General features: G+C 33.6%; 199 protein-coding genes, 2 tRNA genes, 9 pseudogenes, 3 riboswitches and 2 other annotated features (1 of these 215 running past the window's edge). Of the genes and pseudogenes, 88 read left to right on the top strand and 122 right to left on the bottom strand.

What is annotated here, in order from left to right; translation table 11 throughout:
• The 3 genes from ACM595_RS08905 to ACM595_RS08915 form a co-directional block, all read right to left on the bottom strand.
• Positions 1 to 8256, bottom strand: partial view of an SdrD B-like domain-containing protein gene (locus ACM595_RS08905; protein WP_419744268.1) — the 5' portion only. It extends 534 nt beyond the left edge of the window; the window shows 8256 of its 8790 coding nt (coding positions 1–8256); its start codon is at positions 8254 to 8256; its stop codon lies beyond the left edge, outside the window.
• A gap of 382 nt (positions 8257 to 8638) precedes the next feature.
• Positions 8639 to 9733 carry an ABC transporter permease gene (locus ACM595_RS08910; protein WP_041080153.1) on the bottom strand — a complete coding sequence of 365 codons (1095 nt, stop codon included), beginning with the start codon at positions 9731 to 9733 and terminating at the stop codon, positions 8639 to 8641.
• Positions 9730 to 10458, bottom strand: coding sequence for an ABC transporter ATP-binding protein (locus tag ACM595_RS08915; RefSeq protein WP_041080155.1), 729 nt, complete (start codon positions 10456 to 10458; stop codon positions 9730 to 9732). Before ACM595_RS08915 ends, ACM595_RS08910 begins: the two co-directional genes overlap by 4 nt.
• Before the next feature lie 139 nt (positions 10459 to 10597).
• On the opposite strand from ACM595_RS08915, the gene ACM595_RS08920 reads away from it, so the two are divergent.
• Both ACM595_RS08920 and ACM595_RS08925 read left to right on the top strand, forming a co-directional pair.
• Positions 10598 to 11041, top strand: a complete 444-nt coding sequence (locus ACM595_RS08920; RefSeq protein WP_419744269.1) for a TetR/AcrR family transcriptional regulator — start codon at positions 10598 to 10600, stop codon at positions 11039 to 11041.
• Between the two features lie 5 nt (positions 11042 to 11046).
• Entirely contained in the window at positions 11047 to 11163 is a 117-nt protein-coding gene (locus ACM595_RS08925) for a TetR-like C-terminal domain-containing protein (protein WP_419744270.1), read from the top strand.
• A 66-nt stretch (positions 11164 to 11229) separates the two neighbouring features.
• Here ACM595_RS08925 and isaB (ACM595_RS08930) read toward each other — a convergent pair whose 3' ends face one another.
• Positions 11230 to 11730 carry an immunodominant staphylococcal antigen IsaB family protein gene (gene isaB / locus ACM595_RS08930; protein WP_069825942.1) on the bottom strand — a complete coding sequence of 167 codons (501 nt, stop codon included), beginning with the start codon at positions 11728 to 11730 and terminating at the stop codon, positions 11230 to 11232.
• Between the two features lie 274 nt (positions 11731 to 12004).
• On the opposite strand from isaB (ACM595_RS08930), the gene ACM595_RS08935 reads away from it, so the two are divergent.
• Positions 12005 to 12136, top strand: a complete 132-nt coding sequence (locus tag ACM595_RS08935) for a beta-class phenol-soluble modulin (protein ID WP_002482076.1) — start codon at positions 12005 to 12007, stop codon at positions 12134 to 12136.
• Positions 12137 to 12205: 69 nt separating this feature from the next.
• On the opposite strand, the gene ACM595_RS08940 is transcribed toward ACM595_RS08935, so the two are convergent.
• Positions 12206 to 12676: a peptide-methionine (S)-S-oxide reductase gene (locus tag ACM595_RS08940; RefSeq protein WP_041080157.1), complete on the bottom strand. Its 471-nt coding sequence runs from the start codon at positions 12674 to 12676 to the stop codon at positions 12206 to 12208.
• Between the two features lie 146 nt (positions 12677 to 12822).
• Between ACM595_RS08940 and ACM595_RS08945 the strand changes: the two genes are divergently transcribed.
• A complete protein-coding gene (locus tag ACM595_RS08945) occupies positions 12823 to 13044 on the top strand; it encodes a hypothetical protein (RefSeq protein WP_002482074.1) in 222 nt (73 codons plus the stop codon).
• A gap of 288 nt (positions 13045 to 13332) precedes the next feature.
• The gene (locus ACM595_RS08950; protein WP_002482073.1) at positions 13333 to 14283 is read left to right on the top strand and encodes a rhodanese-related sulfurtransferase; all 951 of its coding nucleotides are present in this window, start codon (positions 13333 to 13335) and stop codon (positions 14281 to 14283) included.
• Between the two features lie 46 nt (positions 14284 to 14329).
• Here the strand turns inward: ACM595_RS08950 and ACM595_RS08955 are convergent, their stop codons facing one another.
• The 7 genes and pseudogenes from ACM595_RS08955 to ACM595_RS08985 all read right to left on the bottom strand — a co-directional run bounded on the left by ACM595_RS08955 (position 14330) and on the right by ACM595_RS08985 (position 19668).
• Positions 14330 to 14464, bottom strand: a complete 135-nt coding sequence (locus tag ACM595_RS08955) for a hypothetical protein (protein WP_256106355.1) — start codon at positions 14462 to 14464, stop codon at positions 14330 to 14332.
• Positions 14465 to 14551: 87 nt separating this feature from the next.
• Positions 14552 to 15106 (bottom strand): annotated as a pseudogene (locus ACM595_RS08960) (dihydrofolate reductase family protein).
• Positions 15107 to 15423: 317 nt separating this feature from the next.
• Positions 15424 to 16173: a transglycosylase family protein gene (locus ACM595_RS08965; protein ID WP_069825943.1), complete on the bottom strand. Its 750-nt coding sequence runs from the start codon at positions 16171 to 16173 to the stop codon at positions 15424 to 15426.
• 537 nt (positions 16174 to 16710) lie between these two features.
• Positions 16711 to 17427: a transglycosylase family protein gene (locus ACM595_RS08970; protein ID WP_270915772.1), complete on the bottom strand. Its 717-nt coding sequence runs from the start codon at positions 17425 to 17427 to the stop codon at positions 16711 to 16713.
• 493 nt (positions 17428 to 17920) lie between these two features.
• Complete coding sequence (locus ACM595_RS08975; protein ID WP_129334963.1) at positions 17921 to 18388, bottom strand: sensor histidine kinase; 468 nt, start codon at positions 18386 to 18388, stop codon at positions 17921 to 17923.
• A gap of 74 nt (positions 18389 to 18462) precedes the next feature.
• On the bottom strand, positions 18463 to 19227 hold the full coding sequence (gene fadH, locus ACM595_RS08980) for a 2,4-dienoyl-CoA reductase (RefSeq protein ID WP_002482062.1): 765 nt from the start codon (positions 19225 to 19227) through the stop codon (positions 18463 to 18465).
• A 321-nt stretch (positions 19228 to 19548) separates the two neighbouring features.
• On the bottom strand, positions 19549 to 19668 hold the full coding sequence (locus ACM595_RS08985; protein WP_107607432.1) for a DUF3955 domain-containing protein: 120 nt from the start codon (positions 19666 to 19668) through the stop codon (positions 19549 to 19551).
• Positions 19669 to 19871: 203 nt separating this feature from the next.
• Between ACM595_RS08985 and ACM595_RS08990 the strand changes: the two genes are divergently transcribed.
• A complete protein-coding gene (locus tag ACM595_RS08990) occupies positions 19872 to 20339 on the top strand; it encodes a helix-turn-helix domain-containing protein (protein WP_002482061.1) in 468 nt (155 codons plus the stop codon).
• A 66-nt stretch (positions 20340 to 20405) separates the two neighbouring features.
• A riboswitch (SAM riboswitch) is annotated at positions 20406 to 20519 on the top strand.
• A gap of 70 nt (positions 20520 to 20589) precedes the next feature.
• Entirely contained in the window at positions 20590 to 20763 is a 174-nt protein-coding gene (locus ACM595_RS08995; protein ID WP_002482060.1) for a hypothetical protein, read from the top strand.
• A 77-nt stretch (positions 20764 to 20840) separates the two neighbouring features.
• Here the strand turns inward: ACM595_RS08995 and gtfB are convergent, their stop codons facing one another.
• The 13 genes and pseudogenes from gtfB to ACM595_RS09060 all read right to left on the bottom strand — a co-directional run.
• Positions 20841 to 22166 (bottom strand): accessory Sec system glycosylation chaperone GtfB, encoded by a 1326-nt coding sequence (gene gtfB / locus ACM595_RS09000; protein ID WP_037537438.1) that lies wholly within the window; start codon positions 22164 to 22166, stop codon positions 20841 to 20843.
• Positions 22159 to 23664 carry an accessory Sec system glycosyltransferase GtfA gene (gene gtfA, locus ACM595_RS09005; protein WP_002482058.1) on the bottom strand — a complete coding sequence of 502 codons (1506 nt, stop codon included), beginning with the start codon at positions 23662 to 23664 and terminating at the stop codon, positions 22159 to 22161. Before gtfA ends, gtfB begins: the two co-directional genes overlap by 8 nt.
• A 33-nt stretch (positions 23665 to 23697) precedes the next feature.
• Positions 23698 to 23886 carry a hypothetical protein gene (locus ACM595_RS09010; protein ID WP_002482057.1) on the bottom strand — a complete coding sequence of 63 codons (189 nt, stop codon included), beginning with the start codon at positions 23884 to 23886 and terminating at the stop codon, positions 23698 to 23700.
• A gap of 327 nt (positions 23887 to 24213) precedes the next feature.
• Positions 24214 to 25716 (bottom strand): DUF6056 family protein, encoded by a 1503-nt coding sequence (locus ACM595_RS09015; RefSeq protein ID WP_069821831.1) that lies wholly within the window; start codon positions 25714 to 25716, stop codon positions 24214 to 24216.
• A 1-nt stretch (position 25717) separates the two neighbouring features.
• Positions 25718 to 26665, bottom strand: a complete 948-nt coding sequence (locus ACM595_RS09020; protein WP_069825968.1) for a glycosyltransferase family 2 protein — start codon at positions 26663 to 26665, stop codon at positions 25718 to 25720.
• 137 nt (positions 26666 to 26802) lie between these two features.
• Complete coding sequence (locus ACM595_RS09025; RefSeq protein WP_069838122.1) at positions 26803 to 28032, bottom strand: putative glycoside hydrolase; 1230 nt, start codon at positions 28030 to 28032, stop codon at positions 26803 to 26805.
• Between the two features lie 365 nt (positions 28033 to 28397).
• Positions 28398 to 29600, bottom strand: coding sequence for a purple acid phosphatase family protein (locus ACM595_RS09030; protein WP_241092750.1), 1203 nt, complete (start codon positions 29598 to 29600; stop codon positions 28398 to 28400).
• A 606-nt stretch (positions 29601 to 30206) separates the two neighbouring features.
• Positions 30207 to 30383: a hypothetical protein gene (locus ACM595_RS09035; RefSeq protein ID WP_241092751.1), complete on the bottom strand. Its 177-nt coding sequence runs from the start codon at positions 30381 to 30383 to the stop codon at positions 30207 to 30209.
• Between the two features lie 249 nt (positions 30384 to 30632).
• Positions 30633 to 30848: a zinc ribbon domain-containing protein gene (locus ACM595_RS09040; protein ID WP_041080169.1), complete on the bottom strand. Its 216-nt coding sequence runs from the start codon at positions 30846 to 30848 to the stop codon at positions 30633 to 30635.
• 699 nt (positions 30849 to 31547) lie between these two features.
• Positions 31548 to 33257 (bottom strand): ABC-ATPase domain-containing protein, encoded by a 1710-nt coding sequence (locus tag ACM595_RS09045; protein WP_041080170.1) that lies wholly within the window; start codon positions 33255 to 33257, stop codon positions 31548 to 31550.
• 202 nt (positions 33258 to 33459) lie between these two features.
• The gene (locus tag ACM595_RS09050; RefSeq protein ID WP_069838124.1) at positions 33460 to 34488 is read right to left on the bottom strand and encodes a LeoA/HP0731 family dynamin-like GTPase; all 1029 of its coding nucleotides are present in this window, start codon (positions 34486 to 34488) and stop codon (positions 33460 to 33462) included.
• Positions 34489 to 34514: 26 nt separating this feature from the next.
• Positions 34515 to 34652, bottom strand: a complete 138-nt coding sequence (locus ACM595_RS09055; protein ID WP_326005671.1) for a hypothetical protein — start codon at positions 34650 to 34652, stop codon at positions 34515 to 34517.
• Positions 34652 to 34889: pseudogene (locus tag ACM595_RS09060) on the bottom strand (CatB-related O-acetyltransferase); the annotation flags it as partial. The gene ACM595_RS09055 and the pseudogene ACM595_RS09060, both read right to left, overlap by 1 nt.
• A 1113-nt stretch (positions 34890 to 36002) precedes the next feature.
• Here ACM595_RS09060 and ACM595_RS09065 point away from each other — a divergent pair.
• Entirely contained in the window at positions 36003 to 36404 is a 402-nt protein-coding gene (locus ACM595_RS09065; RefSeq protein ID WP_069821824.1) for a TetR family transcriptional regulator, read from the top strand.
• A 459-nt stretch (positions 36405 to 36863) separates the two neighbouring features.
• On the opposite strand, the gene ACM595_RS09070 is transcribed toward ACM595_RS09065, so the two are convergent.
• Positions 36864 to 37667: an alpha/beta hydrolase gene (locus tag ACM595_RS09070; protein ID WP_419744491.1), complete on the bottom strand. Its 804-nt coding sequence runs from the start codon at positions 37665 to 37667 to the stop codon at positions 36864 to 36866.
• 269 nt (positions 37668 to 37936) lie between these two features.
• Here ACM595_RS09070 and ACM595_RS09075 point away from each other — a divergent pair, with 269 nt between their 5' ends.
• Complete coding sequence (locus tag ACM595_RS09075; RefSeq protein ID WP_069821823.1) at positions 37937 to 38665, top strand: NAD-dependent protein deacylase; 729 nt, start codon at positions 37937 to 37939, stop codon at positions 38663 to 38665.
• Between the two features lie 165 nt (positions 38666 to 38830).
• Here the strand turns inward: ACM595_RS09075 and ACM595_RS09080 are convergent, their stop codons facing one another.
• The 5 genes and pseudogenes from ACM595_RS09080 to ACM595_RS09100 all read right to left on the bottom strand — a co-directional run bounded on the left by ACM595_RS09080 (position 38831) and on the right by ACM595_RS09100 (position 44117).
• On the bottom strand, positions 38831 to 40135 hold the full coding sequence (locus tag ACM595_RS09080) for an LLM class flavin-dependent oxidoreductase (RefSeq protein ID WP_011302092.1): 1305 nt from the start codon (positions 40133 to 40135) through the stop codon (positions 38831 to 38833).
• Positions 40136 to 40407: 272 nt separating this feature from the next.
• Entirely contained in the window at positions 40408 to 40788 is a 381-nt protein-coding gene (locus ACM595_RS09085) for a YbgA family protein (RefSeq protein WP_239466250.1), read from the bottom strand.
• Between the two features lie 99 nt (positions 40789 to 40887).
• Positions 40888 to 41550 carry an ABC transporter ATP-binding protein gene (locus tag ACM595_RS09090; protein WP_069821821.1) on the bottom strand — a complete coding sequence of 221 codons (663 nt, stop codon included), beginning with the start codon at positions 41548 to 41550 and terminating at the stop codon, positions 40888 to 40890.
• Positions 41551 to 41568: 18 nt separating this feature from the next.
• Positions 41569 to 42618 (bottom strand): ABC transporter permease, encoded by a 1050-nt coding sequence (locus ACM595_RS09095; protein ID WP_069821820.1) that lies wholly within the window; start codon positions 42616 to 42618, stop codon positions 41569 to 41571.
• A 310-nt stretch (positions 42619 to 42928) separates the two neighbouring features.
• Positions 42929 to 44117: pseudogene (locus ACM595_RS09100) on the bottom strand (MFS transporter).
• A 198-nt stretch (positions 44118 to 44315) separates the two neighbouring features.
• Between ACM595_RS09100 and ACM595_RS09105 the strand changes: the two are divergent.
• Positions 44316 to 45158 (top strand): annotated as a pseudogene (locus tag ACM595_RS09105) (LysR family transcriptional regulator).
• A gap of 367 nt (positions 45159 to 45525) precedes the next feature.
• Here the strand turns inward: ACM595_RS09105 and ACM595_RS09110 are convergent.
• Genes ACM595_RS09110 through alsS form a run of 3 tightly spaced genes read right to left on the bottom strand, consistent with a single transcriptional unit; the run spans position 45526 to position 49575 of the window.
• The gene (locus tag ACM595_RS09110) at positions 45526 to 47130 is read right to left on the bottom strand and encodes an L-lactate permease (RefSeq protein WP_041080197.1); all 1605 of its coding nucleotides are present in this window, start codon (positions 47128 to 47130) and stop codon (positions 45526 to 45528) included.
• Positions 47131 to 47147: 17 nt separating this feature from the next.
• Entirely contained in the window at positions 47148 to 47852 is a 705-nt protein-coding gene (budA, locus tag ACM595_RS09115; RefSeq protein WP_041080199.1) for an acetolactate decarboxylase, read from the bottom strand.
• A 58-nt stretch (positions 47853 to 47910) separates the two neighbouring features.
• Complete coding sequence (gene alsS / locus ACM595_RS09120) at positions 47911 to 49575, bottom strand: acetolactate synthase AlsS (RefSeq protein WP_041080201.1); 1665 nt, start codon at positions 49573 to 49575, stop codon at positions 47911 to 47913.
• 763 nt (positions 49576 to 50338) lie between these two features.
• Between alsS and lqo the strand changes: the two genes are divergently transcribed.
• From lqo to ACM595_RS09145, 5 genes are all read left to right on the top strand, one after another.
• Positions 50339 to 51835: an L-lactate dehydrogenase (quinone) gene (lqo, locus tag ACM595_RS09125; protein WP_002482034.1), complete on the top strand. Its 1497-nt coding sequence runs from the start codon at positions 50339 to 50341 to the stop codon at positions 51833 to 51835.
• A gap of 39 nt (positions 51836 to 51874) precedes the next feature.
• Positions 51875 to 51976, top strand: a complete 102-nt coding sequence (locus ACM595_RS09130; protein ID WP_075340018.1) for an SE2200 family small protein — start codon at positions 51875 to 51877, stop codon at positions 51974 to 51976.
• Between the two features lie 278 nt (positions 51977 to 52254).
• Positions 52255 to 53115 carry an ATP-grasp domain-containing protein gene (locus tag ACM595_RS09135; protein WP_232010368.1) on the top strand — a complete coding sequence of 287 codons (861 nt, stop codon included), beginning with the start codon at positions 52255 to 52257 and terminating at the stop codon, positions 53113 to 53115.
• Positions 53063 to 53509, top strand: coding sequence for a hypothetical protein (locus ACM595_RS09140; protein ID WP_232010366.1), 447 nt, complete (start codon positions 53063 to 53065; stop codon positions 53507 to 53509). The genes ACM595_RS09135 and ACM595_RS09140 overlap by 53 nt, the downstream gene beginning before the upstream one ends.
• Positions 53510 to 53684: 175 nt before the next feature.
• Complete coding sequence (locus ACM595_RS09145; protein ID WP_419744271.1) at positions 53685 to 54179, top strand: hypothetical protein; 495 nt, start codon at positions 53685 to 53687, stop codon at positions 54177 to 54179.
• A gap of 326 nt (positions 54180 to 54505) precedes the next feature.
• On the opposite strand, the gene ACM595_RS09150 is transcribed toward ACM595_RS09145, so the two are convergent.
• On the bottom strand, positions 54506 to 55237 hold the full coding sequence (locus ACM595_RS09150; protein WP_069821818.1) for a class I SAM-dependent methyltransferase: 732 nt from the start codon (positions 55235 to 55237) through the stop codon (positions 54506 to 54508).
• 191 nt (positions 55238 to 55428) lie between these two features.
• Here ACM595_RS09150 and ACM595_RS09155 point away from each other — a divergent pair, with 191 nt between their 5' ends.
• Both ACM595_RS09155 and ACM595_RS09160 read left to right on the top strand, forming a co-directional pair.
• Positions 55429 to 55896 carry a hypothetical protein gene (locus ACM595_RS09155; protein WP_368863930.1) on the top strand — a complete coding sequence of 156 codons (468 nt, stop codon included), beginning with the start codon at positions 55429 to 55431 and terminating at the stop codon, positions 55894 to 55896.
• Positions 55897 to 56015: 119 nt separating this feature from the next.
• Positions 56016 to 56981 carry a serine protease gene (locus ACM595_RS09160; RefSeq protein ID WP_368863931.1) on the top strand — a complete coding sequence of 322 codons (966 nt, stop codon included), beginning with the start codon at positions 56016 to 56018 and terminating at the stop codon, positions 56979 to 56981.
• A gap of 164 nt (positions 56982 to 57145) precedes the next feature.
• Here the strand turns inward: ACM595_RS09160 and ACM595_RS09165 are convergent, their stop codons facing one another.
• Entirely contained in the window at positions 57146 to 58072 is a 927-nt protein-coding gene (locus ACM595_RS09165) for a ketopantoate reductase family protein (protein ID WP_069821816.1), read from the bottom strand.
• Positions 58073 to 58199: 127 nt separating this feature from the next.
• Between ACM595_RS09165 and ACM595_RS09170 the strand changes: the two genes are divergently transcribed.
• The 3 genes from ACM595_RS09170 (at position 58200) to ACM595_RS09180 (ending at position 61927) form a co-directional block, all read left to right on the top strand.
• On the top strand, positions 58200 to 58736 hold the full coding sequence (locus ACM595_RS09170; protein WP_228481625.1) for a TetR/AcrR family transcriptional regulator: 537 nt from the start codon (positions 58200 to 58202) through the stop codon (positions 58734 to 58736).
• 286 nt (positions 58737 to 59022) lie between these two features.
• A complete protein-coding gene (locus tag ACM595_RS09175; RefSeq protein WP_069821814.1) occupies positions 59023 to 60108 on the top strand; it encodes an acyltransferase family protein in 1086 nt (361 codons plus the stop codon).
• 412 nt (positions 60109 to 60520) lie between these two features.
• A complete protein-coding gene (locus ACM595_RS09180) occupies positions 60521 to 61927 on the top strand; it encodes a glycosyltransferase family 2 protein (RefSeq protein WP_419744272.1) in 1407 nt (468 codons plus the stop codon).
• A gap of 256 nt (positions 61928 to 62183) precedes the next feature.
• On the opposite strand, the gene ACM595_RS09185 is transcribed toward ACM595_RS09180, so the two are convergent.
• Positions 62184 to 62813: a TetR/AcrR family transcriptional regulator gene (locus ACM595_RS09185; RefSeq protein ID WP_232334977.1), complete on the bottom strand. Its 630-nt coding sequence runs from the start codon at positions 62811 to 62813 to the stop codon at positions 62184 to 62186.
• Between the two features lie 90 nt (positions 62814 to 62903).
• On the opposite strand from ACM595_RS09185, the gene ACM595_RS09190 reads away from it, so the two are divergent.
• The 8 genes from ACM595_RS09190 to ACM595_RS09225 all read left to right on the top strand — a co-directional run bounded on the left by ACM595_RS09190 (position 62904) and on the right by ACM595_RS09225 (position 71241).
• Positions 62904 to 64421: an MDR family MFS transporter gene (locus ACM595_RS09190; RefSeq protein WP_069821812.1), complete on the top strand. Its 1518-nt coding sequence runs from the start codon at positions 62904 to 62906 to the stop codon at positions 64419 to 64421.
• A 1-nt stretch (position 64422) separates the two neighbouring features.
• Positions 64423 to 65178, top strand: coding sequence for a DUF4811 domain-containing protein (locus tag ACM595_RS09195; RefSeq protein ID WP_075340019.1), 756 nt, complete (start codon positions 64423 to 64425; stop codon positions 65176 to 65178).
• A gap of 569 nt (positions 65179 to 65747) precedes the next feature.
• On the top strand, positions 65748 to 67241 hold the full coding sequence (xylB, locus tag ACM595_RS09200; protein WP_069838127.1) for a xylulokinase: 1494 nt from the start codon (positions 65748 to 65750) through the stop codon (positions 67239 to 67241).
• Positions 67242 to 67415: 174 nt separating this feature from the next.
• Positions 67416 to 67524, top strand: a riboswitch (TPP riboswitch).
• A 66-nt stretch (positions 67525 to 67590) separates the two neighbouring features.
• Positions 67591 to 68178: a thiamine phosphate synthase gene (locus tag ACM595_RS09205; protein WP_075340020.1), complete on the top strand. Its 588-nt coding sequence runs from the start codon at positions 67591 to 67593 to the stop codon at positions 68176 to 68178.
• Positions 68162 to 69277 carry a glycine oxidase ThiO gene (gene thiO / locus ACM595_RS09210; protein WP_206237090.1) on the top strand — a complete coding sequence of 372 codons (1116 nt, stop codon included), beginning with the start codon at positions 68162 to 68164 and terminating at the stop codon, positions 69275 to 69277. The genes ACM595_RS09205 and thiO overlap by 17 nt, the downstream gene beginning before the upstream one ends.
• Entirely contained in the window at positions 69274 to 69474 is a 201-nt protein-coding gene (gene thiS / locus ACM595_RS09215; RefSeq protein ID WP_002482018.1) for a sulfur carrier protein ThiS, read from the top strand. Before thiO ends, thiS begins: the two co-directional genes overlap by 4 nt.
• Before the next feature lies 1 nt (position 69475).
• Positions 69476 to 70243: a thiazole synthase gene (locus ACM595_RS09220; RefSeq protein WP_048787134.1), complete on the top strand. Its 768-nt coding sequence runs from the start codon at positions 69476 to 69478 to the stop codon at positions 70241 to 70243.
• Positions 70240 to 71241, top strand: coding sequence for a HesA/MoeB/ThiF family protein (locus tag ACM595_RS09225; protein ID WP_313646825.1), 1002 nt, complete (start codon positions 70240 to 70242; stop codon positions 71239 to 71241). Before ACM595_RS09220 ends, ACM595_RS09225 begins: the two co-directional genes overlap by 4 nt.
• 217 nt (positions 71242 to 71458) lie before the next feature.
• Here ACM595_RS09225 and ACM595_RS09230 read toward each other — a convergent pair whose 3' ends face one another.
• From ACM595_RS09230 to ACM595_RS09245, 4 genes are all read right to left on the bottom strand, one after another.
• Positions 71459 to 72244 carry an SDR family NAD(P)-dependent oxidoreductase gene (locus tag ACM595_RS09230; protein ID WP_002482015.1) on the bottom strand — a complete coding sequence of 262 codons (786 nt, stop codon included), beginning with the start codon at positions 72242 to 72244 and terminating at the stop codon, positions 71459 to 71461.
• A gap of 71 nt (positions 72245 to 72315) precedes the next feature.
• The gene (locus ACM595_RS09235; protein ID WP_129303654.1) at positions 72316 to 72537 is read right to left on the bottom strand and encodes a hypothetical protein; all 222 of its coding nucleotides are present in this window, start codon (positions 72535 to 72537) and stop codon (positions 72316 to 72318) included.
• 447 nt (positions 72538 to 72984) lie between these two features.
• Positions 72985 to 73416 (bottom strand): antibiotic biosynthesis monooxygenase family protein, encoded by a 432-nt coding sequence (locus tag ACM595_RS09240; protein ID WP_016911012.1) that lies wholly within the window; start codon positions 73414 to 73416, stop codon positions 72985 to 72987.
• A 30-nt stretch (positions 73417 to 73446) separates the two neighbouring features.
• Positions 73447 to 74820, bottom strand: coding sequence for a cryptochrome/photolyase family protein (locus ACM595_RS09245; RefSeq protein WP_069821805.1), 1374 nt, complete (start codon positions 74818 to 74820; stop codon positions 73447 to 73449).
• A 183-nt stretch (positions 74821 to 75003) separates the two neighbouring features.
• Between ACM595_RS09245 and ACM595_RS09250 the strand changes: the two genes are divergently transcribed.
• Positions 75004 to 75429, top strand: coding sequence for a pyridoxamine 5'-phosphate oxidase family protein (locus ACM595_RS09250; protein ID WP_037537388.1), 426 nt, complete (start codon positions 75004 to 75006; stop codon positions 75427 to 75429).
• 176 nt (positions 75430 to 75605) lie between these two features.
• Here the strand turns inward: ACM595_RS09250 and ACM595_RS09255 are convergent, their stop codons facing one another.
• From ACM595_RS09255 to ACM595_RS09310, 12 genes and pseudogenes are all read right to left on the bottom strand, one after another.
• The gene (locus ACM595_RS09255; protein ID WP_075340024.1) at positions 75606 to 77111 is read right to left on the bottom strand and encodes a phytoene desaturase family protein; all 1506 of its coding nucleotides are present in this window, start codon (positions 77109 to 77111) and stop codon (positions 75606 to 75608) included.
• Positions 77108 to 77989 carry a phytoene/squalene synthase family protein gene (locus tag ACM595_RS09260; protein WP_419744273.1) on the bottom strand — a complete coding sequence of 294 codons (882 nt, stop codon included), beginning with the start codon at positions 77987 to 77989 and terminating at the stop codon, positions 77108 to 77110. The genes ACM595_RS09255 and ACM595_RS09260 overlap by 4 nt, the downstream gene beginning before the upstream one ends.
• 55 nt (positions 77990 to 78044) lie before the next feature.
• Positions 78045 to 79148 carry a glycosyltransferase gene (locus ACM595_RS09265; RefSeq protein WP_194375877.1) on the bottom strand — a complete coding sequence of 368 codons (1104 nt, stop codon included), beginning with the start codon at positions 79146 to 79148 and terminating at the stop codon, positions 78045 to 78047.
• A gap of 6 nt (positions 79149 to 79154) precedes the next feature.
• Positions 79155 to 80645 (bottom strand): phytoene desaturase family protein, encoded by a 1491-nt coding sequence (locus tag ACM595_RS09270; RefSeq protein WP_419744274.1) that lies wholly within the window; start codon positions 80643 to 80645, stop codon positions 79155 to 79157.
• The gene (locus tag ACM595_RS09275; protein WP_069826003.1) at positions 80646 to 81119 is read right to left on the bottom strand and encodes a glycosyl-4,4'-diaponeurosporenoate acyltransferase; all 474 of its coding nucleotides are present in this window, start codon (positions 81117 to 81119) and stop codon (positions 80646 to 80648) included. It lies immediately after the preceding gene.
• A gap of 4 nt (positions 81120 to 81123) precedes the next feature.
• The gene (locus ACM595_RS09280) at positions 81124 to 81624 is read right to left on the bottom strand and encodes a TspO/MBR family protein (protein WP_002467556.1); all 501 of its coding nucleotides are present in this window, start codon (positions 81622 to 81624) and stop codon (positions 81124 to 81126) included.
• Positions 81625 to 81674: 50 nt separating this feature from the next.
• Complete coding sequence (locus tag ACM595_RS09285) at positions 81675 to 83174, bottom strand: NAD-dependent epimerase/dehydratase family protein (RefSeq protein WP_002483583.1); 1500 nt, start codon at positions 83172 to 83174, stop codon at positions 81675 to 81677.
• Between the two features lie 446 nt (positions 83175 to 83620).
• Positions 83621 to 84006: pseudogene (gene isaB / locus ACM595_RS09290) on the bottom strand (immunodominant staphylococcal antigen IsaB family protein); the annotation flags it as partial.
• A gap of 314 nt (positions 84007 to 84320) precedes the next feature.
• A complete protein-coding gene (locus tag ACM595_RS09295) occupies positions 84321 to 84686 on the bottom strand; it encodes a hypothetical protein (protein WP_313646434.1) in 366 nt (121 codons plus the stop codon).
• Between the two features lie 9 nt (positions 84687 to 84695).
• Positions 84696 to 85700, bottom strand: coding sequence for an NADP-dependent oxidoreductase (locus ACM595_RS09300; protein ID WP_002483586.1), 1005 nt, complete (start codon positions 85698 to 85700; stop codon positions 84696 to 84698).
• 3 nt (positions 85701 to 85703) lie between these two features.
• Positions 85704 to 86369 carry an NAD(P)-binding oxidoreductase gene (locus tag ACM595_RS09305; protein ID WP_002483587.1) on the bottom strand — a complete coding sequence of 222 codons (666 nt, stop codon included), beginning with the start codon at positions 86367 to 86369 and terminating at the stop codon, positions 85704 to 85706.
• Between the two features lie 21 nt (positions 86370 to 86390).
• A complete protein-coding gene (locus ACM595_RS09310; RefSeq protein WP_002483588.1) occupies positions 86391 to 87074 on the bottom strand; it encodes a type 1 glutamine amidotransferase domain-containing protein in 684 nt (227 codons plus the stop codon).
• 77 nt (positions 87075 to 87151) lie between these two features.
• On the opposite strand from ACM595_RS09310, the gene ACM595_RS09315 reads away from it, so the two are divergent.
• A complete protein-coding gene (locus ACM595_RS09315; protein WP_037538708.1) occupies positions 87152 to 87499 on the top strand; it encodes a MerR family transcriptional regulator in 348 nt (115 codons plus the stop codon).
• A 487-nt stretch (positions 87500 to 87986) separates the two neighbouring features.
• On the opposite strand, the gene ACM595_RS09320 is transcribed toward ACM595_RS09315, so the two are convergent.
• Positions 87987 to 88172: a hypothetical protein gene (locus tag ACM595_RS09320; RefSeq protein WP_041080245.1), complete on the bottom strand. Its 186-nt coding sequence runs from the start codon at positions 88170 to 88172 to the stop codon at positions 87987 to 87989.
• Between the two features lie 695 nt (positions 88173 to 88867).
• Here ACM595_RS09320 and lip point away from each other — a divergent pair.
• The gene (gene lip, locus ACM595_RS09325; protein WP_002483590.1) at positions 88868 to 91129 is read left to right on the top strand and encodes a YSIRK-targeted triacylglycerol lipase; all 2262 of its coding nucleotides are present in this window, start codon (positions 88868 to 88870) and stop codon (positions 91127 to 91129) included.
• Between the two features lie 214 nt (positions 91130 to 91343).
• Here lip and ACM595_RS09330 read toward each other — a convergent pair.
• The 7 genes and pseudogenes from ACM595_RS09330 to ACM595_RS09360 all read right to left on the bottom strand — a co-directional run.
• Positions 91344 to 91917 (bottom strand): annotated as a pseudogene (locus ACM595_RS09330) (DNA primase); the annotation flags it as partial.
• Positions 91917 to 92285: a phage major tail tube protein gene (locus ACM595_RS09335; RefSeq protein ID WP_041080249.1), complete on the bottom strand. Its 369-nt coding sequence runs from the start codon at positions 92283 to 92285 to the stop codon at positions 91917 to 91919. The pseudogene ACM595_RS09330 and the gene ACM595_RS09335, both read right to left, overlap by 1 nt.
• A gap of 205 nt (positions 92286 to 92490) precedes the next feature.
• A pseudogene (locus tag ACM595_RS09340) lies at positions 92491 to 92745 on the bottom strand (DUF6038 family protein); the annotation flags it as partial.
• A gap of 205 nt (positions 92746 to 92950) precedes the next feature.
• The gene (locus ACM595_RS09345) at positions 92951 to 93415 is read right to left on the bottom strand and encodes a hypothetical protein (protein WP_313646436.1); all 465 of its coding nucleotides are present in this window, start codon (positions 93413 to 93415) and stop codon (positions 92951 to 92953) included.
• 36 nt (positions 93416 to 93451) lie between these two features.
• The gene (locus ACM595_RS09350) at positions 93452 to 94156 is read right to left on the bottom strand and encodes an SIR2 family protein (RefSeq protein ID WP_041080253.1); all 705 of its coding nucleotides are present in this window, start codon (positions 94154 to 94156) and stop codon (positions 93452 to 93454) included.
• A gap of 381 nt (positions 94157 to 94537) precedes the next feature.
• The gene (locus ACM595_RS09355) at positions 94538 to 94993 is read right to left on the bottom strand and encodes a MarR family winged helix-turn-helix transcriptional regulator (RefSeq protein WP_002483600.1); all 456 of its coding nucleotides are present in this window, start codon (positions 94991 to 94993) and stop codon (positions 94538 to 94540) included.
• A gap of 85 nt (positions 94994 to 95078) precedes the next feature.
• Positions 95079 to 97934: a YhgE/Pip domain-containing protein gene (locus tag ACM595_RS09360; protein WP_129531079.1), complete on the bottom strand. Its 2856-nt coding sequence runs from the start codon at positions 97932 to 97934 to the stop codon at positions 95079 to 95081.
• Positions 97935 to 98152: 218 nt separating this feature from the next.
• On the opposite strand from ACM595_RS09360, the gene ACM595_RS09365 reads away from it, so the two are divergent.
• Positions 98153 to 100270 (top strand): amidase domain-containing protein, encoded by a 2118-nt coding sequence (locus ACM595_RS09365; RefSeq protein WP_069825950.1) that lies wholly within the window; start codon positions 98153 to 98155, stop codon positions 100268 to 100270.
• 183 nt (positions 100271 to 100453) lie between these two features.
• Here the strand turns inward: ACM595_RS09365 and ACM595_RS09370 are convergent, their stop codons facing one another.
• The 3 genes from ACM595_RS09370 to ACM595_RS09380 form a co-directional block, all read right to left on the bottom strand.
• Entirely contained in the window at positions 100454 to 102430 is a 1977-nt protein-coding gene (locus ACM595_RS09370) for a GA module-containing protein (RefSeq protein ID WP_069825951.1), read from the bottom strand.
• 347 nt (positions 102431 to 102777) lie between these two features.
• A complete protein-coding gene (locus ACM595_RS09375; RefSeq protein WP_000592150.1) occupies positions 102778 to 103323 on the bottom strand; it encodes a YdhK family protein in 546 nt (181 codons plus the stop codon).
• 17 nt (positions 103324 to 103340) lie between these two features.
• A complete protein-coding gene (locus ACM595_RS09380) occupies positions 103341 to 105404 on the bottom strand; it encodes a heavy metal translocating P-type ATPase (protein ID WP_164548940.1) in 2064 nt (687 codons plus the stop codon).
• Positions 105405 to 105604: 200 nt separating this feature from the next.
• Between ACM595_RS09380 and ACM595_RS09385 the strand changes: the two are divergent.
• Positions 105605 to 105718: pseudogene (locus tag ACM595_RS09385) on the top strand (IS3 family transposase); the annotation flags it as partial.
• 330 nt (positions 105719 to 106048) lie between these two features.
• On the opposite strand, the gene ACM595_RS09390 reads toward ACM595_RS09385, so the two are convergent.
• On the bottom strand, positions 106049 to 106978 hold the full coding sequence (locus ACM595_RS09390; protein WP_031838369.1) for a helix-turn-helix transcriptional regulator: 930 nt from the start codon (positions 106976 to 106978) through the stop codon (positions 106049 to 106051).
• 80 nt (positions 106979 to 107058) lie between these two features.
• Here ACM595_RS09390 and ACM595_RS09395 point away from each other — a divergent pair, with 80 nt between their 5' ends.
• Positions 107059 to 107499 carry a VOC family protein gene (locus ACM595_RS09395; RefSeq protein WP_031838368.1) on the top strand — a complete coding sequence of 147 codons (441 nt, stop codon included), beginning with the start codon at positions 107059 to 107061 and terminating at the stop codon, positions 107497 to 107499.
• Positions 107500 to 107605: 106 nt separating this feature from the next.
• Here the strand turns inward: ACM595_RS09395 and ACM595_RS09400 are convergent, their stop codons facing one another.
• Positions 107606 to 108043, bottom strand: coding sequence for a VOC family protein (locus ACM595_RS09400; RefSeq protein ID WP_031838367.1), 438 nt, complete (start codon positions 108041 to 108043; stop codon positions 107606 to 107608).
• A 103-nt stretch (positions 108044 to 108146) separates the two neighbouring features.
• Here ACM595_RS09400 and ACM595_RS09405 point away from each other — a divergent pair, with 103 nt between their 5' ends.
• Positions 108147 to 108542, top strand: a complete 396-nt coding sequence (locus ACM595_RS09405; RefSeq protein WP_050439585.1) for an Lrp/AsnC family transcriptional regulator — start codon at positions 108147 to 108149, stop codon at positions 108540 to 108542.
• Between the two features lie 13 nt (positions 108543 to 108555).
• Here the strand turns inward: ACM595_RS09405 and ACM595_RS09410 are convergent, their stop codons facing one another.
• The 3 genes from ACM595_RS09410 to ACM595_RS09420 form a co-directional block, all read right to left on the bottom strand.
• Complete coding sequence (locus ACM595_RS09410; protein WP_031838365.1) at positions 108556 to 109119, bottom strand: NAD(P)H-dependent oxidoreductase; 564 nt, start codon at positions 109117 to 109119, stop codon at positions 108556 to 108558.
• Positions 109112 to 109525 (bottom strand): MerR family transcriptional regulator, encoded by a 414-nt coding sequence (locus tag ACM595_RS09415; protein ID WP_031838364.1) that lies wholly within the window; start codon positions 109523 to 109525, stop codon positions 109112 to 109114. The genes ACM595_RS09410 and ACM595_RS09415 overlap by 8 nt, the downstream gene beginning before the upstream one ends.
• A gap of 169 nt (positions 109526 to 109694) precedes the next feature.
• The gene (locus ACM595_RS09420) at positions 109695 to 110324 is read right to left on the bottom strand and encodes a type 1 glutamine amidotransferase family protein (protein ID WP_031838363.1); all 630 of its coding nucleotides are present in this window, start codon (positions 110322 to 110324) and stop codon (positions 109695 to 109697) included.
• 233 nt (positions 110325 to 110557) lie between these two features.
• Here ACM595_RS09420 and ACM595_RS09425 point away from each other — a divergent pair, with 233 nt between their 5' ends.
• The gene (locus tag ACM595_RS09425; protein WP_000195429.1) at positions 110558 to 111730 is read left to right on the top strand and encodes an IS256-like element IS256 family transposase; all 1173 of its coding nucleotides are present in this window, start codon (positions 110558 to 110560) and stop codon (positions 111728 to 111730) included.
• Here the strand turns inward: ACM595_RS09425 and ACM595_RS09430 are convergent.
• Together ACM595_RS09430 and ACM595_RS09435 are read right to left on the bottom strand one after the other, a co-directional pair.
• Positions 111714 to 112694: a helix-turn-helix transcriptional regulator gene (locus ACM595_RS09430; protein ID WP_419744275.1), complete on the bottom strand. Its 981-nt coding sequence runs from the start codon at positions 112692 to 112694 to the stop codon at positions 111714 to 111716. The two genes, ACM595_RS09425 and ACM595_RS09430, sit on opposite strands and share 17 nt — an antisense overlap.
• A gap of 79 nt (positions 112695 to 112773) precedes the next feature.
• Positions 112774 to 113709 carry a helix-turn-helix transcriptional regulator gene (locus ACM595_RS09435; protein WP_369077967.1) on the bottom strand — a complete coding sequence of 312 codons (936 nt, stop codon included), beginning with the start codon at positions 113707 to 113709 and terminating at the stop codon, positions 112774 to 112776.
• 85 nt (positions 113710 to 113794) lie between these two features.
• Between ACM595_RS09435 and ACM595_RS09440 the strand changes: the two genes are divergently transcribed.
• From ACM595_RS09440 to ACM595_RS09450, 3 genes are all read left to right on the top strand, one after another.
• Entirely contained in the window at positions 113795 to 114904 is a 1110-nt protein-coding gene (locus tag ACM595_RS09440) for an epoxide hydrolase family protein (protein WP_031838360.1), read from the top strand.
• Between the two features lie 183 nt (positions 114905 to 115087).
• A complete protein-coding gene (locus tag ACM595_RS09445) occupies positions 115088 to 115513 on the top strand; it encodes an SRPBCC family protein (RefSeq protein WP_031838359.1) in 426 nt (141 codons plus the stop codon).
• Entirely contained in the window at positions 115513 to 115833 is a 321-nt protein-coding gene (locus ACM595_RS09450; RefSeq protein ID WP_031838358.1) for an ArsR/SmtB family transcription factor, read from the top strand. Before ACM595_RS09445 ends, ACM595_RS09450 begins: the two co-directional genes overlap by 1 nt.
• A gap of 66 nt (positions 115834 to 115899) precedes the next feature.
• On the opposite strand, the gene ACM595_RS09455 is transcribed toward ACM595_RS09450, so the two are convergent.
• The 3 genes from ACM595_RS09455 to ACM595_RS09465 all read right to left on the bottom strand — a co-directional run bounded on the left by ACM595_RS09455 (position 115900) and on the right by ACM595_RS09465 (position 117545).
• Positions 115900 to 116253 carry a VOC family protein gene (locus tag ACM595_RS09455; protein WP_419744276.1) on the bottom strand — a complete coding sequence of 118 codons (354 nt, stop codon included), beginning with the start codon at positions 116251 to 116253 and terminating at the stop codon, positions 115900 to 115902.
• A 24-nt stretch (positions 116254 to 116277) separates the two neighbouring features.
• Positions 116278 to 116580, bottom strand: a complete 303-nt coding sequence (locus ACM595_RS09460; RefSeq protein ID WP_071664966.1) for a TfoX/Sxy family protein — start codon at positions 116578 to 116580, stop codon at positions 116278 to 116280.
• 122 nt (positions 116581 to 116702) lie between these two features.
• Positions 116703 to 117545 (bottom strand): TIR domain-containing protein, encoded by an 843-nt coding sequence (locus tag ACM595_RS09465; RefSeq protein WP_031838355.1) that lies wholly within the window; start codon positions 117543 to 117545, stop codon positions 116703 to 116705.
• 101 nt (positions 117546 to 117646) lie between these two features.
• On the opposite strand from ACM595_RS09465, the gene ACM595_RS09470 reads away from it, so the two are divergent.
• The 9 genes from ACM595_RS09470 to ACM595_RS09510 all read left to right on the top strand — a co-directional run bounded on the left by ACM595_RS09470 (position 117647) and on the right by ACM595_RS09510 (position 126670).
• Positions 117647 to 119206, top strand: coding sequence for a hypothetical protein (locus ACM595_RS09470; RefSeq protein ID WP_369077966.1), 1560 nt, complete (start codon positions 117647 to 117649; stop codon positions 119204 to 119206).
• Positions 119207 to 119360: 154 nt separating this feature from the next.
• On the top strand, positions 119361 to 119630 hold the full coding sequence (locus ACM595_RS09475; protein WP_031838353.1) for a hypothetical protein: 270 nt from the start codon (positions 119361 to 119363) through the stop codon (positions 119628 to 119630).
• Complete coding sequence (cch1, locus tag ACM595_RS09480) at positions 119630 to 121420, top strand: cassette chromosome replicative helicase (protein ID WP_210127390.1); 1791 nt, start codon at positions 119630 to 119632, stop codon at positions 121418 to 121420. The genes ACM595_RS09475 and cch1 overlap by 1 nt, the downstream gene beginning before the upstream one ends.
• A 64-nt stretch (positions 121421 to 121484) precedes the next feature.
• Positions 121485 to 121742 (top strand): hypothetical protein, encoded by a 258-nt coding sequence (locus tag ACM595_RS09485; RefSeq protein WP_011302040.1) that lies wholly within the window; start codon positions 121485 to 121487, stop codon positions 121740 to 121742.
• 177 nt (positions 121743 to 121919) lie between these two features.
• Complete coding sequence (ccrA, locus tag ACM595_RS09490) at positions 121920 to 123269, top strand: cassette chromosome recombinase CcrA (RefSeq protein ID WP_369080817.1); 1350 nt, start codon at positions 121920 to 121922, stop codon at positions 123267 to 123269.
• 20 nt (positions 123270 to 123289) lie between these two features.
• Positions 123290 to 124918, top strand: a complete 1629-nt coding sequence (gene ccrB / locus ACM595_RS09495; protein ID WP_369077965.1) for a cassette chromosome recombinase CcrB — start codon at positions 123290 to 123292, stop codon at positions 124916 to 124918.
• 473 nt (positions 124919 to 125391) lie between these two features.
• Positions 125392 to 125742, top strand: a complete 351-nt coding sequence (locus ACM595_RS09500) for an SAUGI family uracil-DNA glycosylase inhibitor (RefSeq protein ID WP_369080816.1) — start codon at positions 125392 to 125394, stop codon at positions 125740 to 125742.
• Positions 125743 to 125826: 84 nt separating this feature from the next.
• On the top strand, positions 125827 to 126138 hold the full coding sequence (locus ACM595_RS09505) for a DUF960 family protein (protein ID WP_069855724.1): 312 nt from the start codon (positions 125827 to 125829) through the stop codon (positions 126136 to 126138).
• A 19-nt stretch (positions 126139 to 126157) separates the two neighbouring features.
• Positions 126158 to 126670, top strand: coding sequence for a DUF1643 domain-containing protein (locus ACM595_RS09510; protein WP_217873978.1), 513 nt, complete (start codon positions 126158 to 126160; stop codon positions 126668 to 126670).
• A 196-nt stretch (positions 126671 to 126866) separates the two neighbouring features.
• Here ACM595_RS09510 and ACM595_RS09515 read toward each other — a convergent pair whose 3' ends face one another.
• The 3 genes from ACM595_RS09515 to ACM595_RS09525 are packed head-to-tail and all read right to left on the bottom strand — an operon-like array spanning position 126867 to position 132775.
• Positions 126867 to 129989 carry a type I restriction endonuclease subunit R gene (locus ACM595_RS09515; protein WP_369077962.1) on the bottom strand — a complete coding sequence of 1041 codons (3123 nt, stop codon included), beginning with the start codon at positions 129987 to 129989 and terminating at the stop codon, positions 126867 to 126869.
• The gene (locus tag ACM595_RS09520) at positions 129973 to 131271 is read right to left on the bottom strand and encodes a restriction endonuclease subunit S (RefSeq protein WP_369077961.1); all 1299 of its coding nucleotides are present in this window, start codon (positions 131269 to 131271) and stop codon (positions 129973 to 129975) included. The genes ACM595_RS09515 and ACM595_RS09520 overlap by 17 nt, the downstream gene beginning before the upstream one ends.
• A complete protein-coding gene (locus ACM595_RS09525) occupies positions 131261 to 132775 on the bottom strand; it encodes a type I restriction-modification system subunit M (RefSeq protein WP_369077960.1) in 1515 nt (504 codons plus the stop codon). The genes ACM595_RS09520 and ACM595_RS09525 overlap by 11 nt, the downstream gene beginning before the upstream one ends.
• Positions 132776 to 132959: 184 nt before the next feature.
• On the opposite strand from ACM595_RS09525, the gene ACM595_RS09530 reads away from it, so the two are divergent.
• A complete protein-coding gene (locus tag ACM595_RS09530; protein ID WP_369077959.1) occupies positions 132960 to 133934 on the top strand; it encodes a nucleotidyltransferase in 975 nt (324 codons plus the stop codon).
• Positions 133927 to 134475, top strand: coding sequence for a hypothetical protein (locus ACM595_RS09535; RefSeq protein WP_369077958.1), 549 nt, complete (start codon positions 133927 to 133929; stop codon positions 134473 to 134475). Before ACM595_RS09530 ends, ACM595_RS09535 begins: the two co-directional genes overlap by 8 nt.
• A gap of 83 nt (positions 134476 to 134558) precedes the next feature.
• On the opposite strand, the gene rlmH is transcribed toward ACM595_RS09535, so the two are convergent.
• From rlmH to ACM595_RS09585, 10 genes are all read right to left on the bottom strand, one after another.
• A complete protein-coding gene (rlmH, locus tag ACM595_RS09540; protein WP_069826013.1) occupies positions 134559 to 135038 on the bottom strand; it encodes a 23S rRNA (pseudouridine(1915)-N(3))-methyltransferase RlmH in 480 nt (159 codons plus the stop codon).
• Positions 135039 to 135858: 820 nt separating this feature from the next.
• On the bottom strand, positions 135859 to 136659 hold the full coding sequence (locus tag ACM595_RS09545; RefSeq protein WP_002481989.1) for an MBL fold metallo-hydrolase: 801 nt from the start codon (positions 136657 to 136659) through the stop codon (positions 135859 to 135861).
• 424 nt (positions 136660 to 137083) lie between these two features.
• The gene (locus ACM595_RS09550; RefSeq protein ID WP_075340069.1) at positions 137084 to 137866 is read right to left on the bottom strand and encodes a two-component system regulatory protein YycI; all 783 of its coding nucleotides are present in this window, start codon (positions 137864 to 137866) and stop codon (positions 137084 to 137086) included.
• The gene (yycH, locus tag ACM595_RS09555; protein WP_419744277.1) at positions 137867 to 139207 is read right to left on the bottom strand and encodes a two-component system activity regulator YycH; all 1341 of its coding nucleotides are present in this window, start codon (positions 139205 to 139207) and stop codon (positions 137867 to 137869) included.
• Positions 139197 to 141029 (bottom strand): cell wall metabolism sensor histidine kinase WalK, encoded by a 1833-nt coding sequence (walK, locus tag ACM595_RS09560; RefSeq protein ID WP_037537341.1) that lies wholly within the window; start codon positions 141027 to 141029, stop codon positions 139197 to 139199. Before walK ends, yycH begins: the two co-directional genes overlap by 11 nt.
• A gap of 12 nt (positions 141030 to 141041) precedes the next feature.
• Positions 141042 to 141743, bottom strand: a complete 702-nt coding sequence (gene yycF, locus ACM595_RS09565) for a response regulator YycF (protein ID WP_002481985.1) — start codon at positions 141741 to 141743, stop codon at positions 141042 to 141044.
• A 417-nt stretch (positions 141744 to 142160) separates the two neighbouring features.
• Positions 142161 to 143567: a DHA2 family efflux MFS transporter permease subunit gene (locus ACM595_RS09570; protein WP_075340070.1), complete on the bottom strand. Its 1407-nt coding sequence runs from the start codon at positions 143565 to 143567 to the stop codon at positions 142161 to 142163.
• A 454-nt stretch (positions 143568 to 144021) separates the two neighbouring features.
• On the bottom strand, positions 144022 to 144480 hold the full coding sequence (locus ACM595_RS09575) for a MarR family winged helix-turn-helix transcriptional regulator (protein ID WP_002481981.1): 459 nt from the start codon (positions 144478 to 144480) through the stop codon (positions 144022 to 144024).
• A gap of 193 nt (positions 144481 to 144673) precedes the next feature.
• Positions 144674 to 144746, bottom strand: a tRNA-Asp gene (locus ACM595_RS09580).
• Between the two features lie 6 nt (positions 144747 to 144752).
• Positions 144753 to 144827, bottom strand: a tRNA-Glu gene (locus ACM595_RS09585).
• A 285-nt stretch (positions 144828 to 145112) separates the two neighbouring features.
• On the opposite strand from ACM595_RS09585, the gene ACM595_RS09590 reads away from it, so the two are divergent.
• Positions 145113 to 146324 (top strand): macrolide family glycosyltransferase, encoded by a 1212-nt coding sequence (locus ACM595_RS09590; RefSeq protein WP_075340071.1) that lies wholly within the window; start codon positions 145113 to 145115, stop codon positions 146322 to 146324.
• 88 nt (positions 146325 to 146412) lie between these two features.
• Here ACM595_RS09590 and ACM595_RS09595 read toward each other — a convergent pair whose 3' ends face one another.
• From ACM595_RS09595 to hutH, 10 genes are all read right to left on the bottom strand, one after another.
• Positions 146413 to 147696, bottom strand: a complete 1284-nt coding sequence (locus tag ACM595_RS09595; RefSeq protein ID WP_002481979.1) for an adenylosuccinate synthase — start codon at positions 147694 to 147696, stop codon at positions 146413 to 146415.
• Positions 147697 to 147990: 294 nt separating this feature from the next.
• Positions 147991 to 149391, bottom strand: a complete 1401-nt coding sequence (dnaB, locus tag ACM595_RS09600; RefSeq protein WP_037537355.1) for a replicative DNA helicase — start codon at positions 149389 to 149391, stop codon at positions 147991 to 147993.
• Between the two features lie 39 nt (positions 149392 to 149430).
• Positions 149431 to 149877: a 50S ribosomal protein L9 gene (rplI, locus tag ACM595_RS09605; protein ID WP_002481977.1), complete on the bottom strand. Its 447-nt coding sequence runs from the start codon at positions 149875 to 149877 to the stop codon at positions 149431 to 149433.
• On the bottom strand, positions 149874 to 151841 hold the full coding sequence (locus tag ACM595_RS09610; RefSeq protein ID WP_075340072.1) for a DHH family phosphoesterase: 1968 nt from the start codon (positions 151839 to 151841) through the stop codon (positions 149874 to 149876). Before ACM595_RS09610 ends, rplI begins: the two co-directional genes overlap by 4 nt.
• A 14-nt stretch (positions 151842 to 151855) precedes the next feature.
• Positions 151856 to 152782 carry a DUF2232 domain-containing protein gene (locus ACM595_RS09615; protein WP_172606392.1) on the bottom strand — a complete coding sequence of 309 codons (927 nt, stop codon included), beginning with the start codon at positions 152780 to 152782 and terminating at the stop codon, positions 151856 to 151858.
• A 265-nt stretch (positions 152783 to 153047) separates the two neighbouring features.
• Positions 153048 to 154016: a homoserine O-acetyltransferase MetX gene (gene metX / locus ACM595_RS09620; protein WP_069793483.1), complete on the bottom strand. Its 969-nt coding sequence runs from the start codon at positions 154014 to 154016 to the stop codon at positions 153048 to 153050.
• A 61-nt stretch (positions 154017 to 154077) separates the two neighbouring features.
• A riboswitch (SAM riboswitch) is annotated at positions 154078 to 154176 on the bottom strand.
• 111 nt (positions 154177 to 154287) lie between these two features.
• Complete coding sequence (locus tag ACM595_RS09625; protein WP_037537336.1) at positions 154288 to 154617, bottom strand: AzlD domain-containing protein; 330 nt, start codon at positions 154615 to 154617, stop codon at positions 154288 to 154290.
• Positions 154614 to 155315, bottom strand: a complete 702-nt coding sequence (locus tag ACM595_RS09630) for an AzlC family ABC transporter permease (protein WP_041080280.1) — start codon at positions 155313 to 155315, stop codon at positions 154614 to 154616. Before ACM595_RS09630 ends, ACM595_RS09625 begins: the two co-directional genes overlap by 4 nt.
• A gap of 316 nt (positions 155316 to 155631) precedes the next feature.
• The gene (serS, locus tag ACM595_RS09635) at positions 155632 to 156915 is read right to left on the bottom strand and encodes a serine--tRNA ligase (protein ID WP_075340073.1); all 1284 of its coding nucleotides are present in this window, start codon (positions 156913 to 156915) and stop codon (positions 155632 to 155634) included.
• A gap of 63 nt (positions 156916 to 156978) precedes the next feature.
• Positions 156979 to 157167: a binding site (T-box leader), on the bottom strand.
• 79 nt (positions 157168 to 157246) lie between these two features.
• On the bottom strand, positions 157247 to 158746 hold the full coding sequence (hutH, locus tag ACM595_RS09640) for a histidine ammonia-lyase (protein WP_041080281.1): 1500 nt from the start codon (positions 158744 to 158746) through the stop codon (positions 157247 to 157249).
• A 395-nt stretch (positions 158747 to 159141) separates the two neighbouring features.
• On the opposite strand from hutH, the gene ACM595_RS09645 reads away from it, so the two are divergent.
• On the top strand, positions 159142 to 159954 hold the full coding sequence (locus ACM595_RS09645) for an NAD(P)H-hydrate dehydratase (protein ID WP_419744278.1): 813 nt from the start codon (positions 159142 to 159144) through the stop codon (positions 159952 to 159954).
• A gap of 61 nt (positions 159955 to 160015) precedes the next feature.
• Here the strand turns inward: ACM595_RS09645 and gyrA are convergent, their stop codons facing one another.
• The 6 genes from gyrA to dnaA form a co-directional block, all read right to left on the bottom strand.
• Positions 160016 to 162709, bottom strand: coding sequence for a DNA gyrase subunit A (gene gyrA / locus ACM595_RS09650; RefSeq protein WP_002481967.1), 2694 nt, complete (start codon positions 162707 to 162709; stop codon positions 160016 to 160018).
• A 35-nt stretch (positions 162710 to 162744) separates the two neighbouring features.
• Positions 162745 to 164679, bottom strand: a complete 1935-nt coding sequence (gene gyrB, locus ACM595_RS09655) for a DNA topoisomerase (ATP-hydrolyzing) subunit B (RefSeq protein ID WP_002481966.1) — start codon at positions 164677 to 164679, stop codon at positions 162745 to 162747.
• Positions 164680 to 164691: 12 nt separating this feature from the next.
• A complete protein-coding gene (gene recF, locus ACM595_RS09660) occupies positions 164692 to 165807 on the bottom strand; it encodes a DNA replication/repair protein RecF (protein WP_002481965.1) in 1116 nt (371 codons plus the stop codon).
• Positions 165804 to 166037, bottom strand: coding sequence for a S4 domain-containing protein YaaA (gene yaaA, locus ACM595_RS09665; protein WP_171914394.1), 234 nt, complete (start codon positions 166035 to 166037; stop codon positions 165804 to 165806). Before yaaA ends, recF begins: the two co-directional genes overlap by 4 nt.
• Positions 166038 to 166586: 549 nt before the next feature.
• Positions 166587 to 167717, bottom strand: coding sequence for a DNA polymerase III subunit beta (dnaN, locus tag ACM595_RS09670; RefSeq protein WP_069826024.1), 1131 nt, complete (start codon positions 167715 to 167717; stop codon positions 166587 to 166589).
• 247 nt (positions 167718 to 167964) lie between these two features.
• Positions 167965 to 169332: a chromosomal replication initiator protein DnaA gene (gene dnaA / locus ACM595_RS09675; protein WP_002481962.1), complete on the bottom strand. Its 1368-nt coding sequence runs from the start codon at positions 169330 to 169332 to the stop codon at positions 167965 to 167967.
• A 731-nt stretch (positions 169333 to 170063) separates the two neighbouring features.
• Here dnaA and rpmH point away from each other — a divergent pair.
• The 10 genes from rpmH to ACM595_RS09725 all read left to right on the top strand — a co-directional run bounded on the left by rpmH (position 170064) and on the right by ACM595_RS09725 (position 179433).
• Positions 170064 to 170201 (top strand): 50S ribosomal protein L34, encoded by a 138-nt coding sequence (gene rpmH, locus ACM595_RS09680; protein ID WP_000240855.1) that lies wholly within the window; start codon positions 170064 to 170066, stop codon positions 170199 to 170201.
• Positions 170202 to 170360: 159 nt separating this feature from the next.
• Positions 170361 to 170708, top strand: coding sequence for a ribonuclease P protein component (gene rnpA / locus ACM595_RS09685; protein ID WP_174543736.1), 348 nt, complete (start codon positions 170361 to 170363; stop codon positions 170706 to 170708).
• Between the two features lie 162 nt (positions 170709 to 170870).
• Positions 170871 to 172250, top strand: coding sequence for a tRNA uridine-5-carboxymethylaminomethyl(34) synthesis GTPase MnmE (mnmE, locus tag ACM595_RS09690; RefSeq protein WP_100217365.1), 1380 nt, complete (start codon positions 170871 to 170873; stop codon positions 172248 to 172250).
• 16 nt (positions 172251 to 172266) lie between these two features.
• A complete protein-coding gene (mnmG, locus tag ACM595_RS09695; RefSeq protein ID WP_002481959.1) occupies positions 172267 to 174144 on the top strand; it encodes a tRNA uridine-5-carboxymethylaminomethyl(34) synthesis enzyme MnmG in 1878 nt (625 codons plus the stop codon).
• Position 174145: 1 nt separating this feature from the next.
• A complete protein-coding gene (gene rsmG, locus ACM595_RS09700) occupies positions 174146 to 174865 on the top strand; it encodes a 16S rRNA (guanine(527)-N(7))-methyltransferase RsmG (protein ID WP_075340074.1) in 720 nt (239 codons plus the stop codon).
• A 40-nt stretch (positions 174866 to 174905) separates the two neighbouring features.
• Positions 174906 to 175745: a ParB/RepB/Spo0J family partition protein gene (locus ACM595_RS09705; protein WP_002481957.1), complete on the top strand. Its 840-nt coding sequence runs from the start codon at positions 174906 to 174908 to the stop codon at positions 175743 to 175745.
• Between the two features lie 207 nt (positions 175746 to 175952).
• Positions 175953 to 177410, top strand: a complete 1458-nt coding sequence (locus ACM595_RS09710; protein WP_041080285.1) for a carbon starvation protein A — start codon at positions 175953 to 175955, stop codon at positions 177408 to 177410.
• Between the two features lie 193 nt (positions 177411 to 177603).
• Entirely contained in the window at positions 177604 to 178167 is a 564-nt protein-coding gene (locus ACM595_RS09715) for a helix-turn-helix transcriptional regulator (protein WP_002484368.1), read from the top strand.
• Positions 178168 to 178276: 109 nt separating this feature from the next.
• A complete protein-coding gene (locus ACM595_RS09720; protein ID WP_075340075.1) occupies positions 178277 to 179035 on the top strand; it encodes a MerR family transcriptional regulator in 759 nt (252 codons plus the stop codon).
• A gap of 302 nt (positions 179036 to 179337) precedes the next feature.
• Positions 179338 to 179433, top strand: coding sequence for a type I toxin-antitoxin system Fst family toxin (locus ACM595_RS09725; RefSeq protein ID WP_002441941.1), 96 nt, complete (start codon positions 179338 to 179340; stop codon positions 179431 to 179433).
• Between the two features lie 306 nt (positions 179434 to 179739).
• On the opposite strand, the gene ACM595_RS09730 is transcribed toward ACM595_RS09725, so the two are convergent.
• The 4 genes from ACM595_RS09730 to ACM595_RS09745 all read right to left on the bottom strand — a co-directional run bounded on the left by ACM595_RS09730 (position 179740) and on the right by ACM595_RS09745 (position 182513).
• A complete protein-coding gene (locus ACM595_RS09730; RefSeq protein ID WP_002484366.1) occupies positions 179740 to 179877 on the bottom strand; it encodes a hypothetical protein in 138 nt (45 codons plus the stop codon).
• A gap of 244 nt (positions 179878 to 180121) precedes the next feature.
• Positions 180122 to 180277 (bottom strand): FeoB-associated Cys-rich membrane protein, encoded by a 156-nt coding sequence (locus tag ACM595_RS09735; RefSeq protein WP_075340076.1) that lies wholly within the window; start codon positions 180275 to 180277, stop codon positions 180122 to 180124.
• A 12-nt stretch (positions 180278 to 180289) separates the two neighbouring features.
• Positions 180290 to 182284 (bottom strand): ferrous iron transport protein B, encoded by a 1995-nt coding sequence (gene feoB / locus ACM595_RS09740; RefSeq protein WP_129303665.1) that lies wholly within the window; start codon positions 182282 to 182284, stop codon positions 180290 to 180292.
• The gene (locus tag ACM595_RS09745; RefSeq protein WP_037539168.1) at positions 182277 to 182513 is read right to left on the bottom strand and encodes a FeoA family protein; all 237 of its coding nucleotides are present in this window, start codon (positions 182511 to 182513) and stop codon (positions 182277 to 182279) included. The genes feoB and ACM595_RS09745 overlap by 8 nt, the downstream gene beginning before the upstream one ends.
• A gap of 375 nt (positions 182514 to 182888) precedes the next feature.
• Between ACM595_RS09745 and ACM595_RS09750 the strand changes: the two genes are divergently transcribed.
• A complete protein-coding gene (locus ACM595_RS09750; protein ID WP_011304021.1) occupies positions 182889 to 183188 on the top strand; it encodes a hypothetical protein in 300 nt (99 codons plus the stop codon).
• A gap of 466 nt (positions 183189 to 183654) precedes the next feature.
• Here ACM595_RS09750 and ACM595_RS09755 read toward each other — a convergent pair whose 3' ends face one another.
• The gene (locus ACM595_RS09755) at positions 183655 to 184488 is read right to left on the bottom strand and encodes an aldo/keto reductase (protein WP_041080289.1); all 834 of its coding nucleotides are present in this window, start codon (positions 184486 to 184488) and stop codon (positions 183655 to 183657) included.
• Positions 184489 to 184780: 292 nt separating this feature from the next.
• Between ACM595_RS09755 and ACM595_RS09760 the strand changes: the two genes are divergently transcribed.
• The 6 genes from ACM595_RS09760 to ACM595_RS09785 all read left to right on the top strand — a co-directional run bounded on the left by ACM595_RS09760 (position 184781) and on the right by ACM595_RS09785 (position 194751).
• A complete protein-coding gene (locus tag ACM595_RS09760) occupies positions 184781 to 186202 on the top strand; it encodes an APC family permease (RefSeq protein WP_075340078.1) in 1422 nt (473 codons plus the stop codon).
• A gap of 598 nt (positions 186203 to 186800) precedes the next feature.
• Positions 186801 to 188375: a CoA-transferase gene (locus ACM595_RS09765; RefSeq protein WP_069822135.1), complete on the top strand. Its 1575-nt coding sequence runs from the start codon at positions 186801 to 186803 to the stop codon at positions 188373 to 188375.
• Positions 188376 to 188392: 17 nt separating this feature from the next.
• Positions 188393 to 189919 (top strand): class I adenylate-forming enzyme family protein, encoded by a 1527-nt coding sequence (locus ACM595_RS09770; protein ID WP_002484360.1) that lies wholly within the window; start codon positions 188393 to 188395, stop codon positions 189917 to 189919.
• Positions 189920 to 190009: 90 nt separating this feature from the next.
• Positions 190010 to 191218, top strand: coding sequence for an acyl-CoA dehydrogenase family protein (locus ACM595_RS09775; protein WP_011304013.1), 1209 nt, complete (start codon positions 190010 to 190012; stop codon positions 191216 to 191218).
• Between the two features lie 58 nt (positions 191219 to 191276).
• Positions 191277 to 193535, top strand: a complete 2259-nt coding sequence (locus ACM595_RS09780) for a 3-hydroxyacyl-CoA dehydrogenase/enoyl-CoA hydratase family protein (protein ID WP_115347601.1) — start codon at positions 191277 to 191279, stop codon at positions 193533 to 193535.
• 31 nt (positions 193536 to 193566) lie between these two features.
• Positions 193567 to 194751: a thiolase family protein gene (locus ACM595_RS09785; RefSeq protein WP_419744279.1), complete on the top strand. Its 1185-nt coding sequence runs from the start codon at positions 193567 to 193569 to the stop codon at positions 194749 to 194751.
• Positions 194752 to 195001: 250 nt separating this feature from the next.
• Here the strand turns inward: ACM595_RS09785 and ACM595_RS09790 are convergent, their stop codons facing one another.
• From ACM595_RS09790 to ACM595_RS09835, 10 genes are all read right to left on the bottom strand, one after another.
• Positions 195002 to 195466, bottom strand: coding sequence for a DUF4188 domain-containing protein (locus ACM595_RS09790; protein ID WP_011304010.1), 465 nt, complete (start codon positions 195464 to 195466; stop codon positions 195002 to 195004).
• A 6-nt stretch (positions 195467 to 195472) separates the two neighbouring features.
• Positions 195473 to 195931 (bottom strand): DUF3021 domain-containing protein, encoded by a 459-nt coding sequence (locus ACM595_RS09795; RefSeq protein ID WP_002484355.1) that lies wholly within the window; start codon positions 195929 to 195931, stop codon positions 195473 to 195475.
• Positions 195928 to 196368 carry a LytTR family DNA-binding domain-containing protein gene (locus ACM595_RS09800; RefSeq protein ID WP_002484354.1) on the bottom strand — a complete coding sequence of 147 codons (441 nt, stop codon included), beginning with the start codon at positions 196366 to 196368 and terminating at the stop codon, positions 195928 to 195930. Before ACM595_RS09800 ends, ACM595_RS09795 begins: the two co-directional genes overlap by 4 nt.
• A gap of 191 nt (positions 196369 to 196559) precedes the next feature.
• Positions 196560 to 197627, bottom strand: a complete 1068-nt coding sequence (locus tag ACM595_RS09805; RefSeq protein WP_115353150.1) for a WD40/YVTN/BNR-like repeat-containing protein — start codon at positions 197625 to 197627, stop codon at positions 196560 to 196562.
• Between the two features lie 48 nt (positions 197628 to 197675).
• The gene (locus ACM595_RS09810) at positions 197676 to 199553 is read right to left on the bottom strand and encodes an assimilatory sulfite reductase (NADPH) flavoprotein subunit (RefSeq protein WP_115353149.1); all 1878 of its coding nucleotides are present in this window, start codon (positions 199551 to 199553) and stop codon (positions 197676 to 197678) included.
• A gap of 332 nt (positions 199554 to 199885) precedes the next feature.
• On the bottom strand, positions 199886 to 200626 hold the full coding sequence (locus ACM595_RS09815; RefSeq protein WP_129303668.1) for a cyclase family protein: 741 nt from the start codon (positions 200624 to 200626) through the stop codon (positions 199886 to 199888).
• 24 nt (positions 200627 to 200650) lie between these two features.
• Positions 200651 to 202897, bottom strand: coding sequence for a 5-methyltetrahydropteroyltriglutamate--homocysteine S-methyltransferase (gene metE / locus ACM595_RS09820; RefSeq protein ID WP_115353147.1), 2247 nt, complete (start codon positions 202895 to 202897; stop codon positions 200651 to 200653).
• Complete coding sequence (locus ACM595_RS09825; protein WP_115353146.1) at positions 202891 to 204732, bottom strand: bifunctional homocysteine S-methyltransferase/methylenetetrahydrofolate reductase; 1842 nt, start codon at positions 204730 to 204732, stop codon at positions 202891 to 202893. The genes metE and ACM595_RS09825 overlap by 7 nt, the downstream gene beginning before the upstream one ends.
• Positions 204686 to 205861: a cystathionine beta-lyase MetC gene (gene metC / locus ACM595_RS09830; RefSeq protein ID WP_419744280.1), complete on the bottom strand. Its 1176-nt coding sequence runs from the start codon at positions 205859 to 205861 to the stop codon at positions 204686 to 204688. Before metC ends, ACM595_RS09825 begins: the two co-directional genes overlap by 47 nt.
• Positions 205858 to 206961, bottom strand: coding sequence for a PLP-dependent transferase (locus tag ACM595_RS09835; protein WP_069826050.1), 1104 nt, complete (start codon positions 206959 to 206961; stop codon positions 205858 to 205860). Before ACM595_RS09835 ends, metC begins: the two co-directional genes overlap by 4 nt.
• 62 nt (positions 206962 to 207023) lie before the next feature.
• Positions 207024 to 207393: a binding site (T-box leader), on the bottom strand.
• 182 nt (positions 207394 to 207575) lie between these two features.
• On the opposite strand from ACM595_RS09835, the gene ACM595_RS09840 reads away from it, so the two are divergent.
• The 14 genes from ACM595_RS09840 to add all read left to right on the top strand — a co-directional run bounded on the left by ACM595_RS09840 (position 207576) and on the right by add (position 222205).
• Entirely contained in the window at positions 207576 to 208424 is an 849-nt protein-coding gene (locus tag ACM595_RS09840) for a ParB/RepB/Spo0J family partition protein (RefSeq protein ID WP_002484346.1), read from the top strand.
• A 21-nt stretch (positions 208425 to 208445) separates the two neighbouring features.
• On the top strand, positions 208446 to 209201 hold the full coding sequence (locus tag ACM595_RS09845) for an HAD hydrolase family protein (RefSeq protein ID WP_002484345.1): 756 nt from the start codon (positions 208446 to 208448) through the stop codon (positions 209199 to 209201).
• 279 nt (positions 209202 to 209480) lie between these two features.
• Positions 209481 to 210626: a globin domain-containing protein gene (locus ACM595_RS09850; RefSeq protein WP_075340086.1), complete on the top strand. Its 1146-nt coding sequence runs from the start codon at positions 209481 to 209483 to the stop codon at positions 210624 to 210626.
• A gap of 439 nt (positions 210627 to 211065) precedes the next feature.
• The gene (locus tag ACM595_RS09855) at positions 211066 to 211794 is read left to right on the top strand and encodes a phosphoadenylyl-sulfate reductase (protein ID WP_069822144.1); all 729 of its coding nucleotides are present in this window, start codon (positions 211066 to 211068) and stop codon (positions 211792 to 211794) included.
• A 178-nt stretch (positions 211795 to 211972) separates the two neighbouring features.
• Entirely contained in the window at positions 211973 to 213802 is a 1830-nt protein-coding gene (locus ACM595_RS09860) for an assimilatory sulfite reductase (NADPH) flavoprotein subunit (RefSeq protein WP_419744281.1), read from the top strand.
• Positions 213803 to 213817: 15 nt separating this feature from the next.
• A complete protein-coding gene (locus ACM595_RS09865) occupies positions 213818 to 215527 on the top strand; it encodes an NADPH-dependent assimilatory sulfite reductase hemoprotein subunit (protein WP_002484341.1) in 1710 nt (569 codons plus the stop codon).
• Between the two features lie 22 nt (positions 215528 to 215549).
• Positions 215550 to 216323: a uroporphyrinogen-III C-methyltransferase gene (gene cobA / locus ACM595_RS09870; protein ID WP_002484340.1), complete on the top strand. Its 774-nt coding sequence runs from the start codon at positions 215550 to 215552 to the stop codon at positions 216321 to 216323.
• 46 nt (positions 216324 to 216369) lie between these two features.
• The gene (locus ACM595_RS09875) at positions 216370 to 217110 is read left to right on the top strand and encodes a sirohydrochlorin chelatase (RefSeq protein ID WP_041080308.1); all 741 of its coding nucleotides are present in this window, start codon (positions 216370 to 216372) and stop codon (positions 217108 to 217110) included.
• Between the two features lie 25 nt (positions 217111 to 217135).
• Complete coding sequence (locus tag ACM595_RS09880) at positions 217136 to 217747, top strand: NAD(P)-binding protein (RefSeq protein WP_037539164.1); 612 nt, start codon at positions 217136 to 217138, stop codon at positions 217745 to 217747.
• 20 nt (positions 217748 to 217767) lie between these two features.
• The gene (locus ACM595_RS09885; RefSeq protein ID WP_037539163.1) at positions 217768 to 218679 is read left to right on the top strand and encodes a sulfite exporter TauE/SafE family protein; all 912 of its coding nucleotides are present in this window, start codon (positions 217768 to 217770) and stop codon (positions 218677 to 218679) included.
• A 15-nt stretch (positions 218680 to 218694) separates the two neighbouring features.
• Positions 218695 to 219873: a sulfate adenylyltransferase gene (gene sat, locus ACM595_RS09890; RefSeq protein WP_011303993.1), complete on the top strand. Its 1179-nt coding sequence runs from the start codon at positions 218695 to 218697 to the stop codon at positions 219871 to 219873.
• Positions 219874 to 219891: 18 nt separating this feature from the next.
• Complete coding sequence (cysC, locus tag ACM595_RS09895; protein WP_011303992.1) at positions 219892 to 220506, top strand: adenylyl-sulfate kinase; 615 nt, start codon at positions 219892 to 219894, stop codon at positions 220504 to 220506.
• A gap of 50 nt (positions 220507 to 220556) precedes the next feature.
• On the top strand, positions 220557 to 220805 hold the full coding sequence (locus tag ACM595_RS09900) for a hypothetical protein (protein WP_241091775.1): 249 nt from the start codon (positions 220557 to 220559) through the stop codon (positions 220803 to 220805).
• 425 nt (positions 220806 to 221230) lie between these two features.
• On the top strand, positions 221231 to 222205 hold the full coding sequence (gene add, locus ACM595_RS09905; protein WP_069822146.1) for an adenosine deaminase: 975 nt from the start codon (positions 221231 to 221233) through the stop codon (positions 222203 to 222205).
• Between the two features lie 3 nt (positions 222206 to 222208).
• Here add and ACM595_RS09910 read toward each other — a convergent pair whose 3' ends face one another.
• The gene (locus ACM595_RS09910; protein WP_069826053.1) at positions 222209 to 222814 is read right to left on the bottom strand and encodes a class I SAM-dependent methyltransferase; all 606 of its coding nucleotides are present in this window, start codon (positions 222812 to 222814) and stop codon (positions 222209 to 222211) included.
• Positions 222815 to 223026: 212 nt separating this feature from the next.
• Here ACM595_RS09910 and ACM595_RS09915 point away from each other — a divergent pair, with 212 nt between their 5' ends.
• The 3 genes from ACM595_RS09915 to ACM595_RS09925 all read left to right on the top strand — a co-directional run bounded on the left by ACM595_RS09915 (position 223027) and on the right by ACM595_RS09925 (position 225215).
• On the top strand, positions 223027 to 223647 hold the full coding sequence (locus ACM595_RS09915; protein WP_002484329.1) for a phosphatase PAP2 family protein: 621 nt from the start codon (positions 223027 to 223029) through the stop codon (positions 223645 to 223647).
• An 80-nt stretch (positions 223648 to 223727) separates the two neighbouring features.
• The gene (locus ACM595_RS09920; RefSeq protein ID WP_037539162.1) at positions 223728 to 224078 is read left to right on the top strand and encodes a DUF2294 domain-containing protein; all 351 of its coding nucleotides are present in this window, start codon (positions 223728 to 223730) and stop codon (positions 224076 to 224078) included.
• A 168-nt stretch (positions 224079 to 224246) separates the two neighbouring features.
• Positions 224247 to 225215 (top strand): NAD-dependent formate dehydrogenase, encoded by a 969-nt coding sequence (locus ACM595_RS09925; protein WP_115340396.1) that lies wholly within the window; start codon positions 224247 to 224249, stop codon positions 225213 to 225215.
• Between the two features lie 232 nt (positions 225216 to 225447).
• On the opposite strand, the gene ACM595_RS09930 is transcribed toward ACM595_RS09925, so the two are convergent.
• Positions 225448 to 227547: an AAA family ATPase gene (locus tag ACM595_RS09930; RefSeq protein WP_419744282.1), complete on the bottom strand. Its 2100-nt coding sequence runs from the start codon at positions 227545 to 227547 to the stop codon at positions 225448 to 225450.
• A 756-nt stretch (positions 227548 to 228303) separates the two neighbouring features.
• Between ACM595_RS09930 and ACM595_RS09935 the strand changes: the two genes are divergently transcribed.
• Together ACM595_RS09935 and ACM595_RS09940 are read left to right on the top strand one after the other, a co-directional pair.
• Positions 228304 to 228471 (top strand): hypothetical protein, encoded by a 168-nt coding sequence (locus ACM595_RS09935; protein WP_160279506.1) that lies wholly within the window; start codon positions 228304 to 228306, stop codon positions 228469 to 228471.
• A gap of 21 nt (positions 228472 to 228492) precedes the next feature.
• The gene (locus ACM595_RS09940) at positions 228493 to 228921 is read left to right on the top strand and encodes an Hsp20/alpha crystallin family protein (RefSeq protein WP_419744283.1); all 429 of its coding nucleotides are present in this window, start codon (positions 228493 to 228495) and stop codon (positions 228919 to 228921) included.
• A 214-nt stretch (positions 228922 to 229135) separates the two neighbouring features.
• Here the strand turns inward: ACM595_RS09940 and bioB are convergent, their stop codons facing one another.
• A complete protein-coding gene (bioB, locus tag ACM595_RS09945) occupies positions 229136 to 230125 on the bottom strand; it encodes a biotin synthase BioB (protein WP_041080315.1) in 990 nt (329 codons plus the stop codon).
• Positions 230126 to 230183: 58 nt separating this feature from the next.
• Positions 230184 to 230450: pseudogene (locus ACM595_RS09950) on the bottom strand (aminotransferase class III-fold pyridoxal phosphate-dependent enzyme); the annotation flags it as partial.
• Between the last annotated feature and the right edge of the window lie 236 nt (positions 230451 to 230686).

The raw sequence follows: 230686 nt of genomic DNA on the forward strand, positions 1-230686 counted from the left end.
TGCGCTTAGTGATTCACTCTCACTTAGTGACTCGCTTTCGCTCAATGATTCACTGGCACTCAACGATTCGCTTTCACTTATTGATTCGCTTTCGCTTAATGACTCACTCGTACTTAACGATTCACTCTCACTTAATGACTCAGACTCGCTTAATGATTCGCTATCGCTCAACGATTCACTGGTACTCAATAATCCACTTTTACTTAACGACTCACTCTCACTCAATGACTCGCTGGCACTCAATGATTCACTCTCACTCAATGACTCGCTGGCACTCAATGATTCACTCTCGCTTAACGACTCACTCTCGCTTAACGATTCGCTTTCACTTATTGACTCGCTATCGCTCAATGATTCAGATTCACTTATTGATTCACTTGTACTAAGTGACTCGGATTCACTTAAAGACTCGCTGGCACTTAATGATTCACTTTCACTTAATGACTCACTCTCGCTTAATGATTCGCTATCGCTCAACGATTCGGACCCGCTTTCGCTCAATGATTCACTGGCACTCAACGACTCGCTTTCACTCAATGATTCGCTGGCACTTAACGACTCACTTTCACTTAACGATTCACTCTCGCTTAATGATTCACTCGTGCTTAATGATTCGCTATCGCTCGATGATTCACTGGCACTCAACGATTCACTCGTACTCAATGATTCACTTTCACTTAACGACTCACTCGTGCTTAATGATTCGCTTGTGCTTAATGACTCACTTTCACTTAACGATTCGCTCTCACTCAAGGACTCGCTTGTACTTAATGACTCTGACTCACTCAACGATTCGCTGGCACTCAATGATTCACTCTCACTCAATGACTCGCTTTCACTCAATGATTCGCTGGCACTTAGTGATTCGCTCGTACTCAATGATTCACTCGTACTTAATGACTCACTGGCACTCAATGACTCGCTTTCACTCAATGATTCGCTGGCACTTAAAGACTCACTTGTGCTTAATGATTCACTCTCACTTAATGACTCACTTGCGCTTAATGATTCGCTTTCACTTATTGATTCACTAGCACTTAACGACTCAGATTCGCTCAATGACTCACTCGTACTTAATGATTCACTCTCACTCAATGATTCGCTATCGCTTAATGACTCGCTCTCACTCAGTGATTCACTTTCACTTATTGACTCGCTATCGCTCAATGATTCAGACTCACTTATTGATTCACTGGCACTTAATGATTCACTCTCGCTCAATGACTCACTCTCACTTAGTGATTCACTTTCACTCAACGACTCACTTGCGCTTAACGATTCACTAGCACTTATTGACTCACTTGCACTTAATGACTCAGATTCGCTTAATGACTCACTCTCACTCAATGATTCGCTATCGCTCAACGATTCGGACTCGCTTAATGACTCACTCTCACTCAATGACTCACTTTCACTTAGTGATTCACTTTCGCTCAATGATTCACTCTCACTTATTGATTCACTAGCACTCAATGATTCGCTATCGCTTAATAATTCACTTTCGCTTAATGACTCACTCTCACTCAATGATTCGCTATCGCTTAGTGATTCGCTGGCACTCAATGATTCGCTTTCACTTATTGACTCGCTATCGCTCAATGATTCAGACTCACTTATTGACTCACTCGCGCTTAATGATTCGCTATCGCTTAATAATTCACTTTCACTCAATGACTCGCTTTCACTCAACGATTCACTTGTGCTTAACGATTCACTGGCACTCAATGATTCACTCTCGCTTAATGACTCACTTTCACTTAACGATTCACGCTCACTCAATGACTCGCTCTCACTTAAAGACTCGCTGGCACTTAATGATTCGCTTTCGCTTATTGACTCTAACTCACTCAACGATTCACTTGCACTTAAAGATTCGCTCTCACTTAATGATTCACTTGTGCTCAATGATTCACTCTCACTTAATGATTCGCTATCGCTCAACGATTCGGACCCGCTTTCGCTCAATGATTCACTGGCACTCAACGACTCGCTTTCACTCAATGATTCGCTGGCACTTAACGACTCACTTTCACTTAACGATTCACTCGTGCTTAATGATTCGCTATCGCTCAATGATTCACTGGCACTCAACGATTCACTCGTACTCAATGATTCACTTTCACTTAACGACTCACTCGTGCTTAATGATTCGCTTGTGCTTAATGACTCACTTTCACTTAACGATTCGCTCTCACTCAAGGACTCGCTTGTACTTAATGACTCACTCTCACTCAATGATTCGCTATCGCTCAACGATTCGGACTCGCTTAATGACTCACTCTCACTCAATGACTCACTTTCACTTAGTGATTCACTTTCGCTCAATGATTCACTCTCACTTATTGATTCACTAGCACTCAATGATTCGCTATCGCTTAATGACTCACTTTCACTTAACGATTCACTCTCACTCAATGACTCGCTCTCACTCAATGACTCGCTGGCACTCAACGATTCGCTGGCACTCAACGATTCACTCGTACTTAATGACTCGCTCTCACTTAATGACTCACTTGCACTCAATGATTCGCTATCGCTTATTGATTCACTGGCACTCAATGACTCGCTTTCACTTAGTGATTCACTCTCACTTAATGACTCACTGGCACTTAATGATTCACTTTCGCTTAACGACTCACTGGCACTTAATGATTCACTTTCGCTTAACGACTCACTCTCACTTAATGATTCGCTATCACTTATTGATTCGCTTTCGCTTAATGACTCGGACTCACTCAACGATTCGCTCTCGCTTAATGACTCGCTCTCACTCAGTGATTCACTTTCGCTCAATGACTCACTTGCACTTAATGACTCACTCGTACTTAATGATTCACTCGTACTTAATGATTCACTCTCACTTAATGACCCACTCGTACTTAACGATTCACTCTCACTTAATGACTCAGACTCGCTTAATGATTCGCTATCGCTCAACGATTCGCTCTCGCTTAACGATTCACTCTGTCTTAATGATTCGCTTGTGCTCAATGATTCGCTTGTGCTCAATGATTCGCTCTCGCTCAATGATTCACTGGTACTCAATGATTCACTTTCACTTAACGACTCACTCGCGCTTAATGATTCAGATTCACTTAACGACTCACTCGTACTCAGTGATTCGCTTTCACTCAATGATTCGCTCTCACTTAACGACTCGCTCTCACTTAACGACTCACTGGTACTTAATGATTCGCTCTCACTTAACGATTCGGATTCGCTTAATGATTCAGATTCACTTAGCGATTCGGATTCGCTCAATGACTCACTTGCGCTTAACGATTCACTAGCACTTATTGACTCACTTGCACTTAACGACTCACTTTCACTTAACGATTCGCTTGCGCTTATTGATTCACTGGCACTTAATGATTCACTCTCGCTCAATGATTCACTGACACTTATTGATTCACTCTCGCTCAATGACTCACTCTCACTTAACGATTCACTTGCGCTCAACGATTCAGATCCACTTAACGACTCAGATTCGCTTAATGACTCACTGGCACTTAACGACTCACTTGCACTTAACGATTCGCTTGCGCTTATTGATTCACTGGCACTTAATGATTCACTCTCGCTCAATGACTCACTCTCACTTAGTGATTCACTTTCACTCAACGACTCACTTGCGCTTAATGACTCACTTGCGCTTAATGACTCGCTTTCGCTCAATGATTCACTCTCACTTAATGACTCACTCTCACTCAATGATTCGCTATCACTTATTGATTCACTGGCACTCAATGACTCACTTGCACTCAATGACTCACTGGCACTTAATGACTCACTCTCACTTAATGACTCACTCTCACTTAGTGACTCACTTTCGCTTAACGACTCACTTAATGACTCGCTCGCGCTTATTGATTCGGACTCACTTAATGACTCACTGGCACTCAATGATTCGCTTAAACTCAACGATTCGCTATCGCTTAACGATTCACTCTGTCTTAATGATTCGCTTGTGCTCAATGATTCGCTTGTGCTCAATGATTCACTTGTGCTCAATGATTCACTTTCACTTAACGACTCACTCGCGCTTAATGATTCAGATTCACTTAACGACTCACTCGTACTCAGTGATTCGCTTTCACTCAACGATTCGCTCTCACTCAGTAATTCACTTTCGCTCAATGATTCACTCTCACTTAGAGATTCACTGGTACTTAACGACTCAGATTCGCTTAATGACTCACTTGAACTTAACGACTCACTTTCACTTAACGATTCGCTTGTGCTCAATGATTCGCTCTCACTTATTGATTCACTGGCACTTAACGACTCAGATTCGCTCAATGACTCACTCGTACTTAATGATTCACTCTCACTTAACGATTCGCTTTCACTTAGTGATTCACTTTCACTCAACGACTCACTTGCGCTTAATGACTCGCTTTCGCTCAATGATTCACTGCCGCTCAATGATTCACTCTCACTTAATGACTCACTGGCACTCAATGATTCACTTTCGCTTAACGACTCACTGGCACTTAACGACTCGCTCTCACTCAAGGATTCACTTGCGCTCAATGATTCGGACTCACTTAGAGATTCACTGGTACTTAACGACTCAGATTCGCTTAATGACTCACTGGCACTTAACGATTCGCTTGCGCTTAGTGATTCGCTTTCACTTAACGATTCGGACTCGCTCAATGACTCACTCTCACTTAACGATTCACTCGCACTTATTGACTCACTATTGCTCAACGATTCGCTGGCACTTAACGACTCACTTTCACTTAACGACTCACTCGTGCTTAATGATTCGCTTGTGCTTAATGACTCACTTTCACTTAACGACTCACTCGTGCTTAATGATTCGCTTGTGCTTAATGACTCACTTTCACTTAACGATTCACTCGCACTTATTGACTCGCTTTCACTTAACGACTCGCTCTCACTTAATGACTCGCTCTCACTTAATGATTCGCTTTCGCTTAATGACTCACTCTCACTTAACAATTCACTCGCACTTATTGACTCACTTTCTCTTAATGACTCGCTGGCACTTAATGACTCGCTTTCACTTAACGACTCACTCGTACTCAATGATTCGCTTTCGCTTAACGACTCACTCTCACTTAACGATTCACTTGCGCTCAACGATTCAGATCCACTTAACGACTCACTCGTACTTAACGATTCACTCGTACTTAATGACTCGCTCTCACTCAACGATTCGCTCTCGCTTAACGACTCACTCTCACTCAATGACTCACTTTCACTTAACGACTCACTCGTGCTTAATGATTCGCTTGTGCTTAATGACTCACTTTCACTTAACGATTCACTAGCACTTATTGACTCACTTGCACTTAACGACTCACTGGCACTTAATGACTCACTCGCACTTAATGACTCGCTGGTACTCAATGATTCGCTCTCACTTAACGATTCACTCTGTCTTAACGACTCACTCGTACTCAGTGATTCGCTTTCACTCAATGACTCACTCGTACTTAACGATTCAGATTCGCTTAATGACTCACTCTCACTTAATGACTCTGACTCGCTTAATGATTCGCTTTCACTTAATGATTCGCTCTCACTTAATGACTCACTGGCACTCAATGACTCGCTCTCGCTTAATGACTCGCTTGTACTTAAGGATTCACTCTCACTTAACGATTCACTCTCACTCAATGACTCACTAGCACTCAATGATAGTGATTGGCTTAATGATTCACTTGTGCTTAAGGATAGTGACTGACTTGTTGATTCGCTTTCACTTAGCGATAGTGAATGGCTCAAACTCAATGATTGTGAAGTGCTTAGCGACTCAGATAAGCTTAGTGATTCCGAAGTTGTGTCAGAAACTAAACCAGCATCTATCGTCATATTGTCAGCATCTTTAATAGTAACGTGTGCAATGTATCTTCCATTCTCAAAAACTACATCTGAATCTTTGTCATCTACAGTGTTGTTCGCTTGTGTAGGAATATATCCTTCTGGCATTACGAATTCCACAAGATAATTACCCTTTGTTAAATTATCAAAATTGTAGTGTCCTGTTATATCAGTAGTCGTTGTGGCTAAACGTATACCAGTTGGGTCAAGTAAATTCACAGTAATGCCAGCTGCAGTTGCGTTCGAATCATTCTGAACACCGTCATTATTCTTATCAAACCATACATAACCACCGAATCCACCGAATCCAGCAAGTTCTGCTCTGACAAACTGAATGCTACTTGCGTGTGCTCGTGTGTCTCTTTGGTTTTTATTATTAGTAAATGTGTATTCTGATTTTAATACACCAATCCCCGAAAAATCAGGTAGCGTGTTTGGTTTACTTCTTATTATATAACCAAGTGTTCCAATATCCCCCAGGTCTACAGTTGCTGATCCATCACTATTTATAATGATTTTAGGATTTCTAACTTGCGTTAAGTTTGCATAATCTGGTGTGAAACTATCTCTGAATTGTGAGTTATTTAATACTTTATAAACCTCAATCTCATCAGGAGATGTAAATTTGAATCCTTGGCCACTTAACCTAACTTTTGATCCTGTATTAAATGCTCTATTTTGATTTATATAAGTTGTAAATTCAGCAAAGTCCTTCGTCAAATAATTTATATCTGAAATAACTGGTCTCGTTCTATTACCATAATTGAATATGACATTTTGAGTATAATCCTCTCCAGCAACTGTAATGCCTACTGGGACACTCTGTTCATCAGTAGTAACTAATTCTTTAAATGGCCAACTTAATAAACTAAAAGATCCTCTCACATTATTATAAATATCCACATAATTTGTGAAGGTATATTTCGCAGTATTCGTTGCACTATCATATGATCCAATAGCGATTGTTCTCCCATTAGCATCATGTATGTTATTTACTCGATACGGTTTTCTTGATGTACCTGGATGTATATATTTACCGAAATCAACTGTAAAATAATCTCCTTCAACCACGGAGTCATCTACCGTATAGTCAATCTTAATTTTCAACTTACCATCCATAGTCATAAATACTTGATTGATTTGCTTACCGCCACCTAGTATTTCATATGAAGTGTTTGCAAAGACTAAATGGTTAACATTTCTACCACTCTGATTAGCTGCATAATTAACTACATTCGTTGCTCTTGTATTTGCAGATCTAAATTTACTTGTAGATGGTTTAGCTAAAGTTTTTTCAATATTCGTAGTATTCGTTTCAATACTTAAACTTTCGTTATTTGTTTCCTCACGCTTTGAAGCAGGCACATTGGCTTGTACTTTATCTTTATCCATTTGATTAGCTAGTTCAATTAATAATAATGCGATTAATTGATCTGAATTTTGTTTAGTAAAATCAATGTTTAATTTTTCAATAGCTTTTTTTGCATCACTAGCTGTAGCATTCGTATGTGTTTGGTAATAATTTTCTAATAGAGATTGCTTTTCTGTGTTATTTTTAGCATTATCTAATTGCTTTAAAGAGTGATTTACTGAGTTTATTAAATTTGAGCGGGTTGCATTATCTTCAGTTTTTTCAATAGAGGTACTACTTGAAGTGTTAACTTTATCATCTTTATTAACATTTTCATTTTTAGACTCTAAATTTGTTTCTTTGTTATTTTTATAGACGTTATCTTCTACTTTATTTTCGATACGGTGATTATGGCTTTCTAATTCATTTTTCTTTTTGCCGTTATCTTTTTCATCTTTATATGTATCTTTCTCTTTTTCTAAATCTAAGCTGCCTTCATCATTTTTTTCAGTTGTATTTTCTTTGTTTGCTTCTTCTACAGCTTTACTTTCTTCGGTTGTGCTTTCTTCGGTTGTGCTTTCTTCAGTTTTTCTGTCTTCTATTGACTCTTCTTCTGTTGATACTTCTTTACTTTCTTCTTTTACATGATTTTCAGTAGCATTTTGATTCAAATGAGTTTCATGATGATTTGACGTATCTTGCTCATTTATAGGCTTTTGGTCATACTCACTAGATTTATCGTGGATTGGTATCTCACTATGATTAGAATAGTTAGCCTCGTCATTATCATTAATTATGTTTGTTCTTTCTTCATCATGTTGTACTGAATTGGACTTGTTTGATTCGCTTTTGTAATTATTATCAGTCTGTCCATATACTTCTGATGTTGGTTGCTGTTCCGCTGCATCCGCTTCTTTATCAATTACTGCACCTAACAATATCGTTGATCCAATTAATACTGAAGCGATACCATTTGTAAATTTACGTATAGAATATTTATTTAATCGATTAGGCAAGAAATCAAATCGATGTCTTTTCTTGTTTTTGTTCATATGTTCCTCCTAATTTACTAACCTAAATTTCTAGTTGATTTTTATTGTACTTTATGTTCTTTTAGCACAATACATTTCTTATTTTACCTAATAGTACAAAATAATTCCATAATATTTTATAATTACACAAGAATATTATGCTTTAGTTTATTAAAATCAATGGAAAACCAATAACCCACAATCGCTTTCACACTGAATTTAATTGTATATGTATCATTTCTGTGAATTTTATTTCTTACCGTCAATAAATTTAATTTTGTCCCGTTTTCAAAAATTTTTGCTATAGAAAAAGCTTCTTTTTAAGTTATCACCCTAAAGTGTGTACTTAAAAAGAAGCTTTAATTGAATATAATTTAATAAATTTACCTTTTTATCGTTTCTTCTAAACTTTTCTATAACGCTTAAGACCTACAATATTAAGCACTGTAAATACGAAAATAAATACGAACAGAATACCAATATCGAACCAAATAAATTCGAACCCTTGGCTTTTGATCATAATATTGGTCAATGCATCCCCAGCATAGCGTAATGGAAACAAATAGCCTATCACACTGACCCAATCAGCAATATTTTCAAGAGGAATAATACCTGAAAAGAAAACTTGTGGTATTGCTACAATTGGAATAAATTGGATCATTTGGAATTCTGAATTTGCAAATGTTGATACGAAGATTCCCATCGCTAAAGCAGCTAATGCAATTAAAATATTGATTAATAGTACCCACCAAATACTACCTGCCACTTCAATGTTTAATATGAGAATCGCATAAAATACAATCAGTAGTGTTTGGAGAATTGCAAACAATCCATAGCCAGCTAAATAACCAAATACGATTTCACTACGTTTAACGGATGTAGCTAATAAGCGCTCTAATGTTCCATTTGTACGTTCTCGTAATAATCCAATGCCTGATATTAAAAACACAAATAAAAATACGAAGAAACCAATTAATATCGGAAACATTTTATCAAAATAAGTGCTATCTTCATCTCCATATAAATAATGATTATCTAATTTAACATTTTCATCTTGTTGTGCATTTTTTTGTTTCATATTATTCGGTATTTTTTCAACGATTTTCATCATATCTTGCATCTTATTTTGTTGTATCGCGCTACCAAGTAATTGTTTTGTTGAACCTGTTTTACTAGGATCTTCATTTGCATATGTGACCTCTAAATTAGAACCATTTTTCGTAATGTAACTATCTAATTTAGAATTTACGATTGTATCTTTTATAGAATCAGGCGATTTGATTTTTTCTATTTCTACTTTGTCTGAAGGTAATGCATTCACAATTTTTTGGGGCACATTGTCATCGATGCCTATTTTTAAATCAGTTTCTGAATTTGTATCGAATACAAAATATAATAATGTTAATACTAGGATTGGTGCAAATAACATGAGCGCCAAAGTTCTTTTGTCTCTTAATAATTCTTTAATCACTCTTATGAACACTGCTTTGAATCTCATGATTGCACCTCCGCTTCAGCTTTAATAAATACTTCTTCTATAGAATCTACGCCAAATTTATCTTTTAGTTCTTGTGGCGTACCCATAGTAAATAATCGTCCTTCTACAATTAAACCTATATAATCACAGCGCTCAGCTTCCCCCATAACATGCGTAGTCACAATAACTGATTTTCCTTTTTTAGTTAAATGTTTTAACTGCTTCCATATATCTCTTCTTAGACTTGGATCTATGCCTACTGTAGGTTCATCTAAAATAATAAGGTTTGGATTCGCAAGTAATGTAATAGCTAATGATAATCTACGTTTCATCCCACCAGAAAAAGTATTAACAATTTTGTTTAATTCTCCTTCTAAATTCACAAGTTTCATATTAGTCGCTATAGCTTGCTTTAATTTCTCTCCTTTTAAGCCGATTAAATTACCAAAAAAGACTAAATTTTCATGTGCAGTTAGTGATTCATATAATGCATCACTTTGGCCCATATAACCGATTTCATTTAAAATTTTACGATCTGGTATTTCAGTATCAAAAATTTGAGCATGACCTTCATCTAATTTCTCCATACCCATGAGACATTTAATCGTAGTTGTTTTGCCAGAACCACTTGGCCCGATAAGTCCTAATATTTTTCCAGATGATAACTCTATATCGGTATGATCTAAAACTTTCTTCTTACCATAATATTTCGTTGCATTTGTCAATTTGGCTACAAGTTCAGACATATAAGCCCTCCTTATTAGACACAGTGTCAATTATCGTTCATAATGCGATTATATACCTCTACTTTGCAAAAGCAATGGAAAAATAACCGTTAATGAACATAATAAAATATATGTCTATTAATATTTGGAGTGAGTTTGATTGAATGAAGAAATGATGACAGATTCGCGTATATTAAAAACAAAAAGAAATACCAGAAAGGCATTAATAACGCTGTTGAAGCATAAAAAGTATGATGATATTTCAGTTAAAGATATATGTGAAGTAGCTGGCATTAGTCGAGGCACTTTCTATTTACATTACAAAGACAAGTTTGATTTAGTGGAACAATATCAATTTGAAATTACAAAAGAAGGCAGCAAAAGAGTTCAAAGTTTATTACAAAGTGAACGTCATTTGTTGTATTATCATATAATTAACTTTTGGAATAATGAAGCCGAGCTTTTATTGTTGCTCATTTCGAATAATGGATCACCTGACGTTCAAAATCAACTAAAAAAAACATTACAATATAATGCGGAAAAGAATGTTTTCCCATACACAAAAAATCCCATTTTAGTGAAAAAGAACGACACTATTTTGTAGTTTTCTTGAGTAATGCTATATTTGGTATTATTCAAGAATGGGTCAATAATGGTCAACAAGAAACCCCAGAAGAACTATCTGCCATTATCCATAAAATTATACCTGATTCTTTATTAGGTTAATAAAACATATAATAAAAGCACAATGCCATTATAAGTAGCATTGTGCTTTTTTGAATCGTCTATTATTTATTCATTTTCTGAATTAATTTGTACATCTTTCACATAACCATCTTCAACAATAAATTGAACTATGTTATCTCCCATATGATATCTATAATCAAATCCTTGAGCACTTTCAAATGGCTTTTCAATAGGTTGACCATATTGCTCAATTAAAGCTTCCTTCGATACTGCACCCTTCTTCACTTCAAAATCTACCATTGAAGCTGTTTGCTCCCCTGTCTTTGCAATGATTTGATCATATATATCAATCATCGAACTCTCTTGTTGTTCGTTTCCAGTAATATTATAACCGTTAATCACGAAGTTATTATTTTTTACGTCTTCAATAAATGATGGCTCCAATATAAAGTCATTTGCGTCAGTAGTATAACCATTTACTTGATAATCAATATTTTCTGATCCGTGTGCAATAAAAGTTGAGTTTGATGTCACGCTACTCGTTGTGCCAACCATTGCGCTCAGTGCTAATCCAGTTGCTAATGTTACCTTAACCAATTGATTCATACTCAATCACCTCCTAAATTTTATATAGCCCAATCAATTACAATATTGCATATTCTTCCAGACATTTCCACACAACATTTAAATCTTTACAAAAATTTAAAATTTTTATTTATTTATAAAAATTCCTATAAAAAAAACTATTATTACACTTAGGTATAAAAAATAGTGAGTTAGGCATTTTTACAAAATTAATTAACAAAAAGATATATATTGTGTTTAACAAATTAAAGCGCAAGTTTTAATTTAAATTTTTCAAAATAAAGAAGTGTCTCACATGACAGGAATCGTAGAAGCGATTGGTAATGCAGTAAACGCAGGATTAGCACACGACTGGGCAACAATAGGCGTTAGTATCGCAGATGTTTTAGCTAAAGGTGTAGACTTTGTTTTAGGTTTCTTTAAATAAATCACACACAAAACCCCTTTTCTAAAATTCTTACTTATGTAGGAATCATTTTGAAAAGGGGGTTGTTTTTTATTTATACTTATAAACAAGTTCTTTAGGTAAGTGACAATAATCATCTGGAAATCTTGATAAGCGATCCTGGTTTTCTTCTGCACTTCTTACATAATTCGTTAGTGGTAATACTTCAGTAGCAATAAGGTGATGGTCCTCAATACCATCTATGAATTGTTGAGCCTCTTTTAAATGTTTCTCATCTTCGCTGTATAATCCAGTTCTATATCTTAAGCCCACATCTTGACCTTGTTTATTCACACTATATGGGTCAATAATTTCAAATAAATAACCCATCAAATCTGTTACTGATACTTTTTGTGGGTCGAATTCTGTTTTAATTACTTCCACGTAACCATCATATTCACCGTCTAACGTATCCGTAATACCGTTAGCTCTTCCACCTTCAGTATTGATAACGCCGGGTAACGTTTTTACAAATGCTTGTACGCCCCATAAACATCCACCTGCTAAATATACTGTTTCCATTGCAATCCGCTCCTCATGATATTCATTATCATTTGAGTATAGTAATTTACCGTTACTTTTTCAATCACTTCTATTTAATTCAGCATCACACAATATGATTGACTGTTTTTAAAAAGGGAAAATAAATTTATATAAGGAGGAATTCTATGCCTAAAGTAGAAGAAAGAATGTTAGAAGATATTGAAAATAAAGAAACAAGATCTGAAAGTAATTTGAGTTCAGAAAAAGAAATGCAACAAAATGCTTTTGAGAGACTCGGCAAAGATGTCGTTATTATCGAAACATTATCTATCATGAACATTATTTTCGCCATCAGCACAATCAGCTTAATTGGTGCATTAATATTTACAAATAAAAAGAAATCATAATAGATATTAACTTGCTCTCTTCAAGATTTACTTGTAGAGAGCATTTTTTATTACATTAATCAAAAATCTTTACTTAATATAATAAAAATAATGAAGATACTTAAATTAATAAATTGAATAATATCCCTTTTTTGTTATAATGTAATAATGATAATTTTATGCTTTCGCTCAAAAAATAAATAAACCTTATTAAATTGAAGATACTCACATACTTTATATTAGCGAAAAAATGATACCAACATTTTATATAAATTTATAAGAAACAAGAAATAAAAGGAGATTAGTATTATGGATTATAGAGTATTATTATATTACAAATATACAACAATCGATGACCCTGAATTATTTGCAACTGAGCATTTAGCATTTTGTAAAGACTTAGAACTTAAAGGTCGTATCCTCGTATCTACTGAAGGTATTAATGGGACAGTTTCTGGTACAGTCGAAGCTACCGATAAATATATGGAAGCATTAAAAAACGATGCTAGATTCCAAGGGATTACTTTTAAAGTGGATGAAGCCGAAGGACACGCTTTCAAAAAAATGCATGTTCGCCCTAGACAAGAAATCGTTGCTCTAGACCTTGAAGATGATGTAAACCCTAGAGAACTTACTGGTAACTATTTGTCACCAAAAGAATTTAGAGAAGCATTATTATCAGATGATACTGTTGTGATTGATGCTAGAAACGATTATGAATACGATTTAGGCCACTTCCGTGGTGCAGTTCGTCCTGATATCACAAGATTCAGAGATTTACCTGACTGGATTAAAGAAAATAAAGAGCAATTTATGGATAAAAAAATTGTAACGTATTGTACTGGTGGTATTCGTTGTGAAAAATTCTCTGGTTACTTACTAAAAGAAGGCTTTGAAGATGTGAGTCAACTTGAAGGCGGCATTGCTACTTACGGTAAAGACCCTGAAACAAAAGGTGAATTCTGGGACGGAAAAATGTACGTATTCGATGAACGTATCAGTGTAGAAGTGAATCATGTAGATAAAACTGTAGTAGGAAAAGAATGGTTCGATGGTACGCCTTGTGAACGTTATATCAATTGTAGTAACCCTGAATGTAACAAACAAATCCTTGTATCAGAAGAAAACGAAGCGCGTTATTTAGGCGCTTGCTCACATGAGTGTGCAAAACACGAAAATAACCGTTATGTAAAAAAACATAACATTAGCGATGAAGAAAAAGCGAAACGCTTAGAAAATTTTAAAGAATTAGTTAAATAACTATAAAAGAACCGCTGCTATATTGAATAGCAACGGTTCTTTTTATTTAATGGAATATATTCAAATCTTTCAATGTATTTTTCAGATTGATTTCATCCCATGGCATGTACTCTGCTACAGTAAAGCCTACAATATCATTATTTTCTGAAATGCCTTTTAGTATGTCATTTAAATGCGACAAGGACATTTGTCCAGCTGCTGCTGGGAACGATTCAATATATTGGTTAACGATTTACTCTCTTTTCATTTAATTTAAAACTTGATAATTTCATCCTAATGCACCGGATTCAAATGTCTCGCTCTTTATTAGTTTGAGATCAACTTTATCATGAATATTTTAAAATAACGGTAATCCTTTACCTATTAAAGTAGGCGATATTGTTATTTTATATTCATCCACTAAATTAAGTTGCATTAAATAATGTGCAAATCTTGGACTGCCTAACACGACAATATCTCCGCCTTCTTGCTGTTTTAATTTATTAATTTCTTCTTCAACATGATCTTTCACCAATTTTGAGTTACTCCATTCTACATGATTCAATGCTTTTGAAAATACAACTTTTTCAACATTTTCAATCCATTGAGCATGATTCAATTCGTGCTCATTTGCATTTTCATCAGATGGTACCGTCGGCCAGTAATCATACATCATTTCATATGTCTTACGTCCCCAAACAATCGTATCTGTATTACTCAGTACATCATCCGCAAATTTTTCCAATTCTTCATTATAGGCAACCCAACCGATGTCCATTGCACCTTTAGGACCCTCTACAAAACCATCTAGCGTACTATGCAAAAATACTATAAGTTTTCTCATATTCATCATCACTCCCTAATTTGAATTATTATAGCTAAATGTAACCAAGTATTACCACATCATTACCCATTTGCATATTTAATCATTCAAAGATATGCCATTAAAAACATTAAAGTAAAATCCAAGCTGCTTAGTACTATTGTCATCTTATTTCTTACTCAATTGAATGAACAAATTCAAAAATCCATATCCTACCTAAAAATTAAAACCAACAATTAACTATACAAAAAACCCGACTTCTTTATTAAGAAGCCGGGACCAAATTTATCATGTTAATTTAATTTTTATACTTTATTTTTAAAATTATGACTTACAGTTTATGCAGTAACCCATTGTGAAGCGCCTTCTGTATCATAAAGTTTTTGCGCTGCAGCATCTTGTACTGATTCTGGTGCTGAAGCAGCTGGTTGACCTTGATACTCAGCTGGAGCTACTGAATCCCATGTACTTTGTAAGAATTGGAACTTACCAGAAGCACCTGATGATGGATTTGTAGCATGGATGTCGCCACCTGATTCACGTTGCGCGATTTGTTGTAAGTGCGCATTAACACCTGATGATGAACTTTCTGAAGCTTCACTTGAACTTGATTCGTTTGAACTAGATTCATTTGAGCTTGATGCAGATTGTGTTGTTGCCTCTTGTTGTGGTTGTTGTGTTGCTTCAGTTTGTGGTGCAGCTTCTTGTGCTGGTTGTTCAGTTGAAGCTTGCTCAGTTTGTTGTGGTTGTTCTACTTGTTGTGGTTGCTCAGCAGTTTGTTGTGAACTATTGTCTGTAGCTTGTTCTGATGAAGCATTAGATCCTTCGCCTGAACCTTCACCATAGCTCCAGCTAAAGTTTTCACCATCTGATTGGAAACTATAATCTGTATTATTATAGTTAAAGTTGATATTATAAGCACCATCTTGAATAGGCGCCGCGTTTAATGATTCTGGATTTGATTGCGCTTGTTGTGCTAATTGTGCTTTGTCAACGCCTTGTTCTGAAGCCTCTGCTGAATTTCCTGCTGCGATTCCTGTTACGCCAAGTCCTACTGCTAATGTTGATGCAATTACTGTTTTTTTCATTATTAATAATCCTCCTAAGAGATTGTTTGTATTTTTAAAATTTAATAAATTAGCTTGTAATTTCAACCGTCAATAAATAAGTTTACTTTTTACAACTAATTTGTATTTCCTACTATAACACCTATAAAAAGCTTGTAGGTTACAGTGAAGTTAAAAAAACAAGCTCTTTTTTACATCCTAATTACGTTATATATTACACTCAAATCAGGAATTTCTACCTAAAAATCCTTTCATGTACACCTTGTAGTGTATTTATACACTTTTGTGGATGTAATCGCTTTGTAATTAGTGTGAAAAAAGATGTCTATTTGCACTCCAGAAAACATTAACATTGCTTACTATATATATTTAAAAACATTCAAATTAACTACTTTACTAAATGCGTTTTAAACAGCACATTTGCGTTTTGCGCAACAAAATTTATCTCAAAAGAATTCTATTGACTGACCAACCTGATATACTTATAAATAAAAAAGCTGAGACATATATGTCTCAGCTTTAAATATTTATCTTAAATTCATTACTACACTTAATTTTTTATGCAGTAACCCATTGTGAAGCGCCTTCTGTATCATAAAGTTTTTGCGCTGCTGCGTCTTGTACTGCTTCAGGTGCTTCTGTTGGTGATACACCTTGATATTCAGATGGTGCTACTGAATCCCATGTGCTTTGTAAGAATTGATATTTACCTGCTGCACCTGATGATGGGTTAACAGCTTTAAGGTCGCCGCCTGATTCACGTTGCGCGATTGCTTGTAAATGAGAGTTAACATTTACTGATGAACCTTCTGAAGCTTCACTTGAACTAGACTCATTTGAAGTTGATTCATTTGAGCTTGAAGTAGTTTGTGTAGTTGCTTCTTGTTGTGGTTGTTGTGTTTCTTCAGTTTGTGGTGCAGCTTCTTGTGCTGGTTGTTCAGTTGAAGCTTGCTCAGTTTGTTGTGGTTGTTCAACTTGTTGTGGTTGCTCAGCAGTTTCTTGTGCTGGTGCATTAGTTGAACCTTGTCCATAGCTCCAAGTCCAATATTGACCATCTGATTGGAAACTATAGTCAGTATTATTATAGTTAAAGTTAATGTCGTAAGCACCGTCTTGAACTGGTGCTGCATTTAATGATTCTGAATTAGTTTGAGCTTGTTGTGCTAATTGTGCTTTGTCAACGCCTTGTTCTGAAGCGTCTGCTGAATTTCCTGCTGCGATTCCTGTTACGCCAAGTCCTACTGCTAATGTTGATGCTACTACTGTTTTTTTCATTATTAATAATCCTCCCAGAAGATAATTTTTAGATTTTATTATTTTTAAGATTTAATGTTGAATTTCAATTACCTTAAATAGATAATTTACTTTTTCAACTGACTCACAAATAACACTATAACATCCATACATAGCATGTAGGTTACAACGAAATTAAAATACCCCCTTACTTTTTTACATCCTAATGACACGCGCCATAGGATTTTATATACCATAAACACCCACTCAAAACTGTCATGAAAGTCATGAGTTACTTAATTAAGCCATAAAACCTTGTAATATTTATGTAATTTTTGCGACAACTATACATGTTTTTCAATGGTTAATAAAGAAATCTCGCCTTATAAAAATAAAAGATATGTTGTTATTACACCTCAACATATCTTTTATTAATTAACTACTATTGTATTAGTACATTTTAGTTCAAAGGAAAACTCAGCGTCATCGTTGTACCTTTTTTAAATACACTATCCACACTAATAGACCCACCTATTTATTCAACTAAGTTTGCTGCAATATATAATCCCAGCCCTGAACCACCTGTTGCTTGATTTCTTGAATTCTCCACTCTATATGTTCTATTAAAGATATAATTCAAATGCGTTTCTTTTATACCAATGCCCTCATCTTTTACTGAAATGGCTAACATACCTTGATTTTTCTCATAAACGTCAATTGTAATGGTTGTGTGCGCGTTTGAGAATTTAAGTGCATTATCTATAAAATTAGTAATAATACGCTCTAATGCATTTTGATCTTGAACAAAAGGTTGAATATTTTGAGGTATATGAACCTTAAATACTCTATTTTCTGTGGCTATAAACTGCTGGTATGATTCTAATATTGGCATTAACAACTGATCTATATTCAATTTAGTCTTGTGGCGTTGTCTATTTAAAGCAATCCAAGTAAACTCATAAAATGAGATTGTCATGATTCCAATTCTAAAGCGATTAGACACCCTTTAGACATCAGTCAGTCTTCTCTCTACATACATTGCACACCGATTATCTTTATTAAAGTTTTTATAATACTTTAAAATGGATTTTGATTCAGCCATTGTCCACCATCCATTGTCATACATGCACCATTAATATAACTCGCATCCTCTGACATTAAGAATTTTGCCAAACCTGCGATTTCTTCAGGTTGACCCATCCTTCCAAGTGGGACACTATCCAGCGTTTGTTGTTTTGCTTCTTCTGATAAACTTAGCTTTCCCGATCCACCTGTATTATCGATTGGCCCTGGGGCAATTGCATTGACATTAATGCCATATTTAGATCCCCATTCAACAGCCAGTGTTCGAGTCATTGATAACACGCCTGCTTTTGCACTTGCAGAATGTATCACACCTATACCAGCTCTCCATGCATAAGTCGCAACCATATTAATAATACGTCCACGTTGACCATTTTTAATCCATTCTTTTCCTACAGCTTGTGTACAGTGCCATGTCCCATTAAGGACAATATCAATGACAGAATGCCATCCATTATATGATAAATCTTCAGCTGCACATAGAAAGTTACCTGCTGCATTATTAACCAAACCATCTATTTTGCCAAACGTTTCAACCGTTTTATCCACTGTATATTGCACTCTTTCAGGATCTCGCACATCCATATCTATGCAAAGAATTTGTCCTTCATATTGTTCTATTTCTTCTTTTGCCGCTTCTAACCGTTCCAATGAGCGACCCGTTATAACCACTTTTGCACCCGCTTCAGCAAATTTTTGCGCCATTGCTTTGCCCATGCCACTACTTCCACCAGTCACCATCATCACTTTACCATTCATGTGCATTCTCCTTTTAAAAACGATTTATACTAAAGCGTCTAAATATTTTTAGTAAGCGCTTACAATTAGTATAACAAATATCGTGCAAATTTATAATAATTCATCTGTTTTAAATGTATTTACCATATAAAATCCCTACGTTTTGAACCATAAGCTCAAAAAATAGGCTGTAACATTAAACATGCCTCAGCCTATTTCCTATTTCAAACCACTCTATTTATGAATCTTATCTTCAAAATAGTGACATAAATAACCACCTATTGCAAAAAACATGAGTAAACCTCTAATAATGACAAATGAAAATCCAGATTCTACTAAATACTAAGGCTCTTTCAATATGCCATTTTCATTTACATAACTTGGAATTAAAAGAAAACTAATCCCTAACGATGCACCTAAAACAATACTTATAATACTTGCAAAAAATAACTTTTTATTCATAAACTTATTATGCCTCCTAAATTTTTAAATTTACTTGATGTCATCTATTATTGAATAAGCTTATTTTATTTAAAAGAAAGCATTGCTAGCATTTTAAAATATGCGCGCTAGGTGAACTTGCGGAGCATGTAAAGTATCACTAGCGTTCGCTTAACCACACTTTTTATAAACAAAATACGATTTAAAAGGAGCACATTTAACATATGAATTTTGGCACTCAAATTAAAATGATTCGAAAAGAAAATCAACTGACCCAAGAACAATTTGCCAATCAATTAAATATTTCACGACAAACTGTATCTGCAAGGGAGAATAATCGTTACTTACCGGATATTGAAATGATAGTAGAAATTGCCAAAACCTTTAATTTATCTCTAGATGATTTAATCTTAGGTAATACTGTGGTAAAGGATAAATTAGTTAATGATACGAAGTTTGTGAAACGCATTCGCTTAAGTATATTAAGTATGATATTTATCTTAATTGCTATAGTATCCGCATTGCTTTTCACAAGTTCACCTTCACATGTCTCTCAAGATGGTGTGTTACAAGAACCCTGGTTTCTAGTTATTCTCGCATTTTTCTCATTATTAACAGGTTTAATCATTGGTATGGTCAATTTAGTATTAATATTCATCAATTACTATAAATACGCACGCCGAAGAAAATAGTGTATTGTATGACTTTGTTTGTCATTTTACATTCATTTGCTATAATGATGTTTAAATAAAATAGTTCTCTTATTAAGAGTGAGTGGAGGGACTTGGCCCTATGAAACTCCAGCAACAGCAGTCATATGCGATGTGCTAAATCCAACAACTCAGTATGACGATTGAGTTGAAAGATGGGAAGTTGTGTGGAAGCTCTTCTTATCTAAGAAGGGCTATTTTATTTATAAAAATTAAAAAGGCGGTTATTTTTATGAGATCTCTACACACACTATTTAAACAATTAGAAAAATGGGAACAGTATCAACCTAAAAACATGGCGAGTAATATGAATAAAATGCAACATATTCAAGACATTAAAAAGCAAATTTGGAGACGTATTGATATAAATGATTATAAACAAGTGATACTAGAGAAAAATAAATAAAAAAATGGTTACCAATACCTTTATATCTCCTGGTATTGGTAACCTATTTAAAATTTTATGTTCTGTAATAAAATGAATTATTGCGCTAATGAACGGATAAATTCAGCTTTGCTGATTGAACCTGCTTGTTGCCATTGTTGTCTCAACCTTTGATCTAAATGAGATGGTTCAGCAACAATATCCCTCAATATACTACTTAATATCTCAAATTGTGCTTCCTCAAAAAGATTGTTCTCTGGCGTAACATCCTTATTGTGAGATGTCTCGTTGTATCCTAAGATGACTAAATTGTAATCAAACGCCGCTCTTACAGCATCTAATATTTCATTACCTTTATTTATATCTAAATAAATATCACATGATTTATATAACGAAATAAATTTTTGCCTTTTGGCATTTGGATATAAATTTACATTGTCATATTTATTGAGGCTTAATAACTTCATAGACATTTCTGTTAAAGCTGCAACATGAAACTCTAGATTTGGATGGGCTTGTACGATTTCTTCTAAATGCGGGATTTGGTCTGAATTTGTCAAAGTTAATACCTGATTAGAATGACGATTCTCTTTCACAAATCTATAAACATATCCTGATTGGAAGATACGATTTTTATATTGTTCATCTATGAGCTCTATTACTTTTTCATACGCTGAAGGACTAGGCAAAATAATTTTAAAATTTCGTTTTTCTTTTGCCAGTGCATTTTCCATATGTTTCATAATTTCAGGCGTAATATCTCCCTGCCAAAAAATAGAGTCGTTTCCAGATTCAGACAAACCATTTAATACGGCAGAAGAAATCGATAGTGAATTAATCATAAAGTTTTCAGACTCAAGCTGCGCAACTTCTAAGTAAAAATTGACAAACTGTATCTTTGAATGGAAGAAATAGACTTTGTTTTTCCAAGTTAACATGATGTCATTAGTCACAAAATTTTCTACCATCATTACTTCATTATTATAGTTAAAATACCTTTTCAAAATGCATTTTTGTGAGTTTGCGTCCAATACCACTTGTGCGTATCGCTTACCTACTTTATTGTAATAATCTATGTATTGCGTATGCCCGCGTTTATTTAACCATTCTACACGTTCAACAATTCTATGTTTATAATTTGCTTTATAAATAATTCTCGCTTTCACCTCATCCAAATTTTTGATAAAGGCAGTATTATTATTACCTTCTATCGTCCAAAATCTTGGAATCGGTACTTCATTAAAAAATAAAGGTTGTGAAGTTGTTTCAGGATTATTCGCGAAAAAAGCGTAAGGTGTTAATATATCATCTGGTAAAAATCCATTTTCTTCAATAACGATTGTTTTGCGTTGCTTACCAACATGTTTAAAAGATTTATATAAGATAATGGCTTTTTTATCAAAAACATCAAATAAATTAATCATATAGCACCTCACTAATCAAATTGTTCCATTTTTGTACGACAACCGGTTGGGTAAAGTTTTCAGCGATTTCATATGAAGCTTGATTAAATCGGCTTGTGTCATTATCGAAATAATTAACAATACCTTCAGCAAGGTGATCTATAATTTCAGATTCTTTATCCTCATTTAAATCAATCGGTATTAAATAACCATTTTTTTGATGCTTAATAAACGTTGGGTTACCATAGTTCACATCAAAACCAATCATACCTAAACCTGAACCGATAGCCTCCATTAATGTAAGACCGAAACCTTCGCTAGTTGAACCCGATAAGAAAAGTTCATAATCTTGATAAACTTGATTTAAATTAACATGTCCTTTTAATGTGATATAATCTTCAGCATGATTTTCTTGAATTAGTTTACTTAATAATTGTCTTTGGCCACCTTCGCCATAGATATCAAATGTTATTTCAGGAACAGATGCTTTCGCTTTCAATACGGCTTTTACTAACCAGTCGACATGTTTTTCAGTCGCTAGCCTTGAGGCTGTAATGATTGAGTAAGGTTTTCTACGATTTGGCTTCACTAACGCACTTAAACTACCTACAGGAATTGTATAAATTTTAGGCTTCCTATGATAATTTTTTTCAAATTGTTGTGCTAACAACTGATTTTGAATATCCGTTGCTGTAATAAAGAAATCAATCTCATGTGCATTCATAAACACATATTCGTAATGATTATTCCATAATATGTATGTATCATTTGTTATCGATTCATTATAATGTTCAGCATGAATCACAACTCCTAAGCGTGCTGATCCTTTATTTTGCAAAACCGTTTGTCCAATATCTTTTGAGCGATCTACAATCAACATATCTTTATCTGTTAAATGCAATTTTTCTAAAAAATAAGCTATTAATGCTTGCTTACCGTACAGAATATTATCCTCAAAAACAAACATACTTTCCTCATCATTAACATATTCGTTATATGCAATGGATCCATCCTCATTATAAAAGGACCTCATATATAATTTGGCCGAATTATCCTCAGGTGCAAAGTACTCAGACAAAACGCGTACATAAGAGTAATAGTCTCTCCTAAGCAACTTGCCTCTAGAAATGTATTCCACTCTATCTACAACATCACTATCTTCATTTTTTAAATAACATACTAAATAATTACTATTGTGATTAAAATGGATTTTTCGAGTTTTACCTTGATCTTCAACTTTAGTGATTTCTGAATACAATGGTTTGATAATTTCATCTACAGTCACACTTGTAGGTGCTATTTTAATATCTGTAAAATACTGATACAGCCAGATGATTTCCTCATTTTTAAATCCTATATTTTCAGTCAATGTTTGAATGTTTTCATTCTTAATAAAATCTAAAAACACAAATTTTATCGTTTCATTACATTTTCTCAATAACTGCGCTCTATAACGTTGTGCATATTCCACACCACTACTCGCCCAGCCAATCCCAAAATTAATATTATAGATTGTCACCTATTTCACCTCTATATGCATTTGTCTATGACTCTATATAAATAACTTCACTAACCCCATTAGCATTAACAACACAATAATCAATTTACAAATAAATGTAAGCGTTAAAAATTGTTTCTTTTCTTTTTGGAATTCTTTATCAGCGTCATATGCGTTTAATTCTGCTTCAATTTCCTTATTCAATTGCTCAAGTTCATGATCTTCAATTTCTTTTTCACTCATATAAATACCTTCTTTTTATAATTTCTACAATCAAATTATAACAAATCCATTGTCCAATACATAAATAACTGTCTCTCTATCTAATCATCTAAAACGTAGATGATTAGCCCCAAATTTGAAGTAACACGTCCAAATGCGATTGTGTAAAAACTACTGCTACATGCACTTGTTGCTCAGTTAAACCACATAAATCCCAAGTACTACTGCTACATGCCTCTTATTTAAAGTATGCCTTTAATTAACCATCTTTGGCGACGTATTACAAACTTATTTTCAGAAAAATCGGATAAAAGCTTTTTCTTTTGTTTGTTGTACTTAAAAACAATATTATTTTGATTGTTTTTGGTTACTAATACTGCCATAGGGCACATACTTCACTTTCGTATCTTTTGGTAAGCCTTCATATTCATTAAATAACGTTTGATACTTAGCACTTGTTGGTGTGGCATGATGTAAATAATGTTCAAAAGGTAATTTTTCCATACTATAAATTCTTTGCTTAGAATCTGCGTGAACGGCTTCTTTTAGCTGACTAATTCTTACTTCATTTGCAGCGTGAATATTGTAGAATACCCCTAAATACATCACTGCACAAAAGATAGCTAATCCAGTAATCCACTTTTCTGATTTCCTGTTAAACACTTCCAGTTGCGCAAGTAAAATTAATAATATGACAACATAAATTGCATATACTGTGTAAAAATTACGTGGACCTATGGGTGATACGATGATTAAAGGACCACACACAAGTATGATTGACGCGATTAATAAGTAAAGCGTATATCGAACTTCCTTTTGAGATATGACCGTATGGATAGCCAAGATCAATGCACACAAAAAGATAAAACATACCATAGTATTTAAAATATTAGTAAGTGTAATCATGTGAAAATGTTGTAATTCAAATTGTTTAAAAATAAAAAAATAATATATCGGTAATAGCGTTAAGCCACATACAATGAACCAATATCTACTTGTATATGTTTTCGTCATTTGTCGTGTTTTATACAACATAACAAGTAAGATACCAACGATTATCGTAATAATCACAATTTGATTAAAGAAAATCCAATCCGGCAATGTGGTTGTTACCGTTTTATAAACTTTATCAACGATACCCGTATCACTAGAGACCTGTTGATAATCGCTACCTTCAAAAAATATTTTGCGATAGTTCGGATTCAAAAACATAATGATTGTCCCTAAAGCAGAAATGAACCATCCTACAACAAATTTAGGATGCACTTTTTTATAGAAATATATATGTAATACAAGTGCGATTGCTATGATTAATGTATTAAATAATGTCGCATTTTCAATGAAAAATTGACCACCAAAACACACGCAATAAAAAATGATATTCCTACTTGGTTTATGACTGTTCCGGTAAAATAGTACCGTTACAATAAACCATAGAATAAATAATACACACAGCGTTGCTGGTACATAATTATAAAATCCTGCAAACCAGCCATACGTTTGTTTATAGATTTCATTTGGCATTGTCACCATTAAAATAAATGCCGCTAAACAAATGATAGAAGTCTGTTTATGTTTAACAAATTGACTGATGACCCATATGATCAACATGCTAAAGACGGCATACGCCAACCACCTAAACCAGTCAAATCGAACTGCTACAATTTCAAACAAATTACCAAGATAACGGCCGTTTAAATTAGCAAAATGTTCTTTCAACATTTGAATACCATATTGACTATACCAGTCCCAGTCATCATGGGTTAATGGCGTAAAAATAGCCATTAGTATATAAAAAATAAATAATCCTGTAAGTATTAGATGGATTTTATTTATATGTAAAGCTCTCATTTCAGTCCACCTCGCAATCACTTAAATTGGTTTGGCGTATGATATAGAGCGGTCGTTGTTTTACTTCATAATAAATTCTGCCTATGTATTCTCCAATGACCCCTAATGATGTTAACTGAACACCACCTAAAAATAATACTGCGACAATCGTTGTGAAATAACCTGGCGTCGAAACACCATAACTGACTGTATAAATAAAATTAAATAATATATAAAGGAAACTCATCGCGCACACAAATAAACCAAAGTATAAAATGGCACGTAACGGTTTATTATTAAATGAAATGAGACCATCTATGCCATAATTCAATAAAGAATTAAACGTCCACTTAGACTCACCATCGGCACGCACAACATTTTCATATTCAATCACTTTAGGTTCAAATCCAATCCAAGCAAATAAACCTTTAGAAAATCTATTGTATTCTCCTAAGTTCACTACTTCTCTGATCGCACGTTGGCTCAATAATCTAAAATCCCCTACGCCGTCTTCTAAATCCACATCTACAATTTTATTAATTACTGCATAATATAATTGAGATACAGTCTTGCGAATGACGTGTTCACCTGTTCTATCTCTTTTTGCCACAACCTGGTCTTCACCATCTCTATAATGAGCAATCATCTGTGGAATAAGGGTTGGCGGGTGCTGCAAGTCACCATCTAATATAACTAATGCTTCCGCTTCAGTACTCGCACATAATCCAGCATACATTGCAGATTCTTTTCCGAAATTTCTTGAAAATGATATGAACTTTACCGCATGATCTCGCTGTGCTAATGTTTTAATAATGGCTAGTGTGCGATCTTTACTTCCATCATCTATAAAAAGCAATTCATATTTATAATTGTTGCTGATACTATCTCGTTGCATAATTTCAGTTAATTTGGCATATGTTTGTTCTAGCACTGATGCCTCATTAAAACATGGAATTAAAATTCTAATCATAAAATACAGTGCTCCTCTTTCGATTTTAATTATATAAATATTAATATATTTCATATTATACAACATTAAAAGTAGAATGTAGTATTTATTTTTTCATTGTTATAATATTTAACATTCAACTTATATGAACGCTCACATTATTTTTCTTTCTTCGTTTCTTCTTTTAATTCTTTTTTATTTGCTTCTACCTTCTCTTTATCTGCTTTAGGTGTGTAGCCGACACCTTCTGTATAATCATTGGCAGCATTCCATAGTATGAACTCATTGATACCATGGTCTTTCAATGCTTTTACTTGATCTTCTACAGCTTCACTATCATAGGTCTTATAATTGCCTTCACCTAAATATTGCGCTGTAAAGTCTTGTAACCATGGACGAGATTTAGGTTTTTTATTACCTAATTTATTTAATACTTCAGTCTCTTTATCTAAATATTTATCAACTGCACCATAGGGCTCTTTGTCAGGGGCGTCATAGCCAAAGTCACCCGGACTCCAATGTGATGGATAGATCATAGATGAAATGGCATCCGTGTTTTCAGCAATTTTAGGGAAACTTTGACCAATACCCGGCGCTTCTTCGACCATTGCTGAATAACCAAATACATCAGCAGATATTTCAGCACCATACGGTTTCAGATCTTTGCGTGCAGTTTTCAAAAATTGAGTTATTGTATCCACACGTTGGTCAACTTCACTTAAGTCACTATCTTTATACTTTCCTTTATCGTAAGTTAAACTGTGCTCTACATTTTCAAATGCTTCAGGAAATCTCACATAATCATATTGAATATCTTTAAATCCAGCTTTAGCTGCTTCTTTTGAAACATTGATATTGTAATCCCATACTTCTTTTTTAAATGGGTTAACAAATTTATCTCCACCGTCACTTTCCCAAACAGTACCATCTGCATTTTTGAATGACCATTCAGGATGACTTTCTGCTAAATTCTTATCCTTAAAAGTAACAATTCTAGCTATTGGGTAAATATGTTTTGATTTCATCTTGCTAAGTAATGGCTTCGCGTCGACAATATCTAATGTGTGTTTATCGATTTCTTTGTTACCTGTATTAAAATTAATCGTGACATTTCCTGAATCATCTTTAACATCAATAACCATCGCATTCAAATCGCTATCTTCTATAAATTTAGTTAATTCATCAAATTTTTCACCTTTTGTTGAATTTGCACTGACGTAAATCCCCTTCACGCCGTCTTTAGGATATGTCACCCCACTGTTTTTACTAGCTTGTTCAGTTTGTTTATCATTATCTTCTTTATTTTTGCCTTTATCATTACTATTTGAACATCCAGTGATGATTAATGTACTTGCAAGTAATGTCGTTAAAACCCATTTTCCCTTCATTTCTTATCCATCCCCTTATCGATTATCGATTCAGACTATTTTTCATTCTATTAAGCTTATGTTAGTTATCTTATATTGTAAAATTCTTTTTTCTAAATAATTTGTATAGTACACTATATTAAAGCTATGTTTCTTTCGTTTTAAAGTGCACAATTAGCTGGGTACATTCTCTTTTAAAGCAATGGATTTTACGGAGTTTATGAAAAAAGGTCTAAGACATATATAGTCTCAGACCTTTTCATCATACTATTTAGAAATCATTTCATTTTAAACATCCGTCACAGTGAAGGAACACAACCCGATGCCTACCTGAAGATGTCTTTTATAGAAGACATGCCTTTCACGATATCAATCAGATACGTATTTTATTTATTATCTTTATTAATGCGAACGCGATCAATTGGTTCACCAAGTTTTTCGTTACCTTGTGGCACATGGTAGGTTAATAGTTCTATATAATCTTTCGTTATGTTTACTTTCGTATACGCTGGTTGATTATCCTGTATCGATTTGGCTGCATAATCCTTTTCACCATCTAATTCATAGAATTTACTGCCACTAGCTGAATTTAACGTTACATAAATTGTGCCGTCCGGATTCGTGTACGTTTGTGGTGCTTGTCCATTTTCATCGCATTGTACTTGTGCATCTTTCCCCTTCATCACATGCGAACGGCTATAAGAATGATCATGTCCTCCTAGTACTAAATCGACATTATATTTTTCCATTAACGGTGCAAATTTATCGCGTCTGATTTTGGACGCTAATTTGTCAGAATGCTTACCTGCCGAATAAGGGTTTCTATGCGTAAGTCCCACAATCCATTTAGGATTTTGATCTTTAGTATCCGCAATTGCACGTTTTAAAGTTTCTTCATGACCTTTAAAGTCTAAACTCTCAGAGTTCAAACTAACAAAAAGTGTATCATTGTGAGTGAAATAAAAATCTGAACTCGCAAAGTTTTTACCGCCATTTTGTAAATTAGGTAGATTAAAATGTTCAGAATATGCTTTGTTGGCGCGATCATGATTACCTAAAGTAGGTACCACTGTAAAATTCTCCATACCTTTTGCTTCTATAAAACCACTATACGCTTTTTCATCCCAAGGTAGATTGACTTGATCCCCCAAGCTCATTAAGAAGTCAGGATCCTGATTTAATTGTGCCATTTGATTTACAGTATTTTGCCAACCTTCATTATCTGATGCTAAATCTCCGGAAGCCCCTAGTTGAGGATCAGCTACTGCTATAAAATTTGTTTCTCCATTATTATTTGTATCAAAACGACGTATAGCCGATTTCTCTCCATTCTCTCCATTATAAAAACGATACATATATGCTTTATTTTCTTCTAAATTAGGTAACGTGGCCTGAGTATAATTCATATTCGGTATATCTTTATTTACTAAACGTTTCGTGTTGCTACCTTGGTGTGTTTGTCCCTCAATTCGTCTTGCATTTGAAAAATCTCCACGGTCATTTGCTTTTGCAATTTCTACATAACCTTGTTCTTCGGATTCGTGATACCAAGTTAAATTCTTTTCTGTATTATCTTTGCCAATCGTCATGATGTCATAACGATGTTCATTGCTTTGTGTTTGATTTGAAACTGTTTCCTTATTATTTTGCTCTTGTTTCGTACGTTCGTCATTATTTGGATAAGATGGTTGAGATGACTTAGATAGTTGTTTTGTATCTTTGATATCCGTATTTTCTAGTTTATCCGAAGTTGCTAATTCTTTGTGAGCCTCATGATGATTATCTTCTATTTGTGTGTTCTCTGATTGTTGCTTTTTCTGTTGTTCCTTTGCAATAACTTTATCAGTATTATCTGTTTCAGTTTGCTGATTATTTCCTGGGTTATGTTGATGAGATGTTGATTGGCTAGGTAACTGCGGGTGCGCTTTTGAGTCTGTATATTGTTCTAATTTGAGTTGTGATGGCGCTTCTTGTTGTTTTTGAGAAGATGCTAAAGTTTCATTACTTTTATCTTGTTGATTCGATGTGAATGCTTTAGCTTGAGGCGCTTTTCCATTATCAGAAGTTAAGTTGTCTTTATCAAAATTTTTATTATTATTTATTTGAGACTGTGTCGTTGTGTCATCTGTATTATGTATTGTATTATTCTGATCTATATTAGCTTCTTTATTAGGATATGTATCTCTTTCTAACTGTTAGTCTGAAGTTTGTGATTGTGACATAGTCTCATCACTTTGACGCGTTTCATCTGTAGTTGGTTCTAACGCTTCTTTCTGCTGTCCTTCTAGTTCCGAGGCACTGGCATGATGCGTTCCGATAAATACGCCAACCGCTGACAAAGTAAATATGATACTCGAGGTCCTTTTTTTCATAAATTAAATCCACTCCTAACTATTTTTATAGATTGCGTATTCATGTTGATTACCACGAACTTAACAAAAGAGTATTAATTTCAAATTAAATAGAAGTAAATGTTATATGAAAAAAGAGCGGATAAGAAATTTAGGAAAAAAGATTTCGTAGTTCCGCTCATAATCATGCGTTCTTACATTAGGTGAAATAGTGCTACTCGGGTTAAATCTTATACAGTTTGTCTATCGTTTAAGCACTTTTTATATTTACTATCCTCCAAAGAACAAATCGATAATATCTGTTGTTCGATTTTTATCTGCTTTATAAAATTCTGTATAACCACAATTTTTACATGTGATTGTAGTAAAATTATTATGTTGCAAATCAAACACTTTAGATAACCCTGAACCTGTAGCTGAAAGCGTGCCTTCTTCAATTTCAGTATGTCCACATTTGACACACCCTTGATCTGATTCTGTTGCCATTACTCCCACTCCTTTGTCGTAAATGTTATTTTTTATTTATCACTAATTCAGGTGTACGAAACTTGATTTGGTGTTTCTATGTATCGCCATATTTAAAAAGACATCAACTCAGATTTTAGTATCCGACGATTGATGTCTTTTATAATGATCATTTTAATTTTATTTTGAGATAATAGACATAAAATACAAAAATTGTTATTAAACCCAATCCAAGTAAAATCAGCGATCCGCAAAAATTATAATCCATAAATATTATTGCGCTTGATATAAAACACGTACTAATCATTAAACAAGTTACAAACAAAGATATTAATGTATTCACTTTATTACGTGGTACCTTCTTTATTTCTATAGATGCAATAATAGATAAATTCTTAGTTTTTAGAATATAAATGGAACATATAGTAGATATTAAGATACATAAAGCAGCTATTAAAATACTTATATTCATGTTACTCCCTCACATTTACAAACAAATTTGAATTATAAATTATCTAGTTACTAATAATTCCCTATCCCAATTTTATAATAAGTTATGTCTCTATCGTACACTACTCATTACTTTTAATTTTTGTATTATAATCATTCAAAAAATGGTATTCACATTGGATAAATAACACAATAAATTCAATATCTACATATAAAAAGAGAGCAATCATTGGAATTTAATAACCAATGATTGCTCTCTTTTATATCTTACTATTTATTTTTCACTTTTAATCCCCCATAACGATTTAACATCGCGCAGAATTCTTGTTTTCTTGGTTTAGCTAGATTACCTGGATGGCCTTTAAATGATGAAATAGCATCAAGACCATGTACTTCTATAAAGTCATAAAGTTTATCCGCAGCTTGAGATACTGTATCGTGTTCATTTAGAAGATGTGTTTTATAATAATCCACCATTTCTGCTAAACATTGTGTTTGACTATGATCGACAAGCTGTTCTAGTCCTGATATATCAATCAGTTCCTTACCATATAAAATGGAATAGCGGCCTTTCACTTTAAAACGATCTTCTTTTCCCTTTTTAGAGAAGCTGGATTTTAATGGGATTCTATTCGATATATCACCAAATGGTTGTTTCGCATTTATCTGTTTATCACTTTCATCTGATGCAGCTATCTTTTTAGCATTTTCTGTAACATCATTCAGTACATACTCATCCATCATCAACACATGATCTGCCGCTTCAAAATAATCCCCTGAACCCCCTACGATTAAAATAGTGGAAACATCATAATCTTCATACAGTGATTTCACCTTACTCGCAAACGGTGTAATAGGCTCTTTTTCAGGTGCAATCAATTGTTGCATACGGCTATCTCTAATCATGAAATTCGTTGCAGAGGTGTCTTCATCAATGAGTAATAGCGATGTGTCTGCTTCTAACACTTCCATCACATTAGTCGCTTGTGATGTACTTCCACTCGCATTTTCAGTGGAAAATTGATGTGTGTCTTTATTTCCCGGTAAATTATTAATAAATGGACTGATGTTCACTTTTTCAATATGACGTCCATCTTCTGCTCGTATTTTCATTGCGTCGTGAGATGTAATAACATATTCTCTACCGTCATTATCAATATGATTATATACGCCGCGTTCTAACGCTTCGAGTATCGTTGACTTACCATGGAAACCTCCGCCTACAATTAACGTAATGCCTTTTGGAATCCCCATACCAGAAATCGTCTTCCCACTAGGCAATGATAAGTTTACTTCTACACTTTCAGGACTATGAAACGCAACAGCACCCGATAATGGTTTATCCGAAACCCCACTTTTACGTGGCAATATCGCGCCATTTGCAACAAATGATACAAGTTGTCTACGCTCAAGTTCTTCACGAATAAACACTTGATCTAACATTAGTGTAACCTGATTCTTTAGTTCAGACTGATTCATATTTTGATAAAGTAATGCATCAGCTACAATTTTTGGTAGCGTATCTATCAGTATATGCGCTGCAACTTTTCCTAAGATTTTTCTACCAGCTGCAGGTAAACTAACTTCAAGTCGCACGTCGATGTCATGTTTATTAATGACCACTGCCGTTCGCTCTAAAATCTCTTGACCACAATGATCTATAAAGATATTTTTGACACTTTTCGAATCTTTTTCACTATGCTTGAATGATTCGAGACTTTCTCTAAACGCTCGCGTTAAGAAATCTGATACTGCAATCACTTTATTTTTTGAATCTAGTAAGTCTCTTGGAATATTTGCAGTTTCGCGATTCATAATGACTCTCATTTTAGAAGGTGGTGCATAAGGATCCACTTGTGCATGATCAATAGCTAAACGAAATTGCTTAAACTGATACGCACCTTTCAATCGTTTATATGCACCATATTTTTGTCCATCTAAGGATTTCAATAATTGCGCTAACTCTGTAGCTTGTTTCAATGTAATGCCTCCTAGAAATGCATTTTTGCTATTTTCCCGCTTATTTAATATTTATTTAGTATAGAATACTAAATTTAATGTGTACAACAAAAGCATTATAACGTATTTAAGCCGCCAACCAATGGCGGCTTAAATATATTTTTCTAGTTATTTTTAGTAAAGTAATTACTTTACTATACAAATGATATGTTATTTGGCGTTTTTAATTTAATGTTTTCCTAAAACTTATTAGTTCACTATAAATATTTTGTAAAATTTCAATTTCCTCTTCTTGATTACTTATAAATTCTTCTTTTTGCTCTTTATTTTTCTTAAATTCAGCAATAGTAGGAAAGTAATCACTTTCATATTTTTCATAAGTTAAAAGTGAGTTTATTTCTTTAAAAAAGCTAGATAGCTCTTTTATTCTTTCATTTATAAAACTATCGAATTTAGCTTTCTTGTTTGTAGCATTATATGTTTCAAATGCTTCTATACCCGTCCCTATAAATGCACCACCAAATTTCAAACGCTTAGATAGATTAACTATTCCCCAAGATTTAAATTTAATTGGTAATTTCGTTGTATCACTAAATATTTTAATTCCATTTCTCAATTTATCTACAGGAATAAATTTAATTGACTTAGAAAATTTACCACCTAATGATCCACTTAATTCTAATATTTTATTTTTTTTATCTTCATATGCTTTAGTAGTTTTATTTATATCCAATACTACTGATTGCTGTACATTTAGCAAATGTTCTATTTCTTCTTTTACTATTTCTATCATTTTTTCAATTAATAAGTAAAAATCATCACCTATATGTAATTCAAAAAATGTATTAAATTCTTTTGGACTTGTTATATTACTCAATTCATTAATATATTTTTTTCTCTCTTCATCAATTTTCTTTTTTACGTTGCTATATGAATTCAAAACATCTCTATTAAATTGACTGAATTTCTCATTTGAGTAATTCAAATCTTTATTTTCTATTTCTATCATATTATTTTTTGTTGTTATATACTTGGATAAATCATTTTCTAATTGATTACTACAGTCTGCTAATACACTGTTTCCCACATTTAATATAAGTGTTTTCTTATACATTTTTGTATAGTCTTCAATTTTGTTTACTAAATTAGTCATTCTAGATAATTCATAATATTCTTCTTTTTTCCAGTAATCAAGGCCTAATCCATATGGGTCTGCAGATATAGCTAGTATATTATCTTTTTCAATTTTCAAACCTAAATCATATATTATATTTGAAATTATTCCTCTGAACTTTTTTCAATATCTAAAAAGTCTTTTACTGATATGGTTGTAGGACGAAATGGCTGAATTTGATTTGTAGACACAAGTTTTTCTACTTTTTCTAAAAATACCTCAATCGAATCGTCTGCAGTCACTCCTTTGAAATCTGCAAATCCATATTGCCACCATTTTAATTTAAGTAATCTTTCAATAATATGTGCTTCAAATCGATATCTTATTACTTTAGCGGGATTACCACCCACAATTGCATAAGGTGGCACATTTTTGGTAACCACTGAACCAGCTGCTACTATCGCACCATCACCGACAGCGATACCTTTTGAAGAAAACAATACATCTTGTCCAATCCATACATCATTCCCAATAACTATCGGCTCCATGCCACCGACTGTTGAGGGGCGATGATCGAATTCAACGCCTGCCGCATCAAGATAGTCATTAAATGCACAAGTATTTTTACTGTAAGTTAACATTGACGTTGTAAAACGTTCCATCGGGTGATTGCCAGCCATTCTTCTAACTTGAGCAGCGATTGAGCTATAGCGACCAACGATTGTATTAGCTGGTAATTGACTATTCGTTGAACTAAAAGCACCCATAGTATGAAACACATTTCCTACAAAAAATATTGCATATTGTTCAATTTGTGCATAATTTGCTACCTTTAATGGGTGGTTATTTGACAACCTGAATTTTCCTTGCGCACTCGACATGGTATAAACATTATTATCAAAAAAGAGTTCCTTGTATGTTGGATTGACGTTGAATGTATTACAAGCATGCGATGATGTATCCACTAAATTATCTGTAAAAAATGTAATTCCCTTAATCTCTGTTGACATTACAAACCTCCACAATGATTCATTACTTAAGGTATATGTTTCCGTATGCATCTCTATAATATATAAGCCAGGTCATATTATTCCTTAGATTAATATTAAATTATTTTTTAGTTGTTTTCTACCTTAAATTGGTGTTTTACGAAAGATATATCCAATAAAAAAGAATAACCACTTTTAAATTGAGGTGCGTCATTTGTATATAAGCTTGTTTGCCCTTTATATATTAAAAGCAATTATTTAAAATATGATTCTGTGTAAAACACTATAATGCTTACATTGAAGTGAGCATCTCCTAGCGACTGATATAATGTTTTATAAAATCGTTTAATTCTTGAAGCACTTTCTTCTCCTTGTGATCAGACATCCCTATGACGCCTTTTTAAATCAAATTATTCTTTACTAATATTTAATTTATTAGCTAGAGTAATTATTGTTCAAGAAATTTGTTTAATAATAAATGTATTATGCATAAATTATCACAATAATATTTCCCAATAAAAAGATTTTTGACAACTAATTATGTATCATGTGTGTATAATTGAATCATAACAAATAGAATCAATTATACAATTCATAAGTAGTACAATATGAGAAATAATACTTATTTTATTGAAAGTGGGTTATAAGAAAGGTGTAATCACGATGGAATTACGTATTGTAAAAACAAGAAAGACCATTAATAATAGTTTTTATGAGCTTTTTGAACAGAAAGATTTTGATAAAATTACAGTAAAAGATATTACAGAACACGCGCAAATCGGGAGAAAAACATTTTATCTACATTATATTGATAAATATGACTTATTAGACCGCATTGTCGATAAAAAATTCGAAGCGCTCGAAGAAATTTGTGAAGCCAAAAAAGAACTCGGTATGCAACAGGGTGTTAAAATTTGGTTTGCGTTTTTTGAAGAAAACAAAGCGTTTTTCACAAAACTTTTCAGTATCCAATATTCTGATAAATATAAGAAAAATTTGCGTACTTTTATGGAAAAAGAATTCGAGAAAAAAATTCCTTATGAAGAAGGCTTAAATCAAAAATAGATGACTATGTATACCTTACATTTATTAGTAACGGCATGGTGCGCCTTATCGATTTATACCTCAGTGCAGACTCACCATACCAAGAAACATTAATTTCCGAAGTTTCTAAGTTAATGCAAATCATTACTGACCCGAACATAGGCTCAGAACAATAAAATTGTCTGATCCTTAACAACTTATATTAAATATGTTGCTAAGCTAATAGCAACCAACTCATTACACAGCCTAAACATAAAAATACATTACGTGAACACCTTTCACGACATAATGAAAAGTTAAACACTTCGACCTCGCTATCTCTACTTTGAAGCTTAACAATGATAATACGACAAAATATAAAAGACCTAGGCAACGCACTTTCCATGCATTTCCAGGTCTTTTATACTGTATAATTTATCCATAACAATAAACCAATTCACGCTTTATAAATTTTCAATTCTAACCCTTAAATGTTTAATTTTATGACGTTCCCCATAAATACTTAATAATTTCATTAGCGACATCTCTATTCTCGTGTAATTGGCTATGTTGTGCTTGCTTACCATGATATTTTGATTCTTGATAACTTTCCGGACTACTGCTCAATAAATATTTCAATGACTTTGAAGAACTGTTCGATACACGACCGTCAGAGTGCGTGCCGTCTTCAAGATCACCATAAATATTCAACACTTTAATCTGTTTGCCTTGATAAATTGCTTTCAATTCACGCAATTGCTGATACGGTGGATTCATGCGACTTGGTTTCCCTTCTTTATCCACACTGATTTCGTTAACTTGTTCATTCATATTTAAGACACCATTAAATGTCCCCGCAATATTTACTTGTTTATTCAAACGTGGTAGAGAGGCATCGTTACCATAATTCAGCATATACGTCGCAAATGATAAATTTCCCATAGAGTGACCTACAAAATTGAATTGTTTGAATTGATATTCCTTTTGTAGGGCTACCAGAACATTTTTAAACCATTTTGCATTTTTATCGTAGTCACCGTCTTTATTATTTTCCAATTCAACTTTCACTATAGGATTGATGGCATTTTTGTTTAACTGACCTTTAAACGTGACGTTACTATTTTCAGATACCACTGCGGTGATGACATCGTGAGTGACGCCTTTGTTTTCAGCTTGTTGCACCAGGAACTTCTCTGAATTGGCACTGCCACCATACCCATGTAAAAATAATGTAGGTATCGGATGATTCACGAATTTTGAGTGTGTTACCTGTTTTGATGGCTTTTGACTTACAAAGACTGCCATCACAATCCCTACTACAATAACTATCGCTATGATACTTGCTCCCCAAATCCACAATTTCTTCACTAAAATAACCTCGGTTTTCGTTTTAAACCCATTATAAAGCATGCTTCATAAAATTGTCTTGTATCTGACGAACCTCTTTTGAACATCATTTAAATTCTCTTATATTTGCTAAAATACTTTCTAAAATTTAAAATTATATTAAAAGCGCAACGCATATTACTCGTATTTGCATCATATTATTTAAAATTTCCAATGGAGTGAGATAAATGAATCAAAATATTGAACACTTAAAAAAGATTATTAAAGATGCGAATCAGATTACATTTTTCACAGGTGCTGGCGTCTCTGTCGCAAGTGGCGTGCCTGATTTTCGATCTATGGGCGGCTTGTTTGATGAGATTTCAAAGGAAGGCTACGCTCCAGAATATTTACTAAGCGCTGAATACTTACAAAATGATCCAGAAGGATTTGTTGATTTTTATCATAAGCGCCTACTATTGGCAGACAAGCAACCTAATGTCGTACACGAATGGATTGCTCAACTTGAACACCATCAACGTTCATTAGGTGTTATTACTCAAAATATCGATGGACTGCATACAGATGCTGGAAGCGCGAATGTTGACGAACTTCATGGAACCTTAAACCGCTTCTATTGTATCCAATGCGAACATAAATATGATAAAGCCACAGTGATGGCAAAGCATCTACGCCATTGCGAAACATGTGGTAGTCCAATCAGACCCGATATTGTACTTTACGGTGAAATGTTAGATCAACAGACTATTTCTAATGCGATTCAAAAAATTCAAGAAGCTGACACCTTAGTCGTCTTAGGTTCCTCTCTTGTAGTTCAACCTGCAGCAGGTCTCATTTCTTATTTTGAAGGTCAACACCTTATTATCATTAATAAGGATGCAACGCCCTATGATCGAGATGCAGATGTTGTTATTCACGATGACATGGTTGATGTAGTTAACGCGATTCGTGATTAATGAAGTTGACTAAAGGCTATATGTTGCGTTTGCACATATAAAAAAGAGAACGCGCTTTTAAACGGTGCGTTCTCTTTTTGTTTATTTTTTATATGCAAATACCTTCTAATTAATATCGAAATGGATGCGATGTCGTCACTTTTTCTAGCTTTTTATCTATACATATTAACTATGTATTTTTTGATTTAATCCCAACTTTTCACGTAAAGTCCCTTCACTATAAGCCGCTTGAATCAAACCTCTTTCTTTTAAAATCGGAATCACTTTATCGACAAATAAATCAAACTGCGTCGGATTGAGCGGTGGCATAATATTGAATCCATCTGCTGCACCACTTGTAAACCATGCTTCCATTCTATCCGCTACATCTTCAGCAGTACCAACGACGATATGATGCCCTCTTGCACCAGCAACGTGCTTCATTACATCTTCTAAAGTATATTCATTCTTCTTCGCTGTATCTTTGATTAAGTCTACACGACTTTGTATATTGTTTCCTTTTTCTACTTCAATATTTTCAAACGGTGTATTTAAATCGTAATGACTTAAATCTGTATCACCTAAATAAGAAGATAATAACTCTATTCCCATCTCTGGCACAATGAGATCTTGTAATTCTTGGAATTGCGCTTCCGCTGCCTCGCGTGTTTCTCCAATAAATGGAAAAATACCTGGCATAATAACAATTTCATGTGCATTTCCGTGCTTTTGTTCAACTTTATTTTTCAAATTATGTGCAAACGTGATTGCATCGTTGATATCATTTTGCGCTGTAAATACAACTTCTGCATGTTTCGACGCAAATTCTGTACCTTTTTCTGAAGAACCTGCTTGTACAAGTAATGGATAACCTTGAGGTGATGCTTCAATATTTAATGGGCCTTTTACACTGTAAAATTCCCCCTGATAATTAATTGGTTCTGGCTCTTTTTCACTAAAAAAGCCTCCTGCAGCATGAAGATGTTCCGTATTAACGCCACGCCAAGAATCCCATAATTGCTTAGAAATATTCACAAATTCTTCGGCTTGATCATAGCGTAAATCATGATTTGCATTCGTAGTGCCATTAAAATTCTTCGCTGTATGATTAATACCTGATGTAACAATATTCCAACCCGCTCTGCCATTGCTGTAATGATCTAAAGACGAAAAGATTCTCGCAAGGCTAAATGGTTCTGAAAATGAAGTAGATCCTGTCACAATCAATCCAAGATTTTGAGTTTCTCTAGCTACAATAGACATTAAAGAAATTGGCTCAAACATCGTAAACATATCTGGATGCGTCTTGTTATCAAGATATAAACTATCAGACACAAATAGAAAATCAAATTTAGCTTGCTCTAACGTTTTTGCTTGTTCAATGGTTTTCGTTAAATTCATACCCCCACGTTCTAATGCATCTGGGTGTCTACTACTCGCAACATGGTGACCAAAACCAGTTAAAAAATATCCTAATTTCATTCTTTTCATCTTTATCCCTCCACACACTTATTATTCCGATTTGATTAATAGGGATAATATTACCATTCCATTATTATAGAGTCAATTAGTTATATAAACCGCATATGAAACAACTTTTTTTAAATTTAAAACAAAAATAACGATTGATGCTTCATATGCACCAACCGTTATGATTAAGAAACTTTATATTGTAATGACATTAAAATTATCGCCCATACCATCGACTAAATCACACAGCGTATATCATAAACTTGAATCAACCATCGCGTTAGCAAATCATCCTATTTAAATGATCTATTTGCGATTGAAAAATTTTTGATTAATGTGGATTCTTTGAGATACGTAACATCATAATATCTTGTCATACAATAGATAAAGAAAATGAGCGTAGGTGTATCGATTCGATCTAGTAAGTATTGTGCCTTCAGCTTTTTAAATAATGCTTTCTCTGAGGCGCTACAAAACTTTTTAAAATAACCCCATATATGGCTAAATGTATTGATTACCGAACCTTTGCTAGGCTGTATGGACAGTGCATGATCAATTGCTTCTTCAACATCTCTATATTCACATTGCCCTTTAAGCATTTCTCTAATCTCATTATAGCTTTGTTGACTATGCCACATGACCTCATATTTATATGCTTTCCATAACAATTCCATTTCATGCCTATGTTTGATTATGCTCATCCCCTTATTTAGAGATTATAACTTTAACTTTCACAATAATTTAATATCACCGTACCCATATTAAACCGTTATTTAAGTATGTGTTAACACGCCATCTTCCATATGATAAACCTTGTCACAATAGGATGTAAGTCGTTCATCATGTGTAACCACAATACACGTTTTATTTTTTTCTGATGTTTGTGCTTTTAAAATTTCCATGACTTCCATCGCATTTTGTGTATCAAGCGAAGCCGTTGGTTCATCCGCTAAAATAATCGAAGGTTGTGTATATAGCGCTTTAGCAATGGCTACACGCTGCTTTTGCCCACCAGAAATTTCACTCGGCAGTTTATTTTCAATTGCTTCGAGATTGAGTTGTGACATCAACTGCTTATATTCAGTCTGAGTTAATACATCTTTCTTTTGTTTAGCCAATAATTTAAACTGCTGTTTCACCGTTAAAAAAGGTACCAAGTTAGTTGCTTGAAGTATGAAGCCAATCTCCTGCATCCGTGTGTTTGCTAATGCTTTCTGAGACATCTGGGAGACTTCCTTACCATTAATGAGAATCTCTCCAGACGTCGGTGTTTGAAGTGCGCCTGCCATAGTTAGGAAAGTACTTTTCCCAGATCCTGAAGGTCCTATAATCGCAATGAGTTCAGTTTGATTAAATTTTAGTGAGGTAGGCTTCACAGCTTCTATTTTTTGGTTTCCATCTTGGAAATATTTCGTGACATTTTTAAATTCTAGCATTTATTATACACTCCTCATTTACCCTATCGCTTTCAGTGGATCAACTTTTCTTATCGTTAATATGGAGAATAGACTACCTATTAATGAAACAGCGATAAGGACAACCCCATAAATTAATAATGTTGTGGCGCTAAATTTAATCGGTACCGCACTCGGCAAGAACGCTCCTGTAATTAAGGTCAATACCAGTCCAATGACCGTACCAATCAAGGCAATGATAAACGTTTGCGACAACACTACTTTGGCTAAATAACCATTTGAAAAGCCTTGTGCTTTTAATACACCAAATAAATTCGTTTTTTGTAATGTAATAACATATAAAAAGATGCCAATAACTGTAGCAGAGATGATAAATAAAAATGAAATCATAAAGTTTAACGTTAAGTTTTGCGCTGTATAACCTGGTAAGTTTTTAACGAAACTTTCGATACCAATCGCTTCTAAATTATGATTTAAATCTTTAGACTGCCAATCTTTATCTTTTACAACAACCGCATTCGTCTTATCTTCAGTTAATGACGGATTAATATTTTGAATGGTTTTGTTATTTGAAAAAAGTACCGGAGAAGCATTATATTTAGCACTTTCACTAAACCCAACTATTTTTAACTTTTCGTCGGATTGTGATAGCGATAATGTATCACCTAGTTTAAATCCTTTTTCTTTTAACGTTTCATCAGCAACGACTTCATTATCTGCATTAAATTTCTTTCCATCAATCATATTCGGTAAGAGAAAAGAATCATCTGTAACACCGAACATTAATGCATTTTCTTCATTATCTCCATTAGATACAATGATACCGGATTGCTTTAGCGTTGTTTGTTTTTTATATGTATCTACAACATCCTTTTTATCAAACATTGATTGTTCAACCGTTTGATTCGCATCTTTGTTTAAAATGATGGCGTCTGCTTGCCATTTATCAATACCTTCTCTATTCATATTCATTAAACCACTTGCCAAACCTGATAATAGGAACAGCAAATAACTAATCATAATTAAGACACCGATAATCAGACTAAATTTCAATTTGTTACGCTTTATTTCATTCCATGCTAAAAACATAAACAACCTCCTTTCATTTATCTTATAATTTTTATGTATTTGTATTAACAACTACGGTATATTCAGTGTACCAACTAAACAACTAAAATTACAGCTTTGTACATATCGTAAACTGATTGCGCTTGTATAACATAAATAGATGCTCAGGCTTTAATCAATTTGTTAGCAGCTGTATTATGTGTAACCATTTAAAATATATAAAAATCCCCTCTCAAGTTTGCACTTATATGTGCCATCATTGAAAGGGGCATATGTTAATTAAATAATTCAAATTCTTGAAAATGGATTCAATATTTCACGAGGGGCATGATTATGCTTTTGACACACTCACTTTTCTACCATGTATGAAGTGATAGATAAAGAAAGTGACAATTAATAATACAGCCATTACTATATACATATTGCCTAACCCGATCTGATTAGTAAACAAACCTAGTATATAGGGCCCAAATCCTAAGCCTAAATCTAAACCGATAAAGAATGTTGAGGTTGCTCGCGCAATTTTTTCTTTTGGTACGACTTTGACAGATACCGATTGAGACGTAGACGTGATATTACCATAACCTAATCCTAATAAAGCACCACCAATTAATAACATCCATGCTGAATGTGAAAATGCAATAACTAAGAAATAGATAGCCTGAAATATAATACTAGTGTATATAACTATATTTTCATTTTTGCATCCATTAATCTACCACAAACTGGTCTTGAAAAAATTGAGACGATTGCATAGACAACGAAAAAGTAACTTGAAGCTGTAATTAAGTCTCTCTCTTGCGCAAAAACTTTAATATAATTAAGAATAGAAGAATAAGAAAGACCAGCTATAAACACGATAATGGCAATTGGAATGGCTTCTTTCGCGATAAAATCTGAAACCTTAAACCCTTTATCCTCTGCTGTTCTAGCAATTGTTTCAAAAGGTACTTTCATAAATATTGCCAAAATCAATGAAATAAAACTCAATACAAGATTAAGTCCAAAGATGACTTCTATTGAATATTGTTGCATTAACAATAAACCTAAAAATGGGCCAATGGCTGCACCAAGCACCATACTCAAACTAAAAAGCTGATACCTTCACCTTTTTTAGTTTCCGGTGTTATATACCCTGCTATTGATCCAGTTGAAGTTGTACAAATCCCAAATGAAAATCCATTAATGATTCTAACAATAATTAAAAATAATAATGAAGATTCTACAAAATAAAAAACACTGGTAATTGTAAATAATACAGTTCCAATTAAGAGTACCTTTCTAGGTCCTAAACTATTGATATATTTCCCCATAACAAATCTACCCATCAGTAACCCGACTATAAATAAACCTGCTACCAGTCCAGCCGAACTATCTGAGGCATTAAATTGAGACTGCGCATAGCCTGCAATTAAAACAATCAGAAAATACATATTCAAATTAACCAAAAAGTTAACTACAAAATTCATCGTGAAATTTTTTGTCCAAATTCGTTCCATATCCATTGTACTATTTTCCATAAAAAATTGACTTCCTTTCTAGTTACAGTGCCTTCCCCTTAAGAATTAAACGCAACATATATATTGTCTGCTCATATTGACTAAATGTAAAATAGTTTTTAGTATATATAACATATAAGTAATTACTTATGTCATTAAGGAGGGAGCCTTATTAACCGTAACTATAAATATATTGAAACGATCATCAATGAAGGAACAATAACCAAGGCAGCCAATAAACTCTATGTTTCCCAGCCCTATCTCAGTAATTTTATCAAAAATATTGAAGCTGAGTGGAACATCATTATTTTTAATCGTAAAAAACATCCCATTACCTTTACGCCCGAAGGTCAACTTTATTATAAATATCTACAAGAACAAGAGCGACTTTATCATGATGTAACGCGAAAAATCACTAATATTTCAAACTTGAATTCCGGTTTTTTAAATATAGGTGTTACACCTACATTAGCGTTCCATATACTACATAAAATTCTGCCTAAATTTATGAATCTTTTTCCTAATATTAAAATTAACTTAATCGAAGGTAATTCCTAAGACATTGAAAAACAAGTACTAGAGGGTAAAGTCGATTTATGTCTAAATACACTAACATTATGAAATAAAAATATTCAATACACTCAAATCTATACGGAACCGATATATTTAGTTGTGCCACCTCAGCACCATTTATATAAAAGAATCCAACAAAATGAATTAAATTCCAATGAAATCATGTCACTCATATCTCACGACCACTTTATCATTCTAAAAGATAGATACGGACTTAAACAGATCATTAATAAAGTTCTAGAAACATACAACATTTACCCTAATATTATTTTAGAAACTTCAAACGTAGACAATGTCCACCGCCTTGCAATTTCTACAGGCGTCCTCACATTTATACCAAGTAGTTCTACTGAACATAATAGTGACGCCATTTACGTTGAATTAAATCAATCATTTACAAACACAGTAGTGATTGGTTATAACAAATTAGAAAATTTAACAAAAGCAAGTGATCAATTCATTGACTTAACACTTAAACAATTTAACTAAACCACTGCTAGCCACACCTATATTTAATTTTAAAAAGCGATAACTAACACAATTTTTATAGTTAGAGTTGGTGTATCGCAGTTAGCATTTTTGTCCAAATAAAATTGAAAATGTGTATAGAATTGATTGGGGAATCTTTAGCATAAATAATACTTTATATACAGCAAAACTTTGAGGAACACAAAAAACACTAAAGTCGTATGACAAAACGCCATCGACTTTAGTGTTTTTTAATTGGTTTTATAATAAATATTTTCCAGGAAATAATCTATGCGGTATTTCCACTAACTTTTTAACTTATCATACATGCTCATATAGATAAGTAGCGAGCATGATATGCTTTAATTTCGGTCTTTTCAAATTCATTTTATGAAATAAATAAACTACAAATAAATGTCCAAATACAAACGAGAATTAACAATCCGATACTGAAACGCATTGCCATTTTCATCAGTTCTGATTCTTTACCTACTTTATTAACTGCTGCTGTAGCGATAGCTATAGATTGTGGTGATACAATCTTAGCAGTTACACCACCAGCGACATTAGCTGCAACAAGTAATGAACCTTTTGTACCAATTTGTTCAGCAACAGAGGCTTGAATTGGCGCAAACAATGAATTATTGTTTACGACGGATCCCGTCATAAATACACCAATCCAACCAAGTAGTGGTGACAATAATGGGAAGGCAGCGCCTGTTTTAGATATGCCTTGTCCCATAGCATTACTTAATCCACCATATGTTGTAATTTTAGATACTGCTAAAATGAAACAAATGGTTAACACTGAAATCCATAATTCTTTAACTGTGAGACCCAGTAAATGACCAGCCGTTTTAAAGCTCATATTTTTCGCAATAATAATTGTAATGATCGCTGTAATTAAAATCGCTGTACCTGTTTGAGCAAAGAAATTGAATGTCAGTTCATTCGGTTTATTAGTCACAGCATTCATCGTACCCGGTACATTAAAGTTCACAACAAGTGCACTTAGGGCACCACCTTTTTCAAATAAACCTTTAAATGCTGGTAAGCTCCAGATCATCACAACAATCGTTAAAATGATAAACGGGCTCCATGCATAAGTGATGTGTCCAATAGAATGTTTAGGCACGGCATCTGCTTTTTCATCTTTATTAATTCTGAAAATATTTTTAGGTTGCCATTTTCTTGAGAACAATGCTAATGCAATCATTGCTACAAGGCCAGGGATAATATCAGCCAACTCTGGTCCAGCAAAAGCTGCAATAAGCACTTGTAAAACTGTGAAAGTAACTGCCACAACTAAAGTAGCAGGGAAAGTTTCTTTCACACCTTTAAAGCCATCCATAATATACATTAATAAAAATGGCACAACGAAACTAATAAAGCCTAACGTTAAATTACCAATTAACGCTACTTGAGATGTTGTTACACCACCTGGCAAATTCAAAGTATCCACGATAGCAATCGGTATACCTACCGCACCATAAGCACCTGCTGCTGCATTAGCTACTAAACAGTACATCGCAGCTTGCAAAGGTTTAAAACCTAATTGTGTTAATAGTACCGCACAAATGGCAATAGGTACGCCAAAGCCTGCAGCACCTTCTAAAAATCCATTAAATACAAAGCCAATCAATAATAATTGAACACGTTGGTCCCTTGAGACACTCGCGATACTATCTTGCACAATAGCAAATTGGCCGCTTTTTGTAGCAATTTTATATAACCAAACTGCCATGATTACAATAAAGCCTATTGGGATAATCCCTTGATAAAAGCCCTCTAAAGTAGCGCCGCCTGCAATACTTCCTGGTAATTTAAAGAAAGCCATAGCAACAATTATTGTAACGATTAACGTTGTAATTGCTGCATAAACACCTTTCATTTTAAATACAGTCAAACATAATAAAAATAATATAATTGGTATTGCGGCTACAATACTTGAAAGTAGCAAATTATTAAAAGGGTTAAAACTTTCAACTAACATATTTGCTCGCTACTCCTTTATTCTGCTTGTCTTATTTCTTTTGCAATATCTTTGTAGTCAATATCTGTATTTGTAAATGCTTCATCATCGACTGCAAAATGTTGTTCAAATGTTTCAAAGTTTTGAATTTCTACCGTAACATCTGAAACTTCAAAATCCAATACGTGTCCGCCAAAATTACGGTCATCATTAGCGAAATGAACATGGAAACCTGCTGAACCAATGCCATGGAATAATTCTGGTGTAAAGAAGCCTACAATAGAACCTTTGATATTTTCTTCAATTTGTTCAGGTTGTCTATTCGCTGAGTTAATCAATCTTGTATATGGTGGCTCTTGTCCTGGCATCATACGTACATGCATTTTTTTAAATGTTCCTGAAATTTTAACAGCAGAGAATAAATTTTCACTTAACATTTTTTCTTTAACTTCATCATAAACTTCTGTTGAAGATTTATTGCTCGTGCTATACGTTTTATCAGGTGTAAATCTTGATACGGTTGCATATGGTGATAATTCGTCACCTTTCAATTCTACAAATTCTTTATGTTCATTGGCATGATAAGCTTTACCATCAACGATAATCACTTCACCATCTGAACCTGTTAAAGTCGCAATACCAATGTCTCCATGTTCTAATAAATTATTGATTGAAGCAGTACCTTGTAAAAGGCCTGCCATCAATGTACCTAGTGTGCCGTGTTGATATAGTACGTTAGTCATAACTTTATTCACTCCTATTTTGATAAATAATTAATCATTTTCGCCGTTTGATTCGATATTAGTTAAAAGTGTCAGGTAACATATTTGTTGAAAGTTTGACATTATCTTTGTAATTCACTGGGATATCAATTAATACTGGTCCTTCAGTTTCGTATCCCTCTTTAATTGCCGCTTCTAATTCTTCTTGATTTGTTACACGTAAGCCTTTAGCACCAAATGATTCAGCATATTTAACGAAGTCTACTGAACCAAAGTCTACGCCTGAACTACGTTCATATTTCATTTCTTCTTGGAATTCAACCATGTTATATTTACCGTCATTCCAAATTAATTGAATGATATTAAGATTTTTACGTACAGCTGTTTCTAAGTCTTGTGCTGAGAATAAGAAACCACCATCACCAGCAACGGATACAACTTGTGTATTAGGACGTACTAAAGCAGCTGATATAGCCCATGGTAACGCAACACCTAGCGTTTGCATACCATTACTGAATAGCAAGTGTCTTGGATTGTAACTTCTAAATTTACGTGCCATCCAAATATAGTGACTACCTACGTCTACAGTTACTGTTGTATCATCTGATAATACTTTTTGCATTGACTCAATGACTTCAACTGGGTGTAACACGCCATCTTCATGTGTTGGTTTGATACCAGTTGATTCAAGTATATGCGCTCTTAAAGTTTCTAATTCGTCTAAATGTTTTTGACTGATAAAAGGTTCATCGACTTTGTCAGAAATAAGTTCGATTGTGCCAGCAATATTACCAACCAATTCTTTTGCTGGTTGCATATGATTTGTAATTTCCGCTTGAATTTCATCTATATTAATAATTTTAGTATCTAATTCTTTATTCCAATTGCTCGCTTCATATTCAATTGGATCATAACCAATCGTAACAACGAGATCACTTTTTCTTAATAATTCGTCACCGACTTGGTTACGGAATAAACCAACACGACCAAAGAAATGGGATTCTAGTTCACGACTAATCACACCTGCACCTTGGAATGTTTCTACAACTGGTAAATTTGTTTTTTCAACTAATTTACGGATTGCATTCGTTTCGTCTGAACTTGAACTTCTCATACCTGCTAATAATACAGGGAATTTCGCGTTTTTAATCGCTTCAATTACTTCATTAACATTTTGTTCACTTGGCACACCTAAGCTAGGTTTTTGGCAAAGTGCAATCGCTTGTGATTCAACCGGTGCAGAAATAACATCTTGCGGTATGCTTATGAAACTTGCGCCATTTTTACCTGAAGTTGCAGTTCTCATCGCATTTGTCATAACTTCTGATAATGACTCTGGATCTTGAACTTCTTCACTATATTTTGTTGAAGATTTTAATAATGCTGCATTATCAATACTTTGGTGTGTTAGACGTAATAAATCGTTACGTTTAACTTGGCCACCTAATGCTAATACAGGGTCTCCTTCTGATGTCGCTGTTAAAAGTCCAGTCGTTAAATTACTTACCCCTGGGCCACTTGTTACTAAGGCAACACCTGGTTTACCTGTTAAGCGTCCAATACCTTGTGCCATCATTGCCGCGTTTTGCTCATGACGCGTTACAATAAGTTCTGGGCCATCATCTTCAAGTGCATTGAATAAATAGTCGATTTTAGCACCTGGGATACCGAATACATATTCCACACCATTATTTTTCAAAGTATTTATTACCATATTTGCTGCTGTATAATTTTTGTCAGCCATTTTACATTCATTTCCTTTCAACATTTAATGCAAAAAATCATTAATCATTGCAAACAATTTAAATTATTCACTCAACAATGTATTAAAAATTTAATCTCATTATATTATTATGAAAAATTCATATTTAATACTCTAAATTAGCGCCGTTCACATTTAGTCCTATACCATGGCATGTCATAACGAATGATTTGCGCTGTAAATTGATTACATACTTATTATAAAACGCTGCGACATATAAATAAAATACATATTATCTATCCACCCCATAGAAAAAAGTAATGGTTAGAACATGTGAAAGTTGGATAATTTGTGTGTATATGGATAACTATCATATAGGAAGTTTTTAAAATAGCTGTTATCTTTCCAGTTGCTCAATGTTGATATTAGAAAATTAAACTTTCCTATTTAATATGTACACACGTGTACATACGCACGTGCGTGAATAAATAAATGTACAAATATTTTGATAGTCGTGTTTGTTGAAGATTGATCGGGGTAAAATTACATAGAACTATAATTTTTCTATATTTAATTAGCAATGCTATATTATGGAATGTTTGTAAATTTTTTGTTTAAATGAAGTTATACATCAATCGAATAACAAAAAAGATATTTAAAAAATTTATTTCTCTCTATGTTTTAATAGTAGAAATAAAAAAGATTCCATATTAGAATGGCACCTATAAAAAATATGTATTTTAATGATAGGTGATTTAGTATTATACTATAGTTGCAAGTTGAGATAAGGAAAGGTGATTAGATAATGGCTACTAACAAAGAGTCAAAAAGCGTTGTAATAATCGGCGCTGGGGTATTAAGTACTACATTCGGTACAATGATTAATGAATTAGCACCAGAATGGGATATTAAATTATACGAGCGTTTAGATCGTCCAGGTGATGAAAGTTCTCACGAGCGTCATAACGCTGGTACAGGACACGCTGCTTTATGTGAATTGAATTATACAGTTAGACAACCAGATGGTTCAATTAACATTGAGCAAGCGAAAGAGATCAATGAACAATTTGAATTATCAAAACAATTTTGGAGTCATTTAGTTCAAAACAAAACAATCAGTAACCCTGAAGAATTTATTCGTCCGCTACCACACATTAGCTTTGTAAGAGGTAAAAATAACGTTCAATTTTTAAAAGATCGTTATGAAGCTATGAAAGAATTCCCAATGTTCGACAATATTGAATACACAGAAGATATTGAAGAAATGAGAAAATGGATTCCATTAATGATGCAAGGTCATAGTGCAGGTGACATTATGGCAGCTAGTAAAATTGATGAAGGTTCTGACGTAAACTTTGGTGAACTTACTCGTAAAATGGCCAAAAACTTAGAAAAAGAACCTAATGTAGATGTTCAATACAACCACGAAGTAATGGACTTTAACCAACGTAAAGACGGTAAATGGGAAGTTAAAGTACGTCAACGTAACAGTGGTAGTGTAAAAACACAACTAGCTGATTATGTATTTATTGGTGCAGGTGGTGGCGCAATTCCACTATTACAAAAAACAGGAATTCCTGAAAGTAAACACTTAGGTGGATTCCCAATCACTGGTCAATTCTTAATCTGTACAAATCCAGATGTTATACAAGCACACGATGCTAAAGTATACGGTAAAGAACCTCAAGGTACACCACCAATGACTGTACCTCACTTAGATACACGTTATATTGATGGTGAACGTACATTACTATTTGGACCATTCGCTAGTATTGGACCTAAATTCCTTAAACAAGGTTCTAATTTAGATTTATTTAAATCTGTTAAACCATATAACATCACAACTTTATTAGCATCAGCAGTTAAAAACTTACCATTAATTAAATATTCAATTGATCAAATCTTGATGACTAAAGAAGGTACTATGAACCATCTTCGTACATTCTACCCAGAAGCACGTGACGAAGACTGGCAATTATACAATGCTGGTAAACGTGTTCAAGTAATCAAAGATACACCTGAAAACGGTAAAGGCTTTATCCAATTCGGTACAGAAGTGGTTAATTCTGAAGATCATACTGTAATTGCATTATTAGGTGAATCTCCAGGGGCTTCTACTTCAGTATCAGTTGCATTAGAAGTATTAGAGAAAAACTTCCCTGAATATAAATCAGAATGGACACCAAAAATCAAAAAAATGATTCCATCTTATGGTCAATCATTAATTGAAGATCCTGATTTAATGAGACGTACACGTCAACAAACTTCTAAAAGCTTAAACCTAAACTATTATAGTAAATAGTAGTTTAATGCATAATAATTTTAAAGGATTGTGAAAAAAATGAAAAAACTATTAGTAGTTTCAGTAATCGGCGCTATCGGTTTTTACGCTTTAAAACGTTATCAAAAACACGTGAATAAAGCACCGAATATCGAATATTAAAAACAACTAACAATTGTAGGGCTTCAATTGAGAGTTTAGAACGACCTTCACTCTTAATTGTAAAAAGACTAATTCGCTTGAGCGAATTAGTCTTTTTTTATATTTCCAATCTTCTTAATCATGCTTCGAATTTCATTACACTTCTCTCAAACCAATTCAAAATACTCAAATTAATAAAATTCATATTTCCCAAAATTCATTCCAACTATATTCCAAATATAATTTTATATAGTATTATTTATATATATTAATCATTACATAAAAATTAGGAGGCTCATATGACAGAATATCTATTGTTATTAGGTGCAGATCAGTTTTTAAGAGAACGTGCTTACGCTGGTGGCAAAGCAATCGGTGATTTTCAAATATGGACAACAATTCAAAATGCAAAATATAAGTACAATGCGTATTTTGATTTTTGTATTGATGCCAATCCTTTAAGCTATGAAGAGATAAAGAAAGAGATAGCATATTATCAAATTCAGGGGTACGAACCAAAAAGCATTGTCTCTTTAAATGATTGGACATTAGAAGTAGCTAATCAATTAAATCGAGACTACGGTTTGCCTTACCTTGAACCAAAGGTTATTAAAGCTTGCAGAAACAAGCACATCATGAAATCCTTATTTGAAAAAGCAGACATTCCTACAGCAAAGTCGATACAATTTAATGATGCAACAGAATTGAAAGAATGTATCAAAGAATTTACTTTCCCAGTAATTATAAAACCAATGGATTTTGGAGGCAGTGGTGGGGTTTACTTAGCAAATAACGAAAAAGAATGCATGGATGCCTATAGAAAATCGAAACAAATTATGGAGACTTATGCTGATACCTTTCATGTGTTTAAAAATAAATTTCTGATTGAAACATTTATTGATAGTGATGACGAAGTTTCAGTTGAAGTGTTGTGTGGTCATCATTTCTATGAGGTCATTACAGTTACTGAAAAATATTTATCTCCCAGACCATGGTTTACTGAAATGGGTCATTTAGTCCCAAGTCACAGATATAAAAATGAAGATATTAAAAAACCTTGCAATCCGCACGTGTCAGACTTTAGGTATTACGCGAGGCGTTGCTCATGTGGAAATAAAAATCAAAGGCGACCAACTCTATGTCATAGAAGCTACTGCTAGACCTGGTGGTGACGCTATAATGGACTTAGTTGAAAATGCTTATGATATGAATCCTTATCAACTCCATATTTCTATGTACATTAATAATAAAGTTAAATCAGCAGATATATTCACACCAAAACGTACGTCTGCTATCGCTTTTATGAAAGCTAAAAAAGGTAAGATACAAAATATTAACTATCCTGATATAGCCAATGATTCTGAAATAAAAAAAGTAAATTTATTAAAGGGGATTGGAGACAATGTAACCGATCCTGAAAATTGGAGCAGTCGTGAAGGACTTGTGCAGTTTAGCTGGCCTGAATTATCGACTACAAAAACTTTCAAACATATTCATAAAGCCAATGAACTCGCATCTAAAATTTTTGATTGTAGTGATGCGCATCATGACTAATTATTTAATAATTACTGCATTATACCGTTTTATCTGTTTAGCCTACCTAATTCTTTGCTTAGCAATTAGAAGTAGAAATAAGATGATGCATCTTACCTCTATAAACGAATCATCTCCACCCAAGTCATCTGTAAAATTAATACATTATTTTATGAGCATGCTGATGTGGCCAATATTGGGAACAATTAACTTTATGCTACCTACGCTTACAACTTATAAAGGCGGTGAAGTTCATGAAGTCGCGCTATTAGACAGTGTTTTAGGTATAGGCATGGCTGTCATTGGTGTACTATTTAGTAAATTTATTTCAAATAAGTGGATGCATTTATTATTCATCCTCAGTATTGTAATCACTATCTCATGGTATGTATTAGAAGATATACTCTTATTTAAATTAGTTTTAATGTTACTATTCGGTTTAACCTTTGGTGGTGCTAGAATTATTTTCAGAAAAATGATTGTTACAACCTATGCGAGCCATACCGTAAAACACATTTATTCCCTGGGAAATGCTTTAGGTCTCCCTATTCTTGCGCTATGTATTTATTTAAGCATATTGAATTTAAATTTAGTTTGGTTACCATCATTTATTTTATTAATTGTATTACTGTTTTTGCTTAAAATTGGACATCATGAAAAGATTTCATCGCATGAAAAATCACCTAATTGAAAAGAAAGATATTTATAACATTGTATATTACTCGCAACAAGAAATTAATGTCGAAAAATTGTTTGATCAACTTTATGGAATGATAACTTACATGCTAATTTCACCTTGTATGAAATTAGCTTTTTTATTGTACATTATCCTACGTTCAGTCTAACTTCAGACAAACCGCATACTTACCTAACGCTTGTATAAGTCTATAGTTACAGTGAATGATCCGCTCCTTATTATCATTCATCTATTGTAAAGACTTTTCAAATATACTCACTGTTGCTATTAATTTTTCTTAGAAACTTTCCCTGTTATTTATCATTTAAAGTGCTGATTTATCAAATCCTACCGCAAATGCCAAATGCCATATCTCTTATAAAAGCACTGTGATGCTTTTCAGATTCATTTGTTAGATCATTTAAAAATTGTTCAATAGAAAAAGATGATTTAACTATCTGACGTTCTTTCATTCTGGTAGCCATGATATCTATAAGCCACTTCAAATCATTATCGTCTGAGGTTTGAATCACTGCTTCTGCGATAAATTCTACAGGCACTACGCCTACTTTTTGAAATAATGTATAAAGTTTTTGACCAATATGAATATCGCTACCTTCACTTTCTACAGTTTTCCATACTAGTTGAATCGCTTTTTGATGCATTGGTAAATTATCTGCGCCTACACCGCTATTAATAGCATCACTTTCTTGAAAACAGAATATACCATTAGGTTTCAAATGACCTCTCAATACATTTAAAGCTTCATATGCACCTGGTAAATACATCAAAACGCTTCTACCCACAATTGCATCAAACTTGCCAATGTCTTTAGGCAAATTATAAATATCACCTTTAATATATTTTACATTCTCAAATTGTTTATTTTCCTCAGCCATATGAAGCATATCTTGGTTCATATCCACACCAATCACTTCACCTTGGTCACCAACTTTATTGGCAACAATTTGAGTAACCTCGCCCGTAGCGCAACCTACGTCCAGTACGCGCATTCCGTTTTGGATCGATGCTTTTTCTAATAATTTAACTATAAAATCATTTCTCTTTTGCATATTTCATCCTCCTAATCTCTGATATATCATTATTTTTATTATTAAAAAATACCGTGAATCTAAAACTTTAAAAATTTTCTTTGTTTTTACTTGAAAAATATATTGCTATACTAAATAGCACATGTATATAATATTGAATAAATACGTTAGCGTTAACTTTTTACACAAATAACAGTAAGGGGACAGGTTAAGTGAACAAAAGTTTATATAAATATGTTTACCACTTTATATCATTATTAATGGCAATTGTATTCATAATGACATTTCATATGACTAAATTACAAGCAGCTGAAACGACTACTAATGAGTACCATGCAGCCAACTATAAATTAACTAAAAACAATTCAATTCAAACAAAGGATACCAAATTTAATCAAAATAACTTATTGGACCATAACAATAAGAAACAAGTTGCCAAAAATATCGTTAAAAACAATAGTATTTATTCATCTTCTAAAAAAACTGTAAATCAAAAAGCACAACCTGCATCACAGATACTAAAGCCTAAAAAACTACAAACAATAACACAACCCATACAAAACCACAAAACACTCGTACAATCGAATACAATAACCAAAAATAATACAAATACTAATGTGAAAGCAATCAAAAGTGAAAAGAAAAAAAATATACTTTACCAAGACAATTTAAGCAGGTAAAAACGCAAGTTCAATCAATTAAACTTAATAAAACCGGGCAAAAATCTAGCAAAGTAACAGCGAAGAAGCCGCAGGTACCATCAACTTCTAGTAAAGTAACGAAGTTTAAGAAAAGTCCAGTGGAACCATCACCAAAACACAATCAAACTAAAATTCAAAAACCACAAATATTATCAGCAACTGTAAAAAACAAACCATCAAACACACAAATAAAAAAAGCAAAGGCATCTAAAAGTGTAAAAGTTACGCCAAAATCAAGCAAAAAAAAACAGACAAACCTTAACTACTATAATCAAGCGCCAAAACGATGGTCATCCAAGATACCTGGTAGTGATAATGTTCGAGACTTCGGTCAAACAACCAGTGCTTCTGGTATCAATGATGCATTAAAAATTATGAAAGCTTCAGGTAATAAAGGCGTTACTTTAGAACATACAAATGCAAAAGCAGCTAATATTGCAACTGTATTCAATTGGAATCCTACAGCAAAAGCGTTAACTTATGGCACTGGAACTGCAATTGGCAAACATACAATAATAACAGCGAACCATGTCATCAATAATCAACAAGCACATAAACCGATGACACCTTCATCAACACAAAATTTAAGAATAAACTTATTACAAGAAGGTTCAAAAGTGGCGCGCTCTCTCCAAGTAACTGGTGTCAAAATGTTACAATATGGCGATGTTGCTTTAGTGTATACAAATGAAGATATTTCAAAATATATGAAGATACGTAAAATTGCTCCTGAAAAATCGATTACAAATATCAAATCCAATACACCTATTCACTTATATCATTACGGTTTACCAACTGGAAAATATAAAAAAGATCCAATGGGTACTATGTATCATTCAAAAGGTAAATATTCACTCATGGCTCGAAATGTAAATCCAATGGGTTATTATCAAATGATGGCTGAACCAGGGTCTTCTGGTGGATCAATTTTAAATAGCAAAAATGAAATTTTAGGAGTACATGCTTTCAGAATTGATTCAGGAGATTATAAAAAATATCACCTTAATACCATGGCAGAATTAAGAGGCAAACTTCGTCAAGAAGTAATCAAAAATATAAAATAAAGTCTAACCCTGCAATATCTGAAATAGATTGGCAGGGTTAGACTTTATTTTTCTATACTACCTTTTTTACTTGCTATATTTTCGAATACTACTAAGAGTGTGTTTTAGAATAGTGAAGTAGCATACGTTACCTTAGGATACATTTCATTTTAGCTTCGGTGATTTTAGTTGTTTTCACTGACAGATTTACTTTTCTCAAATAGATTATCTAGATGACGTGTAGTCAAGGCAGTATCTTGATTTAGCACTTTAATATCGTTATAAATTGCTTCAAGCTCTTTAAATGAACCTTGTGTTTGATCAATAAGTCCAATGTTCATAACTACTTTCAATAATATATAGGATAAACCTTTAAAATTTTTAAAAATAATAGTCTGTGCTTTCGGTCTAATACGATGACCTTGATGTTCCAACAATTGATACATTTCATTAAAAGCAGCTATTGTTTCCTTTATTAAATCATTCGTGTGATGTCTTTTACTTTGTTTTAGAATAAAAAGCATATTGATTGGTAAAATTGAAGCAGCATGTGACATCAACCAATCTTCAAATTTTGCCTCATATGTTAATTTAATTTTCGTATTTTTAAATATTGAGTTTAGTTCATGTGCGAATGCAATATCTCCATACATATTGCCCACTTTGAGTTCACCAGCATTAAATCTTAAAATCTTAGTATCGTTATCTTCTCTTGAACCACCAGTCATCAAAAAGCCGAATGTGATATGTTTAGTATGATGACTCTGTTGCATTAATGTTTTTTGAAGTAACTTAGGGTTCATGTTATTTCCAACAAAGATAATATTTTGACTTTTATTTTCAGCTAATGTTGGAACCACATTATAAAAATCTGAATACTTCATCGTTACAAAAATCACGTCATATATATCCTGTTCTGAAAGTGTGTTCATCGTTGGTATATATTCAATTGTCGTCTTTCTTTGTAATAAATGTTTAAGTTTTAGTCCTTTTTGATTCAATTGTTCTAAAGTTTTCCCTCGTGCCAACATTGTAACAGTATTTTCTTTAGTATTTAGTGCGTGAGACAAAAATTGACCCTGTACACCAGCACCATATATTAAAATTTTCATATTCTTATCACTCTAGTTTAGTTATTGAACAATTGTTCAATAACTTTAAATTATCATCACTAAACTTTAAACTCAATGAACAATACAACTTTATTGACGCTTAATGAACAAATACTTGAAAATGTTGATGTTAAAAGGAGTTAAAATGGTTAAACGAAAAGAAAAATCTCAACAACTGATTATTAGTAGTTTTGTGGAACTAATCAGAGAAAAAGACTTTAATAAAATATCTATGAATGATATTACTCAGCATGCCAATATAAATAGAGGTACCATTTATTTGAATTTCATAGATAAATACGACATTTTAGACCATGCTATTGATTTTATTTTGAGTGCAACAGTAAATCAATGCAATCTTTACATGGCAAAATCAGAGGATAATGAAAAGGCATTACGTGAAATATTATATGTCATTGACGATCAGTACACTATTTTAAAGACTTTGTTTAAAAGGTCGGATCTTAATATAGTTAAACAAACATTATCAAAGAAAATGCGCGACAACATGAATCAAGAAAATAATGGAATTACAATTCAATTTTTATCATCAGCTGTAGTAGGCGTTATTGTATGGTGGATTGAAGCATCAAAACCATGTGATATTGATACTTTAACAACAGAGCTGTCCGTTTTATTGGAACCCCATTCAAAGCACTTATAATGCTAAAATTGATTGGAGCATAAAGTTTATATTAAATCGTGTTATAAATTGGGAGTCTGGGACATAAATAAATGTCTCAGTCTCTTTATGTATAATAAAAAAGAATATCTAAATCATTAACTAGTCATTTTTCAATGTCTATCCCTATGTCACTCAACAAAAATTAAAAGTTATAGAGTTTATACATAAAATCGATTTAAATCCAAAATAATTTCAACTCTAGTTTAAACTGCGCCTATCAGTTATAATTAGCTGATGTGTGTTATTTTCATTAAGGGGGAGCATGTTGAAGTATTTTGAAGAAATACCTATTATTAGATCTATTGCTACACTATTTATCGTATGTGTTCATCTATCAGTTTCATATACGAATAGCGAAAACAACCATAATATGACCATTCTCGCAGGATATTTGAGTCAAATTGGTCGGCTTGGCACGCCTGTTTTTGCAGTGATTAGCGCTTTTTTATTAACCCATTCTGTATTAAAACGAGGTTTTGATTTAAACTATTTCGCTAAATCACGATTCACCAAAATATTTGTGCCTTATATCATTTGGACTACCGTTTATTTATATTATTTAGGTGTTGTTGAAGTGAATTTAGATAGTAATAAAAACTTTATTAGCTATTATTTATTTGGAACTGGAAATTACCATTTATATTTTATATTAACCGTGTTGCAGTTTTACATATTATTTCCATTCTTACAAAAAATTAAAAAAGGGATTCCCTTATTACTAACTTACTTATTATTTACATTCATCACTATTTTATGGCAATTAAACTATGAACACATTTCAATTGATATACCAGTTATCGGTACTTTTATAACAAGTAGGGCATTCTTACTCAATTGGATTTCTTATTTTATATTGGGTATTATTTTTGCTAAGTATTATGAAGAAATCAATTCATTGATCAAAAAGTATATCAAGTTATTTTTACCTGCCATTGTTGTCGTCTTTATATCTTTTTTATTGTTTATTGATTTAGATCATTTTGTAACCTCATCGCATCCAGCATTTTTATTATATACACCGTTTTTCTTAATATTTTTGATTTATTTTTATTTTTTAATTAGAAAAAATAAATTACTTATGAAAACATTAACTTTAATTGGTAATTACTCTATGGGGATATATTTAGTACATCCTTTAGTAAAATGGCTTGTATTAAAAATTTCAATTTTTGATAATAGAGATAGCATACTGTTATATGGTCTTTCATATATCATTATCGTCGGTTTATCTGTACTAGTTATTCATTTACTTATTAAAATTCCAAATGGAAACTATATCGTACCTGTCCCTAGAAAACCAAAACTTAAAAGTAATCCCACTCAATATTTCAGAAGTAAACCATCATCATAAATTTACTGTTTTCCATCTAATCAAATTCATTTCACTATTAATATAGCGAAAAGCAATATAGCTTCCTTGACACCACACGTAAAGGAAGCTATTTTTTTACTTTGTAGGAGAACGAAAACCGCATAAAAGACGTATTTACTGAAAAATACATTAAGTTGCGCTATGCCCCCACTACTATAAAAATAGTTACTATTCACAAGCTGCTTTTTTAAAATCACCCCAAAAAGAATTGCACAATTTATACAACTTTTAAAAACTATTCCATAATTACTGGTTTTAATAGTATAATAAATAACAAAAGTTAATTGTTATCACAAAACATAAAAAATCATTATTTATATTTACACAACTAGAGGCTAATTACAAAATTTCATCAAATTATAAATCTTATGAACATAGAAAGGGATATGAAATGAAAGTTATAAAAAGTAATAAAGTAACAAATAAATTTAAAGTAAGTATACTTATAAGTACATACAATAAGGAGAAGTTTATTGAAAATACGTTAAATAGTATATTGGCACAGACAATGAATAAAAATGATTTTGAATTAATCATTGTAGATGATTGTTCCACAGATAATACGCTTGATATTATATCTAAAAAGATTGAAAGTTTTTCTAATTATCAATTTGTTCAATTAGATGAAAATTCAGGAACACCTGCCAAACCTCGTAATCTATCAATCGATTTAAGCAAAGGTAAATACATTATGTTTGTAGATGGAGATGATTGGTTACCTTCAGATGCCTTGGAAAATTTATATACGCTTTTAAAATCAAATAAAACTGACTATGCTACAGGTCTTACAAAATATGTATATAGTGATCGTATTGCACGTAGTGGTGTTGCCTTATCTAAAATTGCATATAATAAAGTTGGTTTGAAAAATTTTAGAAAATCATTTTATCATTTAGCGCCTGCTGGTAGGATGATGAAATCTAGTGTTATCAAAAAAAATAATATTCGTTTCCCAGAAATGATATTTGGAGAAGATTTACAATTTTTCGCTGAAGTATTTTTTAACACTAAAAATATCAGTACCACACAAGACGTTGTCTATTGCGCTAATCGTTATGATGAAAATATTTCTTTAGTAAAATCCGAAGCATCTACCGTGCTTAATCGTATAAAATGGCAAAATGAAGCCTACCGTTACTTAACAAAAAAATACAAAAACAATAAAATTTTTGCTAACTTATTATACCGAATTATAAACAAAGATATTTTAGAAGGTAAATTTTATAAAAAAGGATTCATTAAAAATATTGATACATTACTTCCTGTCTTTCAAGATATTTTAAATACGATAGATAATGATTTTAATTCTTTGGACTATGCAGATGACACATTGAATCAACATGCCTTAACGCTCATTAAAAATGGTGACAAAGAAGAGATTATAGACTTTGTTAACTTTTATTTAAAGAAAGACGAGAAGCCACTTTACCTTTCAAACGATAAATACTATTACGTCTATAAAGAAAATAAATATAAAAAAAGAATGCATATCATATTGCAAAAAATAATCAAAAAAGATGAAAACATATTTTTAAAACTCTACTCTAAAAACTCAGAATTAAAATATCTTGAAATAAAAAATAGAAAAGATCCAACCAACTATACAGTTCTAGAGATTAAAAAACATCTTTTCAAAACTGGAGAATACACAGTTCAATTCAAAGCAAATGAACTTTCAAAAGATAAATTAGCACTGACAGTACTTGATAAAGATTTAAATGGAGCTGCTATTAAATCAGGTATGCAATTCGATTTTTATGAGACTGTTAACGGAAATCTCGGTTATATTAAGAAATGATACTTTTATCCTCCTTATTATAGATTTAATGATACGTCCTAACTATCAAAATAAATCAATCAGTAAAATTTAAAAACGACAGTTATAACCTGTAGTTGAAGCGATGTCATAACACATAGCCAGTAATAAATAAAATACTTATAGATGCAAAAAGGCGAACCCACTAGGATTCGCCTTTATTTATAATATGATCAAATAACAAGATTTGAATTTTCATATTATTTCCCTCTTTTCTACTATTTACTTTTCCTTGAATTTACAACCCAATTGTCTTTCTGATACCTTTTAATTGAATATCTCTCATCGTCGATGCCACTTCTCTCACGTCAATGCTATCTTTATTAGCGGACCAATACTGAAATGTTTTAATTAAAATAACATACAAATATTCTTTCACTAAATCTTCACGTACTTTGGATACATGATGAAGCTCACCTAAATTGATAAACCTTTTACCTATTTCATTCTTTATTTTCATTTCAAAACTTGAGTCTCCATTATGCCCTAATAAAAGTCGTATTGTTTCTGAATATGGCTCTAATGCTTCAAACAATTGTTGAAATACTTCAACATTCAACATATCTTCTTTCGCAAATTGTTGATCTATCTTTTGACGTTCTTCGTATAAATGCGTCAAAATCTCTTCTTCTATCTCTGATAGCAAATTATATTTATCATCATAATATCTATAAAATGTACTTCTTGTGATCTCCGCTTCTTCAACAATTTGATTAACGGTAATTAAATCAAATTTATGTGTTTCTAACAAAGTTACTAAACTGTTTGTTATACGCTTATGAGTTAAAGTAGTCTTCCTTTGATATCCCACATCATCACTCCTATTTTTCAAATATAATACAAAATCATACAAGTTGTTCGATTTCATACATTGTATCATATTTTGTTCTTTTACAAATTCATACAGGATGCTATATTTCCAAAGTATTAATTATCAAGAACTTTAGGAGGCTTGTTTATGTCTACCCAAACAAGTAAAAATATGAACTTAGACATTCATGGACAACAATATAAACCAAAAATCATTATGAGTATTATTCTTCTAGCCACATTTGCTGGTGCACTCATGCAAACGTCATTAGGTACACCTTTACCTACTTTAATGAATGACTTTGATATAGATTTTAGTACTGCGCAACAAGCAACGACTTGGTTTTTACTGGCTAACGGTATTATGGTGCCTTTATCTGCTTTTCTAGCAACCAGAATTTCTACTAAGTGGTTACATGTCTGTGCATACGGTTTATTATTAATCGGCTTAACACTAACGGCTATTGCACCATCACATCACGATGCATGGATTATTTTCTTATCAGGACGCATTGTCACAGCCATTGCAGTAGGGCTGATGATGCCATTAATGCAAATTATTATTATCAATATGTTCCCTATCAATAAACGAGGTACTGCTATGGGCTTAAGTGGCTTAGCTGTAGGTTTAGCACCTGCTATGGGTCCTACATTTGCAGGCTGGATCTTAGATAAAGACCACGTCTTATTAGGTATTACGATTTCTGATTCATGGAGAAATATTTTTGTATTACCAATTATTATTGTAGCCATCGCATTTGTATTGAGTTTCTTTTTTATGAAAGACGTTATACCGAACCGTAAATTGAAATTAGATGTATATTCACTGATTCTGTCATGTATTGGCTTCGGTCTCTTTTTATGGGGATTCTCCAATGTTTCAAGTGAAGGTTGGGACAGTGTGAACTACGTTATCTTACCGATTATCATCAGTGTTATTGTCTTAACACTATTCGTAATCAGACAGCTCAAATCCAAAGATCCTTTCCTAGATTTACGCGTATTCAAATCTAAAGGATTCACTATCGCAACGATTGGTTTGATTGTGGTTACTATGGCCATGTATGGTGTTGAAATGATGTTACCAACTTATTTACAAAATATTCATGGTTTCTCACCTTTTGAATCTGGTTTGACCTTGCTCGCTGGTGCTTTAATGCTCGGCTTTATTTCACCCATATCAGGTACGCTATATAACAAAGTGGGCATTAAGCGTTTAGCCTTTGTCGGATTTTCAATTTTAACTTTATCATCCATACCATTTGGATTTTTAAGTGATCATACTTCACCTACATTAATCCTTGTACTCTACGCGATTCGTATGTTTGGTATTGCCATTTTGATGATGCCTTTAACTACAAACGCTATGGATGCATTAACGGTTGAAAAAGGCACACACGGGACAGCGGTCAATAATACAGCTAGACAAGTTGCTTCATCCATAGCTGTAGCACTATTAACGTCCGTTACACAAAATATTATTAATAACAATATGCCTGCTTCTAGTCTTAAAGATATCGATCCTTTAAAATATGCTGAACAGGCGCAACAAGCGTCAATTGACGGCTTTAATACAGCATTTATCATAGGTATCTTCTTTGCGCTAGTCGGTGTGCTCATCGTAACATTCTTGAAAATGAATTCATCTGAAAGTGAGGAGAAATAATATGATCATAACAATTATTTTAACGCTATGTGTATTTGTTAGTTGGTTATTAATTCCTCATAAGGTTACACGCTATATTTTAGGTTATATTTCCACAGTAGCCTTATTACTTATGATCATTGGTATCACAGCTAACATGACACACCATTGGGGAATGGAGAAAAAAGTAGTCACTTCTGATAAAAAAGAAATCTATAGCGCTGGTTCTAAAGACAGTCCAGTCAATATGTTAATCGCTAACGAGATGGGCAAGAATAGTAATAATTATATTATGGTTTATAAAAATCATTCAGACGATCAAAAAGCCGAGACACATTTTAAACCAAATATGGATAAAGATCATTTATCAGAATCGGTTAAACACCAAGCGACATATGAAGTAAAAGATACTGATAAAGCAACAACACAAACTAAAAAAACAGTTTGGGTTTGGAAATCAGATGTTTATAAATCATTATTTAGCTTTGGACATGACAATCAAGAATTAATCAAAAAAACGACCGTTGTGACAGTCCCTAAAGATACGTGGGTCGTTTTAGATGCTCAGCAAGCAAAACAATTACAACAATCACAGCAAAAACAGAGCAGCGAAGGAAATCAAGCGAAGCAGCAACAACAGAAAAAAGCAATGCAACAGTTAGCAAGTAACTATAAAAAACAACATCCAGAAGCGTCACAACAAGAAATAAACGACTATTTAAATCATCAACAACAAGTTCAAGCAACCAAACAAATTAAAAAAGAAATAGCGAACTAAATTTGTGTATAAATAAAAAGCGTTAAGTTACTCAGCATTGAATAACTTAACGCTTTTTTTATGTCGACGACTAACTTGTGGCTTAATTATGATTTAAGCCATGTTTTTACTATCTCACACCTTTTCTTTGTTTGTTATAACAGGTCATACGGTTAATTCACCTTAGTAAATATCAATCTATATCACCCCCCATATATTTAACATTTTTCTATAATAAAATTCCCCCAAATTTTTAATTTAAATTAAATCGTGTTATAAATAAGAGTCTGGGACATCCATCGATGGTTTCAGAATCTTTTTTCAATTAGGCAGTAGAGGGCTGGACTGAAAATCTAAAATCTCACTTCTTTAAAGCACTCCTTTTTCATGTCATGAAAATGAGTCATTCTTATGCACTTATGCATTTTACATGAAAATTCTAGTGAGACTGATACATGAGGGTTAGCTCAGGTAAACTCTTATACCAGTCATCCTCGCCAGGGAAGTACTAGGGAAGCACTACGAAATATCTATTAAACAATTTGATTTCAGTCCCCACTCCCTAAATATCTAAACAAAGGAGTCGTTATATGCAAGATATCGTATTAGGTATAGATATTGGCACGAGTGCTGTTAAAGTCATTGCTGTAACCAGGTATGGCAACGTATTACAAAGTGTTCATGCACCACTACAAACAAGGCATGTGGCCAACGGTTATAGTGAGCAAAATCCAGATGACTGGTTTGAGGCTACATGCTCCTGCATACAACAGTTAGTACACAGTGAGGCACTCAATCATTATCAAGTGAAGGGCTTATCTTTGTCAGGACAAATGCATAGTTTGGTTATTCTGGATGATGAAAACCACCCCATCCGTGATGCGATTTTGTGGAATGATACAAGATCAACGTCACAATGTAATTTAATTAAAGCACAACTTGGCGATTATGTATTAGACAATCCCGTCTTAGAAGGCTTTACACTTACTAAACTACTGTGGATAAAGGAAAACGAACCTGAGCACTGGCTTAAAACAAACGTGTTTTTATTGCCTAAAGACTACGTGCGTTTTAAATTAACAAGCAAATTAAATATGGAGTATTCCGATGCATCTAGTACATTGTTATTAGATAATCAGCAAAAATGTTGGGCTAAAGAGATTGGCCGACAATTCGGTGTTGACCATATTTATCCTGAGCTCGTGACTTCTGATGCCTTTGTAGGCTACGTCACTAAAGACATAGCTAGACAATTAGGCCTAAATCATGATGTTGCAGTATTTGCAGGTGGCGGAGATAATGCATGCGGCGCGCTCGGTTCAGGAGTGGTCGATGAAAATCAAACGCTGTGTAGCATTGGTACTTCTGGCGTTATCTTAACGAGTGAATCTGACAAGCAATACGACTATAAACACAATATGCATTATTTTAATCACGTCGTAAACGATATGTCGTACGTCATGGGCGTCACACTTGCAGCTGGCGATAGTTTGACATGGTTAAAAAATCATATGCTCCCGCATTTAAGCTATGAACAAATTGTTGCACAAGCTGAATCATCCACATTAGGCAGTCATGGTCTATTATTTACACCATACTTATCCGGGGAACGTACTCCGCATGGTGACGCAAGTATTCGAGGGAGTTTTATAGGACTAAAAACGTCGCATCATAGCAGTGATATCGCGCGTTCCGTGATAGAAGGCATTACTTTTTCTTTATATGAATCCATTAACTATCTACGTCACATGGGTAACAATATTGAACATGTGATATCCATTGGTGGTGGCGCAAAAAGTGACTTTTGGTTACAACTCCAAGCCGATATCTTTAATGCTAAAATTAAAAAATTGAAATATGAAGAAGGACCTTGTATGGGCGCAGCCATGCTCGCTGTCTTAGGTTTAGGATGGTATCCGGATGTAGCGCATATGACAAAGCATTTTATAAAATATGAACATAGCTTTGAACCTGATGCCAAAAGACACGAACAATATATGGCTTATTTTGAATTATATAAAGCTGTTTATCAGCAAACACAAGCCATTACAAGTAAATTACTCGAAATATCTGACGTTGATTAACGCTAAAAATATTTTTCTGGAGTGAGCGCCATAGAGTGTTCAACCAGTTAATTCAATATCGTAATATACACATTTGTTTTTAAGTGAAACTTGCAAAAAGGAATAGAATACGTTAGATTGTAGATAATTATTCAGAAAATTAGTGAAACGTATTATTAAAAATTAAATAGTTTGAGAAACCACTGGAAGTGCCTTGTAAAAGGCTGAGACCGAAGTAGTAACTTAGGAATTCCCTGAACCTGATCCAGTTTGTACTGGCGTAGGAAAGTGGCGTTTAGGTATATTACTCGTTATTTCAACGTCATTTTTCCAGCCGGAGAAGTGACGTTTTTTTAATGAGGTGAATTATATGTTTATAGCCATTACTGAATTTGAAAATTTAGATTCAGACGATATTCAACATTACACAACCATAGCATCCGTTATTGATTATTTAATGATACGTACCCCTATGTCACAACAGCAACTGATAGATTGGATGAATCGCTTAATACAGGCAGGGTTTCCGAAAAATAAAATCATTATTCATAGTCATATTATAGTTTTAGAACAATGCCATTTATCAGCAATCCATTTTAGAGAAGCTGACACACGAATAAAGGATTTTAAAAAGTCACACCCTCATATTCAAATCAGTATGTCGACACACCACGAGGAAAGTGTCAAACAAGCACAAGCACTCAATTTAGATTTTATATTGTTTAGTCATATTTTCAGAACAAATTCTAAGCCTAATCAACCACCACGAACAAAGTCAGAAATTGATAAAGCATTACAGTACTCTATACCAACCGTAGCACTTGGGGGTGTGAATGAACAAACCTTGAATGATTTGCCGAAAGGATTTGATGGGATTGCAGGTATAACGCTATTCAGACGAAAAAACAGAGAAACGATGGAATTATTAAGGGAGCGATGGAATGAATACCAAATTTGATGTCATTATTATTGGATCCGGTGTAATAGGTATGTCGATTGCAAGAGAATTAAGTCAAAAAGGCCTGCGGATAGCCATTATAGATCGCAATGTTCGCGGTATGTATGCCTCTTACGCAGCTGGAGGTATGTTAGGTGCACATAATGAATTTACGGAATCTTGTAGTTTATTTCATTTAGCAAGACAATCTCAAGACATGTTTCAATCCCTTAAAGATCGTTTGCTGTCTGAGGTCGGTCTAGATATTGAATATTTGGAAAGCGGCCTAGTTAAAATGGCAAAAAATGAGATAGATAATCCCATTGTGGAACAGCAATTCCAATTTCTACACCAGCACGATTCGAACACACAATTATTATCTTCCAAATCCCTTGAAGCCATTACAGACAATAACGTTCAATCTCAAACTTTAACCGCGATGCTAATTCCTAAAGATCATCAAGTCAACGCGAATCAATATACCAAAGCCTTATTACTTTCCTTAGCCAAACGCCATATCCAATTGATTGATCATAGTGAAGTTCAAGCAATTACAAAGCAAAATAACGGCTATACAGTCATGACGCAAAAAGACACGTACCGCGCCGAAAAGGTTGTCGTTGCAGCTGGTGCTTGGAGCGGTCAATTATTAAATCAATATTTTTCCCAAAATCCTGTCACGGGTGTCAAAGGTGAAGTACTCTTAGTCGAACACCCCACGTTAAACCTGCAGACCACCCTATTTATGACAAATGGTTGCTATATCGTTCCAAAAAAGAATCACCGTTATTTAATCGGTGCTACGAGCTATGTTGATGATTATTCTATCGGCGTGACGAAACCCGGAAAACATTGGTTGTGCAAACAAGCGCAACACTACGTACCAAACTTAGCAAACAGTAAACTGATTCATCAATGGTCTGGTATCAGACCGACTTCAACAAACGGTCAACCCATTATGGATGAAGTAGACCATCATTTATTCGTTGTTACTGGTCATCATCGCAACGGCATTCTGTTATCACCACTGATTGGTTTAAAAATGAGTGAATGGATTGAAAGTGGACGCAGACCCACTGAATTTGAAGACTTTTCAATTGAAAGGAGCTGTAAAACATGAAATGCGTTATAAACGGTGATTATTTTACTTTTAATCAAGCAGTCAGTATCCAAGCTATTTTACAAGAATTAGAGTTGGATGCCGATAGAGTCATTGTTCAGCATAATGAAAATTTAGTAAAACAAGCAGATTTTCAAGCAGTAAAGATTAATGATCAAGATTGTCTTGAACTATTAGAATTTGTAGGAGGCGGATAAAATGTTTAAAATTGGTGACTTTGAATTAAAAGCGAGATTATTATTAGGTACAGGTAAGTTTGACAACGAAGCGATACAAACACAAGCGATTGAAACGTCTGAAACTGAAGTATTAACCTTTGCAGTCAGACGTATGAACTTATACGACAAAGCATTGCCTAATCCATTAGCAAAAGTTGATTTATCAAAATTCATTACTTTTCCAAATACGGCAGGCGCAAAAACAGCAGATGAAGCAGTGCATATTGCTAAAATTGCCAATCACGCCGGTGTCTGTGACATGATCAAAGTTGAAGTGATCGGTGATGACGAAACATTGTTGCCAGATCCATTAGAAACCTATAAAGCTTGTGAAATATTATTAAACGAAGGCTATACCGTTTGTCCATATGTATCTAATGACGTGGTATTAGCCAAACGTTTAGAAGATTTAGGCGTACACGCGATTATGCCTTTAGCATCTCCAATTGGAACGGGGCGCGGAATCAATAATCCATTAAATTTACGTTATATTATTGAACGAGCCAACGTACCGATCATTGTTGACGCAGGCATCGGGTCACCTAAAGACGCCTGTCATGCAATGGAGTTAGGTGCAGATGCAGTGTTGCTAAATACAGCCATCTCTAGTGCCAAAGACCCTGTAAAAATGGCTGAAGCAATGAAATTAGGCATTCATGCAGGTAGACTAAGTTATGAAGCTGGTCGCATTCCAGTTAAATACACTGCTCAAGCATCTAGCCCACAAGAAGGCATTGGATTTCTATGAATGAACGCTATAGTCGGCAAATACGCTATCACGATTTTGGCGAAGAAGGACAGGAGCAGCTACAAAAGCTCCACGTGATGATTATGGGCGCCGGTGCATTAGGCAGTCATAGCGCAGAAATGCTAGCGCGCATGGGTGTGGGTCAGTTAACAATCATTGATATGGATATCGTTGATGAATCCAACTTGCACAGACAAGCAACCTACGATGAGTCCGACGCAGCCCGTATGGTGCCTAAAGTAGAATCATTGAAGACCCACCTCAGTCTTATCAATAGCGAGGTAACCATTACCGATGTAAATCAAGAACTAACACCTTCCAATATTGAAGCCGTTTTAACAGAGGCACAACCCGATATCGTTATAGATGGTATGGATCATTTTGAAATCAGATATCTCATTAATGAAGCTTGCCATAAATTGCATATCCCGTGGATTTATGGCGCCGCCGTTGGGAGTAAAGGTACAGTCTTTGGCATAGATTATACAGGTCCTTGCTTAAAATGCATGCTCCAAACCATACCAACGACCGGTGAAAGTTGCGCTATGAATGGCGTCTTACCTCCCGTCGTATCTCAAGTAACAAGCATGCAAATCTCAGAACTCATTCGATGGGTCGCTGGTGAAGGTTTTTCTCAAAAAATAATGACCTTCGATTGCTTTAATTTAAAATTTAACACATTTAACTCAGAAAATTTAAAGGATCCCCAATGTCCTACATGTATACGTCATAACTATGAGCTACTCCATACACAGCAAAAACAATCTATCGAAGCACTTTGCGGAGATGCATTCTTGTTTCGGTTTGGCACTCAAATCTTTGAACACGTAGACTATCTACCACTCAATGTAACGAAAAGTAATCATTTTGTGAAATTAGCGCATTACGGAGACTATACGATGACCATTTTTAAAGATGGACGTACACACGTATACGGTATTAAAAATCAGACACAAGCCAAAACAGTTTATAACCAACTCTTGAAAGCTATAAAATAGCGCCACGATTTTACTTGTTTGATTTATATTGCGTGTGAAGCACTGGGGAATGATGATTTGTGCGGCATGTCGTTTAGAGCGCGTGATGGGATAAGTCGCATTGCTAGATAGGCATGGTGTATGAATTAATTTATGATAAAAATAGGGCGTATCCCTTTATTATTAAAGATACGCCCTACTCTATTTGTTTCAAATAGATGCCAAAAGTATATTAATGTTATTGTGGTTTCGCTTTTGCTGCATGTCTAGCTGCTTTAACATCTTCAGCTGTTTTTCTATTTTCTTCAGCCTCTTTTTTTGTAGCTTCATCACCACACACCACGTGGTCGATTTTATTTTTTAATGCTTCATAGCCTTGTTCAGCAACAAGCACTTTATCATTTTTATGATTTTCATCTCCAAAATATGTTGCATCCATACCTGCATTATGATGAAAATCCGTATTTGTTGCCCCAGGTAACATAGCCGTTACATTAATATTTTTTTCTTTCAATTCTTCTCTTAACGCTTCAGCAAACATAAATCCAAATGCTTTGGACGGTCCATAAACAGTCTCATATGGTGTAGGTAACGTAGCTGATAATGATGAAACGATTAGAATATCACCAGATTTATTTTTGGCCATATGCTGTGAAACCCTTTTAGCCATATGAACCATACCTGAAATATTAATATCAATCAGTTTTAACTCTTCATCTAAATCATTTTCTAAAAATGCTCCGCCAATACTAATACCAACATTTAAAACTGCCGCATCAACAGTACGATTTTTATTTTCAACAAAACGCCAAAAATCTTCTACCCCATCATAAGTTGACGCATCGGCTTGAAATGGATACGTTTCAACACCTAATTTTTCAATTTCTTTTGCAGAATCGTAAATTCTATCACTTGAGCCTGACATTGCAACATCATAACCATCTTTTGCAAATAATTTTGCCAATTCAAAACCTAATCCTGAACTTGATCCTGTTATCAATACGAGTTTTTTATTTTCAACCATTTGAAACGCTCCCTTTAATTTAATATTTATATTTTTATTCTAAAGGTTAAAGTGCACTTTATAGCAAATAATTAGTTTTGACTGTTCTTTTCATATTCCTTTTCTAAATCATTGAAATATTGAAGTTTTACGTCTACTTTATTAAATGCTTTGTCTAACGCTTCTTGTTGCTGTTCTAAAACTTTCTTATGATCTAATAAAATTTTACGCCTAGAGTCAAAATCTTTTTCTCCATTCACGGTCATTGTAATAATTTTTCTTAAATCATTGATAGACATACCCGTTATTTTCAAGCAATTGCATTAAATCTTTTCTCTTTAATAATTCGCTCATAATATTTTCCACCTTTATCTATATCTATTACTGTAACATTACCATATTGTCAGATTATTATTAGTTTCCTTTTTCATATAAAAAAATGGAAATAACTAAAATCAATAGTTATTTCCATTCAAAACTTTAGTTTTAAGATAAATAATGTACAATTTTTATCTCTGATTCAACAATTTTATCATTATAAAAATTCGCTTGAATAGCAACTAAGTCATGTTTTTTGAACTGATAAATCTACTACTATATCTTTTTAAACATGGTAAAAACTTCAGCTAAATTATTTGTGATATGCTTCCCCTTATCAGTGATTTTGCTAAAATTTTTATATCGCTTAAAAAATAGGCAAGTTAGTATTTAAATAACTCGCCTATATGTTTGCAGAAATATCATTTAATTCAAAAATTATGTTATTTAAATTCTAAACTAATATTAAATGATAGGTTTCTGTTTACAATAGATTTATCAGCACCTTGCTTGGTTCCTCTATTTTTATGGGATGCTTTATATTCCTGAGACTCTTGCCAATGTTTGTAAGCTGCTTCGTCTTGCCAAAACGTAATGATAACATGATGTTCATGTGTACTATGTGGCTTTAGAAATAATAGATTTTCAAACCCTTCAGTATTCTCTAGATGTTTATCCCTATTTAAGAACACACGCTCGAAGTCTGCCTCTAAACCAGGATTAGCATATAAATGGTTTAAAACTGCATAACCATATTGTGGCAAATCATTAATTTGTTCTAATATAGTATAGTGATATGTCACATTAAATCTATTAATAGTTACCTCATTATTATTTTTGTCTAAATAAATACGATGTATTTCATTTTTCAACAAATGAATCACTCCTTTTTATTGGATGATATGTCAAAATTGCTTAAATTTATCCATAACATAATCTCTACTATTTTTATGATTCACGATAGTCTGTGGATAATCTTTTCCAATTTCAATATGATAAATTTCTTGTAACTTGTCTTTATATTTAGTTGGATCATGAATGTATTTACTGCTCACATCATTAAATATTTCTAGCTGTGTTTTAATAAAATACCCTTGCGCATCAAAACGCTCACTTTGACGTATAGGATTAAACATTCTGAAATAAGGCACTGCATCTGTTCCAGTTGATGCTGACCACTGCCATCCATGTACATTAGATGCATTATCATAATCTATCAAATACTGTCTAAAGTACTCCTCCCCCCAAGTCCAATCAATAAATAAATTTTTCGTTAAAAATTGTGATACGACCATTCGTAAGCGATTATGCATATATCCTGTACGATTCAGCTTCTTCATTGCAGCATCAACGATTGGGTAACCAGTTTGACCTTTTTTCCATACTTCAAAATGTGTTTTATTATACGACCATTGCATGTTTCGATATTTTTCAGAAAAAGATTTAGTTGCCGTTTCTGAATACTGTGTCATTAACACATAATAAAATTCACGGAATAGAACCTCTCTTATAAAAGCTTCAAAATTTTTTTCATCGCTCTCATAATCTTCAAGTAAATCATTTATAATTTCACGAATATCGAGTAGTCCATATGCTAAATATTTACCTAATCCACTTACAAAATCCTGCGACACATCGTCAGTCAATTTATCATAATGAGCTATGTCACCATTTAAAAAATCATCCCAAGCTTTACGCGCTAACTTTTCTATATCTTTATTATTTTCAAATTTTAAGTCACTTTGATTTGAACCCTTTTCCGCAATTTGAGACAACTGCTTAAATTGATAACTTTTTTTAGGGGTGTGTACTAAGTCCTGACGATTTGCTTTATAAAAACTAGTAAATACTTTATAAGGCTGTTGCTGTTTATTAAAAGTCTTTGTTGGCTCAAAATAATGATTCACGCGCTGTCCAATTACTGTAACTTGGTGATTTTCAAAAGCCTTTTTTACATGAGGATAGTCATATATTTCTTTGTGATAACTCATAATATCTTTTGCTACTAATACGTGAGATAACGCCAATGTTTCTGCTAATTCACCTAGCTTTTCGTATGTGACAATATAAGGTTGTATATCATGCTTATCTAAAGCATTTACAAATCCTTTTACAACTTTATAGTAATAGTCACGTTTTACTTCTGATGCGTCAGTTAAATCTTCTAAAGGTAAGATAAAATACAATTTATTTATCTCATTTTGATGCTTCACTATATATTGAAAAAGTGGATTATCTTTCGTTCTAAAAACTCTGTTAAGTATGACTCCTAAATGCATTTTATTGCCTCCCAGCTTGTTTCATACAAATTCACTTTATAATTGTCCTTTAACTTAAGATTGTGTTTTCAATCATATACCCGTTTTAACTTTTGTATAATTCACTAAAAAATAAAATAAATTTTAATACCTTACATATTATAGGCAACTTCAGGGTATATTATTATCAGAGGTGATTAAATTATGAATAACAAACAATTACAAAATGAAATTGAAAATATATTAAATACATCAAAAATAGGTGTCCTATCTACTGCCCATAACAATATACCTAATAGTAGATACATGGTATTTTATAATGATGGACACACACTTTATACTAAGACAAGCATTGAGTCTAAAAAAATTGCTGAATTTAAAGATAATCCCAAAGCTCACGTACTTATAGGTTACGATGAAACGAATAATCGTAGTTTTCTAGAAATTGATGCTAATGTTGAAATACTGAAAGATCAAGAGACTATTGATTGGATTTGGAACAAACAAGATAAGTCCTTTTTTGACTCTAAGGATGATCCAAACTTGTGTGTAATTAAAGTAATACCAAAATCCATAAAAATTATGAACGATAAAAAATTAGACGCACCACAAACCATTACGTTCGATTAGTTAAAAAGGCGAGCCTGGGACATAAATAGATGTCTCAGGCTCGTTTTCAATTTGGCAGTAGGTGACTGAATTGAAAATGCGATTATATCAAGCTTTTTTCAATCCTAGTCACCCTTGCCGGGGTGGGACTACGAAATCTATATTAGAAAATTTGATTTCTGTCCCACTCCCGTTTTTTATATACCATTATTAATATCTTCTAACATAGCATCAACTGTAATTTTAGCACTCGTCAGTACAATTGGCACTCCTGCCCCTGGATGAACACTAGCTCCAGCAAAATACAAATTTTTGTAATCTCTGCTCACATTAGGCGGTCTGTAATAGTTACTTTGCGCTAAAGTAGGCATTAAACCAAAGGCTGCTCCAAATTTAGCATTATAATCTCCTTCAAAATCCTTAGGCGTATAAATAATTTCTGTCACAACTTGCTTTTTCAAATCTTTTAACGCTTTAATCGTAGAAAGCTTATTGTAAATAATATCTTTCACTTGTGTGATTGTTGACTCATCAGACCAATCCGTATCACCTGTTTTCAATTCTGAAACGGGCATCAGCACATAAATACCTGTTTGACCTTCTGGCGCTAACGACTGATCTTCCACACTAGGAGCGTATACATATATTGATGGATCTTGGGATATTTCCCCGGAAAATATTTCATTGATATTATTATCAAAATCCTTTGAAAATATAACATTATGTAACAAGATATCTTCAGATAAATCTTTATCAACCCCTATGTACATTAAAAAGGCTGAGCAAGAATAGTCCATATTATCAATTTTCTGTGTCGTATACTTCTTAGGATGATGTTCATTTTTAATTAAAGATGAAGTAGCATATGGAAAATCAGCAGTACAAATTATTTTGTCATACTTTTCTATATGTCCGTTTACTTTTAGTCCCTCCGCACGCTTATACCTACTATCAATGATAATTTCTTCAACGTTTGCGTTGGTATAAATTTGAGTACCTAATTCTTCATTTAGCGTTTGAAGCGCTCTGACAAAGCTATACATACCACCTTTTATAAAGTGAACGCCAAACATTAACTCTATCATGGGTATAATTGAATACAATGACGGGCTTCGTTTAGGGTCGATACCTATATATAATGTTTGAAACGCTAAAATCTTTTGGATTTTTTCATTATCAACATATTTTTCAATTAAATTATCTGCTTTATCAAATGTTTTGAGTTTCATACCTTGATATATAGTAAAAGGATTATAAAAATCCGTAGGTTTCCTAAACGTACGTTCTAGAAAATATTTTCGTGCTATTTCGTATCTTTCGTATATATCTGTTAAAAAGGACATAAAACCATATGTAGAGTTAGGTTCAATACCTTCAAGCATATTTCTTAATTGAGCAAGATCAGTAGGAACGCGAATTTGATCTGTTTCACTAAAATAAACATCATATATATGTGATAATTGTTTAATTTCCAAGTAATCATTCATATTTTTTTGAGCGTAATTAAAAACGTCTCGATAAATCTCAGGCATCATTACGATGGTTGGTCCCATATCAAATGTAAAGCCATCTTGCTTGATTTGATTCATCCTGCCACCTATTTGTTGGTTCTTTTCATATAAATCTACTTGGTGACCGTTTGCTGCTAATCTTGAAGCTGCAGCTAAACCTGAAACACCGCCGCCTATAACTGCAATCTTCATAATGTTTCACTCCTATTATATTTCGCACTAAGTTCACGATAAATTTTCATTTTTTTCAATTTGCTTACATATACTTTCTTATGCAACGTATAGTTTGCCTTCCTTACTTCCACAAGTATTTCATGATAAGCTATCGCAGCTAATTCGATAATGTAACGTACCTCTTCGTCAAAATAATTAATACCGTTTAATGCAATATCATATAACCTAACTGACTCTGTAGCGTAACTTTCCCATAGTTCTATATAATTTGGCGTAACTCCTTCATAATATATAGAATGTAGATTAACTCGATATTGAGCTAATTTTTCTACACTTAGATAAATTCTTCCATTTTGAAAATCTTCGCCGACATCTCTTAAAATATTAGTTATTTGCATTGCCTTGCCTAAAGCAATCGCAGCTTCTTCAGCTTGCTCGAAATTATTTTCATTTGATGAAGTTAATATAGGAGTTAACAATTCACCGACAGTACCTGCCACACCATAGCTATACTCATATAAATCTGAATCAGTTTTCATTTCTTTTAAAACTAAATCTTCCTTCACATATTGAATTAAAGATTCAAAAGGTTTTTTAGGTATTGAATATGTATTCAATGTATTACTTAAAGCATTCATAATAGCTGCATCACTTTGATACGCTTGAATATAATCACAATCGCTATAAATCACATCTAAATCTCTAGCTATGCCGTTTAATTGCTCAAGGTCTTTGTATTCATCAATACTGTCATCTATAATTCTGCAAACTGCATAAATAGCCCAAATTGCTTTTTTCCTTTTTAAATCCAAAAAATCAAAGGCATATGAGAACGTTTTTGAATGTTCTTTCATTATATTGTGACAATGGTTATAATCTCTCTCTAATTGATTCATTTATTGGCCTCCTCAGTAAGCCTAGAACTTCTTGACATTTGTATAAAAAAATAAGCTATAAATCTATTCTACGACCTTTCCAATATATACGTTTGAATACATTGATATCTAACCATGATTTAAAAAATATCACGACAAAGCATATGAAGAGCAGTGGATGACATAAACTCGCAACGATATTAAAATTTCCTGTTCTTCGAATAAATATATGAAATTGTATCGCATATATAAAATATAGAGTAATAGCTAATAATATATATAACGAGCCTAAATTAATTGAAAAAATTATCGCTAAAACTGTTGTAAGTGAACCAAATAGCCATAAAAATACAAACGTAAGCGTAGACTTTTTAGTTACTTGAGAGCCAAGTGCAAAGTGTTTACTCCAACCCTCTAATAGCGCTTTATATCCTTGAGAATACATTCTAAAATTCACTACGCCTTGGCCTTCATGCAAACTAACTGGCAAACCTTGCTGATTATATGCTTTACTTATTGCAAAGCCTTCAATGATTTGATTTTTAGCTTTCAAATGTCCTTGTGTCAATTTATAATCTTGCTTATTTGTCACAAGGACTGGTCCAAACGCGCCTTGCTCATTATTTGCTGATTTCGTGATTGAAAATTGATTCATACCTACAATTGTCATTAAATTAAAAATCGCCGATATATTTTCATATAGCTTTTTTATCTTGTGATAAGGTTGTATTGACAACAAACCTTTACCACCTTGTAAATCATATTGATTGGCTATATTTTGAATACTATCATCACAAGCAAACTGAACATCAGCATCAACAAACATTAATAAATCATGCGTTGCATATTTGCTACCTTGCCAACAAGCATGTGACTTACCTTGCCATGTAGTATCATTTTCAACAGTATATACGCTCGCACCATAATATCTAGCGACAACTTGTGTCTCATCAGTTGAACCATCATCCATAACAATTACTTCTATTTCTTGTTCTTTACTTATACTGTTAAGTAATTTAGGTAAGTTCTCCGCTTCATTTCTAGCAGGTACAATAACACTGACGGCTGTCTGACCTCTTCCTTTTCCGGAGTTATTTATAATCGCTCGACACGCATACATACACATTCCACTTATTAGTGATAGTATCGTCAATACTATTGCTATTATATAAAGTATCATTCAGCCTCAACTACTTTCTCCATTAATAATAGCTTCTGCTACTTGCATACCACTCAAAGTAACCATAGGCATACCAGCGCCAGGATTTACAGAACCACCTACAAAGTACAAATTTTTGAAGTACTGACTTTTTTTAGGAAATTTAAAACCTTTATTTTTCTTCTTATTGGATACTACACCATATATAGCTCCTTTATTAGAATTGTATGTATTTTCTATATCATGCGGTGTCCATACGTCTTCATATACAATGTGCTTTCTCAAATCTTTCAAGCCCATGGACTCTAATTTATCCAATATACGTTCTTGGAATTGCAGATATTCTGCTTCACTAAATGACTTACTCTGAATGTACGGTATGTGTGGCAATATTTTTATATTCTCGTGTCCCTCTGGCGCCTGTGTCTTATCTGTTTTATTTGTATTCACTACATAAATAGTCGGATCTTCAGGCAAAACATACTGGTGAAAAACTTGATCATAATTAACTTTAGAATTACTTGAAAAGAAAAAGTTATGATGTTGAAGCTCTGGATAACTTTTGTCCACACCAAGATGCATGACATAACCTGAACTAGCTGGCTCAAATTTACGTTCCAATTTGTTTATTTGGTTTGCATCAAAATTCAATAAATACTTATAAACAGGGATTACTTCCATATTAGATATAACGTAATCTGCATATATTTCCTTATTACTTTCTATTGTTATCCCTGTCACCTTATTTTGACTATTATAATTGATACGTTTTACAGGGGTGTTAAAATGTATGCCCACACCTAATTTTCTCGCTAATTGTTCCATCGCTTCAGCTAACTTATGAATGCCACCATCTACGTACCACAAACCTTCCTCATGTTGCATTTGAGGTAATAAACTCAATACAGCCGGAGCATCATAAGATGAGGAGCCGACATATTTTATGAAATAACCTAGCATTTCTCTTAAATATGGGTTATCTACCCTTTTATTAATGGCTTGTTGCATTGTATGAAAATAATCGAATTGCTTTAAAGCTGAAAATGGACCATGATAACGAATAATTGCAAACATCGTATCTAATCCCTTATCAAAGTAGCTTTTTTCAGCAACTTGATGTATCTTTTGTGCGTAACTAAAAAACGAAGAAAGTTGCTCTATATCTTTATTTGTTAACGATTCATTATTTGTTAACATATCTTCCATGGATTCATATAAATCTAAAATTTGACCATCTGGATAAACGTTTCTAATCTGTAAACTTAACTTACGAATGCTAACATAATCTTCTAGCCTTTCATCACATCGTTGAAATAGGCGTTGAAATACTTTAGGCATGGTTAAAATTGATGGACCGAGATCAAATCCATAGTCATCTATGTCTAACCTATTTACCTTTCCACCGATATGCTTATTTTGTTCATATAAATCCACTTGATAGCCTGCTTGAGCCATACAAATTGCGCTAGCAATCCCTCCCAAGCCACCTCCTATGACAACCACTTTCTTATTTCCCATTTAATCACCTTTTCTTTTTTGTAATTTATTATAAATACGTATTAACTTAGGGCGATTATAGCGCTGAACAATCATACAAGGCACATTAGCTATAATGACATATATAAAATTAATTATTTTAACGCTTTTTGACGCTTTAAAAAACGCAATAACAGGAAATATGGATAGCAGATGAACCACCTCTGCACGTCTAGTTTCTAATATAAATCGCTGTATATCATTCATATTTTTAGATAAATCGAAAGTCGCTTTACTATTGATATTCGGGTTAAGATTTTGACCGTCTGGCAAATAATCTTTCCAATATTGCACTTTAACTAATTGTTGCCATAATTGACCCTCTTGTTCAAAATTCCAACTTCGAAAATACTTATTATCTTTTTCTAAGAACTTATAACTAATACGAGTACCAAGTTGAGCAATAATCATTTGAACTATAAACCAATATAGCGCAATATATATAATCTTTTTCATCAATTTAATGCTCAGATTTCGCTGTATAGCTTGGGTTATCTTTATTTAAATACCAATTACCAGCTGTTAAATAAGTAGCAAAAGCGCTCCAAAGCATATATGGAACTAGTAAAATGCCAGCAACTTTTTTTACATTGAAAAATTTTACAGTTGTTGTAACTACTGCGCCCAGTAATACAACACTCTCTATCAACGCACTAAAGCGTAATTTATATTTGAAGTATAATATCGACCATAGATAATTCAGGCTTAATTGTGAGTAATAAGCACCTTTCAAAGCCTTACTAGTAGATTTATTAGTCACTAATGCATAAGCTACGCCCATCGTTGTATAAAGTATTGGCCACACAATTGGAAAGACATAGCCGGGTGGTGAAAAAGGTGGTTTAACATTATTTTTATAATCTTTTCTCGCGTTTTTCACTGCAAATTTCCCTATAAATTTACCACCTGTAATTGGTGTTATAACTTTTATAATTGTTTTAATTATCTCGTTTGCTTTCATAGTTGATCCCCTCTTTTTTTGTAAAAGTAACTAGCTATTATATCTAATAGCTATAGTTCGGCATTAGACATGTTATTTTTTCTAGCTAAATACTTTTTCAATCCATATACTTTCAAAACAATTGCACCTGTAATAACAATTGGCAAAATAAACTTCTTCATATTAAAGTATTCTCCTTTATTAGTTTTTTGGCTATTAATCTTGAATTTAAAAAGATTCATTACACTTTTATGAACTTTTGCTTGGGTATACTTATATACCCACCAAGGTAACGTCGGTTCATATTCTTGTAACGCTATGATACATGCGTCACTATTAGGTAATCTTCTAAACTCTAATCTCGCATTACCACCATCTGAATCTAAAGCGAAATCTCCACCAACAATTCGATATAAAATTCTCTCGTTATTAGAAGCTTTAAAATCTTTACTTAATAATAATAAGTCCTTATTTAAACACGGCACACTAATCGTAAAGTTATCTTCGTTAAAATCACTATTAACGACATTTAATGTAATTCTATTTAAAAAATTTGCATATGATTCTGCCAATTGAATCATATTTACATCTTTAGGTAAGACTACCCTTGATATTGCTCTAACATCTTTAATATCGCCCTTACGTGATGACTTCCCTTTCTTTTGTGTCTTAGTTTCTTCTTCCAAGGCATTACGCACACTTTCCTTATAATCAATCTTGCCTATAGAAATGTCCTTCACAATATTTTCATCATTTCTAATCATATCATGAATTAAGCTATCCATTAACGGATAGACCATTTCTTTTGGAACACCTGAAATAAGTTTCACCCAATATTTACTTAGCCAAATGGGAATAATAGGCAAATCTATCGTAGGTAATCGTTTATCTAGTACCTCTGCAGTTTGCTTGAATAGATCTTTATAAGTCATATGACTAGGTCCACCAATATCTATCGATTCGTTCTCATTTGGATTACGCTCTACAATTTTATATAAACCGTCAATCACGTCGTCTATTGCAACTGGCAATGTTGTATTATAAGCCCATTTTGGCAGTAACAGGCCAGGTAATCTATCCACTAATTTTTTTAATATAGGGTAAGAACTTCCTTTAGAGCCTATAATCAAACCCGCTCTTAAAGTACTTACTGGTACACCATATGATCCTAAAATCTGTTCGCACTCTAAACGGCTTCTTAAATGTGGTGATAATTCACTTGTATTAGGTATCAAACCACTCATAAATACAATATGCTGAACTTTGTTATAACTTGCGGCTTTAGCAAAATTATCAGCTAATAATGCATCCATATCTTCAAAGCTCGCCTGCGTCAACTTAGCTGAAGGCATCATAGAATGGACAAGATATATAGCGATATCAATATCCTCCATTACCTCAGTGATTTCATTTAAATCAAACAAGTCAGCTGCCTTCCAAGTAACATTGTGTTCATTTGATTTATTTTCTATATTTCTAGAAATAGCTATAATTTCATAGTTATCTTTTAATTTATTCATTAAGTGACTACCGATATATCCCGAAGCGCCTGTTAATAATATTTTTTTCATATATTTAGCCTCCAAATAGAAAAAGATGAGCAGGTAAACTTTACCTCAGCTCATCTTTAACTTAACGAGCTCACTTGCTCATTATCTTAATTGACAAGAGCTCCAAGTCTCTTATTTAAAATTATACCCTTCTTAAAGCTTTTCAATCTTTATTTATAATAATTAATCAATAAATTTATCAAACCACAAGAATTTGACTAAAAAAGGAATAATCTTACTTGCTTTAATGATGTCACTAGTATAAAAAATTCTTTATCTTTTCCTGTATAATCTGGAATTCGTACCATATTTGCTTTGGTACTATATAATCACTTTCGATTTAATATATATCTTGATATTATTGAAAAGTATTTGAGCAATTTAAGTTTATTTTTACAATGTATCTACTACAACTTTATATTTTAAAAGTCATCATTTCCAATTTTATACATATATTCTTTGGCTCAGGCTGATGTAGATGTATACTTTGCTTCACCGTAATGATTCAATAATTATTTTTGCTCACTGACTTACCGTCTAATAAGAAGAAAACACCATTCGTTTTATGATTAGAAACCCCGTAATATGTTGGATCGTGTAAATCTTTATTATTTTTAGCTAATGCATTTTTAGTAATCTTGTGATTATTAATCTTGAAGTTATCAGCTTTTTGAGATGTTTTAAAATTCTTATCTAGAATAAAATTACTTTGATTTGCTGTATAACCACTGTAACTATAATAAGGTTTCACAGATTCTTGCGCATGTGCTTGAGTGATATTAAATAATTCGGGCGTTACGAAAAATCCCAAAACTAAACTACTAGCTAAAATAAAGTTAGAAACTTTTTTCATAAAAACCCTCCTCATATTTGTCTTACAGGTCACGTTATTATATTAATGTTACAATGTTGCGATAGTATCACATGATAAAATACATTTTTTATTTCTTCTTACACTCATACACGCAAATTAACTTATGCTTTTCTTAATTTAGAAGCTTATCACTATAGAAAAATTGAAAAGTAAATGTCTGATATGAGCTTATTTAAACAAAGAGCACATAAGCGTTGTCAAGAGAATCATTTGATATACGTCGATTTTAAGTGTAAATATTAAAAAATCGCCTGGAACAAAAAGTAATGTTCCAGGCGTGGCTATGATAAGTCTTATAATAGTTTCGCAAGTGCGACCATGACAAATTGTAATGGTAAACGAAGGACATGCTGCTTAACACTATCCGTTTCATCTCTTTCATCTTTGTAAGAGATGTTCTTACGTGCAGCGTAAATATTTGCAGGAAATACGAGCCAAAGGAATCCTTGTACTACTTTTCTTACGCGTGATCTATTTTTAGCACCGAGTACATAAAAAGCAATTATAAATTCTAATATGCCCGAATACTTAACTATTGCGTGTTTGAAAGGTAAATAGGACGGCACGATTTTTAAAAACATATCTTTATTTTTAAAGTGTGCAACACCACTTTTATAAAACAGTAAACTAAATATGAGTCTTACGATGATATTTTTCATAGTCTTCCCCTATTCTTCAGCGACTTTGACAACTTGTTTACCAAAATTCTCTCCTGTGAATAACTTTCTAAATGCAGAAGGTAAATTGTCAAAACCTTCATCTATCGTCACTTCAAATTTAATTTTACCTTCAGACACCCATTGTGCGAGTTGTTCGCTTGCTTCTTTAAAATGATCAGCGAATTGTGCTACTACAAAACCTTGCATCAATGCTTGATTTTTAATCAACGTTCCTTGGATACGTGGTCCAATATCGTCTTTTTCATTATTATATGCTGAAATTGCACCACATACCGGAACGCGTGCAAATCGATTTAAGTGTTTAAACACTTCATCAGAAATTGCGCCGCCTACATTTTCAAAATACACATCAATACCATCTGGTACAGCCGCTTCGAGTTGCTGTGCGAAATCATCTTGTTTATAGTCAATGGCCGCATCAAATCCTAATTCATCTGTTAAATATGTTGTTTTCTGCTTACCACCAGCAATACCGACAACTTTTGCGCCTTTAATCTTAGCAATTTGTCCTACGACAGAGCCTACTGCACCTGATGCAGCTGACACGACAACCGTCTCGCCAGATTGTGGTTGACCAATTTGAAGCAATCCTGTATAGGCCGTCATTCCCGGCATGCCTAAAACACTCAAATATAAATGTAATGGTACATCTTTTGATGGCACAGGGGTCACATCGTCTCCATTCACTGTATTTATCTTTTTCCATGGTAATATGCCTGTGACATAATCGCCGACAGATAGACGTTCATCGTTCGATTGTGTGACTTTTCCAACAATATGACCTTGTAATGGCTCATTCACTTGGAAAGGTTGAACATAACTTTTTGTATCATTCATTCTGCCTCTCATGTAAGGATCTACAGATACATAAATGGATTCTACTTGAACCTCACCTGCATGTGGTTCTCGAGTTTCTATTGTTTCAAATCTAAATACATCGTCTTGAGGGATACTTTGTGGTCGTTTTGCAAGTACAACTTGTTGATTATTCATTTATTATTCCTCCAGATATTTAGTCGTAGCGTCTGATAATGACAAATCACCATTGATGATTTGGAATTCGTGACCTTTTAATGCTTCATCAGTTAACACAGAAACAAGCACTTCTGCTACATCTTCTCTTGTAATAGACGGATTTTGTACATTTTCAAATTGCGCACTCATATTGAATTGTTGCGTTTCATGATCGTTAGTTAATGCGCCTGGATGCACGATGGTATATTTTAAATTTGAATGTCTTAAGTAGTCATCCGCATAATGTTTTGCAATGGTATATGGTTTCAAGTCGCCTGACGCATCAAACGCTTCTCGACGTGAGTCGTACGTTGATACCATAACAAAGTGTTGACGACCGACGTGTTCACTTGCTTTAATTGCTTTCACTGCACCGTCTAAATCTACTATGATTGTTTGATCGTCACCTGTGCTTCCACCAGAACCGACGGAAAAAAGGATTTGATCATACGGTTTAAATAATTCTATTAATTCATCAATAGATTGTTTTGCAACATCAATGTAAGTTGCATCAATACCATCTGCTTTTAAAACTTCAACTTGTTCTTCTTTTCTAACACCGGCAGTAAAGTCAACGTTTCGTGCTTTGAGTTTGCGTACGAGATGTTGACCGACGCCACCATTAGCGCCAATAATTAATGATTTCATGTGTATCGCTCCTTTATGAAATTATTGATTAGCTAAGATTTTTAAAGCACGTTCAGCAACAGCATGTCCTGATTGAGGATTTTGACCAGTCACAATGCGACCATCTACGACTGCGAAATTGCTCCAGTCATCCTCTTTTTTAAAATGTGCACCGTTACTAATAAATTCGTCTTCTAATAAATATGGCATGTATTCAGTTGTACCATTTGCTTGTTCTTCACTATTTGTAAAACCAGTCACGTCTTTATGACGAACGAGGTAATCGCCATTTTCTTTAATGTCGAGTAGACCAGCCGCACCATGACATACAGAAGAGAGAACGCCTTGGTTATTGTAAATACTTAACGCAATGTCGTTAAGTTCTTTGTTATTTCTAAAATCCCAAATCGCACCATGTCCACCTGCAAAGTAAATGGCTTGATAGTCGCTAGAATTAACCTCTTTTGGAGATAAAGTTTGTCCAAATTTGTTCATATAATCATGATCCGTATAGTATTCCCAGTCCTCAGCTCGCATCATTTCAGGGCTAAGACTGACAGGATCAAGAGGCACATATCCACCATTCGGACTTACGAAATCAACATCATAACCTGCGTCATAGAAATCTTTCGCAAAGTGCGTAACCTCTGAGAACCACGCACCCGTAGGTCTGTCTAAATTATCGTATTTCGCAATGTTTGTTACAACAATTAAAGCTTTTTTCATTGTATTTCCTCCTCATTCATGTTTATATAGAGTACAATATCAGTTAAACCTTGGTTTAAGAGAAAGGATATGCTTACATGAAACAATATTACATTGAATATGTCTCAGATTATTGCAATATACCTAAAAGCAAACTGCGTTATTACGAGAAAAAGAATATCTTGAAACACATCGACAGAGATAGCAATAACAAGCGTTTATACACAGACGACGATATCGAAATGATTAAATTTATCCAGTGCCTAAGCAATTTGAATATGCCATTAAAAGAAATCCGAAAAAACACAGACATGCTTTATCAAAACCAAACAGATGTCCCAAGCGTGTTACGCGCACACCTAGAATTCTTGAATGAACAACGGAATTTGATCAGTAAACATATCGACTTAATTGAACAAGAAATACAAACTGCCATGACCGAGTGACGAAGGAAAAGGGCGATAGGTGGATAGGCAAAGCTGGAATGAGTCAGAAAATTGCGTCGGGTGGATAAGCTAGAATAGAATGAGTGGGCGATGGATGGATAGACTAAAACGGTTATAATATACCTTATACCTAAAATTACAGAGTACTAAAACTATCTTATCTGCCATCTCTTGACGCGTTCCCCTTGTTAGTGGTTTAGCTAAAAAATCTCATTAAGTAAATGAATTTATATTATTAAAATTGTATAATAGATAAAATCACTGTACTTCTAATTAAATATAGCTAATTCATTTTGTTATCATTATATTTTTTTATTCATCATTACCTATATTAGTAAAAAACCACCTTTTTTCTCAACGAATTATTATAATTTTCTTGTATTCTTTTTAAGTATTGTCTATATGTGAATTCAATGTTCTGTTTGTTTTCATATTAATTGGTAACAAATCTAAAAAATTTATTAATATCTTGATAAAGCTTACTAATTTAATATTCAAACATCAACATTACTTTTTCTATTTCTTCTTTATATTTAAGAAATCCATTGAACATTTCATGCAAATGGTCATTTAAACTATCTGCGTTAAGCGTGAAATATGCTTTTCTTGTATATATGGCAGTTATAATAGCTGCAACACATGCAAAAATTGCAATAATAATCGAATTCAACAAAAACTAGGCGATTTAGCCTCTATAAATTCAGAGAATTAGTAGCCTAGAACCATTGTATTTTTATTAAATTCCCATTCTTAGGATTCACCGCCATCCGTTTATACAGAAAATATTACAAATCTTTAGTTTATATAAAGCGTACAAAAGACATTTCGATTAAGGCTAATCATACCGTCTTTTTACTTATGATTATTTTTAATTCGATGATGTTAATGTTTTGATTATTCAAATGTTACTTGGGAAAGGGAGACGTATTACGCTACCTCGTTCGCTTAAAATTTGGATTTACATTTGAAAACATAAAAATAACGATTTTCAAAAAGCAGACTATTTCATTAGTTTTCCGTTCTTTTTGTTTTATCATTTATTTACAAATTTTAACTCTATATGCTTTTAAAGCGTATATTTACTTATAAAATTGTGACAAAATATTGACAGCGCTTTCATTTAGAGCTACTCTATATTTAAATTCCCTCACCAACGGTAATTTATAAGTCTCGTATGTAACTTCTTTTTACATAGAAATTTTTTATGATTGTAAGCGCTTCCTAAAAATATCGATTTAAGAAAGGGTGATTGTTTTGGAAAATGTTAAAGCAGTATTTAGTAAGTTCTTTGGATTTATACCCCGTGCAATTATCAACATTTTTATCTAATTTATATATTTAAATAACTAATTAATAGAGGTGCTATTCATGAAAAATAGAGAAAACAGATACAGTATTCGTAAATTCAGTGTAGGTGCATCATCCATTTTAGTAGCGACATTGCTATTTATGGGAGGTGGCGGCGGTGCTGCACAGGCAACAGAAACACATCAGAAAGTGGGTACTTCTGAATCAACTTTAGCGCAATCTACTGGTGATAATCAAAAACAAGCTGATGAACAGGAAACACAACAAAACAAAGTTCAATCTAACGAACAAACAGCCTCTACATCGCAGTCAGTAACTAATGAAAATGAAAAACAACAAAATTTACATAATGAAAATACACCTTCAACTTCAGTTAATGATGACACGAATAAATCATACACTAATGAAGAAACAACAAACCGCCTAACTGATCAAACTACAAAAAATCAATCAACTGAAGCTACAGAAGCATCAACTACAGAAACACATTCCGATAACTCTCAATCAGCCTTAACTAGAGAGGATTCACCTTCTCTTGAAAAACAAGAAACGACTAAAAGCACACTTCAAAAAGACACAGAAACTTCAGATAAAAAAGATAACACAACAGAAACAACTACAAATGTAAATCCCACAGCAGAGAAAGCGACTAATCAAGAACTTTCAATAACACCAACTACTACTGATGAATCAAAAACACTATCTACAAAAGATAATACATCAAAAATAACTGACAATCATTCATCAGAAAAGATTCAATCAGAGCCAACCGAAGAAACTTTACAATCCACGTCATCAAAAGCTGAAGATAATTCAAATGTAAATCACGATTCAACAAAAAATGATAATAATGATGTAGAAACACTGTCTACTGAAAAAAACAATGGTATCATAAATACAAATGCAGCAAAACAAACAATACCAACTAAACAATCAATAGATTCCACTACATCTAAAGAGAATACTTTAAATATTAAAAAGGGAACTATCTCAATCAATGATGCAGCAAATGAAACTGTTGGAAATAAAGGTGCTAAAGATCAAAAAGACTCACCAGCAGAATTAGAGATGTTAGCTAACAATACAGTAGCCACGACAAATAATACGTCTCAACAACAAGGTACGACGGAAACAAAAGACCAAACAAACAAACCTGCTAAGCAAGGTCAATACAAAAATCAAGATCCAATTATTCTTGTTCATGGTTTTAATGGATTTACTGACGATATTAATCCTAGCATTTTATCACATTATTGGGGTGGAGATAAATTAAACATTCGTCAAGACTTGGAACAAAATGGTTATAATGCTTATGAAGCAAGCATTAGTGCGTTTGGTAGTAACTATGACCGTGCAGTTGAACTTTATTCCTATATTAAAGGTGGTACTGTAGATTATGGTGCTGCACATGCAGAAAGATATGGACATGAACGCTACGGTAAAACATACGAAGGTGTTTATAAAGATTGGCAACCTGGCCAAAAAGTACATCTAGTCGGTCATAGTATGGGAGGACAAACTGTCCGTCAATTAGAAGAATTATTAAGAAATGGTAGTCAAGAAGAAATTGAATATCAAAAAGCACATGGTGGTGATATTTCTCCTTTACTACAAGGTGGTCAAGATAATATGGTTTCTTCAATTACCACATTAGGTACACCACACAACGGTACACACGCCTCTGATAAATTGGGTAATGAGGCCATTGTTCGTCAAATTGCGTTTGATCTAGGTAAAAAACTTGGTAATAAATACTCTCGTGTAGACTTCGGTCTATCTCAATGGGGTTTAAAACAACAACCTGGAGAATCTTATTTATCATACCTTTCACGAGCTAAAACTTCTAAACTATGGCAAACAAAAGATAATGCTTTTTACGATTTAACACGCGATGGTGCCACAGATCTTAACCGTAAAACATCACTCAATCCTAATATCGTTTACAAAACGTATACAGGTGAAGCAACACACTCTACATTATCGGGTAAATATAAAGCGGACTATAATCTTTTCTTACCATTCACAGCTACTGCAAATGTCATTGGTAAAGCTACTGAAAAAGAATGGAGAGAAAATGATGGCTTAGTTTCTGTTATTTCATCCCAGCATCCTTTCAATCAAGCTTACACAGAAGCAACAGATACAAATCAAAAAGGTATTTGGCAAGTAACATCTACAAAACATAACTGGGATCATGTCGATTTTGTAGGACAAGATAGTAAAGATACAAAACGTACACGTGAAGAATTACAACAATTTTGGTACGATTTAGCCGATGATTTAGTTCAAAGTGAAACGCTCACTCAAACTCAAAAAGCTTAGTCTTTAATAGGTATTTAGAGAAAGGTGGTTAATCTAATGTCTGGTGATATCTTTCAATTATTTAGTTCTCTTTTCAGAGTAGTTAAAGCATTATTTTTCTAATTTAATATAAGCAAAACCCCCTTCAAATGAGAGAAAAATCATTTCCTTTGGAGGGGTTTTTCATTGTGAAAAAGTATGTATTACATTGTCTATGGTTAAGTAATATTGGATTCAAATTTAATCGTGTCTTAGGGAATATTTTTGTATCATTTTCAACCACTTTAAATGTCTTTAGATTAAACATGTTTCTCCCACAGTCAATATAATCTTTATCCCCATTGAGTTCTTCTGTATCTGAGGGTTTTTGCAATCCATCTACGACATTTCTTAGAATGCTTAATGAAGGCTTATAATCTACAAGCAATACTTATATCATTTTAGATATCATGCCTTGTAATTCATCTCCATTTATCTTTTGCCACCCGTTAGCTTTGAAAACAAACCGTTCTGAATTAAAGCGTTTGATATGAAAAACCTTTATCATCATTTCTATGAGTACGGTGTCATTGGGTTTCTTCTTAATATCAAAAATAGCTATAGATGTTAGGTCGATAATCCGTATCTTTTGGGATATTAAGTCGTAACTGATCGATAAGTTCGTTATACACAATTTCACCTTGAGCCGTTTCTTCTATTTCATTGTCATTATTAACAGAAATAGTTAGGATAGCAATCAGACCTTGACGGTCAATTGCCTCCTTAGCCACACTTATTATTTTAGTTAACATTTCGAATATACTGTTCATTATAATATTCGTCGAGTTTCATTTAATAGTGCTACATCGTGTACATAATAATTACCATTATATTGATCAATATGGATTAAATGCTTTCCGTCAATGTAAGATTCATACGTTTTGTAACCCACGCTATAGTTACTATAACGTTTAAGCCAATCATTGAATGACACCTGATTTGTGCTCGCTTGTGTTGAAATATTATGATTCGTATATACAATTTGATTGTTCACTTTAATTTTATATGTGAATTGGTGTTTTACTTCATTTGAAAAATCTGTTTGGATCACAGAATGTAACGTAGCTACATATATATTATTTTCTTTAAGTGGTGTAATACTTGGAATGTGTAGGCTTTGTCCTCTATCATTATTCATGGTCAACACCTCCTATTTCTTCCAATGTCACATGCGCAAATTCACCATTGAACAATTGGTTAGCTGTATCTTTCATTAGTTGGGCAACATCCTGTGCAGTCTCTTTATCATCACATTCAATCATAATCGCATCGTGTATGGGTACGATAATTTTGAACGCTTTTTGTGCATGTATATGTAACCTTAATGGTTTAAATTCAATTTTATCTATATCATTCTTAATACTTTTAATAAAATTTGCATATTGGGTAATATCTATGTTCTCTATCGCCCCTTTTCTTAACCTAACATCTTCATCCATTATTGCATTAGGTAACTTATCGTCTGACATATTATTCAATAAGACGCATAATATATCAAAAGCTATACCATTAAAATTATATGCAGCTCTTTCACTTTCTCCAGGGTTTTTTTGAAATTTTTTCATATCAATCTTATAAATATCGACTAGTTTATCAATTCTTTTCTGTAACTGCGCCTTATTTTTAAGACCTAAGGCTTTCTCAGATCTTTTTTTGTATACATTTTTTGAATGCTTTCTCTAAAGGCGCTACTATTACACATTATCCATTACTCCATTTGAACTATATTTTTTCAAATCATATGCACACAATAACTTTTTGTATGATGTATTATTTTTATTTTCGAATTCAAGTAGATGTTTTTTAATCTTCTAAAACAATAAATTGGGAAAAATTTATTGTTTGAATTATTTGCTTATTAATTACATCAAGAATTTGTTTGTTCTCTTCTTCTTCTATCTGAAAATATTTTTGCATAAGTTCTGGTACAGTTTGAAACTCATATTTAATCGTTTTTGAAGTTCCAATAGCTAGTATTTTTTCACTATTATTTAAATCATCTATATCTTCTGTTATTTCAACTCTAGTTTTACCACCTTTATAAATATCTTTAAAAACATTCTGAACCTTACGTATATCCAAGGCAGAAACTGATAGTTCTAAATTGCCTAATGGTTTATATATACTACTATAATCTTCAGTTTTAATTTTATTAATTCTAATAACTTTGTTATTTTCTAGTTGAATATCGTGTTCCACAACCTCTTTATTTTTAGAACCTTCGTCAAACTCTACTAGTAAAAAGTTCCTTCTAATTCTTTCAGACAAATCACTATTTACATCTACATATTTATAAATAGTTTCTTAAATATCTCTTATGGTTTCATCGTTTATGCTATAACCCAGAAAAATAATTGGATTATGAATAAATAAAGATAATAACTGTGCTCTAATTAGTTCATAACTAGTATTGAATTTATTGTAATCTTCACTAGTTAATACAATTTTATCTGGTTGACTTATGCAGCTATGTATTTTATTAACTGATCCATAAGGATTACTTAATAATATTTGATTACCAATTAAAGGATTAAATTCGAATAAGTTTTCTATCAATTTGTCATAGTTAGTAGTAACAATTGATCCAATATTCTTTCTAGCCTTTTTCATATGAATAAATTCATATTCAAAATGGATTTTAAAATCTAGTTTCTTAAATAATTTTGATATATCAATTTTAAACCTACTAATATTTATTCCTTTTTCCATTAAATTATAATACTCATCATTGATTTCTTTAAAGTCACCTTCCCTTTCATTTTTTAAAGTTTCATTGAATAAATTTTCTATCTTTTCTCCTAATGCTGGAAAATCATAAGAAGCGTCTTCTTTTTGACATTCATCTTTATAATCATAAAATATTTCTTTATTTCCAGTTAACTGATAACAGATATGTTGCAGTAGATTTTCCCAACTATAGCTATTATTTAAGTACCTTAAGATTAATCCAGTACCTATAAATAATACCCGATGATTTAAATACCCTTTAATGAACTCTTCTATTTTCAAAATTATACTTCTTTTCTTTTTGTTATGAACAACTTATTTTTTAGTTTTATTTGTGATACGCTTCTGCTTATCGATTTATGATGCGGTTTTTGGTTAATAAATAGCCGGTTTCAATATGAAACCGGCTAAACAAATTTTATGATTTTTATATATTGGGATAGTAACTACAATAATCTTTTAGCAATATGAACAGTAATTTTAGGATGAATGAATTAACTGATAGCAATCTACATGTATAATACAAATATGTAGCGGTTGGTTTCTTATAATAAATGACTCAATGTTCTTACTAATATGATTACGATTAATAAACGTTAAATTTTTATTTTTTTAAATATCTAAGTTACAGCGGATACTTTAATTTAGTGAAATTAACTTACTCTAGTAGTACTTTTTTAAAAATGTCTTTTCAAAATTCATGAGCTGATACATAAATTTTTCAAAATCTTCTCTAACAAAACAGCTTAATAAAAGTAATTTTATTTCTTTTGTTAAGTTGTTTTTTATTTCTTTTAATAAGCGTTCTCCATTATGCGTCAAACTCACTAATTTAGTGCGTTTATCATTAGAATAAACTCGTTGCACATAACCTTTGTATTCTAACTTCTTAACACGTTTTGATGCAGCTGTCTTATAAGTACGTTGCTTATTTGCTAAGTCGTTAATCGATACTTTTTCATTATGCTGAATAAAATACATTGTTTCTATTTGTTCATAAGATAAGTAACGACCTGGTTCCAATTCTTTAACCATGTTAGTAATTGCTTTATTAATATTCGCTGTAGCATCATAGAATTGGTTAATTATTATTTCTAAGTTTCCCTCTTTATGCTCCATATTAACCTTCCTTACTAAACTATCGTTTTTCAACCATCATTGATTTTTTAAAAATTAAATATTACTTATTATAAGCATAATAACTTTATTCCATTACATCACTTTCTTCAGCTTTTTCAGTTGCTTTTCTCATCAGTGGATCAGTAATTGGTTTAAAGATAACACCAATTAATAAAAATCCTATACCAAATAATGAAAGTATCACTAATTTTTTAGTTAAAATTTCAGGTACAGGTCCTCCAACTGCTTCTCTTAAAGCATCTATTGAATAAGAGAAAGGTAAATAAGGGTGAATGACTTGGAAGAACTCTGGTGTAACTTGGATAGGGAAGGTTCCTCCACCACCTGCTATTTGTAGTACAAGGAAGATGATTGCAATTGCTTTCCCTGGATTTCCTAACAATGACACTAAAGTATATACAATTGAAATAAATACAAGTGATGAGAATACTGATATAGCAATAAACCATACAACAGATTCAACTTGCGCTTTCAGTATCACTATATCTCCAATTGATACGATGAGTGCTTGGATAATACCCAACGTGTAGAACAACCCACTCTTTCCTAGATAAATTTCTCTTGTCGTTAGATGTGGCTCTAATGATTTATGTTTATTATCTGTCGTTAATAAACTTACTAGTAATAAAGCTCCTACCCATATTGCTAATGCTGTGTAAAATGGTGTGCTTGCTGAACCGTAGTCTTTCACAGGAAATATATCTTTTTGATCTATATTAATTGGATTTGCGATTACATTAGCTTGTTTTTTCAAATCATTTTTCAATAGGTCTACCATTTTATCCACTGCATCGTCGTCTTCAATCTCATCAAATAGTTTGTTCGCTTTAGCCAGATCTTTTTCAACATCTGGTAATTGATTACGTGCAAAATCTGCCAAATTGTGCAATCTTTCTTTTGCACGTGGTTGATTTGTATCTAAAATATCTACCAAATTATCATAGCGATTAAACAGTGTAGGTATTGTATTGTTCACAGTTGCTGTTGTATCAGATAACTGTTGTTCTAAACCTGGCAAGTCATTTTCAATAAATGATGCTGCGTTAGAAACACTTTGTTTAAATTGTGGATAATAATTTTGAGCAATAGACATTGCATCCATATATCTTTGCTCAATAACTGGTAGTGCACTTTGAATCGTCTCAATTCTATCCTTACCAGTAGTTAAAATACTTTCTCCTGAATTTATAACTTGATCAATTGTGTTTAATTTCGATTGAACAGTTGATAGTTTTATATCGCCGTCATCTAATAATGACATCACATCATTAGATACATCTAATAATTTTTGGTTTAGTTCTGACTTAATATAGTTTCTTAAATCATCTAAGCTACTATTCACGCGTGGAATTTCTTTAAGTAATTCTACTGCTTCTTCTTTACCAGAACTTCCATTCGAAAGTGCTTCACTAAGTTGATTTTGTGTCTTAATTAAATTATTAATTCTATTATTTGCTGATTCTAATTCCTTAATCTCATCAGAAAGATCTACCTTTTCTCTATCTTCAAGCTCTGATAATATATCTATAAACTTTTGATTGGACTTACTTGTTACTTCAAGCCTAGATTTAATATTATCTAAAGTTTCTTTGAAATCTTTTGGCTTATCTGTAGATATAATACCGTAAGTGACATTTTTTAGCGCATTAATATCTTCTTGACTACTTTCCGCTTGTTTGTCGGTATAATTGGATAAAGATAATAATGATTTTGATAGTGAAGCTTCCATTGCGCTTACATCTTCACTACTTATTGCTGTTCCATTTTGATTATTTCCAGCATTGTCGCTATTACTATTACTATTACTTATTTGCGAAGTTTTAATATTTGAATAACTATCTGACCCTTTAGAACTTTGCTGCTCGGTTTCAACATTTTCTTGTAATCGATTATTAGCATTTTGATTTGCTTCTTGTGCATTATCAACGACTTCTTGATAGCCTTCGACACGCTGTTGCACTGCAGGTAAATATCCTTGCGCTTCATTCAGGCCTTGTAACCCTGCGTCAACCCCTGCGCTTGCAAGGTCTACACCACGATTAATTTTTGGAAAAGCTTCTGGTACATCATTAGATGCAACATTCAAGGCATTTTCAATATTTGGCATGTAGTCATTTAATGCCAATATCAATTTAGCTCGCTCATTTAATGTCGGAATGGCCGCATTAACTTGGTTTAATTTATCTGCAGCATCTATAACCTCACCTTTATGATTTCCTAACGCTCTAAATTCATCAGCATAATTGTCAATTTCATCCTGATTTTCATCTAAATATATTATTTTATCAGCAAAATCATTAATTTTAGGTATAGAATCATTAGCTTTAGATACTGCATCTTCAATTTTATTTATGGTTGGAATTTCTTCCTCAAGTTTCACGCCAAGTCGATTTGCTTCATCTAATAATGCTTTTGTTACTGTCTCATTAAATTGTTCATTTGCTTTTTGAACAATGGCACTCGTCCCTGCATTTGTCATTTTAGGCGCAATCGCATTAAGTTTTTGATTCACTTTGTATTCTACGTCTGCTTGCTGTGGGTTTTTTCGAAGTGTGCCGGTAATTTGGTGTGTAAACTTCTCTGGTATGTAAATGGCCGCGTAATAATCGCCCATCTTCAAATCATGATCGGCTTTTTTTCGACTTACAAATTGCCAATCAAAGTTATCATCTTTCTTTAGTTTATTGGTAATTTTATTGCCCACGTTCACATTTTTATCTTTAACTGTATCTCCCTTATCCTCATTTACAACAGCCACTTTAATATTTTTAGTATTACCGTATGGATCCCATGTCGCTTCTAAGTTAAACCAAGCATAAAAAGAAGGAAGAAGTGCTAAACCTCCTAAAATCACTAAAACAGCAGGCGTCTTAGCAATCTTTTTCAAATCCATTACAAATAATTTTATTGCGTTCTTCATTTATACACCTCTAAAACTGTATCTATTGATTTTTCTTACATAAATTTAAAATTACTATTTGTTAATTTCATATAAGTTGATATACTGAATGCATTAATAAAGTCTATACATTTTATAGTTGATACGAATCAACTAAATCTAAGTCTGTTTACAGTGTACCAAGACAAACCATAGTTTGTACATAGCAAAATAATATATTTTAGAAAAGAGGTATTTTCATGAAGCAACAAAAATTATTAGTCTGTTTGCTTTCAACTTCTTTACTTATTCCATCATTTTCTATCAACGATGTTAGTGCCGAATCTTTAGAAAAAAGTGCCACAACTTCTGAATCAAATGACGTGTATAAGGAAAAAGATGAGGAGCAAGCTAAGCAATCACATTCATCAAAAAATGGAAATGATGAAAAGAATAAAGCTAGTGATGAAAAGGAAAATAGTGAACGCAAGAGTAAGTTAAATAGTACAAAAGATGAAAGGACTACAGAAGATATTAATAATAAAAGACATAAAACTTCTGATAATGAATCATCCAACGAAAAAATACCGAGTTCATTTGAAAATTCATTTAATGATTCATCGTCTTATGATAGTTTGAATGTTTTCAAGCCAGAACCTTTTAAGAGTGACAATGATGGGCTATCTGAATTATTAAATCAACTGTTCTCTAATAATAAAATGAAACAAACTTCTACTATAGAGAATAACGATGTACAAAACGAGAAGAATGAGAGTAAAAATGATGATACATCTAGAGATCAAATAAATCCAAATACGACAAATTCGGATGATAGTGACGAATCAAATACTAACAATTTAGAAAAAAATAGTGATAAGGGTTCACTACAAGATGACATTGATGATGTACAGTCATCTGAGAAGTCAGAGAACGATGATATAGATAATAAGTCTGAATCAAACAAACTTCCAGTTGATAAAAATCAAAAAAAAGATGATGGTGAGTCAAAACAATCCTCCCAACAAGATCAATCTTATGAAGAAGCAAATAATGATGCTGATGATCTAGACAACAAAGATAATGACACACCTGCTACTGAAAACGATAATGCCAACAGTGATAACGAAAATGCTGATAAATCAGATACAAAATCTGACGATAAAGTATTAGATGCAATTTTAGACGAGTATAGTGAAAATGCTAAAAATAATAAAAAACAATATGATGCTAAAAAAGATGATTTATCAAATGGAAATAGTAAAAGTAAGGAAAATAATTCTGAGAAACAGGCATCTAATACAAATGCTAACCCTCAATTACCTTCTGAATCACAATTAGCTAAAAAAGAAAAGCCAGCTCAATCATTTGAAAACGACATAAAACAATCAAACATCAGATCTACTGCAACTTTCCAACAATTGCCAAATTTATCGGATGATAGTAAAAATTCTAACGATATAACAATTACTGAAAATAAAAACACACGAGGTTTTATTAAATCAATTGCACAAGACGCTCACGACATAGGTCAAGATGAAGATATTTATGCATCTGTTATGATTGCCCAAGCCATATTAGAATCTGACTCAGGCACTAGCGATCTTGCTAGTTCACCACATTTCAATTTATTTGGAATAAAAGGAGCTTATGAAGGTCAGTCGGCTACATTTAATACACTCGAAGATAATGGCAGCCATACGTTTCAAATTTCAGCAAACTTCCGTAGCTATCCAAGCAAAAAAGAATCATTGGAAGATTATGCCAATTTAATCAAACACGGCATCGATGGTAAAAAGGACATTTATAAACCAACATGGAAAAGTGAAGCTAATAGTTACCGTTCAGCAACAATGCATTTGGCTACCACATACGCGACTGATTCACAATACGCGGACAAATTAAATAGTATTATCAACCACTATGACTTAACACAGTTTGATAATAAAAAAATGCCTGATTTAGATAACTACAAAGCGAACAACGATGATTATGATTCAGCTTTCAAACCATTTTCAGAAACAACAAATGACTCTCCTTATCCTCATGGGCAATGTACATGGTATGTTTATAATCGCATGGCACAGTTCGACAAATATGTGAGTGGTGATTTAGGCGACGCACGAAACTGGAATAATCGAGCAGAAAGAAAAGATTATGCTGTTTCTTCAACACCAAAAGCTCACACTGCCGTTGTATTTGAGGCAGGTCAACAAGGAGCAGACCAGATCTACGGTCATGTAGCTTTTGTAGAAAAAGTTAACGATGATGGTTCTATCGTTATATCAGAATCAAACATTAAAGGACTTGGTATCGTTTCTTATAGAACAATTGATGCAGATGCTGCAACTGAATTGAGTTACATTACAGGTAATAACTAGTATGTTTAAATATTCCCTTTATTTTATTTATTAAAGTGTTTAATTTAGCTTTTATTCATTTAAAATACAAATGCTCCATTCAAAGTCCCACTTACTAGTGTTCACTTTGAATGGAGCATTTTAAATATACTATATGAATTAACTCATACTAAAATACAGTATGAGTTAATATTTACAATTTTTCTATTTATTTCGTTTGGTGAACCATATTAATCCACCACCTATAATGAAAAGTAGAATCCCTAATGGAATCGTTGATTTTTTTACTACTGTTCCTGTATCAGGTAAAGAAAAATCACCATTATTGTCAAATAAACCACTTAAAAAGCTACCCGAGGAATCACCTAGAGATAAAGCACGACCAGGCGAAGGATTAGATATATCCTTAATTCCATCTAATATACTGTTTCTATTAAATAAATCGTCAAATAGACTTGGTGTACCAAGTAATTTTGAATTTCCACTTAATTTTCGCATCTGTTCAGCTCTGTCTAACAAACTCCCATCAAATTTATTAGATAAACTTGGCGTATATTTTAATGGTTCAAACAAACCATGCATATCATCTTTAAATTTACTTATGTCTTTATCAGCCTTTAATAGATCATTCAACTCATTATTAATTCCCGATTTCATTAGATTTAATAAGTTATGCTTAGAATCTTCTTTTTTGGCAATAACGTCAGCAAGCGCTTTAGCTTTAGCATCATTTAATTTCGTAGCTAGCATTGTTTCTAAAGCTTTACGTTTATCATGAGATTGGTCCAATATATTTTCTAAAATATCATCACTTGTAACATTGTCCCCAAAATGATGTTTGATTAAAGCTACAATTTGTTCGTTACTAGGATTTTTATGCATTATTTCATCAACGATTTTTGATGTATCTATATGATCAAATTTAGTTAATAGAATTGTTTTAATAAGTTCTTGCTTATCAGATGTTTTATCAAACATAGATTTTAAAATATCATCACTCGTAGTAGTAGATAAGTTATCTAACTCACTAACAACTTGACTCGCGATTTGTTGATCTGTTTTACCTTTTGTATCTATACGTTCTAAAATAGATTGTGCACTCTTTTCATCAAAAGTACCACTAACAATATCTTTTACAGCTTGTTCTTTATTATTTACAGATTGTAAATGATTTAATACAACGTCATTTTGTTTTTTTAGACTTTGTTGCGTTTTTTCTATTTCCTTTTTCAATTTTTCTTTGTTTTTAGCAGATATTGAGTCTCGTTCAGAAAGCTTTGAATCCAATATCTTTAAATTATTTTCTTTATTTTCGACATAATAATCTAAATTATCTTTTACTTTTGAATGGTTTGTCGTAACTTTATCGATGTCTTTTTTAATTTCGTCTGATTGTTGCATTTGATTACTCTTAGTATTAGATGTATCTTTAAATGCTAAACCGTCTTGGTTGTTTTCTTTAACAGCGCCTTCGTCTTTTTCTGAAGCCGTATTTTTATTTTCTTCACTATCATTCATATCTGCTATATCTTTACTTTCTTCATTTAGTTTACCCATATCAACTAAATTGGAAAAATTAACACTATCATCAAACAAATGAGCTGTATCTTGCTTTGTATCTCTTTGATTTAAATTAGCATCAAACGTATTATCTTGCAGACCTTCTTGATCGAACAATTCATTACTATCTTGTTCTTCAATATGGTTAGACTTTTCTTTGACAGAAGAAGCTATATTTTTTTGACCATCTAACTCACTTTTTACACTTTCCTTATCTTCAGATACTTCCTTTTTGTCATTTTCAATTAAATGACTCTGCACTTTATTCTGTTCAATGATTTTATTATCAACCTTTTTTGCTTTCTTCAATATTGCTTCAACTTCTTCTGTACTTTTAGCTTTTATAATTTCATTAATAGAAGCATCTTTCTGACTATCTTTAATGTTTTTTAGTTTATCAATTTTCTCTTTACCTTCTTGAATGCGTTTTTCTAGCGTATTTTCACTATTCGAATGTGTCTCAATATTTAAATCAGCCTTATCTTTTGCTTCTACTGATGGTGTTGAAGTCACACTATATCCCATTAAAGAAGTGCTAATAATGAGGGCCACACTAGAAAATTTAAATTGATGATTTAATCTGGTTTTATTATTTAAATTATTATACCTTAACTTTTTCATTAAATTCACCTTTCTTCTAATTATTCATCCTCATTATATAGGTTATATAAATTTATTCAAATAGCAATATTGAAATACTATCTCATTTAAAGTAATAAATATTGTACAACTCAACTTTTAGCTTTATTTATTATAGGGTTCTGCGTATCGGTTAATGATGCGGTTTTTAATTATATAATTTCAATTAATAAGGTAATGAACAGTTTTTTTGATAAATGTTATTCTTCTAAAATTCTTTTTAATTTACACACTAAAAAATATCCTCCTTAACAATAATAAGTTATTTAAATTATTGATTAAGGAGGATATTTTTATATCTATTTATTTCTCAATTTAGAACTAGATTTTTATCGTGCTTTCAGCTCATTTCCTGTCATCCATTTATGATTTTTAATGATTTTACCATTATCTTTGGATTTGTAATCAACTACGTAAACAGTAGTCTTTTTCACGTTATCTATATTGGCTGTAGCACCTTTCATACCAGACATATGACTTGCTTCTAATTTAACAGTATCGCCCTTACTAAATCCATCTTTAGGTGCATCTTTAATCTCTTCGTTTACGACCCATTTATGATTGTTTACTTTTTCATTTCCATTTGTGGGTTTATAACTTACAACATAGGCATATGTTTTATACGCACCTTTTACAGTAGCTTCTGCACCTTTCATACCTGGCATATGCCCTGCTGTAATCGTTACTTTATCTCCCACTTTAAATTCACCCTCATTAGTCGATTTCATATCTTCTGGAACTTTACTTTCATCATTATGCTTCATATGGCTCTCACTTTTTTGGTCATTAGTGTCTTTATCTTTTTCATCATTATTGGAGCAAGCTGATAATATTAGTAATGATCCTAATATCATAAAAAATAATTTTTTAATCATAATAAAACTCCTATCTTTTATTTTAATTTTAATGTAAAGGCATTAATTGCAACAATAACCGTACTTAGTGACATTAAAATAGCACCTATTGCAGGTGATAAAATCAAGCCGATAAATGCTAAAATACCAGCTGCTAAAGGTACAGCAACAATATTATAACCTGCACCCCACCATAAGTTTTGCACCATTTTTCTCATAGTATTATTTGAAAGGGTCAAGAAATGAATAATATCTGATGGATTACTTTTAACAAGTATGATATCACCTGAATCCACTGCAACATCTGTGCCTGCACCAATTGCTATACCAATATCGGCTCTTATAAGACTCGGCGCATCGTTGATACCGTCTCCGACCATCATTACTTTTTTACCACTACGTTGATAATCTTTTATGATACTTTCTTTATCTTCTGGCTTGAGTTGTGCGTGCACATCACTAATACCTAATTCTTTTGCGACAGCGTGTGCCACTTCATTATTGTCACCCGTAAGCATAACTGGTGTAATATTTCTTGATAGTAAATCAGCTACCATTTGTTTTGAGCTTTCTTTAATTTGATCTCCTTGAGCAATCATGCCAATGACTTGTTGTTCATCAATTAAATAGCTGATTGAATTACCTTGTTGTGCTAATTTTATAAATAAGTCATTGTCATATTCAAATCCGTGCTGATCAAGATAAGAGACATTTGTTATTTTATATTTTTTATTATCAATACTTCCTTCTATTCCAACACCCGGAATGTTATTGACATTTTGTGGATTAGCAGATGAAACATTTTTACTTTTTGCAAAATCAACAATACTTATAGCTAATGGATGGTTAGACTGACTTTCTAATGAGGCGAAAAGGCTTATTATAGTATCATTGCTTAATCCTTCTTTAAAACTTTCATAATGATTCACAGAAAAGTTACCCTCAGTTAAAGTACCGGTTTTGTCCATCATTACATAATCGATATGTTGAGCCATTTCTACAGACTCTCTATTTTTAATAATTAAACCATTGTGGGCAGCTATAGAAGTAGAACGTGCAGTAACTAAAGGTATTGCCAGACCTAAAGCATGTGGACAAGCAATGACTAATACAGTTACGAGACGTTCGAGTGCAAAATCAACATCTTTTTGAATGAGCATCCAGACGATAAACGAAATCACGCCGACACTTACAGCAAAGTAGAATAAATAACCCGCCACTTTATCAGATAACAATTCAGCACTAGATTTATCATTTTGTGCTTGATTAACAAGTCCCATAACTTGAGAAAGATATCCATCTTCTCCAACAGCTGTAACCTTGACTTGTATTGTTCCAGATCCATTAATAGAACCCCCAATAACGTTGTCATTTTGATTTTTTTGTACTTTTTTTGATTCTCCAGTGACTAGGGATTCATCTATGGATGTTTGTCCTTGAACAATAATACCATCTGTTGGAATGCTTTCTCCGGCTTTTACTTCGACGACATCATCAGTCATGATCTCTGATATTTTAACTTCTTCGCGTTGACCATTGTCCATAACTTTAATAGCACTATTAGGTAAAAGTTCTGCCATTTTCTTTAAGGCATCTCCAGCATTTCCGACAGCATTCATTTCTATCCAATGTCCTAATAACATAATTAAAATTAAGGTAGCTAATTCCCAAAAAAAGTCCATTGTATGACCAGTTGCACTACTAAAGTTATTCATATAAAAAGCATACAAGCTATAAATATAAGCTACCGAAATGCCTAGGGCAACTAAGGTCATCATGCCTGGTTTTTTTGCAGCAATTTCATCTTTACCACCAGACAAGAACGGTTTACCACCATAAAAGAATAAAATTGTACCTAATATTAACACTACCCATTCAGAACCTGGAAATGTGAATTGAAAAGGTAATTTAACGCCCATCATTGGCGATAAAAAAATGATAGGTATTGCAAAAATTAATGAAACAAAAAACTTAGCTTTAAAATTCCCATGATGATGTGCATGGCCACTATGATGATTATGTGACTCATGGTTATCATGATGCATTTGATTGGAATGATTCATGTGATTTTGATGCTTAAGCTCTTCACCATTATTCTTCAAATTAACTCCTCCTAATGAAAATGTTATAGTAAAGTTACTTATACTATAACATATACCCACCCAGGGTATAAAGGTTTTCGATTTATCTCCTTTTATGGATTTATATAATTCCGAACCTTATATCTACACGTCCTACATTAGACCTTGTCATCGATATTTAAAACAATGTTTTAATTAAAAGATCTAATCTTAACTATCACATGACAATACACTCTAACCAAGGTTATCATTACCAACACAAGTCATATATTAATATTCTTAAAGAAAATAGCGCATTTCAGAGTATGTCTAGAAAAGCAAATTGTCTAGATAATTATTTAAAGAAGCCAGTAAATGAATTTATAATAAACTCATTTACTGGCCATTTTTCTAGTATTTATGCTCAGTCTCTTCAAACTATATTAATCCTTTTTTGATTCTCAAATTCTACGCCACAATAGCTGCATTTTATTAAAGATACTATATATTCAATCAATTTCAAAGTGAGTTACATACAACCTATTTTTTAGTTTTATTTGTGATATGTCTCTGCTTATCGGTTGGTGATGCGGTTTTCTAATTATACAACGGATTAATTACATATGTTTAAGCTTATCATTTATGTAATACTCGCCTTTATCATTGCCATTATAATTAATTTACTATTAGTACATCTTTATTATTTTAGTTAATTCAGCTTTAACACCATTTTTCAAACTAGTAGGAGTTTCTACTTTGACATTGGCACCACATGTGACTATTAATTTAGCTATAAAATCTATATCTCCCACGTTCACTTTCGATTTAAACAAATATGTCTCTTCGTTAATATTTTCAATCATATAGTCACTCCACAAATATCCTTTCAAGATATTTAATCCAATGATATTGCTTCTAATTTGCATATTAATGGCATTTTCATTTTTAACCATGAACTGTTGAAAATTCTGCATAGTTATATCATTACAGTCTTGTGTTTCTCCCATTTCATATAATTCTTCTATTTTTGAAATATTTAATAGCTTCACTAATTTTGATCCTATATTAACAACAACGAAGTACCACTTTTGATTTTTATATAAGATACCAATACCTTTATATTGACCATTCAAGTAGTTTTGTGAATAGCAGATTTTAAATGACTTACTACTAATTGTTAATCTAATGATTTCATTAAATAACTTATAACTTTTGACCTGATATGTATCTTCATTAAAAAATTGAAATAGCGCATTATACTGGTTTATCAATTCTTTTTTATTCGAATTATTATATAACTTTTTTAATATTTCTTGGTATTCTGTTTGAAAAGGTAGCTTACTCACATTTGAGATACTTGAAAGCGTAAATACTAAAGCTTTCAATTCTTCGTCTGTGATTGCTATTTTCGTTTGGTTTCGATTACCTATAGTCGTATAGCCACCATTTTTCCCTATACTACTATATAAGGGCACACCTAATGCTTCAATTTCTTTTATATCCCTTAAAGCAGTACTACGCGAAATATTAAATTCTGACATTAAATCATTCAACTTGAAAGTCCTATTTTCATTACAATATTCAATCATATGATATAACCTAATAGATTTTTTCATTATTATTCTCCTTTTGGTATCAATAGATGATACCAATAAAGTATATACTCTATTTATAACAAATCTAAGGAGGAAAAACTATGAAATTTCAAGTAAGTCCCTATTTTTTAATTACGCAAAATGCAGATGGTTTAAAAAAGTTGTATGAAGAACTATTTGACGCTAAAACGCTATATATCCAACGTATTAAGGATAGACCGATAGATAAGAAACTTAATATCGATGAAAAAGATTTAAATAAAATTGACCAATGTGTCCTTCAATTTGGAGATATAAAAATTATGATTGCGGATGACACTGAAGGTTTGCCAATAACTCAAGGAAATAATATATCTCTTTGCATCACTTTTGACCACGTAGAAGAAACTAAAAGTGTGTATGATCAGTTAATAGACAAAGGCAGTGAGGTATTAAAAGAATTTAGCCCAGAGTTCTATACTGAAGGTTATGGTTATGTAAGAGATCCTTATGGTATCTCTTTACATTTATTTACGAAAAGAAAAGTTAAACCAAGTTTCTAGTGTACTATTACAGATATTTGTCTTCAGTTATATAAAAAGTCCTCTTACATAATTTATACGTAAGAGGATTATATATAACTCATTTTTAATTTTATTTATAATACAATCAAAATTTTACTGGTTCTAATAATTCAATAATCTCACCGTTCGGACCTTCAATAATTGCATTTATAACTTCAACTGCTGGTTGACCTAGTGATAATGATTCAAATGCATTAAGTATTTTAACATTACTTTTCTTTAAATGCATTACTACTTCCTTTACCGAATCTACTGTTAACGCAAAGTGTAATACATGTCCATGTACATTCTCGTCATATTTCTTAAGTATGTGTCCTTCACGTGGAACTCTTGCATGTTTATCAAATACTTCAATATATGTTTGTCCATCTAACGAACATAACATACATGCTTCTTTAATATGGTATTCTTCTAAACTCCAATGGTGGGCTTTTTTAAATTGTAGTAAATTTGTATAAAACGAAATCGTTTCTTCATAATTTTCTGCCATAATAGCAATATGTGCTAATCCAAATATTTTCATTCTTATCCCTCCTAATTAAAAGTATAATAGTTGAAAATACGGTATTACATGGTATAAATAAAGTATATTACCGTAAAACTTTATTTAATAAGGAGTTATTTATTTGGATAATACTGATAAACTATTAATCACACTTTTAAAAGAAAATGGCCGATTATCTTATAAGCAACTTTCACAAAAGGTCCATTTATCACAACCTGCTGTAAAAGAGCGTATCGAGAAATTATTAGACACTAATATCATTTCAAAATTCACAATTGAAACAGGGCACCTCAAAAATCAAATATCAGCTTTTATACATATTAAAACTAGTCAGTGTATCGAACTAGAGAAGATATTAAGCAGTCTGAAGAATATTAAAAACATATATCGTATGGCAGGTTATTATAATTACTGTGCAGAAATTCAATGTGAGAGCCACAACCATTTGTTAGATATACAAAAGTCATTAAGGACTTTTGGACCTTCGCAATTACATATCGTTACAGAACATCTTTAATTTAAAATTCGAACTATAATTCTAAATTTTTTATTACTTTCCTAGTGAGTTGATTAATCTTTATATTATTATTTTCGTTCGTATTTTTACTTCTATTTATATTATCGAGATGGTAGGTTGAAATTTTATATATTCCAGAAAGGTTTAGTGGATATTTAAGTACATGGTATCCCATCCGCTTCTTTAATTTGTGAAAAATTTCTGGCCCTCCCTGTGTGTACAAAATGATTGCCTTTTTATCTTTCCATAGCCCCTTTTTAAAATATTGCTTTCTCTTAAAACTAAAGGCATTTTCTGGCCAAAATGCTTGGTCTATAAAACTTTTCATTATTGGTGGGACATTGAACCAATATAGTGGATAAATAAAAATTAATATCTCTGATTCATTCAAAGTATTGATTATATGTTTTTGCTGTTTTGTTAGTTCTGAATAGTAACCATTCTCCAATATTAATGGCAAATCCATTTGTTGCAAATTAAATATATGCGTATTGTCTTTATTTATCTTCTGTAAAATTGACTGATATAAATCAAAACATACTCCTGACTGATTGCCTCCGTATATGATACTAATCATTATGTTCTCTCCTTTGATTGAGTTCTTTTAAAATTGTTTCTTTATTGAGTTCATATTGATTATTTTTAGATAATTCATGAATTTTTTTAAGTTTATTAAGTATCAATATTTGATTATTCAACTCCTCTTCTTTTTCTTGAATCACTTTATTTATATACTCCACAGAATCGGTGTTACATATTTTTGTTGTCGGCTTATGAAACAATTCAATAATATACTTCATATCTTTTAAATCTATGTCTAGTACTTTTAAGTCCATAATCATTTTCAAATCTATCATAGTCGTATCGTCAAAATACCGATATTGATTTGTGTCCCTCGGTATTCTGAGTAAGCCAATTTTTTCATAATATCTGATTTTCGATTTAGCAATTTTTAGTTTTTTGGAAACTTCATCAATCCTCATGTAACTCAACCTCCTTATTTCAAAATTTATCATTAAACATTACTTTAAGGTCAATTATTCTTTAATATCATCTATGTATCATTGGTTGCTTATTATTGTAAAATTGTTTTAAAAAAATTAAAAAATGAAGGACACATCTACATGGTATTGTGTCCTTCCCTTAATCGCATTAACTTATCGAATTTATTAGTTTATAAAAATATTCTGCTTGATGTGTCTTATTCAACTTATACCATGCTTCCAATGTATCTGATTCGAATACGTCTAACTTTTTCAACACCTCTCGAGCAAATTCTAACGGTGCAATACCTGAAGCAGTAATTAAATTTTCATCAGACACAGCCGACTTCATTTCAAAATATTCTTCACCCTTATAATTAGGACATATCATTTTAGTATATTCTAAGTTATTGCTTGTATGTTGCCTAGTATTTAAATAACCATTATTAGCTAAAGCATCAACTGCACCACAAATCGCGGCAATAATTGTTCCTTCATCTAATGCAGTACCAACTCTTTCTAATATAGGTTTATGTACTTGGTCATTCCAATTCGTTCCTCCAGGTAAAATTAAAAGGTCATTACGCTCTAACTTATACTCATCGTAAGCCGTATCTGGTATTATTTTTAATCCACCCATCGTTTTTACGACTTCCTTGCTGCCACCTACCGTGATGACATTCAATGCGTCTAAACCATTTCTAAAATATCTTCCTGAGTTCAATTCAGTTATTAAATGACCATATTCCCAATCGGACATTGTATTAAATACATAAAGATACACTTTTGATATTTTCATAAAATCATACTCCATTCGCTATTAATATAGCAAAATGTAACATAGCTTCCCTGACACCTAACGTCAAGAAAGCTATTATTTTTGATAAAATTCTATTAAATTGTACAAGTTATTAATTATTTCTTCTTTCAGGATAAAGTCCGTATAATTGTGTAAAAGTAAAAAGGCCATATAACAGTCCTTTTACGGTACAATGTTTTTAACGACAAAAACATACCCAGGAGGACTTTTACATGACCCAAGTACATTTTACACTGAAAAGCGAAGAGATTCAAAGCATTATTGAATATTCTGTAAAGGATGACGTTTCTAAAAATATTTTAACAACGGTATTTAATCAACTAATGGAAAATCAACGAACAGAATATATTCAAGCAAAAGAATATGAACGAACAGAAAACCGACAAAGTCAACGAAATGGCTATTATGAGCGCAGCTTTACGACACGTGTAGGCACGCTAGAATTAAAAGTACCCAGAACACGTGATGGCCATTTTTCACCCACAGTGTTTGAACGTTATCAACGAAACGAAAAAGCCCTCATGGCTTCAATGTTGGAAATGTATGTATCAGGCGTTTCAACTCGTAAAGTATCAAAAATTGTGGAAGAACTTTGTGGTAAATCCGTCTCTAAGTCCTTCGTTTCTAGCTTAACAGAACAGCTAGAACCTATGGTTAACGAGTGGCAGAATCGTTTATTATCAGAAAAAAATTATCCTTACTTAATGACCGATGTACTCTATATAAAAGTACGAGAAGAAAATCGAGTACTCTCAAAAAGCTGTCATATAGCGATTGGAATAACCAAAGATGGCGACCGTGAAATTATCGGCTTCATGATTCAAAGTGGCGAAAGCGAAGAGACCTGGACAACATTTTTTGAATACCTAAAAGAACGCGGTTTACAAGGTACGGAACTCGTTATTTCTGATGCGCACAAAGGATTAGTCTCTGCCATTAGAAAATCCTTCACCAACGTAAGTTGGCAAAGATGCCAAGTTCACTTCCTAAGAAATATCTTTACCACCATTCCTAAAAAAAATTCAAAATCTTTCAGAGAAGCTGTTAAAGGAATTTTTAAGTTCACAGATATTAACTTAGCGCGTGAGGCTAAAAATCGATTGATTCATGATTATATCGATCAACCAAAATATTCAAAAGCTTGCGCATCATTGGATGATGGATTCGAAGACGCCTTTCAATATACCGTACAAGGAAATTCCCACAATCGACTAAAGAGTACCAATCTAATTGAACGACTGAATCAAGAAGTACGCAGAAGAGAAAAGATTATTCGCATCTTCCCCAATCAAACATCAGCCAATCGCTTAATTGGAGCCGTTCTTATGGACCTACATGATGAATGGATTTATTCTTCAAGAAAATACATCAATTTTGATAAGTAGAAATGGTAAAAACATTGTATAGCATTTTACACAGGAGTCTGGACTTGACTTCTTTCAGGCTCAAGGGCTCTAAAACTTGTATTCCTTTACCATATGGCAATAATATTTGTGGTATGTATTTATGCATAATATCTTCTTCAAGTTGAAATTCTGCTCGGTTGAATGTTTTTTCTTTTAAGTAATGCCCGAGAAACCAATGGTGGCAAACTTCCTCTAGTGTATTTACATCTCCACTAATTACTAAATTAGTTGTTACCCCTTCATTTTCCATAATTGGTAGTAAATTTCCCGGAAAATAACTGTCTATTGAAATGTGCTCAAGCTGTTCGAATGTTTCCTCAGTTGCTGTAAGACTTGATATTCGATCCACTCTAAATGTTCGAACATCATCTCTAAGATGGCAAAATCCAATCAAATACCACTTGTTTTTCCAATAAATAATTCTATATGGATTCACCTGTCTGTCATTTGATATACTATCTCCATTTTTTCTATATGAAATAATTACAGAATTTCTATTAACTACACAACATTCTAATGTTTCCAAATGGCTATCTGTAGTATACACTTTGTTGCGCTTAATTACTTCAACACTAGACATATACTTTTCTATTTCAATTGCTTGTTCAAAATTTGAATAATTTTTCAACTTTGTAATAGCACTATTCAAAGATTTTCCACCATAATAACCTGCTTCTTCTGCAAAATTTGCAGCATGGCATAATGCTATTTGCTCCTCAGAATTAAAAAAGAGTGGCGCTTCAATAAAATCATTTAACAATGTATATCCACCATTATGTCCAGTATCTGAAATGATGGGCACGCCACTTTTTGAAAGTGTATCCATATAACGATAAACAGTTCTGATATTCATCTCTACCTTGTCCGAAATTTGCTTCGCAGTAACTTTCTTATCTGAACTAAGCATCCATAAAATTGCTAGTACATTATCTAATTTAGCCATAAGTGTCACCTCACTTATATGAATAAATATTTCTCCTTGGCTATGTTACTATATTCTGTTACCAATACTATCTCTTTACTTAAGGAATTTTCCAGATCATTTCCATTAAATATTTTTTATACATTTCTACTAAATTTTTAGGCTCAATAATTTCAATGTGATTCCCAAATGTTAATAAAACTCTGGCAACAAAATCAATTTGTGTATCTTTAAAATCGCCATAAATATAAGTTTCAGTATCATTATTCTCAATATAAATTTCTAATGTCTGTGTTTTGTGTGCAATATCCTCACCTATTTCATCCACTTTTGCCTTAAATGTATAAGTAGACTCATTATTTTCAATTTGTTCTTTTATTTTTTCTATGTCTTCCTTTGATTGCCTCATACTTTGATCATGATAAGCTTCTATATCATCCATATAATCACAACGATATATTCTTATAACGTATTTATTTATATCGTATCCTTCACAATACCAATGCCCATATTGTGTTACTAATTTGACTGGTTGTACTACCTTTACTTGCTGTTCATATCTAGAATATGAAAAATGAATAATTGTGTCATTATAGATATATTCGTATAGTTGCTTTAAATTAAGCGGTTGGCTAATTAATGATGATTCTTTGTATTGAACTAGTTTATTAAAATTTTTTAACTCTGATTTTCTTTTATCTGATAAAGAAGTTATAAATTTTTGGTATATTCTTTCGTATGAAACATCGAATGGAGTTGTAGTTATTAATTTTAATAATTGAAAGGTAAAAATCATTGAGTAAATTTCAGTCTCTGTAAAATATAACGGTACTATATTAGTTTTCCTTAATATAGTATATCCGCCATTTCTCCCAGATTTTACATAAATAGGAAGACCAAGCCTCTCTAATTCTTGTATATCTCTGAAAGCAGTACGTTTAGAGATATTAAATTCTTTGCATAAGTCTTCTAAATTAAATGTGTGTTTATTACTTAGAAATGTAAGTTTATGATTAATTCTTTCACTTTTTTTCATAATAATCTCCTAAAAGTTGTCATAAACTGTCACGTTTTTATTTTACATTAAAAGTGTAAAAATAAAAAAGAAAAAGGATGATCAAATGAAACAAAATAATACAAAAAAGATTTCCTTGGAATTTCAAGAAGATATGATTGAAGATTTGAAGACAAGATTATCACTTACTAGGTTCCCTGATGAAGACCAATCTATTTTAAATTCTAATAGTGTCACTCAAAGTAAAATGAAATATTGGGTGAATTATTGGTTAAATGAATATGACATGTATCGTGTAGTAAAAAAGTTAAACCAGAATAATCTTTATAGTATAAAAGAAAAAGAACATGAAATTTACTTCACACACGTAGAAAGTCAAAAAGACAATAGTCCGTTACTGGTTCTTATACATGGATGGCCAGACACACCATTGGCTTTTTTTCCATTAATTGAAGAACTCTCCAAGGATTTCGAAATCATTATACCATCGATTCCCGGTTTCGGTATATCCGGACCAGTTACTAATATGAATACCGACGATGTTGCTGAAATATTTGTTAGTATTTTAAAACATTTGAATTACCAAGAATATTTTATACATGGTGAAGATTTTGGAGCTGTAATCGCAAGAAAAATGGCGTTGTTAAATCACGGAAACATCCTAGGTATCCATGTATCGATGTTACAACATGCCAACATATATAATAAAGAGCAAATATCAGACAATAATGAACTAGAAAAATTATCATATCAAGCGAGTTTACGTTATCAATATGAATTATCAGGTTATAGCATATTGCAGTCGACTAAACCTCAAGATTTATCCTATGCTCTGAGTGATTCTCCAGCTGGTTTACTTAGTTGGATTGCTTCACAATTTATAGACTGGAAAGATCCTAATATTAAAATTGACATTGAAAAGTTAATAGATACCACAATGATATACTGGGTATACAATACAATGCCTTCTTCTAGTAGATTTTATAAGCATGATAATACAGATTGGGGGAAAGCACCAGATTATAACCAAACAAATACTTTTGTTATCTCTACACCACACGATATAGGAATACCAATTCAAAGAATTGCTAAAAAATACGACAATATTGCTGATTGGAAGTTAACCAATATAGGTGGCCACTTTGTTGCTCACGAAATACCTAATGAATTAATAAAAAGTCTATTAAATATGAAATCGAGAATATTTAACGACTGATATTCTATATTCAATTATCATAATCTATACATTTTACTAAATTATAATATACCTTATCATTTGTTAGTGCTAAATAAGTATTACTAAAGGTAATAAATTTCTCGAAAATTTGATAAAACACTAAAAAATGTTATGATAAATATAACACCTATAGGTGTTATATTTTTATTTGGAGGTCCTTATATGTCTAATAGTTCTGAGTTAAAAGAAATCAAAAAAATTATAACGTTAAATGCTTCCCAAGATAAAGTTTGGGACGCAGTAGCTACATCTGAAGGTATAGCAGCTTGGTGGATGCCCAATGATTTCGAACCTGTTGTAGGGAAAGATTTTACATTATACGCAGCTGAGTTTGGAGATTCCCCTTGTAAAGTAACTAAAATTGAACCTAAAAATATTGTAAGTTTTGATTGGGGGAAAGATTGGAACCTTACATTTGAATTAAAAGCACTAGATAACGATACAACTGAATTTACACTGATTCATTCTGGTTGGGATGAGAATAAAGAAACAGAGTTTGGTCAGCCACATTCTGTTGTCCAAGGATTTATGGATGATGGTTGGGATGAAATTGTTAACACTCATTTAGTAAATTACGTGACTTCATAATGCAATCAGTAGAACCAAAGCATGATGTATTTCATGCTATTGCTGATAAACACCGTAGGAAAATTTTAATGATTCTTTCTAATGATGAAAAATCAATTACATCAATAACTAATGAATTTACAATTTCAAGAACAGCTATCAATAAGCATTTAACCATACTATATGAATCTAATTTAGTATCAAAAAAGACATTCGGCAGAGAAACTAGATACAAAGCTCAGCCTCAAGAACTGAAAAAAGTGAACGACTGGCTACAGTATTTCGATATGTATTGGGAGAATAAACTGGATAATCTTAAAAATTATGTGGATGACAACTAATTTAAAGACACAAAATAAGCCCTCTCTTATTATTTAGTCTTAGAGAGGGCTTGTTTTTACTTTAATCTACAATGGTTTATAAAATTCTATAATATTATTATCTGGATCTAGAATATGGAAGCATTTGATTCCCCATGCTTCTCTAGTGGTTGGTTCTGTAATGACATTTGTTTTATCAATTAAAGATTCATAAGTATTATTTAAATTTGTTACTTCTATAACAATTACTTGTTGTATATTTTTATTTGAAATTTCCCCACTGTAATTTAGTACTTTCATCATTTCTTCTCTATCAAATAATGATAAATATATCTCACCTAATTTAAAATCTGCATAATTAGAATTTTCGTTACCATATACATTCTCTAAACATAATTTGTGTTTATAAAATTGAAACATAGCTCGATATTGATTAGTCAATAACCTTATATTTGTTAATCTCATCTACTTCCCCTTTTCCAAATCATTTTTAATATTTTCAAATAAATTAGGTAAGTCTGTTCTTTTAGTAAATTCTGGAATTAATATCATTTCTTTAGCATTCGGATAAGGTGATACTAACGAATATTCTTGTAAGTTATCTAGCGCACTTTTAGTAGCCTTTACTAATAGCCGATTATCATATAACCCACCTATAACCACACTATCGTAATAGATAATATACTCCCCCATCATACTTCTAGTGCTTATGTCATTTGAATTCACATTGTTCAAAAACAAATCATTAAAATCTTTGTCTGTAGACATTATTATCTCACCCTCGTTAGTATTTATAATAATATTCCTTGAATTTATATATATAAACATCGTTGTTGCATGCTTTAACTATCTTTTGCATAAATCGGATAGTTGTTTTGTATGCAAGTAAATTACTGCTTAGACTTAATAACCACTGAATTTATTTTATCTACCATTTCATCAATAGTATATTTACTAGTACTCAAAGCATGCTTATCTACCAAATATGGGTTATATTCTTTAACTTCCTCAATGCTAATTTCATGCCAAATTGGTAGTATAATAATATTATCTTCATTAATTTCTCTGTTTAAAAAAGATATAAATTCATATTTACTCCAACCACTTTCAATAAAATTTCGAGATAAAAACACTACTACAAATCTTGAATTTAATATCCCCATATTCATCATTTGTGTTTGACTTTGACCTATTTCAAATACTTTTTCATCTTCAAATACTTTCACCCCTTTATCAGTCAATTTATCACTTAATTCAGACACATATTCTTCTTTGTCTAAATTTGAATGTGACAGAAAAACATCGTATTCAATTAGTTCTTTTTGTTTTGCAGATTGCTTTACCTGTTCTGACAATGCATTAATCTGTTCAGAATTTGAGAGAAGTTGAGTCATTATATTGTGGTTATCATTTCTTGAATTATTTATTGTTTTCTCTAATTTATCTTGTTGTTTAGTGTGTTCTTTATCTAGTTTAGCTCGAGTCTCATTAATTTTTCTTTCAATTTTACTGAATTCTTCATATAATTTTGACAACTCTGTTTGCTTTCCAACAATCTTCTTACGATTTCTTGTTAGTTCATTAATATTACTTTTAGTAGGATTTCTTTTTTTACTTAATCTGTCAATTTTTCGTTCAAGCCTCTTTATATCACCAGTCAATTTACTCATTTTACTTGAAAGTTTTGTAGATTTAGACATCTCATTTTTTAATTTTGTTTCTAATACTGACATAAAACACCCCTTTAACAAGAACGTACGTTCCCTTTATTTATATAACTATCTTAGCTTATATTTAAATAGAAGTAAATGATAATAAAGGAATGACAATATACATGACACTAAAACTAATTTTAAAGTATAACTCTGAATTCATACAGGATATAATCAATCAAATAAACATATCATTAGAAGATATTGAAGGTTCATCAACAATCGAAGTCGAATTCGATAATGAAGGCAATTACACACGTTATCAATTTCAAAATAATAAACTTTATATAAAAAATATTTTACCAAATTTAATTGATTTGTTAGGTATTGATGATGGTGTAGATACTTTTATGCGTGGATTCAACGAAGGATTTTATGAAGTCTTAACAAGGTTCATGGATGCCTCAAACTTAGATGATCAATTTGAAGAATATAAAAATGCAATTTTCACTTATTTGTTCACACCTAAAGGTAAACTAAAGGAACATGTACTATTAAAATTACATAATGATAGATCTATAACTCTTGACGACACTACTTTTAAAAGAGCTACTGTAAATGCTACTTTTGGTTATAAAAATGATATACCTTTTAGATTTTACGATGAAAATAATTCGAATATCACATCACTGGATAATATGCTTAACACTGCTTTTACAATTAAAAATGGTCTCGAACGTAAAAACTATAATTATTCAAATAACTACTCCTCATCATATTCACATGAAGAATGGGAAAACTTAAATATGATTGCTGATATAAGTACACAAATCAATATAGATTTAAATGACAAAAATAATGAGATATTTCAAAGATATTTCACAAAAGAACAACTTATTTCATCTATAATACAGACACTATTAAATAGGTTCCCTGATATCAACACAGATGAAGAAAAACAGATAACTGTAAATCTAAATTCATTAATTGGTAAATTATCAAAAGACAACATTCGTGGAAGGTTCCCTTTTAGTGATGTACTAACAATTTTGTCTGTTTTTTATTTTAGATATTTGTACATAGACAGTAATACACATGCTAAACACAAAAATGCATCTGGCAACAATAGCTATTTTGCTTTACTATTTAACAAGCAAGAATTAAATATATTAAAAAAGCAAAAAGTTAATTATTCAGAACTCCAAGATTTTGAGGAACAAAAATTAAAATTCAACGCTGATTTTCAACAACTACATAACGACATAGATGAATTAACTGAAAATCACTTACACATTGTCTTTACAGATGACAAATTAGGAAATGAAGATGATGAAGGTGATTTTTCATCTTTTCATATCATCGATAATGAACTTATAAATGTATCAAATTTGTTTATACATAAATTATTTTATATGGATCAGCTACCATTTATGGAAACTTTGCTTAGTACTTTATCAGGTGTTTACACACATATTTGCGAGAACATGAATTTCTTTCATACAAATGCGCCTATAGAAGTCCTTAATTTGAGTAATCAAATTATAAAAACGACAAAAAAATGGAGTAATACAATAACACCTCTCCATGCTAAAAATGGCCTAACTAATAGTAAATCAAATAAGTACGACTTAAACTTATTCATTTATGACTTTAAAATTTCTAGTGAAACTCATCTATCTCTAATTAATTCTATGAATGTAATTGATAATCTAAACTTGAGACAAAAATATTTCAAAAAATAATTACTACAACTCAATCTCTTTAGTACCAATCTTTATTCAACCTAACTGTCTAACCAATCATTCTTGGTTAGACAGTTAGGTTTATTTTTGTGTGATGTAATACACGTAATGAATCTTTATGATTCAGAAAAAATTATAAAGGCGGTAATTACTTATGAAGTATAAACCTATTCGAGTAATACAATTGTATGGAGCATCAAAGAAAGCTGCGAAACAAAAATACAGCGGAGAGACGTTCATCTTTAATGACTTAGTAAATCAGGTTGGCACTTTCAACTGTACTACTAATGAAATTAGAGAGGTAGGTCGCATGTTTGGGGCGTGGGAAAGAAAAGGATGCGACGCTCCTATCAAAAGAATTTCTAACAAATCTCCTATCCTGTATCAAAAAATTCGACTTTTTAATACAGGGGGTAAACGCTAATGGCTAACAACATCTTCGAGCAATATCCATACTGGTTAGATTCAACTGCATGGTATGAACTTATTCGAGCAAAAAACAAAAATGACGAAGATAAGATAATTCGTTTATCTAGTCCAATCATCATAGAAAACAAATTTCTCGACCCTACTACAGGGGTTGAGAAATTGACTATCACGGATGGCAAAAATATTGAACGTATTGAAACGTCAGATATTCTAACGACACAAAAGTTACCTAGACTGGTTATGTTTGGGTTCAGCATCAATGAAAAGTACATTAAATCGCTAGGTAATGCACTACAATTAATGCGTCAATCACTGCCCATTTCTACATTGTATACAGGTGTAGGTGTCTTAAGTACTGATGAAGGTACTGTCATTTCATTAGATGAACCATATCTTTCAAAAGACATCGAGCAGTCTCAGGCTGATGAAATCATTTGTGAAACAAAGTATGACTTACAACCTAAAGGTACATTTGAAGGCTGGTGGCAAATGTATCTTGATGAAGTAAAAGGAAACTTGTTACTGGAGCTTGCTGTGATATTTGGTGTTTCTTCATTAGTGACTGCGTTCTTAAAAACAAAGCATGAAGTCGAATATTTTGGCACGATATTTTCATTTATGGGGAACTCTAGTACGGGTAAATCGACTGCAGCGGCATTAGCAGTTTCAATAGCAGGGAATCCATCTAAAGGTGACCAAACATTATTCAGAGGGTGGAACGGCACCCGTAATGCAATTGAAGGATACTTAAGTAACAATTTTGGTGTTCCTATTGCTTTAGACGAATTATCAGCAGCGACCTTTAAAGATACAAATGGTTTACTTTATTCTCTAGCAGAGGGTCAAGGTCGCCTACGTGCTAATCGAGAGGGAAATGTAAAAAAACCTCACCACTTTGGATCTAGTGTGATTAGTACAGCAGAACACACAATATTCAAAGATGCTAGTGCAAATGATGGTTTGAGAGCAAGATGCATAGAAATTTCTGATGTCTTTACAACAAGCGCTGACAATGCAGACGCCATTAAAAAAGGAACATCAAAAAACTATGGACACGTAATGCCGTTAGTAGCTGAATACCTTCTAAATCGTGAATCTGAAGTAATCAAGTGGTTTCATAAAGAACACGATTGGTTCAAAGCACAGCTTAACAATGAAACAAACAATGTAGGTATACGTATGTTCAAGCGCTATGCCACCATTACGACTTCAGCACGAATATTAGAACGTGTAATTGCGACACCTATCGATTTGGATGCAGTTAGAGAATATCTAGTTAGTTATCATGTAGATTCCGTAAGTGAGCGCAGTTTGGGAGCCAAAGCGATTGATAGTGTAGTTCAGTTCGTGGCACGCAATCGTAGTAAGTTTGCGGAAAATGAAAAACTCTCCATAATGACTGAAAATTATGGCCTTATTGAGCTGAAAGACGATCACATTCAAGTCAAGATGCTTAAAGATGTTTTTAAACATATGTTAGAAGAAAACCAATACCAAGATGTAAAAAATGTAATAGATAGTTTAAGAGCAGAAGGATATATCCAGATGGATTCCGATCGGATAGCTATCAAACGTAATGTCAAAGATACTCAAGGCAAAACAAAAACGATCTTGTTCTACCATCTTGTATTGCCTAGTGAGTTTGCACCTGTTCTCGGTTTAAGCTCAAATTCTGAACCATACACACCACCGCAATTTGATAATAATACAACAAATAAGGAATTACTCAACAAATTTGTTAAAGACGGTAGAGAATGGGAAGAAAAGGGCGATTTAGAACTCTAAATATGAATATCGCTACAACGCACATAGCGCGTTGTAGCTCATTAAATCAATCGGAGGCATAAAAATGAAAACAAACGTCAACTTATTAAATTACACAATTGATTCGGTAGAAGTCGATGATCATCAAAAATCTATTATCGTTAATTATATCGACAGATACTACCATATTCAACAATATGTGTTAAATGAAACAGAACAGAAGCTACTAAAATTTTATCACTTGTACCCTGAATTCATGAATGAAAAAGAGATAACTGAACATTTTATCCCAAGTACACGGCTAGAACGAATAACAATGCAACATGTTATCAATTCAATATAATTTGATATTTGGAGGTTGAATCATATGGACGAATTAATCACATTACTCGCTGATTTAGTGATTGAAGAAATTAATCACGCTGATGACTAATAATAACGCCCAACACCTGATTGGTGTTGGGCTTATGTGTAAATTCGTTCATAAATATATATTATCACTGTGGAAGGAGGAAACAGGATGAAACAAGCAATGGGTTACTTACGACAGAGCACTACAAAGCAACAATCCTTAGCAGCACAAAAACAAACCATCAAGGTATTAGCCGAAAAACATAATATTCAACACATTACCTTTTATAGCGATAAACAATCAGGACGTACTGATAAGCGGAATGGTTATCAACAAATTACTGAACTGATTCAACAGGGACAATGTGACGTATTATGTTGCTATCGTCTAAATCGACTTCATCGTAATTTGAAAAATGCATTAAAACTCATGAAATTGTGTCAAAAATACCATGTTCATATCTTAAGTGTTCGTGATGGCTACTTCGACATGAATAAGGCTTTCGATCGGTTGAAGCTCAATATTTTCATCAGTTTGGCTGAACTCGAATCAGATAATATTGGTGAACAAGTCAAAAATGGCCTTCGAGAAAAAGCAAAACAAGGTAAACTGATTACGACTCATGCACCCTTTGGTTATCACTATCATAACGGTACTTTCATGATAAACAACACAGAGGCACCAACCGTAAAAGCAGTATTCAGTTATTATCTTCAAGGCTATGGTTATAAAAAAATTGCACAGTACTTAGAAGCTGACGAGAAATGCATTAATCGTAAACCCTACCAAGTACGCGCTATTATCATGAATCCTAATTATTGTGGTCGCGTTATCAATCAATATGGACAATATGACAACATGTTTCCATCCATTATTTCTATAAGTAACTATGAACAAGCGCAGATTTTACGGTCCAAAAAGCATGTCAAAAGAACACCTTCAGCCAATCAATTGAAACAAAAAATCAAATGTCCATGTTGTGGCTCAACACTCACAAATATGACAATTAGAAAAAAGAACCATACATTACGTTATTACGTCTGTCCTCAAAATTTGAATGAATCTCGTTTTGTCTGTGAATTCAAGGGGATCAACGCACAAGAATTAGAAACAAGTGTCTTAGCTACATGTCAAGATTTCTTTCAAAATCAACATCTGTATTCAAAAATCAACCATACAATCCAAAAACGACTCAAAAAACAAAAAGACATAGAAGCTAAAAGTACAGTCACGCAAGAACAACTGATAGAAAAATTAGCCCAAGGTAAAATTGATGCAGAAACATTCAGAGAACAAACGCAATCATTTCGACAACAGTCAAAACCTATAACATCAATCCATACGCATCAAATTCAAAAGGCTTTACAAAATGTCATTCAACAACGTTTCACATTAAACATGTTGTACCCTTACATTGATGAAATTCATATTACCAAAAATAAAATACTTACGGGTATCTATTTCAAAAATGAACCCTTAAACATCGTCAATCAAACAGCACAATCATCGATTGCTTAATCAGAAAGGATGAAAAAATCATGCAACAACTCAAACAAAAACGTGTCGGTATCTATGTCCGCGTATCAACAGAAATGCAAAGTGCAGAGGGTTATAGTATCGACGGTCAAATCAATCAAATCAAAGAATATTGTAACTTCCATCATTTCGAAGTCAAAGATATATACGCTGATCGTGGTATTTCAGGAAAGTCTATGAACCGCCCTGCACTTCAACGTATGTTACATGATGCGGATAAAGGTCATATTGATTGTGTTATGGTGTATAAAACAAATCGACTCGCACGTAATACATCAGACTTACTCAAAATTGTCGAAGATTTGCATAAACAAAATGTCGAATTTTTCAGTTTGTCTGAACGTATGGAAGTCAACACTTCTTCTGGTAAACTCATGTTACAAATACTTGCAAGTTTTTCCGAATTTGAAAGAAATACCATTTTAGAGAATATTTACACCGGACAACATCAAAGAGCCTTAGAAGGCTATTACCAAGGTAATATTCCTTTAGGATATTCTAATATACCAGATAATAAAAAAGATTTGATGATTAATCAGCATGAAGCTAATATTGTGAAATATATTTTTGAATCTTACGCCAAAGGTCATGGTTATCGTAAAATTGCCAACGCACTCAATCATAAAGGTTATGTCACTAAGAAAGGTAATCCTTTTAGTATTTCAGCTGTTACTTATATTCTCTCAAACCCATTCTATATTGGTAAAATCCAATTCGCGAAATACAAAGATTGGAATGATAAACGTCGTAAAGGCTTGAATGATAAGCCAGTAATCGCTGAAGGTAAGCACGCCCCTATTATTGGCAAAGACTTATGGGATAAAGTCCAAGCACGTAAGAAGCAAGTAAGCAAAAAGCCACAGGTACATGGTAAAGGAACAAATCTGCTAACTGGAATAATTTTTTGTGAGAAATGCGGCGCGGCATATGCAGCTTCAAATACAACCAATACACTCAAAGACGGTACTAAAAAACGCATTCGGTATTATTCATGTAGTAACTTTCGCAATAAAGGTTCAAAAGTGTGTTCTGCCAATAGTGTTAGAGCTGATGTCATAGAAAAATATGTTATGGATCAAATACTCGAAGTTGTCAAAAGCGATAAAGTTCTCAAGCAAGTTGTCGAACGCGTCAATCAAGAGAATCATGTAGATGTAGCAGCACTTAACCATGATATTGCTTATAAACAACAACAATTTGATGAAATTAACACTAAACTTAAAAATCTCGTTCAAACCATCGAAGACAATCCAGACTTAACATCTGCAATCAAACCAACCATTCATCAATATGAAACACAACTCAATGACATTACAAATCAAATTAATCAGCTCAAGCACCAACAAAACCAAGAAAAACCATCTTACGATACGAAGCAAATATCCATTATCTTACGTCATATATTTCAAAACATAGAATCCATGGATAAATCGCAACTCAAGGCATTATACCTTACGGTCATTGATCGTATCGATATTCGTAAAGACGGTAATCATAAAAAACAGTTCTACGTTACACTCAAACTCAATAATGAAATTATTAAACAACTTTTCAATAACACTCCACTCGACGAAGTGCTCCTCAGCACTTCGTCTTTATTTTTGCCTCAAACACTCTTTCTTCAAATCTAATATCTATGTACTGTCCTTTCGTCATTCAATAACACCTATCTAACAAATATATTCAACACGCTAACCAGTCATATCTCAATGTGAAGCTTATATTGATATGACGAAAGAACATCCCAAAATAAAATATGAGTGGGATAGTAACGGGATTGGCTAACTTCATATGGGAGAAGGATTACGCAAGCGTAATCCCAAAATCCCGTTATTATTTATAAATAAATAATATAAAAAGAAAAAGTAAGTCGTACTGACATCTACAAATCCAAATCATATATAAATATATAGCTATATTTCCCGAGAAATGAGCGGGATAATGGGATTTCCTTGTCATCTCAACAATTGTGATGATTTTCGATTGGGATATTTTCTGTATTTCAGTGGGATTTCTAAGCGAAACAAACATTATTTCAAACTTATATTATCAAAATGATGTATCACATGCATACATCCATCAAACACATTAGGAGGTCATAATGATGACACTAGAACAACAACTCAAGCACTATATAATCAACTTATTTAATCTACCAAAGGACGAAAAATGGGAATGTGAATCTATCGAGGAAGTGGCAGATAATATCCTTCCTGACCAATATGTAAGACTTGGCCCACTTACCAATAAAATCCTTCATACGTATACTTACTACTCTGATACACTTCACGAAAGACATATATACCCCTTTATCCTCTACTATCAGAAACAACTTATTGCGATTGGTTATATTGATGAAACAAACGATATGGACTTCTTATATCTTCATAACACAGTTATGCCACTACTAGATCAAAGACACTTACTTGAAAAGGAGAATCATAATAATGAATAAATGGATACACATAGCTCAGATAAGCGTCACAGTCATTACAGAAGTTATTACAATAATGAAAGATATCGAAAAGGAGAAATGAGCATGGAACGTTATATTACACGTGGTATTGCCAATTACTTGCCAGCAATGTTACAGCAACAATTATGGAAACTTGTAGCGCAACGCGAAAACGAACAATTCAAGGAACTAGAAGAGATTGATTACTTTCATATTTTCCAGTTCAATATGCATAATAGTCAATTATACATCAAACATAAGCAAGAACGTCCAGAGTACGTAAAAATTCATAAGGCAAATTATTCAAAAGCTATCAATATTAATAAGGTCTACATTATCCGAGAAGATGATGTAGACCTTTCTTATTACGTCATGTTGTTACCAGAAGAATATTAAACAAAGGAGTTAGGTAAAAATGAAATCAATCAAAAGTGTATTAGAAACAGAAGCGATATTTAGTGAGGATAAAATGCATCGTTATCTTCTCAAGAAAACTTGGGATATTGATAAAGAAGTACTCACAATTATAACGATGTACCCTCATTATGATGGCATTATTAATGTTGACCTTACAACACAACTAATTATCAATAAAGTAGCTGAAAAAGATGAATATGGTGGTGTTAATTTTATAAACCTTTTTTCAAATATAGATACACCCATTAATTTAAAACATATAGAAAACAGCCATGACAAGCATACGGATATTCATATTATGAAAGCAGTCAAAGAAGCCGATAGTGTTTTATTGGCTTGGGGTTCCTACGGAAAGAAACCCCTTGTAGAAAAACGAGTGAATGATGTATTAGACATGTTAAAACCTCACAGTAAGAAAATCAACATATTAACAAATCCTCAAACAAATGAAATCATGCATCCATTAAATCCTTATGCACGAAAAGATTGGACAATAAAACCACTAGGTTGAATACGAATACCCATATAGATAATTTTTTTAGTAATAGAATTATCTTAATTATTTTCATTATATTGGAAGTAATCGATCCTAATAAAAAATAAGATTTTAAAGTATCATTTACATTTAAATTATTAAAATAGAAGTATAAATATAGTTAAAAATACGAGCATCTTCCGCTTTACTTGGAAGATGCTCAATTATTTTTTTATTGCTGACTTGCCATTAATTCTGCTTGTTCTACTACTTGTTCTACTGCTATTTTCTGAAGATCTGGTGGATAGCCATATTTCTTTAATAATCTACGAACTTGTACTCTCATTTTAGCTTTGGCACTATCACGTTTAGACCAATCCACACTCATATTATCCTTAACGGTTTTAGTTAATTCATGTGCAATGGCTCTTAACTCTTTATCGCCCAAAGCTTCTTTAGCTGTTTCATGTGAAGCTAATGCATCATAAAAAGCAATTTCTTCTGTACTCAAGCCTAAATTTTTACCTCGTTGCTGCTCTTGATTAATTTCTTTTGCCATTTGAATCAGTTCTTCAATGACCTTGGAAGCTTCAATAGAACGGTTATTGTATTTTTGAATAGATTTACTTAGCATCTCAGAAAATTGTTTAGATACGGTTGCGTTCGTTTTCATTAATGACTTAACTTGCCCTTTAAGTAATTTATTCAATAATTCAACTGCTACATTTTTCTGTTGTAATCCTTCTACATCTTTTAAGAAATCGTCAGATAAAATAGAGATATCTGGGTTTTCTAAACCGAGTGTTTGATATATATCTACAACTTCTTCAGTTACAACGGATTTTGATATCAACTGATTAATTTCAGCTTCAACTTCAGCTGGGGATTTTTTACGTTCATCATCTCCTGGTGGTGGGGCTAATAATTTAATGATGCCTGCTTTAACGGCTTTTAAGAACGCAATTTCACTATTTAATTCTTGAGCTGCTTCTTCTGTTGCACATAACGCGAATGCTTTACCAAGTTCAGTGACTGTATTCACAAATCTTTGTCTTTCTTCTTCACCTAAGCCAATTACATAATCCATCGTGCTTGAGATTACATTATATCGATCAGATTTTTTATCTGATTCGAAGTCAGAATAATCATGATTATATAACATATCTTGAATAACATCGTATTTCATTAACATAATTTCTAATGCTTTATCTGTATCAACACCGGTTTGTTCTTTATCAGAATCTGTATACTCTTTTAAAGCTTCTTTAAGACTTTCAGCGATACCTACATAGTCCACAATTAAGCCACCAGGTTTGTCTTTAAACACTCTATTCACACGTGCAATTGCTTGCATTAGATTATGGCCTTGCATAGGCTTATCGATATACATCGTGTGCATAGAGGGTACATCAAAACCTGTTAACCACATATCTCTCACGATAACGAGTTGTAGTTCATCTTCAACATCTTTCATACGGCTTTCCAGTAAGTTTCTTCTTTTTTTAGGACCAATGTGTCTCTGGAAGTTTTTAGGGTCGCTTGAGGAACCTGTCATCACAACTTTGATAACACCTTGGTTATCATCATCTGAATGCCATTCAGGTTTTAACCTTACAATTTCATCATATAAATCAACCGCTATACGGCGACTCATTGTGACAATCATGCCTTTACCTTTCATCGCTTTTTGTCTTGTTTCAAAGTGATTGATAATATCAGTTGCTAAAGCATGAACACGTTGTTCTGAGCCTGATAATGCTTCTATGCGAGACCATTTAGACTTCAAACGTGATTTTACGTCGTCTTCTTGACCAGAAGTAATATCATCATAAGCTGCATCAATATCTAAATCAGTCGGTAAATTTAATGGGATTATTCGACTCTCATAATAAATTTTAACCGTACTACCATCTTCAACAGCTTGTGTCATATCATACACATCAATATAATTACCGAATACCATTTGCGTATTTTTGTCTGTTGAAGATACAGGAGTTCCAGTGAATCCAACAAATGAAGCGTTAGGTAAAGCATCTCTTAAATATTTGGCATAACCATATTTAATACCTTCACCTTTTTCGTCGTAAGATGCGCTAAAACCGTATTGTGTACGGTGTGCTTCATCGGCCATTACAATAACATTTCTACGTTCTGTTAAGGCATCCATAGTAACTTTGCCTTCTTCTGGTTCGAATTTCTGCATTGTTGTAAATACAATACCTCCAGATGCAACTGACAATAGTTCTTTCAACTCTTTACGAGAATCTGCTTGTTTAGGTGTCTGTCTTAATAATCCTTTACCAGAACGACCCTTAGATTTTACAAATGTACTATATAATTGATTGTCTAGGTCATTACGGTCTGTTACAACGACTAAAGTAGGGTTATTTAACTTTTGAATTAATTTTCCTGAAAAGAAAACCATCGTCAAACTCTTACCAGAGCCTTGTGTATGCCAAATCACGCCGCCTTTACCATCACCTTGATGAGATGTGGCTTCCATTGCACGATCGACAGCTTTATTTACTGCATAATATTGATGATAAGCAGCTAAGATTTTAACAACATGGCCTTTACCATCATCTTGAAATAGTATAAAATGACGAATTAAATCTAGTAAAACTCCTTTATTTAACATACCGTGGATTAATACATCTAAACTCGCCATCGAAGATGAAGTCTCGGTCTTACCATCTTTTGTACGCCACGTCATAAAACGATCATAATCTGCAGTCATAGAGCCCGCTTTTGTATTAATACCATCACTTGTCACCAATACAGCATTGTGATTAAATAATTGAGGAATTCTCATTTTATAAGTTTCTAATTGATGATAGCCATCTTCTATACCCACAGATTCATTAGTCGAACTCTTAAGCTCAATCACAACAACAGGTAAACCATTAATGAATAATACAACATCTGGTCGTTTATTATAATCACCATTTACTACGGTCAATTGATTCACAGCTAGGAAGTTGTTATTCTCTGGATTATTAAAATCAAATACATAAACTAAATCATTGATTGTTTCCCCATCGTCATTATAATGTTCTACTTCAATCCCATTCGTGAGCATTTCATGGAATATTCGATTATTTTCAATTGAATTTGGTGATTTTTCTATGGAGATTTCATGTATTGCTTGTTGAATTGCATTATTGTGTAAATCTGGATTAATGCGTCTTAATGCGCGTTCTAAACGATTATCAAGTACAACGTCCTTGTCGCTTTCTCGTTCAGGCGTAATACCTGTTTCACTAATTTCACGACCTTTTTTAACTGTATAACCAAGTTCTTCAAACCATTCAAGAGCAACTTGTTCTAAATCATCTTCACTAAATTGAAAGCTCATCTTCATTCACCTCGATATCGTCAGGTATTTCTAGTTCACCCGACATTAATTTTGGTAGCAATGTGTTACGGAGTTCAATTAATTTAACATTTTCTTTGATTTTTTGATTTATTTTTTCGAAAAAATTATTATTTCTATCAATGTATGTTTTTAAAATGTTACTTGTCGGTGAAATTATTGGAATTGATCGTAAATTTTTCAAACTTATATATTGCTGTGTACTACCAGACGTTCTCTGTTGAATATAATCTATTGTATTTTGTGAGTTTATGTAGTTATAAATATATGTACTATAATCTATTTGTGATGTCTTAATTAACCCTACATTTTTAATAGCATAATTTATGCTATTGGAATTTACGAAGTGTAGCTTACCAATAGTTCCAATCATACTTAATAATATGTCATTTTTTTCAACTTTGCTTCTTTGATTTATACTAGTAAAATCTTCCTTTGATATTAATTTAGTTGTCGAAAAATCAATATCAAATTTATTTAAATGTTTAGAAGTTACTAAAGGGTAACCCTCTGTAGTCTGTTTAGGAGAATCGTGCGTACCATCAGTAACAATACAAATATCAGAAAGCCTTTTTATATTCCATAATTTTGGTATAATTCCCAATTCACTATCAATCATTTCTCCGCCGCTTGATTTGTATGAGTTTCCATTTTCATCAGGGAATTCAAAATCAACAAACCAATGTTTGAATAGTGTTTGTGAAAGTTCTTCAAGGTTTGCTATGATGTTTTGATTATTTTTAATTTTTTTATTCGTGATATAAAATAAATCACCTATAAATTTTTGTATATTTTGAGAAGGAACTTCTATTATTGTTTTTTCTAATTCTTTTCTTCTAATTCCTGTAACTGTAGTTCCACTTTCTCTTGATGTTAATTCATGTTTAAATTTTGGGGTTTGTAAATAAGCAAATAAATACTTTGGGTTTACTATGTCAGTATTTGGTTTTAAGCCAAATACTCGTTGGCTAAGAACTATCTTTTCATCAGAATCCCAAAATAATGATTCTCCTAAAGGTGCTTCAGAAGTTAAAAGAATATCATTTTTACTAACTTCTTTTTTCATCCATTTTTTATATAATTCATTATCTACTTTTTTTAAACTTTCTAAATTTACTAGTTGCATATTTTTTATATTCTTTGCTGAAACGGCTCGAAAGGTCCCCTTTTCATTCCATTCACCTTTTAATTTTTTTGGGGTTTTACCTCTATAATCTATAATATCGTTAACACAATTTTCTAATATTATCTTTTTAAACTCCATAACCTAATCCCTCCAATGATTTTCGGATTTGGTCCTCGAGTTCTTTTGATTTAGCAAATTGTTCACTTAAATCTGCTGTAATTCGATCCATTTTTTGTTCAAATGGTTCTGAGTCCTCTTCAGCATCTGCTAAACCGACGTAACGACCAGGTGTTAAGATATATTCGTTATCCTTGATTTCTTCAGTTTTGGCAACTTTACAAAAGCCTGCTTTATCTTCATATTGGTCATCATTTGTACCGCGCCACGAATGATAGACACTTGATATATCTTTTATTTCATCATCTGAGAATTCTTTTAATGTTCTAGATACCATGCTTCCAACATTTCTAGCATCAATAAACAGAACTTCTCCTTTACGTTCATTTTTCCCATTCTTTTCTTTATCTTTTGAAATGAACCATAAGCAAACTGGTATTTGTGTTGAGTAAAATAATTGTCCAGGTAAGGTTACAATACATTCTACTAAATCTTGTTCGATTAAGTTTTTACGAATTTCTAATTCATCTTTACCACTCGTAGACATTGATCCATTTGCTAAAACAAATCCTGCTGTACCACTTGGTGCTAGCTTAGAAATCATGTGTTCAATCCACGCATAGTTGGCATTTCCTTTTGGTGGGATACCAAATTTCCAACGATGGTCGTCTAATAATTTTTCTTGTCCCCAATCGCTTGCATTAAAAGGCGGATTAGCAAGGATGAAATCTGCTTTTAGCCCTTTATGTAAATCATTAAGGAACGTGTCAGCATGATGGTCACCTAAATCACTATCAATACCTCTAATAGCTAAGTTCATTTTTGCTAATTTCCAAGTGGTTGGATTTGATTCTTGACCATAAACCGCAATATTATCTAAACGTCCTTGGTGACGCTCTACAAAACGCTCACTTTGTACAAACATACCGCCTGAACCACAGCAAGGATCATAAATTCTACCTTGATAAGGTTCAACCATTTCAACAAGTAATTTAACGATTGAAGCAGGCGTATAGAATTCCCCAGCATTCTTACCCTCAGCGCTTGCAAATTTTGCGATAAAGTATTCATAAACACGACCTAAAATATCTTGCTTCTTACTTTCAGAATCTCCAACTTTGAATGTAAATAGGTCAATAATATCGCCTAATTTTTCTTTATCTAATGCTGGTCTTGCGTAATCTTTAGGTAATACGCCTTTTAAAGACTCATTTTCTCTTTCAATTGCTATCATAGCTTTATCAATAATTTGACCAATTTCTGGTTTCTTTGAATTATCGTTAATATATTGCCAACGTGCTTCTTTAGGGACCCAGAAGATATTCTCTGCTAAATACTCATCTTTATCCTCTTCATCAGCATATTCATCATTTAACAGTTCCTCGTACTTCTCTTCAAAAGAATCAGATACATATTTCAAAAATATAATACCTAACGCTACATTTTTATATTCTGCTGCATCCATACTTCCACGTAATTTATCTGCCGCTTGCCATAACTTTTCTTCAAATCCGATTGTCGCCATTTATATTCCACCTCTATATTATCCTTTATACAAATATAGCAAATATTAAGTCTTTATGTGATTTTTCTTGTGATTTTCTTTGTGAAAAATATTGTTTGTTGTATTATTTAAGTAATATTAAGTAGCTAATTATAAAAGTATAGATTATTATGTAGTTAAACTGAGTACGAATGGGGGAGCAAATTTGTTATTTACTGAAGAACAATTAAAATTATATTCTAAACCATTGTCAGAATCTGAAAAAGAAAAGTGTGAAAATGCAATAAGAATTATCCAAGAATCTCTGGAATCATTAGGGTATGAAACAAAAAAAGGTATACATAGAAACAATGAAGATACGCTATCATATCAAATTAAAATGACTAATCCATCGAAAGATTATGAACTAAGTATATTTGTGAAAGGTTCGTATGCAACAAATACCAATGTAAGACAAAATAGTGACGTTGATATTGCAGTGGTAAAAGAAAGTGAGTTTTTTGATAAATATAGGGAAGGTAAAACTAGAGAAAATTATAAATTTGTTTCTAGTAATAAGCCTCCGTATCATTTTAAAGATGAAGTAGAAGAAGCTTTGATTGAAAGATTTGGAAGAAGTGAGGTAAGAAGAGGTAATAAAGCAATTAGAATCAATGGCAATACTCACCGTAAAGAAACAGATTGTGTACCTTGTTTTAGATATAGAGATTATAGTAATGATTATATGGATGATCCAAATAATTTCATTGGAGGAATCACAATTTATTCAGATAAAGGTGAACGAATTATAAATTATCCCGAACAGCATATAAATAATAGTGTTATAAAAAATAACAATACAAATTATAAATATAAAAAGATGGTTAGAATAATAAAGGAAATAAGATATCAATTAATAGATAGTAAAAATGGAAATGCAGAACAAACTTCTTCATTTGGAGTTGAAGGTTTGTTTTGGAACATACCGGATTCCAAATATAGCAATGATGAAATGTTAGGTGATACATTTAATGCATTAATTGCATTTTTAATAGATAATATAGATAAATTAAGTGAATTTAAAGAACCTAATGACATTCTATATTTATGCGATTCTCAAGAAAAAAATAATGTTTATAAAAATTTTATTCTAGATGTAAAGAATTATTTTGAATATAGTGGTGAGAAAAAATATGAATGACAAAATAAATCATTTGATTAAAATAACAGGATGGTTTACAGGAATCTTTTTCTTGTTACTAATTATAGTATCATGTACGGTATGGCAAATAGGATGGATAGATATCATAAGTTATACTGTAACAATATCAACATTTATTACTATAGGGTATGAAAAATTTATGTGGAAGTGGAAATTGTTTCGTATATTTAATAAGCAGGCAGATATATCAGGAGATTATGAGGCAACACTCAGATATTTCTATGAAGAAGGTGGAATTAAAAAGGTAAGTGTGGAAATAAAACAAACTTTTTTAACAGTAAATATTGAATTAAGAAGCGATGAAATTACTAGTAATAGTATTACAGCAGATATTATTGAAGAACATGGTAAAAATATATTGTACTATACTTATATAACAAATCCAAAAGCCGAATTCGAAAAGAAAAATCCTATTAATCGAGGAACAACAAGATTAATAGTTGGAGAAAATGAATTGACTGGAAAGTATTGGACTGGAGCCGAAACCACAGGTGATTTAAGACTCAAAAAACTAAAATAAAGTATTGATACCAAAATAAATTCAATTTTATTTTGGTATTTTTAGCAATATCACTAACAAGGAGAAGCCTATCATAAACCGCATCACTTGTGATATGCTTCGCCGCGCATAATCTTAAACGCACGATAAACTTGTTCTATCAATATCACGCGCATCATTTGGTGTGGGAAGGTCATTTTGCTGAATGATAGTGCGTAGTCGCTGCGGTCTAGTACGCCTTTATGCAGACCGTTGGATCCGCCAATAATGAATGTAAAGTCGCTTTGGCCACGTGTCATACGACTTTCTATTTCTTTTGCCAGATCTTCAGACGTCAACATATTGCCTTTGATTTCTAATGTGATGACTGTGGACTGCTGTTTTACTTTTGCTAATAAACGCTGGCCTTCTTTTTCCTTAACTTGTTCTACTTCTTTATCGCTCATGTTTTCTGGTGCTTTTTCATCGGGAACTTCGATGATTTCTACTTTCGAATAGGCACCTAAACGTTTTTCATATTCTGCAATGGCTTGTTTCCAGTATTTCTCTTTTAATTTACCTACTGTGAGTATTGTTATCTTCATTTTTATCCTCCGAGTTTAGTAAAAAGTATAAGTTATTAGACTTATCCACAAGTTATACACTTATTCACACTATCCCCTCTTATTATAACAGTAATGTATACTGCTTTTTAATAATTTTTACGTTTTATCAACAAAAAAAGAAAGAATAACCTGTGTATTTGTGGATAACCCTGTGTATAATGTGGGTATTTCTATGTGAATTGTGCACATCTCTGGATAACTTTGGACAAAACAGTGGATAAGTTGACGGTTGTCTTACATACTTATTCACAAACTTAACCTTTTCTTCATAAAATTCTTGTCTAATCCTTACAAAATGCTAAGTTATCCCCTGGTTATATTTATTCGATTACTGTATATTTAATCTGTGTTAAGACATAGGGTTGTATAACCATGTACGATTTATGATGACGGCTAACAAAAAAACCTATATCTCCTTATGAGATATAGGCTAAATATGAATCTTAAATGATGTCTATTATGTGAGTTCCTTAAGTAGTCGCTAAACTTTTCCAGTTAAGTCTGTTCATATACCAACCAGTACATTAGCTTATGCATTAATAGTCCCTCTTTATACGCTATTCAACATGTCTATTGATGCGCATAGATGACTGGTTTCTAAATACGCTTATATAAAGCTTTTAAAGCATTACTTCTTTATTTATAAAGATTAGTAGTGCTTATGCAAATGCTAGAGCAATTGCATTCTTTTAAAAAACTCATCCTTGCGAGGGTGGGACTACGAAAATATTGGATTACATTAGCTTATACTAATGCATTAAGAGTCCCTAAACATCATAGATGTTAGGGACTCTATACCTTATAACGTATATATTGGTGTGGCGTTGGCTTTGTCGGTATCGCACAGAAGTACTTCTTTTTCTGTGTCGATATCATTTTCGTTAAGTAATTGACCGACGCTCATGCGTGCGAGATCTTTCATATTATTGTCTTGTGATAAATGGGACAGGTAAATGCGTTTGGTACTACCCGTGATGACGTCTGTCATGGCACGACCTGCGTCTTCGTTGGAAACATGGCCCATATCGCTGAGGATACGTTGCTTGGTCTTCCAAGGGTAACCGCACATGCGTAGCATATCCACATCGTGATTGCTTTCAAAGACGAATGCATCGCTGCCTTGAATCATGCCTTTCATGCGATCTGAGACGTAACCTGTGTCTGTTAAAATCGTAAATTTCTTATAGTTATTATGGAAGATATAGAATTGTGGATCAATGGCATCGTGTGACACGTTAAACGATTCGATATCGAATCCGGCTAATGATTTTGTTTCGTATGGATTGAAGATAAATTTTTGGTCCATTGGAATTTTGCTGTCTTTCTTTTCGATGGCTGTCCATGTTTTTTCATTGGCGTAAATTGGCAACTTATATTTACGTGCTAACACCCCGAGTCCTTTAATATGATCCGAATGCTCGTGCGTCACCAAGATACCATTCAAATTTTGTATCTGTTTGTCTATTTGTCCAAATAGTTCTTCCATTTTCTTTCCTGTCAAACCTGCGTCGACAAGGATACTGCCTTTATCACTTTCCACATAAGTGGCGTTTCCTGTACTACCACTCGCTAATACACTCATACGTATCAAGCGATTCACCCTTTCTAATCTATAAACATTGTTTAACGTTATTATTGCTGGGCAGACTACGGTTTATGTGCCGTCAACTTGCCCTCTGTCTAATTAATGCTATTTGTAAAGTGCAATCAGCAACGCTATCATAACTTTTCCTTATATCGTTATAAAAGTTACAAGCATACTGCACTTTTCTAAAATATTAACCATCTTATGATTATCTTCTCAATGATAAATCAACATGATTTCGACTTTTTTTATAATATCTTTTCGCGTTATTTAACTTTTCCATAACACGTTATTAACAGTATTTAATTTTAACATACTTTTGACTTCACTTCTGTGTATATTGTTTATTTTAACAAGCATCTTTTTCAAAAATTCTCAAACAAAACTCAAACAATCCAAAAAAAGCACACCTTCAAAAGGTGTGCTTAAGTAATTCACATTATTCTTCAATAATTTTTGGGCTGTCTGATACGGCTTCAACATAGTAGGTCTTAATCTTATCGCCGTGTTTGACTTTAATTTCCCAATTGGCTTCGAGTACTTGTACGTTCGGCTCTTTAACAACGGTATAGTAGCCAAGTCGTGCATTGGTTACTTCATCATTCCGCTTCAAGTAACGATTATAATACAGTGCTTCTATGGCGCTCTTAGCTGAGTTCACTTGTTTCTTATCGTTATTCGCACCTTCTGATGGCGCAATCGATTTCATTGCGGTTTGCTTATAGCTCGTTGCTTTACCATCATTATTGACGTTAAACTCAAGTCTCGCTTTATTATTGTTCATAATTGGATAGTCATGATACGTTTGTTCAAAGGTCACTTTGTCGTTATCAATATTACTCATTTCGTAATTCTTACCTTTATAGACATTGTCTTTGACGTAGGATTTTAATGCGGTATATTGATCATTTCCGACATCGACCGCATTATTGATATCGCCTTTTGCTCTGGCACCGGACTCTTCACTTGAGATCTCAGAGCGTGATTTTGCATAAGATGAAAAATCAAATGACCGTGCAGTCAATAATTGCATTTTCAAACCTTTAACACTTGGAAGGTTATCAGGAATTGTAATTTCTTCTTGTTTAAAATTCACAGCATTTTCTTCTTCGCTATCATTGATATGCGATTTATTCACCTTATCAATATAAATAATCACTAAGCTAATATTGACTAGAATAAACACGAAAATAAATAAGGTTTTGGCTCGTTTCCAGTTCATTTATTCTAGCCTCCCATCTTCGTATGCACGCCATTCACCGTTATATTGTACATACCATTGTGGTTTAAATTCGCTATTGCGTTGAATTTCAATATCACTTTTATCTGGTTTTTCTTCCATTCTGTAACCAATCGTCATGTTCGTCACATCTTCAAAGTTAATTTCTGGGTTGTTGGCCAACTCTGAACGTACCGTTTCAACACCAGGCAATTTCGTTTCGTCTCCGCCACTGTCAATTGTGACATTGGCTTTAAGCAATGCACGTGCATAACTGAAGACGCCTTTATCTCCCCAAGATACTTTGATATTGTTTAAATTTTCATCGTTAAATGTTGGACGACCGTTTAAGAACATTTGATAGGTAAGTTCCCCATTTTTATTATCTATATTGAATAAACGATAATCATCAGTAAAACCACCGTGGTTATTAATATAGTCATAGGTACTTGGTATACTATCTTGCATGTTAGTTGAACGGTTTTCATCTTCTGAGAGGTTAGTATAACGATACTTTTCAGTTTCATCATTATAATTCGCCACACCTGTATTATTGTTATAGGTTGCGGTACTGCTCTTCGTACTACGTACAACGACAGAATCATTGAATAATATAGAGTTCATCGTATCAACACTGATGCGGTTGTAAATCGTATGATATGATTTCATCGCTTCTGGTGCTTTTGGTGCAAAGATATGTGTCGCTCTATCAATCGTATCTTTATTCGTTATGATTTCTGAGTATGGCTGCATTTTTTTATGTTGTGATTGCATCACTTTTTTTAAGTTATTTAATTTTGCGGAAGTGGTCATACGCACAACGTTATGTCTATCGCTACTAATCGCATAAAGTTTCACATTGCCATCTTTGTTATTGTCGATGATAAGTCGATCGAATTTAAAATTATTCGGTACTTTGGCATCGATATTCAGCGCTTGTCCTAAGTAGGTTGCTAATGGCATGTCATAGCTGAAATCAAGTACGAGAAACTCATCCGTTAAATCTGGAATGATTAAGTTGTGGTTGCTGTGCATTTGTTCAGCATGCAATACGCGATGGTTCTTTAATGGCTTTAATATGGTTTCGATATTTTGCTTTGTCGCTTCCATGCCTTCAGTCTGGTCACCTTTAGAGTGAACCACTTGATAGGGTGTAATGATTTGATCCATACCTTGATTCAACGGTTTGCCAATTGAATTGGGCTCATAATCTTTGCTGTTGCTACCTTGGTTATCTACATTGGCTAAATCAGGTGAGAAATTCCAAGTCATATAGGTTAACACGACGCTCATTAAGACAAGAAGGATGAGGATAATCGATTTAATTAATTCTTTACTCCGCATCCCAATCACCATCTTCTAGAACTTCACAAGGAAGTGTAATAAAGATTGACGTGCCTTGTCCTTCTACGCTGTTTGCCCATATACGACCGTTGTGTGCTTCAACGATTTCTTTAGAAATGGCTAAGCCTAAACCTGTACCACCCATTTTACGTGTACGTGCTTTATCTACACGATAGAAGCGGTCAAATATTTTATCTACTTTATTAATTGGAATACCAATCCCATTATCTTTCACACGAATGGTCATACGATTATATAACGTATTCTGTTTCACGTGAAACTCGACACGTTTATCGCCACGAGAGTATTTCATCGCGTTCGTTATGACGTTGTCAAACACTTGGGTCATCTTATCTGGATCGATTTCCGTAAAGATGGTTTCGGTTGGTACTTCACGCACAAATGTCGTATCTTTTGCTGACATTTCATGGCGGTTAATGATTTTATTAATAAACATATTAAAGTCGACAATTTCTTTGGTAATTTGCTCTGATTCATTGTCCATTTTAGATAATTGTAATAGGTCATTAACAAGACGAATCATACGTTCTGTTTCTTCACGTGTAACGGATAGGAATTGTGGTGCTAATTCGCCATCTTTCCAAGCACCACTTTCGAGTGCCTCGATATAACTGTTCATGGAAGTCAGTGGCGTACGTAATTCATGTGACACGTTCGCAACGAATTCACGGCGTTCGCGTTCTACTTGTTGTTGTTCTGTTACATCATGTAGCACGGCAATATAACCTGTCACAAAACCAGTTTCTTGTACAATCGTACTAAAGTTAACCCGGGCAATAATACCTTCATTTTCATTAATATCTAATAAGAAGCTATCATTATTTTCTTGAATTTCATCTAATGAGAAATCTTCTTCGAGTTTAAGCACTTTAAGCATGTGGTCACCGATAATGTCTTCTTTCATTGTGCCCATCATAGTGAGTGCCATGTCATTGACAATGCGCACACGGCCACGACGGTCGGTTGCAATGATACCGTCACTCATATGTGTGATAACGGAATCGAGACGGCGTTTCTCACTTTCGGTATTCGCTTGTGCTTCTTGAACACGTTTGGACAGATTGTTAAAGGCGAGTGCGAGCTCACCGATTTCATCGTTACCATAGATTTTCACACGTTGTGTATAGTTACCTTTAGACATTTCAACGGTTTGGTTCCGCATGTCTGTAATCGGCTTTGTAATGGTACGCGCAATAAAGAAACCAAGTATCACGGTAATCAATAGTGATATCCCTGTACCAACGATAAAGATTTGATTGATATTGCTCAATTGGTTATACACATCATTGATGTCCGCTTCAATATAGACATCACCAATTGTGCCATCGTTTGATGTTTTCACAGGCAGGTTGTATACCCACACACGTTGTTTACCATTACCGTAGTCTTTTAATACGGTATGGCTATTGATTTCACCGAGTGACAGCGCCTTTTGAATGGAATTGTCATTCGCTTTTTGATTAATTAGACTACGCGTAGACTGCTTCGAAGTAGCCATGATAATCTGATCTTTATCTATAAAGCGGATTTCTTCTATTTCTTGTCTATTCGCATACTCATTAAGTAAGTTCTGAACTTCTTTTTGAGCATTAATTGCATTATCTTCGTCATAGACTTTTTCTATATTAATTTCAATTTGTTTCGCGTATTGCGAAATATTATTTTTAAATGTTTGTGTTAATTCTTTTTCTAGACTATTCGTAAAATATAAACCGATAATTTGCATACCGATTATAATGAGTAATACATAGACAATAACCAATTTCGTGTGTAAGGACTGAAAATGTTTAAGCCATTTCATTAATATGTGCCTCTATTCATGTTGTTGGAGGAAATATCCAACACCACGACGTGTCACAATATATTCTGGATGAGATGGATCATCCTCGATTTTTTCACGTAAACGACGAATTGTTACGTCTACTGTACGTACATCACCAAAATAGTCATAACCCCAAACAGTTTGTAATAAATGTTCACGTGTCATTACTTGTCCCATATGTTTAGATAAGTAATGGAATAATTCAAATTCACGGTGTGTTAATTCGATATCATCGCCACGTTTTTTAATAGAGTATGCATCTGGATAGATGACGATATCTTTAATTGTAATTTCATTGGACGCATCATTAACTTCTTGTGCAGGTTGTGAATAATGACGACGTAAGTTGGCTTTAACACGCGCGATTAATTCACGTGTGCTAAATGGTTTCGTCACATAGTCATCTGCACCTAGCTCAAGACCTAATACTTTATCAATTTCTGAGTCTTTCGCTGTTAACATGATAATTGGCATTTCGTATTTTTTACGTACTTCACGACAAACTTCCATGCCGTCGCGACCAGGTAACATAATGTCTAATAACACGATGTCTGGTTCTTCATCATAGATTAAATCGACTGCATCGTTACCATCATAGGCACAAAATACTTCGTAGCCTTCTTTTTTCAAATTAAATTCTAAAATATCAGCAATTGGTTTTTCATCATCGACTACAACAACTTTTCTAGCCATATTTATAAACCTCATTTCTATATTGTAGTACATTTACATTAAATTCTACGCATTTCCCTATAATACAATTTACCATTTATGGCGCGCTAATTCTATTTTTCCAAATAAAAATTTAAAATTGTATATTGTAAAATTATAACATTACCCCGATTAAATGGGTATTCATCGGGTCATCATAGGTATTCCTAGTTTAAACAATCATCCTGTATCATTCGAATTTATTGCTTATAACACAAATAAGGGAGCGCACGCGTCACCTAATATGCATTAGATGACGTATGCTCACTCCCTCTGTGCTGTTTTATATTTATCTAAAACTGTATCATTCCGTTATTTATCACGTGCGTGTCGACGCAACGCTTGTTTCAATGTTGAAAAGCCCCATTGTCATAACTTACTAATCACTGTAACGGATGCTTAGACACTTTTCTGTTTCTTAACGAATAATGAAAGTATAAAACCAATCACTGTTAATGCAGTGATAAAGAAAAAGGTAAACTGTACGCCATGTGAAAGTATGATTTCTTGGCTTGCATTCGGATTAGCAGCGCCAAATGATTTCATTGCTGTTGTATAAAGCGTAATGGCGATAGCTGTACCTGCTGAACCACCGACTTGTATTAATGTCGTAATGGTAGCTGAACCATCTGCGTATAAATCGTGTGGTAGTTGATTTAAAGCGTTCGTTTGTGCTGGCATCATTACCATTGTGATACCAAAGAAAAGTACCATAAACGTAAGAATAATGGCCCAAACTGGTGTGGATGCAGAAATAATAAGTGCAAACGTCATTGCAGCGATAAACATTAATAAATACCCGATAATGCCGAAGTATCTCGCACCAAAGCGGTCAAACAATGAACCGACGACCGGAGACAATACTAAATTGACTGCGTTACCAGGTAATAACGTTAAACCAGCAATCACTGAACTAAATAGTAAGGCGCCTTTTAAATATAAGGGTAATAAGATGCCTGTTGATAAAATACATAAGATCGTAATAAATACCATAGCTGCCCCAAGGACGAACATAGGATATTTAAAGACATTTAAGTTAAGCATTGGTGAGTCAATTTTAAATTGACGTACAACAAAGATGATTAAGGCTAGGATACCGATGACTAATGGTAGCCAAACGATAACATTTGTGAAGGCCGCTTCTGCCATTGAACTTAATGCGAAGATTAATCCAGCAAATCCAATCGTTGATAAACAAATGGATAGGATATCGATTTTAGGCTTCGAAATCTCTCCTACATTCTCAGTATTTGTAAAAGCTAAACCTAAGACGACTAAATATAACACTGCACTGATCCAGAAGATGTAGTGCCAACTAGATGCGGAAATAATGACACCTGAAAGTGTGGGGCCGAGTGCTGGTCCTGCTGTAATAACCAGTCCCATGATGCCCATAACCGCACCACGTTTTTCAATTGGGAAGATAAGCATCAAAACAGTAACCATAATAGGTAATAAAATACCTGTCCCTAACGCTTGAATCAAGCGTCCCAATAATAGTAAACCGAAGTTAGGTGCAAGCGCGCCAATAACTACGCCTAATAATGATAATAAAATACCTGAAACAATTAGTGTTTTTGTGCTAAACCATTTAATAAGGTACGATGACGCTGGTACTAAACAAGCCATGACGAGTAAGTACCCTGTCGTTAACCATTGCACCGTTGCCGCTGATACTTTAAAGTCAGCCATAATATCGGTTAATGCCATATTGAGTGCTGTTTCACTGAACAGTCCCATAAATCCACCAATCATTAAGACCAGTGCAAACATTTTCGGACTTTTTACGTTTACTTGTGTTGCCATTTGATATACTCCTTTTTGATGGTAAATGAAGTATAAGTATAAATAAGAGTGTTAAGTATGGATGAGACAAATCAACTACTGTTTCCATAATCATCGATTGCTTTCTTCTACTTAATTCATCTACATAAGTTATGACTTATTCCTATATTTCCATTGAATTTTTATTATGCTAAGAATGATGCATGCTATATAGAAGATGTTTGATGTTACTCAAGATCCCTTTGTAAAGAAACTTTATGCCAGATACCCCTGAATTCAAGCCATCTTTAAGTAACATTGTTTCATCATTATGCGACAATCTTCTATATAAATGCTCTAGCTATTTATGTAGTCGAAAAGATTGACCAACTTACTTTAGCAAAATTTCGCTATTATTGTCAACCTAGTTGACAATAATGAATTGCAAAAAAAATTAGAGTATGTAACGTTGTGTTTATCGTTTTATATACTCTAATTATTCATCTGGCTTATCATTTTCTAATTGCCAGTCTGCTTGTAACAATTGCTCTAAATGTGCAACTTCTGACGCACCGATCACTTGACCAATATGTTCAATAATGTGTTGTTTGTTTTTAATATATTTCTCATAACACATGATACCAAATTCCGTTAAGGTTACACGTTTTTCTTTCTTATTATTGGGCACACTTTCAATTTGAACAACTTGTTTCTGTTCTAATTGTTTCACTGCTTTATGGATTGCCTGACGCGTTAAATTGATCTTATGCGTGAGTTCTGCAAAAGTAGGCTGATCATATTTAATGATCATAATTAAATACCATTCAGAACTACCTAAATGAACCTGAGGTAATTGTTGTGCCGTCATATATTCTACTTTTTGTCTTAAGTCATGGTGTCGATCACTGATGAGGTTAATCAAATCTGTTTCTTCTATATGCTTATGATTTGTCATTTATTTACTCCTCATTTTAAATTTCACTTCATTGTAAAAAAGCTTATTCATTCATTAAATAGATTCCGACCAAAACATACGATAAAGTATTGCTCATCCACCATATTACAATATGATATAAAAAATTATCTAGCAAAACTTATACATTTCTATATTTACGCATAAAAAACCCATCCTATTGGATGGGTTTATACGGTCTCGACGGGAATCGAACCCGCGATCTCCTGCGTGACAGGCAGGCGTGTTAACCGCTACACTACGAGACCTAAAAATGGTGACTCCTACGGGACTCGAACCCGTGTTACCGCCGTGAAAGGGCGGTGTCTTAACCGCTTGACCAAGGAGCCTGTCTTAAGCACAAAATAAATTATATCAACTCTTATACCGGATGACAAGCTATTTTTTTAATTTTATTAGTATAATTTTCTATATTAATTGTATAAAGTTCAAATACGGTGCTAAAACGCTTAAAAAGTCTGTCATATTAGTATGGCAGCACATTCATTTTTATCATTTCAGTCACTAAAATATGAGAAATTGATAATTTTTTAAAAACTATTAAAATTTAAATCTTTTTTGTTTTCAACACTTTTTGATAAACTAGTTAAATAAAATATGAGGAGGGCTTATGATTGGCTAAGGTATTATTTATTAATTCAGGATCCATTGGACATCTTAATCCTACGATTGCCGTGTGTAAAGAACTTGTGGCGCGTGGTGAAGAGGTGGTTTACTACATTGGAGATCAATATCAAGACAAGCTAAAAGATACGGGTGTGGAAATACGTACACTACCAACAGATGAGATTATACAACGCTTTACAGCATACGGCTCTGGCAATTTATTCCACGTCGTCAACGGCTTATTGAATACTGCGGATGTAATACTTCCAAAGATTTTGGAAGATACGAAAAATGAACATTATGATTATTTAATTTCTGACTCCATGTTTAGTTTTGGTAACTTAATTGCGCAAAAATTACATATTCCTACCATTTCGTCGATTACGTCTTTTGCACATACTGCAGAAACGTTTGAAGCGGCACTCAACTATAATGCACAGGCGTTATCAGAAACAGAAATGAATGACGTAGAAGACACTTTTGATCATTTACAACAGCATATTCAAACAACCTATGGCGTCGAGGTTAACTCACGTTATGAAACAATGAATAATCCGGGCGATTTCAATATTGCTTATATCTTGGAAAAATTCCAAATAAATCCTGAATTATTTGATTCAGCACATTATCGTTTTGTTGGACCATCTGTGATGCAACCACAGTCAACGGATTTTATGAGTCAAGTTGATCAAAGCCGACCAATAGTTTACGTTTCCCTTGGCACGGTATTTAATCAAAATATTGGTTTCTTTAATCAATGTTTTGCCGCGTTAAAAGATCTTGATGTATCTGTCATCGTATCGATTGGTGAAGCAAATAACGCGGCTGACTTTGATACAATCCCTGATAATGTATTATTGAAATCCTATGTACCTCAGACAGAACTATTACAGCATACAGCACTTTTCTTAACACATGCTGGAATGAATAGTACAAATGAAGCATTATTAATGGATGTGCCTTTATTGGCTTTTCCACAAAATGCGGACCAACCGCTCGTTGCGCAACAAATTGAAAATATCAACGTAGGTCAACAACTGAATTCTGAAACTGTCACAACCGAAGATTTGAAAGCAAAAGTTGTGGAAATGTTACAGAATCGCGCAACTTATCAAGCACAGATTAAAAAAATCAAGCAAACACAAGCCTTGGATCAACCTGGTTACGTAACGGCAGTTGATCAAATCCTCACTTTTCGCGATCATCACATAAATCATTAATATAGATAAACAAAAAACCTTGTAGAAGTACCATCCACTCATTGTGTGATGACATCTACAAGGTTTTTATAATATCTAATCTACAATCTTACCATAGTGATTTTAATAGGTTTGTTTGATTACGGTCTGGACCTACTGAGAAGATTGAAATCTTCACGTCACATAATTCAGAAATACGTTCTAAGTATCTACGCGCATTATTAGGTAATTCTTCTAATGAACGACAACCTGTCACATCTTCTGTCCAACCTGGTAATGTTTCAAAAATTGGCTTACAACGTTGTAAGTCTTTCAAGTTAGCTGGGTATTCCGTAATTTCTTTACCGTCTAACTCATAAGCAGTACAGATTTTAACTTCTTTAAGGCCTGTTAATACATCAATTGAGTTAATAGATAAATCTGTAATACCACTTGCACGACGAGAATGACGTAATACAACTGAGTCGAACCAACCTACACGACGTGGACGTCCTGTTGTTGTACCGTATTCACGACCTACTTCACGGATGTGGTGCCCATCTTCGTCAAATAGTTCTGTTGGGAATGGACCATCGCCGACACGTGATGTATAGGCTTTACACACACCGATAACTTTAGAGACGAATGTTGGACCTACACCGCCACCGACAGTCACATTACCTGCAACTGGGTTACTTGATGTAACGAATGGATATGTACCATGGTCGATATCTAACATCACACCTTGTGCGCCTTCGAATAATACTTTTTCGTCAGCTACAAAGGCATCATCTAAAACTTTTGCAGTATCTGTCACGAATGGTGCTAAACGTTGACCAGCTGCATAATATGTTTCAAAGATTTCTTCAAATGTTGGACATGCTTTGCCAAACATCCCTTCGAAGTATGCACCTTTGTATTCTATATTATCTTTTAATAATTTTTCAAATGTTTCTTTATCTAATAAATCTGCGACACGGATACCAATACGTTGTGCTTTATCTACATAAGCTGGACCGATACCTTTTTTCGTTGTACCGATTTTATTATCTCCGCGACGTTCTTCTTCATATTCATCTTGTTTAATATGATAAGGTAAAATAACTTGCGCACGGTTTGAAATGCGTAAATTATCCGTTGAAATACCTCTTTCGTTTAGCGCGTCTAATTCTTTTAATAGTGCTACTGGATCGACAACGACACCATTACCAATAACTGCTAATTTTTCTTTATAGAAAATACCAGATGGTACTAAGTGTAATTTATATGTTTCTCCACCAAATTTAATTGTGTGGCCTGCATTGTTACCGCCTGAAAAACGTGCAATAACATCTGCTTGTTCTGCTAAGAAATCTGTAATTTTACCTTTACCTTCGTCTCCCCATTGTGTCCCAACGACTACTATTGATGACATATGAGCACCTCCAAGTTTTCTCGATTAACCATTACGTATTTTACCAATACACCAACCATATTGCAAACCAAAAATCGAACATTAATTTATTTATATTTTGAAAATTTTGATGGTGTTCAAAGTGGAAAGAGATACAGTTTAAATCCAGTCACACCAATTATTAAGACCATTTTTTACATTTATAAGGACACATACTTACTGCGAATACAGGGCAATAAACACAAACAAAAACCGTACAATGAAATACGTATTTGTATTATTGTACGGAAATTAACAAGAAAATTATTTTTTACCTTATCCAAAATCAGCATGTGCATAATCTATATCTGTAAATTTATTATATTGTTTCATAAAGTGTAACTTAACGGTGCCTGTAGGGCCGTTACGTTGTTTCGCAATAATGATTTCAATTTCACCATTATCGTCATTCGTTTGTGGTTCGTAATTTGAATCATCATCGTCGTCTTCATCTTCGCCACGATTGTAATAATCATCACGATATAAGAAGGCTACGATATCGGCATCTTGCTCGATAGAACCCGACTCACGTATATCACTCATCATCGGACGTTTATCCTGACGTTGTTCTACACCACGAGATAACTGACTCAATGCAATCACAGGACATTCTAATTCTCTGGCAATCGCCTTTAAAGTACGTGATATTTCTGATACTTCTTGTTGTCGATTGTCAGAAAAACGAGAACCACTACCTGAAATTAACTGTAAGTAGTCAATAACAATCATGTCTAAGCCATGTTCTTGTTTCAAGCGACGACACTTTGAACGAATATCTGTGATACGAATCCCAGGTGTATCATCAATAAATATCTTTGTACGTGATAATTTACCTACAGCAATTGTGAAACGATTCCAGTCTTCCTCAGTCATCATACCTGTTCTTAAGCGGTTCGAATCCACATTGCCCGAGCTACAAATCATACGTGTTGCTAACTGATCTGCGCCCATCTCTAAAGAAAAGATCCCTACAGAAAAATGATCTTCATGTGTTGCCACTTTTTGTGCAATATTAAGTGCGAAGGCAGTCTTACCTACCGAAGGACGTGCTGCTAAGATAATTAAATCGTTACGGTTAAAACCCGCTGTCATTTGGTCTAAATCGCGATACCCTGTTGGAATACCTGGCGTTTGACCACTGTTTTGATCTAATAGTTCTGCATTTTCATAAACATCACCTAAGACATCTCGAATGTCTTTAAATCCATCACTTTCACGTGTGGATGATAGTTCTAATATACGACGTTCAGCATCGTTAAGTATCGTATCTAGTTCCAGTTCATCATTATAGCCATCGTTCGCAATACTATCCGCAGTTTGAATTAATTTACGCTTCGTGGCGTGTTTAAACACAATTTCCGTATAATATTGAATATTACGTGTGGTCGGCACATTACTTGATAATTCTGCAAGATATTGAGGACCGCCCGCTTCATTCAATCGTCCTTCTTGGGATAACTGATCCATAATGGTAACGACATCGATATCTTTATTATCTTCATTGAGGTTCATCATTGCTCTGAAAATGTGCTGGTGTGCCCCTCTATAAAAGGACTCAGGAAGTAATACTTCCTGAGTAGTGTTGATTAATTCTGGATCTATGATAATGGCACCTAAGACAGACTGTTCAGCCTCATTACTGTGTGGCATTTGATTTTGTTCGTACATTCCATCCATTCCATCCATTGCGCTTACACCTCATATCTCAATCCGTTATTATTGTTCAACTGTGTGTACACGAATTGTACCTTCAACTTCTTTGTCTAATTTAACTGGTACGTTAGTGTAACCTAATGCATGGATACCATTTGGTAAGTCCATTTTACGTTTATCAATCTTAATGTCATGTTGTTGTTGTAATGCTTGTGTGATTTGTTTGGTACTTACTGAACCAAATAATTTACCGCCTTCACCTGTTTTAGCAGATACTTCGACTTCAATCTCACTTAATTGTTCTTTTAATTTTTTAGCATCTTCAATTTCTTGTTGACGTTCTGCTTCAGCAGCTTTATTTTTTTGTTCTAATTGTTTTAAGTTACCTGGCGTTGCTTCAACTGCCATGTTTTTCTTCAATAAGAAGTTATTTGCATAACCAACTGGTACGTCTTTAACTTCGCCTTTTTTACCTTTACCTTTAACATCTTGTGTGAATATTACTTTCATGAATTTTCACTCCTACTCATTTGTTCTGTTATAGCTTGTTGTAATTTTTCAATTGCTTCATCAACAGTCACATCTTTTAATTGTGTGGCTGCGTTCGTTAAATGACCTCCACCACCAAGTGCTTCCATTGTTAACTGAACATTGACTGCACCAAGTGAACGCGCAGACATACCTACGACATTGTCTTCTCTTCTTGCAACTACATAAGAAGCTTCTACACCATCTAAACTTAACAGTTCATCGGCAGCTTGTGCAACTGTAACAGGATGGTAGATTTTCTCATCTGAACCATGTGCAATGGCAACACCATTATCTTGTAGTTTCACTGTTTGGATCAATTCAGTACGATTAATATACGTATCAAGGTCATCTTTTAAGAAATGCTGCGTCAAGATTGTATCGGCACCATGTGCACGTAAATAACTTGCCGCATCAAATGTTCTAGAGCCAGTACGCAATGTGAAGTTACGTGTATCTACAATGATGCCGGCAAACATGACCGTTGATTCTAAACGTGTCAGACGTTGTTCTGTTGGTTGATACTCGAGTAATTCTGTAACGAGTTCTGCTGTTGAACTTGCATAAGGTTCCATATATACAAGTAATGGACTCGAAATGAAACTTTCACCACGTCTATGATGGTCAATGACTACTTTACGATTGGCTTTATTCAAAATATTTTCATCGATGACCATTTCTGGTTTGTGCGTATCTACAACGACAAGCGTTGTCTTGGAAGTCATAATGTCCCATGCTTCATCTGAAGTGATGAAACGATCTTTAAGTTCTGGTTTTTCATTTACCGCATCCATAACACGTCGTAACGTCGGATCGATATCAGATTCATTTAAAACAATATAGGCATCTAGATTATTCATCATCGCAAAACGAGATACACCAATTGCTGCACCAATTGCGTCTAAATCAGGACGCTTGTGCCCCATGATAATCACTTTGTCGCCTTCCATTAAGATATCTTTAAGTGCATGTGAGATAACACGCGCTCTTACACGTGTACGTTTTTCCATTGGGTCAGTCTTACCACCATAGAAACGTACATTACCGTTCACGTGTTTAATTGCAACTTGGTCGCCACCACGACCGAGTGCTAAATCTAGGCCAGATTGAGAAAGTTCTCCAAGATCAATTAGATTTTCAGAACCTTCACCCACACCAATACTTAATGTTAATTGCGCGCGATAACCTACGCTCTTTTCACGTAATTGGCTTAAAATACTAAAGTTAGTTGCTTCAATTTCGTTTAAAATATTTTGGTTTAAATATGCCACGAATTGATCCGAACTATAGCGTTTAAAGTAAATATTATGTTCTGTTGCCCATCTACTGATGACGCGCGTAACCATTGAGTTGATTTCTGATTTTTGCGTATCATTCATATTTTGGGTAATTTCATCATAATTATCCAAGAATAATGTCGCTATAATTGGTTTAGATGATTCATATAATTCATTTGTATAGACTTCTTTTGTAATGTCGAAGAAATAAAGCACGTGTTCTTTTTCTGAATAACGCACACGATAGTGGTATTCATTTTCATTAATTTCTATTTCTTGTGTTTTTTCTAATTGTTTTAAGATATTAGGATATACTTCGTTGACTGGGTCGGAAATTACATTACGATTTAAACGTTCCGACATAAATCTATTCATCCACTCTATGTTTTCATTTTCATCTAAGATAATCATTCCGATAGGTAGATTTTTAATTGCGATATTACTACCTTCAGAGATATGACCACTTAAATTGTCCACATAGCTGTCTAATTTTTGTAAAGCTTGTCTTACCATAAATGCTGTCCCTATAATAATAATCACTAATACAATCGTCGCTATACCTGCTACGAGTTGGTTAAAAACAAACCAAACTACAACCAGCGCAATTGCGGTGAGCGTCATAATTACAAATGGTAAAATCAACGCTTTTTTAGTGGATTGACGGTTCATTCTTCCACCTCAAATCATTTTTTAATGATACTTTTTAAGTTAAAACATAAATCGATTACACCCAGGAGACTTACAATATGTGTTAATGGCATTAAAATTGTCCCTATAACCATTAGTAACACAGTAAGTACGAGTGGCATTGATTTTGCTTTGCCGAAAAAGTGAATAACACTTAACCCCTGAATATACATACATAATGATAACACAATTTCAAAGTTTAAAACGATACTTTGGAAAGTACCAGCTTGGCTTGCAAACATAACACAAATCAAGACAATAATATATATCCATAATAATGAACGGCTCATCTGCCAAGCATATAATGGTTTAAATATTGGTGTAGCGATTTTGAATTTACGTAAAATTGGAAAAGTAATAATTAAATTGATTAAAATAAGTAGAAAAACTGCAATGATTACCATACTTGGTAACTGAACTGCCAATTGACGGAATCCCTCTTCGAGCATTTGTTTATACTCGTTACCAACTGAAGCACCTGAAATAACCTGATGCATTTGATCTTTTATTGGGTTCATTAAAACTGTCGCGCTTGGTATCTTATCAAACGTTTGCAGTCCCATAAATGCAATTAATGAAATCATACTAATATATGTAGTCGTTATATATAGTATACGTTCTTTAGATGTTCTTTCTTTTAATAATTGGCCAACAACGAAACTCGTAATGAGCACGAGGACCATGATACTTAATACAAATATATTACCCAGTAAAGTTGTTAATACAACCGTTACGACAGCTGTCAATCCGAATGATTCAATTGATTTATGCCATAAGATAATGCCCGGAATTGTCGCAAACGCGCTCAATACAAGACCAAGCGGTGGTAATATATGCAAAGCCAAAGCGACTACGATTAGCGTTAGAATACTAAGCACAGTTGCTTTAGGATATATTTTAGAAAACAAATTCGCCACTCCCATACTATTTTTGACTATACCCTTTATTTTAACCTCTTTAAAACTTTTATACAATTATTGGCAACCCATTTTATATAGAAGTTCTATTCAGAAAATACACCTTCACTATAATCCTTAGAAATCATTGTTATATATCAATCGCTTCTTCACTAACAACAACTTATTTATATTTCACACAAAAATAGGATGTAACCAACTTGTTTCTCACCTCTATTTAGTAGTAAGAAGACAACCGGCACATCCCAAAAATTAAATTTATTTAGTTATTTCATTTACGTTTGATGTTATAGACTTTTAAAAAGTGATATAGATTCGGCGCCCAATCATTGAAGTTAAGTAAAAATCCATCATGTCCTACATTGTCAGGAACGAAAAAGTGTTTATGAAATTTAAAGCGCTCGCCGACTGCTCGAACAAGGTCATCAGGATAAAGTAAGTCATCGGTAAAGCCCATTGTCATAACCTTCGTATCTAAATTACGGAATACTTCATCCACATCATCACGTCCTCTATCGACATCATGACTATCCAAGACATCCAGCAGTGTTAAATAACATGCGTAATCAAAATGATTCATAAACTTATCACCTTGATGTTTTTGATAGGCGACAACTTGATCTGGTGAAAAGCGTTTATCATAACTTTTAGATGATCGATAAGTTAAGAAACCCAATTGTCTAGCGATACTCATACCATTTTTAGGATCTAAATGAATGGCTTGTCTCGCTATCTCGTTAAACGCTCGACTGTAGGATGATGTTTTATCCGTTGCAGCAAGTATAACGGCTTTATCGACATTAAATTTGCGATTATATAATAATTCAATCGCTTGCATGCCTCCTAAAGAACCACCAATGAGAATATTAATGTGTTCAAATCCTAACGTTTCTATGCCTATTTCAATTGCACGTACAATGTCTCTTAACGTGAGCGTTTGAGGGAAATCAGCATCTGTTAATGCCGAACTTGAACCATACGGACTACCAATTACATTAAAAGTTAAAAACTGATAATCATTGATAGGCATATAGCCCCCATCAATGATACCTCTCCACCATCCTGGTTGATCATTTGTCCCATATGTTAAATGGTTACCTGTCAAAGCGTGACAGACAACAACTAAAGGTTGTCCTTTCAACCCCACATGTTCATAGCGTAGTTTCAAATTAGATATGAGTTCTCCAGATTCCGTTGTAAAAGGCCCTAATTCTAAAGTATCTACCGTATAATTCGTCATGATTTCCCTCCTACTTAATAAAAAACTTCTCACTCATATAAAATAAGTAAGAAGTTATAATTACTTATCATTCGAGTGTATCGTTGGTTTTAGCACCGTACTACACAGCCGGTTGCTGAAGCATCACTGGGCCAAGTCCCTCAGCTTCTCGAAATAAGATTTGATTTTAATTGTATAAAACGAAAGTATGACAGACTAAAAATCGGAAATATCATAATTTTCTAATTATTCTAATTCTAACGGATATCCTGTGTTTCATCAATGATATTCTTTAAAAAACCCATCTCAACAATGCCATAATAATAATCCCACTTAGAATCGTTATCGTTAAACTCCTTGAAACGATGGCAATTACAATCGTAGGTATCATCGTTATCAAAAATGCCATATTGATTGTGTATCCCATTACACCATCTTGTTGGACCAAGACACCATCAATAATCAACGCTGTAAACAATGTAATTGGGATAAAGGAGAGCCATTTGACTACACGTTCAGATAAATGAACTTTAGAAATCATCACAAACGGTATAATTCGAGTCAACCACGTCACAATTCCGCATAAAATAATAATCGTTAACATATGTATCGTTGTCGTCATCGTTCCATCACCACCCCAAGTGCTGCCGTTATTGTAGAAGCTAAAATAATTGCTAAATATGATGGCATAAATAAACTTAATCCCAACATCATCACAATGACACAAATAATCAGAACTAAGTAAATCTTAACTTTTGAGCGCCTGATTGATTCAAATTGGGAGACGGCAAGAAAAATAAACATAGCCGTTATTGCAAAGTCTAAGCCTAATGCGTCTGGGTCATGGATGTACTTACCAAATAAAGCCCCAATAATACATGCAATCGTCCAAAAAACATAAGCTGTTATATTCAAACCGTGTAGCCATCGATCATTAATTTTTTCGCCTTTTAGATGTGGTGTCACTGCAACCCCAAATGTTTCATCTGTTACCAGTGTTGCCAACCCAATTCTATTTAGTAAACTATAATCCTTATAGCTTGGCGCGAGTGTCATACTTAATAAGAACATCCTAGAATTGACGATGAACGCAGTTAATACAATTGCGGATATAGGTGTACCTGCAATAACAAGCGCGCAAATTATAAATTGTGCTGCGCCTGCGTATACAAGCAAACACAGTAAAATAATTTCCAACAAGCTAAATCCTGAAGCAACTGCAACAATTCCAAAAGATAAACCCACGCCTGCGTATCCTAACAAGGTAGGAATACACGCTTTGACACCTTGTTTAAATGTTACATGCGCTTCATTTTCCATACACACCCACCCTCTCATGGCACTTCAAAAATAATATGTCAATTCTAATACAACTCATTCTAAATGCGCAATATCTTTAGACATCCGTTTGTGTGAGGTTAGACTAACGATTGTCTTAAAAAGCTTAAAAACACGTTGTTTATATTTCTCTGAATTTTTAGAAATAATTAAGACATACCTCTAAAATATATCTGAATTCCGCCTAATCATATTTGCTATTTTATGCTTTTTACACCTCCCCTACCCTTTCGATAGTGCACAAAAAAACGCATAGGACCTATTGTCGCTACGCGTTTTTAGTATTACTTTCAGTTTTTTATTTAGTCGGACGGATGACTGTTTTACCACCCATAAATGGAACTAACACTTCTGGAATTGTAACTGAGCCATCTTCATTTTGATAGTTCTCAACGATAGCTGCAAAGGTACGACCTACAGCTAACCCGCTACCATTTAAAGTATGCGCTAATTCTGGTTTCGCATTTTTATCGCGTTTGAAGCGAATGTTTGAACGACGTGCTTGGAAATCTGTAATATTTGAACAAGAGCTGATTTCTTTATAATCATTATAGCTTGGTAACCAAACTTCTAAATCATATGTTTTACTTGAACCAAAACCAATATCTCCTGTACACAAGATAACACGGCGATATGGTAAACCAAGTTCTTCTAAAATCGCTTCTGCATGATGAGTCATGTCTTCAAGTGCTTGCCAAGAATCTTCAGGTTTTTCAATACGTACCATTTCAACTTTATCAAATTGGTGTAAGCGAATAAGTCCTCGTGTATCACGACCAGCAGATCCAGCCTCACTACGATAACAAGCTGATTGAGCTGTAAATTTAGCTGGTAATACGTTAGGTGCAATGATTTCATTGCGGTAATAATTCGTTAATGGCACTTCTGCAGTTGGAATGGTATAAAGGCCTTCTTTTTCTACTTTAAATAAGTCTTCTTCAAATTTAGGAAGTTGACCTGTACCATACATAGAATCGGCATTAACTAATTGTGGTACCATCATTTCTGTATAGCCATGTTGTGTCGTATGTTTCGTAATCATGTAGTTCATTAACGCTCTCTCTAATTGTGCACCGTCACCTGTCAAGAATACGAATCTCGCACCAGAGACTTTAGCTGCTCTTTCAAAATCAACCATCTCTAACTCTTCTACTAAATCCCAGTGTGCTTTATCTTCAAATTCAAAAGTTCTAGGTGTACCCCAACGTTTAACTTCTATATTATCTTCATCCGTAGCACCTTCTGGTACATCGTCGTGAATGATATTTGGAATACGAGACAATTTATCATTAAGGTCAACATCTACTTGATTTAAAGTATCATCTAGTACTTTAATTTCATCACCTAGGTTACGCATAGCTGCGATTGCATCGTCTGCATCTTCTTTATTACGTTTTTTCTGAGCAATTTCTCCACTTACTTTATTACGCTCTGCCTTCATTTCTTCGGCTTGACTGATAAGTTGACGACGTTGCTCATCTAGTTCTAATACTTCATCTACTACTTTTGAATCCATACCACGTTTTGCAACTTTTTCTTTAAGGAATTCTGGATCATTACGGAATAATTTGATATCTAACATGCTGCTCATCCTTTCAAATTTCAAAATTTATTGGATAATAACACAAAAAGACCACGTCCCTGTACAAGGGACGTGGTCTACGCGTTGCCACCCTATTTAACAGTCCAAAATTAGACTGCACTCTCACTAAATAACGGCTATAACCGATTGTTCTCATATAGTAGGTAGATTCATATTAAATATGATTACTTGTTCACACTAACCACAAGCTCTCTGAAATCAAAATTCAATATTACTTATCCTACGAACAATAGCATAATTAAGTTAATTTAAATATAGCAAATAACATCAGCTATTTCAAGGGTGACAACGTTTATGTCAATTAAAGTCCCTACATATAAGCAAGATCTTGTAAATATTGCGATACCGCTTCAATATCTTTATGGAACTGTCTATCTTCTGTAATTGATGGTACGATGTGACGTAATTCTTGATACTTTTCATATGTTTTCGGTGATAATTTATCAATATCTTTATATTCAACGGCTTGTAATGCAATAATCGTTTCAATTGCTAAGACACGTCTCGCATTTTCAATGATGTGATAGCCATGACGAGAGGCAATTGTTCCCATCGAAACGTGATCCTCTTGATTAGCTGAAGATGGTATTGAGTCAACACTTGCTGGATGTGCGAGTGTTTTATTTTCTGATACTAGGCTCGCAGCAGCATACTGCATAATCATCGCACCACTCTGTAATCCTGGTTGTGGGCTTAAAAAGGCAGGCAATCCATTATTTAATTGCGGATTTACGAGTCGTTCTAGACGACGCTCTGAGACATTAGCCAATTCACTTACACCTAACTTTAAGAAATCTAATGCAAAGGCTATCGGTTGCCCATGGAAATTACCTCCAGAAATAACAAGCGTTTCATCGCCTTCATCAAATATTAATGGATTATCATTAGCAGCGTTCATTTCAAATTCTAATTTTTCTTTCACATAATTAAATACTTGAAAACTTGCGCCATGTATTTGTGGAATACAGCGTAATGTGTATGCATCTTGTACACGTATGTCACCTTGTGTAGTGGTTAACTCTGAGCCATCTAACCAATCTAACATTCTAGCTGCAACATCTATTTGTTCTTGAAAATTACGTGCTTTATGCACTTTTTCATTATAAGCATCTGTAATACCATTTAATGCTTGATGTGTTAGAGCTGCAATCCATTCTGCTTGGTAACCTAAGGCTTCCGCTTCAATATAATTAATCACACCTTGCGCAGTCATCGCTTGCGTGCCATTGATGAGTGCAAGCCCCTCTTTAGCTTGTAATTGTATTGGGTTACGATTTAATTGATTTAAGACATACCGGCTGTCAACTTCTTCACCTTTAAAAAATACATTGCCTTCACCAATTAAAGCTAATGCTAAATGAGATAATGGCGCTAAATCCCCTGATGCGCCTAAAGAGCCTTGCTGTGGAATCACTGGTACAATTCTGTGATTGATATAATAAACAAGTTGCTCTAATAACGCGACTGTCGTACCAGAATGACCTTTCAACAGAGTATTTAATCGTAAGACCATCATTACTAAAGCAACTTCTTCTGAAAATGGTTTCCCAACACCACAAGCATGTGATCGAATTAAATTTACTTGTAATTGATTGTATTCACCTTTATCAATTCGCACATCACTAAATAATCCAAATCCAGTTGTAATACCATAGATTGTTTCTTTGTTTTCTATAATGTGTTCCACCGTTTGTCTACTTTTCTTTACGCGTTCCAGTGCTTCTTGTGTTACTTCAACGGTATCTTCCTTATTTAAGAACATTTTAATATCATTGATTGTCAACATTTCACCATTAAGTTGTAATGTCATTTCCTCATCTCCTTGCTTATCTATTTTGTTCAATTAATTCGAGTATACGCTTACATTTTCACACGAACAATAGGATTGACCATATCCGTAATATGGTATTAAATTACTGATTTAATGGGATAAAGTCGTATCAAAATTATGTTTTCTAAAATTAATATTTTCTTTACGACTTTGCTATTGACTAATCTCGAAACCAGGTATAATATTTCTTATTGTATTTATAAATGAGCACATGAAAATAAGATATAAGTAACTTAAAAGAAAATGGTTTTAAAATTCTATAATATAGAGAATATAAGATAGCCAACTTTAACATTTATCATTTTAAGCAGATGCTTATCTTTTTCAAGTCAACGTATTAAATTAACGCTAAATGTTTAAAAGGAGGTTTCAAAATGAAAACTTTATCACAAGTAAGCATTCCAAAACGTAAAGATGAAACACATAAAGGTGATTATGGGAGAATTCTTTTAATTGGGGGCAATGCGAACTTAGGTGGTGCAATCATGCTTGCAGCTCGAGCGTGTGTTTATAGTGGTAGCGGATTAATCACTGTAGCTACACATCCAACAAATCATGCCGCTTTACATTCACGTTGTCCAGAGGCCATGGTGATTGATATTAACGATACTAAAATGTTAACAAAAATGATTGAGAACACGGATTGTATCTTGATCGGACCGGGACTCGGTTGTGATTTTAAAGGCAATAATGCCATCACTTTCCTATTACAAAATATTCAACCACATCAAAAATTAATTGTAGATGGGGATGCTATAACAATTTTTAGTAAATTGAAACCAGACATTCCTACGTGTAAGGTTATCTTTACGCCTCACCAAAAAGAGTGGGAACGTTTAAGTGGTATTCCTATAGAGGAACAAACGTATGAACGTAATCGTGAAGCCGCAGATCGCATTGGTGCAACCATTGTTTTAAAAAAGCACGGAACTGAAATCTATTTCAGAGGTAAAGACTACAAACTGCCAATAGGGACACCTGCAATGGCTACAGGTGGTATGGGTGATACTTTATCTGGTATGATTACAAGCTTTGTCGGCCAATTCAACGACACAGAAGAAGCCGTTACAAGTGCTACGTATACGCATAGTTATATTGGAGAACAGTTAGCAGAAAAAATGTATGTCGTGCCACCATCCAGACTAATCAGTGAAATACCTCATGCTATGAAAGCTTTAGAAAATTAAGCCAAAAAAGACCTACCTCATTGAGGTAGGTCTTTTTTATAATGACTATTATCGCATAAAATTACTCTTCTTCGTTATCTTCATTGTCCGCATTATCAATATCTTCATTCACACGGTCCATAAAGTCTTGTCGTACTTCTTGACGATCATCATCATCTGATACCTCACTATCTTCAACTTCTGTATGAATAGCGTTGCCTGGTGCATCGTCCTCTATCACAGCTTCACCTTGTTGTGAATCTTGTGCTATTTGTTCAGTTGCATCAGTATTTTCTGAATCGGAGGCAATTGCTTCAGTTTCTGTTTCAGCTTCATCTTCCTCATTTACTTTAGCTACTGTAGATACGAATTGATTTTCACCTAATTTAATCAATCTCACACCTTGTGCTGCACGGCCGTTTTGTGAAATATTCTCTACATCAATACGGATAATCACGCCAGAGTTTGTAACAACCATCAAGTCTTCTTCACCAGTCACTGATGTGATACAAACTACATTACCATTACGTTCTGTGATAGTCGCTGTTTTAATACCTTTACCACCACGGTTTGATAATCTGTAATCTTCAACTGGTGTACGTTTACCGTAACCATTTTCAGTCACGACGAGTATTTCATCATCGCTTTCGACTTTTGTAACATCTAAACCGACTACTTTATCGTCTTCTCTAAGTGTAATACCTTTCACACCCGCTGCGGTACGGCCAAGTGGACGTAAGGCAGTTTCAGGGAAGCGAATTAATGAAGCATGCGATGTACCGATTAGAATATCAGTTTCACCATCAGTTAAACGTACTGCAATCAATTCGTCATCCTGTTTGAAACTAATCGCAATTTTACCGTTTTTATTAATATGTGAGAAGTTACTTAGGGCAGAACGTTTCACTCTACCTTTTTGAGTAGCAAAGACTAAATAATCTTCTTCACTTTCTAAATCTTTAACAGCAATCATCGTACTAATCGATTCGTCATTGTCTAACTCAATTGCGTTAACTACTGGAATACCTTTAGACTGACGAGAAAGCTCTGGCACTTCGTAGCCTTTAAGTTTATAGACACGACCTTTATTCGTAAAGAATAGCACGTTGTCATGTGTACTTAACGTCACAAGTTGACTTACAAAGTCTTCTTCTAGCGTATTCATACCTTGAACACCACGACCACCACGGTGTTGTGCTCTATAAGTTGAAACTGGTAATCGTTTGATGTAGTTATTATGACTTAACGTAATCACAATTTGTTCTTCTGGAATTAGATCCTCATCTTCAATGTCATCTAAACCACCAATTTGGATTTCAGTCTTACGTTCATCACCATAACGCTCACGGACATCAATCAATTCATCACGAACAATTTGTAATAGTTTTTCTTCGTCTGCAAGGATAGATTTCAATTCTTCAATATAAGCAATTAGTTCATTATATTCAGCTTCAATCTTATCTCTTTCTAAACCAGTTAAACGTCTTAAACGCATATCTAAAATCGCTTGTGCTTGACGTTCAGATAATTTAAATTGTTCTTGTAAACTTGCCATGGCAATCTTATCGTTATCTGATTCACGAATAACTCTGATAATTTCATCAATATGATCAAGCGCAATTCTCAAACCTTCTAAGATATGTGCACGATCTAAAGCTTTTTTCAAATTATATTCGGTACGTCTTCTTACAACGACTTTTTGATGTTCTAAGTATTCAACTAAGGCATCTTTAAGTGAAATAAGTTTTGGTCTGCCATTAACTAAGGCAATCATGTTTACACCAAATGATGTTTGTAATGGTGTTTGTTTGTATAAGTTATTTAAGACAACACTCGCGTTGGCATCTTTACGGATATCGATTACTACACGGACACCTGTACGTAAACTTGTTTCATCTCGTAAGTCTGTGATACCATCTATTTTCTTATCACGCGCTAATTCAGCAATCTTTTCTATCATACGTGCTTTGTTAACTTGGTACGGTACTTCTGTAACAACAATACGTTGACGACCGCCACCACGTTCTTCTATTTCTGCACGAGAGCGCAATTGTATTGATCCACGACCTGTTTCAAATGCACGACGAATCCCACTCTTTCCAAGAATAATACCTGCAGTCGGGAAGTCTGGCCCTTGTATATCTTCCATCAATTCAGCAATGGTAATATCGGGATTATAACTTAAACTTAAAATACCGTTGATGACCTCTGTTAAATTATGTGGTGGAATATTTGTAGCCATACCAACAGCGATACCTGATGCACCATTAACTAATAAGTTAGGGAATCTAGCAGGTAAGACTGACGGCTCTCTTTCATTACCATCATAGTTATCGATAAAATCAATGGTATCTTTATTTAAATCTCTAAGTAATTCAAGTGTAATCTTAGACATACGTGCTTCTGTATAACGCATCGCAGCCGCACCATCGCCATCCATAGAACCAAAGTTACCTTGTCCATCAACTAAAGGATATCGATAGCTGAAGTCTTGTGCCATTCTAACCATTGCTTCATAAATTGATGAGTCACCATGTGGGTGATATTTACCCATTACGTCCCCAACAATACGCGCAGATTTCTTGTATGACTTGTCTGGTGTCATACCTTGTTCATGTAATCCATACAATATGCGTCGATGTACTGGTTTCAAACCATCTCTAACATCAGGTAAAGCACGTGAGACAATAACACTCATCGCATAGTCTAAGAATGACTCGCGCATCTCACTCGTTATATTTCGTTCATTAATTCTTGATTCAGGTAATTCAGCCATCAAGATATCCTCCTTCAAAAATTCAGTTCATCGTATTAGAAATCTAAGTTGGCATAGACTGCATTATCTTCAATAAACTGTCTACGGTTCTCTACAACGTCGCCCATTAACATTTCGAAGACTTGATCCGCTTCAATCGCATCATCCAATGATACTTGTAACATGGCTCTATTTTCTGGATTCATGGTAGTTTCCCATAATTGATCCGCATTCATTTCACCAAGACCTTTGTAACGTGAAATCGACCATTTTGGCGTTGGTTCTAACTCAGCTTTAAGTTTTTCTAATTCACGTTCATTAAAGACATAGTATTTTTGTTTACCTTGTGTCAGTTTGAATAAAGGTGGTTGTGCAATATACACATATCCTGCTTCTAACAATGGTCTCATAAAGCGATAGAAGAATGTTAATAACAATGTTCTAATATGTGCACCATCGACATCAGCATCTGTCATAAGGACAATCTTATGATAGCGTGCTTTACTTAAATCAAATTCGCCACCAATACCCGTACCAAATGCCGTAATCATCGAACGAATCTCGTTATTATTTAAAATTCTATCTAAACGTGCTTTTTCAACGTTCAAGATTTTACCACGCAATGGTAATATCGCTTGTGTTTCTGAATCACGACCGGATTTTGTAGACCCACCGGCAGAGTCACCCTCGACGATAAAGATTTCACTACGTGATGGGTCTTTACTAGAGCAATCGGCCAATTTACCAGGTAAGCTTGATATTTCTAATGCTGATTTACGGCGCGTGACTTCACGTGCTTTTTTCGCAGCAAGACGTGCGTGCGAAGCCATGATACCTTTTTCAACTACAATACGGCCTACTTGAGGATGTTCATATAAGAAGCGCTCAAATAACTCGGAGAATAGTTTATCAACGATTTGACGTACTTCAGAGTTACCTAATTTTGTTTTTGTTTGTCCTTCAAATTGTGGATCACCGTGCTTAATTGAAACAATTGCTGTCAAACCTTCACGTGTGTCTTCACCTGAAAGTCTTTCTTTATCTTCTTTGATAATTTTACTATTTAATCCGTAACTATTAAGTACACGAGATAGCGCACGTTTGAAACCTTCCTCGTGTGTACCGCCTTCATATGTGTGAATATTATTCGCATACGTCAACAAGTTTGTTGCAAAACCTTTGTTGTATTGTAAGGCAATTTCAACTTCAATTTCATCTTTCGTTTGATGCACGTAAATAGGTTCTTCATGTAAAGGCTCTTTGTTTTCATTTAGCATTTCAACATAAGATTTAATACCACCTTCATAGTGATATGTGTCTTCACGAACTTCTTCACCACGTTCATCTCTTAAAGTAATTGAAATACCTTTATTTAGGAACGCAAGCTCTCTTGTACGTTGTTGTAATGTTTCATAATGATATGTTGTCGTTTCTGTGAAAATTTCAGGATCCGCTTTAAAACGAATGACTGTACCTGTATTATCATCATCTGTTTCTTCAATGACTTTCAAGTCAAATTGAGGTACACCTTTTTTATAACCTTGATGATAAACTTTGCGGTCTTTATACACGTATACTTCAAGATCTTCTGATAACGCGTTGACTACTGATGAACCTACACCATGTAAACCACCAGAAACTTTATAACCGCCGCCACCGAATTTACCACCGGCATGTAATACAGTTAGAATAACCTCAACTGCAGGACGTCCCATTTTTTCTTGAATGCCAACAGGTATACCACGGCCATTATCCGTTACCTTAATCCAATTATCTTTTTCGATCACAACTTCAATTGTGTCGGCATAACCTGCAAGTGCTTCATCGATACTGTTATCGACAATTTCCCATACAAGATGGTGTAAACCTTTTTCTGAAGTTGAACCAATATACATACCTGGTCTTTTACGTACCGCTTCTAGACCTTCCAATACCTGAATCTGTCCAGCACCATAATCTTCCGTGTTGTTCACATCTGACACTGCTTCCACCTTCACTTTCCATTACTTTATAATTTCGCCCTGATTAATGCGATAAAGTTTAGCGTTTTTCATAATTTCATGTTCTATACCGTCTACGGATGTCGTAGTAACAAAAGTCTGCACTTTATGTTGAATAGTGCTCAATAAATGAGATTGACGTGAATCATCTAACTCACTTAATACATCATCTAGCAATAGAATTGGATACTCACCTACTTCAATATTCATTAACTCAATTTCAGCGAGTTTGATTGATAATGCAGTAGTTCTTTGTTGACCTTGCGAGCCATAAGTCTGAGCGTCCATTCCATTCACATTAAAACCTAAATCATCTCTGTGAGGGCCGTATAAACACACACCTCGGTCTTTTTCTCGTTCCATATTGTCATTAAGTATCGTTAAGACTTCCTCTAAGCGTTCCGTCTCACTTTTATCTTTATTTTCTAGTTTAATACTAGGTAAATAGTTTAAAGACAATGTTTCACGATCATTTGTAATCCCAGAATGGATAGGTTTCGCTAGTGATTCAAGTTCATTAATAAAATGTTCACGTCTTAGCGTAATTTTGAATGCGTATTCTGCAAATTGTTGGTTTAAGACTTCAAGCATCGTGCTGTCTGTCTTTTGTCCATATTGCAGTTGCTTCAAATAATTATTCTTTTGTTTTAAAATACGTTGATACTGTGACAAATCATTTAAATATACTGCTGAGATTTGTCCAAGTTCCATATCTATAAATCTACGTCTAATCTGCGGTGATCCTTTGACAATATTTAAATCCTCAGGCGCAAACAAAACGACGTTCAAGTGCCCAATATACTGAGTCAGTCTACTTTGTTCTAAGTGATTGATTTTGACTTGTTTACCTTTTTTAGTGATGTACATCGTTAAAGGCATCTCACCATATCTATAACTAAGGTCACCCTCTATTTTAGCATAGTCGCTATCGAAACGTATGAGTTCTTTGTCATTAGACGTTCTGTGACTTTTAGCTAGTGCTAACGTATAAATAGATTCTAATAAATTAGTCTTCCCTTGAGCATTTTCACCAATCAATATATTGACATCGGGATGACAATTTAAGGAAATCGACTCATAATTACGATAATTTTGTAACTGGAGTGTCTTTAATTTCATTCTTCACCTTGATGTAATATCAAAAATGAACCGACTTCTGGTATGACAATACTATCTCGATGATTTAATTTCTTACCGCGACGCGTTTCACGCTCATCATTGATCATGACATCAAAATCTTGTAAGAACCATTTTGCTTGTCCGCCAGATTCGATAATACCTTCTGTCTTTAGAAATTGCCCTAAAGTAATGTCTCCATCAACAATTACCTCTTCAACCAAATCAATCACTCCATTTCTTTTAAGCTCACTTATATATTATACCTTTTTTTGCGGAAAATTTCATGCAAAATACAGTGAGTAAGCGATTTCTTTTAACTTATTTTAACTATTTTTAAATAATTAGTTTCAAAGTTATTTTTAAAGTTGTTTCATATGTCATATTATATCAAAAATAAATACATTATATGGGCATTCTTTACAAATAATATTAATTTTCACTAAATACCTTAATCTGCTTAAAAATTTATGTATGATAAACGGACTATATTTATTTTGCATTTAGAGCTGTTTTAAGACACTTTTATTACTTTTAAGTATTTTCCCCCTAAGAAAATGTTCAAAATGCTTATATTTGCCCTTTAAATGTCTTTAATCATGAAATTAAGTAATAACATTAGCAAATTTCTATTTATCTCTTACTATCTGCTTTTAAACTCAGACTCTTTTTTCAAATAAAAACAGGAACAAACCAGAAATCACTAAGATTTCAAAGGCTTGTTCCTGTTAAGTTGCACTTTTATGAGAAAAGTAATTGTATTAATCTATTTAACAATACGATTAATACGTTCTAATCGGTAAGATGAGTTGTGTAACTGAATCATCGTCTTTTGGTTTTAAAATAAATGGTTTCATTGTACCGAAAAATTCTACTTCCACTTCATCGTTATCAATGGCTTTTAAAGCATCCATCATATATTTTGAGTTGAATGAGATTTTTAAGTTGCCACCATCTACATTACTTGCTTTAACATCTTCTTTTACCGTACCAATTTCTGGTGATGTTGAAGATAATTCTACAAGTTCATTACCTGTATTTAATTTAATGACATTATTGCCGCCTTCACGTGCTAATAAAGATGCACGATCGATGGCATGATAGAATTCACCATTATCAATTCCTAATTTAATTTCGTAATTCTCTGGGAATAAACGAGATGTATCAGGATAATGACCTTCTAATAAACGTGAAATAAAGTTTACGTTACCCACTTTGAATAACACTTGATTTGAAGCAAAGAAAATATCGATGTCTTCTTCACTGTCTGACATAATCTTATTTAACTCAGATAATGCTTTACCAGGAATGATGACATTTTTATTTTCTGAGTCATCTTCTAATGCTACCTTTCTTACAGCCAAGCGGTGTGAGTCAGTGGCTGTGCATATTAATTCATTTTCTTGTATAAGCCAGTTGACACCAGTAAGCACTGGGCGTGTTTCTGAGGTGGACACTGCGAAATTAGTCTGTGCGATAACGTTTTTAAGCACTTTAACTGATAATTGGATCGCATCATCACGAGAAACTTGTGGCAATAACGGATATTGATCTGGGTCTAAACCACTTAAGTTAAATTCAGAATGTCCAGATGTAATAAGTGTTTGGAACTGTTCATTTGTAGAAAGTTTAACTTCTTTACCTGGTAATTTTTTTATAATGTCTACGAAGAAACGACCAGGAAGCACGACTGATCCAGTTTCAGCAATATCAATAATATCTTCACCATCGACTTGTTTAGGAATAGTGATTTCGATTGAGATTTCTGAATCAGAACCAGTTAGTATAACTTCGTTGTTTTTAACTTCAATTTTGATACCAGTTAAGATAGGTAATGTTGTTCTTGGTGAGATGGCCTTAAGTGTGTCATTTAATTGATTAATAAAATAATCTCTTCTTATTGTGAATTCCATCTTTATTAAACTCCTTCCAGTCGTTTATATATTAAATTATATAGGTTTTAAAACAGTAGTAATAGTAGTAGGGCTTGTGGATTAGGGGATAAGTTAATTTTAGTGAACAGTGACGTCGATTAAAGACTGTGGATAACTTGTGCACTGTGTGTATGACTTTTTAACATTATCCACAATAACGTTTATAATCCCTCTATTAACTATTCCTCAAAATACCTACGATTAATCTGTTATAGTACAGTTTATTTTATTGGTTTCTTATTTCTTTTTCTAAATTTTCAACTTCTTGTTTAAAAGTTGGATCATTTTGTATATCTTTAACTATTTTTTCATGTGCATGAATAACCGTTGTATGATCACGACCGCCAAACTCTTCACCAATTTTTGGTAATGAAAAATCGGTTAACTCACGTGATAAGTACATTGCAATTTGACGCGGATAAGCGATGGATTTTGTTCGTTTTTTAGCGCTAAAATCTTCAATTCTTACACTATAATACTGACCAACAATTTTCTGAATATCTTGTATCGTGATTTTTTTAGATTTAGGTGCTTGAATAATATCTTTAAGTGCTTCAGCTGTTAACTCAGTCGTAATGGGTTGTCCCTGTAATTTTGAAAATGCTAAGACACGTGTTAATGCACCTTCAAGTTCACGAATATTAGACTGAATTTGATTGGCGATGTAAGTAAGCGCCTCAGTTGGAATGTTAAGATTTTCTTCGCCAATTTTCTTCTGTAAAATCGCCATTCTTGTTTCATAATCAGGCGGCGTAATATCTACGATTAATCCCCATTCGAAACGTGAACGTAAACGATCTTCTAGTTTAGCAATTTCTTTTGGAGGTCGATCACTAGAAATTACAATTTGCTTATTTGCTTGATGTAATTCATTAAATGTATGGAAAAATTCTTCTTGAGTCTGTTCTTTATTTTGAATAAATTGAATATCATCAATTAATAAAACGTCGATATTACGGTATTTTTCCCTAAAACGTTCAGTTTTATTATCACGAATAGACTTAATAAATTCATTTGTAAATTTTTCACTAGACGTATAAATAACTTTAGCGTCTGGATTGTTATCCAATACATAATGACCAATCGCATGCATTAGATGGGTCTTACCTAAACCAACACCCCCATAAATAAATAATGGATTATACGCTTTAGCTGGTGCTTCTGCCACTGCAAGACTTGCAGCATGAGGGAATCTATTACCTGGTCCAATGACAAATGTTTCAAACGTATTATGTGTATTGAACTGTTCACCGCCAATGACAGCTTCATCAACGCCTGGCGTATACTTTTTGGCTGGTTGTTCTGGTTGATTTTCTTCTTTTTGCTCACTTGTATGTAAGCTTTTTAGCTCTTCTTCAGTATAAAAGACTGGTGCTATCTCATGACCAATTGCTTCATATAAAGCAGCTTTAATAATTTCTGCGTAATTCATCTTTAACCAATTAGCAACAAAATCGTCATCAGTAACTACAATCGCTTGCTCATTCTGCAGTTTAAACAATTTTGTATCTTTAAGAAATGTTTGGTAGCTTGCACTACTTACTTTTTCTTGAGCCAAGGTTAGAACTTTTTCCCATATTTCTTGTTCTGACATAATAACAAACTCCAACTTTCGTAAATTTTAAAGTTATACACAAAAACAACAGGTACAAATAAAAAGAATCACAGGCTGTTGATAATTATCCACAAGTTACGCACAATCAGTGGATAACTATTACCTAACTATGATTTATACACAGGCTTTTGTTGTATAATTTATTAATTTAAACCCTGTAGCAATCAATATCTACATAACTTATCCACATAATTATACTTTTTAACAACAACCTCTGTCAAATGGGTGTGAATATGTTCTTAAATGCTGAGGAACTCTGTGAATAACATTATACTTATCCACAAATTTGAGGTATAGCGTTGTGTATAAGTGGATAACTTAGAGCAATAGACAGTATACCAAATTTTAAGGTGTTTGTGGGTTTGGGAAATAATTTATAAAGATTGTATGAAAAATGTATAACACAAAATGGATAAATGCAGGGGTGCTGCAAAAGGGGAATATCTGCATAGACAGAAGCACTTTTGGAGTGAAACATAGTAAATGCTTGATTGTAATATAATAAAGGAAGTGTATGATGTAACTCATATATTTTAAATCAGTCACTTAAATTGAGACTTGCTTTATAAAATAGATTTTGTTATATTGTAGTAGTTGCTTGAATTATGACTAGAAATTAATAACAGTTAAATCAAGACTTGAAGCAGAAGCGTATATTAATTTATCTATTATAATAGTATAGAACCGAATAAAGATGGAGGTGTTTTTGCATGGTAAAACGTACTTATCAACCAAATAAACGTAAACATAGTAAAGTTCATGGTTTCAGAAAACGCATGAGCACAAAAAATGGTCGTAAAGTGTTGGCGCGTCGTCGTCGTAAAGGCCGTAAAGTATTATCAGCATAAGATCACTGACTCATCAGTGGTCTTTTTTTTGGTTTTAGTGAAGTAAAATTTCTAAAAATTACGTAGATTTCTACTATTAATTTATGATAACGAATGAATAGAACGAAACATAAGGTTCGTTGGTATATGTATTGAAAAGATATGATAAGTGAGTGATGCTTGGTGGAGAAAGCTTACCGAATAAAAAAAAATAGTGATTTCCAGTTTATTTATAAGAAAGGGAAATCAGTTGCAAATAGACAATTTGTAATATATACGCAACCTAATAAAGCGTTGAATCATTTTCGCTTAGGTATTAGTGTTTCTAAAAAGTTAGGTAATGCAGTCGTAAGAAATAGAATTAAACGTGCCATTCGCGAAAATTTTAAAATCCATAAAGAAGATATCTTAGCAATGGATATTATTGTGATAGCGAGGCAACCAGCAAAAGATATGGACACATTACAAATACAAGCGAGTTTGGAACATGTACTCAAAATAGCAAAGGTATTTAATAAGCGTGTTTAAGTAGGGAAGGGGAAGAAGATATTAGACAACCGTAAGTCTTACCTCAGACAAACCGAAGACTAACTTTCACGAAATGGTAAACAAGATATTCGCTTTTTAATAGGAAACTATTTACAATATTATAATGATAAAAATGAAGTCGAAAAGGAGGCGAGATGGATGATGGATTTAGATACGATAACGAGTATATCCACACCAATGGGTGAAGGTGCAATTGGTATTGTACGTTTATCAGGTGTAGATGCTGTAGATATTGCAGATAAACTTTATAAAGGTAAAGAAAGACTTGAAGATGTAACGTCTCACACAATTAACTATGGTCATATTATTGATCCTGAATCGAACGAAGTGGTGGAAGAAGTTATGGTTTCCGTACTACGTGCACCAAAGACGTTCACACGTGAAGATATTGTCGAAATTAACTGTCATGGTGGTATTTTAACAATTAATAGAATACTAGAATTGACGATGACCTATGGGGCCCGTATGGCTGATCCAGGTGAATATACAAAACGTGCTTTCTTAAATGGCAGAATAGATTTATCTCAAGCAGAAGCGGTGATGGATTTTATTCGTTCTAAAACCGATCGTGCGTCTAAAGTTGCAATGAATCAAATAGAAGGTCGTTTAAGTGATATGATAAAACGACAGCGACAATCCATTCTCGAAATCCTTGCTCAAGTCGAAGTGAACATAGATTACCCAGAATATGATGATGTCGAAGATGCGACTACAGAGGTATTATTAGGGAAATCAAATGAAATTAAAACAGAAATTAATAAATTACTCGATACAGGTACACAAGGGAAGATTATGAGAGAAGGGCTTTCTACGGTTATCGTTGGTAAGCCTAATGTCGGTAAATCATCGATGCTCAATAACCTCATTCAAGATAATAAAGCCATTGTGACTGAAGTGCCTGGTACTACAAGAGATACTTTAGAAGAATATGTCAATGTCCGTGGTGTACCATTAAGACTTGTCGATACAGCAGGTATACGTGAAACAGAAGATATCGTCGAACGTATTGGTGTAGAGCGATCAAGAAAAGCGTTAGGCGAAGCGGATTTAATACTATTTGTACTTAATTATAATGAAAGATTAACAGATGAAGATCGTAAGCTGTATGAAGTGATTAAGAATGAAGATGCGATTGTTATTGTTAATAAGATGGATTTAGACAAGCATTTAGATCTTGATGAAGTCAAAGATATGATTGGCGATATGCCATTGATTCAGACATCGATGCTCAAACAAGAAGGCATTGATCAATTAGAAATTCAAATTAGAGATTTATTCTTTGGTGGCGATGTTCAAAACCAAGATATGACTTATGTTTCTAATTCAAGACATATTTCATTATTGAAACAAGCAAGAAATACCATTCAAGATGCAATAGATGCAGCAGAATCAGGTGTACCGATGGATATGGTACAAATCGACTTAACAAGAACATGGGAAATTTTAGGTGAGATTATCGGTGAATCTGCAAGTGATGAATTAATTGACCAGTTATTTAGTCAATTCTGTTTAGGAAAATAATAAGGAGGAAATAATAATGGCTCAAGAATATGATGTGATAGTAATAGGAGCCGGACATGCTGGTATTGAAGCTGGATTAGCTTCAGCACGTCGTGGTGCCAAAACGTTAATGTTGACGATTAACCTAGATAATATTGCTTTTATGCCGTGTAACCCATCAGTGGGTGGTCCAGCAAAAGGTATTGTCGTACGTGAAATCGATGCATTAGGTGGTCAAATGGCGAAAACCATTGATAAAACGCACATTCAAATGCGTATGTTAAATACTGGTAAAGGTCCAGCAGTAAGAGCGTTACGTGCTCAAGCAGATAAAGTCTTGTATCAACAAGAAATGAAAAAAGTAATTGAAGATGAAGCAAACCTTGATATCATGCAAGGTATGGTAGATGACCTCATTATTGAAGATGATGTCATTAAAGGTGTAAGAACAAATATCGGTACAGAATACTGGTCAGAGGCAGTTATTATTACAACAGGTACATTTTTACGCGGTGAAATCATTTTAGGTAACATGAAGTATTCAAGTGGTCCAAACCATCAATTACCTTCAATCTCTCTAGCTGATAACTTAAGAGGATTAGGTTTTGAAGTCGTTAGATTTAAAACAGGTACACCACCACGTGTAAATGCCAAAACGATTGATTATTCTAAAACGGAAATCCAACCTGGTGATGATGTTGGAAGAGCCTTCAGCTTTGAAACAACAGAATATATTTTAGATCAATTGCCATGTTGGTTAACTTATACAAATGGTGATACACACCAAGTGATTGATGATAACTTACATTTATCAGCTATGTATTCAGGTATGATCAAAGGTACTGGTCCAAGATATTGCCCATCCATTGAAGATAAATTTGTAAGATTCAATGACAAACCACGCCATCAACTATTCTTAGAACCAGAAGGTAGAAATACAAACGAAGTTTATGTCCAAGGTCTATCAACAAGTTTACCTGAACATGTGCAACGTCAAATGTTAGAAACGATTCCTGGTTTAGAAAAAGCAGATATGATGCGTGCAGGCTATGCCATCGAGTATGATGCGTTAGTTCCAACACAATTATGGCCAACACTTGAAACTAAAAAAATCAAAAACTTATACACTGCTGGCCAAATTAATGGGACATCAGGTTATGAAGAAGCGGCTGGACAAGGTATCATGGCTGGTATCAATGCAGCAGCACGTGTTCAAGGTAAAGATGAAGTTATCTTAAGTCGTTCAGATGCCTATATTGGTGTATTAATTGATGATTTAATTACCAAAGGTACAAACGAACCTTATCGTTTATTAACTTCTCGTGCTGAATACCGTCTATTATTAAGACATGACAACGCTGATTTACGTCTAACAGACTTAGGTTATGAATTAGGTATGATTTCAGAGGAACGCTATGCACGTTTTAATGAAAAACGCGCTATGATTAAAGCAGAACAAGAACGTCTAAATGGCATTCGCGTCAAACCAAACGATCGTGTGCAAGAGATTATTGAGGCTCAAGGCGGGTCTCGTTTGAAAGACGGTATCCTTGCTTTAGAATTATTACGTCGTCCTGAAATGACATACGATTTAATTCTAGAAATTTTAGATGAATCACATCAATTGCCTTCAGACGTTGAAGAACAAGTTGAAATTCAAACTAAATATGAAGGTTATATCAATAAATCTTTACAACAAGTTGAAAAAGTTAAACGTATGGAAGAGAAGAAAATTCCAGAAGATCTAGATTATAGTAAGGTAGATAGTTTAGCGACTGAAGCACGTGAGAAATTAGCAGAAGTTAAGCCGCTCAATATTGCACAAGCTTCACGTATATCTGGTGTCAATCCAGCCGATATTTCAATTTTACTTGTATATCTTGAACAAGGTAAAATCCAAAGGGTGAATAACTAAGATGAGTGTAGCATGGTTAACACAGCAACTGAGTACACATGGAATAGAACTTTCAGATAAACAACAACATCAGTTTCAAACGTATTATCAAATGCTTGTTGAATGGAATGAAAAAATGAATTTAACAAGTATTACTGAAGAACATGAAGTATATTTGAAGCATTTTTATGATTCAATTGCGACAAGTTTTTATACGAATTTAACTAAAGAATTAACGATATGTGACGTGGGTGCTGGTGCTGGTTTTCCTAGCATTCCTTTGAAAATCATTTTTCCGAATTTGAAAGTTACAATTGTAGATTCACTGAATAAACGCATTCACTTTTTAAATCAATTAGCGGAAGCTTTAGAGTTAGACAATGTGAGTTTTGTACATGATCGTGCCGAAACTTATGGTAAGGGAGACTACAGGGCGTCTTACGATATCGTTACAGCACGTGCAGTTGCTAGACTTTCTGTATTAAGTGAGCTATGCTTACCATTAGTTAAAAAAGGTGGTCACTTCATAGCACTGAAATCGTCTAAAGGTGAAGAAGAATTGGAAGAAGCACGTTTCGGTATTGGCGTATTAGGTGGTAAAGTACTTGATACAATTTCATATGAACTACCTGAAGATGCAGGTGAAAGACAAATGATTATCATAGACAAACGTAGTCAAACACCTAAGAAATATCCTAGAAAACCAGGAACACCAAATAAATCACCGTTACTTGAAAAATAGTAAAATTCAATACAATTAATTTAGAGGGAGCGCATAGTAAATGAAAAAACCTTTTTCTAAATTATTTGGTTTAAAGAACAAAGATGACATCGTTGGTTATATTGAAGAGGATTATAATAATAGCGTTGAATCTATTCATACGGAACGTATTGTGCCAAACCGTTATCAACCAAGACAAGTATTTGAGCCAAATAAGATTAAAGAACTCGCAGAATCTATAGAAGAACATGGTTTGTTACAACCGATTGTCGTACGTCCAATTGAAGAGGATATGTTTGAGATTATAGCAGGTGAACGTAGATTTAGAGCTTTACAGAGCCTAAGTAAAACGCACGCTGATGTAATTATTAGATATTTAGATGATGAGGAAACTGCTGTAGTCGCACTCATTGAAAATATTCAACGTGAAAATTTATCTGTTGTTGAAGAAGCCGAAGCTTATAAAAAGTTACTAGAAATCGGGGATACCACACAGAGCGAATTAGCTAAAAGTGTCGGTAAAAGTCAGAGCTTTATTGCTAATAAACTTCGTTTATTAAAATTGGCGCCTAAAGTATTGGAACGTTTACGTGAAAGTAAAATTACGGAACGCCATGCGCGCGCGATGCTCAGTTTATCAGAAGAAGATCAAGAAATATTAGTTGAAACGGTTATAAGTCAAAAATTAAATGTAAAACAAACAGAAGCACGCGTGAAACAAAAGATAGGCCCTGAAAAAGTAAAAGCACAAAGATTTGAATTTGAAAAAGATTTAACTGATGCGCGTGAAGCGGTTGGTAAAAGTTTAGATTCTATCGAAAAAAGCGGTATTAAATATGAGCATCAAGCCAAAGATTACGATGATTATTATGAAATTAAAATAAAATTATTTAAACATTAATAGTGATAGAGGTTTACCTATGATAAGACGAGGTAAGCCTCTATTTTTTGTACTAATATATATGATTAGGTATTAATTAAGGTTTAATAAAATCAAAAATACATATTTATAAAATTAGAATAAAAAACAAATGTAATATTGTGAAATTTTACCATTTATGGTTAAATTAAGAAAGCGCTTTCAAGTTATCTAAGGGGGAATGGTAACATGATTACTTTTATTGTAGCTATTATTTTATTGGTGGTGGGTTATTTCACTTATGGAAAATACATAGACAAAATGTTTGGACCAAATAAAGAGCGACCCACACCAGCGTATGATCAAAGAGATGATGTTGATTATTTACCAATGAAAACGCGATCTAACTCGCTTATACAATTGTTAAATATCGCAGGTGTTGGACCTATATTTGGACCTATTATGGGAGCACTTTATGGACCCATAGCATTTATTTGGATTGTTGTAGGCTGTATCTTTGCAGGGGCAGTACATGATTATCTGACCGGTATGATTTCAATTAGAAATAAAGGGGCGCACTTACCAGAACTTGCAGGGAAATTTTTAGGTCAAGTGATGAAGCACTTTGTTAATATATTTTCTATTTTATTATTACTCTTAACAGGAACTGTATTTGTGACTAGTCCGGCACTTCTATTACATAATTTAATGGATGGACGCATTGCACTGGGTATTATTATTTTTGTTATATTTGTGTATTATATATTATCTACAATTTTACCTATAGATAAGATCATTGGTAGAATTTATCCAGTGTTTGGCGCATTATTATTAGTGAGTGCGGTAGGTATAGGTTTCCGTCTTATTCAAACAGGGGCACCTATTCCAGAACTAAATTTTAGTAATATGCATCCTGATGGGGCGCCAGTATTTCCATTACTATTCTTTACAATAACTTGTGGTGCATTGTCTGGATTTCATGCGACACAGACACCGATTATTTCTAGAACAACAAATAAAGAACAGAATGGTAGATTCATCTTTTACGGTATGATGATTGCGGAAGGTATCATAGCAATGATTTGGGCTGCAGCGGGTATGAGTTTATTTAATGGCTATAATGGTTTGAATGATGTCTTAGCACGTGGTGAAGCTGCATTAGTAGTGAGCCAGGCATCACATCTATTACTGGGCTCTGTATTCGGTACGATCGCCGTGTTAGGTGTTATCATTTTACCAATCACTAGCGGGGATACGTCTTTCAGAAGCGCTAGAATGATTATTGCAGATTATTTAAACTATGGTCAGCGAAATATTGTTAAACGTATTATTGTAGCAGTGCCATTGTTCGTTATTAGCTTTGGTCTTACACAAGTTGATTTCACGATTCTATGGAGATATTTCTCTTGGGCAAATCAAACAACAGCGGTTGTTGCACTATGGGTAGGTGCGATGTATCTATTGATTGCGAAAAAGAATTTCTGGGTGGCAGCAATTCCAGCTGTGTTTATGACATGGAATATTTTTACTTATATTTTAAGTCAGAAAATTGGATTGGGTTTAGACCTCAATTTAAGTTATATCATAGCCTTTGTGCTAACGATTTTATGGGTAGCTTATTTCAGTTATCAATACAAAAAAATCACAGCAGGTGCTAAATTTGAATTGGATTATCAAATACCTTATAAGCAACAACAAACAACATGATATTATATTAAAGGATAGGGGCTTGCTAATATAACAAGTTTCCTATCCTTTGGTATGTCTAAAAGGTAGTCTTTATTCCCTGTGACAACAGTATGTAAAAATATTTAAGCATGGCAAAATGATGCAGATGTCAACGAACTTTGATAGTCTTATATTGAAAATCATCATAATCTCTACTTAAAGGAGCAGAACAATGAATTTAGGACATCAAATTAAATATTATCGGCAACGCGATCATTTATCTCAAGAAAGTTTAGCTGAAAAATTATATGTTTCACGACAAACAATTTCTAATTGGGAGAATGATAAAAGCTATCCAGATATTCATAATTTATTGATGCTAAGTTCATTGTTTGATGTTTCTTTAGATGACTTAGTCAAAGGAGACGTGGAGATTATGGAGCGTAAGTTGAAAGAAAGCAGATTTAATCTATCCTCGCATTTAATGATATGGCCGATGTTGATAGCAGGAATATTAATTGGACCTGCGATGTATTACTGGGGAGCATTTGGTTTAATACTAGAAATATTATTATTAGGTACTGGTATTATTGCATCATTTAAGGTAGAGCGTTTTAAGAAATCATATCAAATACAAACCTATGATCGTATCGTAGCTTTTATGAATGGAAAGGAACCAAATGAAGTACATTCATCTAATTTAAGAAATTTAATTACTTCGATATATAGTTTCGTATTAGTCGTGGGTATTTTTATCGCAGTTGTATTAATTAGTATATATCTATTTAAGCCATAAGTATGATATAAAACATGTGGATGATAGTTCGATTTTTAAAAATTAGAAATTTCTCCTTGAGGTTGACGTAACGTAAGGGTGTAACGTGTTATTTGTCAGGAGGTGAATTATGGAATATACCGTAAGTCAATTAGCTAAACTATCAGGTGTAAGTCCTCGCACATTGCGCTATTATGATCAAATTGGATTGCTTAAACCAGATAGAATCAATTCACCAGGATACCGGATATATGGCAAAGAACAAGTAGACATGCTTCAACAAATTATATTCTATCGAGAGTTGGATGTAAGTATTGAAGAAATAAAGAACATCGTTCAACAACCTGGATTTGATCAAGTAACTGCTTTAGAAAATCATTTTCAAAATTTAAAACAAAAGCGTGCACACCTCGACAAAATTATAGAAACCGTTGAAAAAACCATTGCGTATACGAGAGGAGAAATTAATATGCAAGATAAAGAAAAATTTGAAGGATTGAAAGTACAAGCAATTCAAGAAAACGAACGTGAATATGGTACTGAAATCAGAGTAAAATACGGTGATAAGTCTGTAGATGAAAGTAATGCAAAATTTAAAGATATGACTGAAGCGGAATATAATGAATGGCGTAAATTAGAGAATGAAATTATTGAGTTATTACCCAAAGCATATCAAACCGACGATCCATCATCTGAAGTTGCGCAAATGTTAGCTGCGAAGCATAAAGCATGGTTAATGTATACATGGTCTGATTATACTAAAGAAGCACATGCAGGTTTAGCTGAAATGTACGTGGCTGATGAACGATTTTCTAGATATTATGATAAATATGTAGAAGGTGGTGCTCAATTTTTAAGAGATGCCATAATCGCTTTTGTTAAGAAATAAAGATAGATAAGACGGCGGGATGTCTTAGATAATGTCTTTTGAGCTATAGATTATATATTAATTAAGAAGTTAGACAACACAACGTTGTTTAGCTTCTTTTTATTATTTCGGGATGGTAAAAGTAGGGAGTTAATCAATTTTAAGTTTATAGTTTTTGGTAGTAAAAGTGTTGGAAATGAGGCATTCTTTAATATGCTTCAACGTAGTTTAAGTAGGTACGCTGATACATTAGCAGGTGGTATAATAATAGAGTCGCCTTAACTTCCGGCGGGCGATATTTTCGGCGGAAGGAGGTGTTTAATATGCTTATGATCTTCGTTCACATCATTGCACCAGTCATTAGTGGCTGTGCAGTTGCGTATTTTACTTATTGGCTTAGTAGTAAACGCAATAAATAGAAGGCGACGTTAAGCGGCATCAAAAAATCCCCTCACTACCGCAAATAGTGAGGGAATTGGTGCTTATATGCATATAACCTTCGTTAATTGAATTATAACATCATAGTGCGTAGGAATGCAAAATCGAAATTGTGAAATATAAATATTTAATATAAAGGGAATGGGATAGTAGAAATATATACTTAACTATTTAAGTGAAAGATTTTATATAACCTTTATAAGCGTAACAAAAACACATGCAATATTATGCATGTGTTTTAATTTTTTATTGACTTTATACCTAAAAAAACGAATGTGTATGATATATCACCAATTAATAAGACCTGAATCTAATTTATATGATTTAACAGCATTTTTGCTTTGTTTGTCTTCACTATTTGAACATGCTGCAGCTAAGAGGAGTGTAGAAATTAGTATGGCAATAACTTTAATTGCATTTTTCAATTGATTCCCTTCTTTCTAATTGTATAAATATAGTTTACGCTAATTGATAATAGTTATCAATTGAATGTTTTAAATATAAATTAAAAATATTCCGTAAAAAATATAAAACACCAAGTTTAATGGGTATTATTATATTGAAAAGTTGAGTTATTTTAATAATTTATATAAATAAAAAAGGTACGGTAGACATATGGCTATCTGCTGTACCTCTTTTTAAATTTCTATTTAATTGTTATGCCGAAAGTCATTTAAAGTTCACTTTTTCACTGGTGTGACAACCTTCTTTTATACCACAAGACGTACACTTACCGGCTTTTGATTTTTTCAAGAACCTAGTGAGCGCATAAATCGTGTAACTGAAAATAGCCACAATAATGAAGATGTTGATGATTAATGTCATAAAATCACTTCCTTACATAAATAGATGACCGATTTGATAGAATACCAGTGTCAAAACGTAGGCAGTAATCAGTGGATAGGCGACTGCGAAGACGGTCCATTTTATAGAATAGGTTTCTTTACGAATCGTTGCGACCGTGGATAAGCACGGAATATACAATAGAATGAAAATCATAAATGCATACGCTGATAAAGGCGTAAACTGGTGTTGAATAATATTAACTAATCCGGATTCATCAGATGCATAGATAATGGCCATTGAACTTACGATGACTTCTTTAGCAAGGAAACCAGGTATTAAAGTTGCGCCTGCTTGCCATGTACCGAAGCCTGATGGGGCGACTAAAATGGCAAAGAAGCTACCAATTGAATGTAAAAAGCTATCATCTACATCGACATTGAACCCACCCGGGCCAGTATAATTGAGTAACCAAATGACAACAGAACCAGCGAAGATAAAGGTACCGGCTTTTTTAACGAATCCTTTAGCTTTTTCCCAAGTACTTCTCCAAAGTGTTTTACCTGATGGCATTCGATATGTTGGTAACTCGACAATAAATATCGAATCATCATTTTTCATTACTGTTTTAGTAATCATTACACTGGTAGCCAAGGCAGCCACGATACCTAATACGTATAGGCTAAGGACGATAAGGGCTTGATGTTGTTCGAAGAATACACCAACAAATAATGCATAGACGGGTAAGCGCGCAGAACATGACATGAAAGGTGCGATTAAAATGGTTGTGAGACGTTCTTTTTCACTTTCAATACTACGCGCTGCCATAATGCTCGGCACATTACAACCAAAGCCAATAATCATGGGAATGAAAGATTTACCACTTAAGCCAAAGACTTCCATAATACGATCCATGAGCACAGCGATACGTGCCATATAACCTGAGTCTTCAAGTAAAGAAATAAAGAAGAACAGCACTAAAATTTGTGGTACGAATACAATAACCGCACCTACACCAGCGATAATGCCATCCGTAATTAAATCTTGTAAAAATGGAAATAATCCTATGTTATCCATGACGGATTTAACTGTGTCGGTGAGTGTACCACCTATGAATTCGTCGATTTGGTCTGATAGGGGTGTACCAACCCATGTAAATGTAATTTGAAATATCAGCCACATAATGCCTAGAAATATTGGAATACCTAAAATTTTATGAGTTAAAATTTTATCTAAGTGTGAAGAGAAATATTGACGGTCTTCGTCTGGATAAGTGATAGCACCTTCTAATAAATTGTCTATATAAGCGTTACGTTTTTGTTGGATTGTTTCTCTAATAGATAGCGTTAATGGAGCGGCTAATTGTTGACGTATAGGCGCTATGATATCTATTAAATTTGTTTCAAGGAGGTCTAGCACTTTGGGATTGTCTAACAAGAATTGAATGGCGATAAATCGATAAAGGTGTGATTCAAAGGTACAATGTTGTTTTAAATGTTGCATTATTTTAGTGATTGTTGCTTCAATATCAGCACCATAATCAATATGTAAAGGACGATGGTTAGATAGACGATGATCTTTTAAAGCATTTAATAATTGTTGTGTGCCTTTACCATTTCTTGCAATGATAGGCAGCAAAGGTAATTTTAATTTTTTAATCAATGCACTTTGATCAATATGAATGCCTCGTTTTGCAGCGACGTCTACCATATTTAACCCGATAATCATTGGTGCGCCTAATTCCATTAACTGTACCGTAAGTTGCAAGTTACGTTTTAATTGACTGGCATCTACGATATTGATCATGCCAGAAAAAGATTCGTTTAATAAATAGTCAGTCACTACGGTTTCATCTTTGGAAATCGGCGATAATTCATAAATACCAGGTAAGTCTATAAGATTCCCAGCATTTGATTTAAGACGTCCGACCTTCTTCTCTACCGTTACACCGCTCCAGTTACCAACGTATTCGTATGTACCAGTGAGTGCATTAAATAATGATGTTTTTCCTACATTAGGATTTCCAATAATACAGTAATGATTAGCCATGAGATTCCTCTAAGAAAATCTGACATGCGTCACAACCACGAATACTTAAATTTTGACCATTCATTTCTAAAATGCAGGGTCCCTTAAATAAACATTTTTGTTTGATTTTTATCTTGGTTCCATGAGTTAAACCTAATGCATGGAGACGCTGAAGCATGTGCTTGTTTCTAATTTTTAAATCAGTTACTGTGTAATTTTTTTCTAAAACGCCAGTCTTTAAATTCAACATATACATCACTCTTTCACAATAATAATCATTATCAATTATATAATTAGGTTTAGTGCAATAGAAGTGGTATAAATATTAAATTTATGAACATTTTGTTAAACTTTATTGCTGTATGCATACAACTTTAACGTGGATAATGATATTAAAAAAAGGGTATAGAAAAGTGAGCAAAGAGATTGTATTTACTTATATGTAATATTACACTATAGATACTATCGAAATATGAAACAATAATGTTTTACCTTGAATGTGTACATGACTATACATAATGATTAACGGCAACTAGGTGATTTGATCTCAATCCAATAAGTAGCAGATGTGATAAAAATGAAGTTGATGTTTGTCAAATGCACATGAATGTTAGGAGGGATTCAAATGGCTATCCGTGAAAATAAACGTATTAAAGTAAAAAGAGTAAACGAAACACGTTCAAATGGTATTTCTGTCATGATTGAAGAGGGTGGATTGGGAGCCGATCAATACTATCAGATAGAAAAGCAAAATGCGAAGACCTCAGAAGAACATTTGCATCAATTTGAACATGAAGTCAGCGAGAAAAGCGACGTAGAATTGGTTGATTTATTAATTATTAATGCACAAGAAAGTACAAATCGTGAATATAATGAAGCATTAAAAGTGATACAGTTAGAAGTGTTACAACGCATGAAGCATTAATCGTATAGTGTACTGTATGACCTGCTGAAATAGAATACCAATAAACTTTGGAATGAAGTAACGATACGCTAAAGTTTATTGGTATTTTTTTAATGTTAAAATAAACGCGTATGAAGTATAACCTACAAATCTATTGTAAATTCAAAGAATTAGGGTGAATACATGTATAATCCTCAAATCAAAACATTTATTAAAGTTGCTGATTTAGGAAGTTTTAATTAATTACAGAATGAATAGCATCTTTTTTCAAAGACAACTTAGAATTGAAAATAACGGAGAGGGACAAAAATCCAATTTTCTAATAGAGATTTTGTAGTCCTACCTATGCAATCAAGGCAAGGATGACTAGAATTGAAAAAAGCTTGATACAAGGGTATTTTCAATTCAGTCATCTACTGCTTAATTGAAAAAGAGCCTTAGACATCATTAAATGTCTAAGGCTCTTTTATGAGGAAAAATGAGTATACTATCCGTTGAATTCTAAAGGATTTGGTCCAATTCTATGATCTTGATTTAACGCATCGATGCGTGCGATTTGTGCTTGCGTTAATGAAAAATCAAATATATTTATATTTTCTTCGATTCTATGTGGTGTGACTGATTTAGGTATAGTCACCACACCATGCTCAATATTCCATCTGATAACGACTTGAGCTGGGGATTTTCCAATTTCATCAGCGATTGCGACGATTGTCTCATCTGTAAGAATTTCAGCATTCATTAAAGGAGACCAAGATTCCATTTGAATAGATTCAGAAGCAAGATAATCTCTTAATGATTGTTGTATAAGGTATGGATGGAATTCCACTTGATCGATGACCGGTTTGATAGAAGTATGTGCTTTTAAAGTTTCAAGGTGTTCAATATCAAAGTTACTGACACCAATATTTTTGACTTTTCCATCATTATATAATGCTTCCATGCCTTCCCATGTTTTTATCATTAGCGACTGATCAGTACCTGGCCAATGAATAAGATAAAGGTCTAAGTAATCTAAACCTAAAAGTTTTAATGAAGTTTCATAACCTACTTGAACGTTATCTTTACCGTAGTGGTCTAACCATAATTTTGATGTGATAAACAAATCTTCTCTTTGAATACCAGCTTCAAGGATGCCTTCTTGAATGCCCTGACCGACCATTTCTTCATTACCGTATACGAAAGCAGCATCAATACTACGGTAGCCACTAACAATTGCATGTTTAACAGCATCCTTTGCCGTATCATTATTTTCCACTCTAAAAACGCCTAAACCTAGTTGAGGCATCGTATGTCCATTATTAAATGTTGTATATTGCATCAAAAAACTCCTTTTTATCTAAATTCGTAATATGACGATAATTATTATTTTAAAGGGCATACTTTAAAAAAGTAAGTACGCACTTTAAAGTACCCGTGCAATAGATAATGCCAAGAAAATAAGTGATGTAAAAAAGTCCCTGAATATAAGGTGGGTGATTAACGGATAACTTTGTAAAATATATGAAAATACAATAAAAGTTAATTCTTTCTTCAATAGCATATACATCAGATTCAAAAATCATTATACTTAAAAACATGTTTGTTTTAAAAATAGCAAGGAGAAGTAAAAAATGAATCTTATACAAAGCTTATTACGAAAAGAAGATGTATCTCGATATCAAAATAAAGATGCGCATCTAGAACGTACACTCCGTGTAAAAGACTTTTTAGCGCTAGGTGTAGGGACAATTGTTTCTACAGCGATTTTTACACTGCCTGGTGTTGTATCAGCAGATCATACGGGGCCATCTGTCAGCTTATCCTTTTTAGTGGCGGCGATTGTTGCTGCAATGGTCGCATTTGTCTATGCTGAAATGGCAACGGTAATGCCTTTTGCGGGTTCTGCATATACTTGGATTAGTATTTTATTTGGAGAGTTCTTTGGATGGATTGTTGGATGGGCATTAATTGCTGAATATCTGATTGCCGTATCCTTCGTTGCTTCAGGTTTTTCTGCTAATTTAAGAGGGCTGTTAGACCCCTTCCATATTTCATTACCGAATTCACTTTCTAACTCATTGGGTACGGATGGCGGTATCTTAGATTTGATAGCAGCAGTCGTCGTTGTTATTACTGCCTTGTTATTATCTCGTGGAACTTCTGAAACAGCACGTGTTCAAAATATATTAGTAGTACTTAAAGTACTCGCGATTTTTTTATTTATTATTGTAGGGGTATCAGTGATAAATCTTGGAAATTATGTTCCGTTTATACCTGAATATAAAGAAACTGCAGCAGGTGCATTTGGAGGATGGCAAGGTATTTATGCTGGAAGTTCAGTCATCTTCGTAGCATATATCGGTTTTGATTCAATAGCAGCTAATTCTGGTGAAGCGATTAATCCACAGAAAACAATGCCAAGAGGTATACTAGGTTCGCTACTGATTGCCGTAACGCTCTTTATTGTTGTAGCTCTTGTGCTAGTCGGTATGTTTGACTATAGTTCATATAAAAATAATGCAGAGCCAGTTGGTTGGGCATTACGTACAAGTGGTTATGGTACGATTGCTGTCACTGTTCAAGCCATTTCAGTTATTGGTATGTTTACTGCCTTAATCGGTATGATGTTGGCTGGTTCCCGTTTATTATATTCATTTGGTCGGGATGGTATCCTTCCGTCTTGGCTTGGAAAATTAAACAATAAAAATCTACCGAACCGTGCATTGATTGTACTTTCTATTGTTGCTGTAGTTATTGGTGCAGTCTTTCCGTTTGGTTTCCTTGCACAATTAATTTCTGCAGGTGCTTTGGTAGCATTTATGTTCGTTACGGTTGGTATCTATGCCTTACGTAAGAGAGAAGGAAAAGATTTGCCAATGCCAGCATTTAAACTACCATTTTATCCAATCATGCCAATCATTATCTTTGTGTGTGTATTCGCTGTATTTTGGGGCTTAAGTGGACAAGCTAAGCTCTATACATTGATTTGGTTTATCATTGGTATTGTGTATTATCTATTTTATCTAGTGAAAACGAATCGACAGCAAAAATAAGTAGTTCAAATAAAAATAAAATGATTCAATTGAGCAATAGCATTCACAGTAATTAACATTGAAGTTGCTATTGGTAGTGTAAGTTGAGTGATATTATAACCTTTATCTATAAGGCCCCTCGTTAATTTAGTTTAGTAGTATTTATTAAATTATACGAAAGGGCCTTATTTTTTTAAAAGCATTGTGATATAAAAGGATAACAAACTTATGCGAATGCTACAACTATATAAAATGTTTATAAAAGCAACGATGTATAAAAATAATTAATATTTTTGTAACGAAAATATTAAATAATATAATGTCGAAATCTAAGTTTTAAAAAAATAGAAATGCTGTAAATAATCACCATTAATATAGTAAATATGATGAGTCAAATAGACGAGATGTGTTAAAACATTGATTTGAATTTATTTATGCTCAAACCGCGTTATAAAGACATAAAATAGTTAATCTTTATTTGTAAAATTTAAAATTTTTGCATAATTTTCAAAAATAATGGTATATTACATGTAAGGGTTTACATTTATATAAAAAGGAGCGCTTTTTAAAGGGGAAAGCTTATAACAGATTGGATTAAATAAAGATAGGAGACACCTATATGAAAATTATTCCATTTTCAAAATTGACAAGCATCATTAATAAAGGTGATGTTATAGCTCTGGCAGCCTTATCAACGGCTAATTTACCAGCTGAGATACTCAAAACGTTAGTCGAATATAATGATGAAGATCAATCGTTTACAGATTTTACATTTATGTTAGCAAATGATATTAGTGATTATCGTGGCGATAGCTATGACTTAGATGCGTTTACAATAAGGGGTATGATTAAGCGATTAATCACAAGTATCATCACAGCGTCACCGGCAACAATCAATGCAATGCGCAATAACGAGATTGAAGCGTATTACTTACCTCAAGGCGTGATTACCACGCATTACAGAAGTAAGACGCAAGCATCACCAGGTACCATATCTAAAATTGGCCTGAACACCAATGTTGATCCTAGGTATACAGGTGGTAAAGTCAATGAGCGCACGACCGAAGATTTAGTCTCGTTGATTGAAATTAATCACCAGACATATTTACAGTATGACTTTCCAGACATAGATATTGCGCTATTAAGAGGTACATATGCGGACATGGATGGCAACATATACATGACACATGAAGCACATCTTGGTGAAGGATATAGCTTAGCATTAGCAACACATAATAATCGCGGAAAAGTGATTGTACAAGTTAAAGCAGTTGTTCAAAATGGTAACTTTAATCCCAATGATGTATTTATTCCAGGAAAACTGGTCGATTATGTTGTTGTAAACACGAATCCTAAACTGCATAGGCAAGTGATGCAAACGCAATATGATCCAGCACTATCAGGACATTATCAAATTACAGAAATGCGAGAACCATATATAGCATTAGGTACCCGTAAAGTGATTTTGAGACGTGCGGCTCAATTTTTATTAGAGGGTGACGTAATCAGTATTGGTTTTGGCATAAATAATGAATTATCTAATGTCTTATCGGAAGAACAAGTCAATCATTTAGTTCAGCCTAATATTGATACGGGCGTATTTGGTGGATTAATCAGTAGTCGAGAACACTTTGGTATGAATTACAACTTGAGTGCACGAATGAGACATGATATGACTTGGGATTTTATCTATAACAATGGCTTGGATGTTGCCTATTTAAGCTTTGCTGAAGTTGATCAGATGGGTAATGTCAATGTGTCTAAGTTTGGTGAAAAAATGAACGGCTGCGGTGGTTTTATAGATATTAGTCAAACAGTAAAGACAATTGTATTTTCAGGAGCGATGGTTGTTGGGGGTCAACTATCATACGAGAATAATAAAGTAACTGTAGAAGCGCAAGGACGCGCTACAAAATTTGTGGATAAAGTGGGTAGTATGGATTTCAATGCTGAAAATGCAATTAAATTTAATCAAGAGGTCTACTTCGTAACGGAACGTGCAGTATTTGAATTAACGCACAAGGGTTTAAAACTTATTGAGATTGCACCAGGTTTAGATTTAGAACAAGATATTTTAGCCAACATGGCTTTTAGACCGATTCTTTCTGATGATATCAAGCTAACACAGAGTGATATCTATCAAGCGCACTGGGGAGGATTGGCTCAAGCAATTAAGTCGGATTATCGTATTTAAATAAGGGGGAGAAAAATATGAACTACGACTGGATTAAAACAAGAGCAACGTTTGACGAACCAAAAGCAGCGGTCATTGATCCATTCAAAGGTACAGAATGGACATATCAAGATTTAAATATTAGAGCAGAGAACTTGGCGAATTATCTACAAGAACAAGGGGTTCAACGTGGTGATGTTGTTGGTATTTTTTCACCAAATGATGTTGCGCTATTAGACCTATTGTTTGCTTCATTCAAACTAGGCGCTGTGTATTTGCCCATTAATTGGCGATTAAAGACACAGGAAATTGAAAGCGTGATTGCTGATTCTGATGTGAAATTAATATTTTATTCAGCAAAGCATTTATCAAGTTTAGAAGGCATCGCAGATGAACTGATTCATATGGATATTGATTCTAAGACATATGATGATATCGTTGATCCAACCCATCATCGTCCTTTTACAACGGTTAGTGTTGAAGGTGATGATTTAGCATCTTTAATGTACACGAGTGGTACGACAGGATTACCAAAAGGCGTAATGTTCTCTTATGATTCATTTGTAAATAATCCAATTACCATAGCATTGACATACAAAGTATACGCTTCCTATACAACCATTATTTCAACACCGATGTTTCATGTACTAGGATTTAATGACTTAACGATTCCATTATTAATGGCAGGTGGAACATTGGTATTACAACGGTACTTTAACGGTGAATCATTAAATGATTTAATGGCTCAATATCAACCGAATTTCTTAATTCAAATCCCAACGATGTACTACGCCATGTTGGTTGCTGACAACTTTGATTTAAAGAACTTTGCCAATATTGAATTCCTCATACAAGGGGGGGCAGCGCCTTTACCAACTGTACAGAAAAAATTTGTGAGCTTGGGAATTCCTATTATTACAGGTTATGGTTTAACAGAGGCACCACTTGTCAGCGTCAATACAGCAGCGAATAACGAACGTAAACCAGCGAGTATTGGGCAACCCGTGATGTTCACAGATATCCGTATCTTCGATGATCATTTTGAAGAAGCACAAGTTGGAGAAATTGGAGAACTGGGCGTTAGAGGTAATAATGTGACGCCAGGTTATTGGAATAAACCAGAAGAAACAGCCAAAGCATTTAGTGGTGAATTTTTCTTAACAGGAGATTTAGCCAAGATAGATGAAGATGGAGATGTTTATATAGTGGATCGCCGCAAAGAGATGATTATTACTGGCGGTGAAAATGTTCTCCCTTCCGAAGTTGAAAGGGTACTATCAGAACATCCACTTGTCGCTCAAGGTGTTGTGGTCGGTTATGATAGTCCGAAATACGGGGAGTCAGTTTCAGCAGCAGTTGTTTTAACAGAAGATGATCCAGATTTTGAACAGAAATTAGATGCACATATGCGAGAACATATTGCGGGTTATAAAATACCGAGATTGTATCTCAAATTAACACATATTCCATTAAACTCAACATCGAAACCAGATAAATTAGAAATTCAAAAATATATGAATGACAAAGCGCAAAAGCAAGACCAAAGTAAAGACGAATTAACATAACCCGTCGATTTGAAGCAGGATGTATTTAAAAGTTGGAAAAATTTTTAAGTGTAAATGTAAGCGCAATCATAATAAATGGAGGTTTATATTATGCCAACAAAAGAAGAAGTAATCAAAGCATTATACCCAGAAGATATTTTAAGTATCGCAAAAGATTTAACGGAAGGAGAAGTGAAATTATTAAAACAACTTAACGATATGTTAGAAGAAAAATATCGTGATTCTGTTAATGAACATTGGTTAAATGCAACTGAGCCTGAAGACTATTTTGAGGAATTAGGAAAATTAAATTACTTCCAAAATCCATTGCTTTTTGAGGGACGTGAAGGCGAAAAAACGCCTAGCCAATTATTCCAATTCTTTATGTCGTATACAATAGCGAAATTTGATGTATCTCTAGCAACATTACTCGGTGTACACCAAGGACTCGGTCATAATTCATTTTGGTTTGGAGGCAGTAAAGAACAACAAGCTTACTATTTACCGAAATTACAATCACATGAATTACGTACCTGTTTCGCATTAACAGAACCCGAACATGGCTCTGATGTTGCTGGCGGTCTTGAAACCACTGCCAAACGAGATGGTGATAAATGGATTATCAATGGACAGAAGAAATGGATTGGCGGTGCCAATGTAGCAGATGTGATTCCAGTCTATGCAGTTGATGTAGAAACTGGCAAACCTAAAGGCTTTATTATCGAACCCAGTCAAGAAGGTGTCGAAATCGATGTGATTGAAAATAAAATTGCCTTACGTATCGTACCGAATACAAATATTCATTTGAACAACGTAGTCGTCAAAGAAGAACAACGTCTACAAAACATTAATAGCTTTAAAGATATTGCACGAGTACTTTACTCAACACGTGCAGGTGTTGCATACATGGCGACAGGCGCTATGGCAGGTGCGTTAAAAGCCACAACAGATTATGTAACGAAGCGTAAACAATTTGGTAAAGAAATTAGTAAATTCCAGTTAATTCAAGAGAAATTAGCCATGATGCAAGGAAATCTTGCACAAGCCATGGCAACATGTGCACAATTGGCGCGCATGCAGGCAAATGGAGAATATGATGAAGTGGCTACTTCTACAGCTAAGATGATGAATGCCTTACGTCTAAGAGAGTCTGTTGCGATGGGCAGAGGGGTTCATGGCGGAAATGGTATTCTAGCTGGTGAGTATGATATTGCCCGATTCTTTGCGGATGCAGAAGCTATCTACACATATGAAGGTACACATGAAATTAACGCACTTGTCATAGGCCGTGCATTGACAGGTGATTCCGCGTTTATCTAATAGATGAACGCATTGATATAACGCATTAATTCAGAACATTAAATTTGGAGGGTTTAGTATGACAATAAGAAAAGCAACGGTGTTAGGTGCAGGAACAATGGGGAGTCAAATTGCTGCGCTACTAGTCAACGCAGGATTAAAAGTAAAATTACTAGATATTGTGATTGACGAGAACGAACCAAATAAAATTTCAAAAAAAGCATATGAAATTATCACAAATCCTAAACGTCCACAATTATTCGATTTATCATTTGCCTCTAACCTGACGTACGGTAATTTTAATGAGGATTTAGCAGGGGAAGACGATGCAGATATCTATATTGAAGCAGTAAAAGAAGAAGTTGATATCAAACATCAAATTTGGAAAAAAGTGAAAGACGTGGCTAAAGACGAAGCAATATTTGCCACGAATACGTCAGGTATTCCAATCGAATCAATTGCAGATGTCTTTGAAGATAGTGACAAAGAAAGATTTTTCGGAATGCATTTCTTTAATCCACCACGCATCATGAAATTAGTTGAAGTGATTCCTAATAGCAAGACTTCGAAATCGGTTGTGGATCGCGTGCAACGTTTTGCGGAAGATGTGTTAGGTAAAGGTGTCATCGTTGCTAACGATGTACCTGGATTTGTAGCGAACCGTGTAGGTACACAAACAATGAACGACATTATGTATCGCGCAGAAGTACAAGGATTTTCAATCACAGAAGTAGATGCACTGACAGGTCGCAGTATCGGTCGTCCAAAAATGGGAACTTATGGTTTATCAGATTTGGTAGGTCTTGATATCGCGATTGCAGTTATTAAAGGACTACAACAAATACCTGAAGAACAACCATTCTTCCATGATGTGAAACTATCCGAAAAACTTGCAGAAAAAGGTGCACTCGGCAATAAAACAAAACAAGGATTCTATAAAAAGGTAAACAAAAAGCGTTACGTCTTTGATCCTAAACAAAATGATTATGTTGAGCCACAGAAACCACAATTAGAAATATTAGGTCAATTCGGCAAAGATTTAGCTAAAAATTTAGATGTCATTTTTAATGCACAAGATGATGCTGGTGTGTTTTTATGGGAGACGCTAAGAAATAACTTCTATTATTCAGCAATTAATGTACCTAAAGCGGCAGAATCTTTCAAAGACATTGATAGAGCGCTTGTATGGGGCTTTAACTGGAAACAAGGTCCATTCCAATTATGGGATTTAATGGGCTTCGAACGTGTGAAAGCACGTATGAAAGAAGAGATAGGACAGTTACCTGATTGGATAGAGCAACGCAATGAATCATTTTATGCGCAAGGTGAGTCTATAGAGCGCATTACGCCCGTAGCGGAATATGTTGATCAAGAACTATGGGATAGATCAGATTCTAATCTGTCTGTAGCAAATAAAGATCAATTATTATTAAAACTACAAAGTAAGAATAATGTTATTTCAAATAGCTTCCTGGATGACTTACTTGAAGCTATCGATACATTAGAGCGTGAAGACTATAGTAGCATGGTGATTTACGCAGGTGGATTTAATTTCAGTGTCGGTGCAAACTTATTCCAAATGAAACAAGCACATGAAGAAGGACGCGTTGTAGAAGAAGTCGGTGCAGCCGTTGAGCAACTGCATCATGTCTTTGCAAGATTAAAATATGCGCTTAAACCGATTGTTACAGCTGTACAAGGTAAAGCGCTTGGTGGTGGCTGTGAACTTGTACTACATTCACCAATTGTTGTTGCTGCCAGTGAATCATATATTGGTCTAGTTGAGACAGGTGTCGGATTATTACCTGCAGGTGGCGGTCTTGCAGAGTTAACAGATAGAGTCTTGCGCACAAATCATAAAAATGATGACAAACAAAAATCAATTACCGATATACTCATGCAAATCGGTTTTGCCAAAGTATCAACTAACGCATATGAAGCGGTTAGATATGGTTATTTAAGAAATACAGATACAATTATTTTAAATACAGAAAAACGTGTCGAAGTTGCTTTAAACCGAGCGCGTTACGAATCGCAAACAAATTATATTCCAACACCAAAAGCACAATATATTGCTTTAGGTAAAGACTTTAAAGCGCTGGCAGAAGGACAATTGGATGCGCAACGTATAGGTCATTTCATTAGTGACTATGATTATGAGATTACGTTGAAAGTGGCTGAAGTATTAGGCGGTGGGGATATTCCTCGTAACACATATATCAATCAAAGATATTTGCAAAAGCTTGAAAAAGAGAGATTTTTAGAATTGTTACAAAACAAAAAAACATATGACAGAATTTCTCATATCTTAGAAACTGGTAAACCACTACGCAACTAATTATGAATCAGTACAGGAAGGGTGAATTTAAATGCGAGACGCATATATAGTAGCTTACGGACGTTCAGCAGCTGACAAAGCCAAAAATGGTGCTATGGCACATGAAAGACCAGATGAGGTTGCTGCAAAAGTATTAAAAGGTGTATTAGAAAGAGTCGGTGGTTCGTTTGAACCGAGTATGGTTGAAGATGTCATTGTAGGGAATTCATTCCCAGAAGGTTTACAAGGGCAAAATATCGCTAGAACCATTGCTTTGCTAGCAGGTCTACCGAATGAAGTGCCAGGTCAAACGGTCAATCGTTATTGCTCATCAGGACTTCAAACTATTGCACATGCAGCAAATCAAATTATTGCCGATCAGGCAGATGTGATTGTCGCAGGTGGTATTGAATTGATGAGCGCTGTGCCAATGGGTGGTAATGAACCAACGAATAATCCGATTCTTCAAGATGAAGATTCAGGCGTTTCATACCCGATGGGACTTACAGCGGAAATGGTAGCAGAAACATATCATGTTTCTAGAGAAGATCAAGACGCATATGCAGTTCAGAGTCATCAACGCGCAGCAGAAGCGCAACAATCTGGTAAATTTGATGATGAAATTATACCTATTGAAGTCAATCAAGTAACATATGACGACAATGGACCTGTTGTTAGTAAAGCAGTATTTAAAGAAGATGAACTCATTAGACCAGATACAAATAAAGAAACTTTAGCTAAATTACCAAATGTATTTAAGGCTGACGGTACAGTGACGGCAGGCTCCTCGGCCCCATTAACAGATGGCTCAGGTTTTGTCGTTGTGATGTCTGGTGAAAAAGTGAAGGAGCTAGGCGTAGAACCTATTGCACGCTTTGTTGGATTTAAAGCAGTAGGGGTAAACCCTAAATTAATGGGTATCGGTCCAGCATATGCGATTCCAGAAGTATTGGAACAAGCTAACTTAGACGTTAATGATATTGATTTAGTAGAATTAAATGAAGCATTTGCTTCTCAAACATTGGCTTCTATGAGAGAAGTGGGATTAGATGCTGAGAAGACGAATGTGAATGGCGGTGCCATTGCACTTGGACATCCACTTGGTGCTACAGGTGCGATGTTAGTAGGACGCTTATTGTCTGAAATGAAGAAACGCCCAGAAACACGTTACGGTATGGTTACCATGTGTATCGGTGTAGGTATGGGCGCAGCTGGAATTTTTGAATATGTGAGATAGCACATGGATTAGTAAATGAAGTTATAACAATAAATAAAATATTTGGGATATAAACATTTCAAAATAAAAACGACAATTTCTGCAGTAATGGAAATTGTCGTTTTCTTTTTATGCGAATGACATTTATGAATTTCAGTAAAAGATGCTATCGCTATCTCGTAATAAATCATGGTTATTGTGACAGTACGTATGCCTTTGACATTTCAACTTCAACTCTATGATTATGATATCGTTTGATTTAAAATACGCGTTAAGTATGTTTTTTTAGTCGTTGTTTTGCAGTATGTGTGGCTTTGCTTACAGGTTCATTACCGAGTGCTTTGCCGAGACCGAAATCAGGCATATTGATATAAATATTTTCATATTGATGGGAATCTACATTATATGTTTCATGGTAAAAACCAACGGCTTCATTATGCTTTAATTTTTTCGAGAATTTGCGCCAAGCTTTTAAATGTACAGGCATTTTTGCATAACTAAGCAATTTTTCGTTTGTTTCCCAATATTGAACGATCATAACACCACGATATTTAAACAACATTTCATAAGATAAACAACCGAGTGATTTATCCTTTGATAATTCGGAGAGCATTGGTGGCATAGCTAAAAGTACAGGCAACCAGTGATGAACTTTATACCACTTGTTGATGTGAAGACCAATCAAAAATACAGTGACCGATTCATTAGGTAGTACAGTATAACGACCTTGATTCATATCAAATCATCCCTTCCGTTTTGAGAGCATGGCATTAATTTCGTCTATATCTTGTTGATTACGTCTTGTTTCAATACCCCAAATGATAAAATAAACAATTGTATAAATGACCACAAATAGTATGATTGCTGAAAGTTTAAGAGGAAACCATCCAGCTAATATAGCCAGTGGGAACATGATGATGAGCATTAAACTAAAGTGAGTTAATGTTTTAAACCATAATGTCTTTCGTGAATTCGAAAAGATAAGCGCGCCATAACTGAATGTGATACCGATTAATGCCCATATCACAACAGCAATAAACATAATTTGTAATTCAGTTAAATGTGCAAAGTAAATGCTACCCATCGTTGATTCTGGAGAAACTGGATGAAATTGGTGGTGCGCAAATAGTGTTGAAAATATTAAAGAGACAAAGACGCCAATCGTAATACCAATGGTTCCACCGTGAAAGAATCGTTTCATAGCTTTAAAGCCTCCTTAATTAATGGTAAGTATCTTCTAGAAGAGTACGTAAATGATTGATCAGTAAAACGAATTTCAATCGTGCCATTTTTATTTAATGTTAGATAATCAATGAAGTTCACATTGATGATTTCAGATTTTGAAATTTGTAGAAAGCTATGATTAAGCTGTGCTTTTATTTCGTATAAACGTTGATTCATCGTATATTGACGTTGAGCGGTGATAACATTTAATATCTTATTTTCTATCCGAAAACAAATGATATCTTGTGGTTTAAGATAATAGATGGTTTCGTTGTATTTTCCGGGAAATAATATATTTTGAGATAATTGTTGAATTGAGTTGATAATATCTGATAAATTGTTGGCATCTTTATGCGCGTATAGTATGATTTCATCTTCGTCTAATGTTTGATCATAAACAACCTTTACTTTCATGTTCAGTCCCTCCCCTTACATTAAGTAAAACAAATTTTTGATTGTAATACTATATAGAACAGGCAAGTGGCTTCTATATGAAGCTAAGTGGCGAGATTAAGGGTAAAAACGTGTAAATAAAAACACCCAAAAGATTGAATTTATCATACAATCTTTTGGGTGTTTACTTATATCATCTATACTAACATTACTTAGTCTAAAGTGATCAATTGATAAACATGTTGCTCTGTTAATTCATTTGGCCATGTTATGTTCAAAGGATGCCAACTTTTACCACCATTGTCGGAAGAGAAGATACCTTTATTATTCGCGATATAAAAGATACCATCTCTTTCAGTGACAGCGGAGATAAGCGTGCCATTTGTGGAAGGTAAGCCTTCAGTTGCTTCAATCCAGGCATTATCTTGTGATTTATCAATGGCATAAATGGTTGAAAATGTATGACTTCCATAACTATGGGCATTCATTGGCGAATTTGATGTTGAGATGACGATATTCTCAGCATTATTTGAATTGATTGCCAAGCCATAACCATATCTATGCTCAATGCCATCTATAAATGTTGTCCATGTTTTACCGTAGTCATCACTTTCAATAAAGGTATCTCTACCACCATTTAAAAAGGCATCTCCGAGAACGCCATATAATTTGTTGGGATGTTCGTCATGACTTTTGAGTACGTGAATATCGATAGGCGCATGATCCGTTTGCGGTACTTCCCAATGTTGTCCAGAATCTGTAGATTGAATCAAACCACCAGCCTCAATTGTAAGAGAAATGATATTGGGCGAGCGATGATTGTTATCTAACCATTTAACGTGATGTGTGTGCGGTCTTGGAGGGAAAAACCATTGTTCTTTTCCAGGAATATGTGCGAAATCTGTCAGTAATTCAAATGAGTCACCTTGATCATAGGAAATAAAGAGTGCACTTGGTTCTGTACCTACTAATACCGCACCAGTATTGTTACCTGTATCTATGACTGAGACTGCAGTAATGGATGTCATAGGAATGTCTTGCTTTTTAAAAGGACTATTATACGTAAAGCGTGTGCCAATAGGTAACCATGAATCGCCTTTGTCCACGCTTTTCCACAAACCGCGATCAAACGTGCCACAATATAATATGTCAGGATTGAATGGATCCTGAGCGATGGCGATGGCGTTCATTCCTTCTAGTTTCTTTTCTATATGAAAACGACCATTAACTTGTTTAACTAATAATAGTGTATTTGCATATGTTGCTATGAATTGACTCATCAGATTAGCCCCTTTTTTATCATTTTTTGAAGTCTATTTGTGATGTACTTAATATACATCACGTTGGTAACGTTGATTTTTAATCATTTCTGTCAAATAGGCTTCGGCTTCAGTTTCATCCAAGTTACCTTCTTTGATGAGTACTTTAATTAATGATTCGTGTACACCACTTGCCATCTCATCTTTATTACCGCACAGGTAAATTGTGGCACCTGCCTGAATCCATTTATAGAATTCAGCACTATTTTCTTCGATGCGGTGTTGGACGTAAATTTTATTTTCAGTTTCTCTTGAGAAGGCTAAGTCTAATTTGCTTAATACACCTTCTTCGAGCCATTGTTCCAAATCATCTTTATAAAGAAAATCATGATGATAATTTTGATTGCCAAAAATCAACCATTGCTCACCTTTAATATTGAGATAAGCTCTTTCTTGAAGATAAGCACGATAAGGCGCAATGCCTGTACCTGCACCAATCATGATGACAGGTGTTTCTGTGTCATATGGAAATTTGAAATTTGGATTCTTTTTCAAGTATACAGGTAGCTTATCCCCAACAGACGTACGATCTGCTAATTGGACAGAACAAACACCAAAGCGTTCACGACGATGTGCTTCGTATTTCACAACACGTACAGTAATGTGTACACTATTAGGATTTACCTTGTTACTACTTGCAATTGAATATTCTCGTGGCGGTAATTTTCTTAACAGTTGTGGTAGCATGTTGGGTTCAAGCGCAACAGGCGTAAAATCTCTAATTAAATCAATGACATCTTTACCGTAAATATAGTTTTGGACCCATTCCGATTTTTGAATATTAGCATTTAACATGGGATTACCTAATAATTCTGCAGCATTTTTCATCAGCACAGGCGTTAATTTTGCAATTTCAAAATCATGTGTTAAAGCCTCTTTAAGCGAACGCATTGAATCACTGTCGTTCATTTGAATAGGTGTTTCAGCATCCCAATTAAGTGCATCGATGAGTTGGTTCACGAGTACAGGATCGTTTTGTGGGATAACGACTAAGCTATCACCGGGTTCATAGGCCTCACGATAACCTTCAAGTGATATTTCAAGGTGTCTTACTTCTCGAGAAGCTTCTGGTTGTGTAAGAATGGTATTTTTCAGTACTTCTGCTTGAAAAGGATTAGATTTTGAATAAGGTGCTTGAGGTTCTTCTATTGTGACGTCCTCATTTTCAACGCTAGGCGTCTCTTCATTTGTATTGGATGAGGCTTGTGTTAATAGCTCAAGCATGTTGGTAATCCATTGTTCAGCTGTCTCTTCATAATCAAAGTCGCAATCCACTCTATCTGCCACTCTATTCGCACCGAGTTGACCTAAGATATGATCAAAGTCTTTACCAGCTTGGCAAAAATCAGGAAAATCTTGGTCACCAAGTGCTAGTACCGCAAAGTTGACTTGATCTAATTGTGGCGCATCATCACCGTGAAGGTAATCATATAAATCTAACGCATTGATAGGTGGTTCGCCAACGCCTTGTGTTGAACAAATAATAAAAAGGTGTTCAACCTCAGGTAATGAATCTCTCGGAAAATCATCCATATCCCAGAGATGGACATTTAAGTTCTGGGATTTGAGTTTTGTTTCAAATGTTTCAGCAATTTCTTCAGCATTACCAGTTTCAGTACCATATAGTACATGCACGTCTAGTGGTTCTGTTGAAGCTGATACAGGTTCTGACACGGACTGGTCAGTAGAAGTGCTAGTTTCTGTTTCGGTAATACCAGCCTCATTTTCTTGTATGTCCGTTTTGTTATCTGACACTGAAGTTGTTGCTGGATTGAGTAGATAACCACTTAACCAATGTTGTTGTTCAGGTGTTAACATAGGTAGTAGTTGATTGATAAGTGCCAATTGTTCCTCATTAAAAGGGGTGTTGGTTTGGTTCAGTTGCACGGATGTCACCTCTATTGATTATATTTATATAGAAAATAGGTGCATTTGCCCTATGATAAACTATATTGAATTTTATTGAATTATAACATTGATTGAATCATTTTAAATGATAGGAATTATCATTTATTTGAAAATCAAACTAATGACCTATACAGCTCATATATCCAGTAAACTTAAATATGCCCACATCATATCGATAATGATGCGGGCATGTTATATATTTTAAAGGAGAATCGTAAATTAAGAAGTGCTCAAGTTCTTAATTTTTAATATAATGGCTAGGTTTTAATAGTAATAAACGAAATACGATGTTGTCATATGCGAATATTTGTTTAAGGTTTTATAGCAAATGCGCGTACAGGGAAACCTGGCGCATCTTTAGGCTTAGGACTGATTGTGTAAATAATTGCCCCTCGACTTGGGAGTTGATCAAGATTTGTCAGTAGTTCTACTTGGAAAGTATCTTGACCTAATACATAACGCTCACCAATAATGTCACCGTTTTTTGCGATATCGATAGAGGCATCGGTATCAAATGTTTCATGACCGATGGCTTTCACATGGCGCTCTTCAAATAAATACTTTAATGCGTCTAGTCCCCATCCAGGTAAATGGAGCGCACCAGCATCATCTTTATTCTCGAAAGCTTCAATGTTGGGCCAACGTTTAGACCAATCACTTCTAAATGCAACAAAGGTGCCTTGCTCAATAGGGCCGTTATCAGCTTCCCATTGTTCAATGTGTCGACGTGTTAAGATGAAATCCGAATTTGCTTTAACGCTTTTTGAAAAATCTAAAACAACGAGTGGTAGGGCAAGTTCTTTTAAATTTAATTCATGTAAATAGCGCGTATGTTCCACAAAATGAATCGGTGCATCAATATGGGTACCATACTGACTCACAACATTCCAATTTTGAACATAGAATCCGTCGTCTGCGACATTGAATAGTGTCGACACTTGGGGCCGTTCAAATTCGCTAAAACACGGTATGGTTTCATCAAAAGTGTGGGTCAAATCGACCCACGTTGCTGATTTTAATTCTTCTAATTGCTTCCATAAAGGATAACTCATACGCATCACCTATTTAAGTTAATTTTAAACAGTTGCTGGATTTGTTGATTTACGTAATTTATCGACAGAATTAACTAACACACTTAAGGCTTCTTTAACTTCATCTTCTTTACGCGTCTTCAAACCGCAATCTGGATTTACCCAGAATAATGAACGATCTATTTCTTGTAATGCTCTGTTAATTGCAGCTGTAATTTCTGATTCAGTTGGAATTCTTGGACTGTGAATATCATATACACCTAAACCAATACCTAAATCATAAGTAATATCTTCAAAATCTTGAATCAAATCACCATGGCTACGAGAAGTTTCAATAGAAATAACATCCGCATCTAAATCATAGATTGCATGAATAATTTGACCGAATTGAGAATAGCACATATGCGTGTGAATTTGTGTTTCATCAGCGACTGAAGATGTTGTGAGTTTGAATGAACGAACGGCTTTATCTAGATAGTCTGCATGGTATTCTGAACGAAGTGGTAAGCCTTCTCTTAATGCTGGCTCATCAACTTGTATGATTTGAATACCTTCACTTTCAAGCGCTAATACTTCTTCATTAATTGCTAATGCAATTTGGTCTTGAACCTCTTCACGTGGTAAGTCAACACGTTCAAATGACCAGTTTAAAATAGTGACAGGACCAGTAAGCATACCTTTAACTGGTTTATCAGTTAAACTTTGTGCGTATAATGTTTCTTTGACAGTAAGTGGCTCTGTCCATTTAACATCACCATAAATAACAGGTGGTTTAACCGCACGTGAACCGTATGATTGTACCCAGCCATATTTTGTAACTAGGAAACCTTGAAGTTTTTCACCAAAGAACTCTACCATGTCGTTACGTTCAAATTCACCATGTACCAGAACATCTAAACCGATATCTTCTTGAATTTTTATCCAACGTGCAATTTCATTTTTTAGAAATGTTTTATATGCTTCATCAGTGATACGGTTATTTTTCCAATCAGCACGGTATTTACGTACTTCTTGAGATTGTGGGAATGAACCGATCGTAGTTGTTGGTAAATCAGGTAAATTTAGGCGTGCGTCTTGTGCTTTTTTACGTTCTTTAAATGCTGATTGTCTAGAAGTTCTGACGCTATCAAAGTCGTATTCAAGATTTTTAAATGATTGGTTTTGAAAGCGTTCATAGCGGGCTTTCAATTCATTGTATTTTTGATCATCGTCGTTGTTGAATAAACGTTTTAACGCATCGAGTTCATCTAGTTTTTCAGTAGCAAAACTTAATCCTTCTGCAATAGAAGTATCAAGTGTTTCATCATCAAGTGATACTGGAACGTGTAATAATGAAGATGAAGGTTGAATGACAAGGTCATCTGTATAATTTTGTAATGTTTCGATAAGCTCTTTTTTAGCTTCTATATCAGCAGCCCATACATTACGACCATCAATAATACCTGCATAGAGTGTCTTCGTACGATCAAATTGGCCGTCTTCAATTTGTTTAAGATTAAAGCCGTGGTCGTGTACGAAATCTAGACCGATACCTCTGATTGGTAGGCTGTTTAAGAATGATAAGTTTACGCGTTCAAAGTAAGTTTGAACGACTAGGTAATCACCTAAGTTTGCTTCAGAAAAATAATTATATGCCGTTTTTGTGATGTCTTCGTAATCTGCGCTATCGTCCGTAACAAGTGCAGGTTCATCAATTTGAATATACTCTGCGCCTGCATCAACGAGTGATTGTAAGACTTCTTTATATAATGGCAATAATGTTTGTACTTTTTCTTCAAATGATTGGTCGCCACCTTTAGATAACTTAACAAACGTAATTGGACCAACGATCACAGGGTGTGCGTTGACGTTTAATGATTTTGCATAGTTAAAGCGTTCTAATAATACATTTTTATTTAATTTTGGTTCAGCATTGTCCCATTCAGGTACAATATAATGATAATTTGTGTTGAACCATTTAATTAAGGCACTTGCAACATGTTCTTTGTTACCTCTGGCAATATCAAATAGTAAGTCATCATCGATATCTCTACCTTGGAAACGTTCAGGAATGATATTGAAAAGTAATGATGTATCAAGAATATGGTCATATAAAGAAAAATCGCCAACCGGAATACTAGATAAATTATAATTTTTTTGTAGTAATAAATTCTCTTTGTGCAAATCTGTTAATTGTTGATGTAATGTTTCTAAATCATATTTATTTGCCCAGTAGCCCTCGATGGCTTTTTTCCATTCTCTCTTTCTACCTAATCTCGGAAAACCTAAGTTTGATGTTTGAATTGTCATAATATTGCCTCCTGTTTAGTTGAAGTAATTGATTTTGAATAATTTGCAAGTTCCAGTGTATAATCGACCTTTTGGAATGGTGTAATTAAATACAAGCCATTAAAATATTCATGCACTGTGTCGATCAATGCTTTTGATAATTCAATGCTCAATGATTTTGTTTTTGCTTTATCATCTTTAACAGCTTCAAATTGTTCGAGAATGGCTTCTGACAATTTAATGCCTGGTACTTCATTGTGTAAAAATAATGCGTTGTTATAACTAGTGACAGGCATAATGCCAATAAACAATGGCACATCTAAATGTTTGGTTGCTTCATAGACTTCTTTAATTTTCTCTTTGCTATAGACCGGTTGGGTTATAAAGTAGTGGGTACCACTTTCTAATTTTTTCTCTAACCGTCGTACAGCACCGTCTAATTTTCTTACATTTGGATCAAATGCCCCTGCGATGTTGAAGTTCGTCTGCGTCTTCAGCGCATCACCGTCTGTGTTAATACCTTGGTTGAAGCGTAAAGCAATTTCAGTTAACCCTTTAGAATTCACATCGTATACATTGGTTGCGCCTGGAAGGTGCCCAATCTTTGAAGGATCACCTGTAATGGTCAAAATTTCATTAATACCTAAGAGTGATAGGCCAAGTAAATGTGATTGTAAGCCAATCAAATTGCGATCACGACAAGTGATATGGACTAAAGGTTCGATGTCATATTGTTGTTTAATGATACTCGCTGCGGCAACATTACTGATTCTTACTGTGGCTAACGAATTATCAGCTAAGGTTACGGCATCAATCTTGGCATCGTCGAGTTTTTTGATATTTCTGAAAAATAAGTCTGTGTCAAGATGTTTCGGTGTATCTAGTTCAACGATAATTGTAGGTCTGTGTTTAACCTTTGATGTTAGATTTTGTTTTTGTGTTGGTTTCTCCGAATGACCCGTATATTTAGCGATAGGAATGACATTTTTTTGGTTTATCGGTTTTAAATCTGAGACCGATGATTTGATGTATTGAATATGCTCAGGTGTCGTGCCACAACAGCCGCCAATTAAACGAACGCCTTCATTGATGAGTTGCTCAGCTACTTTTCCAAAATAAGCTGCATTATCACTATATTTAAATTGACTATTTTCAATATCTAATAAGCTTGCGTTTGGATAACATGATAGATAAGCACCATCGGGCAGTTCAATATGTGAAAACGATTGTTGCATATGGTGGGGACCGTGATGACAATTCAGTCCAACAATATCAGCACCGCTCTTAACAACTTGTTGCAAGGCTGTATTGATTTCAGTACCATTTCTTAAATAGTTTGTATTTAAAGCCGTGAGTTGAGCAATAATCGGAATATCATATTTACGTTTAGTAGCTTTGATAATGGTTGTAAGCTCTTCTAAATCGTAATATGTTTCAAATAGAATGCCATCAACACCTGCATCGATTAATGTCTCAATTTGTATTTCTGTATGATATTGAATCGATGATAATTCTAAATCTTCTTGTTTGATACCCCTGAATCCACCTACTGTGCCTAAAATAAAGGTGTCGTCGTTTGCAGCTTGTTTAGCAATTTCTACTGCTGCGTAGTGAATGTCTTTAACTTTATGCTCAAGACCAAAAGGTTTTAACTTTTCAAAATTAGCACCATACGTATTGGTTTGAATAATATCGGCACCAGCGTCTATATAAGAACGATGAATGCGCGCCACTTTATCTGGATGTGTAATATTATAGGCTTCTGGGCATGTATCTAGACCTTCTGAATATAGAATGGTTCCAATCGCACCATCAGCTACTAATATGTTGTGCTTTAGTTTGTCGAGTAGTTGACTCATTGAAGGCCTCCTTAAATGCATAATTTAGATCAGAGATTAATTCATCTGCAGTTTCTAATCCAACGCTTAATCTAAATAATCCAAAAGTGATATTTCTGGCTTCTCTTACTTCTTTAGGTACAGCTGCATGTGACATCGTAGCAGGGTGTGAAAGTATTGTTTCAACACCACCTAGGCTGACGGAAACTAAAGGTAAGGAAAGGGCATCTACAAAATCTTGCGCCTTTGTCTCATCTTTTAAGCGGAAACCTAATACAGCACCGCCATGACTTGCTTGAGATAAATGTAAATCGCTATTTCCTGGGTAATAGACTTCTGCAATTTCATCACGTTGTGCTAGATACTCATAAAGTTTTTTAGTGTTTTCAACTGATTGATTAAAACGTACAGGTAATGTTTTTAAGTGTTTAGCCAGTGTCCAACTATCTTGAGCAGATAGGGCAGTACCTGTACCGTTTTGTAATAAAAATAATTCATCGGCAATCGTTTGATCGTTTGTTATTGCTACGCCTGCAATAATATCAGTATGTCCACTTAAGAATTTGGTAGCACTATGCACGACAATATCAGCGCCGAGAGCTAAGGGTGATTGTCCTAGTGGTGTCATAAACGTATTGTCTACGGCGAGTTTGAGATGATGTTTTTTAGCAATATCGGCTGCGCCTCTAATGTCTGTAATTTTAAACAATGGATTAGAAGGTGTTTCAATATATATCAGTTTAGTATTATCTTGAATAGCCTCTTCAATTTCATTTAAATGCGTCGTATCAATAGTTGAAAATTGTATATTAAAACGAGTTAGAATTTGTTCTGTTAATCTAAACGTACCTCCATAAACATCATCAGGTAAGATGACATGATCACCTGCATTTAAAGTTAATAACACAGCTGAAATGGCTGCGATACCTGATGCGTATGCAAAGGCATGACTTCCGCCTTCCAATTTAGCTAATTTTTCTTCTAATAAGGCACGGTTTGGATTACCACTTCTGGCATAATCATATTGTGCACCGCCGCCAAGCGTTTTTTGATGGAAAGTTGAAGAATCATATAAAGGAGGATTTGCAGAATCGTAATCTACACCTCTATGTGAATCGAATATTACTTCAGTTTCTTTTGATAAACTCATGAAATCACTCCTTGTTTAGATTTTTCTAATGCTTGAATAATGTCTTGTTCGATATCTTCATAGTCTTCGATACCGATGGATAACCTAATCAAATATTCATCGATGCCCCGTTTGTCTTTCTCTGCGTCTGGCATATCTACATGTGTTTGTGTATATGGAAATGTGATAAATGTTTCTGTACCGCCAAGACTTTCTGCAAAAATACAGACGTTTAAATGTTCTAAGAATTTATCCACTTTATAATCTTTATTTAAACGTAAACTCAACATACCTGTACGTCCGCTATAAAGCACTTTGTCGATGGCCTCTAAGTCACTACATCGTTCTGAGAGTAATTTCGCATTATATTCTGAACGATCCATTCTCAAATGGAGTGTCTTTAAACCACGTTGGAGTAGGTAGCTATCGAATGGTGACAAAGTAGCACCAATCATGTTGTGTAACTGTCCTAATTGTTCTGCAAGTAGATTATCTTTAACGGTTACCACACCAGCAAGTACGTCGTTATGTCCGCCAATATATTTTGTAGCTGAATGTAAGACGATATCTGCACCATCTTCTAATGGCGTAGAAAGGTATGGTGTTAAAAATGTATTATCTATAATAGTCAATAAATTAAATTTTTTGCTTAAGATATAGAACGGGTCTACATCTACTTCAATCATTTGTGGGTTTGAGATTGGTTCAATGAACAATGCTTTAGTATGTTCTGTAATACTTTGTTCCACTTCTTCATAATTGAGGAAGTCAACATATTTGAAATGGATGCCATACTGTTGTTCATAAAAATCGAAAAGTCTAAAGGTACCACCATATAAATCGAAAGATACCAATATTTCGTCACCAGATTTGAACAGATTACATATTAATTGAATAGCAGACATGCCACTTGATGTTGCAAATGAAGCTGTGCCGTGTTCCAATTTGGCAAATGCCTCCTCAAATGCTGAGCGTGTTGGGTTCTTAGTTCGTGTGTAATCATATCCTGTTGACTCACCGAGATGTGGGTGTTGATATGCTGTTGATAAGTAAATTGGATTGGCTATGGCCCCTGTATGATCATGTGACAATGCGATTTGTGCTAGTTCAGTATTTTTCATAATTGTTAACCTCCTTGTAAAAATAAAAAAAGCTCCCGTCCTTTAAACCCGAAAATTCGGATGTAAAGGACGAAAGCTTAGCTCGCGGTACCACCTTTGTTTGTTACATTATCACTAAAGTAACCTTATCCAGTACGCTAAATTGTTGTATATGTAACGTTGACTGAATCGTGCTATCATTTTTCGTAAATAAAAAACCCATTCTATAAATAAAATGAGTATTAACGAGAAGATAACGTGTGGAATAATCCAGTACGCCATTTAACAAAATGTTAATACTGTAGCGCTATAACGGGCGCGCCCGTTGATACCTCATATTGGCATCAACACTCAAAGGCCATTTTCAAACTTTCTTTCTGTATCTTCTTTCAGCGTTACGAAGACTCTCTGTGTCAGCAGTGTAAGTTCTACTTTCCTTGTTACTGTGTTTCTGTTATTTCGAATTTGATATACCCAAGATTACACATTAAAATTACTTTTGTCAACAACTTATCTGAAAATTTCGATTAAACTAATTATTTGTCCTATATTCTTTGGTAGATGAGTGATGATATAATAGGCACATCTAATAATAAATCAAATTAAACGAGCTAGAGAAAATAGAAAGTAGGTGTTTGACAATCGAAAATCATCAAGATGAGCGATTAACCATAGAAGATAACGAAAATATTCAAAAAATATCTATGACTACCGTGAAGGCAAATCCATATCAACCACGTAAAACATTTGATGAGGAACGATTAAATGATCTTGCCAAATCAATTAAACTTCACGGCATATTACAACCCATCGTTTTGAGAAAAACGATTTCTGGCTATCATATCGTTGTCGGCGAAAGGCGATTTCGTGCTGCAACAATTGCGGGATTGACTGAAATACCTGCGATTGTTAAATCACTTACGGATGAAGATATGATGGAACTTGCAATCATTGAAAATTTACAGCGTGAGGATTTAAATGCAATTGAAGAAGCGGAAAGTTATCGTAAATTGATGGATGACTTAAATTTAACGCAGCAAGATGTTGCGCAACGTCTAAGTAAATCTAGACCTTACATTGCGAATATGTTGCGTTTATTAAACTTGCCACAGACTGTTTCAAATATGGTGAGAGATGGTGCGTTATCAAGCGCTCATGGCCGCACATTACTAAGTGTTAAGGACAAACAAAAAATGCAACAAATTGCCAAACAAGCTTCCCGTGAGGCATGGAGTGTAAGAGAATTAGAACATTATGTCACTACACATTATAGTGATAATAAAGATAAAGTAGAGGCTACACAAAAGGCAACAAAACCAAAGTTTATTAGACAACAAGAACGTCAACTTAAAGCGCAATATGGTGCAAATGTAGCTATTTCCACTAAAAATAAAAAAGGCCAAATTACGTTTGAATTTAAATCAGAGGATGAATTTAAACGATTAATTCATCAGTTAAATGCTAAATATCAGCATGACGAATAAAAATTTAAAAGAGGTATGACTATGATATTTGTTTTTGATATAGATGGCACAATTTGTTTTAATGGCAAATTTATAGAATCACGGTTAAATCAAGTGATACAGCAATTGAATCGGCAACACGATATCATATTTGCGTCAGCACGACCTATACGTGATTTGTTACCAGTTGTTAGAGATTACAGTAATCATTGGCTCATTGGTGGAAATGGCTCTATAATTTCAAAAGATGGAGAAATTCAAACCATGGCTTATATCCCGAATGATTTATTTGAAAAGATTGTGAAGTTAATCAGCGATTATGATTTAAAATATATTATCGATGGAGATTTTGACTATGCTGCTAACGTAAGTGAAAGCCATCCAATTTATAGACAATTAAATCCAGATGGTTTAGCAAAGAATGTGAAGGTTGCTCATATTCAACATCCAATTAAGGTGATTCTATTCGCGACTGAAGAAAAAACATTTAAAGCACTTAAACAATGGTTTCAAAGTTACGAGAATGTGTTATCAATCCATATACACGAAGTGGATCATAGCATAGATATTACAGCCAAAAACATTAATAAGTACTCGACCTTAAAGCACATGATTGGTGCACAAAACTATATTGCCTTTGGAAATGATGTGAACGATACGCAATTATTAAACCATGCCCAACAATCTTTTTATGAGACTAGTACATCAGGCTACTCTGAGGCTTATGATGTGTATATTCAAAATAATGCTGAATCCGTAGCAACAGTCATAGAAGATTTATACTTAAGTGAAAAATAAGAATAAAAACACGCTAAAAAGTAGTGAAGCACAGACTTTTTAGCGTGTTTTTAGTTGACTAATCATAGTGGATTAAAGTTTTAGATCATACAATATACGATTTCAATTTATAAAATGTGAGCAAATCAATACATACCAAAGAATTTGAATTTATATTTTTTTAATTAGTTAACATTTTGTGAACTATGCATTTAGAAAATGTTTGGATTAATTGTTAATGATTGTAAGTTATATTATTTCGTACAATAATAGTGGTGAGAAGTAATTAGGAGGTATAATATGTTAACAGAAAGAGAAATTCAAACAATTAGAGATACAGTGCCATTACTTAAAGAAAAAGGACAAACTATTACGGAAATTTTCTATAAAAGGTTATTTGAAGTGCATCCAGAATTAAAAAATGTATTTAACCAAACAAATCAAAAAAAGGGACTGCAATCATCAGCACTTGCTATGGCAGTACTGGCAGCAGCGGAAAACATTGAAGATTTAACACCTATCGTACCAGCAATAATGCCTGTAGTTTATAAACATTGTGCTTTACAAGTGCAACCGGAACATTATGATATTGTTGGAGAAAATTTAATTTGGGCAATCCAAGAAGTGACAGGTTTAGAAAATAATGATCCTATTATTCAAACATGGATAAAAGCTTATGGAGCTATCGCTGATGCCTTTATTGGCTTAGAAAAAGATATTTATAAACAAATGGCATGGGAAGGTTTTAAACCATTTGAAGTTACAAATATCACTGAGGAGACAGAACTTATTAAATCATTTACTGTCACATCAAATCGCATTGATTTAAGTCAATTTATACCAGGACAATATATAACTGTAGATATTTCTAGTGAAAAATTACCTTATCGTGCAAAAAGACACTATTCCATTGTTGATGGAGATGAAAGTTACTTAACATTTGGTGTAAGAAGAGATGTTACTGAAGCGCACGAAGGTGAAGTTTCTACTGTGTTACACGATGAAGTAACTGAAGGTGACATTTTAAATATATCTGCACCAGTAGGTGGATTTAAATTAGAAAATACAGAAAACAAACAATTATTTTTGGGTTCAGGTGTAGGGGTTACACCGCTTGTCTCAATGTTTAATGAAGCCGTTAACATAGGTACACCAGCTATTTTCTTACAATCAACATCTAACGCACAAAATGTTGCTTTTGAAGAAAAATTAACTACAATTGCAAATCAATCAGACCATGCCCAGTTTGATATTCATTTTCGTGATGAAGATGGTTTTATCGAATCAGAACAACTGCGTCAATATGTGGACAATGAGACGGAGATCTATGTGTGTGGCGGTAACTCATTCTTAAAAGCAATGATTGCTGAATTACAAACATTAGGTATTTCTATGAATCATGTTCATTTTGAAACATTTATACCAAGACTCAGTTTTTCAGTATAATATAAAAGGATTAAAGATTTAAGGTATTAGAGATTTAATCATTTTTGCAACGCAGGTATATAACATCAAATATTTAATTTGATGTTATATACCTGCGCTTTTTGTTTCTAGATTAGAATTATTATTAAAATTTAAAAAATTTTTAAAAAAAATTTAAAACATGATAACCATAGGCTTTAGGGCGATTTGAAAGTAACTAGATTATTATGACTATTTTGTGAAAATAATTATTATAAAACGTTTTAACTTCGCTTTTTAAAGCGGTTTCAAAGGTGTATTTTGTCAAAAAATTAATATATTTATTTTAATAAACACAAACTTGACATAAAAAATTTCAATGAGTAAAGTGTGTAGCATAATTATTTTCAAATAATTCAAAAAACGAAGTATAACTTGAATTTAAGTAAGCGTACATTAGAAGAAAAGGGGTGACCCGTTAATGTCAGAAACAAAAATTACGTATGATGATTTCAATCCACACGCTTTTGAAACACTGGATATCACTGATGAAACTAAAGGTGCACGTGAAGTGATTAGATGGGCTTACGATGTATATGGTGATTCTATTATTTATTCATGTAGTTTCGGTGCAGAAGGCATGATTTTAATTGATTTAATTTCTAGTGTGAAGAAAGATGCGGAAATTGTATTTTTAGATACGAACCTCCACTTTCAAGAGACATACGATTTGATAGACCGTGTTAAAGCACGTTATCCGGAATTAAACATTAAGCTTAAACAACCGAGTCTTACTTTAGAAGAACAAGCGGATCAAGTTGCGCCAGCTTTATGGAAACAAGATCCAAATCAATGTTGTTATATTCGTAAAATTAAACCGCTTGAAGAAGTATTATCTGGGGCGACAGCTTGGGTTTCAGGTTTAAGAAGAGAACAATCACCGAGTCGACAGGCAACTAATTTTATTAATAAAGATGAACGATTCAAATCAGTAAAAGTGTGTCCTCTGATTCATTGGACTTGGGATGATGTGTGGGATTATATTAAAACGCATGATTTACATTATAACGAACTACATGATTTCAATTTTCCAAGTATTGGTTGTATTCCATGTACTGAGGCCGTTTCTGGTAATGGTGATTCAAGAGCAGGTAGATGGACGAATTCTACTAAGACGGAATGTGGTCTACATACGACGAATAAACCATAAATTAAGTAGATTCTTTTTTTTACACTAATAACCTAGTATTCGTATCGGAAATGTAATGAATGTTGTGGAAGATATAAAATTCGATTGCTATATCGTTGATATGGCAAGAAATAAAATTGATTAAACCTACTTAGACAATAATTATAATTTATCAAATAAATATCGGGGTGAATGCATTGTGAATTTATCAGTATCAAATAGTCCTTTTGACCAAGAACAAGCAGCACAGTTAAATCAAATTTTTCAGACGTTAACTGCTGAACAGCAAATATGGTTAACCGGTTACCTTACAGCGCAACAAGGGTCTGTAGCACAAACAACTGAGGCGCCACAACAGGTGGCAGAATATGTTTTAAATAATGAATCCGAAAGCCAAAATAACAACGATCGTCACATTACCGTGGTTTATGGTTCAGAAACAGGTAATGCACAAAGTTTAGCTGAAATATTTGCAGATCGACTGGTCGAACATAATTACACTGTAAAGTTAACGGCGATGGACGAAATTAAACAAAAGGAATTTAAAAAAGTAGAGGATTTATTTGTCATTACTGCCACGCATGGTGAAGGTGATCCGCCAGACAACGCACTTACATTTCATGAATTTATACATAGTCGTAAGGCACCAAAATTAGAAAATGTAAGGTTCTCCGTGCTTGTATTAGGAGACGAGTCATACGAGTATTTCTGCCAAACAGGTAAAGACTTCGATGCAAAATTATTAGAATTAGGTGCTGAACGCCTTGCGGATAGACAAGATTGTGATTTAGATTTTGATGATTTAGCTGAAAAGTGGATGAATAAGAATATTGAAATTCTAAATCAATCTACAGGTCATGGTTCAACGCCGACTTCTACCGAAACAGTACAATCTGCCAAAGAAAAACGTTACTCAAAATCGAATCCCTACCAAGCCGAAGTATTAGAGAATATCAATTTGAATGGTCGAGGTTCTAACAAAGAAGTTAGACATGTTGAATTGCTATTAGATAATTACGGTGAATCATTTGAACCTGGAGACTGCGTGGTAGTCTTACCTCAAAATGAACCAGAAATTGTGACACTACTGATTGAGACACTGGGTTGGGATAAAGATATTGAAATTCCAATCAATGATGATGGCGATACATTGCCATTGGAAAAAGCGTTAACTGAACACTTTGAGATTACTAAGCTGACAAAACCATTACTTCAAAAAGCAGCGGAGTTATTTGGCAATACGGAGTTACTTAGTCAAATAGACAATGCAGAATGGATACAACAATATGTTGATGGTCGCGATGTCATAGATTTATTAACAGAATTTCCAACTTCAGAACTGAAGCCAGAAACATTTTATAAATTACTAAGGAAATTGCCAGCAAGAGAATATTCTATCGCTAGTAGTTATGAGGCCACACCAGATGAAGTGCATATAACCGTTGGCGCCGTTAGATATGAAGCGCACGAACGCACGCGTAAAGGTGTGTGCTCTGTCCAACTAGCAGAACGGATTCAACCTGGAGACACATTACCGATTTACCTTAAAAAAAATCCAAACTTTAAGTTTCCATTTGATGAAGAAACGCCAGTCATTATGATAGGGCCAGGCACAGGCGTAGCACCATTTAGATCTTATATGCAAGAACGTGAAGAGCTTGGGTTATCTGGCAATACGTGGTTGTTTTTCGGAGAACAACATTTTACTACAGACTTTTTATATCAAACAGAATGGCAGGCATGGCTGAAAGATGAAACATTAGCTAAACTGGATCTCGCTTTTTCACGAGATACAGAAGAAAAAATTTATGTTCAGCATCGTATTGCCCAACAAAGTGAGCTATTTTATGAATGGCTACAAGATGGTGCAGCAATATATGTTTGTGGTGATGAAAAACACATGGCAAAAGATGTGCATGACACCATTCGTAGTGTTATAGAGCAAGAAGGTGACATGTCAGAAGCAGATGCAGAAGCTTATCTTACTCAAATGAAACAAGAAAAACGTTACCAAAGAGATGTTTACTAAGAAAGGAATGATTACATGGCTGAAACAAAAGTCAATTTTTCAGACAAACTGGATGAAATGGAACGTATCAAAGCACATAGTGATTATCTTCGAGGATCGATTGTTCAAGGTTTGGCAGATAGAGTAACAGGCGCTATCGCAGAAGAAGATACAAAACTTTTAAAATTCCATGGTAGTTACATGCAAGATGATAGAGATATACGTGATGAACGTAGAAGACAAAAGCTAGAACCTGCGTATAGCTTCATGATTAGAGTGCGTGCGCCAGGAGGTGCATCAACAGCAGAGCAATGGATAGCAATGGATGATATTGCTAATACATATGCGAACGGCACAATCAAACTAACTACAAGACAGGCATTTCAATTTCACGGTATTTTAAAACGCAATTTAAAACAAACGATGAAAGATATTAACCAGTCCTTATTAGATACACTTGCGGCTTGTGGTGATGTGAATCGTAACGTTATGTGTAACCCTAATCCATATCAATCCGATGTGCACAGTGAAATCAATCAAATTGCTAGTGATATTAGTAGACATTTATCACCGAAAACGCAAGCCTATCATGAGATTTGGTTAGACGGAGAAAAAGTCTTAGATACCAGCGATGAAGAACCAGAGCCAATTTATGGCAAAACATATCTTCCGCGTAAATTTAAGATTGGTATCGCAGTACCCCCGTCCAATGATATAGATGTTTATTCTCAAGATATTGGATTAATCGCTATTTTAGAAAATGAACAACTTGTTGGCTTTAATGTCGCTGTAGGTGGCGGTATGGGTATGAAACATGGTAATACAGCAACCTATCCACAAGTTGGCAGATTGATTGGTTACATTCCTAAGGAAGAAGTCGTCGATGTATGTGAAAAGATTTTAACGGTTCAAAGAGATTATGGTAATCGTGAAGACCGTACGAATGCACGCTTTAAATATACAGTAGATAGACTTGGCGTTGATTGGATTAGAAATGAAATCAACAATCGCTTAGGTTGGCAATTAGAAAACAAGCGTCCTTATCATTTTGAACATAATGGTGATCGCTATGGGTGGACTGAAGGTAGTGGTAAATGGCACTATACACTCTTTGTTCAAAACGGACGTGTAAAAGATACGGAAGATTATAAATTAAAAACAGCATTAAGAACGATTGCAGAAGTTCACACAGGTGATTTTAGGTTAACACCGAATCAAAACCTTGTGATTGCGAATGTAGCTGCACATAAAAAGAATGAAATTGAAAAAATTATCACAGATTTTGGTATTACAGATGGTCAACATTATACAGGTTTAAGACGTAATTCTATGGCTTGTGTTGCTTTCCCAACATGCGGACTGGCGATGGCAGAGTCAGAGAGATATTTACCATCGTTGATTACGAAGATTGAAGATTTACTTGATGAAGCAGGTCTAAAAGAAGAAGAAATTACGATCAGAATGACAGGTTGTCCAAATGGCTGTGCAAGACCAGCGTTAGCAGAAGTTGCATTTATTGGAAAAGGCCCAGGTAAATACAATATGTATTTAGGCGGTGGCTTTATAGGTGATAGATTAAACAAAATCTACAAAGAAAATATCGGTGAAGCAGAAATTTTAGAAAGTTTAAGACCTATTTTATTACAGTATGCAAAAGAAAGAACAGAAGGCGAACATTTTGGTGATTTCGTTGTACGTGCTGGCATCGTTGAAGAAGTCAGAGATGGGCAAACATTCCATAGTTAAAAATTGAGAAAGTGGTGACAGGATGGGGAAAGTATTTTTAGTAGGCGCAGGGCCTGGAGACCCTGATCTAATTACAGTTAAAGGGTTAAAAGCAATTGAACAAGCAGATGTCATCTTATATGACCGATTGGTGAACAAGGCGTTGTTAAATCATGCATCGCCTTCAGCGAAATTTATGTATTGTGGGAAAGATCCGAATCGTCATTCATTACCACAAGAAGATACGAATAAATTACTCGTCAATCTAGCAAAGAAAGGACAAACCATCACAAGATTAAAGGGTGGAGATCCATTTATCTTTGGTAGAGGTGGAGAAGAAGCAGAAATATTAGCCGAACATCATATACCATTCGAAATCGTTCCTGGCATCACTTCAGGTGTTGCAGCACCAGCATATGCAGGTATTCCAGTGACACATCGTGACTATAGTTCATCTGTTGCGTTTGTAACAGGTGTGATTAATAAAAACATAGATAAAGAAAGTTACTGGAAACATCTTGCACTTGGACCGGAAACGTTATGTATTTATATGGGTGTTAAAAAATTACCTGAAATTAGTGAATTATTGATGAAACATGGTCGTTCATCTGAGACACCTGTCGCTTTAATTCATCTGGGAACATCTGAATTTCAAAAAACTGTGGTAGGCACATTGTCAAACATCGTCGAAGTAGCAAAGGATATTGAAAATCCAGCGATGATTGTTGTCGGAGAAGTAGTCAAACTAAGAGAACGTATTAGTTGGTTTGAAGAAATGCCTGTTGAATCAGCAGTAGCGAAATTAACATATCAATAGAAAGTAAAACAGGTGAGTTTATCGCTATAAATAAGGAGGGGTAACTATGCGAGGTGTCTTATATGTGAGTCATGGTAGTAGGGTTCCAGATGCAGTGAACGAAGCGACAGACTTTATTGATTTAGTCAAAGCGCAGGTCAATGTGCCATTACAGGAAACATGTTTTTTAGAATTAACCAGCCCGAATTTGGCACAAGGATTTCAGCGTCTAGTAGATAAAGGTGCGACAGAGATTTCAGTCGTGCCAGTGTTGTTATTAAGTGCAGGGCATTACTACAAAGATATTCCAGCAGAAATTGAACATAGTCAGCAAAGATACCCTAATGTACATGTGTCCTATGGCAGACCGTTAGGCGTACAACCGAGACTGACTGAGATATTAAAGCAGAGAATTGAAGAATCTGGCGTGACGCCTAATTCGGATGCAAAAGTGCTCATTATCGGTAGAGGCAGCTATAATCCCCAAACACAAAAAGATATTTCTACAATCAAGACACAGTTGTATGAACAAACTGAAATTGAAGATATCGAGACTTGCTACTTAGCAGCTTGTAAGCCTGCATTCAAAGATGCACTACACAGCGCAGTACAAACGGAATGTTCCCAAATATATATTGTGCCTTATTTATGGTTTACAGGTATTTTAGATCAACAAATCATTGATACGGTTACAGAATATCAAAATGATAAAGAGATTATATTGTGTAAACGATTGGGTAAACATCAACATTTACAAGATGCATTGAAAGCACGTGTTGAAGAGACTTTTGAATATGTGACACAGTAATTCATTTTAACAAGGAAGTGATGGTATGCCATTCATACCACTTATGATAGATATTTCTAATAAACGCGTCGTGATTGTGGGCGGTGGACAGGTTGCTGAACGTCGTATTGGCACATTAGTTAACTATACAACCCATATTAAAGTCATTAGTCCTTCGCTTACGGTTGCACTATATCATCGCTACGAACAGGGTGAGATGAGTTGGTGTGCTAAATCATTTGAAGTAACTGATATCGCGGAAGCAGATTTAATCATTGCTGCCACGAATGATAATCGCGTAAATCAACAAATCGCTGCTTCTAAACCGCAACACGCATTACTAAACATGACGACTAAAGCACATGCTGGTGATGTTGTATTTCCAAGCATATTAAGAAGAGGCCGATTAACGCTGAGTATTTCTACAAATGGTGCAAGTCCAACGCTCACTGCACAAATTTTAGAAGAGTTTAAAGCGCGCTTCGATCTCAGTTATGAAGCGTATGTGGATTTTTTATATGAATGCAGACAGCGTATCAAACGAAGTAATTTAACGACACAAGAAAAACAAGATTTTTTGAAACATGTGTTAGATCCATCCTATAGAGATAAAAATAAACAAATCAAAATGATAAAGAAACTTGAATCACTAAACTAAAGTCGGAAGGGGCACGACAAATGCATAAATTATTTATCTTTGCACTTGCAGGATTCCTTGCTCAGCTCATTGATGGATCACTAGGTATGGGTTTTGGTGCTTCATCATCATCAATATTACTCACATTTGGTATCGCACCAGCAATTGCATCCGCGACAATACATTTTTCAGAAATTGCAACAACGGCTGCTTCTGGTACCTCACATCTGAAATTTGAAAATGTACATAAACCTACCATGATTAAGTTAGCAATACCAGGTGCGATTACATCATTTATTGGCGCAGCGTTTTTAAGTCATATACATAGTGACTTGATTAAACCTTTTATAGCAATATTTCTATTAACAATGGGCATTTATATTTTATATCAATTTTTATATAAACGTAATCAAACAGTTGTTAAAGATCCTTCGACGATCGGGCGTTACGCCATGATTCCCCAAGGTGCAGTTGCAGGATTTTTAGATGCCATTGGTGGTGGCGGCTGGGGTCCAGTCAACACACCTTTATTATTAGCACAGAAAAAGCTAGAACCGAGATATGCCATAGGTACAGTATCTGCAAGTGAATTTTTTGTCACTATTTCAGCATCCATCAGTTTCATTATCTTCTTGGGATGGAGCCAGATTAACTGGGGGTTAGTGATTGCGCTAAGTATTGGTGGTTTGATTGCTGCACCTTTTGCAGCATGGTTAGTTAAAATTTTGCCGATGAATATATTAGCAGTCTGTGTTGGTGGGCTGATTATTTTTACAAATAGCAGTTCACTAATTAGTGTTTTTCAATTAAATGCAACAACTTCCATAGTGATAAAAATTGCAGTCATACTGCTTTGGATAGGCTTAATTATTTTCGCTTTATATCAAAATAAAAAGCTACCCATAGATTTTTCTAAAAAGAAAGTGAATGTTAACGCAAATGAGATAGATTAAAAGGAGTGAATCAATATGGCATTAACAAAAGAGATTATTGAAAATACGATTCAACCACATGGTGGTACATTAATTAATAGAGAAGTTAACGCTGAGCTTAAGGAAACAATGTTGGAAGTATCGCATTCCATGCCAGCCATTACACTGAACCCTTGGAGTTTATCAGATTTAGAACTGATTGGCATTGGTGGTTTTAGTCCACTTACAGGTTTTATGAATGAAGCGGATTATAATGAAGTCGTTGAAAATCTCCATTTGAAAAACGGTCTAGTGTGGAGTATACCGATTACGTTGCCGGTTACGGAAGATAAAGCAAATGAGCTTGAAATCGGTGAAAGCATTGCGTTATATGGTGAAGATAATCATTTATATGGTGTGCTTGAACTTGAGGAAAAATATACCTATGACAAGGAGAAAGAAGCAGCATTCGTTTATGGTACTACGGATATTGAACATCCAGGTGTATTGAAGGTATATGAAAAAGGCAGTGTCTATCTTGCTGGACCCATTCACCTAGTAGATCGACCGAAACATGATGAATTTGTCGATTATCATTTGGACCCATCTGAGACGAGACAATTGTTTTATGACTTAAATTGGAAAACGGTTGTTGGGTTTCAAACGCGTAATCCTGTACACCGTGCACATGAATATATTCAAAAAGCAGCTTTAGAATCTGTAGATGGTTTATTACTGAATCCTTTAGTAGGTGAAACAAAATCAGATGATATTCCTGCAGCCGTTCGCATGGAAAGTTATGAAGTGATATTAAAAAATTATTACCCGGAAAATAGAACGAGATTAGTTATTTATCCAGCTGCGATGCGTTATGCAGGTCCACGTGAAGCGATATTACATGCCACAGTACGAAAAAATTATGGTTGCACGCATTTTATTGTAGGACGTGATCACGCGGGTGTCGGTGATTATTATGGAACTTACGATGCGCAAACACTCATCGCACAATATGAAGATGAATTGGGCATACAAATTTTGAAATTTGAACATGCTTTTTACTGCAATGTTTGTGAAAATATGGCAACAGCCAAAACATGTCCACACGATGCTTCAGAACATTTACATTTGAGTGGCACGAAAGTTCGTGAAAAATTAAAAAACGGAGAGTCCTTGCCGAAAGCTTTTTCAAGACCAGAGGTAGCGGATGTACTTATCAAAGGATTACAAGAAAAATAAGATCAAAGGAGTTTGAACATGGCCACTTCAAATCATATTACATGGCATGAATCAGCAGTTACGAAAGTAGAAAGACAACAACGTAATCAACATCGCAGTGTTGTCATCTGGTTTACGGGTTTATCAGGTTCTGGTAAATCTACGATATCAGTAGCATTAGAAAAAGCATTATATCAACAACAAGTACATACGTACCGACTAGATGGAGATAATGTCAGACATGGCTTAAATAACAATCTTGGCTTTAGTCCGGAAGATCGAAAAGAGAATATACGTCGTATTGGCGAAGTAAGTAAACTCATGGTCGATGCAGGATTAATTACGATTACAGCGTTTATATCGCCCTATCAAGCTGACCGAGATGAAGTACGAAACTTATTAGACGACAAAGAATTTATCGAAATATACACGTCTTGTAGTATAGAAACGTGTGAATCTAGAGATCCTAAAGGATTGTATCAAAAAGCAAGAAACGGAGAAATTAAAGGATTTACTGGAATCAATGCGCCTTATGAAGAGCCCAATAATCCAGAAATTATTATAGATACAGAGCAAGACAGTATTGAAACAGCTGTTAATCAAATTATTGACTATTTAAAAGTACATGACTATCTTGATGTGAAACCAGTATAGGTTAAGCATTGATGTTTGGGAGAACGTGATAGAGATGTGCGAAATAACTGATGCATACAGAAGGTCAACATGTGAATCGTACGCAAAGGGGCATTGATATGGGCATTTTAAATATAATTGCATATTGTTTGATTATAATTTTTGTACTCGTCGTGGTTTTAGGTGTTTGGCTTGTAAATAAAGGACAAGATAGAAAATATTTTTTGACTGAATTGAAAATTATTGTCACGCTACTCATTATGAGTTATGTTGGTTTAGGTATTTCACTAGTCATATTAGGTTACTTAGGTGAAATATGATGTCTATTTTTAATCAATGTTATCAAGCTATGTAGATAATGTTTATTGTATAATAATGGGGAAGTGATACATCAACCCCAGAAAAAGAAGCGCTCAGGTGATTTAATTCAATGGATCTGAGCGCTTCTTCTTTATTTAATTTTTCGTATGGTTGGCTCACTTTCTAAGGATCCAGCTTCAGTCTGAGGTTTTTAGCTTGTCCTGTTTCTTCAAGCGTCTCGCCCAAAATACATTGTATTTATATGACTATACATCATCAGACACTGCTTTTTGGTTATACTTAACTTAAAATGAGTTGATTAAAAATGATGGCTCAACGTTATGTCGACATGTAATTTGAGTCGTAGCAAAGTTAAATGCATCATGATATAGTAAATAGATAAATTTTAAACATAATCAAATGTAGGTAGAGGTAGGTTCTAAGCATGAATAAGTCCATAGAAGAAATTGCCAAGGTTGAATTACATTGTCACCTAGACGGTTCAACAAGTGTTGAATTGATTAGACAACTTGCAGATGAACAAGGCGTTAACTTAGATGAATCAAAATTATTTGTCAGTAGTCAGTGTGATAGTTTAGATGACTATTTACAGTGTTTCGATGAAATATTAAAAGTACTTCAGACAAAAGATAGTTTGAAACGTGCGGTTGTAGATGTTGCCAAGCAAGCATATAACGATAATGTGAAATATATTGAAATTCGTTTCGCACCATTATTTCATATGGATCAAGGGTTAACGATGACAGAGGTGTTGGAAGCAGTAGAGTTAGGTGTTAATGAAGCGGTTAATACATTAGGGATAGGCGTTAATTTGTTAATATGTGCGATGCGCCAACATCATACTGAACAAAACCAAGCACTTTTTGATTTTATTCATCAACATCATCATGAAACAATTTGCGGCATTGACTTTGCAGGTCCTGAAGTAGGATTTCCTACTGTAGCGATTGAAGATACAATAAAATATGGCTTAGATAAAGGTTTCAATCTTACGCTACACGCTGGAGAGTGCGGTTGTATGCATAATGTGATAGAAGGTATTAAATTAGGCTCGAAACGTATTGGACATGGTGTTGCTATAAATCAAGATAAACAATCATTGCAGTTTGTTAAAGAAAATGACGTACTCTTAGAGATGTGTCCAAAAAGTAATATTCAAACCAAAGCCATTACAGGGTTAGAAGCATTAAATTTACCTTATTTGCTAGAACAAGATATACCTTTTTTAATTAATACAGATAATAGAACCGTTACACAGACATCATTAAATGAAGAATATACTTTACTTATAGAAAATGAAATGATCACATTAGAACAAGTTCAATATATTAATGAAAGAGCAGTAGACTATGCATTTTTAAGTGACGAAGAGAGAAAGCAGTTACACTTAAAAATGTAAAAATTATTTAAAACCCGAAGCAATAAATACACTAGCATGTTGATTCATAAAAAGATGATCACCAGCATAAAATGTATAAGCCTGTGTTTGTGATAAACCTATTTGAGCAAAGGTTTCTAGAATATCAGATTGCTTAAAGCCATTGTAAACTTTTGGATGCTGAACATTTTCATTTTTATCAAAATCAACTAAAATCAGCATGCCTCCTGGATTGAGGTGCGTGTAAAGTTTATGCAATAAAGCTTTATAGTCACCACTATGAAGTAAGACTAAAGATAAGAAAATGACATCATAGGTTGATTGGTTTAATGGATGATCATCAGCCAAAATATCGCCGACAAGTGTTTGAATAGAAGTCTTTTCTAATGCTGATATTTTTTCATCAAAAATATTTACCATTTGAGTTGAGGCATCCATAAGTGTGACTTGTTCAAAGTGATGATCTATATTTAATGTTACGAGTCCAGTGCCACCACCGTAATCTAATAATGAATGGTAAGTTGTATGATTGAGCAATTGATTTGTTGCTTGGGCAATGATTTGTGCTAGGTGAATTCTGTCAGGGTGGTTATACTTGTGAGCCATTTGTTCAAACTGGTCTTTATTCAAGGTAAAACTTCTTTAGTATTTAATGGTTATTATAGATACATTAAGTCTTTAATTGATTTTAGCATAAGACCATGCAAGGATACAAATCGTTTTATTCAAAATCATATACATTATAAATCTTATGATTTTATCATATTAACATTTATAAGCCTAAAGTAGGATTGAGTAAATTTAAAATACTTGGTTTACTATTATATATAGAAGAATGTGTAATGGAAGGAACAGTCAACGTGAATAATTATTTAAAAATGACGATAGGCAGTCTGTGTCTCATCATACTAATTATATGCATTGCGTTTAATTTAACGGAAAATATGGATGCCAGCATATATCAATTACTACATCGTACGATGTCTTCAGAGATAATCGTTCAATATTTAACAATGATTTCAACAGTATTTTCACCTATAGCCTGTTTATGTATGGTGTTAATCATATTACTAGGTTTACTGATTTATGATAGATTTAAATGTGTTTGGTATGGATTTTGGTGTTTTAGTGTCTTTGCTATTGGAACTTTTTTAAAATATGCTATCCAACGTCCAAGACCGAGTGCGGCCATCGATGGTTATAGTTTTCCTAGTATGCATGTGTTAAGTGTATGTATCTTAGTTAGTTTGATTGTATTATTAGTGAAACATAAGGCTGTCATCTTTATAGGCGCGATATTAATCTTATCAATTATGATATCTAGAATTTATTTACAAGCACATTATTTCACAGATACGATAGCTAGTTTATGTGTATTGTATATATTAATACAAACACTATATATTGAATTTGAAACTAAAGGTATTTTTAGTGTGATTTTTAAAAAAAGTAATAACACTTGAATTTTAAATTGCTTGATATATAATAGAATTATAAGTAAATGAAAGCTATAACTCATTACTTTGTGAAGAAGGTGAGTTAAATAGAATCACATAAAAAAGAACAACAATTTTCAAATTTAATTCGTTCTTATCGTAAACAACATGTAGGTAAAGGGCCTGAGAAAGTACAAGTTTCGTTTAAAGGAAACTGGGCTATTGCCTATATGACGGGCGCGTTAAGTAAAGTTGAACAGTTTTATTTAGGCGATAAACAAAATGAAGTCATGCTTCACTATAACCGCACTGAAAAGATAAAACAGTTATACAGCGATATTAAATTAGATGAAATGGAAACGCTCGTTGGAGCTAAATTTGTTAAATTATTTACAGATATTGATTTAGCCGATGATGAGGTTGTATCAATATTTGTATTCGATAAATCAATTGAATAAATACGGAATGGTGTAAGGTACTCGGTGCTGTTTGCTAACTACGTTTTGAATGATTCATTCAAGGAGGTGGTATGTGCAAATCGTATCGAGTATTTTTTTGCTTCGAAGATGCACATAAGTTCAGTAACATTGCACAGTTTTAAAAATAAATTATTAGGAGAGATAAGCATGAAAATCGTAGCATTATTCCCAGAATCCGTAGCAGGCGAAGATAATCAATTATTAAATACTGAAAGAGCAATTGGTTTGAAACCATTTTTAGAAGAAAAAGGACACGAATTCGTTATATTAACAGATAATGAAGCTGATTTAGATAAACATTTAGCAGATATGGATATCGTTATTAGTGCGCCATTTTATCCAGCATATATGACGAAAGAACGTATTGAAAAAGCACCTAATTTAAAATTAGCAATCACTGCAGGAGTAGGTTCAGACCACGTCGATTTACAAGCGGCAAGTGAACACAATATTGGTGTAGTAGAAGTCACTGGTAGTAATACAATCAGTGTTGCAGAACATGCAGTTATGGACTTACTCATCTTATTGAGAAATTACGAAGAAGGTCATAGACAAGCTAAAGATGGCGAATGGAACTTATCAAAAGTTGGTAACCATGCGCATGAATTACAAAATAAAACAATTGGTATCTTTGGTTTCGGTAGAATTGGCCAACTTGTAGCCGAAAGATTGGCGCCATTTAATGTAACAATCCAACACTATGACCCAATCAATCAAAAAGATAATGAGCATTCTACTTTTGTTAATTTTGATGAATTAGTATCAACAAGTGATGCGGTTACAATCCATGCGCCTTTAACACCTGAAACAGATGACTTATTTGATTATGATGTGTTAAGCCGTATGAAAGTTGGCAGCTATTTAGTAAATACTGCACGTGGTAAAATTGTAAATACAAACGATTTAGTGGAACTCTTAAATGCGAAACATATTCAAGGTTACGCAGGTGATGTTTGGTATCCACAACCAGCACCAGCAGATCACCCATGGAGAACGATGCCTAGAAATGGTATGACAGTGCATTATTCAGGTATGACTTTAGAAGCACAAGCGCGTATTGAAGAAGGCGTCAAAGATATCTTAACGCGTTTTTTCAATAACGAAGGTTATTTATGATTTTTCTAATCTTTTCTTTGTATGAATTATTTTCGCTTATCTTTAAATAACCTTGAATATACAAGAATTTCTTTACTCTTAAGTGATTTATAAAAAACGGCAAAAACATTTTAATTGATAAATAGAAAACGCCAGCAAGATAATTTTCAATTCGAAACTATCTTGCTGGCGTTTTTTGTATTCACGTGCCAGACTCTTTTTTAATATAGATTCCTGTGCTTAGTGTAACAGTTTATTTACCTTTAACTATGACTTCATCATTTTCAAGTACGATATCTACATGTTTTACTTCTGTATGATCTAAGTAGTAATCTGTGATTTTGTCGCGTACTTCTTGTTCAACAACACGACGTAACGGACGCGCACCCATTTCTTTGTCGTAGCCTTTGTCAATCAGCCAATCTTTGACATCTTGTGTGACGTTTATTGTGATTCCCTTTTTATCTAATGTTTTTTGAACATCTTCTAATAATAAGTTCACGATGTCTTGTAATGCATCTTTATCTAAATGTTCGAATTTAACGATACCATTGAAACGGTTGAGGAATTCAGGGCGGAAGAATTTTTTCATTTCATCCATAATATCATTAAATTCTTCATTTCCGTCACCAAAGCCAGCATTAGAAGTACAAATAATAATTGTGTTTTTAAAGTTAATGACATTACCTTGACCATCTGTTAAGTGACCATCATCCATAACTTGTAATAATAAAGTTAAGATTTGTGGATTGGCTTTTTCAATTTCATCAAATAAGATAACTGAATATGGATTACGTCTAACTTTCTCTGTTAATGTGTTTGAATTATCATCATAACCTACATAACCAGCAGTTGTTCCGATCATTTTAGATACGGCAGTTTGGTCACTATATTCACTCATATCTAAGCGAATTAACGTCTCTTTGTTACCGAACAAATCAATCGCTAACTGCTTTGCAAGTTCTGACTTACCTACACCTGTAGGGCCTACGAAAAGGAAGCTACCAATTGGGCGGTTTCCTTCATCGAATCCAGCACGATTACGACGAATTGCACGAGAAACAAGGTCAACAGCTTTATCTTGACCAATAATTTTATCTTTTAAGCGCTTATTGATTTTTTTCAATCTTTCGATATCACTTGCATCCATTTGAGATACAGGAATACCAGTTAAACGTTCTATTGAGTCAGACACGTCTTTTACAGTAGCTTTAGTATTGTTTTTGCCATTGTTGTTTTCTAGTTTATCTTCTAGTTCTTTAATTTCTTTTTGGAATTTGTCAGCTTCTTTATACTCTTCGTTACTCACGGCTTTACTTTTATCATCTTGTAATTGTGTAATGCGGTTTTCAATTTCTACTTTATCTACTGCAGGACTTTGTGCTGACAAGTGAGCTGCAGTAATATCTAGTACGTCAATAGCTTTATCTGGCAATAAACGTTGTGGAATATATTGAATTGATAAATCTACACAAGCTTTTAATACGTCATCTGGTAATTCAACATGGTGGTGTTCTTCAAATTTTTCACGGAGACCTTTTAAAATATTAAAAGTGTCATCAGGACTTGGTTCATTAACAAGTACTTCATTAAAACGACGTGCTAATGCAGCATCTTTTAAAATATTATTCCGATATTCATCTTGTGTAGTTGCACCAATAATTGAAAATTCACCACGGCTTAATGCAGGTTTAATTATATCTGATAACCCTTTACTACCAGAATCACCGCCAGTTGAACCTGAACCAATAATTTGATGAATTTCGTCAAAGAATAATACAACATTTTTCGCTTCTTTAACAGCTTCAACTAATTTTTGGATATTTTCTTCAAAAGCGCCACGATATTGTGTGCCAGCTTCTAAGGAAGAAATATCTACTGAGATGACTTCTTTATCTTTAATAGATGCTGGTACGTTACCTTTAACAATGGCTTGTGCTAAACCTTCAACAATAGCTGTTTTACCTACACCAGCTTCACCAACTAAAATAGGGTTGTTTTTAGTACGTCTACTTAAGACTTCAGCAGTTTCTTGAATTTCTTTATCACGACCAATTACTGGATCTAATAAATCATCACGTGCTTCTTGTGTTAAATTGCGCCCAATTTGTTCCAAATAATTACTTTCATCATTTTGTCCTTGAGTGCTAGATTGTTGAAATGCACGCGCACTTTGCTCAGCAGAATTTCCGCCTTGTTGTTGCTGTTGTCGTAATTGGGCTAATTGTTCGGGAGAAACCTCTTTACCATTGATATAATATTTTTTATTACCATTATTAACAGATTCTTGCATATCTTGGAATATTTTTCTGAAAATTGAATCAAAATCATCATTGAAAAATCCATTACTCATACATATCACCTCTAAGAAATTTTAGAAATACTTAAGACAACAATTAAATCATGAATGCTTCGAATCAATAATAAATGAATTAATTAATTCATTTATTATATGTGTAAAGATAATTCTTTAATGCCAATTGCTAATTAAATTTAAATCCCTACGTGTATTATTCCTCTTATAGTATATTGTTAAACATATTAAAAAATTATTTTTTATAACTGTCTATATTAAAGAATCAAAATTGTTAATTGCAGCTTGATTAAATCAAAAAGTATTTAATGCATTCTATAAATCACTTAAAAGTAAACAGGTATCAGTTTATTCAGGATTATTTAAAGATGCTAAAAAGAAATTGATCTAACCGAATTTATTTATCAAATTTTTGTTTGTGAAATTAAGATATATTTATTTGGTCTATATTTACGTTTTAAGATCTTATATACGTTTTTAGGCATAAAACTATATGATTTACCTCTAAATCTTTAAAATGACCTTTTAAAATTCAAAATAAAGGTATTTAAATTTTAAATCGTTCTTGTGATAGAGTTTACTTAAAAGGAGCGTTTTCTATGTCTATTTTAATGTGGATTGGGATTTTTGTTGCAGTTTTTATTGGTGGTATGGGAGTGTTTTTATCTTAATATTTTGGAGAAAAGCAAAATAAATAGACCACGTATTTATGCCGAGAAAATTTATTGACCAACTTCGACCTTTATGTTATATATATAGTGAAAATAGTTATATGCTTTATAGGGAGGGGTTGATATGAGTTTAGATAAAAATTCAAAAAAACTAATTCCTTTTAAGAATATGTCTAATTTTGATGGTGTATTTGAATTTAAGCCTTTTGTTGAATTCGAATTCAACAGTAATTGGGAAGAGTATTTAAATGATTTGGATTATGTCAAAAATATGAATCAAAAAATAGGTTAAATATGATAAGGAGTGATTGTTATGACTTATAATTTAAAACCATTTGGAAGAGATTATTTTGATATGACACCAAGTGAATTGTTTAGAGATTTTGGAAGACAATTTTTTAGTAATTTTACTGATGAACAAGGTATAAAAACTGATATTAGTGAAAAAGACGATAGATATGAATTAAAAGCAGAGCTTCCAGGATTTTCAAAAGACCAAATAGATATTTCTTATGAAAATGGGACGCTAATAATTTCTGCTGAAAATAATCAGGTAAATGAAGAAAAAGATGATGAAGGTAAAGTCATTCAAAAAGAAAGATCTTATAGTAACGTGAAGAGAATGTATTCACTTAATAATATAGATGAAGATAATATTGAGGCTAAATTTGAAGATGGTATTTTATCTGTAGATTTACCAAAAACAGAAAATAGTCAAAGAAAAGTTATAGATATCAATTAATATAAAAAAGAGATGTGAAAATATTTTCACATCTCTTTTTTAGGGTTTTAAGCAACGAGTTGAAAACGAGTTTCTTCTTGTATCGATAATCATTGGAGGCGAAATTAATATCATTTTCCCATCTACATGTATATCTTTACCATGAATGGATTCAATAGATTTAATCTCTCCATATAAACCTTCTTCTTGTAATTTTTAAAATCACTTTGTAAGGTTATTCTACTTTTTCTTTCAGCTCATTATATCCAGAGTCGATTTCAAATCCCAAATCTTCTATCATCTTATAATCTAATTTATTAGGCTGTCCTCCAGTAATTAAGTAGTCTCCTACAAATATTGAATTTGCTGCCTTTAAGGCCAAAGGTTGTAGTGAACGCAAATTAACTTCTCTACCGCCAGCAATTCTAATTTCTTTAGATGGATTGACAATCCTAAATAGAGATATAAGTCGCAAGCACTTCATGGGTGTCAATTCATCCATTTCTCCAAACTTTGTACCTTTAATAGGATGTAAAAAATTAATAGGAATACTATCTGCATCTATTTCTTTTAAGGCAAAAGCCATATCTATGATATCTTGATTTGATTCTCCCATCCCACAAATCACACCAGAACATGGTGAAATATTGTTTTCTTTCATAATTTCTAAAGTGTTTGTTCTGTCCTTATAAGTATGGGTAGTTACAACTTCTTCATGATAGTTTTCACTCGTATTTATATTATGGTTATATCTATCAACGCCAGATGATTTGAGCTTCTTAGCTTGTTCATCATTAGTTAAACCAAGGCACGCACATATTTTCAGTTGAGGATGGTTTGATTTAATTTCTTCTACTGTTCTACTTATATGATCAATTTCCTTGTTACTAGGTCCTCGGCCGCTCATGACAATGCAATATGTACCTATGTTATTCTCGTGAGCTACTTTGGCTCCGCTAACAATTTGTTCTTCTGGCACTAGAGCGTATCTTTGCTTTTGTTTCATATCTCTAGATTGACCGCAATAACCACAGTTCTCCGGACATATACCACTCTTAGCATTTAAAATCATATTTAATTTCACTTTTTTTCCATAATAATGTTTTCTTAATATATAGGCTTCGTTCAATAAATCTAATGTATCTATATTAGGATTTTCATATATTTTCAATAACCTCTCTTTAGTTAAGGTTTCTCCTTTTAAAATCTTTTCAGCTAAATTCATATTAATCATCCTCATCTAATATATTGTGTAGTGCTTTTTCAAAAATATTAACCATTTTTTAAATTTCTTTATTTAATATGCTTAAAATTGGAACAAAAGTAACAATATTTTCTAAAGCAATGGAACATACTATTTGGTTACCGGGGTAAGTATAGCTATGTAAAAATGTATTAACGCTATGATTATCGCTTAAAAATGTTTTATAAATCTATTGAGAATTTAAAGTAGCAGCTAAAGGTAAATCCCCCCGTAATCGTCTTACCTAGACACATGATATCTAGCGCACATTTTCATGATTACAAGCAAACATTTCACCACTCTTTCCTATATCTGTATTAGTACTGATAATAAAACTAAGCGTTCTAAATGTAAACTAAAAAATAAAAAAGTTTACATTTGAGGTGAAGCACTCCCATTAAATACAAAAATAAATCTGACATTTATCTAAAAAAGAGAGGCCTTAATTACTAATATTCCAAAAAACTTCCTAGAAACTCTTGAAGTTATCGTCAGACTTCTGGTTTGCATTTAACCCTACGTTTAAATAATGGTATGACCAAG

The sequence above is a fragment of the Staphylococcus sp. LKG3-1 genome, assembly GCF_048568385.1.
GTDB classification, from domain to species: Bacteria; Bacillota; Bacilli; order Staphylococcales; family Staphylococcaceae; genus Staphylococcus; species Staphylococcus saprophyticus.

Excerpts from the sequence above, each read along its gene's own strand:
- ACM595_RS08910 (WP_041080153.1), bottom strand. The coding sequence starts at position 9,733 with ATGAGATTCAAAGCAGTGTTCATAAGAGTGATTAAAGAATTATTAAGA.
- ACM595_RS08915 (WP_041080155.1), bottom strand. The coding sequence starts at position 10,458 with ATGTCTGAACTTGTAGCCAAATTGACAAATGCAACGAAATATTATGGT.
- isaB (WP_069825942.1), bottom strand. The coding sequence starts at position 11,730 with ATGAATCAATTGGTTAAGGTAACATTAGCAACTGGATTAGCACTGAGC.
- ACM595_RS08935 (WP_002482076.1), top strand. The coding sequence starts at position 12,005 with ATGACAGGAATCGTAGAAGCGATTGGTAATGCAGTAAACGCAGGATTA.
- ACM595_RS08940 (WP_041080157.1), bottom strand. The coding sequence starts at position 12,676 with ATGGAAACAGTATATTTAGCAGGTGGATGTTTATGGGGCGTACAAGCA.
- ACM595_RS08945 (WP_002482074.1), top strand. The coding sequence starts at position 12,823 with ATGCCTAAAGTAGAAGAAAGAATGTTAGAAGATATTGAAAATAAAGAA.
- ACM595_RS08950 (WP_002482073.1), top strand. The coding sequence starts at position 13,333 with ATGGATTATAGAGTATTATTATATTACAAATATACAACAATCGATGAC.
- ACM595_RS08965 (WP_069825943.1), bottom strand. The coding sequence starts at position 16,173 with ATGAAAAAAACAGTAATTGCATCAACATTAGCAGTAGGACTTGGCGTA.
- ACM595_RS08970 (WP_270915772.1), bottom strand. The coding sequence starts at position 17,427 with ATGAAAAAAACAGTAGTAGCATCAACATTAGCAGTAGGACTTGGCGTA.
- fadH (WP_002482062.1), bottom strand. The coding sequence starts at position 19,227 with ATGAATGGTAAAGTGATGATGGTGACTGGTGGAAGTAGTGGCATGGGC.
- ACM595_RS08985 (WP_107607432.1), bottom strand. The coding sequence starts at position 19,668 with ATGAATAAAAAGTTATTTTTTGCAAGTATTATAAGTATTGTTTTAGGT.
- ACM595_RS08990 (WP_002482061.1), top strand. The coding sequence starts at position 19,872 with ATGAATTTTGGCACTCAAATTAAAATGATTCGAAAAGAAAATCAACTG.
- ACM595_RS08995 (WP_002482060.1), top strand. The coding sequence starts at position 20,590 with ATGAGATCTCTACACACACTATTTAAACAATTAGAAAAATGGGAACAG.
- gtfB (WP_037537438.1), bottom strand. The coding sequence starts at position 22,166 with ATGATTAATTTATTTGATGTTTTTGATAAAAAAGCCATTATCTTATAT.
- ACM595_RS09010 (WP_002482057.1), bottom strand. The coding sequence starts at position 23,886 with ATGAGTGAAAAAGAAATTGAAGATCATGAACTTGAGCAATTGAATAAG.
- ACM595_RS09015 (WP_069821831.1), bottom strand. The coding sequence starts at position 25,716 with ATGAGAGCTTTACATATAAATAAAATCCATCTAATACTTACAGGATTA.
- ACM595_RS09020 (WP_069825968.1), bottom strand. The coding sequence starts at position 26,665 with ATGATTAGAATTTTAATTCCATGTTTTAATGAGGCATCAGTGCTAGAA.
- ACM595_RS09025 (WP_069838122.1), bottom strand. The coding sequence starts at position 28,032 with ATGAAGGGAAAATGGGTTTTAACGACATTACTTGCAAGTACATTAATC.
- ACM595_RS09030 (WP_241092750.1), bottom strand. The coding sequence starts at position 29,600 with ATGACGATTGGCAAAGATAATACAGAAAAGAATTTAACTTGGTATCAC.
- ACM595_RS09035 (WP_241092751.1), bottom strand. The coding sequence starts at position 30,383 with ATGAAAAAAAGGACCTCGAGTATCATATTTACTTTGTCAGCGGTTGGC.
- ACM595_RS09040 (WP_041080169.1), bottom strand. The coding sequence starts at position 30,848 with ATGGCAACAGAATCAGATCAAGGGTGTGTCAAATGTGGACATACTGAA.
- ACM595_RS09065 (WP_069821824.1), top strand. The coding sequence starts at position 36,003 with ATGGAATTACGTATTGTAAAAACAAGAAAGACCATTAATAATAGTTTT.
- ACM595_RS09070 (WP_419744491.1), bottom strand. The coding sequence starts at position 37,667 with ATGGCAGTCTTTGTAAGTCAAAAGCCATCAAAACAGGTAACACACTCA.
- ACM595_RS09075 (WP_069821823.1), top strand. The coding sequence starts at position 37,937 with ATGAATCAAAATATTGAACACTTAAAAAAGATTATTAAAGATGCGAAT.
- ACM595_RS09080 (WP_011302092.1), bottom strand. The coding sequence starts at position 40,135 with ATGAAAAGAATGAAATTAGGATATTTTTTAACTGGTTTTGGTCACCAT.
- ACM595_RS09085 (WP_239466250.1), bottom strand. The coding sequence starts at position 40,788 with ATGGAATTGTTATGGAAAGCATATAAATATGAGGTCATGTGGCATAGT.
- ACM595_RS09090 (WP_069821821.1), bottom strand. The coding sequence starts at position 41,550 with ATGCTAGAATTTAAAAATGTCACGAAATATTTCCAAGATGGAAACCAA.
- ACM595_RS09095 (WP_069821820.1), bottom strand. The coding sequence starts at position 42,618 with ATGTTTTTAGCATGGAATGAAATAAAGCGTAACAAATTGAAATTTAGT.
- ACM595_RS09110 (WP_041080197.1), bottom strand. The coding sequence starts at position 47,130 with ATGTTAGTTGAAAGTTTTAACCCTTTTAATAATTTGCTACTTTCAAGT.
- budA (WP_041080199.1), bottom strand. The coding sequence starts at position 47,852 with ATGACTAACGTACTATATCAACACGGCACACTAGGTACATTGATGGCA.
- alsS (WP_041080201.1), bottom strand. The coding sequence starts at position 49,575 with ATGGCTGACAAAAATTATACAGCAGCAAATATGGTAATAAATACTTTG.
- lqo (WP_002482034.1), top strand. The coding sequence starts at position 50,339 with ATGGCTACTAACAAAGAGTCAAAAAGCGTTGTAATAATCGGCGCTGGG.
- ACM595_RS09130 (WP_075340018.1), top strand. The coding sequence starts at position 51,875 with ATGAAAAAACTATTAGTAGTTTCAGTAATCGGCGCTATCGGTTTTTAC.
- ACM595_RS09135 (WP_232010368.1), top strand. The coding sequence starts at position 52,255 with ATGACAGAATATCTATTGTTATTAGGTGCAGATCAGTTTTTAAGAGAA.
- ACM595_RS09150 (WP_069821818.1), bottom strand. The coding sequence starts at position 55,237 with ATGCAAAAGAGAAATGATTTTATAGTTAAATTATTAGAAAAAGCATCG.
- ACM595_RS09165 (WP_069821816.1), bottom strand. The coding sequence starts at position 58,072 with ATGAAAATTTTAATATATGGTGCTGGTGTACAGGGTCAATTTTTGTCT.
- ACM595_RS09170 (WP_228481625.1), top strand. The coding sequence starts at position 58,200 with ATGTTAAAAGGAGTTAAAATGGTTAAACGAAAAGAAAAATCTCAACAA.
- ACM595_RS09180 (WP_419744272.1), top strand. The coding sequence starts at position 60,521 with ATGAAAGTTATAAAAAGTAATAAAGTAACAAATAAATTTAAAGTAAGT.
- ACM595_RS09185 (WP_232334977.1), bottom strand. The coding sequence starts at position 62,813 with ATGAAATCGAACAACTTGTATGATTTTGTATTATATTTGAAAAATAGG.
- ACM595_RS09190 (WP_069821812.1), top strand. The coding sequence starts at position 62,904 with ATGTCTACCCAAACAAGTAAAAATATGAACTTAGACATTCATGGACAA.
- ACM595_RS09195 (WP_075340019.1), top strand. The coding sequence starts at position 64,423 with ATGATCATAACAATTATTTTAACGCTATGTGTATTTGTTAGTTGGTTA.
- xylB (WP_069838127.1), top strand. The coding sequence starts at position 65,748 with ATGCAAGATATCGTATTAGGTATAGATATTGGCACGAGTGCTGTTAAA.
- ACM595_RS09205 (WP_075340020.1), top strand. The coding sequence starts at position 67,591 with ATGTTTATAGCCATTACTGAATTTGAAAATTTAGATTCAGACGATATT.
- thiO (WP_206237090.1), top strand. The coding sequence starts at position 68,162 with ATGAATACCAAATTTGATGTCATTATTATTGGATCCGGTGTAATAGGT.
- thiS (WP_002482018.1), top strand. The coding sequence starts at position 69,274 with ATGAAATGCGTTATAAACGGTGATTATTTTACTTTTAATCAAGCAGTC.
- ACM595_RS09220 (WP_048787134.1), top strand. The coding sequence starts at position 69,476 with ATGTTTAAAATTGGTGACTTTGAATTAAAAGCGAGATTATTATTAGGT.
- ACM595_RS09225 (WP_313646825.1), top strand. The coding sequence starts at position 70,240 with ATGAATGAACGCTATAGTCGGCAAATACGCTATCACGATTTTGGCGAA.
- ACM595_RS09230 (WP_002482015.1), bottom strand. The coding sequence starts at position 72,244 with ATGGTTGAAAATAAAAAACTCGTATTGATAACAGGATCAAGTTCAGGA.
- ACM595_RS09245 (WP_069821805.1), bottom strand. The coding sequence starts at position 74,820 with ATGCATTTAGGAGTCATACTTAACAGAGTTTTTAGAACGAAAGATAAT.
- ACM595_RS09250 (WP_037537388.1), top strand. The coding sequence starts at position 75,004 with ATGAATAACAAACAATTACAAAATGAAATTGAAAATATATTAAATACA.
- ACM595_RS09255 (WP_075340024.1), bottom strand. The coding sequence starts at position 77,111 with ATGAAGATTGCAGTTATAGGCGGCGGTGTTTCAGGTTTAGCTGCAGCT.
- ACM595_RS09260 (WP_419744273.1), bottom strand. The coding sequence starts at position 77,989 with ATGAATCAATTAGAGAGAGATTATAACCATTGTCACAATATAATGAAA.
- ACM595_RS09265 (WP_194375877.1), bottom strand. The coding sequence starts at position 79,148 with ATGATACTTTATATAATAGCAATAGTATTGACGATACTATCACTAATA.
- ACM595_RS09270 (WP_419744274.1), bottom strand. The coding sequence starts at position 80,645 with ATGGGAAATAAGAAAGTGGTTGTCATAGGAGGTGGCTTGGGAGGGATT.
- ACM595_RS09275 (WP_069826003.1), bottom strand. The coding sequence starts at position 81,119 with ATGAAAAAGATTATATATATTGCGCTATATTGGTTTATAGTTCAAATG.
- ACM595_RS09280 (WP_002467556.1), bottom strand. The coding sequence starts at position 81,624 with ATGAAAGCAAACGAGATAATTAAAACAATTATAAAAGTTATAACACCA.
- ACM595_RS09285 (WP_002483583.1), bottom strand. The coding sequence starts at position 83,174 with ATGAAAAAAATATTATTAACAGGCGCTTCGGGATATATCGGTAGTCAC.
- ACM595_RS09295 (WP_313646434.1), bottom strand. The coding sequence starts at position 84,686 with ATGAAAAATATCATCGTAAGACTCATATTTAGTTTACTGTTTTATAAA.
- ACM595_RS09300 (WP_002483586.1), bottom strand. The coding sequence starts at position 85,700 with ATGAATAATCAACAAGTTGTACTTGCAAAACGACCACAAAGTATCCCT.
- ACM595_RS09305 (WP_002483587.1), bottom strand. The coding sequence starts at position 86,369 with ATGAAATCATTAATTATTGGCGCTAATGGTGGCGTCGGTCAACATCTC.
- ACM595_RS09310 (WP_002483588.1), bottom strand. The coding sequence starts at position 87,074 with ATGAAAAAAGCTTTAATTGTTGTAACAAACATTGCGAAATACGATAAT.
- ACM595_RS09315 (WP_037538708.1), top strand. The coding sequence starts at position 87,152 with ATGAAACAATATTACATTGAATATGTCTCAGATTATTGCAATATACCT.
- lip (WP_002483590.1), top strand. The coding sequence starts at position 88,868 with ATGAAAAATAGAGAAAACAGATACAGTATTCGTAAATTCAGTGTAGGT.
- ACM595_RS09335 (WP_041080249.1), bottom strand. The coding sequence starts at position 92,285 with ATGAATAATGATAGAGGACAAAGCCTACACATTCCAAGTATTACACCA.
- ACM595_RS09355 (WP_002483600.1), bottom strand. The coding sequence starts at position 94,993 with ATGGAGCATAAAGAGGGAAACTTAGAAATAATAATTAACCAATTCTAT.
- ACM595_RS09360 (WP_129531079.1), bottom strand. The coding sequence starts at position 97,934 with ATGAAGAACGCAATAAAATTATTTGTAATGGATTTGAAAAAGATTGCT.
- ACM595_RS09365 (WP_069825950.1), top strand. The coding sequence starts at position 98,153 with ATGAAGCAACAAAAATTATTAGTCTGTTTGCTTTCAACTTCTTTACTT.
- ACM595_RS09370 (WP_069825951.1), bottom strand. The coding sequence starts at position 102,430 with ATGAAAAAGTTAAGGTATAATAATTTAAATAATAAAACCAGATTAAAT.
- ACM595_RS09375 (WP_000592150.1), bottom strand. The coding sequence starts at position 103,323 with ATGATTAAAAAATTATTTTTTATGATATTAGGATCATTACTAATATTA.
- ACM595_RS09390 (WP_031838369.1), bottom strand. The coding sequence starts at position 106,978 with ATGAAAAAATCTATTAGGTTATATCATATGATTGAATATTGTAATGAA.
- ACM595_RS09395 (WP_031838368.1), top strand. The coding sequence starts at position 107,059 with ATGAAATTTCAAGTAAGTCCCTATTTTTTAATTACGCAAAATGCAGAT.
- ACM595_RS09400 (WP_031838367.1), bottom strand. The coding sequence starts at position 108,043 with ATGAAAATATTTGGATTAGCACATATTGCTATTATGGCAGAAAATTAT.
- ACM595_RS09410 (WP_031838365.1), bottom strand. The coding sequence starts at position 109,119 with ATGATTAGTATCATATACGGAGGCAATCAGTCAGGAGTATGTTTTGAT.
- ACM595_RS09415 (WP_031838364.1), bottom strand. The coding sequence starts at position 109,525 with ATGAGGATTGATGAAGTTTCCAAAAAACTAAAAATTGCTAAATCGAAA.
- ACM595_RS09420 (WP_031838363.1), bottom strand. The coding sequence starts at position 110,324 with ATGAAAATATCAAAAGTGTATCTTTATGTATTTAATACAATGTCCGAT.
- ACM595_RS09425 (WP_000195429.1), top strand. The coding sequence starts at position 110,558 with ATGACCCAAGTACATTTTACACTGAAAAGCGAAGAGATTCAAAGCATT.
- ACM595_RS09430 (WP_419744275.1), bottom strand. The coding sequence starts at position 112,694 with ATGGCTAAATTAGATAATGTACTAGCAATTTTATGGATGCTTAGTTCA.
- ACM595_RS09435 (WP_369077967.1), bottom strand. The coding sequence starts at position 113,709 with ATGAAAAAAAGTGAAAGAATTAATCATAAACTTACATTTCTAAGTAAT.
- ACM595_RS09440 (WP_031838360.1), top strand. The coding sequence starts at position 113,795 with ATGAAACAAAATAATACAAAAAAGATTTCCTTGGAATTTCAAGAAGAT.
- ACM595_RS09445 (WP_031838359.1), top strand. The coding sequence starts at position 115,088 with ATGTCTAATAGTTCTGAGTTAAAAGAAATCAAAAAAATTATAACGTTA.
- ACM595_RS09450 (WP_031838358.1), top strand. The coding sequence starts at position 115,513 with ATGCAATCAGTAGAACCAAAGCATGATGTATTTCATGCTATTGCTGAT.
- ACM595_RS09460 (WP_071664966.1), bottom strand. The coding sequence starts at position 116,580 with ATGTCTACAGACAAAGATTTTAATGATTTGTTTTTGAACAATGTGAAT.
- ACM595_RS09465 (WP_031838355.1), bottom strand. The coding sequence starts at position 117,545 with ATGTCAGTATTAGAAACAAAATTAAAAAATGAGATGTCTAAATCTACA.
- ACM595_RS09470 (WP_369077966.1), top strand. The coding sequence starts at position 117,647 with ATGACACTAAAACTAATTTTAAAGTATAACTCTGAATTCATACAGGAT.
- ACM595_RS09475 (WP_031838353.1), top strand. The coding sequence starts at position 119,361 with ATGAAGTATAAACCTATTCGAGTAATACAATTGTATGGAGCATCAAAG.
- cch1 (WP_210127390.1), top strand. The coding sequence starts at position 119,630 with ATGGCTAACAACATCTTCGAGCAATATCCATACTGGTTAGATTCAACT.
- ACM595_RS09485 (WP_011302040.1), top strand. The coding sequence starts at position 121,485 with ATGAAAACAAACGTCAACTTATTAAATTACACAATTGATTCGGTAGAA.
- ccrA (WP_369080817.1), top strand. The coding sequence starts at position 121,920 with ATGAAACAAGCAATGGGTTACTTACGACAGAGCACTACAAAGCAACAA.
- ccrB (WP_369077965.1), top strand. The coding sequence starts at position 123,290 with ATGCAACAACTCAAACAAAAACGTGTCGGTATCTATGTCCGCGTATCA.
- ACM595_RS09500 (WP_369080816.1), top strand. The coding sequence starts at position 125,392 with ATGACACTAGAACAACAACTCAAGCACTATATAATCAACTTATTTAAT.
- ACM595_RS09505 (WP_069855724.1), top strand. The coding sequence starts at position 125,827 with ATGGAACGTTATATTACACGTGGTATTGCCAATTACTTGCCAGCAATG.
- ACM595_RS09510 (WP_217873978.1), top strand. The coding sequence starts at position 126,158 with ATGAAATCAATCAAAAGTGTATTAGAAACAGAAGCGATATTTAGTGAG.
- ACM595_RS09515 (WP_369077962.1), bottom strand. The coding sequence starts at position 129,989 with ATGAGCTTTCAATTTAGTGAAGATGATTTAGAACAAGTTGCTCTTGAA.
- ACM595_RS09520 (WP_369077961.1), bottom strand. The coding sequence starts at position 131,271 with ATGGAGTTTAAAAAGATAATATTAGAAAATTGTGTTAACGATATTATA.
- ACM595_RS09525 (WP_369077960.1), bottom strand. The coding sequence starts at position 132,775 with ATGGCGACAATCGGATTTGAAGAAAAGTTATGGCAAGCGGCAGATAAA.
- ACM595_RS09535 (WP_369077958.1), top strand. The coding sequence starts at position 133,927 with ATGAATGACAAAATAAATCATTTGATTAAAATAACAGGATGGTTTACA.
- rlmH (WP_069826013.1), bottom strand. The coding sequence starts at position 135,038 with ATGAAGATAACAATACTCACAGTAGGTAAATTAAAAGAGAAATACTGG.
- ACM595_RS09550 (WP_075340069.1), bottom strand. The coding sequence starts at position 137,866 with ATGAACTGGAAACGAGCCAAAACCTTATTTATTTTCGTGTTTATTCTA.
- yycH (WP_419744277.1), bottom strand. The coding sequence starts at position 139,207 with ATGCGGAGTAAAGAATTAATTAAATCGATTATCCTCATCCTTCTTGTC.
- walK (WP_037537341.1), bottom strand. The coding sequence starts at position 141,029 with ATGAAATGGCTTAAACATTTTCAGTCCTTACACACGAAATTGGTTATT.
- yycF (WP_002481985.1), bottom strand. The coding sequence starts at position 141,743 with ATGGCTAGAAAAGTTGTTGTAGTCGATGATGAAAAACCAATTGCTGAT.
- ACM595_RS09570 (WP_075340070.1), bottom strand. The coding sequence starts at position 143,567 with ATGGCAACACAAGTAAACGTAAAAAGTCCGAAAATGTTTGCACTGGTC.
- ACM595_RS09575 (WP_002481981.1), bottom strand. The coding sequence starts at position 144,480 with ATGACAAATCATAAGCATATAGAAGAAACAGATTTGATTAACCTCATC.
- ACM595_RS09595 (WP_002481979.1), bottom strand. The coding sequence starts at position 147,696 with ATGTCATCAATAGTAGTCGTTGGGACACAATGGGGAGACGAAGGTAAA.
- dnaB (WP_037537355.1), bottom strand. The coding sequence starts at position 149,391 with ATGGATGGAATGTACGAACAAAATCAAATGCCACACAGTAATGAGGCT.
- rplI (WP_002481977.1), bottom strand. The coding sequence starts at position 149,877 with ATGAAAGTAATATTCACACAAGATGTTAAAGGTAAAGGTAAAAAAGGC.
- ACM595_RS09610 (WP_075340072.1), bottom strand. The coding sequence starts at position 151,841 with ATGAACCGTCAATCCACTAAAAAAGCGTTGATTTTACCATTTGTAATT.
- ACM595_RS09615 (WP_172606392.1), bottom strand. The coding sequence starts at position 152,782 with ATGGGAGTGGCGAATTTGTTTTCTAAAATATATCCTAAAGCAACTGTG.
- metX (WP_069793483.1), bottom strand. The coding sequence starts at position 154,016 with ATGACGAATTATACGGTAGATACTTTAGAATTAGGGCCTTTTACAACG.
- ACM595_RS09625 (WP_037537336.1), bottom strand. The coding sequence starts at position 154,617 with ATGACGACAACGATACATATGTTAACGATTATTATTTTATGCGGAATT.
- ACM595_RS09630 (WP_041080280.1), bottom strand. The coding sequence starts at position 155,315 with ATGGAAAATGAAGCGCATGTAACATTTAAACAAGGTGTCAAAGCGTGT.
- serS (WP_075340073.1), bottom strand. The coding sequence starts at position 156,915 with ATGTTAGATATCAAATTATTCCGTAATGATCCAGAATTCCTTAAAGAA.
- hutH (WP_041080281.1), bottom strand. The coding sequence starts at position 158,746 with ATGACATTACAACTTAATGGTGAAATGTTGACAATCAATGATATTAAA.
- ACM595_RS09645 (WP_419744278.1), top strand. The coding sequence starts at position 159,142 with ATGAAAACTTTATCACAAGTAAGCATTCCAAAACGTAAAGATGAAACA.
- gyrA (WP_002481967.1), bottom strand. The coding sequence starts at position 162,709 with ATGGCTGAATTACCTGAATCAAGAATTAATGAACGAAATATAACGAGT.
- recF (WP_002481965.1), bottom strand. The coding sequence starts at position 165,807 with ATGAAATTAAAGACACTCCAGTTACAAAATTATCGTAATTATGAGTCG.
- dnaN (WP_069826024.1), bottom strand. The coding sequence starts at position 167,717 with ATGGAATTCACAATAAGAAGAGATTATTTTATTAATCAATTAAATGAC.
- dnaA (WP_002481962.1), bottom strand. The coding sequence starts at position 169,332 with ATGTCAGAACAAGAAATATGGGAAAAAGTTCTAACCTTGGCTCAAGAA.
- rpmH (WP_000240855.1), top strand. The coding sequence starts at position 170,064 with ATGGTAAAACGTACTTATCAACCAAATAAACGTAAACATAGTAAAGTT.
- mnmE (WP_100217365.1), top strand. The coding sequence starts at position 170,871 with ATGGATTTAGATACGATAACGAGTATATCCACACCAATGGGTGAAGGT.
- mnmG (WP_002481959.1), top strand. The coding sequence starts at position 172,267 with ATGGCTCAAGAATATGATGTGATAGTAATAGGAGCCGGACATGCTGGT.
- rsmG (WP_075340074.1), top strand. The coding sequence starts at position 174,146 with ATGAGTGTAGCATGGTTAACACAGCAACTGAGTACACATGGAATAGAA.
- ACM595_RS09705 (WP_002481957.1), top strand. The coding sequence starts at position 174,906 with ATGAAAAAACCTTTTTCTAAATTATTTGGTTTAAAGAACAAAGATGAC.
- ACM595_RS09710 (WP_041080285.1), top strand. The coding sequence starts at position 175,953 with ATGATTACTTTTATTGTAGCTATTATTTTATTGGTGGTGGGTTATTTC.
- ACM595_RS09715 (WP_002484368.1), top strand. The coding sequence starts at position 177,604 with ATGAATTTAGGACATCAAATTAAATATTATCGGCAACGCGATCATTTA.
- ACM595_RS09720 (WP_075340075.1), top strand. The coding sequence starts at position 178,277 with ATGGAATATACCGTAAGTCAATTAGCTAAACTATCAGGTGTAAGTCCT.
- ACM595_RS09725 (WP_002441941.1), top strand. The coding sequence starts at position 179,338 with ATGCTTATGATCTTCGTTCACATCATTGCACCAGTCATTAGTGGCTGT.
- ACM595_RS09735 (WP_075340076.1), bottom strand. The coding sequence starts at position 180,277 with ATGACATTAATCATCAACATCTTCATTATTGTGGCTATTTTCAGTTAC.
- feoB (WP_129303665.1), bottom strand. The coding sequence starts at position 182,284 with ATGGCTAATCATTACTGTATTATTGGAAATCCTAATGTAGGAAAAACA.
- ACM595_RS09745 (WP_037539168.1), bottom strand. The coding sequence starts at position 182,513 with ATGTTGAATTTAAAGACTGGCGTTTTAGAAAAAAATTACACAGTAACT.
- ACM595_RS09750 (WP_011304021.1), top strand. The coding sequence starts at position 182,889 with ATGGCTATCCGTGAAAATAAACGTATTAAAGTAAAAAGAGTAAACGAA.
- ACM595_RS09755 (WP_041080289.1), bottom strand. The coding sequence starts at position 184,488 with ATGCAATATACAACATTTAATAATGGACATACGATGCCTCAACTAGGT.
- ACM595_RS09760 (WP_075340078.1), top strand. The coding sequence starts at position 184,781 with ATGAATCTTATACAAAGCTTATTACGAAAAGAAGATGTATCTCGATAT.
- ACM595_RS09765 (WP_069822135.1), top strand. The coding sequence starts at position 186,801 with ATGAAAATTATTCCATTTTCAAAATTGACAAGCATCATTAATAAAGGT.
- ACM595_RS09770 (WP_002484360.1), top strand. The coding sequence starts at position 188,393 with ATGAACTACGACTGGATTAAAACAAGAGCAACGTTTGACGAACCAAAA.
- ACM595_RS09775 (WP_011304013.1), top strand. The coding sequence starts at position 190,010 with ATGCCAACAAAAGAAGAAGTAATCAAAGCATTATACCCAGAAGATATT.
- ACM595_RS09780 (WP_115347601.1), top strand. The coding sequence starts at position 191,277 with ATGACAATAAGAAAAGCAACGGTGTTAGGTGCAGGAACAATGGGGAGT.
- ACM595_RS09785 (WP_419744279.1), top strand. The coding sequence starts at position 193,567 with ATGCGAGACGCATATATAGTAGCTTACGGACGTTCAGCAGCTGACAAA.
- ACM595_RS09790 (WP_011304010.1), bottom strand. The coding sequence starts at position 195,466 with ATGAATCAAGGTCGTTATACTGTACTACCTAATGAATCGGTCACTGTA.
- ACM595_RS09795 (WP_002484355.1), bottom strand. The coding sequence starts at position 195,931 with ATGAAACGATTCTTTCACGGTGGAACCATTGGTATTACGATTGGCGTC.
- ACM595_RS09800 (WP_002484354.1), bottom strand. The coding sequence starts at position 196,368 with ATGAAAGTAAAGGTTGTTTATGATCAAACATTAGACGAAGATGAAATC.
- ACM595_RS09805 (WP_115353150.1), bottom strand. The coding sequence starts at position 197,627 with ATGAGTCAATTCATAGCAACATATGCAAATACACTATTATTAGTTAAA.
- ACM595_RS09815 (WP_129303668.1), bottom strand. The coding sequence starts at position 200,626 with ATGAGTTATCCTTTATGGAAGCAATTAGAAGAATTAAAATCAGCAACG.
- ACM595_RS09825 (WP_115353146.1), bottom strand. The coding sequence starts at position 204,732 with ATGAGTCAACTACTCGACAAACTAAAGCACAACATATTAGTAGCTGAT.
- metC (WP_419744280.1), bottom strand. The coding sequence starts at position 205,861 with ATGAGTTTATCAAAAGAAACTGAAGTAATATTCGATTCACATAGAGGT.
- ACM595_RS09835 (WP_069826050.1), bottom strand. The coding sequence starts at position 206,961 with ATGAAAAATACTGAACTAGCACAAATCGCATTGTCACATGATCATACA.
- ACM595_RS09845 (WP_002484345.1), top strand. The coding sequence starts at position 208,446 with ATGATATTTGTTTTTGATATAGATGGCACAATTTGTTTTAATGGCAAA.
- ACM595_RS09850 (WP_075340086.1), top strand. The coding sequence starts at position 209,481 with ATGTTAACAGAAAGAGAAATTCAAACAATTAGAGATACAGTGCCATTA.
- ACM595_RS09855 (WP_069822144.1), top strand. The coding sequence starts at position 211,066 with ATGTCAGAAACAAAAATTACGTATGATGATTTCAATCCACACGCTTTT.
- ACM595_RS09865 (WP_002484341.1), top strand. The coding sequence starts at position 213,818 with ATGGCTGAAACAAAAGTCAATTTTTCAGACAAACTGGATGAAATGGAA.
- cobA (WP_002484340.1), top strand. The coding sequence starts at position 215,550 with ATGGGGAAAGTATTTTTAGTAGGCGCAGGGCCTGGAGACCCTGATCTA.
- ACM595_RS09875 (WP_041080308.1), top strand. The coding sequence starts at position 216,370 with ATGCGAGGTGTCTTATATGTGAGTCATGGTAGTAGGGTTCCAGATGCA.
- ACM595_RS09880 (WP_037539164.1), top strand. The coding sequence starts at position 217,136 with ATGCCATTCATACCACTTATGATAGATATTTCTAATAAACGCGTCGTG.
- ACM595_RS09885 (WP_037539163.1), top strand. The coding sequence starts at position 217,768 with ATGCATAAATTATTTATCTTTGCACTTGCAGGATTCCTTGCTCAGCTC.
- sat (WP_011303993.1), top strand. The coding sequence starts at position 218,695 with ATGGCATTAACAAAAGAGATTATTGAAAATACGATTCAACCACATGGT.
- cysC (WP_011303992.1), top strand. The coding sequence starts at position 219,892 with ATGGCCACTTCAAATCATATTACATGGCATGAATCAGCAGTTACGAAA.
- ACM595_RS09900 (WP_241091775.1), top strand. The coding sequence starts at position 220,557 with ATGCATACAGAAGGTCAACATGTGAATCGTACGCAAAGGGGCATTGAT.
- add (WP_069822146.1), top strand. The coding sequence starts at position 221,231 with ATGAATAAGTCCATAGAAGAAATTGCCAAGGTTGAATTACATTGTCAC.
- ACM595_RS09915 (WP_002484329.1), top strand. The coding sequence starts at position 223,027 with ATGGAAGGAACAGTCAACGTGAATAATTATTTAAAAATGACGATAGGC.
- ACM595_RS09925 (WP_115340396.1), top strand. The coding sequence starts at position 224,247 with ATGAAAATCGTAGCATTATTCCCAGAATCCGTAGCAGGCGAAGATAAT.
- ACM595_RS09930 (WP_419744282.1), bottom strand. The coding sequence starts at position 227,547 with ATGAGTAATGGATTTTTCAATGATGATTTTGATTCAATTTTCAGAAAA.
- ACM595_RS09935 (WP_160279506.1), top strand. The coding sequence starts at position 228,304 with ATGAGTTTAGATAAAAATTCAAAAAAACTAATTCCTTTTAAGAATATG.
- ACM595_RS09940 (WP_419744283.1), top strand. The coding sequence starts at position 228,493 with ATGACTTATAATTTAAAACCATTTGGAAGAGATTATTTTGATATGACA.
- bioB (WP_041080315.1), bottom strand. The coding sequence starts at position 230,125 with ATGAATTTAGCTGAAAAGATTTTAAAAGGAGAAACCTTAACTAAAGAG.